Raw genomic sequence first — 230,686 nt, forward strand, 5'->3', positions numbered from 1 at the left:
ACCGACCTGTACGAGGGGATGGTGCGCAGCGGGGCCGTGGCCACCCGGTCGGAGGCCAAGCTGGGCATGCTCGGCGCGATGTACGGCGGCACCCGCGGCGAGAGCGGCCGCATGATCGCCCGCATGACCCGCGCCTACCCCGCGGCGGTCGGCTGCGTCGAGGACGCCGCCCGCGCCGGCGAGCGCGGCGAGGTGGTCCGCACGCTGCTGGGCCGCGGGTCGCCCGTGCCGGCCGGGTCGTGGACCCAGGACACGGAGGACCGGCCCCGCGACGTCGACGCCGAGACCCGTGACCGGCGCGCCTGGGGGCGCTTCACCCGCAACTTCGTCGTGCAGGGCACGGCGGCGGAGTGGGCGCTGGCCTGGCTGGCGCGGCTGCGCAACCGGTTGTGGCTGCTGGGAGAGGGGCCGCTCACCGACCGCCCGCACCTGGTGCTGTTCCTGCACGACGAGGTGGTCGTCCACTGCCCCGGGCACCTGGTGGCCGACGTCGAGGCCGCCGTGACCGACGCGGCGGCCGAGGCCGGGCGCCTGCTGTTCGGCGACTTCCCCGTCGACTTCCCGCTCGAGGTGTCGGTCGTCGGGTCCTGGGCGCAAGCCCGCTGACGCCCCCGGCGCCGGGCACCGGGCGCCAGGCGCCGGGTCGTCGCGTGAGATCCGGCGGACGACGGTGGGTGCCGGCGTGTCGCCGTCGTCCGGCGGTTCTCGCCTGATGCACGGGTCGGCGACGTCGGCCGGCAGGGTGCCGGGTCGGCGGGGCCGGTCCGTCCGCGGGGCCGGTCCGTCCGCGGGCCCGGCGGGCGGGTGCAGTTCGTGACAGGCTCCGTCCGGGGATGCCTTCACCCCGCCGGGACCGAGGGGGACGCCATGGCCGCGACGGACGACGAGAGCCGCGCCTTCGCGGCCGCCTTCACCTCGTTCCTGGAGTGGGTGCACCACGCCGCGGTCGACGACCCGGACGCCCGGGTCGTCGACCTCGTCCGCGGGCACCTGGGCGCGGTCTGGGCCCAGCGGTCGGTGGTGACGCGTGAGCTGCCGTCCCTCGAGCACGTCAACCTGCAGCTGGCCCTGGACGCCTGGTCGGCCCGGGGCTCGCGAACCGTCGAGGTCCACGGCATCGGTGTGCCGCCGAACTACGGCGGCATCACCCTGCAGCAGCTGCTCAGCGGGTACGGCCTGCCGCCGCTGCGACTCGGCGCCCCCGACCTGGTCGACCTGCCCAGCGGGCCCGGTCGCACCACCGCCTGCCTGCAGAGCGCCCTGCTGCTGGTGACCGACGACACCGGCCGGTACGCCCTGCTCGTCCGGGGACCGCAGCGCCACGAACCGCCGGAGCTGACCGTCGAGGTAGCCGGCCTGGAGGTGGCGGACGCGCAGGCCGTGCACGAGGAGCTCGGCCGGCTGCGCTCGGAGCTCAACGTCTACCGGGGTCAGGTGCTGGACCTGTCCGCCGGCCCCGCAGGTGGTGTGCAGGTGCAGTTCGCCCAGCTGCCGTCGACCGCGCGCGAGGACGTCGTCCTGCCGGAGGACGTGCTCCACCGCGTCGAACGGCACACCGTGGACGTCGCCGGGCACCGGGACGCGCTGCGCGCGGCCGGGCAGCACCTCAAGCGCGGGCTGCTGCTGTTCGGCCCGCCGGGGACGGGCAAGACGCACACCACCCGCTACGTGGTGGGCCGGATGACGGGCTGCACGGTGCTGCTGCTGTCCGGGCGCTCGTTGCACCTGATCGGGGCCCTGGCCGACATGGCCCGGGAGCTGCAGCCCACCGTCGTGGTGCTCGAGGACGTGGACCTGGTGGCCGAGGACCGTGAGTTCGGCCCGGGGTCCAGCCCGGTGCTGTTCGAGCTGCTCGACGTGATGGACGGCGCCGCGGGTGACGCGGACCTGCTCTTCCTGCTCACCACCAACCGCGCCGACCTGCTGGAGCCCGCCCTGGCCGCCCGCCCCGGCCGGGTCGACGTCGCCGTCGAGATCGCGAAGCCCGACGAGGACGGTCGCCGCCGGCTGCTGGCGCTGTACGGCCGCGACGTTCCGCTGCGCCTGGCCGAGGCCGACGTGGCCCAGGTCGTGGCCCGCACGGCCGGCACCACGGCGTCGTTCCTCAAGGAGCTGCTGCGCCGCGCCGTGCTGGAGTCCCTGGCCGAGTCGTCACCGCTGGAGGTCGTGACGGCGGTCCACGTCTCGCGGGCCCTGGACGACCTGCTCGACAGCGGCCAGCAGATCACCCGCGCGCTGCTGGGGGCCGGCGACGACCAGCACCGGGCCGGTCGGGGCGCCGGCGGCCACGGCGGCGCCACCGGCTGGGCCCTCGACGACGAGGGCTGAGCGGTCTTCAGCGGCGGCGGACCAGGGCCGACGGCTGCACCTGCACGGGGAACGGCCGCTCGAGCCGGGCGACATCGTCGCCGTGGACGTGGGCGGTCTCGACGTAAGGCCCGTCGACGAGGTCGAGCACCAGCAGGGACGGTTCCTCCGGGTCGACGACCCAGTACGACGCGACCCCGGAGTCCTCGTACAGACCGCGCTTGAGGAGCAGGTCCTTGCTGCGGGTGCTCCGCGACAGGATCTCGACCGCCAGCAGCAGGGGCCGCTGCACGTTCGCGGGGCCGACGTCCTCGACCCTGACCACCAGCAGGTCCGGCTGCAGGGAGCGGACCCGGCTCGGGCGGTAGTCCAGCGGGGCGACGAAGACCTCGGTCCCCGGCGTCTCGGCCGCCCGCAGCACCAGGTGCAGGTTGCCCAGCACCCGCTGGTGCGGCGGCAGCGGCGCCGGCGTCACCAGCAGGACGCCGTCGGCCAGCTCGTACTGCAGCCCGTCGTCGGGCAGCCGGTCGAGGTCGTCGACCGTCCAGTCGCCCTCACGGGGCATCACCGTCACAGCAGCCATGGTGCTCCTCCCCGGGGCTCACGTCACCACCATGACCTGCGGCGGTCAGCCCTCGCGGGCGTCGTCCACAGCCACCCGGGTGGTGCCGTGGTGTCCTTGGAGCACCTGGGTTACTCTTCAGTAACCTACGCAGGCGTAACCAAGGAGAACCCGTGAGCCGGACCACCAGCAGCACGCCGGAGCGCAGCCACGTCGCCACGCGGGATGTCGACGCCGACGTCCTGCTCCGCACGCTCGACGGCTCGCACCACACCCTGCGCCAGGAGATCCGCACCGTGCACGGGGCCGACTGGTTCACCCCGCGCGCGCACGCCGACGACGAGGCCCACCGCGCCTGGGTCGCCACCGCCATGGCCGAGGTCGCTCGCACGCCCCACCAGCTGCTGGGCTTCCCGACGGCCTACGGCGGGCACGACGACGTCGGCGCGTCGGTCGCCGCGTTCGAGATGCTCGGCATGGGCGACCTGTCGCTGACCGTCAAGGCCGGCGTGCAGTGGGGCCTGTTCGGCGGGGCGGTCCAGGCCCTCGGCACCAAGGCCCACCACGACCGCTACCTGCCCTCGGTGATGGACTTCTCGCTGGCCGGGTGCTTCGCCATGACCGAGACCGGGCACGGCTCCGACGTGCAGGGCCTGCGCACCACCGCGGTCTACGACCCGGCGGCGCAGGAGTTCGTCGTGCACACCCCCGACGAGGCCGCCCGCAAGGACTACATCGGCAACGCCGCCCGCGACGGCCGCCTCGCGGTCGTCTTCGCCCAGCTGGTGACCGACGGGCAGGACCACGGCGTGCACGCCCTGCTGGTCCCGCTGCGCGACGAGCAGCACCGCACCCTGCCCGGGGTCACCATCACCGGCTGCGGCCCGAAGGCGGGCCTGGGCGGCGTGGACAACGGCCGCATCGCCTTCGACCACGTCCGGGTGCCCCGCGAGGCGCTGCTGGACCGCTACGCCCAGGTCGCCCCCGACGGCACGTACTCCAGCTCGATCGCCTCGGCCAGCCGTCGGTTCTTCACCATGCTCGGCGCCCTGGTCCGCGGTCGGATCAGCATCAGCGGGGCGGCCATCAGCGCCACCAAGGTCGGCCTGGACGTCGCCGTCCGCTACGGCCAGGAGCGGCGGCAGTTCAGCGACCCGACCACGGGGCAGGAGGTGCGGCTGCTCGACCACCCGTCGCACCAGCGCAAGCTGCTGCCCGCCGTGGCCCGGGCCTACGCGTTCACGTTCGCCCAGGACGAGCTCAAGGACACCCTGCAGGCCTCGCACCGCGGCGACCTTGACGAGCACGCCACCCGGCGCCTGGAGACCGACGCGGCCGCCGTCAAGGCCGGCGCCACCTGGAACGCCGCCCGCACCCTGCAGACCGCCCGCGAGGCCTGCGGCGGCAGCGGGTACCTGGCCTCGTCCCGGCTGCCGGAGCTGCGCGCCGACACCGACGTGTTCACCACCTTCGAGGGCGACAACACCGTCCTGCTGCAGCTGGTCGCCAAGAACCTGCTGACCGGGTACGCCGCCGCCGCGCGGACGCCGCTGGGCCGGGCCCGGGCCGTGGTGGGCTCCTTGCGCACCCGCGCCCGGGACCGGGTGCACGCGCCGGGCCGGACGCGGCTGCTGGACCCGCGCACCCAGGTGCGGCTGCTCGTGGACCGCGAGGAGCACGTGCTGGACTCCCTCGCCCGCCGGCTGCGCTCCGCGGTGGCCGCCGGGGCCACCCCGACCGCCGCGGCGTCCCGGGCCCAGGACCACATGCAGTCCCTCGGCCGGGCCCACGTGGACCGGCTGCTGGTCGTGGCGTTCGACGCGCGGGTGCGCGGCTGCGAGGACCCCGGCACCGCCACGCTGCTGGGGCAGGTGCGGGACCTGTTCGTCCTGTCGCGCGTGGAGGAGGACCTGGGCTGGTTCCTGACCCACGGCCGACTCGGCCGGGCCGACGCCCGCGCGGTCACCACCGAGGTCGACCGGCTCTGCGCCGCGCTGCGCCCGCACGCCGTGACCCTGGTCGACGCCTTCGGGGTCGACCCCGCCTGGGCGCTGCGGACGCCGCTCGACGCGCGGGGCCACAAGCTCGCCGCCTGACGCCGGGCCGACGCCGGGGCGGACGCGCGACCGTCCGGCCCGCGCCGACGCGCGGGCCGCGACCGCCTCGGGCAGCCTGGCCGCCATGGAGTACACCCGGCTCGGCCGCACCGGTCTGCAGGTCTCGCGCATCGCCCTGGGCTGCATGACGTTCGGGGAGCCGCAGCGCGGCGGGCACCCGTGGACGCTGCCGGAGCAGCAGAGCCGCCCGATCATCCGGCACGCCCTCGAGCAGGGCGTCACGTTCCTGGACACCGCCAACGTGTACTCCGACGGCAGCAGCGAGGAGATCGTCGGGCGGGCGGTCAAGGACTTCGCCCGGCGCGAGGACGTGGTTATCGCGACCAAGGTCCACGGCCGGATGCGGCCCGGGCCCAACGGCGCCGGCCTGTCCCGGCGGGCGATCATGACGGAGATCGATGCGAGCCTGCGTCGGCTGCAGACCGACCACGTCGACCTCTACCAGATCCACCGCTTCGACCCCGAGACCCCGCTGGAGGAGACGCTCGAGGCGCTGCACGACGTGGTCAAGGCCGGCAAGGCCCGCTACCTGGGCGCCAGCAGCATGTGGGCGTGGCAGTTCGCCAGCGCACTGCACACCGCCGACCGCCACGGCTGGACCCGGTTCGTCAGCATGCAGGACCACTACAACCTGCTGTTCCGCGAGAAGGAGGCCGAGATGCTGCCGCTGTGCGAGGCGGAGGGCGTCGGCGTGCTGCCCTGGAGCCCGCTGGCCCGCGGCCGGCTGACCCGCGACTGGGACGCCGCCACCGACCGGTCGGCCAGCGACGAGTTCGGCCGCGACCTGTACGACCCCGAGGCCGGTGACCGGGACGTCGCGGCCGCCGTCGCCGACGTGGCCCGCGAGCGCGGCACCGCCCGCGCCCGCGTGGCCATGTCCTGGCTGCTGAGCCGCTCCTCGGTCACCGCGCCCATCGTCGGCGCCCGTACCGTCGAGCACCTGGACGACGCGATCGCCGCGCTCGAGCTGGTGCTGGACGACGACGAGGTGCGCCGGCTCGAGCAGCCCTACCGACCCCACGCCGCCCGCGCGTTCTGAGCCGCGCCGCCCCCACGCAGCCCCGCGCGTCCTGAGCCGCGGCCGCGCACGCCCCCGACCTGCACCGACGCGCAGCGGAGCAGGAGCACCACGCTGCGTGAGCGCACCCGATAGTCAAATCTGACGACGACCCGACCCACCTCCCGCGCCCACGATCGAGCGAGCCGGCCCACGCGGGGCCGGACCGCAGGTCAGCAGCACGGCTCCCCGCTCGGGGGGAGCGGGAATCGGAGTCCTCATGCGCAGCAACGTCCTCAAGGCCTCCCTGGCGGGGGTGGCCGCAGTGGCCCTCCTCGCGGGCGGCACCACCTACGCCTCCTGGTCGGACTTCCACGTCGACCAGGGCAACACCGTCGGCGCCGGCACCCTGACCCTGGTCGCCGGGGAGCAGGCCGGCAACGGCCCCACCAGCCAGTTCGACAACGTCCGCCTCGCCCCCGGCGAGGACAAGGACGAGTGGGTCAAGATCGTCTCCAACAACGGCGACTCCGTCCCCAACGGCATCCTGTCCGTCGACGTCGTCGACTACGTCGGGACCGAGGACGGCTGCGCCGGCAACAGCGAGGTGCTGCTCGACGCGGACTGCGCCGACCTGGCCAGCGGCGGCGAGTTCGACCGCTGGGCCCGCTTCCAGGTCACCGCGTTCCGCATCGCCGACCAGGGGCAGGCCTGCTCCGACGTGGTCATCGGCGACCCGTGGTTCAACAACCGCGCCCAGTACACCGCCATCGCCCGGCAGCGCATGGACCAGGCCGTCGCGCTGGACGCCATGGACTTCGTCGACGCCGACGGGGACCCGGTCGTGCTCGGCCCGGGCAACGCGCTGTGCGTCGGTGCGGCCGCGTTCATGCCGCAGAACGCCACCAACGCCGCCCAGGGCGACAGCGCCGACTTCTCGCTGCGCTTCGACCTGGTGCAGACCGACCTCCCGATCAACTGACGCCCCGGCGTCCGCCCCCTCCCCCACCAACCCCCCGCACCACCTCACTCTCGGAGACGACATGAACCGCAACGTCATCAAGGCCTCGCTCGCCGGGGTCGCCGCCGTGGCCCTGCTCGCCGGTGGCACCACCTACGCGTCCTGGTCGGACTTCCACATCGACTCCGGCAACACCGTCGGCGCCGGCACGCTCACGCTGTCGGCCGTCGAGGAGTCGGGCAACGGCCCCAAGAGCACCTTCGACAACCTGCGCCTGGCCCCGGGCGAGGGCAAGGACGAGTGGGTCAAGGTCGTGTCCAACGACGGCGACTCCGTGCCGGACGCCACCCTGGCCGTGGCGATCACGGACTACGTCGGCACCGAGGACGGCTGCAACGGCAACGGCGAGGTCCTGGCCGACGCGGACTGCGCCGACACGGACTCGGCCGGCGAGTTCGGCCGTGACGCCCAGATCCGCGTCACCGCCTACCGGGTCGCGGGCCTGGACGTCGACTGCGGCAACAACGTGGCCGGCGGCGGCGAGTACAGCGGCAACGGCACCGACCGCTACACCGCCATCGCCTCCACGCCGCTGGACTCCGCGGTGTCCACCGGCTCGCTGCGGTTCAAGGACAGCACCGGCGCCGACGCCATCCTCGAGCCCGGCGACGTGCTGTGCGTCGGCTCCTCGGTGACGCTGCCCGCCAGCAGCGACAACGCCACGCAGGGCGACTCGGGTGCGTTCAGCATCCGCTTCGACCTGGTCCAGGCCGGCTGACCCACCGCACCTGATCCACCCCGTGCCCGGTGACCCGCGAGGTCACCGGGCACGGGGCCACCACCCGCACGACCAGCGCCAGAAACTCGACCCGCACCGCACCAGCCGGAGGAGGCCCGACCGTGGCACGAGCAGCTCGCATCGCAGGCCGGGTCCTCGGCTGGCTCGTCCTGACCGCCGTGGCGCTGGCCGTGGTCGCCGTGGTCGTCGTCCCCCGGGCGGGTGGGGCGCAGGCCCTGACGGTGCTCACCGGCAGCATGACCCCGTCACTGCCCGTCGGGTCGGTGGCGGTCAGCCGGCCGGTGGACCCGTGGAGCGTGGGCCCCGGCGACGTCATCACCTTCCAGGTGGCCCCCGGCGACCCGACCCTGGTCACCCACCGCGTGGTGGAGGTCGTCACGGAGCGCGGCGAGCTGGAGTTCCGCACCAAGGGCGACGCCAACCGCGGTGACGACCCGGACCTGGTGCCGGCCGGCGCCGTCGTGGGCGAGCTCTGGTACCACGTGCCCTGGGTGGGCCACGCGACCGTCAAGGCGGGCGACCCCGCGTTCCTGCTCGCCTCGGCCGTCGTCGCTCTGCTGGCCTACGCCGCCTACCAGCTCCTCGTCGCGGTCCGGCCCCGGCGGCGCGGTCCCGAGCGCCACCTGGTCCTGGCCTCGGCCTCCGGCCCCCACGCCCGCGCGGTGCTGGACGTGGCCCGGGCCAACGGCGGTCGGCTGCTGGCCCCCACGACCGACCCCCGGCAGGTCCCGGACGAGGTCGTCGTGGAGTGCGTGGTCGACGGGGACTCCGTCCGGCTGCTGCGGCGCGCGCTGCGGGCGGCCGGGGCGGGCTCCGTGGCCAGCACCGTCACGCGGCTGCCCGCCGCCCGGGCGCCCCGCCCCCCGCGGAAGGACCCCGCGCCGCAGGTCGAGACGACCGCATGAGGTCGCTGTCCCTGCGCGGCCCCTCCGCGCCCGTCCGGGCCGGCGTGGCCCTCCTGGGGGTCGCGGCCCTCGGCCTCGTGCCCCTGCTGTCCGCCCCGTCGGCGTCCTCGGGGGTCGACGACGACGGCCGTCCGGTCGTCACGGTGCGCGCCGCCGCCCACACCACGCGGGTCCAGGTGGTCGACCTCGTGCCCGGGACCGCCCGGACGGTCGTGCTCGACCTGGACCGCACCGGCCCGGTGCGCAGCCTGCACGCCCGCGTCGACGACGTGGTCGACGACGACGGGGGCTGCGTGCGCCCCGAGCTGGCCGCGGGCGACACCACGTGCGGTCCCGGCGGCGGCGAGCTGTCCTCGCACCTGACGGTGCGCCTGGAGCCCGGGACCCTCGACGGGGACGTGTGCCGGGCGCAGCCGGTGCCCGCGGTCGGGGCGGTGCCGTTCCGGCAGCTGGTCGACACCGCGCTGGTGGCCCGGGCCCGCGGCACGGGCATGACGTGCGCCCTGCTCGGCGTGGCCCACGTCGACTCCCCCACCGACAACCTCACCCAGTCCGACACCGTGACGTTCTCGCTGCTGCTGGGCACCGGGCAGGCCCCCGTCGCCACCCGCGCCGGCGGGACGCTCGACGTCCTCACCAAGCGGCTGCCAGGCCGCACCCTGGCTCTGGGAGGTGGCCGCTGATGCGGCACGCACGCCGTCGCGGACCGGTGGCCCCGCACCTGGTCCACCGGGCCCGACCCCTGCTGGTCGGCCTCACGCTGGTCGGGGTCCTGGCCGTCGGCGCCGGCACCGGTGGCACCCTGGCCGCCTGGACCGACGACGTCGTGGTGACCGGCGGGACCGTCGGCGCGGCCGCCGTCGTCGCCACCACGACCACCCCGGTGGCCCCCGACATCGACGCCGTCGCCCAGGTCGGCTGGGCCGCCGGCGACGCGCCGCTGCGGCTGGACGTGCGCAACGACGGCACCGTCGCCTACGACCTGCACCTGGTGGTCGGGCCGCTGGCGGCCGACGGCACGCCCCCGACCACGCAGCGCCCGCGCAGCTGTCCCGGGTCGGTATGGCGCACGGCCACGGTCGCGGTGGACGACCGGGCCCTCGGCGCGCTCTGCCGCCTGACCGGCACGCTCGTCGCGACCCAGGTGCCGGCCGGCGCCGAGACGGTCCTGGTGCTGGACGGCGCCCGGGCCGGCACCGCCGAGCCGCTGCACGTCGTGGCCACCGACAGCGCGAGCGGGCGGTTCGTCGACACCGCGGTCGTCGTCGACGTCACCCCGCCCGGGTCGGCCGCCCGCGGGGCGTCGGACGACGCGGTGCCGGCTCCCGACGACGGAGCCGCCGAGGCACCGGCGGAGGCACCAGCCGACGGAGCATCCGAGGCACCTGCCGACGCACCAGCCGACGCACCTACGACCGACGCGCCTGCGACGGACACACCTGCGCCCGGGGCACCTGCGACCCCGGCACCACGGTCCGACGCACCTGCCGACGCACCGCAGGAGCCGGCGCCGGAGCCCGCCGTACCGCCGGGCCCGGCCGAGCAGTCCGACCGGACCGTGACCGTCCCGGCCCCACCGGCACCTTCCACCGCGCCGTCCACCACCGCAGCCCCGTCGGCACCGGCGGCGAGGGCCGACGGGACCGACGACGTCGGGTCACCCGTCCCCTGAGCGGCGCCCCCACCAGCCCGAGCGGTGCGCCAGGGCCGCGGCCTCCAGCTGCGAGCCGACGCCGAGCTTGGTCAGCACGGCCCGGACCTGGGCCCGGACGGTGGCGACGCTGACGACCCGCTGCCGGGCGATGTCGGCGGCGCGGTGACCCAGCACCACCGCCTCGAGCACGTCCGCCTCACCGGGGGTGAGGCGGTCGAACGGGGCGCGGGCGGCTGCGGCCTCCTCCCGGGCACGACGCGCGACCCGCACCAGGTGCTCCCGCCGCTCTGCGGCCATCACCGGGGCCCCGGCCTCCGCCCGCCCGACGGCGTCGACCAGCACGTCCAGCGGCACGGCCTTGTCCAGCACGGCCACCGCCCCTGCCAGCAGGCAGCCACCGAGGCGGGCCTCGTCCGTGGCGCCGGTCACGACGACCACGGTGTGCCCGGCGGCCCGCAGCGGGGCCACGAGGTCGTCCCCGCGCCGGTCGCCGCCCAGGTCCAGGTCCAGCAGCACCGTGCCCGGGGGCACCTGCGAGGCCAGGGCCACGACGTCACCCGTCCCGTCCAGCAGCGTCACGGGCCGCCCGGAGTGCCGCAGGACCAGGGCCAGGGACTGCGCGAGCAGGGTGTGGTCCTCGACGACGACCACCGGCACGACCACGAGCGACCTCAGCCGGCCCCGCGGGCCGCCGGGACGGGCACGGCCGGTGCGGTGACGGCCTGCCGCGGGCCGGCGGCGGGCAGGTCCAGGACGAACCGCGCGCCCCGGGCCCCGACCAGCCGGCAGTCACCGCCCGCCGCGCGGGCGAGGCGACGCACCACGGGCAGCCCCAGGCCCTGGCCGGCCCCGGCCCCGGCCCGGACGCCCGCGCCGAACACCCGCTCGCGCAGGGCCGCCGGCACCCCCGGACCGTCGTCCTCCACCGTGATCCGCACCTGCGAGCCGGACGGCGCCGCGCTCAGGCGCACCGTGGCCCGCGGGGCGTGCACCAGGGCGTTGCCGAGCAGGTTGGCCACCGCCCGGGCCAGGTCGTCCGCCGCCAGCGCGACGTGGGTGCCGCTCGGCTCCCACTCCAGGCGCTGGCCCCGCTCCCGGTGCATGACGACCAGCGGCCGGACGGCGTCGTCGACCGCGGTCACCGCCGCCGGGGCCTCGGTGGCGCTCGCCAGCAGGCGCTCCAGCCGGCACAGCTCGGCCCGCACGCCCGCCTCGAGGCCCGCGCGGTCGGCCGGCTCCAGCCGCTCGGCCAGGCGGTCAAGCGCCGCCGCCGCGCTGCGGATCCCGGCCACGCTGGACCGGGCGTCGTGCAGGTTCTCGGCGTGGTCGCGGAGCACCCGCTCGTCCGCGGCCAGGCGCAGGCTGAGCTCGCGCTCGCGGCGCGACACCGCCTCCAGCGCGCGGCCGGTGTCCAGCGCCGCCCGGCGGCCGACGAGCACGCTGCCCGTCAGGACCAGCAGGTGCAGCACCGTGGCGGCGACGGCGGCGGCGTCCGGCCCGGGCAGCAGGTGGGCGACCCCGCGACCGGCGGCTCCCAGCGCCGCCCCGAGCAGCAGCACGGTGAGCGCGACGGACCAGGAGCGACCCAGGGCCCCCGGACGCAGCAGGGTGCGCCCGGCCACCGCGAACCACACCACGGCCGACGCGGACCAGACGGCGCTGGCCAGGGCGGGCAGCTGCTCGACGGGGACCCGGCTCAGCGCGACCGCGGCGGCCCCGGCGGCGAGGCCGGCCGTCGCCAGGGCCGCCAGCACGGTCCAACCGACGACCCGGACCGGCCGCAGGCCGCTGTCGACCTCGACGCTGCAGGTGGCGGCCACCACGACCGCCGCGGTCAGCAGGGCCACGAGCAGAGGGCTGGCCACGCTGGGCACCTCGGCCGGCAGGACCAGGTCCTCCACCCGGCCCACCAGCGTGGACGCCCCGCCCAGCACCAGCAGCGCCGCCGCGACCAGGCCGTCGGGGGCCCGCCCGTCCAGGCGCCACCTGAGCAGTCCGGCCACCCCGGCGCCGAGCAGCACGACCTCCGACAGGTGGTGCAGCAGCACGGCCGCGGACGGGTGCTGCAGCAGCCGGCCCGGCAGCTGCAGCAGGGCGGCGGCCACGGGGTCGGGCAGCGCGACGAGGGCGAGCAGGACCACGAGCAGCAGCGCCGGCAGGACCGTGGCCGGGCGCGCCACCGGTCGGGCGGTCGAGGCGCGAGCGTCGCCCTCGCCGCGGACGCCGCTCCCACCGTGGCCGTCGCCCGGTCGCGCGGCGGGCACCGGGACCGGGCCCGCACCGCGGGCGGGCTCGTGGCGGCGGCGACGGTCGGGTCCCCGGTACACCGTTGGGACCGCGCCGACCATCGCCACGCCCTGGACGCTAGGGGCTGGCGGACCGGCTCCGGAGACGTCCGGTCCCGGACCGTCCGAACGGACTACCCACCACCCCTCGGACGGGCGATGAGTGAGGTCGACGCAGGTCAGGCCCGGTTTCGGGGCCTTCCGGACGTAGCGGCACGCACCGGGCGCCAGCGGCTGGCGGCCCGGATGGCGTCGACGCAGGCCTGCTCCTGGACCCGCCGGGAGGCCTCGTCCGGCTCCACGTCGGCCCCCCACGTCACGGGGTCGGCGGCCAGGGCGGCGAGCCGGTCGACGACGACCTGGGACATGACCCGCGGCCGTCGCGCCAGCCAGCCGACGAGGTCGTCGTCGGTCAGCACGGTCACGGGCCGGGGCACGTCGGCGGCCCGGACGGAGCGGGCCCCGACCAGCACGACGACGGCCCGCACCGGCACCTCCAGGCCGGCGGCGGCCCCGAGCCGGTCGGCCACCGCGGCGACCTGCCGCTCGACCTCGCGGACGTGGCCCAGCGGGCGGCCGTCGGCCCGGACCTGACGTCCGCGCACCAGCACCCGCTCGCCCGCGTGGTGCGCGGTGCGCACGACGACGACGCCGCCGGGGGCGACGACCAGGTGGTCCACGCCCAGACCGTCGGCGACGGGGACGGCGTGCAGGACGTGCGAGCCGTCGCCCAGCCCACCCAGCAGGGCCCCGACGCGGCGCTGCGCCACGGCGGCGCGGTACCAGCGGCGCACGGCGGCGACCAGGGGCGCGCGGACCACGACCCGGCCGTCGCGCACGCTGCAGGACTCGTGGTGGCGGGCGAGCTCGCGCGCGGCGAGCTCGCCGGGCAGGCGGGCCGCCAGCGGACCCAGCGGGTCCGGGCCGGGCGTCGCGGGCCACGCGTCCGGCGGGGTGCGGGGGGCGACGACCAGCCCGGTGACGACACGACGCCGCAGCAACCCCTGGGGGGTCCCGGGGTGCTGCGGGCGTGCCGTCGTCCCTGTCACCCCGTGGTCATCGGCACGTCCGGGCGCGAGCCTGAGGCCCGGGGGTGGTGACACCCCGCCCGCACGTCCCTAGGGTCCCGTCATGGAGACGTCCCCCGGTGGTGACACGCTCCGCCGCGCCGGGGCGGCGGCCTGGTCGTGGCTCGGGATCGTGGCCCTGGGGGCGGTGGTCGTGCTGGCCCTGTCCGCCGTCGCGGGCCTCGTCGTACCGTTCGTCGTCGCGGTGGTCGTGGCCGTGCTCCTGGTCCCCCTCGTGGACCGCCTGCAGGCCCGCGGGCTGCCCCGGGCGCTGGGGGCGCTGCTGGTGCTGGCCGGGTTCGTCGGGGTGCTGGCCGCGGTCACGTGGCTGGCCGTGGCGGCCGTGGCCTCGCAGTGGTCGGTGGTGACCGGGGACCTGCGGGCGGGGCTGGCGTGGGCCGCCGGGCAGCTGGACGACCTGGGCATCGACGTGCAGTCGCCGGCCGCGCTGCTGCAGCGCGGCCTGGAGCTGGCCGGCACCCTGGCCCTGGGTCCGGCCAGCGCGGTCGTGGGGGCGCTGGGGTCCGTGACGTCGTTCCTGATCGGGACCGGCATCGCCCTGTTCCTGCTGTTCCTGCTGCTGGCCGACTGGCACCGGCTGACGCAGTGGGTGGGCCGGCGGCTGTGGCTGCCGGCCCACGTGGGTGACGGCGTCGTCGCGGACGCGGTCGACTCGCTGCGCCGCTACTACCTGGCCCTGACCCTGTCCAGCGTCGTGGTGGCCCTCGTCATCACGCTGGCCGCGTGGCTGCTGGGTGTGCCGCTGGCCCTGGCCATCGGCGTGGTCACGCTGGTGACGTCGTACGTGCCGTACCTGGGGGCGATCTTCTCCGGGGCGTTCGCCGTGCTGGTGGCCCTGGGGGCAGCCGGCCCGGTGGAGGCCGTCGTGCTGCTGCTGGTGGTGCTGGTCGTGCAGAACTTGGTGCAGACCGTCATCCAGGCCAAGCTGACCGGGGACGCGCTGCAGCTGCACCCGATCGTCACGTTCTGCGCGACCATCGTGGGGGCGGCGCTGGCCGGCATCCTCGGCGCGTCGCTGGCCGTGCCCGCGGTGGCCGCGACCCGGCGGGTGGTCGCCCGGCTGCGCGACCACCGCGCCGACCTGCAGGGGCAGGCCGACCTGCTGGAGCCGGCCGACCTGCAGGTGCAGGCCGGTCAGGGCTCAGGGCCAGCGGTGCTCGGCTAGGACGCCTCGGCGTCGACGGCCGACGCAGCCAGGTCGGCCAGGTCGGCCGCGACGCCGTCCGGCGCCCGCCCGCTCAGCCGGTCGGAGGTGACGACGGGGGCCTGCGCGGTTCGCAGCAGCCGGGCCCCGGTCCGCTGCAGCGCCTCGACCAGCGCCACGTCCTCCCCCGTCGTGACCGGCGGGTACCCACCGGCCCGCAGGTAGGCGTCGCCACGCACCCCAAGGTTCGCGCCGTGCACGTGGCCGTGGCCCTCCACGTGCTGCTGCTGCCCGGTCCAGCGGGCTGCGAGCTGGTCCCGGGCGGACAGCACCACCGTGCCGACCCGGCCGTCGTAGCCCACCCGCGACGCGTCGACCTGGGCCAGCAGCCAGCCCTCGGGCACGGTCGAGTCCGCGTCGGTGCCTGCCAGCCAGCTGACGGCTGGGCCCGTCCCGCGCTCACGGGCCAGGTGCAGCAGGTGCGCGGCGCCGGTGGCGCGGGCCCGCCCCACCCCCAGGGGGGCCGTCTCCAGCAGGTGGGGCCGGGCGGAGGCGGCGGGCCAGGGGACCGCCGCAGCCGTCCCGGCGCTGCCGTCGCGGCAGCCGTCCAGCACGACCACCACGTCGACGGCGACCAGCGCGTCCCGGGCGTGCAGCGCCTGCACCGCGGCCGCGACCGCGGTCAGGCAGCGGCCCAGCAGCTGCTCCTCGTCGCGCACGGGGACGAGGACCCCCAGGTGCCGCACCGTCGGCCGAGGCCCTTCCGACGGCAGCTGCGCCCCGACCCCGGCGGCGCCGCTCACCCGAGCCATCCCTCGGCGCGCGCCACGGACGGCTCACCGGCCGTCCACACGTCCAGCAGCAGGTCGGGCTCCTCGTGGTGGGCCAGCACATCGAGCCCGGCCGCGCCGAGCCGGGTGTGGACGCCCTCGGCCGTACCGGGGTAGCCCGGGGCGGGGTGGCGCCAGTGGCAGGCCACCAGCACACCGTCCGGTCCCAGGCCCGCGGCGGCCCGCTCGGCCAGCCGGCCCAGGTCGTCTTCTCCCAGGTAGTAGCCGACCTCGGACACCACGACCAGGTCGAAGCGGCCTTCGGGCCACTGCTCGGGCAGCCGCCGCTGCTCGACGGTCACCGATCCACCGCGGCCGGGCGCCCCACCACCGGGCTCCCCACCACCGGGCTCCTCACTCCCGGACGACCCGGCCCGGGCCAGCCGGGCGCGGGTGAGGTCGACCGCGCGCGCGTCGACGTCGCAGGCCAGCAGCTGCTCGCAGCGACCGGCCAGCCGCTCGGTCAGGTGCCCCGCCGCGCAGCCCAGCTCCAGCCCCCGCGCGAACCGCTCGCGGGGCAGCACGGCCAGCAGCAGGTCGCGCTTGCGGCGCTCGTACCAGCGGTCGGCGATGCGCCACGGGTCGTCGTCGTCGGCCCAGGCCCGGGCGAAGTACTCCGGCGGCAGGGTCACGGCTGCCGGCCCGCCGTGACGAGCGCGACCTCGACCGGTCGGGCGAAGCGGACCAGCACCTGCTCGGGCAGCACGGCCCGGTCGGCCGGGGCGGGGCCGAGGGGTTGCACCTGGCTGACGAACCGGCGCACCGCCGCCGCCTTGGCCGCCCGGGTCGGCTCGTCCAGCCGCACCGTGCGCGCGTGGGTCCAGCGGGGGGCCAGGGTCTGCGGCGTGCCCCAGTGCCAGGCCCAGATCGGCACCTCGACGACGGGCAGCCCGTGGGCCGCCCCGACCCGTAGCGCGGCCCGGCCGCAGACCTCGTGGTCGGGGTGGCCGTCGGCGTGCCAGGGCGCGACCAGCAGGTCCGCCGGCCCGGCCCCGGGTCCGGCGACCACCTCGTCGAGGCCGCTCGTCACGGCGTTCTCGTGCTGCTGCAGGCCGGAGTCCGGTCGGCCGAGCCAGGTGGTGCGGCCGGACAGCCCGAGCTCCTGCCGGGCGAGGGTCGACTCCTGCCGACGACGGCGGGCCAGCTCGGCCGGCACCAGGACGGTGCTGCCGGGGTGCGACCCCTCGCCGTCGCTCGCCCAGACCACGTCGACCCGCCAGCCGGACCGCGCCAGCAGGTGCAGCAGCCCTCCGGCCCCCAGCACCTCGTCGTCGGGGTGGGCGGCCAGCACGACCGCTCGGCCGGGCGGTGCCCCGGCTCCCGGCACCAGCTCGGGCCAGCCGACCTGGTCCAGCCACGGCGTCCACGTCGACTCCGGCGTGCCCACGCCCTCGATGACGGTCACGACGGCGCCCCGGGGTCCGTGGCGGCCAGCGCCAGGCCCCCGAGCACGGCCAGGTCCCGGTCGCCGTGGCTCTGCCGGACGTACACCTGCAGGTCGGCCACGGCACGGGCGTGGTCGGGGTCCATGGCCAGCGGTCCGGGTCCGGTCGCGCGACCGGTCTCGTGCAGGGTGACCTCGACGGCGGTCTCGACGGCCGCCCGGCTGCGCGCGGCCGCGAGGTGCGCCTGCTCCTGCGTGGCCGGCGCGTCCCCGGCGACGGACCTGTCGGCCAGCCGGGCCACCTCGACGAGCGTGCACCACGCCGCGTGCTGCGCGGCGTCCACCCGGCCGAGCGAGGCGAGCACCAGGTCGCTGCCGTGCCGGCCGGCGGCCCGCTCGAGCGCGAGGGCGACCCGCAGGGCGCCGCCCAGCCACACCGCGGCGACCCCGGCGGCCCCCCACCAGAAGCCCGGCCGGTGCAGGTAGGCGTCCACCTCGCCGACGGGCCGGGCCGGCACGTCGGTCAGCTCCAGGTCGCAGGTGTCCGAGCCGGACATGCCCGCCCCGACCGCCCAGCGGCTGGGCCGCACGCTGACCCCGGGGTGGGTGGGGTCGACGGCGAACAACCGGTAGCCGTCCTCGGCGTGGGCGGTGACCAGGGCCCGGCCGCAGGTGCCGGCCCCGCTGCACCAGGGCTTGCTCCCGCTCAGCGACCAGGCCACGTGGGCCCCGGGCCGGTGCACGGCCCGCAGCGGCGCCGCCGGCGGGTCGGCCGCCCAGACACCCCACAGCCGGCGGTGGGTGCCGGGCGGCAGCACCTCGTCCGGCCCGGTGAGCAGCTCGGCCAGGACGGCCCGGGCGTCGACGTGCGCCTCGGCCAGCCGGGCCACGACCAGGTCCTCGGCCCCGAGGTCGCGCAGCGCGGCGAACCGGTCGAGGGTGCGACCGGACCCGGGCAGCGGCAGGTCGAGCCGGCCGGAGTCCAGCAGGGCCGAGACCCGCGGACCGGCGGCCGTCGCGTGCCCGGTCCGGCGGTCGCCGTCCGTTCCTGTCACGTCCGACCTCCTGGCCCGCCCGTCCGGTCCCCCCCGGTCGGGGGGCTGCCGTCAGGCGGGTACCCGGATCGGAGCGTGCCACGCCGCACGCCCCGCCACGAGCGGTGGGGTCAGAGGTAGCCCATGGGGTCGACGGGCGTGCCGCTCTCGCGGACCTCGAAGTGCAGGTGGCAACCGGTGGACACGCCGGTGGTGCCGACGTAGCCGATCACGTCGCCCTGGGACACCGGGCCGCTGGAGACCGCGGCGGACTGCAGGTGCGCGTAGGCGGTGCTGAGCGAGCCACCGTGCTGGACGACGACGATGTTGCCGTAGCTGCCGTTCCACTTGGCCGACTCCACGACGCCGTCCTGCGCGGCGACGACGGGGGTGCCGCAGCCGGTCGCGAAGTCGGTGCCCTTGTGCAGCTTGCTGGTGCCGTACACGGGGTGGATGCGGTAACCGAACGGGGAGCTGATGCTGCCGGAGGTCGGCACGGCCATCTGGCCGGAGCCCATGACGGTCTCGGGCATCGCGGCCTCGAGGTTGCCGCTGCGCGAGGCCTGCTCGAGCCGGCGGGTCTCCTCGGCCTCGAGGCGGGCCTGGTGCTCGGCCTCGACGACGGCGAGCGCGTCCTTGGCGCCCTCCAGCCGGGCCTCGATGTCGGAGCGACGCTCGGCCAGCTCGGCCTCGAGCTCCTCGACCTCGGCGAGCTCGCTGGCGGAGGTCTGCTCGGCGCGCTCGAGCAGGACCTGGGCCTCCTCGAGGTCGGTCAGCGACGCGGCCTGCTGCTCGGCGACCAGGGTGAGCGTCTCGGTGCCCTCGGAGTAGTCGGAGCGACCGGACAGGGCGGACAGCCGGGGGTCGACGCCCCCGCGCTTGAAGGTCTCCACGGCCAGCCCGGCCAGCTCGGCCTCCAGGCGGGCGATGACGGCGGCCTGGCTCACGACGCGGGCCTCGGCGGCCTCCACGCGGGCCTGCGACGACTCCAGCCGGGCCTCGACGGCCTCGTACTCCGCCGACGCGGCGTCGACCTCCTCGGCCAGCTCGGCCACCTCGTCCTTGGCCTTCTCGACCTCGGCCTCGGTGGCCTCGGAGGCCTGCGCCGCGATCGGCGCCATGAAAGTCGCCGTCAGGGCGGTGGCTGCGAACAAGGCGCAGCGGGGCAGGAGTGCACGCACAGGTAGGTCCTCCGGGCAGGGGTGAGCCGGTGTTCGGGTAACAGACTGGTAACGAGGATAGCCTGGGCCCTGGGGCCCACGGACCGTCCTGTGGATGACGCCCGTCCGGGTGCGGTCGGGCCTCCTCCGTCGTCCGCCTCGGTCAGAGGCGGACCGCGGTGTTGAAGGGCAGGTACTCCAGGGACTGGATCTTGACGACGTCCCCGGCCGACGGGGCGGCGACGAACCGGCCGCCGCCGATGTAGATGCCCACGTGGCTGATGGGCGAGAAGCTGAAGACCAGGTCGCCGGGGCGCATCTCCCCGCGCGAGACGCGGGTGCCGTAGCCGGCCTGGGCCTTGGAGCTGTGGGGCAGCGAGACGCCGACCTGGGCCCACGCCGCCGCGGTCAGACCGCTGCAGTCGTAGCTGTTGGGACCGGACGAGCCCCAGGCGTAGGGCTTGCCCATCTGGGCGCAGGCGAAGCCGAGCACGGTGGCGACCCGGTCGTCCGGCACCTCGACGGAGGTACCGCCGCAGTTGATCGTGCCCGCGGACGTGAACTCGGCCCCGGCCGACGCGCTCGCGCCCCCGGCCTCTGCCGAGTCGCTGCTGCCACCGGCGCTGCGGTTGTTGCTGCTGTCGCCCTCGGCGGAGCCGGACTCGGTGCCGCTGTCGGTGCTGTCGTCCTGGGCGGCGAGCGCGGCGGCCTCACGGGCGCGGGTGGCGCGCTCCTCGGCGGCACGGCGGGCGGCCTCGATCCGGGCGGCCTCGGCCTCGGCCTCGGCCAGGACGTCCTCGGCCCCGGCGAGACGCTCCTCGATCCGGGTCTTGCGGGCGGCCAGGTCGTCCTCCATGGCCTCGACCTCGGCCAGCTCGGCCGCGGCCGCGGCCTCGAGGTCGACGAGCTCCTCCTGGGCGGTCTTGAGCGTGCTCAGCGACGTCGAGCGACGCTCGGCCATCAGGGTCAGCGCGCTGGAGCTGGAGACGTAGTCCCCGGGGTCACCGAGCACGGCGGCCAGCTGCGGGTCGACGCCACCGCGCTTGAAGGTCTCGACCGCGAGCGCGCCGAGCTCGGCCTGCATCTCGGCGATGGCCTGGGACTGGCTGGAGACGCGGGTCTCGGCGGCGGCCACGCGGGACTTCTGCGTGTCGAGGCGGACCCGGACGTCGTTGTACTCCTCGGCCGCGATCTCGACCTCGCGGCCGAGCTCCTGCACCTGGGTACGGGCGTCGTCCACGTCGGTCGCCTGCGCGGCGGGAGCGGCGACCAGGCTCATGGCGAGCAGGGTCGCGGCGCCGAGGGCGCAGCGGGAGAACAGGGAAGGCACTGGTGTTTCCTCCGGGCAGGCTGGGGGAACTAGCCGGGTGAGCACGAGCAGGCAGACGTTTCAGATAACGAACCGGTCACGGACCCTACATCAGGGTCTGGGTCCTTGGACCCATGCAACCCCATCGACCGCTGGACGGGGACCCCCAAGTTGTGCCCCTGTGGACACGCTGGGTCACTGCCGGGCGTCGCCCGCACCGCCGGACCGCGGCATCCGCGTCGACGTCGCACCCGCCGGGGTGGGCGCCGCAGGCCGCCGACGAGCCCGGTCGCAGTGGTCGAGGTCGACCGCCGGACCTGCCGCCCGGCACCGATGGGCAGCACACGAACAGCTGACGTCGACTGACGTCGTGACTGACAACGGTGTCTGCCGTCGTCGCAGGTCGCACGCATGATCGCCGTCGTCACGACGGCGCACGTGCCGGCCGAGCCCCTGGCCTGCGACGGGACCCTGACTGCTGCAGTCACGGCCGGGCCGTAGGTGCTCGCCCGGGCGCTCGACCCACCGTCGAGGCGGCGTGCGATCCGCGCCTCCGACCCGTCCCCGCCCCACCCGGGAGCGACCGCAGCGGTGCGACGGCACGGACCCCGATCGGACCTTGAGCCGCGACCGGTGTGAGAAACACCGCACGCCGACGACGGCTCGTGCGCCCGTTCGAGGCCGTCCCGGAGCGACCGACAGCCGACCGACGAGCCGTCCCCGGGGGGCCTCAGGACAGGTAGTCCAGCAGCAGCGTGCTGAGCTCCTCGGGGGCCTCGACCGGCACCCAGTGCCCCGCCCCCTCGATCCGCTCGTAGCGCCACGGCCCGTCGACGAACCTCGACGAGCGACGCATCTGGGCCTCGGTCAGCGCGGGGTCCTGGCTCGACCAGACCCCCAGGACGGGGCAGGTGATGGCCCGGCGGGCCCGGTCGGTCCGGCCGGGGGCGGTGGCCGGAACGGGGGCAGACGCAGTCCGGCGGCGGCGCAGCGAGATGTTGGCGCGGTACCAGGACAGGGCCGCCGTCAGGGCGCCGGGCCGGGACAGGTCGGCCACCTGGCGGGCCAGGTCCGGGGTGTCGGCGGGGTCGGCGCCGCGCCAGGCCAGGCGCCGCAGCCAGAACCAGCCACCGGCCGGCAGCAGCCGCTCGGCCAGCCCCGGCACGAGGAACACGGGCACGTAGGCGCCCTTGAGCTGCTGCGCGAGGCCGGCGCCGCGGCGGGCAGCCGGGTGCCCGACGGACACCGCGACCAGCCGGTCGACGCGCTCGGGCCGGGCCGCGGCGAAGGCCCAGGCCAGCACGGCCCCCCAGTCGTGCCCGACGACGGCCGCCCGCTCGACCCCGGTGGCGTCCAGCAGCCCGGTCACGTCGGCCAGCAGGTGCCGCATCGCGTAGTCGCCGACCTGCTCGGGCCGGTCGCTGTCGCCGTAGCCGCGCAGGTCCGGGGCCAGCACCCGGTGCCCCGCGGTCGCCAGCGCGGCCACCTGGTGCCGCCACAGGTGCCGGCTGTCGGGGAAGCCGTGCAGCAGCAGGACGACCGGGCCGTCCTCGGGCCCCGCCTCGGTCACCGCGAGCGTGACCTCCCCGACGTCGACCCGGGACTCACGCGTCAGCATGCGGGCCAGCGTGGCACGGCCGGTCACTGCAGCGGCAGCGCCGGTTGCCACCAGGCGGGCCGGTCGTCCAGCTCGACGCGGTCGACCCACTTGACCCACCAGAAGCCCCGCCGACCGGGCACGACGAGCCGCAGCGGGGCCCCCAGGCTCGTCGGCAGGGCCCGTCCCGCCATGGCGTGCGCCAGCAGGACCCCGTCGAGCTCGTCCGGGCCCAGCCGCCGGGAGTAGCCGGTGGCCGACCGCACCACGACGCTGCCGCCGGCCGCGGGCGGGCCGAGCAGGTCCCGCAGCGGCCAGCCGGTCCACTCCTGGTCGGAGTACCAGCCGGAGGTGCAGTCGATGACGGCGCGCACGGTGGTCGTCGGTCGTTCCCGCAGCTCGGCCAGCGACAGCCGCTGCACACCGGCCACCCCGCTGACCGTCAGCCGCCAGGCGTCCGGGTCGACGTCGGGCACCCGGTCCGACAGCCAGATGGTGGGCCGGGGCAGGTCCGAGGCGTAGGACCCGGTGCCGCGGCGGCGGGCGCCGGGCAGGTCGGCCAGGCGGACCACGCCCTCCAGCGCCACCCAGGCGAGCCCGGCCAGCGCCACCAGGCCGCCGCCGCGCAGCAGCAGCCGCCGGTCCAGGTCGGTGCGGCGCACCCGCTGCCGGTGGCTGACGGCGTGCCAGGCCAGCAGCGGCAGCAGCACGAGCCCGGCGGCCACGTGCCACCACATCATCAGCTGGCCGGCCGCGGCGGTGGCCAGCCCCGTGCTGTGCAGCACCCCGGTGAGCAGGGCCAGCACCGTCAGCACGGCCAGGGCGGCGGAGGCCCAGCGGCTGCGCCGGGACCGGGACCAGCCGGAGCGGACGACCGGGGCCTTCCAGCGCACCAGCAGCACGACCAGCAGCCCGCCGACGCCGTGCCCGACGACCAGCCAGCGCTGGACGGGCTCGGTGACCAGCCAGGAGCCGACCCCGGTCAGCAGCACCGCGGCCAGGACCAGGAGCAGGCCGACGTTGGTCAGCCGACGGGGGACGCCACGCCGGCCTCGACGGCCTGCTGCGGGGGGTGCCACGGGACCAGTGTGCGCCCGGGCGGGTTGACCACCCCGGCCAGCGCGGCCATCGTCATGGGCCGGGCGAGCAGGAACCCCTGCACGGTGTCGCAGCCGGCCTCGCGCACCGCGTCGAGCTGCTCGGGCGTCTCGATGCCCTCGACGGTCACGCTCATGCCCAGGTCGTGGCACACCTGCACCACGGTCCGCACCATCTGCCGGGTGCGCGGGGAGGTGTGGACGTCGGCGACGAACGAGCGGTCGAGCTTGACGGTGTCCACGGGCAGGCGCATCAGGTGGCTGAGCGAGGAGTAGCCGGTGCCGAAGTCGTCCAGGGCGATCGCGTGGCCGGCCGCGCGCAGGTCGGCCAGCAGGCCGGCGACGCGGTCGGCGTCGTCGACCACGGCGGACTCGGTCAGCTCCAGCACCAGCCGGGCGGGGTCGGTGCCGCGCTCGGCGACGACGGCGGCCACGTGCTCGACGAAGCCGTCCTTGACCAGCTGGCGCGGGGAGACGTTGACGTTGACCCGCAGGTCGTGCCGGCCGGCCACGTCGAAGGTGGCCAGGTCGGCGCAGGCCTGCGCCAGCACCCAGCTGCCCAGCGGGACGACGAGGCCCGTCTCTTCCGCCAGGGGCACGAAGTCCCCCGGGGGCACGAGCACGTCACCGCGCTGCCAGCGCAGCAGGGCCTCGGTGCCGGTGACCTGCCCGGTGCGCAGGCTGACCAGGGGCTGGTGGTGCAGGCGCAGCTCGTCCGCCGCGACCGCCCCGCGCAGACCGTCCAGCAGCTCCCCGCGCACACGCAGCTGCTCCAGGCGGCGGTCGTCGTGGACGACCACGGCGCCGTCGCCCTCCTGCTTGGCCTCGTGCATGGCCGACTCGGCCAGACGCAGGGCGTCGTTGCCGCGCAGCCCGGCCGAGGACACCGCACCCGCCCCGGCGGTGAACCGGAGCCGACGGCCGGCCACGTCGACGCCGGCGTCCAGGACGGCGGCGACCCGGCGGGCGACGTCGGCGGGCGTGGCGACGAACGCGGGGGTGACCACGGCGAACACGTCGGCGCCGAAGTGGGCGACCAGGGCGCTGGGGTAGCTGCGCAGCTCGAGCGCGTCGGCGACCTCGCGCAGCACCGCGTCGGCGAAGTCCTGCCCCGCGTCCTTGATCAGCGTGCCGAAGTCGTCCAGGTCGAGGACCACGATGCTGGAGCGGTCGTCGGGGCCGCCGCCGTCCAGGTGGCGCTCGACCGCGAGCCGGTTGGCCAGGCCCGTGACCCGGTCGTGGAACGCGAGGTGCTCGAGCATGGTCGAGCGGGCGACCCGGTCGGTGATGTCGTGGGCGTTGACGACGACGCCGCCGACGGCGGGGTCGTCGCGCAGGTCGGTGAGGGAGACGGACAGCCAGGTCGGGCTGCCCTCCGGACTGAGCCGGTCGCACAGCCGCAGGTCGACCCGGACCGTCTCGCCGCCGGTCCCGGCCGCCTCGGCCAACGACTGCTCGGCCTGGGCCCGGTCGCCCTCGGCGACCAGGTCGAGGAACGGCCGGTCGGTGAGCTGGGCCGGGTCGTCCAGGCCGACGATGCGCGCGGCCGCCGGGCTGGCGAAGCTGATGACCGCCTCGCTCGACAGCACCAGGATCATGTCGTCGCCGTCGCGGACCAGGGCGGTCAGCCGCCGTTCGGTGCGGGCCGTGGCGCGCTCGGCCTCGCTGCGTTCCTCCTGCTCGCGGACCAGGCGCTGGACGGCGCCCTCGAAGTCGAGCCGGACGGCCCGGTGCAGCGACAGCGCCAGCAGCCCGGCCAGCACGACGGCCGCGGTGGCCGTCGCCAGCGCCAGGGCCTGCTCGTCGCGCCGGTCGGCCACCGTGCGGGCGCCCTGCTGGTAGTACTGGTTCTCGAACTGGGCGTACAGGCCGCGCAGCGACTCCTCGGCCGTGGCGGCGTCCGCACGGGCGGTGGGGACCGACACGTCGAGCACCCGCCCGGACATCGCGCCGCTGTCGGGCACGGCCCCGTCGTCCACCAGCTCGTCGAGCGTCGCGGCGACCCGGTCGGCAGCCTCCACCGCGGTGGCCACGTCGCGCTCGGCCTCGGCCGGCATCTCCCGGGCCTGCAGCAGGTCGAGCTGACGCTGCAGGAACGCGACCTGCAGCCGGACGTCCTCGACCACGACGACGTCCTCCTGCAGCAGCAGGCGCAGCCGCAGGGAGTCGCGCTGGGCGTCGGCCACGTTGCCCGTGACGTTCTGCGCCAGGTCGAAGGTGTCCGCGGTGGTGGACAGGGCCCAGACCGTGCGCAGGCCGAGCAGCTGCGAGCCCGCCACCACGGCGAGCAGCAGCGCGACGAGCACCACCTGGACCGGTCTCATCCGCCGGCGGACCAGGCCGGCCCCGGGGGACGTGCTCATGCCGGTTCGACGGTGGCGATGCTCCAGATCCACAGGGCCTCGTCGCCCGCCTCCGGGTGCTCGTCGGTGAACACGACCCGGGTGGGACCACCGTCGGCCACCGCGATCGGCTCGCCGTCCGCACGCGTGGCCAGCCACGCGCCGGGCGTCTCGGCGGTCTCGCGGGTGATGTCGACGGCGTACTCGTTGTAGGCGATCGTGTGCAGCGTCGTGACGTCGGGGTCCAGCTCGGCCAGGGCGAGCACGTCGGCCAGCGGCACCACCGTGAAGCTGACGTCCTGCTCGAGGAACGGCTCGTACACCTCGAGCTCGCGGGTGCCCAGCTGCTCCACCTGCTCCAGGCTCAGCGCCACGCCCTCGCCGGCCGCGCCGTTGTCGGCCCCGCCCAGCAGGGTCAGCACGACGTCCTCGGCCGGGCCCGCGGGTACGTCGGCGACGGTCAGGGACGGCCCGTCGTCGGCCGGGCCGGCGGGGGCGGCGGCCTCGGCCGCGCCGCACCCGGCGAGCAGGACGAGCGCGGCGGCGGTCGCGACAAGACGGACGTGCACGTGAGCCTCCCGAGCGGTCTCGGGCCCAGAGGACGAGGGCCACCTGTCCTATCGGCAGCCACCCGCCCGGGCTGAGCCCCCCGCCCGCACGTGACCCGGTCGGCCCTCGCCCCCGTGCGGCCTGCCCGGCGGACCCGACCAGCCCGCCGCACCCCGTACACTTCTGCCCGGTCGCGTGCAGGCACGCGCCGGCCGCCTTAGCTCAGTCGGTAGAGCGACGCACTCGTAATGCGTAGGTCATCAGTTCGATTCTGATAGGCGGCTCCGCGCTCCACCCCAGGTCAGAGGCCATCCACCTCGGCCTCCCTCACGACCGGCGCCGATGCCGGGTCGGGATTGCCCCCGTCGTGCCCCCGAGGACCCCACCGAGGGGGTCCGCGGTGTCCCACAGGCTGCGGTCCATCAGGTGCCCGTACAAGTCCACGGTCATGCTCGCGGTGGCGTGCCCAAGGACCCGCTGCACCACCTTGACGTCGGCGCCGGCCGCGATCCACACGCTCGCGGCGGTGTGCCGCAGGTCGCGGATCCGCAGCGGCGCGAACCCCAGGTCGCCCGTCACCCGCACCCAGCCCGAGTCCCGCCGTCATCACCCGGCCAAACGCTGGCTACCATTCACCGCCTTGAAGAGACCGACCCAAACGGGCAGCGATGGCCACGTGCGAAGAAGCACGACGACAAGACAGTCGTACTGATCGAGTCGTTTGATGACCCGCTTGATACCTAACTGCCCTGCAATCCACCCAACGACTGACCGTACCGAAACAGTGCGGCTCGTGTCGGCCGATGCTGGTCACCCCTCGGCGAGCTATGGACTCGCACATGGGGGATATATCGGCGGGTCTGGCCAAACCCAGGCACTGAGCACCGAGCGCTGACTACGCCAGGAAGAAACTGCGCACACGACTCGGGACCCAATGTCCCGGTTCTCTACACGGACGATGGTCCGTTCGCGGTGAAGTAGTAGTTCGACACCCTGGGAGTCTTCCGCCAGGACGTATCCGGTAACGACTTCGCCGGCACCGGTCGTGACGTCCTCTGCATTAAGCCACGGATTGTCCGAGGTAGCAATGACTCCCCAGGTAGCCACTGCAAAGAACGCCAGAACAAACAAAAAGGAATCGCGGCGAGGGATGTCCGACTTCCCGACGAGGCGCTTCACCCAAGCGGACCTGGTCGAGCCCCACCGACGCATAACGCGCAACAGAACATTAACGATAAGCATGAACACGAGAAGGACAAGGGTAGCCCAAAACCAGTCCGCGGGAGCAAAGATGAACCCAAATGCAACCGCTACTACGGTGGCTAACGCTGGACCCTTAGTCGAATCCTCTTCGCGGACTGCCTCACCAAGCACGACGGCGGCCAAAATCATGGGAACGAGACCCGCCGTCGGCAGTCCAGACATCAAGGCTCCCAGGACTGACGTCAGCACGGAGCCGGAGCTGAGAATCCCTGCCACCGACGGCGCACTTCCGTGAGCCACGGCCCAAATTTTGGCAACGATGGTGACTGCCGCAACGAGGGACAATGTCAACGCCAGGTGGTCACGCACTATCAACTTGAACACCGAAGCCCCCCCCTCTTACGGTTTGCATCGAGGCGTCAAGCGCGTAACGCCACCTGCAAAGTACAACAGGCACCCCGTTGCTCCGTCTACCTCTATGGGATCAAGGCGGCGGCGCGCTTCGCGCCCCGCCGCGGCCGGCTTGCGCATGCGGCGCAAGCGCCGTTCGCGCCGACCCCTGGCTCGCTTCCGTGCGCCAGCCTCCTCCGCGCCCTTCACTGCATGTTGTGCCGCGAGCAGCGAAATCACCTGTACCTATACGCGGGCGACTGAACCGCAACCCTCCAGGCGCTTTCTCCGGGTCGGCGTCTTGCTTGCACCTGACCGATCTTCCCTCCCGCGTTCCGAATGTTGCTTCCCAGGGTGGCCAGGTCCCCAGCAAGCATGCGCTGTCGGCGATTCAATGTAGGAGGGCTTGTCTTTGCAGTCACAGCCACCTGAGATGACTTGGCAGCAATCCGTTCAAGGTCACCCGGCTTTGGGATCGGGGACACACCGGCGCGGTACGGCGTCAGCAGACTCACTGGGAGGGGTGCAAGGAGCTGTGTCCACGCGGCTGGCAGGTCAGCGTTCTCGGAACCATGATGTGGCACCTTGATCAGAGACGCTGCGTTCTCGGGTTCCAAAAAGTCGATAATTCGCCTCCATCCGCAACCGGTCGGCCCCTTCAAAAGGTCCCCGCCGAGCAATACAGCGGCCGCAGGAGTCTCCACCCAGAGCGCAATAGACAAGGAATTGAGGTCCAAACCATCGGGCCGAATGTACTCGCCCAACTGCGCATGAGTCTGGGCCAACACCTCGAGAGCTCGCTGGGATGCGGCATCAGATGGGGATAGAGTCATCACGCTGGCATCGGCCAGTCGAACCGAGGCGTTTATGTCGTACAACCGCGTCATCTCAGAAGCTCTAGTGATGCGCCTGCGCTGATCACGAGCCACGTCAAAGACGCGACGAAACTCTTCACGCACCGAGGTACCTGTCCGCCGCTTCACGGCCTCGTCAGTCGCCAGCAGAGAGGTGAACTCGCGGTCCGTTGTCGCAGCCGGAGTTACGAACGCCGCGGACGCACAGAGACTAAAGAAGTCAGCGATCCCCGCCATGTGATCATCGTGTGCATGGGTCGCCACTACGTAATCGACTTGACTTGCGATGTCCACCTTTAGGGCGGCGAGGTAAGCCTGAACAGGCAGGGTCCCGTCCGAAGTGCGGCACGAGTCGACAGTCAGCCAGCGACCATCCTGCACATGAACAGCTACGGCCTCCCCCTTCCCTGGACCAAAAATGGAGACTTCCATCTCATCGGCCGCAGGAGGTTCAGGGTTCATTCGATTAGATCGAGCAAAGACCTAGCGTCGCGTTCGGCCTTATCGCTCACCAACCGCAACTCGTCCTCGCCCCAACGTCCGATGAGACGTCGTCGAATATGGCTCGTCGAATGGACGCCCCCGCGTTCCGAATGGACAGTCCTAGCCGTGAGGTAGATGAGGTCACCCTTTCGCACGGGGCCAGCCCCATCAGAGTCGACCAACTCTGTTGAGAAATCTGCAATAAAAGTGGTCTCAGTGTCGCCGAACGGCGTCAGCTCGACGGTCATGACTTCTCCGTCTTCCTCAACCTCGACGACGCGTCCAGTCCATTTGCGAACACCCGTCACGGTCTCAATCTGGCCGCGCAAGAGCTCGCCTCGCTCCTTGACGGATCGCTCTGCTGCGCCATAAGGCGCCGCGATCTGGTCAGTCCCGCTGTTTGAAGCGGTGGCAACAGATAGGGTCGCATTTCCGAGAGCAAAGGCGTGTTCCCGACCGAACTGCCGAGCATGTTGTGCGACGTGGTTGCGAACATGAAGAGACATTACAGCCCAACCCTGACGCGAATCTGAAGGGCTCTCTCTAGCCTCGATGGCGCCAGTGGGTACTACCGTCTGTCCAGCCACTACGCACGTCTCCTTACTGCAATAACCGCGTGGGCGATGCGATCCATGCTGTTGAACGAGGCCTCCCACACATCACGCAGAATCTCGCGAGCACGCTCATTCTTTTCAGGCGTGGCTGCTTGCAACTCTGCAGGATCGACCTTAAACACTTGGTCACGAGCGGAGATTTTTATTGCTTCCGCAACCAGAGCAAAGTGGCTGTTTACGTTGACATATACGCCAGGCGTTACTGCCCTTGAGGGTTCGACCTGGACGTTGATGCTGCCCCCCAATGCGTCATCCCGCTCACCGCGAACGGCCAGGCTCAGCATTCCGGGTACATTTAGAATGGAGTTCCAAATCTCCTTCGGGGCAAGGATGTCGCCGATTTCATGCCATCGCGCAGCGTCAGGCACAGAGAAATGAAAATCTCTGTTGATCCCCATCAATGAGACCGGCGTGTGGGTCAGTTGACTCAGAATGCCCAGCATTATGTCGCGAGAACGCTCACTGTCCTCGATCGCTGCCGTACCCACTTGCAGGGCGTCGCTGGTGCCCTTGATGGCTATGCTTCCGACTGAGAACTCAACAAACTCCGCGGTAATGACACCAAGTTCCGCATTCTCTAGTTCGGTGGCGCTAATAAGTCCATTCACTTGCAGCCAAAGCGGGGAGAATATTGCGGGATTGAAGCGGCCTCTGAGCACAATGTTGATGCCCTGGGCGGCTGCCACCTCTCGCACCTGTCCTCCTCTGCGTGTCGCACGTACCAGGCATCGTGTCATGGGCGTGTCTGCCTGTCACCGTGATCCAACAGATGAGAGTCCTGCGCCGGCCCAAGTTCAGTTGCGCCGCCACGCGGGGGGGACCTACCCAACAACTCGTTAGGGCCTCGGCTCCGGGATGCGCCAAGGGGCACCAGGGCGGCGACCCCGCCGCGACGGCCAGCCACAGGCCAGCCACCCCGGCGCCGGTCCGTCCAGGACCTACGGCCGCTACGCGGTGACTACGTCATCCCGGACAGACCACCACCGGGCCGGCTCACGGCCCAGCCGACGCGACGGGATCACCACCCACACCCCCAGGGTTGGGGTCGAACCCCATGCCCCCCATGTGCCCCGATCGATCTCGCGGCAGCCAACAGCACGCAGCAGCCGATCCCGACAAACGACCAGGTCAGCTGCTGGGCGTCATGCCGCCAGACCCGGGGAACTCTCTCGTAATGCGTAGGTCATCAGTTCGATTCTGATAGGCGGCTCCGCGCTCCACCCCAGGACCTGGACCACCCGGCCAGTCACCCGCCGGGCAGGACCTCCGGCCCGACGATGCTCACCAGCCACGTCCCGCCCATGCCGACCTCGACGCTGGCGCAGGCCAGCGTGTCGTCGATGGACACGTCCACGTCGGAGTTCCACGTCGGGTCCAGGATGCCGAGCACCTCCTGCTCGGCCTGGTCCGCCGTCAGGCAGCGGCCGGTGTCGAAGGCGTCGCGCAGGTCCTTCAGCTGGCTGCGCACCGACAGGGTGAGCTGCACGGACTCCGCCACCCACGCCGTCTCCGACTGCCCGAACTCCGTGCCGGAGTCGACCGCGTCGCGGTACTCCTGGGTGTAGATCGTCCGCAGCTCTGCTTCGGTCGTGCTCTCCTGCAGCGTCTCGCGGGAACCCTCCCCGAGCGACGGGTCCTGCCCGCGCACCCACACCTCGCGCTCCGGCCCGAAGTCCACGGGGATCATCGCCCAGGCGCAGGTGCCTACCCCGTCGGCCGGCTGCTCGCGGCCGTCGTTGTCCTCCGCCCGCACGGTCCAGCCGGCCAGGCCGAGCGCCGTCAGGTCGTCCTCGACCCGGGCCAGCGCCTCGGCCTCGCTGAAGCAGTCCGACTCCAGCCCGTCCACCCAGTCGCCCAGGGCGGCCTCGAGGCGCGCGGGGCGGGGGTCGAAGGCCACGTCCTGCGAGACCCGTTCGGCGTCCATCTGCGAGCCGTCCCAGCCCAGCGGCGCCACGAAGATCCCGTACCGGCTCATGAACACGGCCAGCTCCGGCACCGCACCGTCCGCGGGCCACTCCCGGCGGCAGGACGCGACGGCGTCGGCCACCGTCGCCCGCTTCTGGACCTGCTCGGCGTCGGCTTGCTCCCCGAGCACGCAGGCAAAGCTCAGGTCGTCCGGCTGCAGGAACTGCGTCACCGACACCGCGGCGCCGGCCCCCAGCCCGATCGCCCCCACGGTGAGGACGCCGACGGCCAAGGGCCGAGGCACGCGCCGTCGCCTCGGCGCGGCCGACGCTGCGTCGCGGGCGCCACGGGACTCCGGTGACGTGCGCTCGACGGTGTCGACGAGCAGCGCCCGCAGCCGCGCGGAACGGTCGGGGTCCATGCGGGAGGACAGGGTCGGGGTCATGGCGTCTCCTGGACGGCGGGGTCGGGGTGCAGGGCCGACGGTGCGGCGCCGGTCCGGGCGGGGTGGCCCGCCTCGTCCGCGGCGGCCCGCTGGAGCCGGGCGCGCGCCCGGGACAACCGGGACTTGACGGTGCCGACGGGCACCTGCAGGGCCACGGCGGCCGCCGCGTGGTCGAGCCCCTGCCACAGGCACAGCAGCAGGACCTCCTGGTCCAGCCGGCCCAACCGGGACAGGGCCGCCCTGACCTGCGCCAGGTGGCGCTCGTCGTCGACGCGGGCCGCGACGACGTCGGCGTGGTCGGCCTGCACCAGCCGGGCGGCGGGGCCGTCCGGGCTCGCCCGCGGCGGCCCCGCGGCGTCGTGGCGCAGCCGGGTCAGCAGCCGGCGGTGGCGCAGGGCCGTGCGCGTGCGCCGCTGCACTGTGCGGGCGGCGACGCCGTACAGCCAGGGCAGGGCGCTGTCGTGGACGAGCTCCACGTCGGCCCGGCGGCGCCACGCCTCCAGGAACACGACCGAGACCAGGTCGTCGGCGGCGTCCAGCGACCCCGAGCGGCGGGCGCAGAACGCCCGCACCGGCTCGAGGTGCCGGTCGTAGATCCGGGCGAACGCGTCCGCGTCCCCCGCGGCCGCCCGTCGCCACAGCTCACGGTCGCTCGTCTCGTCCGTCGTCCCCACACCCCCTCTGTGCCCGGCACCGCCGCCCCGGTTCCATCATGGGGCGACGGGCGGTGTCACGGGGTGGGCTCAGCCGACGGCGCTGTCCACCCGACCCGGCAGCACGCGGCGCACGACGTCGGTCAGGGTCACGATGCCGAACACCTGCTGGTCCTGGTCGACCACGGCCAGCTGCTCGCGCTGCTCGCGCATCTGGCCCAGCAGCTCGTAGACCGGGGTGGCCGCGTCGACGCGGAACACCGGACGGGCCAGCGGCAGCGCTCGGTCGGTCTGCGGCGAGGTCATGGTGTCGCGCACGTGGACCACGTGCGACAGGTCACCCGTGTCGTCGCGCATCAGGATACGCAGGTGGCCCGAGGCCTGCGCGGCGGCGCGGACCTCGGCGACGGCGGAGTCGGCCGCCACGGCGGTGGGCTCGGCGTTGGGGGTCGTGATGTCCGCGACGGTCAGGCCCTGCAGCTCGATGACCTCGGCCAGCTGGTTGCCCAGCTCGGGCTCCAGCACACCGGCCTGCTCGGAGTACTCGACCAGGCTGCGGATGGTGGCGGCGTCACGGCCGCCCACGGCCGCCCGGTCGACGGGCTCGACGCCCGTGCGGGCGACCAGCTTGTTGGCGATCACGTTGACCCACTTGAGGAACGGCCGGAACACGGCGACGAACGCCCGCGAGGGCAGGCCGATGATCCGGGCGGCCAGCTCGGGGTGGGAGATGGCCCACGACTTGGGCGCCATCTCGCCGACGACCAGGTGCAGGAACGTCACCGCGAACAGCGACAGGGCGAACGCCGCCCCGCCGGCCAGCCACATGGGCAGGCCGAGGGTGGCCAGCACCGGGCCGAGCCAGGCGTCGACCGCGGGCTTGGTCACGGCGCCGAGGGCGAACGTGCAGGCCGTGATGCCCAGCTGGGCCCCGGCCAGCATGACGGTCAGCTCGTCCATGCCGCGCAGCGCCGCCCGCGCCGCGGAGCTGTGGACGGCGTCCTGCTCGAGGCGGTGCTTGCGGGCGCCCAGCAGCGCGAACTCGATGACCACGAAGAACGCGCTCAGCACGATCAGCAGCGCGGTGACGCCCGCGATCCCGAAGCCGTTCACCGCTGGACCTCCGCGTCGTCGTCGCTGCGGTCGGCCGCAGCGTCGGCGTCGGCCCCGTCCGGCTCCTCGACCGGGGGCAGGTGGACCCGCAGCACCGTGGGCACGTGCCGCTCGACCTCGACCACCTCGATCCGCAGCCCGCGCGGCTGCAGGTCGTGGCCCACCAGGTCGGCGGCCTCGTGCGGCAGCTCGAGCTCGACGGTGGCCCCCAGGTCGGGCAGGTCGCCGGCGTGGGCGATGACCAGCCCGGCCACGGTCTCGAAGTCGCCGCGGGGCAGCGTGTGGCCGATGACGCGCTCGGCCTCGTCGATGGGCAGGTCCCCGTCCATCACCCAGGTGCCCTCGCCGTCGACGGCGGCCGCGGCGTCCTCGGCCACGTCGTGCTCGTCGCTGATCTCGCCGACCAGCTCCTCGGCCAGGTCCTCCATGGTCAGCACCCCGCTGAACCCGCCGTACTCGTCGATCACGCAGGCCAGCTCGTTCTTGCTGTCGGTCAGCCGCTCCAGCGCGTCGGGCAGCGGCATGAGCGTGGGCACCACCAGGGCCGGGCGCATCAGGGTGCTGACCGGACGGTCGTCGGCGGGGTCGGCGAGCAGCACGTCGGACAGGTGCACCACGCCCAGCGGCTCCTCCTGCTCCCCCAGCACGGGGTAGCGGGTGTGGCCGCTGGCCATCAGGCCCCACATCTCGGCCACCGTGGTCTCGGGCCGCGCGACGCCCACCCGGGCCCGCGGGATCATGGCGTGCTCGACGTCGCGGTCGGGAAAGTCGAGGATCCGGTCCAGCAGCACCGACAGCTCGTCGGGCAGGTCCCCGCTGCTGCGGGAGTCGCCGATGATGCGCTCCAGGTCCTCCGCGGTGGCGCTGGAGTCGACGTCGTGGACGGGCTCGACCCGCACGAGGCGCAGCACGGCGTTGGACGAGATGTCGAAGAACGCGATGAGCCAGCCGAACACGGCCAGGTACAGCTTGGTCGAGCGGGCCAGGGCCTTGGCCAGCGGCTCCGGGCTGGCGATCGCGAGGTTCTTGGGGAACAGCTCACCGAAGATCATCTGCACCACGGAGGCCAGGACCAGCGCACTCACGGTGCCCACGGCCACGCCGACCCCGGTCGGCACGCCGCCGGCCCCGAGCAGCACGCCCAACGACTCCCCGACGAACGGCTCGGCCACGAAGCCGACGAGCAGACCGGTCACGGTGATGCCCAGCTGGGCGCCGGACAGCATGAACGACGTCCGGTTGGTCACGTCCAGCGCCCGCCGGGCGCCGTCGTCGCCGGCGTCCGCCGCGGCCCGCAGCCGGGAGCGGTCGACCGACATGTACGCGAACTCCTGCGCGACGAAGTACCCGTTGGCCGCGATGATCACGGCCGTCAGCACGAGCCCGAGCAGCAGGAGGAGGATCGCGGCGGTCACCGCGAGCGCTCCGGGACGCCGATCGGGTGGGGCAGGACGGAGCAGGAGCAGGGGTGTGCCGGCACGGCGGGCGGGTCCTTCGACGAGGGGTGGGTGCGTCCCACAGCCTACGGCCGCCCGACCGACCCGCCATCCGACCGCCCGCCGGAGCGGGCGGTCCCGCAGGCCCGCGGGTCTGGACCCGCGACCCGCGCCGGGTCACCATGGGTCATGACCGTTCCCGCTGCCTCCGCCGGCTGGACCCGGCTGCTGGTCAAGTCGACGTTCGGCGTCGGCCGCGACTTCGCGGTGACCGACCCCCTCACCGGCGAGCGCCGCTACGTGGTCGACGGCAAGCTCGGCCCGCGTCCCCGGGCCGAGGTGCGCGACGCCGCCGACCAGGTCGTCTACCAGGTGAGGGGCGCCCTGCTCGGCATCCCCAAGCAGATGACCGTGCAGGACGCCGCGGGCACCGAGGTCGCGTCGCTTCGGGCCAAGATGTTCTCGCCGGTCCGGTCCCGGATGACCATGCAGACGACCGGGTCCGGCACGTGGGAGCTCGAGGGCTCGTTCCTGGAGAAGGAGTACTCGATCAGCGTCGACGGCCGCCCCGTGGCGGCCATCACCCAGAAGTGGGTGACCATCCGCGACACGTACACCCTGGACGTGGCCGACGGCACCGACCCGGGGCTGGCCCTGGCCGTGCTGTGGGCGGTGGACCGCTGGGTCGAGCGGGACTGACCCGCGACTGACCGCGCGCAGGTCGGCCCGCAAAACCGGCCGGGCGCCTCAGCCGGGCGCCACGACCCGCAGCACCGGGTCCTTGGGGGTGCGGCCGTCGCCGCTGGAGCGTCCCGTCAGCCGCCGCCCGACCCAGGGCAGCAGGTGCTCCCGCGCCCAGGCCGCGTCGGTCGCCGCCGCGGCCACCCGACCGACCGCGGTGGCCTCGGGCAGCGGGTCGCGCCACCAGCCGGCCGCTCCGCCGAGCAGGTCGGGCCCGGTCACGTCCAGCTGTTCCAGCACGGCGGCGGCGACCCGGGCGTGGCCCTGGGCGTTCAGGTGGAGCCGGTCCAGGTGCCAGACCCGCCGGTCGGTCAGCACGTCGACCGGCTCCAGGTCCACCAGCAGGGCGCCGTGGCGCTCGGCCACCGAGCGCACGTTGGCGTTGAACCGGGCGAAGCGCGCCGCCAGCCAGGCCGCGAGCCGGCCGCTGCCCCCGGCCCGGCCGATCGACGTGAACAGCAGCACGCGCTCGCTGCTGAGCGCGACCTGCGCCACCGCCTGCTCGTAGCGGGCGCACAGGTCGGCCAGGTCCGTGCCCCGGCGCAGCACGTCGTTGGGCCCGGCGTGGAACGTGGTCAGGGTGGGGGCCATGGCCGCCGCGGGGGCCAGCTGCTCGGCGACGACCTGGTCCAGCAGCTTGCCGCGCACGGCCAGGTTGGCGTAGCGGACGGGCGCGCCGTCCATGGTCGGGTCCGCCCCCGGGTCCGCCTGCCGGCGGGCGAGCGCCGTCGCCACCCGGTCCGCCCAGCCCAGGTACTCCCCGTCGGCCCGCAGGTCGTCGCTCATCCCCTCGGTGAAGGAGTCCCCCACGCAGACCAGGCGCACGCCCTCGACGGTACCCACCGGCCGCCGCCTACGCGTCGGCGTCCCGGCGGCGTCGGTGCCGCCGCACCCGCACCACGACGAACCACGCGACCAGCGCCACCGCGACGGCGATGACGACGTACTGCAGCACCGCCGCGTACTGCTCCACCACCGACCAGTTCTCGCCCAGGTAGAACCCCGCCACGATGAACAGGCTGTTCCAGAGGGCGCTGCCCGCGGTGGTGTAGAGCACGAACCGGGTCAGCGGCATGCGCTCCACCCCCGCCGGGACGGAGATGGCGCTGCGGATGATGGGCAGCATCCGACCGAAGAAGACCGCGGCGTAGCCGTGCCGGACGAACCAGCGCTCGGCGACCTCGATGTCCGTGGGGTCGACCAGCGGTAGCCGCCCCGCGAAGGCCACCACCCGGTCCCGGCCGACCGCCGCGCCGATCCAGTACAGCGCCAGGGCCCCGACCAGCGAGCCCGCCGTGGTCCACAGGATCGCCGACAGCAGCGAGAAGCTGCCCTGGCTGGCCGTGAAGCCCGCCAGCGGCAGGATCACCTCGCTAGGGATGGGCGGGAAGACGTTCTCGATCGCGACTACCAGCCCCGCGCCCGGCCCGCCGAGGGTCTCCATCAGCCCGACCGCCCAGCCGGCGATCCCGCCCTCGACCTGGTTGCTGCTCACCGGTGCACCCTGTCCGTCCGCTCGCCCGACCGCCTCATACGACGGCACCGCTGTCCAACGGGTCCCGGGGGGTGCTGCGTTCCCGGCGGGCCGGCGGCGGGCTCGGCCGGCGCCGCTCGAGCGCCACCGCGAGCGGCGAGGCGACGAACAACGACGAGTACGAGCCCACCACGATGCCGACCAGCAGCGCGAGGGCGAAGTCGGTCAGGGAGTCCCCGCCGAGCACCGCCAGCGACACCAGGATCACGCCCGCCCCGATCCCGGTGTTGACCGTGCGGGGCAGGGTCTGGACCACGGCCTGGTTGACCAGGGCCCGGAACCGCCCGGCCGGCGCCGCCCGCCACAGCTCGCGCACCCGGTCGAAGATCACCACCGAGTCGTTGACCGAGTAGCCGATGACGGTCAGCAGGGCGGCGAGGAACACCCCGTCCACCGGCCGCCCCAGCCAGGCGAACACCCCGACGACGATCACGACGTCGTGCACCATGGCCAGCACCGACGAGGCGGCGAAGGTCCAGCGGAACCGGACGGCCAGGTACGTCAGCTGCGCGAGCAGGGCCACGGCCAGCGCGATCAGGGCGTTGCGCTGCAGCTCCGAGCCCAGGCTGGGCCCGATCAGCTCGTCGCGGACCTTCTCCAGGTCGCCCGGGGTGGCCACGTCCACCGCGTCCTGCACGAGCACGGCCTCGTCGTTGTCGATGACCCCCGTCCGCACCGTGACGAGCCCGTCCCCGCCGCTCTGCACGACCGCCTGCGGGAAGCCCGCCTCGGCCACGGCCGCCCGCACGTCGCCCGCGACGTCCGTCCCGGCCGGCTCGACCGCCTCGGCCCGGTACTCCAGCAGCCGGCCGCCGGTGAACTCGACCCGGCCACCAGCACCGCCACCACCGCACCGACCAGTAGGCCCCGGCCGTGGCGCATCAGGTCCGGGTCGCGGCGGGTGAGCCACTCGCGCACCGGTCCCAGCCGGCTGACCCCGCTGGCCCCCGGCCGGCGCTGCAGCCAGCCGCTGCCGACGGCGCTCTCGGCCAGGACGCGGGTCAGCACCAGCGCGCTGAACATCGACGCCAGCACCCCGAGGCTCAGCGTGACCCCGAAGCCACGGACGGGACCCGAGGCCAGGACGAACAGCAGCCCGGCCGCCAGCAGGGTCGTGACGTTGGAGTCGATGATGGCGGTCCAGGCGCCCGAGAAGCCGCGCCTGGTCGCGTCGGCCAGGCCCTTGCCGCGGCGCTGGTACTCCTCGCGGGCCCGCTCGTAGACCAGCACGTTGGCGTCCACGGCCATGCCGATGGCCAGCACGAAGCCGGCCAGCCCGGGCAGGGTCAGCGTCGCCCCGACCGCGAGCAGCCCGGCGTAGGCGATCAGCCCGTAGCCGGCGAGCGCGACCACGGCCAGGCCCCCGAGCACCCGGTACACCGCCGCCATGAACAACCCGGTCAGCGTGACGCCGATGACGGCGGCCAGGGCGCTCGCGCTGATCGCGGCGGCCCCCAACGTCGCCCCGACGGTGCGCAGCTCCATGATCTCGACCGGCACCGGCAGGGCGCCGCCCTGGATGAGCGCGGCCAGGTCCTCGGCCTCCTCCTGCGTGAACGAGCCGGTGATCGACGTCGTGAACCCGGGGATGCCGGCCTCGCACGCCACGCTGGGGTCGACCTGCGGGCTGGACACGACCTCGTCGTCGAGCACGATCGCCACGCGACGCTGCGGGTCCCCCGGCGGGGCGCAGGCGGCCTGCGCGGTCAGGGCCTGCCAGGCCGCCCGTCCCTTCCCCTGGAAGTCGACCGACACGTTCCAGCCGACCCCCTGCTGGCCCAGCACCGCCGCCGCGGCGCCGACCCCTTCGCCGGTCAGGGCCGCCGGGGCCAGCCGGAGCGGGGTCCCGGACTCGTCGGGGAGCACGACCTCGCCCGTCGCGGGATCCTCGGCGTCCTGGTCCTCGGCCTCCTGCGCCCCGGCGACCCCGAGGACGGGGGTGGAACGAGAGCTGCGCCGTGCGCCCGATGGTCTCGGCCGCCTCACGCGGGTCCTGCACGCCGGGCAGCTCGACGACGATGCGGCGCTCGCCCGAGCGGACCAGGGTCGGCTCGCTGACCCCGAGCGCGTCGACCCGTCGGCGCAGCACCTCCATGGTGCGGTCGGTGGTGCCTGCGTCCGCGGTGACGGTGGGTGAGTCGAGGGTCTGCAGGGTGATCTGGGTGCCGCCCCGCAGGTCCAGCCCGAGCCGGGGCGTGCTGGTCAGGACGTAGTAGGCGGACACCGTCAGGACGGCGACGACGACGAGCAGGCGGAGCAGCTGGGGACGGGTGGGACGTGACACGGGGGACCTCCGGGGACGGCGGCCCCCACGGGGCCGCACCTACGAGCGGGACATCACGTGCTCGTCCCGGTCGGAGGGGCCCGGCCGGCCACGGCAAGGTCGACCCGCTGCGGCTGGGTGGCAGCGGGTCGCGTGGCGAGGGGGGTGGTGCTCGGGCGCGGCAGGGCCAGCAGCGCCGGCCACGCGGGCGCGTCGGCGGCGGAGGGGGCCGAGCCGTCGTCCGGGTCCGTGGGGTCGTCCGGGTCGCAGGCGTCGTCCGGGTCGAGGACGGCGGGCCGGACGGCGGGCGGCCCGGGCAGGGCGCGCCGGTCCTCGGCCGACTCACCGCCGGGCGGGCGGTCGGCGGCCGGAGCGGCCTCGGCCGGCTGCGCCACCGAGGACGGCTGCAGCATCGCGGGGCCCAGCAGGCTCGCCGACGCCGACAAGGCCGCCGGGGTGGCGAGCAGCGGCGCCAGGACGACCAGCAGGGCCTGGACGAGCGCGAGCACGACAGGACGGCGCACGAGCTCCCCTCCGTCGCCGGCTCGGACGGCCAGAAGCCTACCGGCGGGGCGGGGAGCGATGGCCCGCGTTGACACCCCTCGGTCCCGGGTGTTCGTCTGGCCACGTGCGCCTGCCTCCTGCCCACGTCCTGCGGGCGGGTGCCCTCCTCCTGGGTCTGCTGCTGCCCCTGGGCGCCGCGCCCGCCCTCGCGGCCGCCCCGCTCGTCGCCGTGCCCGCCGCTGTGCCCGTCGTGCCCGCCGAGCCGCTCGCCGCCGAGCCGCTCGCTGCCGTGCCCGCCGCCCCGCTCGCCGTCGAGCCGCAGTCGGACGCCTCAGCCGGTGCCCCGTCCCCGGCCCCCTCCCCCGCCGTGCCCGCGCCGCCACCCGGCAGCGAGGAGGCACCGGACCCCGACCCGCAGACCCCTGGCAGCCCGACCACGGCGCCGACCGCACCAGGGGCCACCGCCCCCGCCCCGACGACCCCGGGCACCCCGACCACGGCGCCGACCGCACCCGGGGCCACCGCCCCGGCCCCCGGCGTCCAGCCGACCGCCCCGGGGACGACCGCCACGCAGTCGCCCGGCCCGACCGGCAGCAGCGGGGCGAGCGCGCCGGCCACCACCCGCGAGCCCGTCCGGCTGGCCCCGGTGACGCCGGCGCTGCGCAGCAGCAGCATCCCGCTGGGCTCGGTGGTGCTGGCGGTGGTCGTGCTGCTGGTGGGAGCGGTGCTGCTGCGCGTGGCGCTGCGACGTGAGGCCGCCGACGGGGCGGACGGCGCAGCCGGGGCGGACGGTGCCGGTGGTGCGACCGGGGCCACGGGCCCCGACAGCGACGACAGCGACGACAGCGACGACAGCGACGACAGCGACGATGCCGGCGACGGCACCACGGCCGCCGTGACCGCTGTGGCCCCGACCGCCGCCGGCCGGGGCGGTGAGGGCGGGACCGATCCCGCCACGCTGGACTTCCTGCTGGCCCTGGGCGAGGCGCTGGTCGACGCGGGCGACCCCATCAACCACGTGCAGGAGACCCTGGAGCAGGTCGCCCTGGTCAACGGGGTCCACGACGTGGGCCTGGTCGTCATGCCGACGGCGCTGTTCATCTCGCTGCCGCACGGCGAGGGCGTGCAGACCGAGGTGTCCACCGCGGGGTCGACCGCGCTGCGCCTGGACCAGGTGGACGAGGTGTTCCGCATCGTCGACCAGGCCCGGCGCGGCGAGCTGAGCCCGTCCGACGGCCGCGTGGCGCTGGCCGCGGTGCGCGCGGCCGGACCACCGTTCAGCGCGGGCGCGCAGCTGGTGGGCTACGTGCTGTTCACCCTCGGCCTGGTGCTGATCCTGCGGGGCGGTTGGCTCGAGCTGCTGGTGGGCGGGGGCGTGGGCCTGCTCGTGGGGGCGCTGCACCTGGCCGCCGAGCGGTTCCGCAGCAGCTACCAGCCGTTCCTGCCCGTGGTGGCGGCCCTGGGCGCCTCGGCGGTGGTGCTGAGCGTGGCCCGGGTGCTGCCGGACCTAGCCGTGTTCCCCCCGCTGGTCGCGGCCCTGGTGGCGTTCCTGCCCGGCGCACTGCTGACCACGGCGGTGTTCGAGCTGTCGACGGGCCAGATCATGTCCGGCTCGGGGCGCCTGGCCGCCGGGTTCCTGCGCCTCGTGCTGCTGGCCCTCGGCATCCTGGCCGGGGCCCAGCTCGTCGGGGTGCCGGGGGCGGCCATCGACGACCCCACCGACTCCGCGTTCACGGTCGTCGCGACCTGGCTCGGGGTCGCCGTGTTCGGCGTCGGGGTGGTGCTGTTCAAGGGGGCCCGGCGCTCGTCCCTGCCCTGGATCCTGCTGGTGCTGTACGTCGCCTACGCCGGGCAGGTGGTCGGCGGGGTGTTCTTCGGCAGCACCCTGTCGGCGTTCTTCGGCGCCCTGGCCATGACCCCGGTCGCCATGATCGCCGCCCGGCGGGAGTCGGGACCACCGGCCCTGGTCAGCTTCCTGCCCGGCTTCTGGCTGCTCGTGCCCGGGGCCGTGGGTCTGGAGGGCGTGACGCGGTTCCTCGACGAGGACACCGCCGAGGGCGTGTCCTCGCTGGTGACGATGGGCACGTCGATGGTCGGCGTCGCGCTCGGGGTGCTGCTGGGCCTCGCCGTGGGCGGGCAGGTGGCGGACCGGCTGCGACGGCGGCAGGTCAGTCCGACGACGGGCTGATCCGGGTCGGCCCGTCCCAGCGGACGGGCGGTCGACCCTGCACCTGGTCCCGGTACTGCTCCAGGTACCAGGTGGTGAACCGGCGCAGCAGGGGCGAGCGCGGCAGCGTCATCAGCTGGCCCTGCTCGCACAGCCGGTCGCCGTCGGCCAGCAGCTCGCCCAGCCGCTCGGCGACCTCACCGGCCGCGACCGGGACCCGCTCGACCAGGTCGATGCGCTCCTGCCCGCGGGCCAGGGCCGCCTCGATCTCCTCGTCGCGCCGGGAGCGCGGCGGAGTGCCCTGCACGACCAGCGCCGCCACCAGCTCACTCAGCCGGGCCGACGGGTGGGCCTCGCCGGCGTCGTCCTCCAGCCACAGCAGGCGCAGCTCGCGCAGCAGGCCGTCGTGCTGCTCACGGGCCGCCAGCAGCAGCGCGGGCGGCAGACCCTCCAGCCGCACCTGCACCGGCTCGTCACCGGCCGGGTCGAGCGGGGGCAGGTACCGCCCGAGGGCCGACTCCGTGCCCCCACCCAGCGGGCTCACGCGGGCTCCAGGCCGTCCAGGTCGATGTCGGCCATGAAGTCGGCCCCGGACCACGTCTCGCGGGGGTGCAGCACGCGGAACCACACGGTCTTGCCGTCCGCCTCCGGCCGCCAGCCCCACTCGTCGGCCAGGTCGTCCAGCAGCCCCACGCCCCGCCCGGTCGTCGCGGTGCGCGAGAAGTGCTGCCGGTGCGGCGGCACCAGCGAGCCGTCGTGGACGTCGACCTGCACGCCCGGGCCCTTGCGCTCGACCATGACCCGGACCTGGGTGCCGGCGTGCAGCAGGGCGTTGGTGACGACCTCGACGGTCAGCAGCTCGACGGCGTCGCACAACGGCTCGAGCCCGTAGGCGGAGATCCGCTCGGTCACCCAGCGCCGGGCCTCACGGGCCGACAGGGCCTGCGGCGGCAGCTCGATCGCCGCGGGTGCGGTCACGGGGACCACCTCCCGCAGGCCGTCAAGCCGTCCGACATCCGCCTCGTCCTCCGGTCCACGTGGCGCCGGTCACGGCGCTCCGGCCCCCCAGGGTGCTGTGCCCACCAGGGATCCGTCCACCTGGACGGCGGGAATGGGTCGAACGGGGGAGGCGCCACGGGGCCGGGCTCAGTACTCGGCCGGGCACACCAGGCCGTCCTCCGGCACCGTGCCCTCGACCAGGTAGGCGTCCAGGGCGCTGTCCACGCAGCCGGCGCCGGTCTGCCCGTAGGCGGTGTGGCCGTCGCCGTCGAAGGTCACCAGGACCCCGGACTCCAGCTGCTCGGCCAGCCGCTCGGCCCACACCGCCGGGGTGGCCGGGTCCCGGGTCGTGCCGACCACGACGATGTCGCCGGCACCGGCGCCGTCGATCTCCGGCCAGGCCACGGGGTCGTGGGGCCAGCTGAGGCAGGGCAGGCCGCCGTAGGCCAGCTGCGGCCCGAACGTCGGGGCCTCCTCGGCCAGCACGTCGGCCAGCTCGTCGTAGTCCTCGACGCCCAGCTCCTGCAGGCCTCCGGGGTCGGCGCCACCGTCCACGCAGTTGACGGCGTAGATCGCCTCTCCGGCGTTGTTGCGGTAGCTGCCGTCGGGCTCCCGCTCGGCGAACAGGTCGTTGATGAGCAGCAGCACCTCGCCGTCCCCGGCGAGCGCCCCGGCCAGGCCCTGCCGCAGCGCCGGCCACAGGTCGTACTGGTAGAGCGGGCCGATCAGCGCGAACAGGCCGAGCCCCTGCCCCACCGGGCGGTCGGGGTCCGGGGTCGGCAGCGGGGCGGTCTCCAGGGCGGCCAGCAGCCCCTGCACCTGCGAGACGCCGTCCTCGACGGTCCCGGTCAGCGGGCAGTCCTCCTGCTGCAGGCAGTCGGCGACGAAGGACTCCATCGCCACCTCGAAGCCCCGGGCCTGCTCGATGGCCGTCTGCAGGTCGGAGGCCTCCCGGGGGGTCAGGTCGACCGCGCCGTCCAGCACCATGCGCCCGGTCCGGTCGGGGAACAGCTCGGCGTACATGGCCCCGAGCACGGTGCCGTAGGACTTGCCCAGGTAGGTCAGCTCGGAGTCGCCCAGCGCGGCCCGCAGCACGTCCATGTCCCGCGTGGCCGACACCGTGTCGACGTACGGGGCGACGGGGTCGTCGGCGCAGCCGTCGGCCAGCGCCCCCGACAGCCGCTCCAGCTCCACCAGCTCGGCCGTGTCGTCCGGGCTGGGGTCGGCCGCGGCGAACTCGTCGTAGGCGGCGTCGTCGAGGCAGTCCACCCCGCCGGAGCGGGCCACGCCGCGCGGGTCGAAGCCGACCACGTCGTAGGCCGCGCGCAGCTCGTCGCTGGTGACGAAGGCCGCCTGCAGCGCGTAGTCCACGCCCGACCCGCCGGGCCCGCCCGGGTTGACGACCAGGGAGCCCAACCGGTCGCCGGTGGCCGGCAGCCGGGTCAGCGCGATCTCGAGCCGCTCGCCGGCCGGGTCCTCGTAGTCCAGCGGCACCTCCAGCGTCGCGCACTCGTGGTCCTCGGCCGAGACCCCCTCGGGCGCGTCGACGTCCTCGCAGCCGCCCCACTGCACGGTCTGCTCGTAGAACGGGCCCAGGTCGGGCTCGGGGGCCGCCGTCACCGACGCGTCGGCCGGGGACGGGGCGGCGGTGCCCTCGCCGTCGACCAGGCTGCAGCCGCCGATGGCGACCGCGACGCCGACCCCCAGGGCGAGGCCCCGCAGCCGACGGGGCCGGACGGGCGTGGTGACGGTGGCGCGGCTCACGTGGACTCCCCGAGCTGGACGGTCATGCCTTCGAGCGCCAGCGGCAGCGCAGCGTTCTGCGTCAGCCGACGGCGCGTGGTCGTGATGGTGTCGCAGACCCGCAGCACGTCGGCCGGGCTGGACCGGCGGGCCAGGCCCTCGACGTCGGCGCGCATGTCCGCGTTGACCAGCGGCACCGACGAGCCCGCCTGCACCACGAGCACGTCGCGGTACAGCGACAGCAGGTCCAGCAGCGCCCGGTCCAGGCCGTCGGTCGCGCTGCGCCGGGCCTGCCGCTTGTGCGACTCCTGCAGCTCGCGCCACTGGGTCCGCACCTGGCGGGGCAGCTCCTCGGGGGTGGCCACGCCCATCATGCGCAGCCACTCGGCGTTCTGCTCCTCCTGGGCGGCCTCCACCGCGGCGGTCGACTCCTCCGTCGCGATGTCGCGCAGCTCCTGGGCGGCCTGGACCGCACCGGGCACGCCGACGGCCCGCGACGGGGTCTGCAGCACCTCCCGGCGGCGGCGGCGCGCGTCGGGGTCCAGGGCCAGGCGGCGGGCCACCCCGATGTGGCCCTGCGACGCCGCGGCGGCCCAGGCCGCCTCCCCCGGGCTGATGCCGTGCCGGGCGACGAGGACGTCGGCCACGGCCCCGGCGCGCGGCACGCCCAGGGTCACGACCCGGCAGCGGCTGCGGATCGTCGGCAGCAGGTCCTCGGGGAACGGCGCGCACAGCACCCACACGGTGTGCGGCGGCGGCTCCTCGACCTCCCGCAGCAGCATGTTGGCCGTCATGTCGTTCAGCCGGTCGGCGTCCTCCACGACCACGACCACCCAGCGACCCCGGGTCGGCGCCACGGCGGCCCGGCGGATCAGGTCGACCACGACGTCCTTGCGCAGCTGCATCTCGTCCGTGGCCAGCAGGGTGACGTCCGGGTGGGACCCCGCCAGCGCCTCACGGCAGTCGTGGCAGCGACCGCACCCGTCCTCGGGGCACTGCAGCGCGGCCGCGAACGCCCGGGCCGCGACTGAACGACCGGACCCGGGCGGTCCCGTCACCAGCCAGGCGTGGGCGAGGCCGGACCGCTCGTGCTGGCGCCGGACGGCGCGCTGCAGGACCGCGACCGCCCGCTCCTGCCCGACCACGGCGTCCCAGACGCTCACCCGCCCTGCCCCGGCGACCGGCGCCACCGGCCGGACGCCCCGGTGGCCGCGTCGTCGGGCAGCTCGATGCGCTGCGGCCTCGTCTCGTCGACGTCGCTCCCCTCGGCCGGGCGGCCGTACAGCTCGTCGGCGAGGTCCCCCCGATCGTCCTCGTAGCCCTGCGTCGGGTACTCGTCGGTGGCGTACTGGTCGGTCGCGTACTGGTCGGTGCCGTACTGGTCGGTGCCGTACTGGTCGGTCGCGTACTGGTCCGTGCCGTACTGGTCCGTCGCGTACTGGTCCGTGCCGTACTGGTCGGTCGCGTACTGGTCCGCGGCCTGCTCCTCGGCCGCGTAGGCGCCGGGTGCGTACTGGTCGCTCCCGTACTGGTCGGCCGGGTAGCGGTGGTCGGCCGGGCGCACGGCCGGGATCACGGCGGTGTCGCTGTCCTGCCGCGCCGCGCGGGCCTCCTCCGCGACCTGGCGACGGCGCTCGGCCTCCGCGGCGGCCTGCTCCGCCTTGAGCTTCTCGGCCATCCGCTCGGCCTGCGCCAGCTGCTCGCGGACCCGGGCCCGCTCGGCGTCCTCGGCCTCGGCCGCCTGGACCGCCTCCCGCTCGCGGGCGGTCCGGGCCTCGGCCTCCGCGGCGAGCCGGGCCGCCGCAGCGGCACGCCGGCGGGCCGACAGCGGGAGCACGCGCCGCAACCGGTCGGTGACCAGGTCGAGCACCTCCTCCGGCGGCAGACCGGCGTCGACGACCAGGTAGCGGCGGGCGTCGGTGCCGGCCAGCCGCAGGAACGTCGAGCGCACCGAGGCGTGGAACTCCGACCCTGCCGACTCGACCCGGTCGGCCACCCCGACCCCGTCGCGCCCGTCCATCCGGGCTCGGGCCTGCCCGGGGTCCAGGTCGAGCACGACCGTCAGGTCGGCCCGCAGGCCGTCCGTGGCCCAGCGCGACAGCCGGGCGACCTCGTCGGCGGCCAGGTCCCCGCGGGCGCCCTGGTAGGCGACCGAGGAGTCGACGTAGCGGTCGCTGACCACCACGGCCCCGCCGGCCAGGGCGGGCTCGACGACCGTGGCGACGTGCTGCGCCCGGTCGGCGGCGAACAGCAGGGCCTCCGCGCGGGGCACCGGTCCGGGTCCCTGGGTGGTGTCGTCCCAGTCGAGCACCAGCCGGCGCACCCCGTTGCCGACGGCCGTGCCGCCGGGCTCCCGGGTCAGCACGACCTCGTGGCCCAGCTCGTCGGTCAGCCAGACGCCCAGGGCGCTGGCGAGGGTGGACTTGCCGGCGCCGTCGCCGCCCTCCACGACCACGAAGAAGCCCTCGTGCGGTCGCGGCAGGTCCAGCGGGTCGCCGGTGCCGCGGCGCACCGCCTCGGTGACCTCCGCCCGCAGGCTCAGCCCGGGCCGGTCGTCGAGCAGCCGGAACGTCAGCACCCCGACGACGACCGCCAGCAGGCCGGCCGCCGACATCACGATGCCGGCGCCGCTCAGGGTCCAGGTCAGGCCGTCGGAGACCTGGATGCTGCGCTCGCCCACCAGCTGGGTGGCGAGCCACGGCCCGGCGGCCATGACCGCGATGAGCACCACCCGCACGGCGGTCTGGACGAACGCGAAGGTGCGGCCCCGCACCTCGTCGTCGACCTCCCCGCCGAGCAGGGTCATCCCCGTCACCCAGGCCATGCCCGCGAAGAAGCCGAGCACGAGCACCCCGACAGCGGACAGCACGATGTCGGGCGACAGCCCCACCACGACCAGCACGGCCCCGGCCGCGCCGATGGACGCCCCGAACAGCCGACGGCGGCTGACGTCGCGCAGCGTCCGCGGCCCCTGCCAGACGCCCAGGGCCATGCCCAGGAACACCGCCCCGAACAGCACGCCGTACCCGGGCGCCCCGGCGCCCAGGCCCGCAGCGTAGACGATGCCGAGCCCGATGACGAACCCGCCGGCGGCGAAGGCCCCGATCATGCCGCCGACCAGGCCCCGCACCACCGGGGTGCGGGCGATGAACGCCCACCCCTCGACGATCTGGCGCCACAGCGACGGCCGGGCCGCGGGCACACCGTCGCTGTCGGTCACCACGGCCCGCACGGCCGGACCCTTGGCGGCCTCCGGCAGCGGCAGCCGGGCGATGACGACGGCGGCGGTCAGGTACGTGGCCGCGTTGACGTACAGGGCCAGGTCGACCTCGCTGAGCACGGCCGAGGCGAACCCGCCGGACAGGTCGTCGAGCACCTGGCTCAGCATCGAGATCAGCACGAACGCCAGCGCGGCCAGCGGCGCCGTGCCGTAGGTGGCGATGACCCCGAGCTGGTTGGCGGCCTCGAGCCGGCGGCGCGGGACCAGGTTGGGCACCATCGCGTCCTTGGCCGGCATCCAGAACAGCGCCGCGACCTCGATCAGGACGGTGGCCACGTACAGCCACTCCAGGGTGCCGACCACGGGGATGGACAGGAACAGCAGGCCCCGGACCACGTCGCCCACGACCAGGTTGAGCCGCCGGTCGAGCCGGTCGGCCAGGACCCCCGCGATCGGGCCCAGCAACAACGCCGGGGCCAGGCGCAGGATGAACACGACCGAGACCGCGAGCCCGGCGGCGGCGATGTCGTCGGTGCCGCCCACCAGCTGGGTGGCGAAGAACGTGATGGCCAGCAGGCCCAGCCAGTCGCCGAAGCTCGACAGGCCCAGCACGAGCCACAGCTGGCGGAACGCGGTGTGCCGGAGGACGGCGCGGGGACTGTGGTCCGGCGCGCCGTCGAGGTCGTCGGAGACCTGGGGGGCCTCGGGTGCCGGCGGTGTCTGCGTCACCTCGTCAGGGTACGTGCGCCGACCCCGGACGCGGGGAAGCCGCTGCCGCCGGTGGGGGGACCTGCGGCAGCGGCGCTGGTGAGGGGGTGTCCCCCGTGGTGCCCGTCCTGTGGATCAGCGCAGGACGGGGAAGCGCTGGACGATCCCGAGGGACTTCCAGGTGCGGCCGAGGCCGAACGTGTCCGCCGCGCCCAGGACCAGCAGCAGGAACAGCGTGCCGGCGTAGATCAGGTGGTCGTCCATGAAGGGGTTGTTCTCCGGGGGCAGGACGGCGGCCCACATCAGGACCAGCATCAGGCTGCCGGCGACGGTGGCGATCCTCATGCCGATGCCGAGCATCAGGGCCACCCCGATGCCGAGCAGGCCGAGCATGAAGAACCAGTCGGCCCAGGCGGCGCCGGCGATGGCGTTGAAGGTCGAGGCGAACGGCCCGGTGGGGGCGTTGGCCAGGAAGCCCTCGGTGGGGGAGCCGCCGTCGATCCAGGCGCCCTCCGCGGGGGTGGCCCGGCCGAGGCCGAACAGCTTGTCGACGAACGCCCACAGGAACACCCAGCCCAGGGCCAGGCGCAGGCCCGCCATCAGGTACCGGGCGACGGGGGGCAGGCCGGCCGAGCGGCTGCGGGTCCCGTCCTCCTGGACGGCCAGGCGCTCGCCGGCACCGGTCACCGTGGTGACCTCGAGCCGGTCGCTCTGGGTGGGGACGGTGGGACGGCGGGTGGTGGCGTCCATGATGGCCTCCTGCGGTTCCGACCGGCCCTGTCGGGCCGGTGCACCACCTCCGGCGGTGCACCACAAGGGTCCCGTCGTGCGCTTCCCCTGGCTCGGGACCTAGGTCCTCCCTCGCCAGGGGACGCGCCTCAGGACGAGCTCGCCGCGGTCTTCTTCGCCGCCGTCGTCTTCGCGGTCGTCTTCTTCGCCGCGGTCTTCTTGGCCGTCGTCTTCTTGGCGGCCGTCTTCTTCGTCGCCGTCTTCTTCGCGGTCGTCTTCTTGGCGCCGCGCTTCTTGGCCGGGCCCGCCGCACGCCGGTCGGCGAGCAGCTCCACCGCCCGCTCGAAGGTGATCGACTCCGTGGAGTCCGCGCCGCGCAGCGTGGCGTTGGTCTCGCCGTCGGACACGTAGTCGCCGAAGCGGCCCGAGCGCACCGTGATCGGCTTCTCGCTGACCGGGTCGACGCCCAGCTCCTTGAGCGGCGCCGGGGCGGCCCGGCCACCCCGGCCACGCTTGGGCTGGGCGTAGATCGCCAGCGCCTCCTCCAGGGTCACCGTGAACATCTGCTCCTCGGTGTCCAGGGAGCGGCTGTCGGTGCCCTTCTTCAGGTACGGCCCGTAGCGGCCGTTCTGCGCGGTGATCTCCTCCTCGGTGGCGGGGTCGACCCCCACCACGCGGGGCAGCGACAGCAGGCGCAGCGCGTCGTCGAGGGTGACGGTGTCGATCGTCATCGTGGCCAGCAGGCTGGCCCGGCGGGGCTTGGCCTTGCTGTCCTCGGGGAGCACCTCGGCCACGAACGGGCCGAACCGGCCGGACTTGACGATGACGTCGTGCCCGGTGTCGGGGTCCTGGCCCAGGACGGTGTCGCCCTTGGCCGCGTCGGCGATCAGCTCGCGGGCGCGGGCGACCGTCAGCTCGTCGGGGGCGATGTCGTCGGGGACCCCGGCGCGCACCTCCTTGCCGTCCGCACCGACGCCGGCGTTCTCGTCCTGCAGGTAGGGCCCGTACCGGCCGACGCGCAGCACCAGGCCCTCACCGAGCTCGATGGTGCTGACGGCGCGGGCGTCGATGTCACCCAGCTCCTCGGCCAGGCCCTTGAGGCCCTCGGCCAGCCCGGTCAGGCCCTGGCCGGCCCCACCGGGCAGCGGGGGCAGCCCGCCCGTGGGGGCCCCGTCCGGGCCGTCGGGGCCGGCGGCGCCGAAGTAGAACCGCGCCAGCCAGTCCGCGCCTGCCACCTCGCCGGCGGCGACCCGGTCCAGGTCGGCCTCCATCTCGGCCGTGAAGTCGTAGTCGACCAGGCGGGGGAAGTGCTCCTCCAGCAGGCGCGTCACCGCGAACGCGAGCCACTCCGGCACCAGGGCGTTGCCCTTGTGACGGACGTAGCCGCGGTCGATGATCGTCCCGATGGTCGCGGCGTAGGTGGACGGGCGGCCGATGCCGCGCTCCTCCAGCGCCTTGACCAGGCTGGCCTCGGTGTAGCGGCTGGGCGGGCTGGTGCTGTGCTCGGCCGTCGCGATGTCCTCGGCGTCGACCCGGCCGCCCTCCTCCAGCTTGGGCAGGCGGCTCTCGGTCTCGCCGTCGGGGCGGGCGTCGTCGCGGTCGGCGTCGCGGCCCTCCTCGTAGGCGGCGAGGAACCCGCGGAAGGTGATGACCGTGCCGGACGCGGACAGCTCCACGGTGCGGTCGTCGGCGGTACGGGCCCCGATCCGGACCGAGGCGGTGGTCCCGCGCGCGTCGGCCATCTGCGAGGCGACGGTGCGCTGCCAGATCAGCTCGTACAGCCGGAACTCCTCCCCCCGCACCGACCCGGCCACCTGGGCCGGGGTGCGGAAGGAGTCGCCGGCGGGGCGGATGGCCTCGTGGGCCTCCTGGGCGTTCTTGGCCTTGCCGGCCCAGGTGCGCGGCGAGGTGGGCACCGAGTCGGCGCCGTACAGGTCCTTGGCCTGGCTGCGGGCGGCCTGCACGGCGGTCGCGGACAGCGCCGTGGAGTCGGTCCGCATGTAGGTGATGTAGCCGGCCTCGTACAGCGACTGGGCCACGCGCATGGCCTGCTTGCTGCTCATCCGCAGCTTGCGGGAGGCCTCCTGCTGCAGGGTGGAGGTGGTGAACGGGGCGGCGGGCTTGCGGGTGTAGGGCTTCTCCTCGACCCGCGTGACCGTGAAGTCCGCCTCGGCCATCGCGCCGGCCAGCGTGCGGGCCCCGGCGGCGTCGAGGACGGCGACGTCGGCGTTCTTGAGCCGGCCCAGGTCGTCGAAGTCGCGGCCGGTGGCCACCCGGGCGCCGTCCAGCGACGTCAGCCGGGCCGAGAACCGCTGCCGGTCGTCGGGGGCGGAGAACGTGGCGGACACGCTGGCGTAGTCGGCGGCGACGAAGGCCATCCGCTCGCGCTCGCGCTGGACCACCAGGCGGGTGGCGACCGACTGCACGCGCCCGGCCGACAGGCCCTGGCGGACCTTGCGCCACAGCACCGGGCTGACCTCGTAGCCGTAGAGCCGGTCGAGGATGCGGCGGGTCTCCTGCGCGTCGACGAGGGCCTCGTCGATGTCGCGGGTCGCCTCCAGCGCGCGGGTGATGGCCTCGCGGGTGATCTCGTGGAAGACCATCCGCTTGACGGGGACCTTGGGCTTGAGCTCCTCGAGCAGGTGCCACGCGATGGCCTCGCCCTCGCGGTCCTCGTCCGTGGCGAGGATGAGCTCGTCCACGTCCTTGAGCGCCCGCTTGAGCTCGTTGACCTTCTTCTTCTTGTCCGCGTCCACCACGTAGTACGGCTCGAACCCGTTGGCCACGTCGACGGCGAACTTGCCGTACGGGCCCTTCTTCATCTCCGGGGGCAGCTCCGACGGCTGCGGGAGGTCACGGATGTGCCCGACCGACGCCTCGACGACGTAGCCGTCGCCGAGGTAGCCACCGATGGTCTTCGCCTTGGCGGGCGACTCCACGATGACGAGGGCCCGGGATGTGGGCGATGAGCTGCGAGCCACGTGGTGCGTCCTCTCTGCGCGGGCCGGGCCCGTGCAGCATGCTTACGAGTCGGGCGAAGCTCGTCCGACGCGCGCCACGGTAGCCGTACCGGGGCCGAGGTCGCCTGGCGGCCGTGCGGCGCGGGACGCGACAGGGTCCCGGAGCCTGCTGACAAAGTCACGGATCGGGCGCATCCTGTGCTGGTGGGGCCCGCGACGAGGCAGTCCGTCCCGCCGCGCGTGCTCCTGCCGTGGTGGCGGCGACCGTTCGCGCGCCCGGTCGAGCCCACCGCCCCGCCGCTGCAGCGGATCGTGGCCGACCTGTCCCGGCTGGAGCGGGAGGCCGAGCGGCTGCTGGGCGACCCGACGGTGCTGGCCCGGGGCCAGCGGCTGATGGCCGTGCGGGCGGCCTTCGACCTGGTCGTGCTGGACGCCGCGCGGGCCCTGGAGGTCCCCCTGGCCGTGCAGGCCGTCCCGTTCACCCGGGAGCAGCGCTTCCTGGCCACGGTCGAGCTGACCCGGGCCGGCCTGCGCTGGTGACCGGTCGACGCCGGTCGCGCCGCTAGGGCGCCGCGGGCAGGACGAGGTCGGCCTCGAGCTCCGCCAGCTGCTGGCGCACGAACGGCTCGGAGTCGCTGAACGCCCAGCGCAGGTGCCCGAACACCTCGACCGACACGATGCCGAGCATGCGCTGGTAGCCCATGACGAACGGGTGCACCTCGCCCGGTCGCATGGGCAGGCCGAGCGAACGGGCGGCCGCCCGCAGGTCCTCGCGCAGCCGCGGCGGGAGCTCGTCGTCGGGCACCGTGCGCAGCCGGCCGGCCCGCAGCAGGTCCGCGAAGAGGCTGCCGAACAGCCCGCCGAAGCGGTAGGCGCTGTCCACCGTGGGGCCCTCGGGGGGCGCCTCGTACCCGACGACCGGGCTGCCGTAGACCAGGGCGAACTCGGGCGGGTGGGTCAGCGACCAGGTCCGGAAGGCCCAGGTGGCCGCGCGGAGCCGGGCGGCGGGGTCGTCGGGGGGGCAGTCACTCAGCGCCTGGGCGCACACCGCGGTCACCTCGTCCGAGCAGGCCGTGATCAGCAGGGTGAGCAGGTCGTCCCGGCCGTCCACGTGCCGGTACAGCGCCGGCGCCGTCACCCCGAGCCGACGGGCCACCTCGCGGACCACGACCGCGTCGGGGCCTCCCTCCACGAGCAGCGCGCGGCTGGTCCTGACCAGACGGTCCGTGCTGAGCGGTTCCCGGGCCACCGGTACACCTCCCCCTGGGTCGGGGGGTGTCCCCCCTTGTCGAGTTAACGGTGTTCACCCTACCGTGTGGTTAACACCGTTCACCTAGGAGGTCACCGTGGTCGTCGTCTACGCACTGCTCGCCCTGCTGGGGCTCGTCGGGACGTGGTGGTTCAACATCGCCTCGATGCGCGCCGGCGAGGACTACCTCGCGGGCTGGTTCGCCGGTCCCGCCTCGTCGTCGGCCGCGGTCGACGTCATCGTCGTCGCGGTGGTGGCCTGCGTGTTCCTCGTCGTCGAGGCCCGCCGCATCGGCCTCACCCGCTGGGCCTGGGTCCTGGTGCCGCTGACCTTCGCGGTCGCGGTGGCCTTCACGTTCCCCGCGTTCCTGGCCTGGCGCGAGCTCCACCTGCGCCGCGCGACGGCCCCGGCCGGCGTCCCCGCCCTCGCGGGAGCCGGCCGATGAGCCGGCTGGCGCGGGCCGCGTGGCGCGTCAGCCCCGGTCTGACCGTGCTGCTCGCCGTCAACCTGGTCCTCGTGCCGATGTCGGTCGTGCTCGGGCTGCTGGACGGCACCGTCGTCGCCGGGGCACCGGTGTGGGCCAAGCCGCTCAAGTTCGGCCTGTCGTTCCTCGCGTTCGCCCCGGCGATGCTGTGGATCTGGTCCCACGTCGAGCGCGGCCGGGTGACCCGGATCGCGCTGGAGGTCGTGGGCTGGTCCATGGTGGTCGAGGTCGCCGTCATCACCCTGCAGGCCTTCCGCGGGACGGCCTCGCACTTCAACGTCAGCACGGGACTGGACGCCGCGCTCTGGGGGGTCATGGCCGCCGGGGTCGGCACGTTCAGCGTGGTCGTCGCCGTCGCGGGCGTCGTCCTGGCCCGCCGGCGCCTGGCGGGCGCGCTGGGCCTGGCCATGACGCTCGCCGTACCGCTGATGCTGCTGGGAGCGGTCAGCGGGTACGTGATGACCGGCCCGCGTCCCGGTCAGATCGAGGCGGGCGCGACGGTCGTCGGCGGGCACACCGTCGGCGCGGCGGACGGCGGACCCGGGCTGCCGCTGCTCGGCTGGTCGACGGTCGCCGGTGACGCCCGGGTGGCGCACTTCGTCGGGCTGCACGCCCTGCAGGTGCTGCCCGCCGTCGCCCTGCTGCTGGGCTGGCTGGTCACCCGCGGGGTCCTGCACCTCGGCGAGCGCCGCCAGCGGCAGGTCGTCGCGCTGTCCGGGGCCGCCTACCTCGGGCTGGTGCTCACCCTGTTCGTCCAGGCGCAGCGCGGGCAGTCGGTCGTGGCCCCCGACCCCACGACCTGGCTGCTGGCCGCGCTGCTGGTCGCCGCCCCCGCCGCGGCCGCGGTCGTGCTGGCCACGACCGGCCGGGCGCCGGACCGCACCGACCGCTTCCGGGCCGAAGGCACGGCGGCCACGGCGGACCTGGCTACGTGAGGACCTGAGGGGACCGGCGGACCTGAGGGGTCCTCAGCCCTGGCCCGGCAGCACCAGCAGGCCCTCGGCCACGAGGTCCCGCACCGCCGGCAGCAGCCGGGCCCGCAGCGCGGCCTCGTCGTCCTCCAGCAGGGTGGCCAGCGCCGCCACCACCTGCCCGACGGACAGCTCGCCGTCGCAGGCCCCGACCAGCCCGGCCAGGGCCGTGGAGGCCTCCACGACCCGGCCGCGGCGGCGGGTGTCGACCAGGTGCACCGTGCGCGGGTCCGGCTGGCCCGGGTCCAGCTCCCGTCGCTCGACGACACCCGCGGCCAGGACGGGGCGGGTGTCGAGCAGGGCGTCCAGGTCGGTCAGCGCCCCCACCCGACCGAGCGAGTCGTGCCCGGTCAGGCCCGCGGCGAGGACGTCGCGCCAGGCCCCCGGGATGACGGCGCGCTCGTCGTCCAGCCGGCGCAGCGGCGGCGTGGCGGGGTCCGCGGGGCGCCGCCGCAGCGTGACGATGCCGAACCCCACGGCCTCGACCCCGCGGTCGGCGAAGTCGTCCAGCCAGGCGCGGTACCAGGACTCGGCCTCCTCCCGGCCCGGCCGGCCGCCGTCGGAGATCCACGCCTCCGCGTACAGCGCCGGGTCGGCGAGCTCGCGCTGCACCACCCACACGTCCAGCACGTCGGCACCGTCGGTCGCCTCGGCCAGCGCCGCGGCCGCCTCCTCGACCCAGCCGCCCACCCGGTCGGTCCAGGGCTCGTCGGCCCGGTCCTCCCAGTTGCCCAGGAACTGCGCCAGGCCGCCGCTGCGCAGGTGGGCGGGGGCCGACACCAGCATCCGGTGCACCACGTCGTCCCCGGCCAGCCCGGCGTCCCGGTAGGTGTAGGTCGGCACGTCGGCCCGTCGCGGCGTGACGACGAACGGCAGGTTGGCCACCACGCGGTCGAACCGCTCCCCCGGCACCGCGTCGAACAGGCTGCCGGTGCGCACGTCGAGGGCCACCCCGTTCAGGGCGGCCGTGACCCGCGCGAAGGCCGAGGCCCGGCCGGACACGTCGGTGGCCACGAGCCGGGGCCCCGTGCGCGACAGGTGCAGCGACTGCACCCCGGACCCGGCCCCCACGTCCAGGCAGCGCTGCCCGGCCACCGGCGGGACGACGGCCTCCACCAGGGTCGTGGACGCGGTCCCGACGCCCAGCACGTGCTCGGTGGGCAGGACGCCGCCGCCGTGGGCCAGCTCGCCCAGGTCCGAGCACACCCACCACGAGGACTCGCCCAGGTCGTCCACCACGGCGTGGGGCTGCAGGTCGACGCAGGCGCGGACCTGCCCGGACCCGCAGCGCTGCAGCAGGCCCAGGCCGACGGCGCGGTCCACCCCCAGCGTCGGCAGGGCGGCACCGGCGGCGACCGCGGGGACGGGGTCCCCGAGGGTGAACAGCCGGACCAGGACCCCCACGGGGTCGACGGCCTCGGCCAGCACCCGCCGGGCCGGCACCGCCTGGTCGCGCGACAGCGCCCGCGCCGCCACGTCCCCGAGCCGTGCGCTCACCCCGTCCACCGTGTACCCCGCGGCGGTGAGGTCGTCGCGGAGCAGGACCAGCTCCGGGGTGACGATGGGCGGCGGCGGGACGGTCGGGGCGCTCACGCCCGTCACGGTACGGCGCGGCGGGCGGGCGACCGGACACCCGGCGCACCCTCCGGACGCGCGGCCCGGTGCGCGCCGCGACCGCGTGCCGTGGCGCTACCCCCGCCGCAGGCACCAGGCTCGTGGCGTGACCCCCGACAGCAGCAAGGCCCCGCCGGATAACCCCTCCGAGCGGACCGACGACGACGCGACGACCGAGGAGAAGGACCAGGCCCTCGACCGGGTGATCGTCGAGGGGACGCCCCGGTTGCACCGGGCCTGGTACGACCTGCTCGCCACCGGCACGGTCGCCGGGATCGAGGTCGGCATCGGCGTGCTGGCGCTGTTCCTGGTCGAGGAGGCCACCGGCAGCCGGCTGCTGGGCGCGCTGGCGTTCTCGATCGCGTTCATCGCGCTGCGGCTGGGCCACAGCGAGCTGTTCACCGAGGGCTTCCACGTCCCGGTCATGGTGGTGGCGGCCAAGGAGGCGACGCTGCTGCAGCTGCTGCGGCTGTGGGGCGGCACGCTGGTGGGCAACCTGGCCGGCGGTTTCCTCGTCGCGTGGCTCATCGCCACCGCCCTGCCCGACCTCGGCGAGGTCGCCGGGACCAGCGCCCGGGAGTTCACCGAGGCACCGTTCGACCTGCGGACCTTCTGCCTGGCCGTGCTGGCCGGGGCCGCGATCACGCTGCTCACCCGGATGCAGAGCGGGACCGACAGCGACGTGGCGAAGATCGTGGCCGCGGTCGGCATCGCGTTCGTCATCGTCGGCGCCGGGCTGTTCCACTCGATCCTCGACTCGATCATCGTCTTCGTCGCGTTCCACCACGGCGAGCCGGGCACCGGGATGGGCGAGTGGCTGCCGTTCTTCGCCTGGGCGGTGCTCGGCAACCTGGTCGGCGGCCTGCTCCTGACCACGATGCTGCGGCTGGTCCGCAGCCAGGAGCGGCTCGCCCAGTGGCGGGACTCCCGCAGCTGATCGGCCCGGGCCCTGTTCAGCGGGCCCGTCGCTGGGCAGACTCCACCGGGTGAGCGACGACAGCACGCCGTCCTACGACTACGACCTGCTCGTCATCGGCTCCGGCCCCGGCGGGCAGAAGGCGGCCATCGCGGCGGCCAAGCTCGGCAAGCGGGTCTGCGTCGTCGAGCGCAAGCACATGGTGGGCGGGGTGTGCGTCAACACGGGCACCATCCCGTCCAAGACCTTGCGCGAGGCGGTCATGTACCTGACCGGCATGGCCCAGCGTGACGTGTACGGGGCCAGCTACCGGGTCAAGGCCGACATCACGGTGCAGGACCTGCTCGCCCGCACCCAGCACGTCATCGGCCGCGAGGTCGAGGTCGTCCGGGCCCAGCTGCTGCGCAACCACGTCGACCTGGTCAGCGGGACGGCCCGGTTCACCGACCCCCACACGGTGTCGGTGCACTCCGACACCGGCGGCGGCAGCTCGCTGATCAGCGCCGGGGCGTTCGTCATCGCCACGGGCACCCGGCCCGCGCGGCCCGACGCCGTCGAGTTCGGGCCCCGGGTGGTCGACTCCGACGGCGTCATCGACCTGGAGCGGGTGCCCAGCTCGATGGTCGTGGCCGGGGCGGGGGTGATCGGCATCGAGTACGCGTCGATGTTCGCCGCCCTCGGCACGCGCGTGACCGTGGTCGACAAGCGCCCCACCCTGCTGGAGTTCTGCGACCCCGAGGTGGTGGAGTCGCTCAAGTTCCACCTGCGCGACCTGTCGGTGCAGTTCCGCCTCGGCGAGGAGGTCGCCTCGGTCGAGTCCAACGGCACCAGCACCATCACCACGTTGAGCTCCGGCAAGCGGATCCCCGCCGAGACCGTCATGTACTCCGCCGGGCGGCAGGGCCAGACGGCCGAGCTCGACCTGCCCGCGGCCGGCCTGACGGCGGACTCCCGGGGCCGGATCGCGGTGGGCCACCACTACCGCACCGAGGTCCCGCACATCTACGCCGTCGGCGACGTCATCGGCTTCCCCGCGCTGGCCGCCACCAGCATGGACCAGGGCCGGATCGCCGCCTACGACGCCTTCGGCGAGCCGGTGCGGGACCTGACCTCGCTGCAGCCGATCGGCATCTACACCATCCCCGAGATCAGCTACTGCGGCCGGACCGAGGCCGAGCTGACCGCGGACTCGGTGCCGTACGAGACCGGGGTGGCCCGCTACCGGGAGCTGGCCCGCGGCGCCATCGTCGGCGACTCCTACGGGATGCTCAAGCTGCTGGTGCACACCGGCACCCGCGAGCTGCTGGGCGTGCACCTGTTCGGCACCGCCGCCACCGACCTGGTCCACATCGGCCAGGCGATCATGGGCTGCGGCGGGACGGTCGACTACCTGGTCGACACGGTCATCAACTACCCGACCCTGTCGGAGGCCTACAAGGTCGCCGCCCTGGACGTCAGCAACAAGCTGCGCGCCGTGGAGCGCTTCGCGGTCTGAGGCCGGGGCGGCGGGCGGCGGGCCTGCGGGCTCGCGGGCGTGCGGGCCGTACCGACCAGCGACACAGGACGCGGGCCCGGCGGTCGAACCGGCCGCAGGCGGGGTCGACTGTCGCTGCTCGGTACGCCCACCCGCCTGCGGCCCTTCGCCGGGGTATCCCAGCCCTCTAGCCACCACAACGGCACGCTCAGAACCGCTGCGGCACCCATCCGAGCCCCTCGGCCACCACAACGACACGGCGGGAGCCGTTGCGGCGCCAGGCCGCCCCCCCCCGGCACAAGGAACGGGCCCGGCGGCCGTCTTCCGACCGTCGGGCCCGTCCCGTGTGCTGCTGTGGTGGTGCCGTCCCCGGCTCAGGCGGCGCGGGCCACCGGGACGTCGTCGGTCATCGTGACCTTGCGGCGCTTGGCCACGACCACCGCGATGACGATGATCGCGAAGGAGACGCCCGCGATGGCGTAGCGCAGGGTGTCGTTCTGGGTGTCGCCGAAGCTGAGCGCGACCACGGCGGGCGCGATGAGCACGGCCACCAGGTTCATCACCTTGAGCAGCGGGTTGATGGCCGGGCCGGCGGTGTCCTTGAACGGGTCGCCGACGGTGTCGCCGATGATCGTGGCCTCGTGGGCCAGCGAGCCCTTGCCGCCGTGGGCGCCGTCCTCGACGAGCTTCTTGGCGTTGTCCCACGAGCCGCCGGAGTTGGCCAGGAACACGGCCATCAGGGCGCCGGTGCCGATGGCACCGGCCAGGTAGCCGGCCAGCGGGCCGACCCCGAGGCCGAAGCCCACGGCGATGGGCGCGAACGCCGCCAGCAGGCCCGGGGTCGCCAGCTCGCGCAGCGAGTCGCGGGTGACGATGTCGACGACCTTGCCGTACTCCGGGCGGGTGGTGCCCTCCATGATCCCGGGGATGTCCCGGAACTGGCGGCGGACCTCGAACACGACCGCCCCGGCCGCGCGGCCGACGGCGTTGATGGCCAGGCCCGAGAACAGGAACACGACGGCGCCGCCGAGCAGGACACCGACCAGGGTGGCCGGGCTGACGATGCCGTAGTCCACGGTGTCGACGGCCTCGCCCGCCTCGATCAGGGCCGAGCGGATGGCGTCGGTGTAGGAGCCGAACAGCGCGGTCGCGGCCAGCACGGCCGTGGCGATCGCGATGCCCTTGGTGATGGCCTTGGTGGTGTTGCCCACCGCGTCGAGGTCGGTGAGGATCCGGGCGCCGGCCTCGTCGACGTCGCCGGACATCTCCGCGATGCCCTGCGCGTTGTCGCTGACCGGGCCGAAGGTGTCCATGGCGACGATGACGCCGACCGTGGTCAGCAGGCCGCAGCCGGCCAGGGCGATGAGGAACAGCGACAGGATGACCGAGCCGCCGCCCAGCAGGAACAGCCCGAAGACGGCGGCCGCGAGGACGCCGACGGTGTAGACGGCGGACTCCAGGCCCAGGCCGATGCCGGACAGGATGACCGTGGCCGGACCGGTGAGGGACGTCTCGGCGACGTTGGCCGTCGGGGGCTTGTTGGTGTCGGTGAAGTAGCCGGTCAGCCACAGGATCGCGCCGGCCAGCAGGATGCCGACCAGGACGGCGACGGAGGCCACGAACCGGGGGTCGCCCGGCAGGGAGAGGATCTCCTCGTCGGAGACCTGCGTGAAGTCGGCGAAGGACGACGGCAGGTACAGGTAGGCGGCACCGGCGGACAGCACGGCGGAGATGAGCGCGGACAGGTAGAAGCCGCGGTTGATGGCCGTCAGGCCGGACTCGCCGCCGCGCGGCTTGATCAGGTAGACGCCGAGCACCGCGGTCAGCGCGCCCAGCGCCGGGACGATGAGCGGGAACACCAAACCGGCCTCGCCGAAGGCGGCCTTGCCCAGGATCAGGGCGGCGACGAGGACGACGGCGTAGGACTCGAACAGGTCGGCGGCCATGCCGGCGCAGTCGCCGACGTTGTCGCCCACGTTGTCGGCGATGGTCGCCGCGTTGCGGGGGTCGTCCTCGGGGATGTTCTGCTCGACCTTGCCGACCAGGTCGGCACCCACGTCGGCGCCCTTGGTGAAGATGCCGCCGCCGACCCGCATGAACATGGCCAGCAGGGCGGCGCCGAAGCCGAAGCCCTCCAGCACGGTCGGGGCGTCGGAGCGATAGAGCAGGACGACGACGGCCGCACCGAACAGGCCCAGGCCGACCGTGGCCATGCCGACGGTGCCGCCGGTGCGGATGGCGATCCGCATGCCGGCGTCGCGGCCACCGGGCTCCCGGGCGGCCGCCGCCACGCGCAGGTTGGCCCGGGTGGCCAGCCACATGCCCAGGTAGCCGATCCCGGCGGAGAAGCCGGCTCCGACGACGAAGGCGATGCTGCGGCCGATCCGCACGTCGGGCTCGCCGGGCAGCAGGAACAGCAGCGCGAAGACCAGGACGACGAAGATCCCCAGGGTGCGGAACTGCCGGCGCAGGTAGGCCGAGGCCCCCTCCTGGATCGCGGTGGCGATGACCTGCATGGCGCTGGTGCCCTCGCCCGCCGCCAGCACCTGCTGGCGGAACATCCAGGCGACCCCGAGGGCCCCGACGGCCACCGCGGCGACCAGGGCGACGATGAACGTCGACCCACCGCCGAACTCCACCGCCTCACCGGTCGTCGCCGCAGCGAGTACGTGGTGGTGCATCACAAGGTCCTCCTCGGGAACGAGCGTGGGCAGACCCGGGTGCGGCACGGTCGCACCGTGGCCGACCCCGTCCTCGCGGTCGTCGTCGATGCGGTCCGCACGCGGCGGGTGAGCGCTCGGAGTCTAGGGGGTGTGTCTGCACGTGACACCAGAGCGCGCCCACAACGTGTCCCGCGTCACGTCAGGGGGACGTCGCTCCACGTCAGGACGGTGGTGTCGCCCTCGACGATGACGTGGTCGGCCAGCCCGCGCAGCAGGGCCAGGGCGAGGCCGTCGGCGGCGCCGGGGTCGGGGTCGCCCTCCTCGGCCGGCGCCGACCCGCCCACGGGGGACAGACCGCCCCCGACCCGGACCACGAACTCGCCCGTGCCGTGCTCGCCGGGGCCCAGCACCAGCTCGACCACGTTGTCCGTGACGGTGTGCATGGCCCAGGTGACGGCCTCGCCCACGGCGATGCGGACCTCGTCCACGCGGTCCTCCGGCAGCCCCTCACGACGGGCGACCGCGGCCGCGACCAGCCGGGCGGTCCGCACGTTCTCGGGCGACCCGCCGACCCGCAGGACGACGTCGTCGGCGCCGGGGTCGGGGCTCACCACCGTCTCACCTCGTGACCGGGTCGCAGGCCGGGCCGCTCACGCCCGGCTGCTGCCGGCGAGGGCCTCGTCGATGCTGGCGTGGATGGTGAACACCTTGGTGAGGCCCGTGATGCGGAAGACCTTGAGGATCTTCTCGCTGGCGCAGACCAGCTCCAGGTCGCCGTCCATGGTGCGGACGCGCTTGAGCCCGCCGACCAGGACACCGAGGCCGGTGGAGTCCAGGAACTCGGTGCCGGACATGTCGACGACCAGATGACGGGCGCCGGCCGCGACGGCGTCGTTCAGCGCGCTGCGCAGCTGCGGGGCCGTGTACACGTCGATCTCGCCGCCGACCTCGACGACCGTGCGGTCGCCTTCCGGGCGCGTGGCCAGGGTCAGGTCCACGGTGCTCCTCCTCATCGTCGCCGGGGGGTCTCCGGCCTGTGCGATCGGCGACAGTCAAGCATCTGAGCGGCCCCGGCGTCCTGTCCGTGCGACCCGACACCCGATCTGTCGCCCCCTCGGGGCAGTCTGGTGCCTGTGGACACCACTGCCGCGACGACCCCGCTGCCCGCTGCGGCTGCGGCGCTCGCGTGCTCCCCGGCGGCGGTGACCCGGCTCCGCCACGTCCGGACCCGACCGGCCCGTCCCGCCGCCGCCGTGCCCGTGCCGGGGTGGGTCCACCCCGCGCTGGTGCAGGCGCTGCGGGCCCAGGGCGTCACGGCGCTCTGGTCGCACCAGCTGGAGGCGGCCGAGGCGGCCCGCGCCGGTCAGCACGTGGTCGTGTCGACGGGCACGGCGTCGGGCAAGACCCTCGCCTACCTGCTGCCGGCCGCCACCGCGGCCCTGGACGGCGGGGCCGGGCGGGGCGAGCGGACCGCGCCCACCACGCTGTACCTGTCCCCCACCAAGGCGCTGGCCGCGGACCAGGAGCGCCGGCTGGCCGAGCTGGCGGTGCCGGGGCTGCGCACCGGGACCGTGGACGGCGACGCGACCCCCGAGCAGCGGGTCTGGGTGCGCGACCACGCCCACCTGGTGCTGTCGAACCCGGACCTGCTGGCCCACAGCCTGCTGCCCGACCACGCCCGGTGGGGTCGGCTGCTGCGCCGGCTGCGGTACGTCGTCGTCGACGAGTGCCACGCCTACCGGGGGGTGTTCGGGGCGCACGTGGGCGCGGTGCTGCGTCGGCTGCGGCGGGTGGCCGCCTCGCACGGGGCCAGCCCGACCTTCGTGCTGTGCAGCGCGACGGTGGCCGAGCCCGCCCGCACCGCGTCCCGGCTGACCGGCCTGACGGTGCGCGCGGTCGACCACGACGGCTCCCCCGACCCAGGGGCCAGCCTGCTGCTGTGGGACCCCGTGGTCGACGACCCGGCGGCGGACGGCACGGGTCCCGCGGGTCCGCACGGCCCGGACCGGGCCCGGCGCCGGGGCGTGGTGGCCGAGTCGGCCGACCTGGTGGCCGAGCTCGTCTCGCGCCGGATCAGGACGCTGGCCTTCGTGCCGTCGCGGCGGGCCACCGAGACGCTGGCGGGGCGCACCCGCGACGCCCTGGTCGCCCGTCACGGCCCCGAGGCCGGCGGCCGGCTGGCGCAGGCGGTGGTGCCCTACCGGGGCGGGCACCTGCCGGAGGAGCGGCGGGCGACGGAGCGGGCGCTGCGCGACGGCGACCTGCTGGCGGTGGCGGCCACGTCCGCGCTGGAGCTGGGGGTGGACGTCGCGGGCCTGGACGCGGTCGTGATGGCCGGCTGGCCGGGGTCGGTGGCCTCGTTGCGGCAGCGGGCCGGGCGCGCCGGGCGGGGTGACCTGCCCGGGACGGCCGTGCTGGTGGCGCGCGACGACCCGCTGGACGCCTACGTCCTCGCCCACCCCGAGCAGGCCCTGGACGCCCCGGTGGAGGCCGTGGTCAGCGACACCGACAACCCGTACGTGCTGCTGCCGCACCTGGCCGCGGCGGCCGCCGAGCTGCCGCTGACCGAGGCCGACCTGCCGGCGTTCGGGCCGGGCGCCCGCGCCGTCGTGGACGTGCTCGTGGACCGCGGCGACCTGCGCCGCCGGCCCGGCGGCTGGTTCTGGGCCCGGCCGGACCGGCCGCGCACGGACCTGCGCGGCAGCGGCCGCGGCCAGGTCCAGCTGGTCGAGGACGAGACCGGCCGGGTGCTGGGCACGGTCGAGGCCTCGCGGGCCGAGCAGGTGGTCCACCCCGGTGCGGTCTACCAGCACCTGCTGCGCAGCTACGTGGTCCTCGAGCTGGACCTGGACGCCGGGGTGGCGCTGCTCCGGGCCGGTGACCCCGGCTGGCTCACCTACCCGCGGACCAGGACGCGGACCCGGCTGGTGTCCGCCGACCTCGAGCGCAGGCTGGGCCGGGGCCGGTTGCAGCACGGGATGCTGGACGTGGTGTCGCAGACCACGGGCTACGTCCGCGTCGACGCCGCCACCGGCGCCACGCTCGGCCACGAGGACCTCGAGCTGCCGGAGCGCTCGTTCCGGACCCGGGGGACGTGGTGGGCCCCCGACCCCGACCAGGCGGCCGAGCTGCTCGCCGAGCCGGTCCGCGCCCTGGGGTCCCTGCACGCGGCCGAGCACGCCGGGGTCGCCCTGGTCCCGCTCGTGGCCACCTGCGACGTGTTCGACGTCGCCGGGTCCCACGAGGTCCACCACCCCGACGCGGGCGGCCCGCTGCTGGTGGTGCACGACACCTGGCCCGGCGGCGCCGGGTATGCCGAGCGCGTCTACGAGGTCGCCGAGGTCTGGGCCCGGGCCACCCGGGACGCGGTCGCCGGCTGCCCGTGCCGGACGGGCTGCCCGGGCTGCGTCGTCCGCAGCGGCTGCGGCTCGGGCAACCAGCCCCTGGACAAGGCCGGCGCGGTCGAGGTCATGCGGCTCGCGGGCGGCTGACCCGCGCGCCACGACGACGAGCGGGGTCGAGGTCGCTAGCGTGCTCGCGTCAGGTCGGACAGGTGACAGCTCGCCGAGCACCCGGCCTGCGCTGCGGAGGAGCTCGACATGATCGTCATCGGAATCATCCTGGTCCTGGTCGGACTCGTCCTGGGCGCCTTCGTGGTCGCCGGCAGCCTGCCGGGCGGGACCGGCACCGACGTGTCGTTCAGCCTGTTCGGCCTGACCGTGGAGACGTCCGTCGTCGTCGTCTTCGCCCTCGGCGCCGTCACCCTGCTGCTGCTCGAGCTGGGCGTCATCGCCCTGCGCACGGGCGCCCGCAAGTCCTCCCGGCGTCGCGCCGAGCTGCAGCGGCTGCGTCGCGTCGAGGCCGAGGTCCAGGCGCGCCAGGCCAGCGAGTCCCAGCGCAACGCCAGCACGGCCAGCGCGGCGGCGCCGGCCGCCCCGGCCCCGTTCGCCCGCCGCGAGCCCGACCCGTCGACCCGCCCGACGCCCACCGCGACGGACACCGGCTCGCAGACCGGCGCCTCGAGCCCGTCCACCGGGACCAACCGGGACCCGCGGACGGACCGCCCCACGACCGAGACCAGCCCGGGCGACCACACGGGTGAGCACCGCACCGGTGACCAGCACGCCACCGGCCCGGCCACGCCCGCCCCCGCGTCGACGCGCCCCCCGAGCACGACCGACCAGCCGTCCGGCGACGCCCGACCCTGAGCGACCGCCCCTGACCGTCACGGCTCAGCCGGGTGGTGGCCCGGTGGCACCGGGCCGGCCCGCGCCGTCCCCGTGAGGACACCGGCCCACCCGAGGACGTGCACGGTCACGTCGACGTCCACCGTCACGGTGCGGTCGGCCACCCGGCAGGCCACGACCCGGTCCGGGCGCGCGGCGGCCGGGGCGGGACCGGCCACCGCTGCGGAGGCCGTCACGCCCGACGCCACCACCTGCGAGGCCGCCGCGCAGGCGACGTCCGCCGGGTCGCCCCGGGCCAGTCGTGCCGCCGCGGCCAGGGCCGCCAGGTCGGCGGCGGAGTCCGCCCGCGCCCGCGCCACGGCCACCTGGCCCACGCCGCCGACCACCGCGCAGCCGAGCACCATCGCGGCCAGCGACGTGGCCGTCAGGCCGAGACCACTCACGCGGTCGGCTCCAGCCAGGCGTGCGCGCGGCAGGTGACGGGCAGCCGCCACGACCCCCGGTCCACCCACCCGGGGACCACGGCCGGGACGACGTCCACGCCGACCACGACCTCGACCAGGCCACCCGCCGTGCCACCGACGCCACCGCCCGCCCCCGCGGCCACGCTCACCGAAGCCGGCCGGTCGAGCACGGCCCGCGCCTGCGCCACGGCCACCCCCGCCGGCTCCCCGGCACTGACCGCCCGGGCCGCCGCCCGGGCCCCGTCGACGCAGGCCACCCCGGCCCGGCCGACCGACCCCGCGAAGAGCACCACCGTGAGGGCCAGCAGGACCACGGGGAACGTGACCGCGACCTCTGCGGTCACGCTCCCCGCGTCCCGCCGGCGTACCGGCAGGTCAGACCGTCGAGAGCGCACGCCTGACCAGCTCGAGCAGCAGCTCCTGCACCTCGCCGCTGCGGAGCACCGCGAACAGCAGACCCGCGAACCCGACGGCGGCCAGCGTCGCGACGGCGTACTCGGCGGTGGCCATGCCCAGGTCACCCGGCCGCGCCCCGGCCACCTCCGACACCGATCCCCCGGCCACCGCCGACGTCCCCTCGACCCGGGCCGACCTGCCCTCGCCCCCGGCCGACGACCCGGAGGGCCCGACCGCCCCGACCGCCCCGACCGCCCCGACCGCCCCGACCTGCGGCTCCACCGGCGTCTCCCTGTCGTGCTCGTGCTCGTCCATGTGTCCCCTCTCGTCACCGCCACCGGCGGTGGACCCACCCGGGCCCGGGCTCCACCGTGTCCGCGTCGAGCACCCGGTCACGGGGCCCCGCCGCGCCGCGGTGGACGGCACGCCGGCCCGGGCCCCTGTGGACACAGCCCGCGTCACGTCAGGCCCGTCCCCAGCAGCTGGACCACGACCGGGGCCACCCCCAGCAGCAGGAACCCGGGCAGCGCGGCGAGCCCGAGCGGCAGGACCAGCGTCGCCGCCAGCCGCGCCGTGGCGGTCGCCGTGCGCTGCTCCTGGGCGCGCCGGACCTCCTCGGCGGCCAGCTGCAGCGGCCGGCCCGCCGGGGCCCCGGTCCGCAGCGAGAACTCGACGGCCTCCAGCAACGGCCGCAGGGCGGGGTCGACGACGACCAGGCGGAGGTCCCCGGCCTCCAGCCCCACGGCGCAGCGGAGCAGGTCCTCCCCCAGCCGCCGCGGGTCGGCCCCCGGCACCAGCGCGAGCGCCCGGGCCACCTCCCGCAGCGCCGGGGAGGTGGCGGCTCCGGCCTCCAGCGCCGCCGCCACCAGGTCGCACACCACGGCCTCGTCCACGCCGTCCGGGCTGGCGACGGCGGTGGCGCCGCGCACCAGCCGGGCGGACCACCACCACGACAGGGCCAGCAGCGACAGGCCGAGCACGGCGCACGCCCGGCCCCACGGGGTGCCGAGCAGCACGGCGGTGGCGTCGACCCCGAGCAGCCCCGCGACCAGCGGACCCGCCAGGGGCAACCCACCCACGATGCGGGCCGAGGTGGCCGGCCCGGCCACGGCGCTGGCCCGGCGACCGTCCGCGGCGACCGCCTCGCGGACCGACCCGGCGGCCCGGCGCAGGACGTCCGCGGCCGGCGCACCCAGCCGCTCCACCACGTGGAAGGCGACCAGGACCGCCTCGCGCCCGGCCCGCGCCCGCGGCGCCACCGGTCGTGAGCCGTGCAGCCCGGCCACCCCGGACTCGTGCACCGCGGCCGCCCACGACAACCCGGCGTGCAGGCACACGGCCATGCGCTCGGCCACGCGCACCAGCTCGTCGACCTCCAGCCGCCCTGCCCCGCCGGTCGAACCCCGGTCGCGCGGTCCGGCCGGGCCGAGCGCTTCACCCGGGCCGCGCGGGCCGGCGGGTGCGCGCGTCCCACCCGGTCGACGGGGGCCGTGCGACGCACCGCGGCCGGCCGTCATGCGGCGGTCGCGTGGGCGCCGTGACGTCCGGGTGCCACGGCGCGGCCGGCCGTGTCGACGACCGGCACGAGGCGCGGCACCCCGGTGCCGGCCGGCCCGGCGGGGCCGCCCTCGTCGTCCGCCCAGCCCCAGACCCCCTCGACCCGGCGTCGTCCGTCGGTGCCGCGCACCACGGGTACGACGACGTCGACCGCGGCCCGCAGCTGCAGCAGGGCCGTGGCCGGGTCGATCCCCGCGGCACCGGCCAGGGCGACCACCCGCACCGGCACGTCGTGCGGGCGCGCCGCGTGCAGCGTCGCCGCCCCCGCGTGGCCGGCCCCCATGGCCAGCAGCAGCTCCCGCACCTCCGCCCCCCGGCACTCACCCACCACCAGCCGGTCGGGGCGCATCCGCAGCGCCTGCCGGACCAGCACGTCCAGGCCCACGGCCCCGGCCCCCTCGACGTTGCCCGGTCGCGCCTCCAGCGACACCACGTGCGGGTGCACCGGGGCCAGCTCGGCGGCGTCCTCCACCACGACCACGCGCTCGGCGGCCGGGACGCACGACAGCAGCGCCCCCAGCAGCGTGGTCTTGCCCGCCCCGGTGGCGCCGGTGACCAGCAGGCTGCGCCGGGCCTGCACCAGGCGCTGGAGCGCGTCGGACAGCCCGGGCGACAGCGCCTCGCGGGCCACCAGGTCCGACAGGGCCAGGGCCGTGGCCGGTGGCACGCGCAGGCTGATGTGGGTGCCGGAGCGGCACAGCGCCGGCAGCACGGCGTGCAGCCGCGTGCCGTCGGGCAGGCGCGCGTCCACCCACGGCGACGCGTCGTCCAGGCGCCGTCCGCCGGCCCCCGCCAGGCGGACCGCGAGGGCCCGGACCTGCTCCTCGGTGTCGAGCCCGGTGACGGCCACGCGCTGCAGCCCGGCCTCGCCGTCCACCCAGACCCGGCCGGCGCCGTTGACCAGCACGTCGGTGACCCCGCCCCGGCCCAGCAGCGGCTCCAGCGGGCCGAGGGGACCCAGCGGCGCGTGCGTCCCGGCCGGCAGGGCGGCCTCAGGCCGCCGCACGGGCGTCCACCGGCAGGTGCGCCTCGACCCAGCCCGCCGCCCAGCGGCGCAGCGGGCTGCGGGCGGCGACCGCGAACGGCTCGCCCCGCTCCAGGGCCCCGGCCAGCCCCGGCTCGGCCCTCACCACGTCCACGCGCTCCACCCGGCGGGCCCGGGCGTCGGTCCCACCGCCCGCCGCCCCGACGGCGAGCAGCCCGGTCTCCACCGCGCGGGCCGCGTCGCGAGGACGCAGCCCACCCGGTGACGGCCCGCGCACCAGCAGGTGGGTGCGGTGCGGCCCTGGCCAGCCCGTCAGCACGGCCGGCACCGCCGCCGCCGCCCGGACCTCGGCCGGGCACACGCACAGCAGCACGTCGGCCGCCTCGACCGCCACCTGGGCGGCCGGGTCGCCGGCGCGGGGCAGGTCGAGCACGACCAGGTCGTGCTCGTCGGCCCCGGCACGCAGGACGGCCCGCGCCGACGCCGGTGCCACCCGCAGCGCGTCACGACCGTGGGACAGCACCGTGACGCCGTCGGCCACGGGCAGGGCCGCACCCAGGCCGCCGGGGGGCAGCGGGCCGGCCACGTCGGCGAGGTCCGCCCAGCGCAACCCCGGCAGCTGCTCGGCGCCGACGGCCAGGTCCAGACCACCGCCCAGCGGGTCCGCGTCGACCAGGAGCACCCGCAGCCCGGCGACCGCCCCCGCCGTGGCCAGCGCCACGGCGGTGGTCGTCGCCCCGGCCCCGCCGCGGGCCCCGACCACGGCGACGCACGAGCCCTTGGGCCGGGCCGCGCGGCGGGCGGCCTCGACCAGCCAGTCCCGGGCCAGCGGCAGGACGAGGACCTGCTGGGCCCCCGCCTGCACCGCGGCCCGCCAGACCTCGGCGCCGGGGTCGTCGTCACCGCCGCGGGGCTCGTGGTGGACCAGGACGACCCCGTCGCGGCGCGGCAGGTCCTGCACCAGGTGCGCCTCGGCCGAACCGACAAGCACCAGCGCGGCCCCCGCCCACGCCTGCGACGCCGGCCGGTGGGGAACGGCGTCCGCGACGGCACCGGCCTCGGCGCAGGCCGCCAGCAGGTCGGCCCGCAGGTCCGGGTCCGTGCCCACGCACAGCACCCGGCCGACCTCCTGCGACGCCCCTGGTCTCGCTGCCCGTCCCTGCCGCATCCCCTGGCTCCTGCTCCGCCCCGACCACCGGGGCACGCCGCCATCCAGCCAGGGCAGGCGGCGGCGGGGACGGGTCGCGGTCCCGGCTGGGGACAGCGACGCACCGGGAGGGCCTGTGGACGCACGACGACATGCGGGTCCGCGGACGACCGGCAGGAGAAAAGGGGGCGGCCCCTGCCGGGGGGACGCAGGGGCCGCCGGACTCGGCTCGTCGGGGGGGACGGTGCCGAGTCCACAGGGCTGGGGGAAGCCCTACGGAGAGTGTGGCGGTAATCCCTTGTTCAAGCAACTCGTTCGGGCCACGAGTTTCGCCCCCGGTTCCCGGGGGCGACGCCGCCACGGCCTCCGTAGGGTGGTGCCCATGCCCCCGGACACGTCCGACGAGCCCAGGGTCGCGGCGTTCTTCGACCTCGACAAGACGATCATGGCGGCCTCGAGCACCTTCGCCCTGGGGCGCGGCCTGCGCCGGCGGGGGATGCTGCCGCCCCACACGGCCGCCCGCAGCGTCTACGCGCACGCCTCCTACATGGTCCGCGGCGCCGACCACGTCCAGATGGAGCGGATGCGCGAGCTGCTCAGCGACCTGGTGACCGGCTGGGACGTCGAGGTGGTGGGCGAGGTCGTCGCCGAGGCCCTGGAGGAGGTGCTGGTCCCGCTGGTCTACCCCGAGGCCGCGGAGCTGATCCGGTGGCACCAGCAGTTCGGCCGGGCCGTCGTCATCGTGTCCTCGGCCGCGCTGGAGGTGGTGCGCCCCATCGGGGAGCGGCTCGGCGCCGACCACGTGGTCGGGACCTCGATGGAGGTCGTCGACGGCCGCTACACCGGCGTCATCGACTACTACGCCTACGGCGCCCACAAGGCCGAGTCGGTCCGGGCGCTGGCCGAGGAGCACGGCTTCGACCTCGACGCGTCCTACGCCTACAGCGACTCCGCCACCGACCTGCCGATGCTGTCCGCGGTCGGCCGGCCCCACGCCGTCAACCCGGACCGGCAGCTGGTGGCCCACGCCGAGCTGCTCGGCTGGCCCGTCCTGCACTTCGCCCCGCCGCCGGCCGCGCCGCGGAACCTCAACTCCGTCGCGGTGCCGTCCGCGACGACGGTCGGTGCCGTCGGCGCCGTGGGAGCGGTCGGCGCGGTGGGGGTCGGCTGGTACCTGGCCCGACGCCGCCGCCGCTGACCACGGGCCGGCTCGGCCCCCGGCTCAGGCGAGCCGGCCCGCCATGACCTCGTCGGCGACCCGACGCCCCTGCTCCGCCCCGGCCACCACCGTCTGCCCCCACCAGACGACCCAGGCCTCGACCCCGGCGGCGCCGCCGGACGCGTAGGCGGCCAGGGCCTCGTCCCGGCCCGCCCGGTCGGCCAGGGCGGCGCGCTCGGGCACCGTCACCCCGAGCGGGTCCAACCCCGTGCCCACCAGGACGGTGCGGGCCAGCGCGCGGGCGAGCACGCCCGAACCGGGAGTGAACGCGGCGGTGACGACGCACTCGGCGTCGGCTACCGCGGCCAGCACCAGGCCCGGGGCGTCCGTGCCGTCGGCCAGCAGCCGCACGAGCCCCTCGACCCGGGCGGCGGCCTCGGGTCGGGGCCGTCCCAGCGTCGCGGTGCCGGCCGGTCCCGCTGCGCGACCGACCAGGTCGGCGGCGGCCAGGGTGTGCAGCCGGGCGAGCACCTGGGCCGGGGCCCGCGACAGCCCCCGGGCGAGGCCGTGCGCCTCCAGGCTCGCCCGCAGCGCCCCCCGCACGACGGCGTCGACGGGGTCCACCGGCACGGCCGGACCAGAGGCGTCGGCCGGACCGGGGTCGGCAGCGGGATCCACGACGGCAGCGGCCGCCCCGACCCGGTCGTCACCCGGCGCCCCGGTTCCACCGCCCGGCACCACCATGGCCCGCACCTGCGCCAGCGGCAGCCGGACCCCGTCGAGCTCGGCCGACGCCGCCGCCGCCCGGACGCAGGCCTCGGTCCGGACCTCGGCCGTCCGCCGGCGCAGCGCCGGGTGCCAGCGCAGGTCGCTGCACGCCTGCCGGGCCGCGTCGACCGCCTGCTGGACGGCGGGACGGGCGGACAGGGTCGCCAGGGGGTCGTCGGGGCGCGGCACCGGAGGAGCCTAGGTGTCCGCGCCGATCCCGGACGCACCCGTCCGGGGGGCCGTCGCCTGCTCGGGCCGTCGCCACTGCCCCCGCGCCACCAGCACCTCGCGCAGCAGGTCCGGCCGGTCGGTGATCACGCCCCGCACCCCGATGTCGAGCAGCTCGTGCATCCGGGCGGGGTCGTCCACCGTCCACGCCATCACGTGCAGGCCCAGGTCCTCGGCCCGGGCCACGACGCCGGCCGTCAGCACCCCCGCCCCCAGCAGCCGGTCCGGCACGTGCGCCCAGCGGGCGTGGGGCGGGCGCCGGCCCACGCCGCGGGCGGGCGTGCCGAGCCGGGCCGCGGCGATCAGCGACACCAGGCTGCGCCAACCCAGCGCCGTGGTCAGCCCGGGCCCGGCCGCCGCCGCCCGCTCCAGCAGCGCGTCGGGCGCCCCGGCCAGGCAGACCCGGCCGGCCGAGCGGGTCCGGCGCACGTCGGCCAGCAGCCCGGGCACCACCGCCGGGTCCTTGAGGTCGACGGCGAAGCGGGCGTCGGGGAACGCGTCCAGCACGTCGACCGGGCGCACCAACCGGTCACCGGCGGGCGTGCGCAGCGAGCGCAGCCGGTCCCACGTCAGGTCGGCCACGGCCGCGTCCAGGCCGAACAGCCGCCGCAGCGTGCGGTCGTGGTGCAGCACCGCGACGCCGTCGGCCGAGACCCGCACGTCGGTCTCCAGCCAGCGCACGCCGAGGCCGTAGGCGTGGGCGAAGGCCGTCAGGGTGTTCTCGGGGTGCAGGGCCGCTCCCCCGCGGTGCGCGACCGCCAGGGGGCCCTCCTCGGTGTACCGCACCGGGCTCACGGCGCCCATGCTGCGGGGCGCGCGGGCCCGCCGGGGCCCACCCGGCCCGGTTTCGCCGAACCGTCACGACACGTTCATCCCCCGGCCACCCCGCCGCGGGCGGGGTGGCCGGGGGCGTGGGCTCAGAGCCGGTCGACGACCTTGGCCGCGGCCACCGCGTAGCGCTCCCGGACCTGGGGGGCGGCCTCCGCGGTGACGGTCTGCTCGCCCTGCAGCTGCCACGCCGGCGGCTCGTCCCCACCGGCCAGCACCCACGCGGCCTGCCGGGCCGCGCCGTCGGCCACGTACTCCGAGGGCGCCGGCACGACGACCGGGCAGCCCAGCACCGCCGGGGCGATGGCCTGGGTCGCCGGGGACGCCGCGGCGCCCCCGACCAGGACGACCCGCCGCACGTCGACGCCCTGCTCGACCAGCGCGTCGATGCCGGCCGCGAGACCGCAGAACAGCCCCTCGAACGCGGCCCGGGCCAGGTGGGCCGGCGTGGTGCTGGTCAGGGTCAGCCCGTGCAACGAGCCGGTGGCGTCGGGCAGGTTGGGCGTGCGCTCGCCCTCCAGGTACGGCACGAGCACGAGCCCGTCCGCCCCGGTCGGGGCCTGCAGCGCGAGCCGGGCCAGACCGTCGTGGTCGACCCCCAGCAGCCGCGCCGTGGCGTCGAGCACCCGCGCGGCGTTGAGGGTGCAGACCAGCGGCAGGAACCGGCCGGTGGCGTCGGCGAAGCCGGCCACCACGCCCGAGGGGTCGTTGGCCGCCACGTCGCTGATCCCGGACACGACGCCCGAGGTGCCGATCGACACCACGACGTCACCGGGACCGGCGCCGACCCCCAGCGCCGCGGCGGCGTTGTCGCCGCTGCCGGGGCCGAGCAGCGCCCCGCGGCGGGCCAGGTCCACCGCGACGGCGCCCCCGGACTCGGCGGGACCGAGCACCCGGGGCAGGGCCGCGTCGTGACCGAGGCCGGCCTCGAGCAGGTCGCGGCGGTACTGCCCCGTGGCGGCCGAGAAGTAGCCGGTGCCGGAGGCGTCGCCGCGGTCGGTGACCAGGGCGTCCAGGCCCGCCGACCCGCCGGGCCCACCACCGGCCAGGCGCCAGGTCAGCCAGTCGTGGGGCAGGCAGACCGCCGCGACCCTGGCCGCGACGTCGGGCTCGGCGTCGCGCAGCCAGCGCAGCTTGGACACCGTGAACGAGGCGACCGGGACCACGCCGACGTCGTCGGCCCAGGCCTGCGCGCCGCGCTCGGCCACCAGGTCGGCCGCGGCCGCCGCGGAGCGGGTGTCGTTCCACAGCAGGGCCGGGCGCAGCACCTGCCCGTCATCGCCCAGGGCGACCATGCCGTGCTGCTGGCCGCCGACCGACACCGCGTCGACGTCGTCCAGGCCGCCCGCGTCGGCGACGGCGCTCTGCAGCGCGTCCCACCAGCGGTCGGGGTGGACCTCGGTGCCGTCGGGGTGCGCGGCGCGACCGGTGCGCACGAGCGCACCGGTCGCGGCGTCACGGACGACGACCTTGCAGGACTGCGTCGAGGAGTCGACGCCCGCGACGAGAGCCACGTCAGCTCCGCGCGCCCGTCAGGTGCTCGATGGCGAGCTGGTCCAGACGGCCGTAGTGCTTGCCGCGCGCCGCCGCCGCCTCGACGTCGAAGTCCTCGAAGGACGCCCGGTCGGACAGCAGGTCCTGCCAGGTCTCGCCGTCGGCCAGGGCCGGCTTCGCGAGCTCGGACGCACCGACGGCCTCCAGGGCCGCCTGCACCTCGGGGTCGGCGCGGTAGGTCGCGGCCCGCTCCTTGAGCATCAGGTACGTGACCATGTTGGCCGTGGCGGAGTCCCACACGTCGTCCGCGCTCTCGGTGCGGAACGGCTTGTAGTCGAAGTGGCGCGGGCCGGTGTAGGCCGGGCCGCCGCCCGGGCCGCCGTTCTCCAGCAGGTCGACGAGGAAGAACGCGTTGATCAGGTCGCCGTGGCCGAACACCAGGTCCTGGTCGAACATCGGGCCGTGCTGGCCGTTGAGGTCGATGTGGAAGAGCTTGTCCTGCCACAGCGCCTGCGCGATGCCGTGGACGAAGTTGAGCCCGGCCATCTGCTCGTGGCCCGTCTCGGGGTTGAGGCCGACCATCTCGGGGCGCTCCAGCATCGAGATGAAGCCCAGGGCGTGCCCGATCGTGGGCAGCAGGATGTTGCCGCGGGGCTCGTTGGGCTTGGGCTCGATGGCGAGCTTGAGGCCGTAGCCCTTGTCGGTGACGTACTCGCAGAGCAGGTCGACGCCCTCCTTGTAGCGCTGCAGCGCCACGCGGACGTCCTTGGAGGAGTCGGACTCCGAGCCCTCGCGCCCGCCCCACATCACGTAGGTCTCGGCGCCGAGCTCGGCGGCCAGGTCCATGTTGCGCATGATCTTGCGCAGCGCGTACCGGCGGATGTCGCGGTCGGAGCTGGTGAACGCGCCGTCCTTGAACACCGGGTGGCCGAAGGTGTTGGTCGTGGCCATCGGCACGACCATGCCGGTCTCGGCCAGGGCGCCCTTGAAGGCGGCGATGATGCCGTCGCGGTCGGAGTCCGAGGTGCCGTGCGGGATCAGGTCGTCGTCGTGGAACGTGATGCCCCAGGCGCCCAGCCCGTGCAGCTTGTGCACGGCCTCGACCGGGTCCAGGACGGCGCGGCTGGCGTCACCGAACTGGTCACGGGCCTGCCAGCCGACGGTCCACAGGCCGAAGCTGAAGTGGTCGGCGGGGGTGGGAACGGGAACGCTCACGAGGGACTCCTTCGTCCGGGTGCTCTGGTCGGGCGCGACCGGGGCTGTCCGGCGCACCACATTACGCTACCCACCCAACGAACCAGTGTCGAGCCTGCGCCGACCTCACCGGCGTCCCGCGCCCCCGCTCCGTCCGTACGATCCCCCGGTGACCACCTCCGAGCCCGGGCACGTCCGCAGGGGCTCGCGCGTGACCATCTTCGACGTGGCCGTGGCGGCCGGGGTGTCGTACTCCACCGTCTCGCGGGTGGTGAACGGCCAGCGCCACATCGCCCCGGCGACGCGCCAGCGCGTCGAGCGGGCCATGGCCGACCTGGGCTACGTGGCCGACCTGCGCGCCCGGTCGCTGGCCGGTGGCAGCACCAAGATCCTCGGCCTGCTCCTGCTGGACATCAACTCCGACTACATGGCCGAGATCGTCCGCGCGGTCGACGACGAGGTGTCCCGCTCCGGCTACGACCTGATGCTCTGCACCACGCACTCGCGCACCGGTGACCCCGGGGACTACGTCCGGCGGCTCGCCCCGGGCCTCGTCGACGGGCTGATGATCCTCGTGCCGCAGGACCCGGACCGGTACCTGCAGGCGCTGCGGGTGCCGGGGTTCCCGCACGTCCTCATCGACCACCACGGCCCGCTGGCGGGCTCGAGCATCGTCCGGGCGACGAACGACGTCGGCGTGCGTGACGCCGTGCGCCACCTGGCCGGCCTCGGTCACACCCGGCTCACCCACCTGCGCGGCGACGAGGGCCAGGACACCACCCGGATCCGCGAGCAGGCGTTCACCGACGAGTGCCGCCGGCTCGGCCTGGCCGCGACGGTGGCCCCGGGCGGGTACGGCGAGGCCGACGGGTTCGCCTCGGCGACGGCCGTGCTCGACGTGCCCGCCGAGCGCCGGCCGACCGCGCTGCTGACCGCCAACGACGCCTCCGCCCTGGGGGTGCTGGCCGCGGCCCGGTCGCTGGGCGTCGACGTGCCCGGTGACGTGTCCGTGGTCGGCTTCGACGACGTGACGTCCGCCCGGCTGACCAGCCCGCAGCTGACCACGGTCCGGCAGCCGCTGGACCGGATGGGCCGCGCGGCCACCGAGCTGCTGCTGGACCAGCTGGGCCCCGAACCCGGGCCCGCCCGCCTGGTCGAGCTGCCCACCGAGCTGGTGGTCCGCGAGAGCAGCGGCCCGCCGCGTCCCGCCGCCGTGCCCGCCGCGGGCCGATGACCCCGACCTGGGACGACGGCCTGCTCGTCCTGCTGCTCGTGGTGACGGCGCTGCTCGTGCTCACCGTCGGCTACCTGCTGACCCGGGGGGCCGGGCTGGGCCGGCGGCTGACCAACGACGCCGACCGGGCCCGCTTCGACACCCTGCACCTGACCGCCCTGGCCGCCCCCAGCCTGCGCCAGGGCCTGTCCGCGGCGGGTGCGCGCCCGGCCGCGCGGCACCTGCGCCAGCTGCTGGGCACGCCCGCGCTGGCCCTGGTGTCCACCACCGAGCTGCTGGCCTGGGAGGGCGCCGACGACGGCGGCAGCCACGCCGCCCACGCCGTCGCCCACGCCGAGCGGGCCGTGCGCGAGAGCCGGACCCGGGTGCTGGGCGCGACGGAGGTGGCCTGCGACCGCCCGGGCTGCGTGCTGCGCGGCGCGGTCGTGGCCGTCGTCGGGGTGGAGGACCGCCTGCTGGGGGCGCTGGTCGCCTACTCCCCCGCCCGACCGACCGCGCAGCTGGTCCGGGCCACGGAGGAGGTCGCCCGCTGGGTGGCCAGCCAGGTCGAGCTGGCCGAGCTGGACGCCCAGCGCAGCCGGACCGCCGAGGCCGAGCTGCGCGCCCTGCGGGCCCAGATCAGCCCGCACTTCGTCTACAACTGCCTGGCCGCCATCGCCGTGTTCGTGCGCACCGACCCCGACCGGGCCCGCGAGCTGCTGCTCGACTTCGCCGACTTCACCCGGTACGCGTTCCGCCGCGAGGCCCAGTTCACGACCCTGGCCGACGAGCTGCGCAACGTCGAGCGGTACCTGGTGCTGGAGCAGGCGCGCTTCGGCGACCGGCTGGCCGTCGACCTGACCGTGGCCCAGGAGGTGCTGGGGGTGACGCTGCCGTTCCTGTCGGTGCAGCCGCTGGTCGAGAACGCCGTCCGCCACGGCCTGGAGTCCGGCCGCGGGTCGGTCCGGGTGGTGGTGACGGCCGAGGACGACGGGGACGGCGCGCTGATCAGCGTCGACGACGACGGCGCCGGCGCGGACCCGGAGACGGTCCTGGCCGCCGTCGAGGGCCGCGGCTCCGCCGACTCGATCGGCCTGGGCAACGTCGACCTGCGGCTGCGGCAGGTGTTCGGCGACTCCGCGGGGCTGGTGGTCGACACCGCCCCCGGTGCCGGGACGCGGGTGTCGTTCCGGGTGCCCAAGTTCGCCGTCGGGGTGCGCCCGGGCTGACCCGGTCCCGGCCACGCCCGCCGGATAAACCGGTACACCCCGGACGGTCCGGGCACCTAGCGTGGCCCGTCGTGCTCGACCTCCCCCTCGCCGACCCCGGACCGCCCGACCTGCGCTCGCCCTGGCGCTACCTGCTCGGGCTGGCCCGGGCCCAGTGGCGCACCCTGGTCTGGGGCTGCGTGCTCGGCGTGGTGTGGATGACGGCGCTGGCCCTGCTGCCCGTCGCGCTCGGCCGCGGCCTCGACGACGGGTTCGTCACCACGGGCCCGGCGGGCGGCACGACGACCACGGTCGCCTGGCCCCAGCTGCTCACCTGGGCGGGCGTGCTGACCGGGCTCGTGCTGGTGGCCGCCGGGGTGGGCACGCTGCGCCACCGCGCCGCGGTCAGCTGCTGGCTGCAGGCGATGTACCGGACCACGCAGCACGTCTCCCGGCACCTGCGCCGGGCCGGGCCCGCCGTGGCCCAGCAGGTGCCCACGGGCGAGGTGGTCTCCACCGTCGCCTCCGACGCCGACCGGATCGGGGGCGCGCTGGACGTGGTGCCGCGCTTCGCCGGGGCGGTCGCGGCCAGCGGCGTCATCGCCGTGGTGCTGCTGACCCGCTCGCCGACCCTGGGCCTGGTCGTGCTCGTGGGCGTGCCGCTGTGCGTGGCGTCCCTGGCCCTGGTGGTGCGCCCGCTGCACACCCGGCAGCGGGCCCAGCGCGAGGTCGCGGGGCGGCTCACGACCCTGGGCGCCGACACGGTCGCCGGGCTGCGCGTGCTGCGCGGCCTGGGAGGCGAGCAGGTCTTCGCCGACCGCTACCGGGAGCGCTCGCAGACCGTGCGCCGGGCCGGCGAGGACGTGGCCCGGGTGCAGGCCGTGCTCGAGGGGCTGCAGGTGCTGCTGCCCGGGCTGCTGACCGCGCTCGTGGTGTGGCTCGGGGCGCGCTTCGCCGTCGAGGGCCGCATCAGCGCCGGGGAGCTGGTCGCCTTCTACGGCCTGTCCGCGTTCCTGGTGATGCCGCTGCGGACCGGGGTCGAGGCGCTGGAGAAGTGGGCCCGGGCGCTGGTCGGCGCCCGCAAGGTGCTGGCCGTGCTCCGGGTCGAGCCGCCCGTGGTGGACCGGACGGGCGAGGCGCAGGCGACCGACCCCGCGCCGGGCTCCGGCGCGTTCGCGGGCGGCGACCGAGCACCGGTGGCCGCCACTGCGGCCGCCACGCTGGTCGACCCGGACTCGGGCGCGACGATCCGGCCCGGGGAGCTGACGGCGCTGGTGTCGGCCGACCCCGGCGAGGCCGCGCGGGTCGCCGCTCGGCTGGGCCGCGACGACGACACCAGCCGCGTGCTGCTGGACGGCGTGCCGCTGGTGGACCTGCCGCTGCGCGACGTCCGCCGCCGGGTCCTGCTCAGCGAGGCCGAGCCGGCCCTGTTCAGCGGACCGCTGCGCGACACCCTCGACCCGTGGCGGGCCCACACCGTCGCCCAGGTGATGCAGGCCGTGGACGACGCCTCCGCCCACGACGCCGTCGCGTCCGTGCCCGGCGGGCTGGCCGGCCGGCTGCCCGAGCGCGGCCGGTCGCTGTCCGGCGGGCAGCGGCAGCGCCTGGGCCTGGCCCGGGCCCTGCTGCGCGACCCCGACGTGCTGCTGCTGGTCGAGCCGACCAGCGCGGTCGACGCCCACACCGAGGCCCGGGTGGCCGCGCGGCTGCAGCGCAGCCGCGACGGGCGCACGACGGCCGTGGCCACGGCCAGCCCGCTGCTGCTGGAGCAGGCCGACCGGGTGCTGTTCCTGGTCGACGGCCGGGTGCGCGCCGAGGGCCGCCACCACGACCTGCTGGCCGACGTGCCCGCCTACCGCCGCACCGTGACCCGCGAGGAGGACGGATGAGCACCACCACCGTCGACGCCCCCGGCGTGGCCAGCCCCACGCTGCCCGTGGCCGACGCCGCCACCACCCGGCGGCAGGCCGGGGTGCTGCTGCGCACCCACCGGCGCGGCTTCAGCGCGGTCGTCGCGCTGTACGCCGTGGTCGCGGTGGCCGCGCTGGTCGCGCCGTTCCTGCTGGGCCGGCTCGTCGACGGCGTGACCAGGGGCACCCTGACCACGGCCGTCGTGGACCGCGTCGGGGTGGTCCTGCTGCTGGCCGTGCTGCTGCAGGGCGGCTTCGCCTACCTGTCCCGGCGCACCTCCGGCGTGCTGGGGGAACGGATATTCGCCCAGCTGCGCGAGGACTTCGTCGACCGGGCCGTCGAGCTGCCGCTGTCCACGGTGGAGACCGCCGGCACCGGGGACCTGGTCTCGCGCACGACCAACGACGTGGAGACCCTGTCCTGGACGGTGCGCCTGGCCGTGCCCACGGTGTTCGTGGCCGGTACGGCGAGCCTGCTCACGCTGGCCGCCACCGTCGCGGCCGGGCCGCTGGTGGCGCTGGCCCTGCTGGTCGGCGTGCCCCTGGTGCTGCCCGTGACGCGCTGGTACCTGCGCCGGTCCCGGCGCGGCTACCTGGCCGAGCGGGACGCCTACGCCCGGGTCAACGGCGCCGTCACCGAGACGGTCGAGTCGGCCACCACGGTCGAGCACCTGGGCCTGGGCCCGGTCCGGGTCGCCCGCACCGACGCCGACCTGCGCCGCTGCTGGGCGGTCGAGCGCTACACCCTGGCGCTGCGGACCCGGCTGTTCCCGCTCATCGACACCGGCTACCAGCTGCCCATCGCCGTGGCGCTGCTGTGGGGCGGGTTCCTGGTCAGCCAGGACCTGGCCACCCTCGGCCAGGTCACGGCGGTGACGCTGTACCTGCGCCTGCTCGTCGACCCGCTCGACGAGCTGCTGGCCTGGATCGACCAGCTGCAGGTCGGCGCGGCCTGCTACGCCCGGGTGATCGGGGTGGGGCTGGTGCCGGACGACCGGGTCGCCACCGAGGCGCGCCCGGACGGGACGCGGCTGCGGGTCGACGACGTCCGCTACGCCTACCGCCAGCAGGGCCCCGACGTGCTGCACGGGATCGACCTCGACCTGGTCCCGGGCGAGCGCCTCGCCGTGGTCGGGCCCTCCGGCGCGGGCAAGTCCACCCTGGGCCGGCTGCTGGCCGGGGTGCACCCGCCCCGGACCGGGACCGTCGCCGTGGGCGGGGTCCCGCTGGTGGACCTGCCCCTGGACGAGCTGCGCCGCCGCGTCGCCCTGGTCACCCAGGAGCACCACGTGTTCGTCGGCACCCTGGCGCAGAACCTGCTGCTGGCCCGGCCGGGCGCGACCCCGGGCGAGCTGGAGCAGGCGCTGCGGGCGGTGGACGCTCTCGGCTGGGCCAGGGCCCTGCCCGACGGCCTGGCGACCGAGGTCGGCTCCGGGGCCGTCGCGCTGGACCACGCCCAGGCGCAGCAGCTCGCGCTGGCCCGGCTGGTGCTGGTCGACCCGCACACCCTGGTGCTGGACGAGGCGACGTCGCTGCTGGACCCGCGCGCCGCCCGGCACCTGGAGCGCTCGCTGTCGGCCGTGCTCACCGGCCGGACGGTCGTGGCCATCGCTCACCGGCTGCACACGGCCCACGACGCCGACCGGGTGGCCGTGGTCGAGGACGGCCGCATCAGCGAGCTGGGCAGCCACGACGAGCTGATGGCGCGTGACGGGTCCTACGCCTCGTTGTGGCGGTTCTGGCAGGCCTGAGGGCTAGCGTGGCGGGCATGGCCGTACCGGGGCGAGGGCTGACCGTCCTCGTGGTGGACGACGAGGCCCCCGCCCGCGAGGAGCTCGCGTTCCTGCTCAGCCGCGACGACCTGGTGGGCGAGGTGGTCGTCGTGGCCCGGGCCGAGGACGCGCTGCGCCGGCTCGGCGGCGGGGACGTGGACGTCGTGCTGTCCGACGTGCACATGCCGGGCCTGGACGGCCTCGACCTGACCCGGGCCGTGGCCCGGCTCGCCGCGCCGCCCGCGGTGGTGTTCGTGACCGCGCACGACGAGCACGCCGTGGCGGCCTTCGACCTGCAGGTGGCCGACTACGTGCTCAAGCCGGTGCGGGCGGCCCGCCTGGCTGCGGCCCTGCGCCGGGCCACCGCGACCACGGGCGGGGACCCCGGCCGGGCGGCGGGCGAGGCCGACGAGACCCTGAGCGTCGAGCTGGGCGGCGTGACCCGGTTCGTGCAGCGCAGCTCGGTGCTGTGGGCCGAGGCCCAGGGCGACTACGTCCGGCTGCACACCGCCACCGACTCCCACCTGCTGCGCTCCACGCTGCAGCAGCTGGAGGAGCGCTGGCGCCCGGCCGGCTTCGTGCGGATCCACCGCAGCCTGCTGGTCGCGGTGGCCGCGGTGCGCGAGCTGCGCTCCGACGACGGCCGGCACAGCGTGGTCCTCGAGCAGGGCCCGACCCGCCGCGAGCTGCCCGTGGCCCGGCGGCACGCCCGCGAGGTCCGCGAGCGGCTGGTCGACGCGGCCGGCGCCGCCCCGGACCGGTCGTGACCGCGACCCACCGCGGGCCCCGGTCGTGACCGAGCCCGGCCGGCGCCGGCCCACCCGGGTGCGGGTGACGCGCACCGTCCCGCTGCGGGGGCGGGTGTCCTCCCCGGCCCGCAGCGACGACGTGGTCAGCGTCTACGACCGCTCGCTGCGCCGGGCCCAGCTGCGCTGGTCGCTGGCCTCGGTCCTGGTGGTCGTCGTCCCGCTGCTGCTGCTGCCGGCCCTCGGCGTGCTCGCGCCCGGCACGGCCGCCCTGCCCGTGCTCGGGGTCCCGCTGGCCTGGTGGACCCTGGCCGGGGCGGTGTACCCCGTGATCTGGCTCGCGGCGCGGCGCCACGTCGGCGGCGCCGAGCGCACGGAGGCCGACTACCGGGAGCTGCTGGACGAGCAGGACCGGCCGTGAGCCAGGCGCCGGCGCTGGCCGCGATCGCCGTCGTGGTCCTGCTGACGGTCCTGGTCGCCGCCTACGGCACCCGGGTGTCGCGCACCACGGGCGACTTCTACGTGGCCAGCCGCGCCGTGCGGCCGTGGTGGAACGCCAGCGCCATCGGCGGGGAGTACCTGTCGGCGGCCAGCTTCCTGGGGGTGGCGGGCCTCGTGCTGCTGGAGGGCGCCGACGCGCTTTGGTTCCCCATCGGCTACACGGTCGGCTACCTGCTGCTGCTCACCTTCGTCGCGGCCCCGCTGCGCCGCTCGGGCGCCTACACGCTGCCCGACTTCGCCGAGCTGCGGCTGGGCTCCGCCCGGGCCCGGACCGCCTCGGCGCTGGTGGTGGTGCTCGTGGGCTGGCTGTACCTGCTGCCGCAGTTCACCGCCGCGGGACTGGTGTGGGCGGCGGCCACCGGTCTGCCGCGGTGGCTGGGCACGATGCTGGTCGCCGTCGTGGTGTGCGGCGCGGTCGCCGGCGGCGGCATGCGCTCGATCACGATCGTGCAGGCCGTGCAGTACTGGCTCAAGCTCACCGCGATCGCGGTGCCGGCCTGCGTGCTGCTGGCCCTGTGGGGCATCGACGGGGCCCCGGCGTCGCAGGCGCCGGCCGACTGGGCCCTGCCCAGCAGCGACCCGACCGACCTGTACGGCACCTACTCGCTGCTGCTGGCGCTGCTGCTGGGGACCATGGGCCTGCCGCACGTGCTGACCCGCTTCTACACCAACCCCGACGGCACCGACGCGCGCCGGACCACCCGCACCGTCATCGGGCTGCTGGGGCTGTTCTACGTCTGGCCACCGGTCTACGCGGTGCTGGCCTGGCGCTACGCGCCCGAGCTGGCCGTCCCCGGCCGCGCGGACACCCTGGTGGTGGACCTGCCGGCGCTCGCGGCCCCCGGCACCCTGGGCGTCGTCCTCGGCGCGGTGACCCTGGGCGGGGCGTTCGCGGCGTTCCTGTCCACCGCCTCGGGCCTGACGGTGGCGGTGTCGGGCGTGCTGGCGCGCGACCTGGCCCCCGGTGGGACGGTCGGCAGGCCGGGCGGGCCGGCCCGCGACCGGCGGGACGTGCTGCGCTTCCGGCTGGCGACCGTCGTGGCCCTGGTCGTCCCGGTCGGCGTGGCGCTGGTGGGGGTCGACGTGCCGCTGGCGGCGACCGTCGGGCTGGCCTTCGCGCTGGCCGCCTCCACGTTCGCCCCGCTGCTGCTGCTGGGGATCTGGTGGGACGGGCTGCGTTCCGGGCCCGCCCTGGCCGGCATGGCCGTCGGCGGCACGGCCGCGGCGCTGGCGGCGGTGCTGACCCTGACCGGGGTCGCCGCCCGCGCCCCGGCGGGACTCACCGAGGCGCTCGAGCAGCCCGCCGCCTGGACGGTGCCGCTCGCGGTCCTCGTCATGGTCGTGGGCTCGCGGGCGCAGACCCGGCGCGAGCGGACCACCGGCACGGCCCCGCCGCCGGCCCCGGTGCAGCCGGCCCTGCTGCACCGGCCGGAGCCACGCTCGGAGCGCCCCGTTCCCACCGCCCCGCCCGGCTGACCGCTCACCGACCCCGGCCTACCGCTCGTCGCTGGAGTCACGTCGCCGCCCGCACCGCCCCGACGTCGCCCTCCATCGTGAGCGCCAGACGCCCGCACCGACGCGGCCGCACGTGACGAGGAGGTCCCGTGAGCACCACACACGACCCGCACCGAGACCAGGCCCCTGTGCCCGACGGTCAGACCACGTGGGAGGAGGTGCAGTCCAGCCCGGAGTTCCAGGCCATGCGCCGCTCGTTCCGCCGGTTCGTCTTCCCGATGACGGTCGCGTTCCTGGTCTGGTACTTCCTCTACGTCCTGCTCGCCGCCTACGCCACGGACTTCTTCGCCACCCCCGTCTTCGGCAACGTCAACGTCGGCATCCTGTTCGGGCTGGGCCAGTTCGTGTCCACCGCCGCCATCACCATCGCCTACGTCCGCTGGGCCAACCGCAGCCTCGACGAGAAGGCGGCCGAGATCGGCGCCAAGGTCCGTCTGACCGAGGAGGGCCACCGGTGAGCGCGCTGCCCCTGACCGCCGCCACGACCGAGGCCGTCGGCAACCCGCTGGTGAACATCGCCATCTTCGTCCTCTTCGTCGCGGTGACCCTGGTCGTGGTGTTCCGCGCGTCGAAGAACACCAAGACCGCCGCCGACTACTACGCGGCGGGCCGGTCCTTCACGGGACCGCAGAACGGCACCGCCATCGCCGGTGACTACCTGTCCGCGGCCAGCTTCCTCGGCATCGCCGGGGCCATCGCGGTCAACGGCTACGACGGCTTCCTGTACTCGATCGGCTTCCTGGTCGCGTGGCTGGTCGCGCTGCTGCTGGTCGCCGAGCTGCTGCGCAACACCGGCAAGTTCACGATGGCCGACGTCCTCAGCTTCCGGCTGCGGCAGCGGCCGGTCCGGGTCGCGGCCGCCACGGCCACGCTGTCGGTGTCGTTCTTCTACCTGCTGGCCCAGATGGCCGGCGCGGGCGGCCTGGTCGCCCTGCTGCTGAACGTGCAGTCCAAGGCCGGGCAGTCGCTGGTCATCGCCGTCGTAGGCGCGCTGATGATCGTCTACGTGCTGGTCGGCGGCATGAAGGGCACCACCTGGGTGCAGATCATCAAGGCCACCCTGCTGATCGCCGGGGCCGCCGTGATGACCGTGTGGGTGCTCGCGCTGGCCAACTTCAACCTGTCGACCCTGCTGGGGGACGCGGTCACCGCCGCCGGCAACCCCGACCTGCTCGGGCCGATGCAGCAGTACGGCGCCAGCAACCTGACCAAGCTGAACTTCATCTCGCTCGCGCTGGCGCTCGTGCTCGGCACCGCCGGCCTGCCCCACGTGCTGATGCGCTTCTACACGGTGCCCACGGCCAAGGAGGCCCGTCGCAGCGTGGTCTGGGCCATCACGCTGATCGGCCTGTTCTACCTGTTCACGCTGGTGCTCGGCTTCGGCGCCATGGCCTACGTCGGCCAGGAAGCGATCCTCGCCGCCCCCGGTGGCGTGAACTCCGCGGCCCCGCTGCTGGCCTTCGAGCTCGGTGGCGTCCTGCTGCTGGGCATCATCGCGGCGGTGGCGTTCGCGACCATCCTCGCGGTGGTCGCCGGCCTGACCATCACCGCGGCGGCCAGCTTCGCGCACGACATCTACGCCAGCGTCATCAAGAAGGGCGCCGGCGACCCCGACGCCGAGGTCAAGATCGCGCGGCGCACGGTGGTCGTCATCGGCGTGGTGTCCATCCTCGGCGGCATCGCGGCCAACGGGCAGAACATCGCCTTCCTGGTCGCGCTCGCCTTCGCGGTGGCGGCCAGCGCAAACCTGCCGACCATCCTGTACTCGCTGTTCTGGAAGCGCTTCAACACCCGCGGCGCGCTGTTCAGCATGTGGGGCGGCCTGATCAGCTGCATCGTGCTCATCGCCCTGTCCCCGACGGTGTCGGGGGCGGAGACCTCGATGATCCCCGGCGCGGACTTCGACGTGTTCCCGCTGGCCAACCCCGGCATCGTCAGCATCCCGCTGGCGTTCCTGCTCGGCTGGGTCGGCACCGTCACGAGCCGTCCGGACGCCAACCACGACGCCAAGCAGGCCGAGATGGAGGTCCGCTCCCTCACCGGGGCGGGCGCCGAGAAGGCCACCGTCCACTGAGCCGGTCCTGAGCCGACCCCGGCCAGGCCGCACCAGTACCCCGCCGGGGTCACCGTCGTTACGGTGACCCCGGCGGCACCACGTCACCGCCGCGGGCCCCGGCCCGCGAGCCGCACGCCCCGCCCCACCGCTGCGAAGGAGCACCGATGACCACGGACACGCCGACCACGGAGAGCTCGAACGACGAGAGCCGCCGCTACCCGCCGTCGGAGGAGTTCGCCCGCGACGCCGTCGCCGGCGCCGACCTGTACGCCGAGGCCGACGCGGACCGGCTGGCCTTCTGGGCCCGGCAGGCCCGCGAGCGCATCAGCTGGGACACCGACTTCACCGACACCCTGGACTGGACGAACCCGCCGTTCGCCAAGTGGTTCGTCGGCGGGAGGCTGAACGCCGCCTACAACTGCGTGGACCGCCACGTCGAGGCCGGCAACGGCGAGCGCGTCGCCATCCACTTCGAGGGCGAGCCGGGTGACACCCGCACCATCACCTACGCCGACCTGCAGCGCGAGGTGTCCAAGGCCGCCAACGCGTTCGCCGCCCTCGGCGTGAAGCAGGGCGACCGGGTCGCGGTGTACCTGCCGATGATCCCCGAGGCGATCGTCACGATGCTGGCCTGCGCCCGCCTGGGCGCCGCGCACAGCGTGGTGTTCGGCGGGTTCAGCGCCGACGCGCTGCGCAGCCGGATCGACGACGCGCAGGCGACGCTGGTCGTCACCGCCGACGGCGGCTACCGCCGCGGCGCCGCCAGCGCCCTCAAGCCCGCGGTCGACGGCGCCCTGGCCGACGGCGAGTCCGGCGTGGCCAACGTCGTCGTGGTCCGCCGCACCGGCCAGGACGTCGAGTGGACCGAGGGCCGCGACCTGTGGTGGCACGACGTCGTCGACGGCGCCTCCGAGGCCCACACCCCCGAGGCGTTCGACAGCGAGAACCCGCTGTTCGTGCTCTACACCTCCGGCACCACCGGCAAGCCCAAGGGCATCCTGCACACCACGGGCGGCTACCTGACGCAGACGTCGTACACGCACGCCACGGTGTTCGACCTGCGCCCGGAGACCGACGTGTTTCTGGTGCACCGCCGATGTCGGCTGGGTGACCGGGCACAGCTACATCGTCTACGGCCCGCTGGCCAACGGGGCCACCCAGGTCGTCTACGAGGGCACGCCCGACACCCCGGACAAGGGCCGCTGGTGGGACATCGTCGCGAAGTACGGCGTGACCATCTTCTACACCGCGCCCACGGCGATCCGGACCTGCATGAAGTGGGGCGACGACATCCCCGCCGGGCGCGAGCTGAGCAGCATCCGCCTGCTCGGCAGCGTCGGGGAGTCCATCAACCCCGCCGCGTGGACCTGGTACCGCCGCACCATCGGCCACGACGACGTGCCGATCGTCGACACCTGGTGGCAGACCGAGACCGGCGCCCTGATGATCAGCCCGCTCCCGGGCGTCACCAGCCTCAAGCCCGGCTCGGCGCAGCGGCCGCTGCCCGGGATCAGCGCCGCGGTCGTCGACGACGAGGGCCACCCCGTCGAGCACGGCGCGGCCGGCTACCTGGTGCTGACCGAGCCGTGGCCGTCGATGCTGCGCACGATCTACGGCGACGACCAGCGCTTCAAGGACACCTACTGGTCCCGCTTCCCCGGCAAGTACTTCGCCGGGGACGGCGCCAAGTACGACGACGACGGCGACGTCTGGCTGCTGGGCCGGGTCGACGACGTGATGAACGTGTCCGGGCACCGGCTGTCCACGACCGAGATCGAGTCCGCCCTGGTCAGCCACCCGGCGGTGGCCGAGGCGGCCGTGGTGGGCGCCACCGACGACACCACGGGCCAGTCGCCCGTCGCGTTCGTCATCCTGGTCGGGCACGCGAGCGACATCATCGGCGACACCGACCCGCAGGAGGCGCTGCGGGCCCACGTCGCCAAGCAGATCGGCGCCATCGCCAAGCCCAAGCGGGTGCTCGTGGTGCAGGAGCTGCCCAAGACCCGCTCCGGCAAGATCATGCGGCGGCTGCTGCGTGACGTGGCCGAGAACCGCGAGATGGGCGACGTGTCGACCCTGACCGACGCCGGCGTGATGGGCCTGATCCAGACCGGCCTGGCGGACAAGGCCAGCAGCTCCGACGACTGACCGGGGCCTGCCCCGCGAGCCACCGGGACCCGTCCGCCGCCACCGCGGCGGGCGGGTCCCGCACGTGGCAGGGGTGGGCCGGGCGATTCGGGGTACCCCTGCCCCTGTGACCCTCGCCGCCCGGCCGTCCCCCGGCCCCCGGACCGGCACGGCGCTCCCGGGGTTCGCGTGGCGCGGCGTCGGTGCGCTGGCGGTGGCCCTGGTCCTCGCCCTGCTCACGCTGTCGGGCCGCTACGGCTACCACCGTGACGAGCTGTACTTCCGGCTCCTGGCCGACCAGCCGGCCTGGGGCTACGTCGACCAGCCGCCGTTCACGCCCCTGCTGGCCCGCTGGAGCACCGACCTGCTGGGCGACGAGCTGTGGGCGCTCCGGGTCCCGGCGGCGCTGCTGCTGGGGGTGCTGGCGCTGCTGCTGGCGCTGCTCGCCCGCGAGGTGGGCGGCGGCCCGACCGCCCAGCTGCTGGCCGCGCTCGGCGCGGCGGGGGCCACGCCGCTGATCAGCGGGCACCTGCTGCTGACCGCCAGCCTGGACTGGCCGCTGTGGGTCGCCACGGGCTGGCTGGTGGTGCGGGCCCTGCAGCGCGGTGGCACCCGCTGGTGGCTCGCGGCCGGGACGGTCGCCGGGCTGGCCACCTACAACAAGCTGCTCGTCGGCCTGCTGCTGCTGGCCCTGGTGGTGGCGATGCTGCTGGTCGACCGGGGCACGCTGCGCGGTCGCGGGCCGTGGCTCGGTGCCGCGGCGACCGTGGTGGTCGGTGGGCCCAACCTCGTCTACCAGGTCGTCAACGGCCTGCCCCAGCTGCAGATGGCCGGGGCGCTGACCGGGGACGCGGCCCGGGTGCTGTTCCTGCCCGGCCAGCTGCTCAACCTGGGCCCGCCCGCGGTGCTGGTCTGGGGCGCCGGCCTGGTCGCCCTGCTCGTCAACCCCCGGTGGGCCCGGTTGCGCAGCCTCGGGGTGGCGTACCTGCTCGCCGCGGTGCTGCTGCTGGCGGTGGCCGGGCAGTTCTACTACACGACCGGGTTCCTGCTGCTGCTGCACGCCGTGGGCGCCGTGGTGGCCGAGCAGTGGCTGCGGCCCCGCCGCCCGGGGGACACCGACCCGGTGGGCGGCGAGGCCCTGGCCGCGGACCCGCCGGTCGGCACCGGCCGGGACGGGCGCGACGGGCGCGACGGGCGGGACCGGCCGGACCGGGTGCGCGCCCGCCGGCTCGGCCGCCTGGTGGTGGTCAACGTGCTGACCTCCGCGCTCGTGGCCCTGCCGCTGCTGCCCGCCACGACGCTGCGCTGGACGCCCGTGCCGCTGCTGAGCCCGACCGTCGGGGACCAGGTCGGCTGGCCGGGCTACGTCGAGCAGGCCGCGGCCGCCTTCCACGCCCTCGACCCCGCCGAGCAGCGGACCACGGTGCTGCTGGCCGACAACTACGGCCAGGCGGGGGCGCTCGACCGCTACGGGCCCGCCCTCGGGCTGCCCGCGGTGCACAGCGGCCACAACGGCCTGCACGAGCGCGGCGGGCCGGCGCCCGGCACCACCACGGCCGTGGTGCTGCTGCAGGAGCAGGACCGCGACCGACGGGCCACCGCGACCGGGCCGGCGCTGGCCGCGGCGTTCGCCGGCTGCGAACGCGTGGCGGCCCTCGACAACGGCCTGGCGGTGCCCAACGAGGAGCAGGGCACGACGGTGATGGTCTGCCGGGAGCCCACCGACGACTGGTCCGCGCTGTGGCCCGCGTTCCGGCACGTCGGGCTGTCGACCTTCTGCCACGCCTGCCGAGAGGTCCTCGGCTGAGCCCTTCCGACACCCCCGCGGAGGGGGTCGGCGGTCGGGCGCCGCGCCGACCGTCCCCCGGTCCCTGGGTAGGGTGGGAAGCCGCCGAGGACCCCGTGGTCCCCCGGCGCAACCCACCCCCGTAGACCACCGGAAGGAACCTCGCCCGTGGCCCTGGTGATCGCCCTGCTCGTCCTCGCGTCGACGGCAGTGGTGGCTCACCCCCTGTCCAACCGGTTGGGGCGTGACGCCGGGTACCCGCTGGGGGCGCTGTTCCTCGTGTCGCTCGGGCTGGTCGCGACGCAGGCCCCCGTCGTCCTCGACGGCGGCGCGGTGGAGGTCGAGCGGCAGTGGATCCCGGCCCTGGACGTCGCGTTCCGGCTCCACCTGGACGGGCTGAGCCTGCTGTTCGCCATCCTCGTGCTGGGCGTCGGGGCGCTGATCATGTCCTACTGCGCCCGCTACCTGAGCGCCGAGTACGACCACGGCCGGCTGTACCTGCTCCTCGGGGCGTTCGCCACGGCCATGCTCGGCCTGGTCCTGGCCGCGGACATGGTCCTGCTGTTCGTCTTCTTCGAGCTCACCACGCTGGCCTCCTTCTTCCTCATCGGCGGGCAGGGGCTGGGTTCGGCCAAGCCCGCGACCCGGGCGTTCGTCATCACCGCCACCGGCGGGCTGAGCCTGCTCGCGGCCGTCGCGCTGATGGTGTCCGTGGTCGGCACCACCAACCTGACCGAGGCCCTGGAGCGCTCCGACGAGATCGCCTCGTCGCCGCAGGGGCCGTGGATCGCCGGGCTGCTGATCCTGGCCGCGTTCACCAAGTCCGCCCAGCTGCCCTTCCACTTCTGGCTGCCGGACGCCATGGTGGCGCTCACCCCGGTCAGCGCATACCTGCACGCCGCGACCCTGGTCAAGGCGGGCATCTACGTGCTGCTGCGCTTCTCCCCGCCCTTCGCGGGGATGCCCGGCTGGACCATCGTGCTGGTCTCGGTGGGTCTGGCCACGTCGCTGGTCGGCGCCGTCTTCGCCCTGCAGCAGCACGACCTCAAGGCCCTGCTGGCGTACTCCACGGTCAGCCAGCTGGGCTGGATCGTCGCCCTGATCGGGGTCGGGACCACCGCCGCCCTGGCCGTGGCGGCGCTGCACACCTTCGCCCACGCCCTGTTCAAGGCCACCCTGTTCATGCTCGTCGGGATCATCGACCGGGAGGCCGGCAGCCGGGACATCCGCGAGCTGCAGGGGTTGTACAAGGTGATGCCGGTGACGGCGACCCTCACCGCGCTGGCCGCGCTGTCGATGGCCGGGATGCCGCCGTTCCTCGGCTTCGTCAGCAAGGAGGAGGCGTACTCGGCCTTCCTCGAGCTGCCCGGGTCGTGGGGCTGGGTCGTGGCCGGGGTCGCCGTGGTGTCCGCCGCGACGACCTTCGCGTACTCCTTCCGGATCCTCTACGGCGCCTTCGGCGGCCGGAACACGCAGGCCTCCCTGTACGAGCCGGGCTGGTCGTTCCTGCTGCCTGCGGCCGTCCCCGCGGTCGCGGGCCTGGTCCTCGGCCTCGCCGTCGGCACGCTCAACCCGCTGGTGTCCCGCACCGTGCAGGACACCCTCATGGTCGAGACCGACGCCGACCTGGCGCTCTGGCACGGCTTCGAGCCCGCGCTGTACCTGTCGGTGCTGACCATCGGGATCGGCGTCCTGCTGTTCCTGCTGCGCGCCCCGGTCGACCGGGTCCTGCACCGGCCGCTGCTGCCGTTCACGGGGGTGCAGGTCTACGAGTCGCTGTTCTCCGGCGTGCAGCGCCTGGGCGAGCTGGTCGGTCGCAGCACCCGCTCCGGCGCCCTGGCGGCGCACCTGGTGTGGCCCGTGCTGGCGGTCGGCGCGCTCGCCGCGGTGGGCGTAGCGGTCGTGGGCGACCTGCCCGTGCCCGCCGCCCCCCTCACCCGGGCCGGCGACTGGGTCGTGGTCGCGCTGGTGGTCGTGGCCGTGGTGGGCACCGTGGTCGTGCGCAACCGCCTGGGCGCGGTGTCGCTGCTCGGCGCGGTGGGGTTCCTGGTCGCCGTGTGGTTCCTGCTGGCCGGCGGGGTCGACCTGGCCCTGACGCAGACCCTGGTCGAGGTGCTGACGGTGGTCGTGGCGGTCCTCGTGCTGCGGCGGCTGCCCCGGACCTTCACCCCGACCCCCCGCCGCCGCGTGGTCCCCGCCGCCGCGCTCGCGGTGGGCGCGGGCCTGGCCGCCGGGCTCGCCACGCTGGCCCTGACCGGACGCCGCGACCCGTCACCGGCCTCGGAGACCCTGCTCACGCAGGGCGAGGAGCTGACGGGCGGCACCAACGTCGTCAACACGATCCTCGTCGACTTCCGTGGCCTGGACACCTTCGGGGAGATCACCGTCCTGGCCGTGGCCGCGGTCGGCCTGCTGGCGCTGCTACGTCGTGACGCCCCGGCCGAGGGGACCGGGGCCGGCGCCCCCGACGCCGTCGCGGACACGACGGCCGGGGACCGGACCATCTTCGCCGTCACCAGCCGGCTCCTCGTCCCGGTCGTCGTCGTGATCTCGCTGGTGCTGCTCTACCGCGGCCACAACGACCCCGGGGGCGGCTTCATCGCCGCCCTGGTCGGTGGGCTCGGCGTCGCCCTCGTGCAGGTCCCCCGCTCCTCCGGGCACCGAAGCCGGTTGCGGGCGGTCCCGCTGCTGTCGGCCGGCCTCGTCGTGGCCGTGGGTGCGGGGCTGCTGGGCCTGCTGCAGGACTCGTTCCTGCAGCCGCTGCGCAGCAGCATCGAGATCGGCTCGTTCTACCAGTCGCTGACGACCTCGCTGATCTTCGACGTCGGGGTCTACCTGGTCGTGGTCGGCCTCGTGGTCGCCGCCGTCGACCGGCTCGCCAACGGCCGGGTCGTCGAGGCGGCCGAGGCCACGCAGGTGCCGCCGGGCGACACCGACCCGGTCGCGAAGGACGAGCCGACGACCGAGCGGGCGGGGGTGCAGCCGTGAGCGCCGCGATCCTGGTTGCCGTCCTCGTCGCCGGCGGCGTCTACCTGCTGCTGCAGCGGGGCCTCGTGCGGGTGACCTTCGGGTTCATCCTGCTCGGCCACGCCGCCAACGTCCTGCTGCTCGCCTCGGGCGGGATGAGCCGGCGCGAGCCCCCGCTGCTGAGCACCACCGACCCCGCCGTGGCCGCCGACCCGCTGCCGCAGGCGTTCGCGCTGACGGCGATCGTCATCACGTTCGGCATCACCGTCTACCTGCTGGCCCTGGCAGGCAACGGGGGCGACGACGACGCCCCTGACGTCGTCGTCGAACCGCCGGGCGGTCCGACCGAGCTGGGAGACCACCGGTGAGCGACCTGGTCCCGTTCCTGCTGTGGCTGCCCCTGCTGGGCGCGGCGCTGACCCTGGCCGCCGGCCAGCGGGTCCGGCTGCAGCGTCTCGTCAGCTTCGCGGTCTCGGGCCTGGTCCTGGCCTACGGCATCACGATGCTCAGCCTCACCAGCGACGGCTCCGTCGTGGTGGAGCAGGTGGCCGGCTGGCCGGGCGGCATCGCCATCCCGTTCGCCGTGGACACCCTGAGCGCGCTCATGGTCACCGTGGCCGCCCTGCTGGTGCTGACCTCGACCGCGTTTGCGGTGTTCACCGGCGACGACGAGGACCGCTACTTCCTCCCCCTGGTGCTCGTGCTGTCCGGCGGCGTCTACGGCGCCTTCGTCACCGCGGACCTGTTCAACCTGTTCGTCATGATCGAGGTCGCCCTCATCCCGTCCTACGTCCTCATCACCCGCCGGGGCTCGGCGTCGGAGATGGGGGCCGGCCGGATCTACCTCACGGTCAACCTGCTGGTGTCGACCGTCCTGCTGGCCGGGGTCGGCCTGGTCTACGGCACCACCGGGACCGTCAACCTCGGCGAGCTCGCGGGGGCGGCGACGGAGTCGGTGGGCGCAGCACTGGCCGGCGGGGTGGTGCTCCTCGCGCTGGGCGCCAAGGCGGCCCTCGTGCCGGTGCACTCCTGGCTGCCACGCACCTACCCGTTCGCCTCGGTGGCCACCACGGCGCTGCTGTCCGGGCTGCTGACCAAGATCGGGGTCTACGGGATCTTCCGCGTCTACGCGGTGATGTTCTCCGGCGACGAGCGGCTGCAGACCCCGTGGCTGGTCATCCTCCTGCTGACGATGGTCGTCAGCGCCCTCGGGGCGCTGGGCGAGTCGGCGATGCGGCCGATCCTGGTGTTCGGCATGAGCAGCCAGGTCGGCTACGTCCTGCTGGGCATCGGGTTCTTCGGTGAGCTCGGCCTGCAGGCAGGGATCTTCTACCTCGTGCACAACATCGTGGCCAAGGCGGCGCTGCTGCTGACCTGCGGGGCGGTCGAGCACGAGGCGGGCACGGGCGAGCTGTCCCGGTTGGGCGGCGTGGCACGGCGTGAGCCGCTGCTGGCGCTGGCGTTCATCGCCGCGGCGCTGTCGCTGGTCGGCATCCCGCCGTTCTCGGGCTTCGTGGCCAAGTACTCCGTGGCCAGGGCGGCGGCGCTCGAGGGCGAGTGGGTGGCGGTGGCGCTGGTCGTCGCGGTGAGCCTGCTCACCCTGCTGGCCATGCTGAAGATCTGGAACGGCGTGTTCTGGGGCGCCGACCCCGACGAGGTCGACCACTCGTTCGCCCCCGGCGCCTCGGGCGCCGTCCCGGACCAGACCGACCCGATGAGCTCCACCCTGCTGCGTCGCGCCAAGGTGGCCATCACCGAGGGCCCCCCCGGCGGGATGCCGCGGGGCCTGATCCTGCCGGGGCTGGCGCTGGCCGTGCTGTCGCTGGTCATCGGCCTGGGGGCCGACGTGCTGCTCGGCCTGACCGGGACCGCGGCCCAGGGCCTGGTCGACCCCACCGCCTACGTGAGCGCGGTGACCGACCGGTGAGCGGCCGGTTGCGACGGCTGGGCCGGGTGCTGGCGTTCGCCGGCTACTTCGCCAAGCAGCTGGTGATGGCCAACTGGGAGGTGGTGGCCGACCTGCTCACCCCGGGCAGCCGGCTGCAGCCGGGCATCGTGGCCCTGCCGCTGCGGTGCCGCAGCGCCGGGGAGATCACCCTGCTCTCCGACCTGATCACCCTCACCCCGGGCACCCTGACCATCGACGTGTCCGAGGGACGCGACGTCATGTACGTGCACGGGATGTACGCCCCCGACGCCGACGAGTTCCGCGCCGAGCTGACCGACCTGGAGACCCGCATGCTGCACGCGGTCCGCCTGGACTCCCCCCAGGAGGCGCGCCCGTGATCGTCGTCGACATCGCCCTGGGGGTGCTGGCGCTCGCGCTGCTGCCGGCGCTCTGGCGCATCGCCGTCGGACCGACCGACGCGGACCGCGCCCTGTCCGCGGACCACGTGTTCTTCGTCTTCCTGGCGGTGGCGGGCCTGCTCGCCGTGCGGCTGCAGGACTCGGTGTTCCTCGACGTCGTGCTCGTGGGCACCCTCGTCGGGTTCCTGGCCACCGTCACCCTGGCCCGCCTGGTCGACCGGGGTCGCTCGTGAGCGCCGCGGAGCTGGTCCAGGCCGGCCTCGGGTACGCCCTCGTCGGCCTGGGCGTGGCGCTGCTGGCGGTCGCCGGGCTCGGTCTCCTCCGCTTCCCCGACGCCTACTCCCGGCTCAGCGCCGTGACCAAGGCCGCGACGCTCGGACTCTGCCTGACCCTGCTCGGGGTGCTCGTGCTCGACCCGTCGTGGACGAACGCGGTCAAGGTCCTGCTGGCGGTCGCCCTGCAGTTCGTGACCTCGCCGGTGGGCGGGTTCGCCCTGGGCCGCGCGGCGTACCGCTCGGGCAGCCCGCTGGCCCCCTCCTCCTCCTACGACGAGCTGGCCGACCACCTCGGCCGCCGCAGCGACGACGTGGGCAGCGACGACGTGAGTGGCGACGACGCGCCGCGCCGATAGCCTTCCCCCATGACAGCGCCCAGCAACGACCGTTCGATCGGCCAGCTCGTCACCGACGCCCTCGACGACGTGCGCTCGATCGTCCAGCACGAGAAGGCGCTGGTGAAGGCCGAGATCACCCGGGCCGTCAAGGTCGGCGGGGTGGGCGCCGGCCTGCTCGCCACGGCCGTCGGCCTGCTGAGCCTGGCCGTGATCTTCCTGCTGGTCGCCGCGGCCCAGGGGCTGGTCGCCGCCGGCCTCGCCCCGTGGGCGGCGTTCCTGATCGTGGGCGGGGCGCTGCTTCTGCTGGCCGTGCTGCTGGCGCTCGTCGGCGTGGTGTCGCTGAAGAAGATCAGCGGCCCCACCCGTGCCGTCGAGCAGGGCAAGGGCACCGTCGACGACGTCAAGCACGCCTTCGGCAGCGACGACACGCCCGAGGCCTCGTCGGGCGCCGCGAAGGCCGCCGCCACCGCCGCCGGGCCGGCCGACGGGACCCGGCGCTGAGCGAGCGCGGCCGCCCCTGAGCCCCCGCCGCCGGCCGCCCTTCCCGGCCCACCTGACCGACGCCTCCGTCGTCGGCGTCCCGGGTCCGTGGCAGCACCGGTTCGTCGGGGCGCACGGCAGCCGCTTCCACGTGGCCGCCTGCGAACCACCGGCCCCGGTCGGGCCGGCCGGGGCCCCGCTGGTGCTGCTGCTGCACGGCGCGCTGCAGAACTGGTACGCCTGGCGCGGGGTGCTGCCGGGCCTGGCGGCCGCCGGCTACCGGGCCGTCGCGGCCGACCTGCGGGGGCACGGTGCCTCCGACGCCACGCCGCGGGGCTACGACCTGCCGGGCCTGGCCGACGACGTGGATGCGCTGGTGCGCTCGCTCGGCGCGCAGCAGGCCGTCGTGGTCGGCCACGACCTGGGGGGCTGGGTCGGCTGGACGCTGGCGGCCCGGCACCCCGAGCGGCTGCGGGGCCTGGTCGCCGTCGGCGCCCCGCCGCCGCGGCCGGCGCTGCTGCGCACCGGGCTGCTCCGGGGCCTGCTGGCGGCCCAGCTGCCCAGCCTGCCCGAGCACGCCCTGCTGCACGGCGACGGCGTGCGGCGCCACCTCGACGCGGCCCGGGCCCGGCCCGCCCCGCGCGCGGACGTCGAGTACTACGTGGCCTCGGTGCGCGTGCCGTCCGTGGCCCACACCAGCCTGGAGCCGTGGCGGTGGCTGGCCCGGGCGTCGCTGCGCCCCGACGGCCTGCGCTGGTGGCGCTCCGTCCGCGGCCCAGTCGACGTGCCCGTGCTGCGCCTGGACGGGGCGCTGGACCCGTGGGTCCGCGACCGCCACCCCGTCCCGCCCGGCACGGTCCCGCCCGGCACCACCCGGGCCGTGGTCGCGGACGCCGGTCACCTGCTGCCGGAGGAGGCCCCGGCGGCCGTGCTCGAGCACCTGCTGGCCTGGCTGGCCGGGCTGCCGCCCACCGCCGACTGAGCGGGCCCTGCGTGAGGGCTCAGCGGGGGGTCTCGGCGCGGGGTCTCAGCGCGGGGCGCACTCCCCTGTGCCCACGGCCCCGGTGGCCTCGGCGGCCACGTCCAGCACCGGGGCGGCCTCGGCCAGGGTCACGGCGTAGCCGGTGCTGGCGTCGTCGAGGCTGCGCGCGAACACCACCCCGACCACCTGACCGGAGTCGTCGAGCACCGGGCCGCCGCTGTTGCCCGGTCGGATCTGCGCGTTGAGCGCGTACACCTCGCGCGTCACCTCCTGCTCGCCGTAGATGTCCTCGCCCACGGCGGTGATCACGTCGCGGACCCGCCCCGGCGACAGCACGTAGGGCCCGTTCAGCGGGAAGCCCGCCACGACGACGTCGTCACCCCGGGCCCGCGGGTCACCCGTGGGCAGCGGCCGCGCCTGAAGATCCGGCACGTCGACCACCGCCAGGTCGCGGGCGGGGTCGAAGGCGACCACCGCCCCCAGCAGCTGCTCACCGGTGCCGCCGACCTGCACCCGGACCTCGGTCATGCCGGCCACGACGTGGGCGTTGGTCAGCACGCGCTGCTCGGCGACCACGAACCCGGACCCCTCCTGCCCCCGCCCGCAGGCCTCGGCCCGGCCGCTCAGGCGCACGACTCCCGCCCCGGCGGCCGTCACGGCCGGCCCGGCCGCCACCCCGGGGTCGGGCGCCTCGACCGGCAGGACGGGCTCCACCCCGGCGAACACCGTGGGGAACAGCTCTCCGCTCACCGAGCCGTACCAGTCGTCCAGCGCCCCGGCCACGGCGTCCGGGACCACCTCGTCCACCGCGCCGACCACGCGCGAGTCGGCGACCACCCGGGACAGCGTCGGGAACGGGCTCACTCGGACCGCACCGGCGACGACCCAGACCACGAGCGCGGTGGCCACCACGGCCCCGACGAGCCCGGTGGCGGCGTCCACCGCCCGGGCGGGCTGCCACGTCACGCGGCGCCGCACCGCGGCCGCCACCGCGCCCAGCAGGGCCTGCCCGAGGACGCCGGCGACCACGGTCCCGCCCAGCAGCAGCAGCGACCGCGTCGGTCCGGCCGACATGTCCGCCACCGCCAGGGGCAGCAGCTGCGCGCCCAGCAGGGCGCCGAGCACGAACCCCAGCAGCGACAGCCCGCCCACCAGCAGCCCCTGCCGGAACCCGGTCCCCGCGTAGCCGAGCAGCAGCAGCACGAGCAGCAGGTCGAGCAGCAGCGACGGCGTCACGGCTGCGCCGCCCCCGACAGAGGGCTGCCCTCGTGGTCGACGACCGGCGTCTCGTCCCAGGGCCGCCCGAGCCCGGCCAGGTCCAGCAGCCAGGACAGCAGCCCGGCCGTGAACCCCCAGACGAAAAGGCCGCCGACCAGGAACCCGGGCCCGCTGCCGCGGCCCGCCGGGTAGCGGACCCCGACGCGGTTGGCCGGGTCGACCAGGTCGGCCACGGGCACCCGCACCACCTGGGCCACCTCGAGCGGGTCGACGACGCCCACGGGCCCGGGGCGGTGCCACCAGCCCAGGACCGGCACCACCTGGTGCGCCGACGGCGGCACCCACAGGGCCGGCAGCGTGCCGAGCACGTGCACCGAGGCGGGGTCGACCCCGACCTCCTCCCGGGCCTCGCGCAGGGCGGTCTCGACGTCGTCGCCGTCCTCGGGGTCGCGGCGCCCACCGGGGAACGCGACCTGGCCCGGGTGGCTGGCCAGGCTGTCGGAGCGGCGGGTCAGCAGGACGTCGTGGCCGGCCACGACGGAGGGCTCGTCGGAGGGGCCGTCGGCGGGGTCGTCGCGCCGGCCCAGCAGGACCAGCACGGCCGCCCGGCGCACCGCCGCGTCACCGGGAGGGTTGCCCCGCCAGCCCTCGGGCAGCTGCTGCCCGGCCGCCAGGGCGCGGCGCCACGGCGCGAGCCAGACCGGCTCGGGACCGCTCCGGTCGCCCGCCTCGGCAGGGGGAGCAGCAGGCGGCACGGGACCAGGGTACGAGGGCGTGCGCCCTCCGGGTGACGCCCCCGCGCCACCCTCCAGCCCGGTGGCGGGACCGCCGACACCTGCTGGGACGGGGACACCGCCCCGACCACGGAGCGACCGACCCGGCAGGAGACCACCCGATGCACATCCCGAGGCAGCCCGACGGCTCGCGCGAGCACCACGCGGACCGTCGCGACGGCCGGGCGGCCGCCGGCCGCCCGGGGTCCGGCCCCGCGGCCACCGGGACGGAGGGGCTCCGGACCCGCCGCCGGGACCTGGTCACGCAGCAGCGGGCGGTCGGCTACTGGCAGCGCCTGGTGCAGGCCCGCGTCGACCTCGTGGTCGCCGGCCTGCTGTACGGGGCCCCGGTGCCGGCGGCGTCGGCGCTGGCCGCGGGTCTCGGGGTGCCGCTGACGCGGGACCGGGCCCGGGACACCGACCCGGGCCCGTGCGCCGGTCCCGACCTGGCGGACCTGCACGCGCTGGCCGAACCGCCCGAGGGCCTGGACGTGAGCGCCCTGCTGGGCCGCCACCGTGCCGACGAGGGCCCCGGCGCGCAGCTGCAGCGGCTGCGCCAGGCCGCCCTGCTGCTGGCCGGGCGTCGGCACGCGCTGGACGAGGAGCTCGACGCCGTCACCCTGGCCCTGCACGACCGGCTGGCCCGGGACGGCGCGGAGCCGGAAGTCACAGGGGCGGACGACACCGGGGCGGCCGGCGCCGCCGTCGGCACCAGGGCCGGCGCCCCCGTCGGCGCCGGGGCCGACCGCCTGCCCACCAGGGCGGCCACGGCCAGCGCCGTCACCGGCCCCACGGCCTGACCGGCGCGTCCGCACCCCCGCACGCAGCACGACCGCGCTCGATCCGGCATGATCCAGGTGCCGGTTCGAGCGAGGGAGGTTGCGATGGCGGAGGAGATCCTGCGTAGGGCACCGCTGCTCGCCGCCCTGGACGACGAGTCGGCCCGGGCGCTGGTGACGCGCATGCGCCCGGTCGAGCTGGCCCGAGGCGAGCGCCTGTTCCATGAGGGCGACCCGGGTGACGCGCTCTACGTGATCGAGACCGGCAAGATCAAGCTGGGCCGCCGGGCTCCCGACGGCCGCGAGAACCTGCTGGCGATCCTGGGTCCGGGCGAGATGTTCGGCGAGCTGTCGCTGTTCGACCCGGGCCCGCGCGTGGCCACGGCGGTCGCGGTCTCGACCAGCCGCGTGCACTCGCTGACCCGGGACGACTTCGTGCCCCTGCTGGACCAGCCCCGGGTGGCGCTGTCCCTGCTGGCCGCGCTCGGCCGCCGGTTGCGCCGCACCAACGAGGCCCTGGCCGACCTGGTGTTCTCCGACGTGCCGGGGCGGGTGGCCAAGGCACTGCTGGACCTGGCCAAGCGGTTCGGCCGCCCTGTGGACGACGGCGTGCTGGTGGCGCACGAGCTGACGCAGGAGGAGCTCGCCCAGCTGGTCGGGGCCAGCCGCGAGACGGTCAACAAGGCGCTGGCCGACTTCGCCGGCCGCGGCTGGCTGCGGCTGGAGGCCCGTGCCGTCACGATCCTGGACGTGGAGCGGCTCCAGCGTCGAGCCCGCTGAGCGCCCACATCAGCGCGACCAGGCTGAGCCCCTCCTGCACCTGACCGGCCAGGACCAGCTCGCGCACGCGCGGCAGGGCCACCCACTCCACCCGGTCGCTCTCGACCGGGTCCGGCTCACCCACCTGCGCCACCGCCCGGGCGCTGCACACCTCGAAGCGGTGGTCGCCCATGCCCCCGATCGGGTGGAAGCCGGTCAGGTGGCGCACGTCGGTGACGGCCCAGCCGGTCTCCTCCCGGGTCTCCCGGGCCGCGGCCGCCTCGACGGTCTCCCCCGCCTCCAGCCGGCCGGCCGGCACCTCCCAGCCCCAGGCGTCCGGTACGAGGCGGTGCCGCCACAGCAGCAGCACCTCCTCGGAGCCCGGGTCGGGCGCACCGGGCCCCGCGGGCGAGGACCGGCGGACCAGGCAGGCGACCGCCGGCGACGGCTGGCGCAGGGCGTGGTGCTCGTAGCGGTGCCCGTCCGGGTGCACCACGTCGATCAGGTGCAGCCGGACCCACGGGCTGTCGTACAGGCTGCGCTCGCCCAGGGCCCGCCAGCGACTGCTGCCGGTCCCGTCGGGCGGGGGCACGGTCACCCGCCGGCCCGCGGGCGGGCCAGGTGCACCAGCGTGGCCCGCACGGTCCGCGCGGCGGCGCCCAGCAGCACCGGGTCGGTCAGGTCGGGGTAGACCGCCTCGACCACCCCGGCCACCAGCCGGTCGTCGGCGGGGTCCCCGGCCGTGCCCGTCGGGCCCGCCAGGCCCGCCAGGGCCGCCCGCACCTGCTCCACCCGGTCCCGACGGTGCGCCCGCAGGGCGACGACCGCGGCGTGCAGGTCGGCCACGACCGGGCCGTGCCCCGGCAACCCCCGCCACGGCATGGCCCCGGGGGCCGTCAGCCCGAGCAGCAGGTCCAGCGAGGCCAGGTACCGCGTCAGGTCGCCGTCGGGGTGGGCGACCACGGAGGTGCCCCGGCCCAGGACGGTGTCCCCCGTCAGCACCTCGCGCCGCTCGGGCAGCACGAGGGCCAGCGAGTCGTCCGTGTGCCCCGGCAGCCGCAGCACCTCGCCCGGCTCGTCGCAGGCGTCGGCCAGCAGCGCCGGGGCCGGGGCACGCCCCAGGTCGGGGTCCAGCGCCAGGACGGGCGCCCCGGCGGCGGCCAGGGCCGCGAGGAGCACCGGGTGGCCCAGCGCCTCGGCGTGGTCGGGGTGGCGGTGGGTGAGCAGCACGCCACCCAGGCGCCCGCCGTCCCGGCCCACCTCGCCCAGCACCGCGGCCAGGTGCGCCGGGTCCGCGGGGCCGGGGTCCACCACGAGGACCCGCCGGGCGCCCACCAGCCAGGTGTTGGTCCCCTCGAGCGTCATGGGACCGGGGTTCGGCGCCCGGACCAGCCGGGTCACGGCACCTCGCCCGCGTGGCGCGGCAGCAGCAGGTCCACCCCCGGCGGCCCGCCGGCGGGGCCGGGGTCGCGCCAGGTGGCCCTCGGCACCACCGGGACCAGCAGGGCCGCTGCGGCCAGGGTGTCGACGGCCGTGGCGGCGTCCACCCCCGCGGTGGCGTCGCGCAGCCGCGCCAGGACGGCCCGGGTCGGCGGCAGCGCCGAGCGCGCCCCCGAGGCCACCTCGGCCAGCAGCTGCGCGGGCCGGGCCCAGCCGTGCTCGTGCACCTCGTGGTCGGCGGGCATCGTCGCCGGGGCCGGCCCCACGGCGCCGTCGGGCAGACGGCCCACGAGGAACGTGGAGTCGTAGCGGCGGGGCTCGTGCTCCGGGGTCACCCAGCGCACCAGCGGGCGCAGCGACCGGTCGGGGACGCGGTGCCCGGTCTCCTCGGCCAGCTCCCGGACCGCAGCCCGGGCGAGCACCGTGAACCGGTCGGGGTAGCCCGGGTCGTCGTGACGGCGCAGCCGGTCGACGTCGTCGACCGCGCCCCCGGGGAACGCGAGCAGACCGGGCGCCACGGCCAGCCGGTGGCCCCGGGTGATCCACAGGACCTGCGGCCCGCCGTCACCGTCGCGCAGCAGGCAGACGCTGGCCGCCTGCCGGGGCGGGGCACCCTGGGGCGACCCAGCCTCCAGCCACGCCCGCGCCGTGGCGTCGGCCTCCCGGGGCAGGGGCAGGACCGTGGTCTCGGGCTCGTTCACACGACCATCTCCTGCCGGCCCGCGCCGGGCTCAGCGCACCTCGACGAGGATCTCCACCTCGACGGGGGCCCCGAGCGGCAGCGCGGCGACGCCCACCGCGGAGCGGGCGTGGCGTCCGGCGTCGCCGAACACCTGGCCCAGCAGCTCCGAGGCGCCGTTGACGACGACGGGCTGCTTGCCGAAGCCCGGGGCGCTGGCGACGAAGCCCGTCACCTTGACCACGCGCACGACGTCGTCGATGTCCACCAGCGACGCCACGGCCGCCACGGCGTTCAGGGCGCACTGCCGCGCCAGGGCGGCCGCCTCAGCCGGGGTCACGTCCACGGCCTCGTCGCCGACCACACCGGTGGTGGTCAGCTGGCCGTCGAAGAAAGGCAGCTGGCCGGAGGTGTGCACCAGGTCGCCCGTGCGCACGGCGGGCACGTAGTCGGCCACCGGGGCCGGGACCGCGGGCAGCGTGAGGCCGAGCTGCTGCAGGCGCTGCGACGGGGGGCCGCTCAGGACGACCGGCTCCGGCTCGGGGGCCTGGTCGGCCTCACCGGTCTGGTCGGTCTCATCGGTCTGGTCGGTCTCATCGGTCTGGTCGGTCTCATCGGTCTGGTCGGTCTCATCGGTCTGGTCGGCCTGGTCGGTCTCGGCCTGGTCGGTCAGGTCCGCCGGGTCGGTGCCGTCCTGCAGGACGGCCGGCTGCTCGCCGAACGCCGCCGGGTCCCCGCCCTGGTCGTCACCGAGGACCTGGTCCTGGTCGGTCGACGTCGCGGCGGGGTCGACGGGCTCGTCACCGGCCCCGAAGGCGGTCGTGCCGTCGCTGCCGTCGGTGCCCACGCTGCTGTCGCTGCCCACGCCGCCGTCGGTACCGCCGTGGCCGTGGTCGTCGTCGACCGCGTGGCCCGACTCGTGCTCGTGCTCCGTCACCGGGTGGTTCTCCTCGTGTTCGCTGCCGCGCTCGGCTGCTGCCGAGGCGTCGGGGTGCTCGACGCTCACTGCTTGGGTCGCTTGAGGTAGGCGACGAGCCCCTGTCCCCCTGGTCCCTCGATCACGTTGACCAGCTCCCAGCCGTCCTCGCCCCACTGGTCGAGGATCTGCTTGGTGGCATGGACGATTAGCGGCACCGTCGCGTACTCCCACTGCTGCATGTTGCGCAGCGTACGCGCGAACACCCTCCGTACGCGATCACGGCCTCACGGCCCCCGCACCGGCCCGGACGTGCTGGCCGGGTCCGGGGTGTCTACCGTGAGGCCGTGCCCGACCTCCTCGACCCCCGGGTCCGACTCCACGTGGTGACCGGCAAGGGCGGGACGGGCAAGACCACCGTCGCCGCCGCCCTCGCCCTCGCCCTCGCCCGGCGGGGACGGCGCGTGCTGCTGACCGAGGTCGAGGGCCGGCAGGGCCTGGCCCGGCTGTTCGACGTCGACCCGCTCGGCTTCACCGCCACCCCGCTGGTCCGCCTGCCCGACGGCGAGCTCCTGGGGCTGGCGATCGACGCCAAGTCCGCCCTGCTGGAGTACCTGGAGATCTTCTACCGGCTGGGGCGCGCCGGTCGCACCCTCGACCGGATCGGCGCGGTCGACTTCGCGACCACCATCGCGCCCGGCCTGCGCGACGTGCTGCTGACGGGCAAGGTCTACGACGCGGTCCGTACCCGGCAGGGCAGCCGGCGGGGCGACACGCCGTACGAGTACGACCACGTGGTGCTGGACGCACCCCCGACCGGCCGCATCGGCAACTTCCTCAACGTCAACGCGGTGGGGGCCGGGCTGGCCAAGGTCGGCCCGATCCACACCCAGGCCCAGTCGGTCATGAAGGTGCTGCGCTCCTCGGCGACCCGGGTGCACCTGGTCAGCCTGCTGGAGGACATGCCCGCGCAGGAGACCGGGGACGCCGTGGCCGAGCTGCGGGAGCTGGGCCTGCCGCTGGGCACGCTGTTCCTCAACCAGGTCCGACCGCCCCTGCTGGCCGAGGACCTGCTCGCCGTGGCCGCCGGGCAGCGGTGGGACGTGGCCGCCCTCGCCGAGGACCTGACGGCGCTGGGCGTGGGCGGGCGGCACCCGCGCTCGCGGGCCGAGGGGCTGCTGGCCGAGACCCGCGACCACGCCCTGCGCGTGGAACGCGAGGAGGAGCTGCGGCAGGGCCTGGCCGGGCTGGGCCTGCCCGTGGTCGAGTTGCCCCAGCTCGCGGCCGGGCGCGCCGGGCTCGACGACTCCGGCGTGCACGAGCTCGCGGACGAGCTGGCATGAGCCCGCGCCGCAGCACCGCCCCCGGCCCCCGGCTCGACGTCGACGCCCTGCTGGACGACCCGTCCGTGCGGGTCGTCGTCTGCTGCGGCTCCGGCGGGGTGGGCAAGACGACCGTCGCGGCCGCCCTGGCGCTTCGCGCGGCCGAGCGGGGCCGGCGGACGGTCGTGCTGACGATCGACCCCGCCCGCCGGCTGGCGCAGTCGCTGGGCCTGACCGAGCTCGACAACACCCCCCGCGCGGTCGAGGGCGTCGCCGCCACCGGGGAGGGGTTCCTCGACGCGATGATGCTGGACATGAAGCGCACCTTCGACGAGGTGGTCGAGGCGCACACCACCCCCGACAAGGCCGAGCAGATGCTGGCCAACCCCTTCTACCAGGCGCTGTCGAGTTCCTTCGCGGGCACGCAGGAGTACATGGCGATGGAGAAGCTGGGCCAGCTGCGGGTGGTGACCGACGACGACGGCCGCGACCGCTGGGACCTGATCGTCGTGGACACCCCGCCCAGCCGGTCCGCGCTGGACTTCCTCGACGCGCCCGAGCGGCTCGGCTCGTTCCTGGACGGCCGGCTGATCCGGCTGCTGCTGGCCCCGGCCAAGGCGGGCGGACGCGCCTACGTCCGGGTGCTGTCCAGCATCGCCGGCGGCGTGACCGGCGTGATGAACAAGATCCTGGGCGCGCAGGTGCTGACCGACGTCCAAACCTTCGTCGCGGCCTTCGACACCATGTTCGGCGGGTTCCGCGAGCGGGCGCAGCAGACCTACGCGCTGCTGGCTGGCGAGGGCACGGCGTTCGTGGTCGTGGCCGCTCCCGAGGGTGACGCCGTGCGGGAGGCCGGGTTCTTCGTCGACCGGCTCCAGGCCGAGGGCATGCCCCTGGCTGGGGTCGTCGTCAACCGGATGACGACATCGACCGAGGCGGCGCTGGACAGCGACCGCACCCTCGAGGTCGCCGCGGGCGCCCCGCCGGGGACGCAGGAGGTGCTGTGGGTGCACGCCCGCCGGGTGCGCCGGCTGGAGGCCGAGCGCGAGGTCGCGGCCCGGCTCACCCGGATCCACCCGCCCGTGCCGACGGTGGTGGCCCCGGCCCGTCCGCTGGACGTCACCGACCTCGACGCGCTGCGCGCCGTCGGGGACGACCTGGCGGCCGGGCCCGCGGTCAGCCCGCGGACCACGACCCCCTGAGGCCGGTCAGCCGGCGCGGGCGGTGCGGCCGACCGCGCCGTCGTGCGGGGCCCCGTCACGGACCAGGCCGGTGCGCTGCCGGGGCGCGGCGCCGACGCGGCCGCCCTCGTGGTCGTCCTTGGCCCGCTCGAGCAGGGTGCGCCACGACGTGACGCCCGGGTGGTCGCGCAGCCACTGGCGGCGCTCACGCTCGGTCATGCCGCCCCAGACCCCGAACTCCGTCCGGGTGTCCAGCGCGTGCGCCAGGCACTCGCTGCGCACCGGGCACGCCCGGCAGACCAGCTTGGCCTGCTGCTGCGCGGCGCCCTGCACGAACAGGGCGTCCGGGTCCTCGCCCCGGCAGGCCCCCTGGCTCGGCCACTCCTCGACCCACGGCATCTCGCGGCCCTCCTTCTCGCCCCACCCGGGGCGGTCCCGCCCCCCAGGGCGCTTGTCGTCGCGACCGTCCGAGAGGTGCTCGGCGGCCGCACTGGTGCTGAGTCGAAACTACGGATCGAGGGCCTTCCCCCGACAGGTCCCAACGTCCTGTCCTCGCTCGTCCCTCCGGGTGGTACGACGTCGACCGAACGGTGGATGGGGTGCCTGCCGGCAGGTTCCCGACGCACCCAGGTTCGGCACGTACCCTGGCCGACATGAGGGAGCAGCACCGGGCCGTGATACGCGGCCACGCCGGGGGACGGCCGAAGCGCACGCGCACGCAGGTCAGGGGCCGGTCAAGCCGGTCGTTGACGCTGCTGCGCCACGACGACAGCGGCAACGCGGCGACCGGGTTCCTGCGGGTGCTGACCCTGCTGGCCGCGTTCGTGGCCGTGGCGCTGGTCGCCGGGGTGCTGGCCGCCGGGCTCGCCCTGCCGACCGCCGCGGCCGCGGGGTACCTGACCCGCAGCGGCAGCGACTTCTACGAGGAGCTGCCCGAGGAGCTGGAGATCCCGCCGCTGTCGCAGACGTCGCGGATGGTCGCGGCCGACGACAGCCTGATCGCGACTTTCTACAGCGAGAACCGGTCGCAGACCTCGCTCAACCGGATGGGCGAGTGGGCCCCCAAGGCCATCGTCGCCATCGAGGACGAGCGGTTCTACAGCCACGGCGGGCTCGACACCCGCGGCACGCTGCGCGCCCTGGGCAACAACATCCTGGGCGGCTCGCAGCAGGGCGCGTCGACGTTGACCCAGCAGTACGTCAAGCAGGTGCAGCTGGAGTCGGCCGTGTACTCCGGCGACCCCGAGGAGCTGGCCCGGGTCCAGGCCGAGATCAACGCCAGCGGCCCCGTCGGCTACGGCCGCAAGCTCCGCGAGGCCAAGCTGGCGATCTCGCTGGAGGAGGACCTGAGCAAGGACGAGATCCTCGAGCGGTACCTGAACATCGCCAACTTCGGCAACGCCACCTACGGCATCCAGGCCGCGGCCCAGCGGTACTTCAGCCGCAACGCCGAGGACCTGCTGATCTCGCAGGCCGCACTGCTCGCCGGGGTCGTGCAGGCCCCGTCGCGCTGGGACCCGCTGGACAACCCCGAGGCGGCGCTCGAGCGCCGCAACACGGTCCTGTTCCGCATGCTCGACACCGGCGCCCTCACGCAGGAGCAGTACGACAAGGCCTCGACCGACCCGATCATGCTGGAGCCCCGGGAGACGCAGCGCGGCTGCATCACCGCCGGCGAGCTGGCCTACTTCTGCGACTACGTCGAGCAGCTGATCCTCACCGACCCCGCCTACGGCGAGACCCGGGCCGAGCGCGAGAACCTGCTGCTGCGCGGTGGCCTGCGCATCGAGACCACCATCGACCCCGACGTGCAGAGCGTGGCCTGGGACGCCGTGCGGTCGCAGGTCGACGAGGAGGACCGGGCCGGCGTCGCCATGAGCGTGGTCGAGCCCGGCACGGGCGACATCCTGGCGATGGCCCAGAACCGCATCTGGGGCTACGACCCGGAGGACGAGCGGCAGACCACCGTCAACTACAACGTCGACCAGCGCTACAACGGCGGCGGCGGCTTCCAGCCCGGTTCGAACATGAAGCCCATCGTGCTGGCCACCTGGCTGGAGTCCGGCCGCCCGCTGAACGACCGGGTGCCCGCTCCGGAGGAGCGCACGTTCCGGTACGGCGACTTCCAGGTCTGCGGCGAGCGGCTGCGGCCGTACGACGAGACCTACACGCCGGGCAACTCCGGGGGCACCGCCGCGTCGCTGTCCATCGCCGAGGCCACGTTCCGCTCGAGCAACACGGCGTACATCGGCATCTCGCAGCAGCTCGACCTGTGCGACATCCGGGACATGGCCGAGCGGCTGGGCTGGCACCCGGCCGTCGACCCCGACGGGCTCATCCAGCCGGTCCCGTCGATGGCCCTGGGCTCGGCCGAGGTGGCCCCGCTGTCGGTGGCCAACGCCTACGCGACGTTCGCCGCCGACGGGGTGCACTGCGACACGGTCGCCATCACCCGGATCACCGACCGCACGGGCGGGGACCTGCCCGTCCCGGCGGCCGAGTGCAACCAGGAGCTCGACCCCGAGGTCGCCCGTGGCGTCAACGAGGCCCTGCAGGAGACGCTGATCCAGGGCACGGCGGACAGCTCGACCTTCGACGGCGTGGCCGCCGGCAAGACGGGCACGACCAACGACTTCGTCGCGGTCTGGTTCACCGGCTACACGCAGAACCTCGCGGCGTCGGTGTTCGTCGGCGACCCGGGCACGGACGGCACGATCCAGGGCCTCAACGACTTCGACATCCAGGGCACGCGCTACCGGCAGGTGTTCGGCTCAACGCTGGCCGTGCCGACCTGGGACGCGTTCATGAACGACGTCGGCGACGTCTACGACCTGCAGGCCGACGGGTTCCCCGAGCCGGACGACGACATCGTGCTCGGTGAGCAGTTCGCCGTGCCGGACGTCGTGGGCGAGGACGCGGACGACGCCCGCGAGGAGCTCGAGGCCCTGGGCCTGCGCGTGGCCGTCAGCTCGGAGCGCCGCTTCTCCAACTCGGTCGCCGAGGGCGACGTCGCGGCCCAGAGCCCCTCCTCGGGCGCCCTGCAGCGTTCGGGCGGGTCCGTGACGCTCATCCTGTCCGACGGCGAGGAGCCGCCGCCCCCGCCCGAGCCCGAGCCGGAGCCCGAGCCCGAGCCGTCGGCCACCCCCGAGACGTCCCCGACCGACGGCGGCGGCGGGGACCAGGCCGACCCCGGTGGCGGGGACCAGGCCGGGGGCGGCAACGGCCCGGGCCGCGGCGGCAACGGCAACGGCCGCCCCGACCAGCCCGACGGCTGAGGCTCCTCGCCCCCGGTCGGCCCGGCGGCGAGGAGCACCCCCGCGCTCGGCTACACTCGGGCGCGCAACGGGCTGTGGCGCAGCTTGGTAGCGCGCCTCGTTCGGGACGAGGAGGTCGTGGGTTCGAATCCCGCCAGCCCGACCAGCACGCAAGGGGCCGATCCGCGAGGATCGGCCCCTTCGTCGTCGTCAGCCGGCAGGGGTGCGAGGCCGCCCCGGCTGCCGCTCGGGCACCGGCCCCCTCAGGCGACCGTGCGGGCGCCGGCGCGCTCGATCGTGGCCCGCGCGAGCGAGTCCACGGAGTCCACGACCACGTGCGGGCTCGCGGTCTCCAGCGCCTGCGCCAGGACCGACAGCTCGGTGCAGCCCAGCACGACGCAGTCGGCCCCGTCGGCCACGAGCCGGGCCACGACGGCGGCCAGGCCGGCCACGTCCGCGGGCCGGTTGGCCTTGACCTGGTCGTAGATGACGGACATGACCGTGGCCTGGTCGTCGGCCGAGGGGACCACGGCCCGCACCCCCGCCGCGGCGAGCTCGTCGTGGTAGGTCCGCGCCGCGAGCGTCCCGTCGGTGGCCAGCACCCCGACGGCCTGCAGGCCGGGCAGCCGCAGCCGGGCGGCGGCGACGGTGGCGCGGACGATGCCGAGCACGGGGACGCCCGCAGCGGCCTCGATGCCGGGCAGGAACGGCTCCGCGGTGTTGCAGGGCAGGACGACCGCTCGCGCCCCGATCCGCACCAGGTCCTGCGCGCAGGCGGCCATGACCGGGCCGGGGTCCTCGTCGCTGCGGCCCAGCAGGAACGCCGTCCGGTCGGGCACCGACGCACGCTGGTGCACCACCAGGTCGACGTGCTCCTGGTCGGTACGGGCGTCGGTCAGGCGGACGACCCGGTCGAGGAAGTAGGCCGTGGCCAGGGGGCCCACCCCGCCGACCACGCCGACGAGGGTCCGGCTCACCCGCTGGGCCGGTCGACGCTCAGCCGGGCGCGGGCGCGGGCCTGCTCCAACGGGTAGTACCGGGTGAACTTGCGCACCTGGTTGGCGTGGCTGGCCGCCAGGTAGGCCAGCCGCCGGGGGTCGCGCTCGGCGGAGTACCACAGCGGGTTGTGGACCCGGCCGGCGCGGTAGGCGGCGCGGACCCGCTCGCGCAGGGGCTCCTCCTGCAGGTAGCGCAGCAGCAGCGGCCGGGGCAGCACCGTGAACAGGTGACCGGGCACGGCCTGGGTCCGGCCCCCGGGGGCGAACGGCTGCTGGCCCAGGACGTGCTCGCGGACGTAGGGCCCGACCGGGTCCACCTGGCCGGCCGCGACGTAGAAGTTGCTCCGTCCCAGCCGGGGGTTGAGCTCGAAGAACACCGTCCGCCCGGTCCGGGGATCGTGCTTGAGGTCGAAGTTGGCCCAGCCCGTCCAGCCGACGTGCTCCAGCATGCGGCGGGCGTGCTCGACCGAGACGTCGTCGGTCTCGGTGAGGATCGCGGCCGGGTTGCCGATGGCGCTGGGCGCGTGCTCCTCCAGCAGGACCTGCCCGAACGAGGAGTAGAGCACCCGGGACGAGGCGTCGGCGTAGGAGGTCAGGATCCGCATCCCGGAGTCGTCCCCGGGGACGAGGTCCTGCACGAGGAACGTGTCGCGGTAGCCGGCGTCGTGGACCCGGCGCAGCAGGTCGCGCAGGTCCTGCTCGCTCGGCACGACGAAGCCCTTGCTCTTCCCCGGGAAGCTGACCGCGTGGTAGGCGACGGTGCTGGCCGCCTTGGCGAAGACGGGGAAGGTGAGACCCGCGACGTCCACGGCGGGCCCTTCGGCGAGGTCGACCACCAGCGTGGCGGGGTGCGGGACGTCCAGCTCGGCGCACAGCCGGCTGAACGCGGCCTTGTCGGTCATCCGGCGCAGCAGGTCCTGGCCCACGTACGGCACCGTGACGTGGCCGCCCAGCCGGTCCCGCACGCCGACCAGCAGCGACACCAGGCGGTCGGCGCTGGCGATGACCAGACCGGGCACGCCGTCGTCCGGCAGCAGCTCGCCCAGCAGCGCGACCAGGACGTCGGGGTCCTCCAGCCGCGGCTCCACGACGTGGCGCATGATGCGGGACCGGCCCATCAGGCCCGTCGAGGCGGTCGAGACCACCGCGGGACGGACCCCGTGGTTCTCGTGGAAGTGCCGGGCCAGGCTGTACGCGCCGATGTCCCCGCCCAGCACGACCGGGCGGAACCTCGCCGTGTGCTGCACCGGTCCTCCAGTCCTGGTCACCCCGGGCGTCGTCGGCCCCGTCCTCCCCCGGTCCCGCACGTGCACCGGGATCGGGAGCCGGACAACCGTACCGCCGACGACCTCCCGGGCCGGACGGGACCGCCCCGCGGACCCTCAGCTGGCGTCCTGCTCCGGCGGGGGCAGGGCCCCGGTCATGATCGCCACGGTGTCCTGCATCGAGTGGCTCTGCGGCGTGACGACGCAGGCCCGACGACCCAGCCGGTGGATGTGGATCCGGTCGGCCACCTCGAACACGTGGGGCATGTTGTGGCTGATGAGCACCACCGGCATGCCCCGGTCCCGGACGTCCGTGATCAGCTGCAGGACGCGGGTGGACTCCTTGACCCCCAGGGCCGCCGTCGGCTCGTCCATGATCACCACACGGCTGCCGAACGCGGCGGCCCGGGCCACCGCGACGGCCTGGCGCTGACCGCCGGACAGCGTCTCGACCGCCTGCGCCATGTTCTGCACCGTCAGCACGCCCAGGTCGTCCAGGTGCCGGGCCGCGTCGCGCCGCATCCCCCGGTGGTCCAGCTGCCGGAAGACGGTGCCCAGCACGCCCTTCTTGCGACGCTCCCGGCCGAGGAACAGGTTGGCCGCGATGTCGAGCGACGGGCTGACGGCCAGCGACTGGTGGACGGTCTCGATACCGGCGGCGCGCGCCTGGATGGGGCCCTCGAAGGACACCACCTGGCCGTCGAGCCGGATCTCGCCGGCGTCCGGGGTGACCGCGCCCGACAGGCACTTGATGAGCGATGACTTGCCCGCGCCGTTGTCGCCGATCACGGCCAGGATCTCTCCGGCCCGCAGCGAGAAGTCGGCGCCGTCGACCGCGGTGACCCGGCCGTAGCGCTTGAGGAGGCCGGTGGCGCCGAGCACCTCGGGGCGGTCGGCGGTGGGGTCGGAGACGTGGACGTGGGACGCCTGGTCGCGCTCGGCGGCGTCGGGGATCGCGTTGCGGCTCATGCGGGCTTCCTGATCCACTGGTCGATGGACACGGCGACGATGACGAGGATGCCGACGGCGAAGTTCTGCCACAGCGACTCGACCCCCACCAGGGTGAGCCCGTTGCGGAACACGCCGACGACCACGGCCCCCACCAGCGTGCCGAGGATGGCCCCGCGCCCGCCGAACAGGCTGGTGCCGCCCAGCACGACGGCCGTGATGGAGTCGAGGTTGGCGTCGATGCCGGCCTGCGGGCTGGCAGCCGCGATCCGGCCGATCAGCACCCAGGCCGCCAGGCCGTAGACCAGGCCTGCGACGGCGTACACCGACAGCAGCATCCGGTCGACGCGGATGCCGGACAGCCGGGCGGCCTCGCGGTCGTCGCCGATGGCGTAGACGTGCCGCCCCCAGCCGGTCTGGCGCAGCACGTAGGCCAGGACGCCGCAGGTCACCAGCAGCATCACCGAGCCGAGCGTGATGTTGGTGCCGCCGACGGAGAACGTCTCCCCCATCACCAGCAGCCACGACGACATGTCGCTGCCGCGGACGGTGGCGCTGTCGGACAGGAACAGGTTGAGGGCGAAGAACACGTTGAGCGTGCCGAGGGTGACGATGAAGGGCGGCAGCTTGAGCCTGGTCACCAGCACGCCGTTGACCAGACCGCAGGCCAGCCCGGTGGCGAACCCGGCGAGCAGCGCCACCGGCCCGGGCAGGCCGGCCTCGGCCGACAGCTTGGCCATGACGATCGAGCTGAGCACCATGATGGCGCCGACGGACAGGTCGATGCCGGCCGTGAGGATGATGAGGGTCTGCCCCAGGGCCAGCACCCCCACGACGGCCACCTGCTGGATGATCAGCGAGATGTTGGTCGGGTCCAGGAACCGGTCGCTGCCCAGGGAGAACAGCACGACCGACAGCAGCAGGACCGCGGCCGGGCCCAGCACCGGGTTGGCGTGCAGCAGCTCGCGCACGCGCAGCCGCAGCGGTCGGCGGGCGGTTCCGGGCTCGCCCGGCGGGGCGGGTGGCGCCTCCGAGACGGTGGTCACGGCGCTCAGCCCCAGCAGTTCTCGGTGCCCCAGGCGGAGTCCTCGGACTCGATGCCCTCCACCGGCTCGTCGGTGACCAGCGTGACGCCGGTGTCGAAGAAGTCGAGGCCGTCGGTGGGCTCGGGGACGGCGCCGTCCTCCGCGAACTGGGCGATGGCCTCCACCCCCAGGCCCGCCATGTCCAGCGGGAACTGCATGGACGTGGCGCCGATGACGCCGGCGGCCACGTTGTCCACGCCCGGGCAGCCGCCGTCGACGGACACGATCGTGACGTCGTCCTCGCGACCGGCCGCGCGCAGCGCCTCGTACGCCCCGGCGGCGGCGGGCTCGTTGATCGTGTAGACGAGGTTGATCTCCGGGTCGCGCTGGAGCAGGTTCTCCATCGCGGTGCGGCCGCCCTCCTCGGCCCCGTCCGTGACGTCGTTGCCGACGATGCGGGGGTCGTCCTCGTCGCCGATGGTGTTCTCGTCGGCCAGGTCGATGCCGAAGCCGGACAGGAACCCCTGGTTGCGGGCGACGTCGACGCTGATGCCGTTGGGGTTGAGGTCGAGCAGGGCGATCTTCGGCTCCTCGCCGGAGGCCTCGAACTGCGCCGCGGCCCACTGCCCGATCAGCTCGCCGGCCTTGAAGTTGTCGGTGGCGAACGTCGCGTCGGCCGCGTCGGCCGGCTCCAGCGGGGTGTCCAGGGCGATGACGAGGATGCCGGCGTCGCGGGCGGCCTCGATGCTGGGGACGATCGCCTCGGAGTCGTTGGGCGTGATGAGGATGCCGCTGGCCCCGGCCGCGATCAGGTTCTCGATCGCCTCGACCTGGCCCTCGTTGTCGCCGTCCTGGGCCCCGGCGAAGGACTGGACCTCGATGCCCAGCTCCTCGGCCTTGGCCTCGGCCCCCTCCTTCATCTTGACGAAGAACGGGTTGGTGTCGGTCTTGGTGACGAGGCCGACGAGCACCTCGCCGTCGCCGGCCCCGCCGGCGGCGGGGCTGGCGTCGCCGGCCGCGTCGTCATCGCCGCAGGCGGCGAGGGCGAACGAGGCCACGGCGATCAGCGCGAGCGGAAGGTGACGGGTGCGTCGGTTCACGGGAGTCCTCCCTTGGACTGCCAGTGTCGTCGCTTCGGCGCGACAACGTTGTCTTCAGTAGAGCGCCGCGTCCCCGAGATGTCAACGGCCGTGACCGTTTCGTGACGTCGATGGGGGTTTCTGTGGCGCCCAGCACCCCGGCATAGACGACAACGATGTCTTCGGGCACGATGTCGGCCATGTCGACGGAGACCCCAGACCCGCCGGGCGCCCGCGCGTCCGAGCGGCCCGACGGCCCCAGCCGACGGGCCCGCGGCCGAGCCACCATGAAGGACGTGGCCCGGTTGGCCGGGGTGGGCATCAAGACGGTCTCCCGGGTCGTCAACCGGGAACCGGGGGTGTCGACGGCCATGTCGGCCCGGGTCGACGCCGCCGTCCGCGAGCTCGGCTACCGGCCCGACGCCGGCGCCTCGGCCCTGCGCCGGGCCGACGGCCGGTCCTCGGCCATCGGGGTCGTGGTCGACGACGTGGCCAACCCGTTCTCCGGCGCCGTGCTGCGTGCGGTGGAGGAGGTGGCCATCGGCCACGGCACGGTCGTGCTGGCCGGCAGCGCCGACGAGGACGGCCCCCGGGAGCGCGAGGTCGCGCAGGCGTTCACCGACCGTCGCGTCGACGGGCTCATCGTCGCCCCCACGGGCCAGGCGGACGACCACCTGGCCGACGAGCTTCGCCGCGGCCTGCCCGTGGTCCTCGTCGACCGCGACGCCCCGGGCCTGCCCGTGGACCAGGTGCTGTCCACCAACGAGCTGGGGGCGGCCGCGGCGGTGACCCACCTGACCGACGCCGGGCACCGGAGGGTGGCCTACCTGGGCGACCTGAGCACCATCTCGACCGCCCGACGTCGGTTCGACGGCTACCGACAGGCGCTGATCGACGTGGGCCTGGGCGTGGACGACCGGCTCGTCGTGGCGGACCTGCACGGCGAGGCCAGCGCCGAGGGGGCGGCGGTCCACCTGCTGCAGCTGCCCCCCGAGCAGCGACCGACCGCGCTGTTCTGCGCCCAGAACCGGATCACGGTGGGTGCCGTCCGCGCCCTGCGCTCCCTGGGCCTGGCCCACGACGTGGCCATGGTGGGCTTCGACGACTTCCCGCTGGCCGACCTGCTGAGCCCGGGGGTGACGGTGGTGGCGCAGGACCCCGGGCTGATCGGCACCGAGGCAGCCAGGGCCCTGTTCGCCCGGATCGACGGCAGCCGCCGACCACCCCGCACGGTGTGGGTCCCCACGACCCTGGTGCGCCGGGGGTCCGGCGAGATCCGGCCCCCGCAGGGCCGCTGAGCCCGCGGCGGCGCCGCGGACGTCTCAGGCGGCCGGCACCAGGGTCAGCAGCGTGGCCTCGGGGCGGCAGGCCAGCCGCACCGGCGTGAACGGGCTGGTCCCCAGCCCGGCGCTGACGTTCACCCACGACGAGCGCGGGGCGGAGAACCCGTCGTCGGCCGCGCGGGACGACGGCCAGGCGAACAGGCCCTTGGCGAACTGCCGGGGCAGGTCGCAGTTGGTGACCAGCGCGCCCAGGCCCGGCACGCACACCTGGCCGCCGTGGGTGTGCCCGGCCAGGACCAGGTCGGCGCCGTCGTCGGCCATGGCGCCCAGCACCCGTCGGTAGGGCGCGTGGCTGACCCCCAGGCGCAGCCCGGGCTCGCGCCGGCCCCGCTCCGGGCCCGGCATGCGGTCCCGGCGCAGGTGGGGGTCGTCGACGCCCACCAGCCGCACGGGTCGCCCGGCCACCTGGACGGTGTCCCGGCGGTTGGTCAGGTCGACCCAGCCCGGGCCGGTCAGGGCCGCCACCAGGTCCTGCGTCGGCAGGGGCACGGGGTCCCGATCCACCGCGCTGGGCCCCCGGAAGTAGCGCAGCGGGTTGCGGGGCACCGGCGCGTGGTAGTCGTTGGAGCCGAGGACGAAGGCGCCCGGCCGCTGCAGCAGCCCGCCCAGGGCGACGACCACGGTGGGCACCGCGTCGACGTGGGCCAGCAGGTCGCCGGTGACCACGGTCAGGTCCGGCTCCAGCGCGGCCAGCCCCGCCACCCAGTCCCGCTCGCGGCGGCTGCGCGGGGTCAGGTGCAGGTCGGACAGGTGCAGCACCCGCAGCGGCAGGTCGCCGGCGGCCAGCACCGGCACCTGCACCCGCCGCAGCACGAAGGCGCGGGCCTCCGCCAACGACCAGGCGAGCACCCCCGCCCCCGTGAGGGCCGCGGCGCCGCCCAGTCGTGCGGCGCGCCGGGAGCCGGGGCGGCTCACGCCCCGACCCGCCGCCCCGTCAGCTCGGCGGCCACCAGCTCGGCGATCTCCGCGGTGTTCAGCGCCGCACCCTTGCGCAGGTTGTCGCCGCTGACGAACAGGTCGAGCGTGTTGGGGAAGTCCAGCGCCTGCCGGATCCGGCCCACGTAGGTCGGGTCCTGGCCCACGACGTCGGCCGGGGTGGGGAACCGGCCGGCGGCCGGGTCGTCGGCCACGACCACGGTCGGCGCCTGCTCGAGCTCGGCCCGCGCCTCGTCGGCGGTCAGCGCCTCGGCGAACGTCGCGTGCACCGCGAGGGAGTGGGTCGTGACCACGGGCACCCGGACGCAGGTGGCGGACACCTTGAGGTCGGCGATGCCCAGGATCTTGCGGGACTCGTTGCGGACCTTGAGCTCCTCGCTCGACCAGCCGTCGTCCTTGAGGCTGCCGGCCCACGGCACGACGTTCATCGCCAGCGGCGCCCCGAACGGGAACCGGCCGTCGACGCCGTCGTCGAGCGCGGCGGAGATGGCGCGGCGCACGTCGCCCGGGGTCGTGCCCAGGCTGTCGTCCGCGGCCACGACGCCCAGCTCGGCCCGCAGCCGGTCGACGCCCGGCTTGCCGGCCCCGGAGGCCGCCTGGTAGCTGGACACCACGAGCTCGGTGAGCCGCCAGCGGCGGTGCAGCGCACCGAGGGCGGCCATCATGGTCAGCGTCGTGCAGTTGGGGTTGGCGATGATGCCCTTGGGGCGGTGCGCGACGGCCTCGGGGTTGACCTCGGGCACGACCAGCGGCACGTCGGGGTCCATCCGGAACGCGCCGGAGTTGTCGACGACAACCGCGCCGCGCGCGGCGGCCACGGGCGCCCAGTCGGCGCTGATCTCGTCCGGGACGTCGAACATCGCGACGTCCACCCCGTCGAAGACCCCCGGCGACAGGGCCTTGACCTCGACGCCCTCGCCCCGGACCTGCAGCACCGTACCGGCCGAGCGGGCGGAGGCGATGAGCCGGATCTCGCCCCAGACGTCGGGACGGTTGCTGAGGATGTCGAGCATCACGGTGCCGACGGCGCCCGTGGCCCCGACGACGGCCAGGGTGGGCCGGCGGCTGCCGCCGAACGCGGTGGTGGTCGTGGTGGTGGTCATCGGGCTCACCGTCCTGTCCCGCCGTACACGACGGCCTCGATCTGGTCGGCGTCCAGCTGGAACGCCGTGTGCACCGCGCGGACCGCGTCGTCCACCTTGTCGGCGTGCGTGACGACCGAGATCCGGATCTCGGAGGTGGAGATCACGTCGATGTTGACGCCGGCCTCGGCCAGGGCGGCGAAGAACGTCGCCGACACCCCGGGGTGGCTGCGCATGCCCGCACCGACCAGCGACACCTTGCCGATCTGGTCGTCGTACTGCAGCCGCGCGAAGCCGATGGTCGCCTGCGACGCCTTGAGGGTGTTCATCGCCGTCGCGCCGTCGGTCTTGGGCAGCGTGAACGACACGTCGGTCAGGCCGGTCTGCGCCGCGGACACGTTCTGCACGATCATGTCGATGTTGACGCCGGCTCGGGCGACCTCCTGGAAGATCGCGGCCGCCTTGCCCGGCACGTCCGGGACGCCGACGACGGTGATCTTGGCCTCGCTGCGGTCGTGCGCGACGCCGGCGATGATGGCCTGCTCCATGGTGGGCTCCTCGGGGTCGAACATGCTGCCGGTGACGGTGGTGCCGGTGCGGTCGGAGAACGAGCTGCGCACGTGCACCGGGATGCCGTAGCGGCGGGCGTACTCCACGCAGCGCAGGTGCAGGATCTTCGCCCCGTTGGCGGCGAGCTCCAGCATCTCCTCGTAGGTGACGGTGTCCAGGCGCCGGGCGGTGGCCACGATGCGGGGGTCGGCGCTGAACACCCCGTCCACGTCGGTGTAGATCTCGCAGACGTCGGCGTCCAGCGCCGCGGCCAGGGCGACGGCCGTGGTGTCGGAGCCGCCGCGGCCCAGCGTGGTGATGTCCTTGGTGTCCTGGCTGACGCCCTGGAAGCCGGCGACGATGGCGATCGCGCCCTCGTCCAGCGCGGTGCGGATGCGCCCGGGCGTGACGTCGATGATGCGGGCCTTGCCGTGCACCGAGTCGGTGATGACGCCCGCCTGGGAGCCGGTGAAGCTGCGCGCCTCGTGGCCCAGGTTGCCGATGGCCATGGCCAGCACCGCCATGCTGATCCGCTCGCCCGCGGTCAGCAGCATGTCCAGCTCGCGGCCCGGTGGGGTGGGGGTGACCTGCTCGGCCAGGTCGAGCAGCTCGTCGGTCGTGTCGCCCATCGCCGACACGACCACGCAGACCTGGTTGCCGGCCTGCACGGTGCGGACGATCCGCTGGGCGACGCGCTTGACGGCCGCGGCGTCGCTGACGCTGGACCCGCCGTACTTCTGCACGACCACACCCATTGCTGGCACCACCTCGAAGAAGACGTCGGACCGGAGCGCCCGGGGCTCCCCCGCCGTGGGCGGGAGGCCGCCGGAGTCTATCGATCCGTGGACGCGGTGTCGGATCGCGCCCAGTCGTTGGCCGGCTCGAGCCCCGGCTCCCGCACCACACCGGCACATGGGACGCGCCCGGTGACCGACCCGGTGGTCCAGAACCCGCTCGATGTGTCGCCGTGGCGCCTGGCTCCCCCGCTCGGGTGGGGGCGGGTGGAGTCCCACCGAGGCCCGCCCACCACCGGCCCGCGGTGCTGCATGCTGGGCGCATGACCGGTTCGGACGACCGTCAAGCCGGCGGCGGAGTCGAGGTGGTCGGCGTGCGCCGGTCCTTCGGTCCCGTGCACGCCGTGGTGGACATGACCCTGCAGGCCCCGGCCGGGCAGGTCACGGCCCTGGTCGGGCCCAACGGCTCCGGCAAGACGACGCTGATGCTGATGGTCGCGGGCCTGCTGGCCCCCGATGCCGGGACGCTGCGTGTGGCCGGCGCGGACCCCACCACCGAGGGCGCCGCCGTCCGGTCCCGGCTGGGCTGGATGCCCGACGTGTTCGGCGCCTGGGACGCGCTGACGGTCGCCGAGCACCTGCAGGTGTTCGCGCGGGCCTACCGGGTGCCGAAGGCCCTGGTCGCCGACCGGGTGGAGGCGCTGCTGGCGCAGGTGCGGCTGACCGACCTGGCCGGGGCGCCGGCGCGCGTGCTGTCGCGCGGGCAGAAGCAGCGCCTGGGCCTGGCCCGCGCCCTGGTGCACGACCCGCAGGTGCTGGTCCTCGACGAGCCGGCCTCCGGCCTGGACCCGGGCTCGCGGGTGGAGCTGCGGCACGTGCTGCGCGGCCTGGCCGAGTCCGGGCGCTGCGTGCTCATCAGCTCCCACGTGCTGAGCGAGCTCGACGAGCTCGCGGACGGCGCCGTGTTCGTGCTGGGCGGGCGCACCGTCAGCCCCGACGACCTGGGCGCCGCGCACGCCCGGGCGGGCTGGCGGCTGCTGGGCCCGGACCGGGCGGGGCTGGCCGCGGCGCTGGCCGCCCGCGGTCTGGAGCCGGTCGACGGGCCGGCGGGCGCGCTGGACGTCGCCCTGGCGGACGAGCACGCGGCGGCCGACCTGCTCTCGGACCTGGTCTCGGCCGGGGTGCGGCTGAGCCACTTCGCCCCGACCGCGGGTCGGATCGAGCAGACCTACCTGGGCCTGACCGGGCCCGGCAGCGGGAGGGCGGAGCGGTGAGCGCGCCCACGGGCGGGGTCGTCCCCGCCGACGCGTCGACGGCCGACTGGCCCCGACCGACCGGGGCCACGCCCACCTGGCGGCTCAGCGGCCACGGCGTGGGCACCGTCGCGTGGCTGGAGCTGCGCCGGCTCATGCGGGCCCGGCGGTGGCTGGTCGCCTGGGCCGCCTGGACCACCCTGGTGACCGGGCTGTGCGGCCTGGTGGTGCTGGCGACGGTGACGCTGGGCGGCACCATCACTGCGGACACCGGCACGGTGCTGTTCGGCGTCACGGTGCTGGTGGTGCTGTCCTTCGGCCTGCTGGTCGCGCCCGGCCTGGCCGCGACCAGCATCAACGGCGACAGCCGGGACGGCACGCTGGCCACGCTGCAGACGACCCTGCTGAGCCCGGCCGAGATCGCCGTGGGCAAGCTGCTGGCCGCGTGGTGCGGCACCCTGGCCCTGGTGGCGGGCGCCCTGCCGTCGCTGGTCGTGGCGTTCGCCCTCGGCGGCACCAGCCTGACCCGGCTGCTGGTGATCGTCCTGCTGGTGGCCGTGGCCCTGGCCGTGGTCACCGCCGTCGGGCTCGGCCTGTCCGCGGTGGTCGTGCGTCCGGTCGCCAGCATCGTGCTGTCCTACGTGGTCGCGTTCTGCCTGGCCGTCGTGGCGCCGCTGCTGGTGCCGCTGTCCTCGGCGCTGCTGACGACCACCGAGACCGTCACCTACGTCGAGGCCGCCGGCTACGACCCCGACACGGGCCGTCCCACCGAGTGCGTGCAGCGCCGCTCGGAGGAGACCGTCGCCCGGACCGACCTGACCTGGTGGTTGCTGGTGGCCAGCCCGTACGTGGTGGTCGCCGACGCCGCGCCGCTGCAGCCGGGCTCGCCCGACGTGGACGCCGACGTGCTGCGCGGTCTGGGCGACGTGTCCCGCGAGGCGCGCCTGGGCCCGGACCTGGTGCAGGACTGGTGCACCGACCTGGACGAGCAGGCGCGTGCGCAGGAGCGGGCGTCGCTGCCGCCGGTGTGGCCGTTCGGCCTGGCGTTCTACGCCGTGCTGGTGGCCGGCGCCACGGCCCTGGCCGTCCGCCGCCTCCGCACCCCCGTCGGCCGCCTCCCGGTGGGCCAGCGCATCGCCTGACCGGCCGCGGACCCGTCAGGTGGCGTGGAGGGCCTCGAACTCGGCCTCGGCGGCGACGTCGGGGTCGACGTCGAGGCGGGCGTGCGCCATCAGCGACACCAGTGCCCGTTGGGCCGCGGCGCCGCGCTGGCCCCAGGTGGCCAGGTAGGCGAACTGCCACCACCACAGCGCCTCGGCGACCCGGCCGGCCTCCAGGTGGCGCAGGCCGTGGGCGACGTCGGCGGCCACGCAGGTGACGTCGTCGGCGATGCTGCCGATGGCGACGTCGGGCCCGCCCTGCGGGTCGACGGCCTCGGTGTAGGTGTCCTCCTCGCCCAGCGCCGCCGCCACGCCCAGGCGCAGCGGGTCCATGTCCAGCTCGGGCCCGGTGTCGGGCTCGAACCGGTCGGCCGGGACGACGTCGCGCGTGGCCCCCAGCCGGGCCCCGACGGCCAGGATCCGCGACAGCGCCAGGTGCAGCAGCGGGATGGCCGCGCCCTCGCCGTCGCCCGCCGCCACGTGCGTGGTGGTGTCCAGGAACGCCTGCACCTCGGCGGCCACCTCGACCGCCAGGGACACGTCACCGGTCACGGCGCGGCCCGCCGGGTCGTCCGCCGCGTTGTTGAAGATGTCAGACATCGATGAGCCTCCGTCCCTCGAACGCCCTCCCGAGCGTCACCTCGTCCGCGTACTCGAGGTCCCCACCCACCGGGAGGCCGCTGGCCAGCCTGGTCACCCGCAGGCCCATCGGCCTGACGAGCCGGGCCAGGTACGTCGCCGTGGCCTCGCCCTCGAGGTTCGGGTCGGTGGCGAGGATGAGCTCGGTGACCTGGTCCGAGGCCAGTCTGCCCATGAGCTGGCGGATGCGCAGTTCGTTGGGGCCGATGCCGTCGATGGGGCTGATCGCGCCGCCCAGCACGTGGTAGAGCCCGCGGAACTCCCGCGTGCGCTCGATGGCGACGACGTCGCGCGGCTCCTCCACGACGCAGATGACGCTGGGGTCGCGGCGGGTGTCGCGGCAGATCCGGCAGCGCTCCTCCTCGGACACGTTGCCGCAGACGTCGCAGAACCGGACCCGGGCCTTGACCTGGGTGAGCACCTCGGCCAGCCGGCTGACGTCGTCCGGGTCGGCCTGCAGCAGGTGGAAGGCGATGCGCTGCGCCGACTTGGGCCCGACCCCGGGCAGGCGGCCGAGCTCCTCGATCAGGTCGGCGACCACTCCTTCGTACACCCGCCGAGACTACGGCCGCGCGGGGCCCGCCGCGCCACCGCCGGGCCGCGAACCGGCGACGGGTCGGCCGGAGGGGTCAGCCGTCGGTGCGGTTGTCCTCGATGACCTGGGCCCCCAGCAACCGGGTGAGCACGTCGGTGCCGTGGCCGGTGCCCTCGACGTCCGCGCTGGGGTCGTCCCGCGACACCACGTCCTCGACCTGCGGCTCGGGCGCGATGGGCTCGACCCGGGGCCGGGTGCGGACGGGCTCGGACTCGGCCGCCGGCGCGGGCGCCGAGCCGGCCGACGGGCCCGCGGCGGGCGGGGGCGGGGTCCGGGCGCTGGGGCCCGTGACCACGGGCCAGCCGTCGGGGCCCAGGGCCGCAGGACCGGCCGGGGCACCCGGCGCGGGGCCGTCGTCGGGTCCGGGGTCGGGCTCGGGCGGACCGGGGTCGACCGGGGGCGCACCGCCCGCGCCGCGACCACCGACGACGCCCACGGCCTTGCGCTCGACGCCGAGGGTCTCGACCAGGGCCTCCTTGACGCAGTCGGAGTGGCCGCGCTGGTTGAACGCGTCGGCCAGGCCCTGGGTCGGGAAGCCGAGCGTGAGGGTCACACCGTCCAGGGCCAGGACCTGGGCGTTCTCGCTGACCAGGGTCCAGGTCAGGCGCCGGATGGTCCGCAGCCGGTCGACCACCTGGTCCCAGGTGCGCCGGACCACCTCGACCGTCACCCCGCCGGCGTCACCGGAGGAGGGCTGGTCGGGTGCGGACGGGGTCTGCTGCCGCGGGTCCTGCTGCTGCGGGTCCTGCCGCTGCGGGGCCTGCTGCTGCGGGGCCTGGTCCTCAGGGGAGCGGGTCGGCGGGGTTTGCGACGTGCGCGGACGCGAGGCCTGCGGCTCACCGGGCCGGTCCTGGCCCTCGGGCGCCACCGGTGCCCGGGGGTCCAGGGGACGCCCGGCCGTGGCCGGCCAGCCGTCGGCCGCCGGCTGGTCCGCCGTGCGGGCCGGGGCGGGCCGCGAGGCGGGTGGGGACGAGGACACCGGTCCGCCGGCGTGGCCGGGCGCGTCGCTCCGAGCCGGGTCCGACCGGGTAGCGGCCGGCTGGGTAGCGGCCGGCTGGGTAGCGGCCGGCTGGGTAGCGGCCGGCTGGCTGGCGGCGGGCTGGGGGGCGGCCGGCTGGCCGGCGGCGGGCCGGCCGGCCATCGGCGGGGCCTCCGGGCGCGTGGGCGCCCCGGCGGACTCCGCGGGCCGGTCGACCGGGCCCGACGGCTCCGCGGCGCGCGCCGCGGGACGGCGTGGCTCGTCACGGGCGGGGGCACCCGCACCGGTCCGGGGCAGGGCGCCACCCTCGCCGAGCGCCGCCAGCTGCCGCTCCAGCCGCTCCACCCGGGTCGGCACGGCGCCGTCGGTGTCGGCCCCCACGACCAGCAGCCGTGCGACCAGCAGCTCCAGCAGCAGCCGGGGGCTGGTGGCGCCCGCCATCTCGCCCAGCGCCGCGGCGACCACGTCGGCCGCGCGGGACAGCTCGGCGTGGCCGAACCGCGAGGCCTGGTGCCGCAGCCGCTCGAACGCGTCCTCGGGCACCTCGGGCAGCACCGCGGCGGCCCCCTCGCCCACGCGGGAGACGATGACCAGCGTGCGCAGCCGCTCGAGCAGCTCGTTGGTGTAGCGGCGGGGGTCGTGCCCCGACTCCACGGCGTGGTGCACCGAGGCGAACGCGGCGGCCCCGTCGACCGCCGCGAGGGCGTCGACCAGGTCGTCCAGCAGCGACTCCGGCACGTACCCCAGCAGGTTGGTGGCCAGGTGCACGTCGACGTCGCCGTCGGCCCCGGCGATCAGCTGGTCCAGCACCGACATGGAGTCGCGGACCGACCCGCCACCGGCCCGGATCACCAGCGACAGCGCGGCCGGCTCGACCGTGACGCCCTCGCGGCGGCAGACGTCCTCCAGGTGCTGCAGCAGCCGGGCCGGCGGCACGAGCCGGAACGGGAAGTGGTGGGTCCGCGAGCGGATCGTGCCCAGCACCTTCTCGGGCTCGGTGGTCGCGAAGACGAACACGACGTGCTCCGGCGGCTCCTCGACCACCTTGAGCAGCGCGCTGAACGCGTCGGTGGTGATCTGGTGCGCCTCGTCGATGATGACGACCTTGTACCGGTCGCGGACGGGGAAGTTCGCCACCCGCTCGCGCAGGTCGCGGGCGTCGTCGATGCCGCGGTGGCTGGCCGCGTCGATCTCGATCACGTCCAGGCTGCCCGTGCTGCCGTTGGCCAGGTCGAGGCAGGACGGGCACTGCCCGCACGGCGTCGGGGTCGGCCCCTGCACGCAGTTCAGCGACCGGGCGAGCACCCGGGCGCTGGTCGTCTTGCCGCAGCCGCGGGGCCCGGAGAACAGGTAGGCGTGGTTGATCCGGCCCTTGGCCAGCGCCGCCGTGATCGGGGTGATGGCGTGGTCCTGCCCGACGACCTGCTCGAACGTGTCGGGCCGGTAGCGGCGGTACAGCGCGAGGACCGGTCGCGCCTCGTCTGCCATGGGCGCCACCCTACGGCGAGCGCCGGACAGACCGCCCCCGTCGGTCCCCAGGCGAACCGCCCCGCTCAGTAGTCCTGGCTCTGCCGGGCCCGCAGCCGGTTGTAGACCGTGAACGCGACCGCCGCCAGCAGCAGCACGTACAGCGTGATGGTGATCGGGGTGCTGATGAGCACGAGCGGGTCGTTGCCGGAGTTGTTCATGGCGTCGCGCAGCGACGACTCGGCCAGCGGGCCGAGGATGACCGCGATCAGCACCGGTGCCAGCGGGACGTCGTGGCGCCGCATGACGAACCCCAGCACGCCCAGGGCGATCATCAGGAACACGTCGACCAGGGCCGCCGTGGCCGCGTAGACCCCGAAGCACGCGAACAGCGCGATGCCGGCGTACAGGTACTCCTTGGGGATGCGCAGCAGCTGCGCCCACAGCGGCGCGAACGGCAGGTTGAGGACCAGCAGCACCACCAGGCCGATGAACAGGCTGGCGATCAGCGCCCAGACCAGCTCGCCGTTGCGGCTGAACAGCAGCGGGCCCGGCTGCACGCCGTACTGCTGGAAGGCGGCCAGCAGCATGGCCGCGGTGGCCGAGGTGGGCAGGCCCAGGGCGAGCAGGGCGCCCATCGCGGTGCCGGACGTCGCGTTGCCGGCGGCCTCCGGGGCGGCCACGCCGCGGATGGCGCCCCGGCCGAACATGGGCACCTTGCGGCGGCGGTCCAGCCGGCGCTCCGTGCCGTAGGCCAGGAAGGTCGGCACCTCGGCCCCGCCGGCGGGGATGACGCCGAACGGCACGCCGAACGCCGTGCCGCGCAGCCAGGCCGGCAGGGCGTCCTTGACCTCGGCCCGGGTCAGGAACGGCCGACCCGAGGACGGCACCAGGGTGCGGTCGTCCGGGCGGCCGATCTTCGAGGCGACGTACACGACCTCGCCGACCGCCAGCATGGCCACGGTGATGACGACGATGCTCACGCCGTCGAACATCGCCGTGCTGCCGAAGGTGAACCGCTGCGCCCCGCTGACCTGGTCGGTGCCGACCATGGCCAGCGCGAGGCCGATCAGCAGCGCGGCGATGCCCTTGAGCGCGGAGTCCGACACCACAGCGGAGGTGGCCACGAAGGCGAACACGGCCAGGGCGAAGTACTCCCCCGGGCCGAAGCTGGTGGCCCACTCGGCCAGCGACGGGGCGAAGAACACCACGAGCACGGTGGCGATGGTGCCGCCCAGGAACGCCCCGATGGCCGAGGTGGCCAGCGCCTGGGGCGCCCGCCCGGCCTTGGCCATCCGGTGCCCCTCGAAGGACCCGGCGATGGCGGTGGAGTTGCCCGGGGTGTTCATCAGGATGCGGCGATGGAGTCGCCGAACAGCCCGCCGAAGTAGATCCCGGCGAACATGACCAGCGCGGCCAGCGGGTCCAGCGTGAACGTGATGGGCAGCAGCAGGGCCACCGCCATGGCCGAGCCCAGGCCGGGCAGCACCCCGACGGCGGTGCCGATCAGGGCCCCGACGACGACGTAGAACAGGTTCTGCAGCGTCAGGACGTCGGCGAAGCCCTGACCGAGGGAGGCGAGCGCGTCCACGTCAGAGCACCCCGAAGACGCCGGGCGGCAGGTTGAGGCCGAGCAGCCCGGCGAAGACCAGCTGCATGACCGAGGACAGCGCGAGGCCGACCATCAGGTTGAACACGTACCGGGTGCTGCCGAGGCCGACCGTGACCCCCCAGAACACCAGGGCGGCGGCGATGATCCAGCCGACCGGCTGCAGCAGCAGCCCGAACAGGACGAACGAGCCGACCGTGATGCCGGTGGCCCGCCAGTTGCTGACGGTGCCGCCCACGGGCTCGCCGTCGGCGTCCAGGTGCGGCTCGGGCACCTCGGGGTCGCGCACGATGCTGACGGCGAGCAGGACCGCCACCACGAAGCACGTGACGGCCACCATGGTGGGGAACACCGTGGGGCCGAACAGCTCGGAGTCGTCGGTGACCTCCATGTCGACGACGCCGTAGACCAGGAACACGCCGAGGCCGACCAGCAGCGCCGGCACGACCAGCGCGCTGCGGCCCGCCCACCGGTGCGCCGGGGCCGCCACGGGGCGGTGGCCGGTCATCGGGTCCGTGCCGGGCCGCGCCGCGCCGGCCGCCCCCTCGTGGACGTCGCTCATGCCAGCCCCAGGTCCTGCAGGATCACGTCGATGCGGGCCTGCTCGGTGACGAGGAACTCACCGAACTCCTCACCCTCGACGTAGGAGACCTCCCAGCGGTTGCGGTCCACGGCGTCACGCCACTCCTGCGTCTCGACCATCTCGGCCACGACGTCGATGAGCTCCTGCTGCTCGGCCTCGCTGATGCCGGGCGGGGCCACGTAGCCGCGCCAGTTGACCAGGTCGACCGCGGGGTAGCCCGCCTCGATCATGGTCGGGGCGTCCAGGCCCTCGAGCCGCTCGGGCGAGACCACCGCGAGCGCCCGCAGCCGGCCGTCGATCAGCAGGTCCCGGAAGTCGTTGTAACCGCTGATGCCGATCCCGGGCGTGCCCGGCGCGGTGGACAGCAGGCTGATCGTGAGCTCGCCGCCGCCGGCGTAGGCGGAGTACTGGATCTCGGCCGGGTCGATGCCGGCCTCCTGCGCCAGCAGGGCGGCGACCATGTGGTCGATGCCGCCGGCGGACCCGCCGCCCACCGGGGTCGCCCCGGGGTCCTCGGCCCAGTCCGCGACGAAGTCGTCGAGGGTCTGCCAGGGCGAGTCGGCCGGCACGGCCAGCACCTCGAAGTCCTCGGCCAGGCGGGCGATGGGCGTCATGTCCGACAAGTTGGTGGCCGAGTCGTTGCGCGTGATCCCGCCGAGCATCACGGTCCCGGTCACCATCATGGTCGTCGGCTCGGCCTCGAGCAGGCCCAGCTGGCCGAGGCCGATGATGCCGCCGGCGCCCGGGACGTTGACGACCTGGACGTTGTTGACGACGCCGTTGGCGCGCAGGGACTGCTGGGACTCCCGGGCGACCAGGTCCCAGCCACCGCCGGCGGCCGCCGGCGCGATCAGCGTCAGCTTCGACCGGGCGTCGGCGCCCGAGCCCGACCGGCTGGCGCTGACGCCCGCGGCGGTGACCAGTGCGGCGACGCACAGCACCCCGACGACCCGGCCCAGCGGCTTCGCGAGACCCATGTGCCCTCCTTCGGGTGGTCTGACCGGAGGAGACGCTAGCGTTCCCAACCACCCACCGACACGACCGGAGGCGCCCGATGACGATCGCCGTGGCCCACAGCGACACCGACGAGGGCCGTGCCGCGCTGGTGGCGGCCGCGGGCGAGGCCTCGGCCCGGGGCACGGACCTGCTGGTGCTGCACCTGGTCGACGAGCCGACCACCGACTCGGCCACCGATCTGGTGCCGGTCGACGTGGTCGAGGCGGCCACGGCCGCGGTCCGGACGGTGCTGGACGGCGCGGACGTGCCCGCCGTCGCGTGGCAGCTGCGCACGGCCAACGACGGTCACGACCCCGCCGGGGCGCTGGTCGACCTGCTGGTGGAGACCGGTGCCGAGCTGCTCGTGCTGGGCTCGAGGCGTCGTTCGGCGATCGGCAAGCTGATCATGGGCAGCACGGTGCAGCGGGTGGTGCTGGACTCCCCGGTCCCCGTCCTGGTGGTCAAGGCCGCCACGAAGGCCTAGCGCCGACCGACCCCGTCGAGGTAGTACCACCGGCCGTCCTCGCGGACGAAGCGGCTCACCTCGTGCTGGGAGCCGCGCGCCTCCGGGGAGCGGTGGAAGGCCTCGAACTCCACGGCGCCCTCGTCGTCGAACCTGCCCCCGGCCGTGGTGGCCAGGACGTCGAGGCGGTACCAGCGCACCGTCGGGTCCAGGCCGAGGCCGGGTGGTCGTGTGCTCGGGTGCCAGGTACGCAGCAGGTGCGCCTCGTCGCCCACGGCGAACGCGCTGAACCGGGAGCGCATCAGCTGCTCGGCGGTGGCGGCACGGGCGTGGTCGATGTGCACCGGCGCGCAGCAGTCGTCGAACGGCAGACCGCTCAGGCAGGGGCATCGGGGCACGGCGCCAGTATCGACGGCCCTGCCCTACCGTCACGACCGTGCCGTTCACGCTCGCACACCCGGCTGCGGTCCTGCCCCTGATGCGCGGCCCGCTGGTCCCCACCGCCCTGGTCGCCGGGGCCGTGAGCCCGGACCTGCCGTACTTCCTGCGGGCCACCGGGATCCCCGTGACCGCGCAGTCCTGGTACGAGCCGCTGACCAACGCGACGACGACCCACTCCCTGCCCGGGCTGCTGACCGTGGCGGTACCGCTGGCCCTGCTGCTGCACCTGGGCCTGCGGGCGGCCTTGGCCCCGCTGGCGACGCTGGGCCCTGCGCCCGCTCACGCCGCGGCCGCGGGCGCCCGGTCGCGTGGCGGTCGGCCCGGCCTCGGGCGGGGTGTCGCCGTGGTCGGCTGGGTCGCGCTGTCCCTCGTCCTCGGCGTGCTCACCCACGTGGTCTGGGACTCCTTCACCCACGGCGACGGCTGGGTGGTGCAGCAGGTCCCCGCCCTGAGCGACCCCGTCCTCGGCCGCCTGACCTGGGCACGGGCGCTGCAGCACGCCAGCACCGTGGTCGGCCTGTCGGTCCTGCTGGTGCACCTCTGGCGACGCCGCGGCCGGTTGCTCCCCCGTCCGGGCACCGCGGCCCGCGCGCGGCTGGCACGCGTCGCCGTCCTCGCGGTCGTCGTCGCCGCGGCGGGGGCGGTCGTGACCACGCGCGGCTGGTGGGGCGCGGACGCGACCACCGGCGTCCTGGTCGAGGGGCTGCTGTCGGACGGGGCCAAGGGCGCAGGAGCTGCGGTGGCCGGGGTGGCCGCCGTCGGCGTCGCGGCGTGGTGGGTGCTGCACCTGCCGGGCGTCGCTCGGGTCCGCCCGGCCCGCGGTGCGTCAGGTGGCGGTCCGGACGTCCGTAGTCTCGACCGGTGACGACCCCCCTGGACGACCTGACCCGCGCCCCCGACGTCCAGGCCCCCAACCTGGTGGCGGTGGACGCCACCGACCGGTTGCTGCTCGACACGGCCGCCGACGCCGTCGCGGCGCTCGACCCCGGCGAGGTCGTCGTGGTCGACGACCAGTACGGCGCGCTGACCGTCGGGCTGGCCGCCCTGCACGGGGCCACCGGGCTGCGGGTGCACACCGACCGGCTGACCGGCGAGCTGGCCCTGGCGACCAACGCCGCGCGCACCGGCGTGGCCGACGCGTACACGCTGCACGGCCTCGACGAAGGGCTGCTGACCGGGGCGCGCCTGGTGCTGCTGCAGCTGCCGCGGAGCCTGTCGGCCCTGGACGAGATCGCCGCCGCGGTGGCGCGCTGGGCGGCCCCCGACGTCACCCTGCTGGCCGGCGGGCGGGTCAAGCACATGACCCGCGCGATGAACGACGTGCTGGCCCGGTACTTCGACGAGGTGAGCGCGGGGCTGGGGCGGCAGAAGTCCCGGGTGCTGACCGCGCGGGCTGCGAAGACCCCGGCGGACACCTGGACCGCCTACCCCGAGACCGAGCGCCACGAGGAGTACGAGCTGACGGTCGCCGCGCACGGCGCCGCGTTCGCGGGCACGAAGGTCGACCTGGGCACCCGGTTCCTGCTGGAGCACCTGCCCCGGATGAGGCCGGACGCCGTGGACGTCGTCGACCTGGGCTGCGGCACCGGCCTGGTGGCCTGCGTCGTCAAGCGGGCCCGGCCGACGGCCCGCGTGCTGGCCACCGACGAGTCCACGGCCGCCGTGGCCTCGGCCCGGGCCACCGCCGCCGCCAACGGGCTGGAGGTCACCGTGGTCCGCGACCTGGGCCTGTCGCAGCAGCCCGACGCCAGCGCCGACCTGGTCCTGCTCAACCCGCCGTTCCACTCCGGCGCCACCGTGCACCCCGGGGTGGCCCGGCCGCTGTTCGCCGAGGCCGCCCGCGTGCTGCGCCCCGGCGGCGAGCTGTGGACGGTCTACAACTCCCACCTGGAGCACAAGGCGACGCTCGCCGGGATCGTCGGGCGCACCGAGCAGGTGGGCCGCAACAGGACCTTCACGGTGACGCGGTCCGTCACGGCGTGAGCCCGGACGTGCGAGAGGCCCGCACCCGATGACGCGGTGCGGGCCTCTCGGCGGCGGAGGATGGGGGATTTGAACCCCCGAGGGCGTTAACCCAACACGCTTTCCAAGCGTGCGCCATAGGCCGCTAGGCGAATCCTCCGCCGGTAAGGGTAGTGCAGGTCCGGGACCGCTCCGGACCGGTTCGGCGCCGGCCCGGGTGGTTGCTACCCTCGTCGACGACCCCCCGTGTGGCGGCACCCTGCTGAACTCCCCCAGGGCCGGAAGGCAGCAAGGGTACGTGGGCTCTGCTGGGTGCACGGGGGGTCCTCGCACGTCCAGGCAACGATCCGGTGTCGATCCGTGTCAGCCGAAGCGGCGACGGGGCAGCGCGACGTCGGCGTCGTATCCTCGGGCGGTGATCTTCAAGCGGGTGGGCCACGTGCGTCCGTACCCGGACCACGGCCGGTACTCGGCCAAGGACTGGGCCGACGTGCCGCCCCGCCCTGTCCGCCTGGTCGAGCTGGTGACCACGAAGCGCACGCTGGACCTGGAGCAGCTGCTCGACGAGGACTCGACGTTCTTCGGCGACCTGTTCCCGCACGTCGTGCAGTGGCGCGGCGAGCTGTTCCTGGAGGACGGCCTGCACCGGGCCGTCCGCGCGGCCCTGGGCCAGCGCGCGGTCGTCCACGCCCGCGTGCTGGTGCACGAGGGCTAGGGCCGGAGGAGCCGACATCTTCAACCGCAGACGCCCCCAACCGCCGCCGGAGCCGCGCTGGGACGACCCGATGTGGGTGCCCGAGCCGGTCGAGCGCTGGATCGAGCCCGAGGAGGTGGCCCGCCGCCACCGCCGTCGCCGCGGCCGCTGGCGCGCGTTGCGCCACGCCGTCGTGCTGCTGCTCGTCATCCTCGTGGTCGGCGGGGTCGGCGTGGTGGCCGGCGGGGCCGTGCTGGGCCGCTGGGACCTGCCGTGGGCGCCGGACCTGGCCGACCGGCGGGCCGCGGCGGAGCCGTCCACCGCCCCGCTCGACTGCGAGCGCGCGCTCGTCACCGCGGCCAGCGCCCAGGGCACCAACGTCGAGGTGCTGAACGCCACCACCCGCAGCGGCCTGGCCGGCACGGTGGGCGACGAGCTCACCGAGCGCGGGTTCAGCGTGGTGGAGGTCGGCAACTTCAGCGGCACCGTGACCGAGCCGGCCCGGGTGCTCTTCCCCGAGGGGGCGGAGCGGGCCGCGCTGGCCGTGGCCGTGCACCTCGAGGGCTCGGTGCTCACCCCCGACACGCAGGTCTCCGTGGTCACCGCCGTGCTCGGCGAGGGCTGGACCGGTCTGGCCGACCTGGAGGCCGTCGCTGAGGCGGCGCAGGAGCCCCGCCCGTCCGTCGTTTCCTGCGCCGAGCCGGAGCCCGGGACCGCCGCTACGGCCGACGCGGCGGCGACCCGGACAGCTGAGCGCCGCTAGCCGTCCAGGACGGGCAGCGTGGTCTTCTCACGGTGCTCGAGCACCAGCGAGGTGTGCTCGGCCACGACGTTGTCGAACGACGCGATGTCGTTGAGCAGCCGCTCCCCCAGGCTGGTCACGTCGGCCGCGGACAGGTGCACCAGCACGTCGTAGGTGCCGGTGGTCAGGCTGATGCCAACCGTCTCGTCCAGCTGCCAGACCGCGTCGATGAACGCCGCGACGACCTCGCTGCTCTTGGGCTGCAGCCGCACCGACACCACCGCGCGCACGGTCCGCCCGACCGCCCGGTGGTCGACCACGGCGTGGTAGCCGGTGATGACACCGGCCTCCTCGAGGCGGCGGACTCGGGCGAGCATGGTCGACGGCGCGACCCCGGCCAGGTCCGCCAGGGCCTTGTTGGACCGGCGGGCGTCGCGCTGCAGCTCGGCGAGGACGAGCCGGTCGAGGGCGTCGAGGGTCACGGCCATGACGCGACGCTAGCCGGGCCCGCGAGAGCGGTCCCGTCCGGTTCTGCGCTCAGCCGCCGTACCCGGCCATCGCCTCCTGGACCGCGACCCGGTACTCGGCCACCCGTCGCTCCTTGAGCGCCTCGTAGCCGCGCACCGAGTCCACCATCCCCGCGATCTCGACCGCCCGGGCGTGGCTGCCCGCGGACAGGCCGGCGACCAGGCGGGCCACGAGCGAGACGTACTCGCCGACCAGGGCCCGCTCGGTGCGGCGCATCCCGGTCGCCCCGAACGGGTCGAGCCGGGTGCCGCGCAACCGCTTGCCCCGGGCCAGGGCCGCGAACCCCGGCCGGGTGCGGTCGTCGAACCGGATCTTGCCCGTGCGCCCCAGCGCCTTGAGCACCGGCGGGTGCAGCAGGAACGACCGCGGCCCGGCCCCGGCCTCGGCCGCCGCGGCGTCCGCCTCCGGTAGCAGCATGAGCCGCGCGACCTCGTACTCGTCCTTGTAGGCCATCAGCTTGTGCAGCGAGCGGGCGACGGTCGTGGTCAGCTCGTCGTGGCCCTCGCCGACCAGCTCCCGCTCGGCCGCGGCGACGCGCTGCACGACGTCCAGGAAGCGCCCGGAGTAGCGGGCGTCCTGGTAGCCGACCAGGTCCGCGGCGAGCATGCGGACCACCTCGGCCAGGTCGTCGTGCAGGTCGAGCCCGTCGACCCGGCGGCGCAGCGCCCCCGGCAGCGGCGGGGTCGACAGCATCTCGCCCGCGGTGACCCGACGGCGGGCCACCTCGGCCTCGACCCGCTCGGGGTCGGCGGCCCACGCCCGGCCCCAGTCGAACGCGGCGAGGTTGGCGTCGACGGCGACCCCGTTGAGCTCCACGGCCCGGCGCAGGCTGGCCGGGTCCACCGGCACGGCACCGGTCTGCGCGGCCGCGCCCAGGACGAGGACGTTGGCGTAGGCGGCGTCGCCCAGCAGGACGCGCGACATCCGGCTGGCGTCGCCGGCCAGCAGCTCGGTCGACGCCGCCCGCAGCCGGGTCGTCACCTCACGGTCGCTGGGGTAGGCGATGGACGGCTGGGACACCATCCGGCCGGTGGGGGTCCGCGTGGTCGACAGCACGACACGGGTGCCCCGCGGGTCGCAGGCGGCCAGCACCGGGTCGCTGGCCCCGACGAGCCCGTCGAAGGCCAGCAGGGTGGAGGTCTGGCCGTCGCCGATCAGGTTGGTCGACGCGGCGCCCTCCCGGGTCAGGACCACGTCGCTGATGACCGGGCCGGCCTTCTGCGACAGCCCGGTCTGGTCGAGCCCGCTGACGTCCCAGCCGTCGAACATGGCGGCCGTGCCCAGCATCTGGGCCACGGTGACGACGCCCGTCCCGCCGATCCCGGCCAGCCGGATGCGCACGACGTCCCCGCCTGCGGCCCGGGCCGGCGCGGGCAGGTCCCACCCCGGCCCCTGACCCGCAGAACGGGCCGTTGCGTCGGCTAGGCCGCCAGAGAGTGCCGTTGCGTCGGAACCGTCGGCCTCGTCGACGCCTGAGACGTCGATCTCCATGAAGGCGGGGCAGTCGCCCTTGACGCACGAGAAGTCGAGGTTGCAGGAGTCCTGGTCGATCCGGGTGCGCCGACCCAGCGGGGTGTCGACGGGCTGCACGGACAGGCAGTTGGACACCGCGCCGCAGTCGCCGCAGCCCTCGCAGATGCGGGGGTTGATGGCGATCCGCTTCGGGGGCGTCTCGACCTTGCCCCGCTTGCGACCTCGCCGCAGCTCCGCCGCGCAGGGCTGGTGGTGGATCAGCACGGTGACGCCGTCGACGGCGGCGAGCTCGGTCTGCACGTCGACGATGTCGTCGCGGTCGCGGACGTCGACCTCGCGCGGCAGGCCGGCCCGGTCGTAGTCGCGTACGTCGGGCGCGGTCACGACGACCCGCTTCGCGCCCAGCGCCAGCAAGGTGGTGGCCAGGGCGGGGACGCCGACGCTGAACGTTGCGTCCTGCCCGCCGGTCATCGCGACGGTGTCGTTGTAGAGGATCTTGAAGGTGATCCGGGCGCCCGCGCCGATCGCGGCCTGCACGGCCAGCTGGCCGGAGTGGAAGTACGTGCCGTCGCCGAAGTTCTGGACCACGTGCTCGGTCTCGACGAACGGGCTCATCCCGATCCAGTGGGCACCCTCGTTGCCCATGGCGGTGATGCCGAACGTGTCGCCGACCAGCGCGGGGTCCATCAGCAGGCTCATGCCGTGGCAGCCGGTGCCGGCGCCGACCAGCGTGCCCTCGGGGACCTTGGTGCCCCAGTTGTGCGGGCAGCCGGAGCAGAAGAACGGGGTGCGCTGCGTCGACAGCGGCAGCAGCGAGCCGACCTCGATCCGCTCGCGCGGCGGCGGCGTCAGGCGCTCGGCCAGGCGCTGCGACAGGCGGGCGCGAAGGGCCTCGACGATGGCGTCGGCGTCCATCAGGCCGTAGGAGTGCAGCAGCTCGGCGCCGGTCTCGTCGCGCTTGCCGACCACCCGGGGGCGGTGGTCGGTGTCGTACAGGACCTCCTTGACGAGGCCTTCCAGCGTCGGGTTCTTCTCCTCCACGACGACGATCTCGTCGAGCCCGCGGGCGAACCGGCGCACCATCTCGCGGTCGAACGGCACAGGCATCCGCAGCTGCAGCAGCCGCACGCCGACCGCGGCCAGCTCCTCGTCGCTGGTCAGCCCCAGCCGGCGCAGGGCCTCACGGGTCTCGTAGTAGGTGTAGCCGGTGGCGACGATGCCGATCCAGGCGTCGTCCGGGTCGACGGGCACCCGGTTGAGGCCGTTGAGGACGCCGTAGCGGTAGGCCAGGTCCTGCCGGACGGTCCGGAACTCCTTCTCGACCGCGATCATGCGGGCCGAGCCGAGGAACACCGCGGACGGGTGGCGCTCGACGGCGTCCCAGCCCTCCGGCATCACCGGGTCGGCGGTGAGCGCCGGCAGGTCGACCGTGCCGACGGCGTCGGCGACCGGGGTGACGACCTTCATGGCCGCCCACAGCCCGCAGGCGCGGCTGATGGCCACGGCGTGCAGGCCCAGCTCGAGGCACTCGGCGGGGGTGCCGGGGTAGAGGATCGGCATGTGCAGGTCGACCAGGGCGGCGTCGCTGCTGGAGGGCATGGTGCTGGACTTCGCGGCCGGGTCGTCGCCGACCAGGGCCACGACCCCGCCGTGCTGGCTGGTGCCGGCGAACACGCCGTGCCGGATGGCGTCGGTGGCCCGGTCCAGGCCGGGGGCCTTGCCGTACCAGATGCCCAGCACGCCGTCGTAGCGCGCGTCGGGGCGCGAGGCCGCCAGCTGCGAGCCCATCACGGCCGAGGCGCCGAGCTCCTCGTTGACCGCGGGGCGGTGCACCAGGGGCAGGTCGTCGTGCAGCCGCTTCATGCGGGCGACCTCGAGGTCGTAGCCCCCCAGCGGGGAGCCGGGGTAGCCGGACAGCAGCGCGGCCGTGCTCAGCCCGGCGGCCCGGTCGCGGCGCAGCTGCTCGATCGGCAGCCGGGCCAGGGCCTGGATGCTGCTCATGATCACGCGGCCGGAGTCCTTGGTGTACCGGTCGTCCAGGCGGTAGCCGTCGGCCGTGGCCGCGGTCGGCGGCGGGTCCACGCGCGCGCCGGCCTGGTCGCGGGTGTCCGCGGTGTCCGTCATGGGTCGACCTCCTCGTCGGTTGCCGCGAGGGTCGCACTCGTGCGGAGCGCAGACAAGCACACCGAACGACACGTCGGCCACGACCCCTGTGGACCATCAGGAGCGCGCGCCGACCGCCGATCACCCGCACATCGTTCGACGGCTCAGCCGACGAGCCCGACACGGGCGGCGAGCAGCAGGCCGCCGACCCCGGTGAGCACCGTGACCGGGGCGGCGAGCAGGCCCAGCGCCATGACCTGGCCGATCGGGACGCGCGCCCCGGCGGCCCGGCACCGGTCCCACCACAGCAGGGTGGCCAGCGACGCCCAGGGCGTGACCAGCGGCCCGGCGTTGGTGCCCACCAGCAGGGCGGCCAGGCGCAGCGCCGACCCCTCCGCCGCCGGCTCCAGCGCCAGGTAGGCCGGCAGGTTGTTGACGGTGTTGGACGCGAGCGCCCCGGCCCCGGCCAGCCGCAGCAGGTCCAGGGCCCCCTCGCCCGTGCCGGCCAGCTCGGCCAGCAGCGCCGACAGCCCCCGGTCGGCCACGGTCTGCACCACCAGGAACAGCCCGGTGGTGAGCAGGACCAGCCGCCAGGGCAGCAGGGAGGTGCTGAGCAGGTGCCGCGCCCGGACCCCCGCACCGGCCCCGAGCACCAGCGCCCCGGCCACGGCGGCGACGGCGGGCTCCACCCCCAGGGCGACGACGGCACCGATGCCCACGCAGACCACGCCCGTCAGCCCCAGCAGGACCCGGTCGCCGGCCCGCACGTGCTCGCGCAGCACGAACCGGCCACGCAGCCGGCGGTGGTAGCAGGCCAGCAGCGTCAGCACCGTGGCCAGCACCACGGCGACGGCGGGCAGCACCATCACCGACACGTAGCTCTCGCCCAGCGCCCGCAGCCGTCCCACCGCCAGCAGGTTGGTCAGGTTCGACACCGGCAGCAGCAGGCTCGCGGTGTTCGCCAGCCAGACGACCAGGACCGCGAAGGGCAGCAACGGCAGCCCCAGCCGGCGGGTCAGCACCAGCACCAGGGGCGTGAGCAGCACCGCGGTGGTGTCGAGGCTGACGAGCACCGTGACCACGACGGCGACCACGGCGGTCAGCAGGTAGAGCAGGACCGTGCGGCCGCGGGCGGCCTCCGCGGCCCAGCGCGCGGCCACCTCGAACGCACCGATCCGGTCGGCCAGCTCCGCGACCACGGTGATCGCGGCCAGGAACAGCAGGACCGGCGCGACCCGAGCGAGCAGGGCCGCCGCCTCCGGCCACGGGAGCAGACCGGTGACCACGACGAGGACGCCCGCACCCGCCAGCCACCGCCACACGAGGGGTAATCACACACCCTCGCGGCCGGTCTCAGAGCACGACGACCGATCCCGCCGGGTGCTCCTGCCGGCCGTCGTCGCCCAGGACCCACGCGCTCGCCCGGCCGACGACGCGCCAGCTGCCCGGTCCGCCCACGAGCGCGGTGTCCTCGTCCACCCCGACCCGGCGCACGCCCTCGGGCAGCGCGTGGGCGGCCAGCCGTCCCAGCAGGTGGGCGCCGAACCGGTCGAAGTGGGGCACGACGGCGAGCCCCGGCACGACGCCGAGCCCGGCCACGGGCCCGGAGAACGGGTGGCGCACGTCGGGGACGCTGCCGCCCAGAGCCATGGCCCCCGCGCTGCACCCCGCCAGGGCCGCCCCGCCCCGCCACGCGGCCTCGATGGCCGCCCACACCGCGGTGGCGCGCAGCGTCTCCGCCAGGAACCGGGGGTTGCCGCCGGACAGGTAGACCAGCCCCGCCCCCTTCACCAGCGACGCCAGCCCGGGGTCGTCGGCCGACACCCGGTCGACCACCGGCACGACGACCTGCTCCACGCCGAGCCGCTCGGCCGCACGCCGGCCCAGCTCGTGCCAGCGCGCGAGGGACGACTGGCCCTCGGGTGCGGCCGCCGTGGCCAGCTGCACGTAGCGCGGGGCGCGGCCCAGCAGCAGGGACGCCTCGACGTCGTGCATGACGGGCAGGTACTCCCCGGAGCCGACGAGGGCGACCGGCCCGGGCTCGCCCGGTCCGCCCCAGCTCACCGTCGTCGCCGGGCGGTGCCGAACAGCCCGCGGGTGATCTCGCGGCCGAGGACCGTGCCGGCCGAGCGCAAAAAGCTCTTCACGGCCGGCGAGGCGAGGACCTCGCCGACGGCGCCGGTGGGCTGCGGCTCGGGCCGCCGCGAGGCACTCCGCCGCCGGGGCGCCGGCGTCGTGGGTCCGGGCGTCGTGCGCTCGGGGGGCAGGTCGTCCCAGGTCTGGCCCGGCCCGGGCAGCCCGTCGGCCGGCACCGGGGCGTCGGGCCCTCGATCGCCTGCGGGCTCCGGACCGTCGACGCGAGACCGGGGCCCGGAGCCCAGCCGGGCGCTGAGCATCTCGTAGGCGGACTCGCGGTCGACCTCGACGCCGTAGCGGGCCTGCAGCGCGGACGCGGCGACCGTGGCGGCCACGTGCTCCGGCGGTGCCGGGGACATCGACGCCTGCGGGGCGCGCAGCATGGTCCACGCCACGGGGGTGGGGGCCCCGCGCTCGGACAGCACCGTCACGACGGCCTCGCCGATCCCGAGCGAGATCAGCAGCGCACCCAGGTCGTAGCCCGAGGTCGGGAAGGTGCTGACGGTGGCCTTGAGCGCCTTGGCGTCGTCGGGCGTGTAGGCCCGCAGCGCGTGCTGGACCCGGTTGCCCAGCTGGGCCAGGACGTCGCCGGGGACGTCCTTGGGGGTCTGGGTGACGAACACGATCCCCACGCCCTTGGACCGGATCAGCCGCACGGTCTGCACGACCTTCTGCACGAACGCCTTGGGGGCGTCGGCGAACAGCAGGTGCGCCTCGTCGAAGAAGAACACCAGCTTGGGCCGGTCCAGGTCACCGACCTCGGGCAGGCCCTCGAACAGCTCGGCCAGCAGCCACAGCAGGAACGTCGAGAACAGCGCGGGCCGGTCCTGCACCTGGGCCAGCTCCAGGCAGGTGACGACCCCCCGGCCGTCGGCCGTGGTGCGCAGCAGGTCGGCGGGGTCCAGCTCGGGCTCGCCGAAGAACGCGTCGGCGCCGGACTCGGCGAACACGACCAGCTCCCGCAGGATGACGCCGGCGGTGGCCTTGCTCAGCCCGCCCAGGCCCGCGAGGTCGGCCTTGCCCTCGGGCGAGGTCAGGTGCTGCACCACCGCGCGCAGGTCGGCCAGGTCCAGCAACGGCAGCCCGGCCCGGTCGGCGTGGTGGAAGACCAGGGCCAGGCTCGAGGTCTGGGTGTCGTTCAGGTCGAGCACCTTGGCCAGCAGGTCGGGGCCGAACGACGAGATGCTGGCGCGGACCGGCACCCCGGCCTCGAGCCCACCCAGGGCCAGGAACTCGGTCGGGAACGCCGTCGGCACCCAGTCCTGGCCGATGCCGCCGGCCCGGGCGCGCAGCGCGTCGGAGGCGGTGCCGGGCACGGCGACGCCGGACAGGTCGCCCTTGATGTCGGCGAGGAACACGGGGACGCCCTGCGCGGACAGCTGCTCGGCCATCACCTGCAGGGTCTTGGTCTTGCCCGTCCCGGTCGCCCCGGCGACGAGGCCGTGGCGGTTGAGCATCGCCAGCGGTATCCGCACCTGGGCCTGCGGCCGGGGCGAGGGCGTGCCCCCGTCGTCCACCAGCAGGGCGCCGAGCTCCAGCGCCGGCCCGGCGAAGCCGTAGCCCGCCGCGACAGCCGCGACGTGCTCGGCGTGCTGGTCCTCGGCGTGCTGGTCCTCGGCCTGCTGCTCCGGGCGCTGCTCGTCCGGGCGCTGCTCGTCCGGGTCCTGCGGGGGCGTGCTCTGACCGGCCATGCGTCACCTCGTCGTCCGCTCCTGGTGGCCGGAGCCTACGACGGCGGCGGCCGGGACCGGCCGGGGGTGTCAGTCGCCGTCGACGACGGTCGCGGCCTCCGCCACCCCCCGCAGCTGGGTGGCCACCCGGTCGGCGGCCGCGGTGGCGCTGCCCATGGCCGCCGACACCTCCGCCGTGGCGGCGGTCTGCTGCGTCACGGCAGCCTCGATCGTCTGCTGGGCGTCGAGCACGTCGCCCATAACGGAGCGGATCCGGTCGACCAGCGCGGCCGTGCCCACCACCTCGACGCGCACGGACTCCACCACGCGACGGATCTCGTCCGTGGCGGCCGTGGTCTCCCGCGCCAGCTCCTTGACCTCCTCGGCGACGACCGCGAAGCCCCGGCCCGCCTCGCCGGCCCGGGCCGCCTCGATGGTGGCGTTGAGCGCGAGCAGGTTGGTCTGCGCGGCGACGCCGCTGATGCGGCCCGCGATGGCCTCGATCTCGGCCATGGTGCCCGTGAGCCGGGCGATGGTCTCCACCGACTCCTGCGAGTGCGAGTCGGCGTCGAGCGCGGTGGCCGAGGCCTGCCCCGCCGCCGACGCGATCGACCCGATCGCGCTGCGCAGCTCGTCCAGCACCGACGTCGCGGTGGCCACGTCCCGGCTGAGCGCCTGGCCCGCCGACTCGACCTCGAGCATGCGGTCGGCCACGTCGGCGGCGCGGGCGCGGTTGGCCTCCAGCCGGCGCGTGGACCGGGTGGCCGACGCCTCGCGCTCCTCGGCCAGGCGGGCCAGGCTCTCGGCGCGCTCACGCGCCGCCTGCTCGGACCCGGCGCGGCGCCCGGCCTCCGCCTGCTCGGCGAAGCGCCAGCCGAAGGCCAGCGCGGCGGCCTGGGCGAGCAGGAAGACCGCGTGCAGGGCGGCGTAGGCGACCGGGTTCTGCTGGGCGTGGTCGGAGGAGAAGACCGCGGTCGGGGCGACGAGCGCCATCAGCGAGTGGTGCACGGCGACGTACAGGACGGCCGCGACGAACGGCGCCCACGACTGGTAGAGGGCCACCACGGTGAGCAGGACGTAGAACGCGATGTGCAGGTCGGTGAGCCCACCGCCCGCGTGCACGAGGACGCTGGCCCCCAGCATGAGCGCCAGGCTGACCGCGCTGCTGCGCACGGCCTGGCCGGCGCCCGAGCGCCCGACGAGCAGCAGCGGCAGGACCGCGCCGAGCTCCACCCACACCAGGGGCTCGGCCGTGCCCCGCAGCAGGGCCAGGGCCAGCAGCAGGGGCACCTGCAGCGTGGCGATGAGCAGGATCACGCGGTGCCGCGCGGCGAACACGTCGTCGGTGAGCGGGACGCCCCGCGGCAGCCAGCCGGACGAGGGGGTCGCAGTGGTGCCGGGGGTGGAGGTCATGCCGGCGAGATCGGCACGGCGGAGGCCCATCTGAGCCCTGGGCGTCGGGGCCACCTGAATGAGCGTCGGGGCCACCTGAATGGGCGTCGGGGCCACCTGCACGGCCCCCACGGGCCTGGGTCAGGCCGGCTCGCGGGTGCGGGCGCCGGCCTGCACGGGGATCCGGCCCAGGTCCCGGGCGGCGACCTCGGCCTGGATCACCCGCAGCTGCGCCAGGGTCAGGTTCTCCGCCTCGAGCAGCTGCTCGGCCACGGCGGTGAGCAGGGCCCGGTTGCCAGTGAGCAGCGACGTCGCGTCCCGGTGGGCCTGGCGCAGGAGCTCCTCGGCGACCGCGCGCACCTCGTGCGCGACCTCGCCGCCCATCCGGACCGTGTCGTCGTCCACCAGCAGGTACCCGTGGCGGGACATCCCGTACTTGGTCACCATGGCCAGCGCCCGGGCCGACGCGGCGCTGAGGTCGCCGTGGGCGCCCTGGGTGAACTCGCCGTCCAGCAGCAGCTCCTCCGCCACGCGGCCGCCCATGCTGACCCGCAGGTCCGCGAGCGCCCGGCCCCGGGTCAGGAACATGTCGTCGTTGCCGCTCATCCAGGTGACGCCGCCGGCCGGGCCGCGCGGGACGATCGACACCTGGACCGGGTCGTCGGCGTGGTCGAGCAGCAGCGCGGCCACGGTGTGCCCGGCCTCGTGCCAGGCGGTGACCCGCCGGTCGAAGTCGGTCACCAGGGCCGCGGTGCGGGCCCGGCCGAGCGCGACGGTGGCCACGGCCGCGTCGAGGCAGTCGGAGTCGACCAGGTGCAGACCGCGGCGGGCGGCCTCCATGCAGGCCTCGTTGACGACCTGCGCGAGCTCGGCCCCGCTCATGCCGGGCGTGCGGCGAGCCACCGAGACCAGGTCGACGTCGTCGGCCATCGGCCGGGACCGGGCGTGCACGGTGAGGATCTCGGTACGGCCGCGGCGGTCGGGCGCGGGCACCTGCACCTGCCGGTCGAGCCGGCCCGGGCGGGTCAGGGCGGGGTCGAGCACGTCGGCCCGGTTGGTCGCGGCCAGCACGATGATGCGGTGGTCGGTGTCGAAGCCGTCCATCTCGTTGAGCATCGAGATCAGGGTGTTCTCGCGCTCGGTGTCGGCCCCGCTGTGGCCGGGCCCCTCGGAGCGGGCGCGGCCGATGGCGTCGATCTCGTCGATGAAGATGATGCCGCCGTCGGAGTTGCGGGCACGGTCGAACAGGTCCCGCACGCGCCGGGCGCCGACGCCGGCGTAGGTCTCGACGAAGTCGCTGCCGGCCAGGGGGAAGAACGGCACCCCGGCCTCGCCGGCCACCGCTCGGGCCAGAAGCGTCTTGCCGGTCCCGGGCGGGCCGACCAGCAGCGCCCCGCGCGGCGGTCGGGCCCCGACCCGGGTGAACCGCTCGCCGTCGCGCAGGAACTCGACGAGCTCGCGCATCTCGGTGACGGCCTCCTCGCAGCCGGCCACGTCGCTGAAGCGGGCCGAGGGCACGTCGTCGACCTGCTTGCCCCGGCGGCCCTTCATGGAGCGTGCCCCCGTCAGGGCACCGGTGCGCATGGCCCAGACCAGTCCGCCGACCAGGGCCACCATGACCAGCAGCGGCAGCAGGCTGGACAGCAGCCCCGGCGCCCGGAGCGGGTCGGTGTCGACCTCGGCCCCGGCGTCGACGAGCTGCTCGGTCAGCGTGCCGGCGTAGGCCTTGGGGAACGCCGCGGTGACGCTCGACCCGTCCTGCAGCGTCAGCAGGACGGTCGCGGCGGCCTCGTCCATGCTCGCGCTCTCGACGTCGCCGGCGGCCACAGCAGCGACGGCCTCCGACAGGGGCACCTGCTCGGGCCCCTCGGGCATGACCTGCTCGACCACGACGACGGCCGCCGCCACAGCGGCGAGCATCCCCGCCGCGACCAGAGCGGTGCGGCGGTGGCGCGCGGCGCGGGAACGCTGGTGGTGCGACTGCTGAGGGGCCATGACCTGCCATCGGCACGACGGCCCGCGACCTTCACCACCGCCGTGCCGCGCGTGACGTGCCGGGGGTCACCCCGTCACCGCCCCAGCGAAAGAGAAAGCACCTACCGAGGGGGTATGCCCGGTGTACCCCCACGGCACCTGTTGTCCTCGACGACCGCGAGGGACCCACGACCGGGCGCGCCGGCGCCGACGAGCGACCTGGTCCCGGACGGCCGTCCACCCGGGGCGGTGACCACCGCTGCGCGAGGATGCGGGGGTGACGGACGACGGGTGGCACAGGGCTGCGGCCGCGGCCGCCCGGCGTCTGCGTTCGGAGCGTGGCCTGGACGACCGCTGCGTCGTGACGGCGTCGTTCCGCGGCCCGGTCGTCTGCTTCGGTGACCTGCACCTGCCCGTCGGTCCGGGCACAGACGTGGCCGCCCCCGAGGACCTGCACGCCGTGCTGGACGAGGCCGTCGCCTGGGAGCGTGCCGCGGGACCGGGGCGGTGGCTGCCCCGGGACCAGGAGACCGTTGACCGGCTGTGGACCGAGGCCACGGCGAGCGTCCCCCTGTACCGCCTCGCCGGGCAGCTCCTGGCTGCCGACCTGGAACGGACGACGCGGCAGTCCTTGACGTGGACGGTGACCGTCACGGCCTCGAGCGAGCCCCAGTATCTTCCTGCCGCGGTGCCGCGTCCACCGCTGCCCACGATCGGGGTGGAGCTGGCGTTCGGGCCGGACGGCGGCGGAGGCTACAGCGTCCCCGTGCTGGAACCCCTGACCCTGACCGAGGCCGTCAGCGAGCTGCTGTACGTAGGTGAGGACGACATCATCGAGGAGCTGTGGGGCCGGTGGCCGCTGTGCGCGTCCCACGTCGCCGAGCTCGTCCTCGACGAGCAGGAGGGCACACCCGTCTGGGCGTGCCCAGTCGACCAGCGCATCTGGTCCCCCGTCGGCCGGCTGGGACCGGGTCACATCCAGCGGGACTGACCGCGCCGGCCGACAGGACTCAGCCGCGCCGCGGTCAGCGAGGTCGACGTCCACCGGCGACGTCCCCACCGGTAAGCAGATCGCCACTGTTCTGCACCCGAGGGTCAGCCCGACAGGTCTCGCAGGTGACCAGACACCCTCGGTGACCCGGCCCTCTCGACCCGACAGGTAGAGGCCCGAAACGGACGAACCCCGCCCGGACCTGAAGTCCGGGCGGGGTTTCGTCACTATGGGGACCGAACTACGTCAGTCCCTCGTGGCGAGGGAGTGACGAAACCTCGTCGTCGCTGGTCGGGGGCCACATCGTCGGCTGGCATCTGCGTCAGCCCCCACCATCTGCGTGAGCCATCCCCCACTTCCCGGACCGGCGCGCCCACGTCCGGCTGGTGGGCCGAGGGACGTCCTGGCAGTGGCGGGACGCCTCGGCTGAGGGGCTCACCTTGTCGGTATGCACTGCGGGGCCATGCCCCACGGCGCACCATGAGGCCCATGACGTCGCGTGCGCTCACCCCGTGGTCCAGTCGTGCCGGACGGACGTCCTTCACGACGCCCGTCCAGGACGACTGTCCCGGGTCTACGGGCGCCACGCGGATCCTCGACCACACCTCCGCGGAGGTGCAGTCGCTGCTGCGGGGCTGCCGCCGGCCGGGCGCCCAGGGCGATGTCACCGGCGTCCTGCTGCGGGCGCACGGGCTCATCGCCGAGCGGGTCCGGCCGGTGTACGCCGTGGAGGACACCCAGTCGGTCAGTCGGACCCTGCGGCGTGGGCGGGGCTCCTGCTCCCAGCGACTGGCCGTGCTGGAGGCCGTGGCCCGGGCCGTGGGTGTCCCGACCCGGTCCCGTGGCCTGCTCCTGGACGGCCGGTTCTGGTACCCGCGGTTCCCCGGTCTGCGGGCCGTCGTCCCCGACCAGGTCGTCCTGGCCTGGCCGGAGTTCCACGTCGACGGCACGTGGCTGGACAGCTCCGCCCTGCTCGCCGCCCCGGACCTCAGCGGAGCCGACCATGGCGTCCAGTTCACGAACGCCGGCGAGGAGACCCTGTTCGAGGCGGTCGGGCGCGGTGCTGTCCGCTGGGACGAGGCACCGGGCTCGACTGACGACGGTCATGAGCAAGCGCAGGTCGGCTGCGACACGTGCAGCCTGTCGGGGTGGGTCCTGGCCGAGCTGGGCCGTTACGACTCCCGCGACGAGCTGTTCGCCGCGCACGGGCAGACCCTCTGCTGGCCGGCCCGTACGGCAGCGGGTCCGGTTCTGTCCCGCTGGTCGGCAGGTGCGGCAGCCTCGTGACGGTCATCCACCGGCTGACCCTGGAGCCCCTCACCGTCCGGGCGTCGCGGTCTATTAGCTGCTGGTCGACGGGACTCCCCTGCGGGACCTCCCGACAGACACCGCCGACGGCGACTGGGATGTCCCCGGGCTGGGGGTTATGAGGAGCACCCGACATCGACCGAGCTGCCGCGGCCCCCGACTGCGAGGATCCTGACCAGAGTCTGCGCTGCGAACGGGTCTCACCAGTCGCTCCCCTGCCGAAGCGCGTGCAGCACCTCGCTCGCCCGTGCGGCCGCAGCCTCCTTCGTCGGATGCCGCTCGTCTCGGACAGCTTCCCGGTCTGAGTCCGCGCCGAAGGGCCTGACGACGACCCGGTAGTCCGTGCGTCGCTGCAGCCGGTAGGCCAGCCACAGCAGGCCGCGAAGCGGCAAGCTGTGGACGATCAGCTGCGTCCGCCTGTTGCTCCGCATCGGGTCGAGCGGGCTGGGCAGCTGCAGCAGGCGTTCCTGCCCCGGCCACCCGCGCCAGGCGTTGCCGCGCACGAGCCGGACCTCCCACTGGGAGCCGTCCGGCGCGGTGGCCTCCCGTGTGGGGTTGATCAGGAACGACACCATGCCCGCCATGGTGCCGGGGACCACCGTCGAGCGCAGTCGCCGGGCGCCGGCCTGCCTGGGTGCTGGTCGGACCGACCTCGTCCACACGCCTCCGTCCACCCGGCCTTCGTCGATGGCGCTGAGGGCCGCCCGGCCGGCGACCCTCCGCTCGTCCGGACCACCTCGGTCGGCGTGCCGCAGGGGTCGCGATGCCTGGGGAGTCCCCCGGTCAGAACGCCCACGAGCCGTGGCGTACGGCCGCTAGTGCGGGTCCCGTGATGGCGACGGCGGCGAACACGATGGCGTCCAGACGCCAAGACTCCCAGCGCGCTGTGTCGTCCCGTGAGTGGCGCGAGGGGCGGCCGACCTCGTGCAGCGGCCTCGTCCCGGCCCGGTACTCCCGCAGCTGCTCGTACGTCGACTCGAGGTAGTCCTGCTCCACGGCGGCGGGGGCTCCTCCGATGCTGCCGACCCCCGATGAGCGCAGCTCGTCGACGTACGGCGGGATGCGCACGGTGAAGACGAGGTTGACGTCTGCGCGGAGCTTCTCGACCTGGGACCACTCGAAGCGATGCGTCTGGAAGGTGTTGGCGAGGGCGACGCCGTGCTCGTCGATGAGGACCCGAGTGCGGGCTCGCCGCCACAGCAGCACCGTGCCGGCGGTCAGGAAGACCCAGACCGCGGTTCCGGCGCCGGACCCGTCCAGCGCAAGCGGCAGGCCACCGACGACCACCACGAGCACGGCGAAGAAGACCACGAAGTGCATCCGGTACGGGCCGCTCAGCTCGCGGGTGACCGGTCCCGTACGGGCGCCGACCCCGTCAGGCACTGGGTGGCCGGCCGGAGCTCCGCGCACCAGTCGTCTCGTCGGTCCACCGGCCCCACGTCGCTGCGGCGCCAATGGCACACCCGGCCGCGAGAACCAGCGGCAGCGCGATGTCGGCGAACAGCGCCATCGGCCCCAGGAGCATGACTCGCCCCGTCCCGCCGGGCGTTGCGGCCTCCGCTCGCTCGGCCCAATTCTCCGGGGCCCCGGCCGGGTCCTCCGGGGCAACGGTGACCACGTCACCCACGTCCACGCCCTCCGCGCCCACGAGCCCGGCCGACAGCTCCAAACCGGCGTCGTTGACCCAGCGCAGGACACAGCCGGACTCCCGGGAGCCCTCCAGGCATGACACGTCGGTCACGACAACCTCCCTCGCCTGCGACACCACCGCGGCATGGCGCCACCCGCCGCCGGCCGCCACGAGGGCAAGGACGACGCTGAAGGCCGCCAAGACGAGCGGCACCGCTAGGCGCCTGAGCATCCTCAACCTCCTCTCCCGTCTGCCGCACCCGCGACCGGCACCCCGAGCCGGACCAGACGGTCATCTTGCTGGACACGGTGCCATCCCTTCGGCGCCCGAAAGTCAGGTTCCGGCGGTCTCCGCGACAGGGCGCCACCGCGCCGCCCGAAGCAACCGGGAGCGCCGGCGATGGTCCCGTCAGTCACCGGCGCTGTGGGTCAGCAGCACGGTGGTGGTGCTGAGGAACGCGGGCGCCTGCTCGACCGAGTCGACCCAGGCCGGGTCACGGAAGCCAGTGAGCGAGACGGTCTGTCTCCCGACGTGGCCGGTGGCCCGGCAGGCGACCGGTTCCCCTACGTAGGAGGGGGCGACCTCGCAGTTCCAGGTCACATCATCCGAGACTGTGGCCAGTAGTTCCGTCAGGTCGGTCTGGAGAGCAGCTGGTAGCGCTTCCACACTCCAGCAGGAGTAGGCGTCGTCGCAGAGGTTCAGGTCGGCGGGTGCGGTGAAGGTCGCCGGCATCTGGAGGCCCTCCATGGCGTCCTGGAGCGAGGGGTCGAGGCCGCTGTCCCTCGGGTGGGCACCGATGGCCGGCCCGGCCAGCAGGACCGCGGCCGCCGTGCACCCAGCGACTGCGGACAGGACCCCGGTCAGGACGGGGAACCTGCGGGTCGCGGCGTTCAGTGTGTGCCGCATCTGCATGGTCGTCATGGTGCCCCTTCGGCCTCGTCGGGCAGTGCGGTTCCGTCGATGTCGCGACTTCGGCGCGCGCGGATACGCGGGTGGCAGATCGCCAGCCACGCGCAGGTCACGGCTACGGCAGCCCTGCCGGGCCTTTGGCGGGGCGGCACGCCGGCCAACAGGCAGCAACAGACGCCGGAGGCCCGCCATGGCGCAGACCCGCACGACAGGACGGTGACATGCCCCTGCGAAGGGCCCGCGCTCTCCGGTCGAGCTGCGGCCGCCGATGTGCCCCCAGCAGCTACGGCGTTCGCGGCCCGTTCACGACGACGCCCGAGGCGCGAAGCCCTTGCCGCCAGTCGAGCTCATCGGCCATGACCGCTTTGTTGCGGAGCACGCCGGGCGACTTGTCGGCGATGAAGCGCCACACCTGCTGGTAGCACGCTGTCACGGCTGCCAGAAGGTCCTTCCTGCTCGCACGGGCGCTGACGTCGCCTTGCTCGAGGCTGACTCGACCGTTGTGCGTGCCGAAGGTCAAGAAGAGTTCCACGCTGTCGTCGAAGTGGTCCCACTGCGCGCGATGTCGTTGCTCCGGCTCGGCTCGCGCGGCCAGATGCAGCAGGTAGGCGAGGTAGTTCGACTGGGACCCGTCGTTCTCCGGACGGAACAGAACGCCGCCGACGGCGATCTCGAGCTCACCGACGAAGGCCTCCTCGGTGAACCAGTCGTAGGACATCCGATGCCAGGGCATGGAGATCTGCCGGTCCATTGCGAACTCGCTCGCCGGCACCTCGAACGAGACCGTCACGTCACCGGACTGACCTGTCGCTTTCACACGCCCATCCTCTCGTGCCCTACCCACGGTCGGAACGGTGCCGTCGTCGCCTGGTTGTCCCGGATCGAGCCGGGGTGACGACACGACTTCGCAGGTGGAGAACTCACTGACAGCTCCGGTCGGGCACTCCAATCACCCGCCGTTCTGCGATGACGCGCCCGCCGTCGGTCCCCCCTTCAGCGAAGACCCGGACCGCCGGCGCCGACACCCTCGGCGAGCCGGCCACGCCGATCCGGGAGGCCGACACAGGCCCCGAAACGGACGAACCCCGCCCGGACCTGCATTCCGGGCGGGGTTTCGTCACTCTGCTGACGGGAGTTCTGCAACTCCCTCGTGGCGGTGACGGTGGGATTTGAACCCACGGAGGAGTCTCCCCCTCACACGCTTTCGAGGTCTGGGAGCGGCCATTTGGATGCGTTCACCGACCCTCCGACCAGCGGTTCCTCGGCTTGGCGAACGCGGCTGGACGTGCCCGCCCACCGACAAATGAGACCGCGTCGCGGACCGCTTGCTACCGACTGTCGTTTCAACACGCGCCGAGCTGGCCGGCTCGGACGTCTGCCACTCAGTCGGGAGTCGCGCGCCGTTCACCTGACGCTCATCCACAGATGTCATGTCGCTCCGTTACGGCGGGCAATTCATCCTCTACCGTCCGAAACGGCGCACCCGCGTCGAAACACCTCATAGCGCGTCCTGCTCTGACCGTCCTCCGCCCGGGGGATCCAGAGTCGCTATGGCTCGGGACCCGCGGGCTCCTCACCCGAAGGAGAACCCGCCCATGAACACGTCCCTCACCGCACTGCTCGCCGTCCCGACCGGCACGCCCGTCAACGTCGGCGGCATCCAGGACCTCCTCCTGCAGCTGCTCGGCGTCGGCCTGGTCGTCGTCGCGATCATCGTCCTGTTCGGCGTCAAGCGCTCCAGCATCGGCGACGCCCTCGGCACCTTCGCCATCGTCGTCATCGCGCTGCTCATCGCCGGCATCAGCGTCCCGCTCATCACCGGGACCAGCGACGACATCCTCAACTTCCTCCTCAACTGAGCGTCGTCATGCTGATCGGCAACGACGACGCCATCTGGCGCTACCAGCCCCGCCTCATCGACCTGCGTGGGTGGACCGTGCTCGGCCAACCCCGCTACACGGTCCTGGCCATCGGCTCGGCCGTCACCGCTCTCGTCGCCCTGCCGCTGGTCCTGGTGTTCGGGCTTTGGCCGGGGGGGCTCTACACGCTGGCCGTCGGGTTCGTCGCCGGCTACCTGCTGGCGCCCTACTTCACCAGCGAGCAGCCCCTCATGGCCTGGCTCGCCTACGCCCGGGGCGAGCTGCGCGCCACCCGCCACTGGGTCCGCTGCCGCCGCGCGACCGGCCGGGCCCGTCCGCTGCGCCACACGTTCTCGAGGGAGTCGACATGAGCACACGCGTCCGTCTGCGCCGACGCGCCGACCACAATCCCGACACCACCTCCGACGCTGCGGACCTGACGCATGTCGCCGACGGCCAGCACCGCGCCCGGACCAGCCGCTGGACTGCCTGGCGCTCGACTACGTCCAGCGCGGCCGACTTCCCCCCGTTGCCGCTGGCGCTGCGCGGCATCCAGGGCAACGTCACCATCACCCGCAAGGGCCTGCGCGCCTGGTACCGGTTGGGCCCGCAACAGTGGTCCTGGCAAGGCGACGAACGCCGCGAGAACCTGATCCGGCAGATCGGCGACACGTACTCCGCCCTGGCGGGCCGCACGATCCACCTGCGCAGCGTCCAGCGGCCCTACCCGATCCACACCTGGGCCAAGGCCCTCGCCGAGGACACCCCTGACCCGGTCAGTCGGCAGGCCTGGGGCGAGCACCTGGTCGCCGTCCAGCGTCACCTGCGCGGGTCCACGTTCTCCGACACCGAGACCTACCTCGGCGTCAGCCTGCAGGTCACCCACCACGGCGACCGGATCAGCAAGCGCACCACGGCGAAGCTCGCGGCCGACCTGACCCGCCTCGACGCGCTGCTCGGCACACCGGGCCTGGACGGGGTCCGCGCCACCCAGGGCGAGGTCGAGTGGCTGGTCCACCGCAGCCTTGGTCTCGGCCTGCCCCAGCCCCACACCACGGTCGACGGCATGACGGTCCCGGTGGAGGCGTCGGATCTGACGATGTTCACCGGCACCCTCGACATCGACCCCAGCCCCGGCCGGCCCCACGTGCGCCTGGTCGCCCGCCCGCAGCGCACCGGCGACGCCACCACGGTCGAGCGTTACCTGGCCGTGCTCAGCGTCGGCCGGATGGAGGGGCTGACGATCCCGCAGTCGCATCTGCCCTGGATGGCGTACGCGGACTCCCTGCCGTTCCCGGTCGAGTGGTCCGGCAGCATCCGGGTCCTGTCCGGGCGGGAGGCTGCGGCGTCGATGCAGACCCGCATCGACCAGGTCGTCGACCAGGAGCAGCAGTACACCGCCAGCGCCTCCGTCGAGGTCCCACCGTCGCTGCGCCGTACCGGGGAGCAGGCCCGCGCCACCGCTGACGAGATCGCGGACGGAGGTGTGCACGCCGTGGCGAGGATCGATGGCCGCTTCCAGCTCGCCGTCGTCGCGGCGTCCCCGGCCGAGCTTGAGGACCGGGTCAACGCCGTGCTGAACCACTACCGGGACTACCGGGTCGAGCTTCACCGCGACCCCGACCAGTACGGCCTGCACCGGGAGTTCATCCCCGGCGAACCCGCCGCCTCCAGTGCTCACCGTCGCCGCGGCAAGACGGAGTTCCTGGCCGCGGGTCTCCCGCACCTGTCGAGCACCGTGGGCACCCGCGACGGCTCCTACGTCGGTTACACCGTCGGGACGTCGCGGCGGGCAGTGGCGTGGAACCTGCACCACGCGATGGAGGTCCGCGAACGGTCCGGCTTCACTCCCGTCATCGGCGGCCTCGGCTCCGGCAAGTCCGTCGTCGTGGGCTCCCTCGCCTACGACGCGACGCTGCGCGGGATCTGCACCACGGTGTTCGACCCGTCCGGCCCGCTCGCCCGGTTGACGCTGATCCCGCAGATCGCGGCGGTGTCGCAGTACGTCGACCTGCTGCGATCCGAGGCCGGCACCCTGTCGCCCTATGCCGCGGTGCCGGAGCCGGAGCGGCACAACCTGGTCGACGACGAACGGCTCATGGGCCTGCACGGCCCGGATCTCGACGAGAAGCTCGACGAGGTCTTCGCCGACGCCCTCTACCTCGCGGGGCGTCGCCGGATGCAGCTGGCCACCGACACGCTGCGGCTGTTGCTGCCGCCGGAGATCCGTCGGGCGCGGGAGTCGAGCCACGTCATCCGCAACGCGGTCCGTCACGTCGGCGGCGGCCACGACGCGTCCCTCGGCCAGGTCCTCGACGCCATCCGCGCTGATGCTCGTGACGCCGACCACGAGATCTACGACGTCCTCCGCGACATGGCCGAGTTCCCGTCCGCCCGCCTGTTCTTCACCGCCGGCGACACCGGCCACCCGCCGGTCCGCTCGTCGGAGCCGACGCTGCTGGTGTTCACCCTCGGCGGGCTGACGTTGCCCGAGCCGGACGCGGAGGAGACGAACTGGACCGAGGACGAGCGGATCAGCGTGCCGCTGCTCAGCCTGGCCGCGAACTACGCCTCCCGCCGGGTCTACGGCCGCCGGATGGGCGAACGGAAGGTCGTCGTCATCGACGAGGCCCACGCCCTGCGCCGCACCCCGGCCGGCCGGGCGCTGGTCGAGCGGTTCGCTCGGGACTCCCGCAAGTGGAACACCCGCGTCCTCGCCGCGTCGCAGAAGCCCGGCGACCTGCTGTCCCTCGAGGCCGGTGGGTTGATCGACGAGTGCATCATCGGCGGGATCGAGGACCCCGACGAAGCCGCCGCGGCCCTGCGCCTGGCCCGGATCCCCACCGGTCTCGGCTACGAACGGGCCGTCGCCACCCTCGCCCTTGGCGGGCTCCGACCCCACGTCGGTCAGGGCCGCAGCGGCGCCCGGGACGTGATCCTCCGCGACGCCGACGGGTACACCGAACGCGTCCGCTGGGACCTCGGCCACCTCCCCCACGTCCTGCAGGCCCTGGACACCACCGCCGTCGGCAACCCCACCCGCCCCTATCAATCGCACCCCATCGACCTGCGCAGCACCGACCACGCCGCGACCCGCCGGGGACCCAGCACCCCGGACGTGACGCGACTCAACGGGTCCGAGACCGGCACCGACACGCACGCCGAGGACTGGAGCGTCGCATGAGCACCGCCCGTCGCGGCCTGCTCTGCCTCCTGCTCCTGACTGCGGTCCTGCTCGGGACGGCGACGCCGGCCACAGCCGCCGCGACGCCTGGAGTCTCCTCAGGCGTGACAGTGGCGACACCGCAGCTGCCGGTTCCCGGCCTGCCCGACTGCCAGACCCCACCGACCGCCGAGTCTCCCGACCGGGGCCTCGGAGGCTTCATCACCCCCCGCCCGGCCGACCCGCCACCACGGGACGCGAACCCGTTCACTGACGGCTCAGGCGTCAGCCTCTACGAGACGACCGGCCTCGCGGGCTACCGCTGGCACATGTACGTCGACTCCTGCGTGCCCGGCCCCGGCCAAGCCACCAACGGCGCGCTCACCTCCACCGCCAACTCGCTCATGTCGCTGCCGGTCCTCGCCGTCGGCGTGGTCGCCACCCTCGCCGACACCGTCTACAACCAGACCTGGCTCGACGTCCTGGACAAGCCCGTCGCCTACGTCTCCGACGCCCTCTACGAAGGCTTCACCCGACCGTTCTTCCCCGTCATCGCGGTCGCCGTCGGCGTCCTCATGATCATCAGCATCCGGCGGGCCCGTCTGTCCGCGGCCATCGGCACCGGCTGCCTTGTCCTGGTCGCCGCGACCCTGGCCGCGTTCGCCGCCAACTACCCCAGCAGCGTCGCGAACGTCACCGACCAGGTCACCGTCACCGCCATCGTGTCCGTCAACGGCGCCATCGCCGGCAGCGACGACGCCGACCCCGCCGCCGCGACCGTCGCCCCGCTGGTCGACGCGATCCTCTTCGACCGGTGGGTCGCGGGGACCCTCGGTGACTCCTCCTCCCCGACCGCCCGGCAGTACGGCCCCGAGCTCTACCAGGCCTCCACCCTCTCCTGGGCGGAGACCGAGCTCGTCCGCAACGACCCCGACGGCGCCGGCGCGGACCTCATCGACGCCAAGCGACAGCAGTGGAGGGAAGCCGCAGACGCCGTCCGGGCGAGCGACCCCGACGCCTACGAGTACCTCACCGGGGCCCGCAGCCTCGACCGGGTCGGCCACGCGCTGGTGGCGCTGGCGCTGGTCGGGATCCTGCCGTTCCTGCTCATGAGCCTGCTGCTCGTGGCCATGAGCTATCTGATCATCCGGCTCGTCGTGATGTTCCTGCCCCTGGTGGCGCTCGTCGCGCTCCTGCTCAAGGGAACCCTGCGCAGTCTCGCCAGCCTGGTCGCCGCGGCCCTCATCAACAGCGTCGTGTTCGCTGTCGGGGCCGCCGTCACCGCGTTCCTCTACGGGGTGTTCCTGTCCGCTGACTCCGGCATCCCCGCCCTGCTCGGCATCTTGCTCGCCTTCATCGTCGGCATCGCCATGTGGATAGTCCTCAGCCCCTACCGGCGCCTCACCACGATGGTCCGCGGCAACGACGCCGTGAAGACCAGCACCGCCGAGTACCGGAAGTACAAGAAGGGCGCCACCGACCTGGCCGGCAGCGCGGCCCGCTTCGCCGGCGGGACTGCGAAAGTCGCCGCCGGCGCCCTCCTCGCCACAAAGCTCAGCGAGAAGGACGACGACGCGAAGACTCAGACCGCGTCGGAGCCCTACCGGATCGGCCCGGACACCATCCGCCCCGAGCACTTCGCGACCGCCGCACCACCCACACCGGAGTACCGACCGCGGACCGGACCGCCCGCGGAGCTCGACGGCGCGCCCGCGCCTGCTGCGATCGGCGGGCCCCACATGCCAGCGCTGCCCGCCCCTCGCGGCCCCGCCGGCCGCACCGACACCAGCCCGGCGGACCTGGCCCCACAGATCCCCCCGTCGACTGGCGCCCATGCCGCCGCAACCATGCCCGCCCAGTCACCCCGCTACAGCACCAGCACCGCTCCGACAGTCACGGCTGACGAAGCTCAGACGGAGTCGCTGGGTCGGCCAGAGACCACGCCCATGCGTGACTTCGATGCCGTCGTCGTGGACGGCGAGACCGTCACCGTCATCCACACCCTCGACGGGCCCGTCGTCGACCACTACGACCCCACCGGCGCCGCACCTGGGACCCGCCCCTCCGAGGTAGTGCCCGGCGATGTCGTCACCTCCCGCAAGGAGGGCTTGCCATGACTCGCCCCGGCCGCTTCGTGGCCGCAGCAGTGCTCGTTCTGATCGTCGGGACCGTGGTCGTTGTCACGAGGCTCACGGGTACCGCCGCAACAGAGGAGAACGCGCGCCCTGAGCCGCCCCTGGTTCTATCGGCAACGGCTCGCGTCTTATCGCCCGACGCGGTGATCCCCAGTGACGCCCCAGTAGTCGGCGACACGTCGCAGCTGCTGCCACCGGAGGTGGTCGTGGTCTCCACTGCGAGCCCAGCCGGTGAGCCGACGGCGAACGTCATCACCGTGGCCGAACGCGCCGTGCTCGCCTGGCAGTCACCCGACGACCAGACTCGGACTGAGGAACTCCGCACCCTCGCCACCTTCGAGTACCAGGAGACCGCCGCCACAATCGACGCCACCCGCGTCCCCTCCGCCCTCCCCGAACGGGTAGTCCTTCGCAGTGAGGCCGACGGCCAAGCCCTCGTCGACGTCCAGCTCGAGGACGGCACCCGGCTAGCCGCCATCCTCGTGCTCGAGCAGGACCGATGGCTGCTCGCCGATCTGCAGCCCGTGCTCGAGGCCGATACCTCGGACGTGCCCTGATGTGGCACACGCTGGCCATTCACGCTGCGGCGTCCCTGCCCTGGGGAAAGATCATCGCCGTCGTCATCGGCGTACAACTCGCGATCGCGGGGTTGGCCACGCTGCTCGTCCTCAGCGTCACCGTCGAGACCGAGCAGACCGACACCCGCGGCGACTGCACCGTCATCGTCAACCCCACCGGCCTCGACGTCGAAGGCCTCGACGACACCCAGTTCGCCCACGCCGCCACCATCGTCCAGGTCGGCCGACAGCGTGCCCTGCCGGACCAGGCCATCCGGGTCGCCCTAGCCGTCGCGGCGCAGGAGTCGAAGTTCCGCAACTACGCCAACGACGGCACCGGCGACCTCCGCCCGGACCAGCGCGGCGTCTCCCGGTCCCTTGCCTACCCTCACGACGCCGTTGGCGTGACCACGGCTCCGTCAACGTGTTCCAGCAGCAGTACCCCTGGTGGGGAACCCTCGACGAGCTCATGGACCCCGTCTACGCCGCCGGAAAGTTCTACGACACCCTCCTCGAGATCCCCGGCTGGGAGCAGCTGCCGCTGACCGTTGCCGCGCAACGCGTCCAGCGCTCCGCGTTCCCCAACGCCTACGCCCAGTGGGAGTCCCTCGCCGACGAGCTCCTCACCGCTCTCTCTGCCGAGTCCACCCCGCCCGCCGGTGCCGCTGATGCATCAGGCGCCGGCGGCCTCGAGCAGACCTACGCCAGCGCCAACCAGCGCTGCGAAGACCGGGGCGTTCCCGCCGACTTCACTGCCCTGCCGGGCGCTGACAGTGGTGAGGTCGCCGTAAACGTCGCCGCGTCCTGGATCGGCACTCCGTACTCTTGGGGCGGCGGCAGCACCAGCGGCCCCAGCGAAGGCTTCGCCCAAGGCGCCGGCATCGTCGGGTTTGACTGCTCCGGACTGATCCTTCACGCCTGGTACCAGGCCGCCGGCATCGCGCTCCCGCACTCCTCCGCCGCCATCGAAGCTATGTCGACACCTATCCTGGCCTCGGAGGCCCGCGCCGGCGACATCCTGTCGTTCGCCACCGCCGGCGGGTCCCGGGTGAGCCACGACGGTCTCTTCGACGGCCGCGGCGGCATGATCCACGCGCCCCGGACCGGCAAGACCGTCGAGTACGTACCCGACGTCCTCAACGACCCCTACTGGTCCGACGTCCTCATCAGCATCACCCGACCACCACTGCCCACCGGCTCCAGCTCGACGCATGACGGCCCTCAAGCGGCCGGACTCGTTCCCTGGTCTCTGTCCGGGCCTCGTCGTACGGTCGCGGCATGGTGACCGAGCCGGTGTACCCGAAGGTGGCCTCCGACGGCTCGCTCGTCGTGCCCATACGGCCACCAGAGACCCGTCAGGCCATCGCCTAGCCGACTACCCAGGCCCGGTCCGAGGTGAGCGGGTGGTGGTCCTGCAGGCCACGGAGTGGGTCTTCGACGTTCGCGCCGTCAGTGAGAAGCGCCGGGACGACCGTGGCCGCCTGGTCGTCGACGTCGTCCATGAAGTCGCGTACTACGCGGGCCGCACCGCCGAGCCAACGACCCTCAACGCCGAGATCGTCTTCGTCGAGCGACCACGGGAGGCACTTGAGGGGTATGGGGTCTGACCCCAACTCTGGTGGTGTGGTGGTGATCCCGTCGCGCCGGCCAGCTGGGCCGTGAGCCAGCCCGGTGGTGGTCTGTCCAGGATGACGCAGTCACCGCGTAGCGGCCGCAGGTCCTGGACAGGCCGGCGCCGGGGTGGCTGGCCTGTGGCTGGTCGGCGCGACGGGGTCACCACCCTGGTGCCCATCCGTGCATCCCGGAGCCGAGGCCCGGGGGTTGGGGGCGGAGCCCCGGGAAGGAGGTCGCCACGTCAACGGCTCCTGAGTTGGGGCGTTCCCCCCGCGAAGGGGTGTCAGATGCTCACCCTGTGCGTAGAGCACGGCAATGTTGCCAACTGGCGCCTGCGGTTCGTCCGAGCCTCCAGCCCGCGCGTAGCATGCACGGCACAGGCTGGACCCCTACCAGCCGCGATCAGGGGGAGGCTGTGTGGCTACCAACGACCAGCTCAAGGCCCTCGTGATGAGTCATGCTGAGGGCGACGACAGTCAATTTTATTCCGTGGCGATGCAGGTGGCGGCCAAGGCGGCGCGGTCCGGGCAACAGAAGTTTGCCCAGGACCTGCGAGACATGGTGGACGGCCTGCGGAAGCGGACACCCGCAAACACTCACATCGCATCCGTCGTCCCTGTGTCGCGACCCCGCGGTGAGTTGGCGTCCCTGGTGTCGGTCTCCTACCCGGCCGCACGACTGTCTGATCTGGTTCTCTCTGACGATGTTGAGCACAAATTGCACCAAGTTGTGCTCGAGCAGCGCCAGCGAGACGTCTTGGCGCTATATGGCCTTCGTCCGGCCAAGAAGTTGCTGCTGGTCGGCCCGCCAGGCACGGGCAAAACCACGACGGCTTCCGTGATTGCGGGCGAACTGGGCCTGCCGCTACTCGCGATACGACTAGACGCAGTGATCACCAAGTTCATGGGTGAAACGGCGGCCAAGTTGCGCATCATTTTTGACGCGCTAAGCGATACCCGGGGCGTTTACCTATTTGACGAGGTCGATGCGCTTGCTAGCGACCGGGGCGCGTCGAACGACATCGGTGAGATTCGCCGGGTACTGAACTCGTTCCTTCAGTTCCTTGACGCGGATGAATCAGACAGCGTTGTCGTCGCGGCCACCAACCATCCGCAGCTACTGGACGGCGCGGTCTTTCGCCGCTTCGATAGCGTCGTCCATTTTCCGCTACCTGACGGGGCTCATGCGCGGGCGATTATTCAGAACCGCCTGTCGCTTCTTCGACACAGTTCCATTAGTTGGGAGCGGGTGATACAGGCGACCCAAGGGATGAGTCACGCAGAGATTGCGGTCGCCTCGGACAGTGCCGCAAAGCAGACGGTCCTTGCGGGCCGCACGCAAGTTCGAACTGCGGACCTTGTCTCTGCACTCGATGATCGGCGCGCCTTGTACGTCGGGCCTGGACAGCGACACTAGTCGTCATGGGGGACAGGGATCGGGGTCACTTATTTGTGCCCAATCCGGCGACACCGGAAACCTTCACCCTTAGTGGCGCTGGGGGTGGTTCTGATAACGCCAACGCGTTCTTTGGCGACCGGACTCGGCATGGGAGGAGGCTAGTTCAGGAACTTGACGTGGCCATGGCTGCGGCCGAGGACGTCGAGGACGAGGAAGAGGGAGCGTACATATCCTTCATCTCATTCCCAGGGCTCGAGCTAGCTCTTGAGAGTTTGGACCCTCAGGGTTCGACGGGAAGACCTGAACTCATAGCAGTCAAAATGACTCCTACGGAGACTGGGACCCGTCAGGTCGCGACAGTCTTTGTTCCTTTCGGTCAGAAGAAGTACTTTGTTAGTCGCCTTGAGAAGTATCTCGAATCTGCGAACAAGGAGAAGGCCAAGCACGCCGAACTAATCGAAGGCATTGCGTCCATACGTCGAGCCACAATCCGTGACTTGTGGACGGATTCGGATTCGCTTTTCCCCGACAACGATGACCTAGCCCACTGGTGGGAAGTCTGGCTGCGCCAGCGAGACGGGCGGGAAGTCGATCGATTCAAGGCCCACGTATCGGGCGCGGGGCTGAAAGTCAGTCGCCATTTCCTTGGCTTCGGTGACAGAACCGTCATCCTGGTGCGAGCAACCGTCGATGAACTCGCTGGGGCCTTCGACTGGCTTGACGACATCGCGGAACTCCGTCGCCCACATGACTTGGCCAGCTTTCTCCCAGACCTGACCCCGCTAGAGCAGGCCGACTGGGCCTACGAACTCCAGGCCCGCGTACTGGTCGCCAGTCCGCTCGCTCCGGCCGTCTGCTTGCTCGATACCGGTGTACAAGCAAACCATCCACTTCTCCAGGATTCATTGTCAGTGGATGACGCTCACGTTGCAGAAATCTCGTGGGCGAAGCCACCCGTCTGGGGGCACGGGACAGAGATGGCCGGCTTGGCGCTTTATGGCGATCTTGACGCCGCGATCTCGTCGACTCATCGAGTGCAGCTTCGGCATCGCCTAGAGTCGGTCAAGTTCTTGCCGGACAGGGGAGAGAACGAACGCGACTTATACGGTGCGCTCACTGCCCGCTCCATCGATCGACCTGAAATTCAGGCTCCGAGCCGCCAGCGTGTGTTCATGCTCGCGGTCACGTCGCCGCGGCCTATGGACGCGCCAGTCGCCCAAACGCAACCAGGCCGACCGACATCGTGGTCCGCTTCAATAGATGCCCTAGCGTTTGGTCGGTCCATTGATGACACTGACCCCGAATTCACCTACCTCGACAGGGACGAGCCTCGGACCCCGCGGCTCTTCGTCGTGTCCGCAGGAAACATTCGCGACGTTGACGCCGATGGCGACCACCTAGCTCGGTCTGATCTCGAGCCCGTAGAGGACCCCGCGCATGCCTGGAATGCAATCTGCGTCGGCGCTTACACCGAGAAGGACAGCATGGAAGGGGCGGCTGCTGGCTTTGCTACCTACTCTCCAATCGCTAGTCGCGGTGAGCTCAGTCCAACTAGTCGAACCTCCGTTCTCTTTGACCAGCAGAAATGGCCCTTCAAGCCCGATGTTGTGGCGGAAGGGGGGAATGCGGCTCGGTCTCCAGGGGGCAAGAGCGTCGACACGCCTGCTAGCCTGGCATTGCTGACCACTCGCCTGCAAAGACCCGGCGAAGGTTTGTTCGGTACGACGCGGGACACATCAGCAGCCACCGCTCAGGTCTCTGAATTGGCTGCAACTATCATCAGTGAGTATCCAAGTCTTCGACCCGAGACTGTCCGCGCGCTGATCGTCCATTCGGCTGAGTGGACGCCAGCGATGCTGCGGAGATTCGAGCGCACCAACAAGGGCGAGCGGGTCAACCTACTTCGGCGGTACGGGATGGGGGTGCCCGACAAGGCTCGAGCGCTCTACAGCGCCTCCGACGCGCTAACCCTCATCGCGGAGTCGGAAATCCACCCTTATGTCAGGGAAGGGGATCGGGCCACAGGTAAGGCACATGAGATGAACGTTCACGCCCTTCCCTGGCCGATTGATGAGCTTGAAGCGTTGGGTGACGCCGAGGTACGGATGAGGGTCACTCTTTCGTACTTTATCGAGCCCAACCCTTCGAGCCGCGGCTGGACGGGTCGCTACGTCTATCCGTCCCACGGGCTCCGGTTCGCCACACGACGACCAGAAGACAGCTTGGATGGCTTCCGCAAACGGATCAATACCCAGGCGAGGCTTCCTGGCGAAAAGCCCGTCTCATTGGACACCGAAGAGGGCTGGTGGTTCGGAAGCAGACAGCAGCAGTCATCTGGATCCCTGCACACCGACATATGGGAAGGGCCAGCGGCGCGACTTGCCAACAAGGGCGCCGTAGCCGTCTACCCCGTCGCCGGGTGGTGGAAAACCAACGGAAAGAAGGACCAGAGCGCGTTGGGAGTGCCCTATGCGCTAGTGGTCAGCATCGAATCGCCTGAGATTGAGGTCGACCTCTGGACTGCGGTCGCGAACAAGATCGAAATCGGGCTGCAGACCTGACGCGTTCAGGACACAGGGAGTTGCGATGGTGCCCGTACGTCTGAGCGCATCGGTCTAGCTCAGGGCGGTGCGAACGGCGCTTGCGCCGCAGGCGCAAGCCGCCATGACCGCGCGCAGCGCGGTCCTTGATCTCCAAGAGGCCAACAGAGCAATCTTGTGTCGATGCAGGTGGTTGTACTCGGATCGTGCCGAGGTCGGCATCACCGGTCACCGGACGCTGATGCCGTCCCGCGAACGGGGACCTTCCCCTCTGTTGCCGGACTCGGCGCGAGGGGGCAGAGCGTGCCCGGCGACAGGGAAGGCCTTGGCAGGGCTCATGCCCGGGTCATGCGTCCGGCTCTGGGGACAGCATGCGGGAGCGCTCCGCAGGCACCCCGGTGAGGAGGCCGCGGGGACGCAACGGGCGTCGACACCTGCTTGCCACGCGGGAGGTGCGGCGTGGTTGCCAGCTTGTCCGACGACCGGTGCGCGCTGTAACCCGTCCCCGGCAGCCGCCTACTGCCACACTCACGTTGTGCATCCCGCGAGATTCAAGTCCGTACGCCGCTGGTTCTTCGTCTCCATATCTGTCGTGGTCGCAGTGCTACTGCTGTCGCGGTTCTGGCTGCTGCCCGCTGGGAAAGACGCTCCGGCCTTGCAGATCACGGCCGCAGCAGTCGTCGATAGTCTTACCGCAGCCGCGATCACTTCTCTTGTGGTTGGAATTCTTTACCCTACCTGTCTCCTCCGGCGGAGGCCAAACCACTTGAGGTGGTCCCTAGCCGACACATAGAAGAGGTTCTCCTTGAGAACGCACGGACGTCCGATTCGTGGCAAGTGAGGACAAGAACCGGTAGCTACTTTTCCCGTGTGACCCTCCCGGCGTTGCGGGACAACGCACTGAGGCGCGGTACGACGATACGCATCACGATTGCCACTCTCGACCCGACTAACGATTGGGTGATGAAGGCGTACGCAGATTTTCGCAATAACAGGGCCAGCGCCGGCTGGACGCCCGAGCGGGCCCGGACGGAGATCTACTCGTCGATTCTCGCAGCAGCGGTGTACAAGAACGAGGCGCCAAGACTCGAGATCGAGTTCTCCCTTTCCCCATCACTGTGGCTCCTTAGCATCGACGTCAGCGACCGCGTAATCCTCGTGACTGGCCAGAACCGGGGCGACTCGTGCCTAGCGATCGGAAGAGAGTCTGAGTTGTACCAACAGTGGAGGGACGAGATGTACTCGACGTACTCGGGCGGCAGGACCATTAAGCCTATGCTCCCTGGCCTACGGGTGGCCGATCTGCCGGAACCCTCGGAGGAAACCCTCACTTCCATACTCGCGTTCTTCAGCGATCTGGGCCTACCGTTGGAACAAGACAAGGCGCGAGATGTAGCGACATACATGGCGCGGAGTCACAATTATGTCTGACGTCGACATTCTTGATTGGCTAGCGACGAAAACACTAGGCGACGTCCAGGCTCTGCAAGAGCAGCAGCAGCGGGTGTACGTACATCCCTATGGGTTTCTCGTCCGACGTCTCCGAATAGACGCGGTGCATCCTTGGACCGTTCGCCTTCACCATTGGCCGGAACCAGTCTCCTGCTATCGAACGCTGCGAGCGAACAACGTGGAGGGCCAGCTTGTCCACGCACACGGGTGGCCGCTCCTGTCACGTATCTTGTCGGGCCAGCTTGAGGAGCGCACGTACACGGCGACCCGCGACCAGCAGGGGCCCTATGCGCTGTACACCACGCCGGGCAACGTCCCTGGGGCCACGAGCGCTCTTGAGCTAGCCCATGAGCGAATTTCGCTATCGCATGCTGAGGTCGTCGTCCGGGACTCGACGACTGGGGTTTACAAGATCGACGAGAATGTTTTCCACGCTTCGCTCCCCGCGACTCGGAGCGTGTCACTAGTCGCGACACTCCAGTCCCCAGGACAAAGTTCTAGCGTTCTGATGCACGGCAAAGGCGGTCTTCGAGTTGAGAATCCGTCCCCGACGCCCGATCAGAGGACCATAGACAACATTGAACTAAATGAGCGACCAGAGTGGTCGTCGTGTTTTGTGTTCCCTAGGACGGACCGCGCATTCTTCCTCGTTCGGACTGAAGCCAGACCTGATCAATGGCAGCCGCTCGGCGGGCATCGCGAGAGTTCCGACGTGAGCCCGATCGCGACCCTGAGACGCGAGGCGAAGGAAGAGATGGGCCTCGAAATAGACCCCAGCTCGGTCAGGTACGTCGGCGCCCATGCGGCGGAAGAGGACCCGTCGGATGTCCATTTTTGGTGGACGTCAGTATCCGCTGAGATGGGTGGGATGCCGTTCTTGGAAGAGGTGCTTGAGGGTGCTTTCTGGTCCTGCAACGAGGCGCGCTCACTTCCTATGTATGAGGGGAGCCGCTGGGCAGTTGAGACACTGCACAGTGCCGGCAACTGCGACTGTCCGTCCTCGCGGCGCTCATGACTCAGAACATTGGGCCTTGGTGGTTATCCCCTCGCGTCGGCGGTCTCCGATGTGCTGGCCACGGGGCCTGAGCGCAGGGCTCGCGAAGCTAACGCGCAGCGGCTTGGCCTTGCGCTCGGGCCCCGTGGGTGGCAGCCCCCCGCGGTCGTCGACGCGAGGGCATCACCGCCCTCAGAACCCCACGCGTCCCCGAGGGGAGGCCGGGGGTGTGGGGGCGCAGCCACCACGTCGTCGCGGTGCCTGCCGCGGGGCGCGAGGCTTGGCGTTACCTTCGAGACGTGACACACGGTCGGCTTGATGAGGCCCGAGCCATTGCGGAGGCGTGCCTGGCGGGCATGGGGAGCCGTCTCGTGCATGTCCGTTCCGTCGGCGCTAAGGCCGAGCGGCTTGTAGACAAGTTGGGTCTGAGGATCTGCGTCGCGGAGGCTGCCTGGTTGCATGACATCGGCTACAGCGAGGGAGTTCTGGCGTCCGGGTTCCATCCGCTGGACGGGGCCCGGTGGCTGTCCCGGCGCGGGTGGGACCCGAGCGTCATCGGCCTAGTGGCTCACCACTCAGGCGCCGCGGTTGAGGCCGAGGAACGCGGTCTCGCGGCCGAGCTCGCGCTGATGCCCGCGGCGGACACTCAGGAACTCGACGTCCTGAACCTCTGCGACTTGACGACTAGCCCAGACGGTAGGGAGGTCACCGTCGAGGCGCGCATGACGGAGATCCTCCATCGCTACCCCGAGGAGGACGCGGTCCACAGGGCGGTTCTCCGCTCGCGGGCCGGGATGCAGGCGTCGGTGCTGCGGGTGCAGGCGCGGCTGCGCTCAGCCGATGTGCGGTCGGGCGTCGACGGCTAGAGCGTGCTGAATTCGTTCTCGCATCGAGGGATGCATAGGCAGTGCGTCGACGGTGGACGGGTCGACCCATTCGACGGCCTTGGACTCGTTGCTCGTTCGCAGGCCTCCGCCGGTGAGGCGCGCACGAAAGCAGATTGAGAACTGTTGTCGTACTTCTCCGTCGTCATAGGCCATGACATGTCGGGGGTTGGTGTAGGTCCCGCTGATGTCGGTGACCGCCACGTCGTAACCGGTCTCTTCTTTGACCTCGCGGACGACGGTGTCGGCGATGGACTCACCGATCTCATGTCCGCCGCCGGGCAGTGCCCAGAGATCGTTGTCGGTCTTGTGAATTAGGAGCAGCTGGCCGCGGTCATTGACGACTGCGGCAACGACAGAGGGCACGACGCTGTTGGCCGGCGGAGCGTCAGGGTCGTCGATGTAGTCCTTGCGGGCCATGGTCAGCAGGCTACGACGGACCGGTCCCAGACGCGCTCGTAGGACGTCATGTAGGTGGCGAAGAGCCGGCCACCCATGACGCGACGTAGGTGGAGCACGGGCGAATGGCTGGCTGCTGTGCCGTAGGTGTGCGTGTTGGCCAGCAGGGTGTCGTCGAACCGGAACGTCGAGGCGTACAGCGTCGTGTCGTGCTGTCGTGCCTCTACGCCTTGGGCACCGAGGAGCGGGCTGAGGTAGTTCCACGTCAGGCGGCACCGGGCGCTCAGCAGGTCGCCGATGCCCTCCTCCTCGCCTCGCCGCAGCGCCGCCTTACCTTGGGGGTCACCGAAGAGCAGGCGCACCCGCACTCCTCGACGGGCCGCGGCAAGGAGACGTTCGTCGAAGTCGGGGACAGCGTCGTGCAGGAAGCTGCCGGCGAAGGCGAGAAGGTCGATCGCTTCTGCGGCATGGTCGAGAAGGGAGCACCAGGTGTCGATGCTGACCGATCCGCGGTTGGGATAGATCTCGACGAGCTCAGCCTGGCTCGCCGACACGGCCCGGGCGTCTGTCGCCGTGTCGGGCCACAGAAAGGCGTCGTCCTCCCCGAGCAGTTGCGCGACCGCGACGCGATGAGCTCGGTGAGGCGTTCGCCCAGACGTGACCCAGCGCTCCACAGTCTTTCGGTCCACGCCGATGTGTTCGGCGACCTGCATCACGGACTGACCGCCGGCCGTTATGGCGGCGCGTAGGCGCTCATTGCTCATGTCGACCCCTCCGGGACGCGATGGGACGTTTTTACCACCCCCAGGACGTCCTCAGGCGTCCGTCCACAGGGTGTCGACGTCCCATTTGTCTGCGGTCCTCTGGATTCGGGCCAATCCCGGTCCGAATAGGAGAGGAGCGGGCGATGCCTGCATACGTGGTGGACAGCAGCAAGCAGCCGATGGTGGCCACGGGGGTGGTCGACGCGAAGTTCGACTGGGTCGAGACCGCTGGCGGTGGTCGCGCGCAGTCCGAGGTCCAGACGCGGGACGGCGACACCGGGATGCCGGTGTGGGGCGTGGAGGTGATGTACCAGCAGGTCCAGTACGGCCGGACCAGCAGCGTCATCGCCTCGATCACGGTCCCGGCCTACGACCGGCCCGACGTCACCGCGTTGGGCCCGATCACGTTCGAGGGTCTGAAGGTCGAAGTCCGGATCAATAAGAACACGGGCGGGCTGGTCGAGTACTGGTCCGCGGAGACCATCAGCGCCCCCGTGCCGGGATCCGGCCGCCGCCCGTCAGCCACGTCGAGCAGCACCAGCTCGTCCGAGGCGGCCTGACATGACCGCCGGCATCACTTCCACCCACGGCGCAGGCGTGCCCTCTGGCCGGGTGGACGTCGTGGTTTGGGCCCGTGCTCTCGGCGTCGGCAACGGCGACGAGGTGTGGGACCACGTCATCAAGACCTCCGCGGACATCGCACGGGTGCTGGACGAGCTCGCTGACCTCATCGCCCGGATCCGGGACTACCCCGACGACGAACTCCGAGCGGATCTGCTGCGGGCGTTCGGACTGGTCGAGAACGTCGGTCACGAGGTGCTGCGGGTCGCACGCTCGACCCACGGCGACTGATGTTCACCGCGCCCACCCCACTGGGGACCACGGAGGGCCCGAAGGTCCGCGCCGGTCAGGGCCACTCACGCCGCTTCTGGGGGTCCTCCGGACTACTGGTCGCGATGTGCCGGCGCGGCTGCTGGGTTCTACGGCTCGTTCTGGCCGACGCAACGCGGCGCCCCGTCCGGACTCTCGTCGGCGTGGTTCTGCTGAGTACCGGGGCGTACATATGGGGCCTGTCCGCGCCCTGGCAGATGCAGGCCAGGGTGGCTGCCGTGGCCGTTCTGTGCGGCCTGTTACTGGCGCTGTGGCGGTGGCGGGCGCGCCGGTCGTACGAGTGGGCCGTCGGACGCTGGTGGGGCTGCTGGTGGCGCCGGCGGTACCTCTACGCCCCGTCGTGGAGGACGTTGGCGTTGCGGCATCGCCTGTACGTCACCGACCGTCGGGACGACCCGGGCGTTGGCCACGCCCTGACCCTCACCTGGGCCGACACCCCTCGGGCGCTGCGGCAGGAAGGTCAGTCAGTCGAGGTCGCCCGACTCAAGCGGGTCCGCTTCACCGGCCCCACCGATCACCTCCTGATCGCGTTGCCCGCGGGCGTCTCGCCGGACACCGTCGCCGCGGTGTGCGACTCCCTCGCTCACGCGTGGCGGGCCCTGGCGGTCAGGGTGCGACCGGCGGGTCCGGGGTGGGTGTGGCTGGACATCACCCGCACCGACACCCTCGCCCGCCCCCTCGTCCTCGGCCGCGTCCCCCAGCTGACCGGCCCGGGGTCGGTGCTCGCGGGGCTGGGTGGACTGTCGGTGGGGGTGCTCGAGGACGGCGCCTCCTGGCGACTACGGCTGCGGGGGGCGCACGTCCTCATCGCCGGCACGACCGGGTCGGGGAAGTCGTCGCTGCTGTGGGCGATCGTCGCCGGCCTCTCCACGGCGATTCATGCGGGCCTGGTGCGGGTGACGTGGTTGGACCCCAAGGGCGGCATGGAAGCCACCCCCGCCCGACCCCTCGCCCACGTCGTCGACCGCATCGACGACATGGCCGACGCCCTGGAGTCCCTGGTCGTCGAGCTCGACCAGCGCGCCGCCTCTTTGGCGGGCACCACTCGTCAGCACGTCCCGTCGTTGTCGTCGCCGCATCGGGTGGTGGTGGTTGACGAGCTCGCGACCCTTACCGCTCTGGCCGACAGCAAGACGACGCGGCGGGTCGAGGCCGCCCTCGGTGCCCTGCTGTCCCGTGGCCGGGCAGTGGGGTTCACGGTCATCACCACGACGGTCGACCCGTCCAAGGAGGTCGTCCGATGGCGGGGCCTGCACGCCGTGCGGGTGGCGTTCCGGTTGGACGAGCCGATCCAGGTCGACATGGTGCTCGGCGACGGGGCCCTGCACCGCGGCGCCGTCTGCGACCGCATTCCCCTCGCCACCCCCGGCGTGTGCTTCGTCCGCCTCGACGGCATCCCCGACCCCCAGCGGGCCCGGGCGGTGTACGTCCCCGACGACACCATCGAGGAGCTCGGCCGCGCCTACCCCGCCCTTGCGGACGCAAGGCTGCCCGTCTTCGCGGGCCCTTCGACCGATGGGGGGATCGGTGGGGGTGAAGGGCTCTCCGGCAAGCCAGGCGAGGACGGGCAGCAGGGCCGAGTGGGGGAACTCGACCCGGGGCCTGACGCTACGCCTGGCTGGGCCAGCACCACCAGCCGTCCGGGCGTGGACACCGGTTCGGTGGCGCGCTCGTGAACAGCCACGCGCGGACCGTCACCCCGGAGACGCTGGCCGGGCTGGACCACCAGTGGATGACGCGCGCTGCGTGTGCCCGGCGACCGGATCTGCCCTGGACGGAGGACGCGCACCGAGTCCCGGACGGAGTTCGAGAGGCGATGGCGCAGCTCTGCAAGGCCTGCCCGGTGCGGGGTTGCTGCCGGCACTACGCCAAGGCGTCCTACGCATCGGCCGGGTTCTGGGCCGGCAGCTTCCGCGACGGCGTCGAAACCCCCGACCTCCTGAGCCTGCTCACGGAGCTGGGCGACGAACCGCTCGGGGCGGGCCGCGGCCAGGACGCCGACCGAGCCCGGCCGCCGCAGCGCAAGGCGGTGGCGACGTGACTGCCGTCCTCGACCGCGGCCTGGTCGACAAGGCCGGCACCCGGTGGACCACCGGAGAACAGCGCGTCGTCGACGACCCGACCCTGCGCGTGGAGGGGCAGATGGTCCGCACCTGGGCCGAGCACGCGGGCGTCTGCGTCCGGCCCCTCCTTCGGCTGGTCGTGGACCACGAGACCGGGGACACGACCAGGGTCCCGATCCCCTGCAAGTCCACCCGGGAACGGGTCTGCCCACCGTGCGCGGCCAAGGCGCGGAAGGTGCGGCAACAGCAGTGCCGCGAGGGCTGGCACCGCGAGGACGAACCGGAACCTGATCTCGAGGACTCACCGGTGGATCCGGCGCCGGTCGATGAGGAAGGGGTTGACGCCGAGCTCGGCGACTCTGACGGTGATCGTCGGGTGCGATCGACCCGCCGGCGTGACGATGTGTCGGCTCTGCCGCGGGTGCCGCAGGAGAACCGCACGGTGGGCCGCACCTTCACCGGCAACCGCGGCCAGGTCTACCGACCGAGCATGTTCGTCACCCTGACCCTGCCGTCGTACGGGCGGATCACGCCCGGCACCGGCACCCCCGTCAACCCGGCCGCCTACGACTACCGGCGGGCCGCGCTCGACGCGATCTTCCTGCCCCGGTTGTTCGCGCGGTGGGTTCAGAACCTCCGCCGCTGCGCCGGCTACAGGGCCCAGTACTTCGCCGCGATCGAGCCTCAGAAGCGGTTGGCGCCGCATGTGCACGTCGCCATCCGCGGTGCCATCCCCCGCCAGGTGCTCCGCGAGGTGACCAAGGCGACCTACGTGCAGGTGTGGTGGCCCGCCTTCGACCACGTCGTCTACGACGAGACCACCACCGAGACCCCGACCTGGTCCGACGGCGCCTACCGTGACCCCCAGACCGGCATGCCGCTCCCGACGTGGGAGGAGGCGATGGACGACCTCGACGCCCAGCTCGACGCCAACCCCGCTCAACCGGCCGCGCACACGATGCGGTTCGGGCAGCAGACCGACGTCAAGGGCATCCTCGGCACCTCCGAGGACGCCGACCGGACGATCCGGTACCTGACGAAGTACCTCACGAAGAGCCTCGCGGAGACGTTCACGTCGGAGGATCTGGACGACCCGGCCGCTGACCACGTCGGCCACCCCGACGATTGGGACGCCCGGTCCGCCCGCCAGCGGGCCCGCGCAGCCGCTCGGCGCGCCGCGTACGAGGCCCATGTGGACCGGTTGCACGAGGAGGTCCGGTGGCTGCCCTGCAGTCCGGAGTGCAGCAACTGGCTCCGGTACGGCGTGCAGCCGAAGGACTGCCTGCCCGGTCTTGAACCCGGGCGGTGTGAGAAGCGGGCCCACGAGCGGGACAACCTCGGCTACGGCGGCCGCCGTGTTCAGGTCTCTAAGCAGTGGTCCGGCAAGACCCTCGCCGAGCACCGCGCCGACCGCGCCACCGTCGTCCGGGAGACGCTCCTCGCCGCCGGAATCGAGACTCCCGACGTGGACCGGATGGGCGTCGACCACGTCCTCGACGACGGATCCCCCCGGTTCACGTGGGAGGACGTCCCGATGCCCGAGGCCGACTACGCCGGGGCGATCCTCGCCGCCGTGCAGGAACGGAACCGGTGGCGGGCGCAGTACGAGTCCGCGAAGCAGTTGACGGCCAGCACCGGACCCGGATCGACCGGGCCACCCGGCAGGGCTGTGGATAACCCGCAAGGCAATGGGGGTCGCCGCGATCGTGGTGGCCAGGCTTCTACTCACGGAGGGCTCACATGCTGACAACGACGGCTACGCCGGAGACGTCGCCCCCTCGCCTGCTGCTCACAATCGAAGAGGCGGCGGAACGGTTGGGCGTCGGTCGATCGACGATGTACGGGTTGGTGCTCGACGGGGAGGTAGAGAGTGTCCACATCGGGCGGCTCCGTCGGATCCCGCACGACGCGCTGATCGCGTATCTGGACCAGCTGCGTGGACGGCACCCGCTCGCTCCTTCTGACGGGTGACGTCATGGCACGGGTGAAGAACACCAGGACGGCCAACGGCGACGCCAGCGTCTACCTCGGCTCCGATGGGTCGTGGCACGGACGCGTGACCGTCGGGACTCGGCTGGACGGGCGGCCGGACCGGCGACACGTCCGCGGGAAGTCGCGTGCCGCGGTCGCCGCGAAGGTCAAGGCGCTCAAGGACCTGCGCGACGCCCACGGTCAGCTCCCCGCCCCGGGACAGCGGTGGACCGTGGGGTCGTGGCTGGACCACTGGCTGCACGTCATCACGCAGCCGCGGGTCCGGGCCAGCACCTACGCCGGCTACGACGTGGACGTGCGGGTGCACCTGGTGCCGGTCGTCGGACGTCACGTTCTGGCGAACCTGACTCCCGAACACATCGAGCAGCTGTACCGGCAGATGAGCCTGGCCGGCTCGGCTCCGGCGACGATCCACCACGTCCACCGCACGCTTCGAACCGCACTCGCTGAGGCTCAGCGTCGGGGTCACCTGCTGCGGAACCCGGCCGCGATCGCCCGGCCTCCTCGGCAGCCGCAGCACGAGATCGAGCCCTTCACCGTGGCCGAGATCCAGCGGCTGCTGAAGGCGGCGGGTGAGCGTCGCAACAGCGCACGGTGGGCCATCGCCCTGTCCCTCGGCCTCCGGCAGGGTGAGGCGCTGGGGCTGCGGTGGAGTGACGTCGACCTGGACACAGGCACCCTGGTCGTCCGGCGCAGCCGAACACGTCCGAGATGGACGCACGGATGCGACGGGACGTGCGGGAAGAAGAAGGGCGGCTACTGCCCGCAGCGCGTCCCCGTTCGCGGTGTCACGGATGAAACGAAGTCGGCGGCGGGCCGGCGTGCGATGGGTCTGCCCGAGCAGCTCGTCCTGTTGCTGCGTCAGCACCAGGCGGCGCAGCTCGTCGAGCGCGAGCGGGCCGGCTCGCTGTGGACTGACGGCGGATGGCTGTTCGCGTCGCTTCTGGGCGAGCCGCTGAACCCCCGGACGGACTACACGGAGTGGAAGCGGCTCCTCCTGGATGCCGGCGTCCGTGACGCTCGCCTGCACGACGCGCGGCACTCAGCGGCGACGGTGCTCCTGCTGCTGGGGGTCCCGGACCGAGCTGTTATGGGGATCATGGGCTGGTCCAAGGCCGACATGATGCTGCGCTACCAGCACCTGACGGGCACCATCCGCGGCGACATCGCCGAGCGGGTGGGGGCGCTGCTGTGGAGTCCCGAGAGTCCCGGCGCGAACGGCTCTGGCCGCCTCGAGATCGAGGGGACGGACCACAAATGAGACCGGAAATGAGACCAGTCGTGGTCTCCCCCACCGCGGCAGCCGGCCGACGGCGGGGGGTTCCCTGCTCAGTGGCGGTGACGGTGGGATTTGAACCCACGGAGGAGTCTCCCCCTCACACGCTTTCGAGGCGTGCTCCTTAGGCCGCTCGGACACGTCACCGCCGAGAAGGGTACAAGGCCCACGGGGGTGGCTCGACCTCTGCTGCGGGCGGCGGGGCCCGACGGACGCCTCAGGACGGCGGGGCGCCCAGGCCGAGCCGGGCGCGGACCTCGGGGCGGCGCAGCGGGGGCACCGTGGCCGGGGGCTGGCGGCGGGCGGGCAGCTGCTCCAGCAGGGCAGCAGTGGTCCGGGCGACCTCGTCGACGGCGGCCTCGAACGCAGCCAGCGCGGCCGGCGAGGGCTGGCGCACCCCGCTGACCTTGCGCACGTACTGCAGGGCGGCGGCGCGCACCTCGTCGGTCGTCGCGGGCGGCTCTAGGCCGCGGAGCTCGGTGATGTTGCGGCACATGGCGGCCATCCTGCTCCGCTCAGTCCGCCGGCGGCAGGGGGCCGTACCGACGAGCGACACGACAGGGGGTGTCGGCGGGGCAGGACCGCCGTGGCGGCCGGTCGTGTCGCTGGTCGGTACGGCCGCGGCCCGCCGACCCGGCCACAGCCCCCCGGCGGCAGGGAGCCGTACCGACGAGCGACACGACAGGGGGTGTCGGCGGGGTAGGACCGCGCTGACGGCCGGTCGTGTCGCCGGTCGGTCCGGCTGCGGCGCCGCCGCCCCGGCCGCAGCCCGCCGACCCGGTGCACGGCCGCGGCGCGTCGCCCCGGTGGAGCGCCCCGGCCCGCCTCAGCGGCGCTGGCGGAAGAACGTGCGGAGCAGGTCGGCGCAGCGGTCCTGCTCCAGCCCGCCGACCACCTCGAAGCGGTGCAGCGCGAGCGGGTCGCGGGCCAGGTCCCACACGGACCCGCACGCCCCGGCCTTGTCGTCCCAGGCCCCGAACACGCAGCGGGCCACCCGGGCCGCGGCCAGCGCCCCGGTGCACATCACGCACGGCTCGAGCGTGACGACCACCGTCGCGCCGGGCAGGCGCCAGCCCTGGCCGAGCGACCCGGCGGCCGACCGCAGCGCCTCGACCTCGGCGTGCGCCGTCGGGTCGCCGGTCTGCTCACGCCGGTTGCGCCCCGTCCCGATCACCTCGCCGTCGAGGCCGAGCACCACCGCCCCCACGGGCACGTCACCGTGCGGCAGGCACTGCCCGGCCAGGTCGAGGGCGCTCGCCATGGCCGCGACCTCCGCCGGCGTCCCGGGCCTCACGCGGCCGGCCTCACGTCGGGGGCCTCACGTCGCGAGCCTCACGTCGGGAACCTCGTTTCCCGGCCACCACGTCCTGGCCTCTCAACGCACCGGCCACCCACCGGACCGGCCACCCACCGGACGCAGCAGGTCAGCGCAGGGTCTCGAGCAGGTCGAGGAACCCGACCCGCTCGCCGAGCTCGCCGAGGGCCCGGGCCGGGTCGTCGGCGTCGGCCTCGACGATGGCCTTGAGGCTCTCCCCGCCCACGCCCAGGTCCTCCAGCAGCGACAGGTCGCCGGCCCAGGGGACCTCGGCCAGCTTGGGGCCGTCCTCGTCGGCCACCGATGCCGGCTCCTCGTAGTCGTCCCCGCCCCCGAAGGCCTCCTCGAAGCCGGGGCCGACCAGTCCGGCCGCGCGCAGCGAGCCGGCGTCGGCCCAGACGTCCGGGTCGGCGAACACCGGGCCGTAGGTGCTGGAGCGGGCCGCGGGCAGGTCGCTGACGAACACCCGGGCGTCGTCCTCGCCGTCCACCCGCACCAGCGCGAACCACTCGTCCTCGCGCTCGAGCAGGACCAGGCCCGTCGAGCCGTCCACGCGGTCCCGAACGGTGTCCACCAGGTCGTCCAGGCTCTCCATCCCCTCCAGGTCCGCCTCGCGGGACGTCCAGGAGCGACCGGCGGGGACCAGGAGGGCGGCGAAGTACGACACGTGAGCATCCTGGCACCAACCGGGCACCGTGCGTGAGTCCCCGGCGCGGCTGACCCCGACCGACCCGGGGGTGGGTAGCGTGCACGCATGCGCGTCCACGTGGCCGACCACCCGCTGATCTCGCACAAGCTGACGACGCTGCGGGACGTGAACACCGACTCCCCCACCTTCCGCAGGCTGGTCGAGGAGCTCGTCACGCTGCTGGCCTACGAGGCCACCCGCGACGTGGCCACCGAGACCGTCGAGGTCACGACCCCGGTCACGACCACCGAGGGTGTCCGGCTGGCCTCGCCCAAGCCGATCGTCGTGCCGATCCTGCGCGCCGGCCTCGGCATGCTCGACGGGATGAGCCGGCTGCTGCCGACCGCCGAGGTGGGGTTCCTCGGCATGCTGCGCGACGAGGAGACCCTGCAGCCGCGCACCTACGCCAACCGGCTGCCCGACGACCTGTCCGGACGGCAGTGCTACGTCCTGGACCCCATGCTCGCCACCGGCGGCACCCTGGCCATGGCGGTGGACTTCCTGCACGACAAGGGCGCGCGCAGCATCACGGCGATCTGCCTGCTCGCGGCCCCGGAGGGCCTGGCCGCCCTGGAGGAGCACGTCACCGACGACGTCGACCTGAACGTGGTCGTGGCCGGGCTGGACGAGCGGCTGGACTCCCGCGGCTACATCGTCCCCGGCCTCGGCGACGCCGGGGACCGCCTGTACGGCGTGGTCTGACCCCTCTCCCCCGGCGTGGCGGATGGACGACGCGGGTCCGGCATGACGATGCTGGGCGGTCGGGCTCCACACCCGGCCGTGGCGACCGGACGAACGACCCGACGACGGACGAGCGACCCACGACGAACCGACCGACCGATGACGACTGACGGCGAGGCGAGGTGCACATGCTGAAGAAGGTCCTGAAGTGGGCGCTGTGGATCTTCCTGGTGTTCCTCGTGTACGCCATCTTCCAGAGCCCCGAGCAGGCCGCGGGCATCGTCGTCGGCGGGTTCGAGGGCATCGGCGCCGGCTTCGACGCGGTGTTCACGTTCTTCGACGAGGTCCTGCAGCAGTCCAGCGACACCCCCTGACCGATGGCCCTGCGCCGTCGTCGGGCCGAGGAGCCCACCGTCGACCCGGTCTCGCGCCGCGGGCCGTCCCGGTCGAGCCGGGACCCGGTCGAACGGCACGGCTGGTCCCCGGAGCCGGCCGTCGTCGGTCCCGGCCGGCCGCGCACCCGGCCGCCGCTGCGCGACGCGCTGCCGCGCCCGACCCTGGAGTGGCCGCTGCCGGGCGAGAAGCTGCCCCTGGACGAGCCGGTGGCCCCGCCCAGCTCCCGCAGCACGGAGCGCGCCCAGGCCATCGTCCGGCGCAAGCTCGGCAACGGGCTGGTGCCCGGCGAGAAGGTGCTCGTCGCCCAGCACCGGCACCCGGTGCTGCTGGTCGAACCCGTGCTGACGTCGGTGGCCGCCCTGGTCGCGGTGGGCTGGGTGAGCGACTACCTCGGTGACCTGAACGTGCTGCGGGGCGCGCTCATGGTGGGCTGGCTCGCCCTGGTGGGACGGGCGTTCTGGCGGTACGTGGAGTGGAGCTACGACTGGTTCGTGGTGACGGACCGCCGGCTGCTGCGCCTGCACGGCGTCCTGGACAGCAAGCGGGACATGATGCCGCTGATGAAGGTCACGGACATGGCCTTCGAACGACCGTTCTGGGGCAAGCTGTTCGGCTACGGCCAGTTCGTGCTGGAGTCGGCCGGCCGCGACCAGGCGCTGCGCGAGATCCGGTTCGTCCGCGACTCCGAGCGCGCCTACGAGCTGATCTGCCTGCAGATCTTCGCCCGCCCGCCGTTCCAGGCCGGTGACCGGCCGACCGGTCCCGGAGGTAGCCGCCTGGACCCGCGGTGAGCGAGCTGCTGCTGCTCGGCACGGGGTCGGCGGACGGCTGGCCCAACCCGTTCTGCCGCTGCGCCGCCTGCCTGGGGGCCGCGGACGCCGGGGTGGTCCGCGGCCAGAGCGCGGCCCTGCTCGACGGCACCGTCCTGCTCGACTGCGGCCCGGAGGTGCCGCGCGCCGCGGTGCGCGCGGGGGTGGACCTGGCGGGGGTGCGCCTGGTCCTGCTCACCCACTCCCACCCCGACCACACGTCGCCGGCGGCGCTGCTGTGGCGCTCCTGGGCCGGCACCCGCGAGCCGCTGCTGGTCCTGGGGCCTGCTGACGCGGTCGAGGCGCACGCCGACTGGGTGGGCCCGGACGACCCCGTCACGCTGCGCCCGGTGCAGGCGGGCGAGGAGATCGAGCTGCTGGGGTACCGGCTGCGGGCCGTGGCCGGCTCCCACGAGGTGCCGACCCTGCTGTGGGACGTCACCTGCCCCGACGGCACCCGGCTGCTGTACGCCACCGACACCGGCCCGCTACCGGTGGCCTCGCTGCAGCAGGTGCGCGGACGCGCCTACGACCTGCTGGTGCTGGAGGAGACCTTCGGCGACCTGACCGACCACGGCACCCGGCACCTGGACCTGGTCACCTTCCCCGCCCAGCTGGCCGCCCTGCGCTCGGCCGGGGCCGTCACACCCGGCACGCGGGTGGTGGCCACGCACCTGTCGCACCACAACCCGCCGACCGCGGTGCTCGCCGACCGGCTGGCCGCGTGTGGGGCCGAGGTGCACCCCGACGGCAGCCTGCTCGCCGTCGGGGCGCCGGCCGGCCCACCGTCCCCGCGCCCCCGCCGCACCCTGGTCCTCGGCGGTGCCCGCTCCGGCAAGAGCACCCACGCCGAGCGGCTGCTGGCCGACCACGACGACGTCGTCTACGTCGCCACCGCGGGCCGCCGGGAGGCCGACCCGGACTGGGACGCCCGGGTGGCGCTGCACCGCTCCCGCCGCCCGCCGGGCTGGACCACGCTGGAGACCACCGACCTGGTGCCGCTGCTCGACCGGCCCGGGCCGGCGCTGCTCGTGGACTGCCTGGCGCTGTGGTGCACCGACGCGCTGGACGCCGCCGGTGCCTGGGAGCCCGAGGCGTGGCGCGACGGCGACGCGGAGCGGGCCTACCGGGACCGGGTGGCGGAGCTGCTGCGGGCCTGGGCCGCGACCGGCCGCCGCGTGGTGGCGGTCAGCAACGAGGTCGGCTCCGGCGTGGTCCCGGCGACCTGGTCCGGCCGGCTGTTCCGGGACGAGCTGGGCCGGCTGAACGCGGCGCTGGCCGCCGCGAGCGAGCAGGTCGACCTGGTCGTGGCCGGCACGGTGCAGCGGCTGCGCTGACCGGCCCGGGGTTCAGAGCCAGCCGCGCCGGCGGAACACGACGTACAGCACGACCGACAGCGTCGCCATCAGCCCCAGCACGGCCGGGTAGCCGTAGCGCCAGCCCAGCTCCGGCATGACCTGGAAGTTCATGCCGTAGACGCCCGTGACCAGCGTCGGCACCACGAGGATCGCCGCCCAGGCCGAGATCCGCTTGACCTGCTCGTTCTGCCGCACGCCGATCTCGGCGAGCTCCGCGGCCCGCTCGTTCTGCTCCTGGGCCACCAGGCTGGCCGACACCGTGAGGATGTCCGACAGCGCGGCCCGCAGCGCGTCGACCCGGTCGACCACGCGCCGGGCCCGCTCGGCCACGGCGTGCAGCCGCTGCCCCGCCGCCCGGCCGCCGTCATCGCGCCCGGTGCGCTCCGGCAGCGGGGACAGCACGTCCAGCAGCGGGTGGGTCGCCCGTTCCAGCGCGATGACCTGCCGGGACAGCTCGTAGATGCGCCGCGGGGCCTCCGTCCGGCCGCCGAAGACGGCCGACTCGACCTCGTGCATGTCGTCCTCGATGGCGTCCAGCACCTCGGCGTAGCCCTCGACGACCACCCAGGCCAGCCCGGCGAGCACGTCCACCGCCCCCGCCGGGTCCGGCACGTGGGGGCGGGCGGCCAGCACCCGGCGCACGTCGTCCGCGCCGGGGCCGTCGTCGTGGAGCAGCAGCACGGCCCCGGCGGACAGGACGAGCACCACGTGGCCCAGCGACACCGCCCTCCGCTCCTCGTCGTAGCGGGCCGGCCGCATGGCCACGAGCAGGTCGTCGCCCAGGACCTGCCGGGTGGGCCGGTCGTGCCGGGCGGCTGCGCTGTGCAGGGCCGGGGCGCCGAGGCCCAGGGCCGCCGCCTGCTCGACCTGCTCCGGTCCGAGCCCGCCCGCGACGTCCAGCCAGCGGGTGCTCACGCGCTCAGCGTGGCAGGTCCGGCGGCCTCAGCCGACCGGTGACCCGGTCGGCGACCCGCTGGGCTCCGACGGGTCGGCGCCCGGCTCATGGCAGCCCTCGCCCGGCTCGGCGTCCGTCGCGCCCGGGGACGGCTCGTCCGACGGGTCGGTGCACGGGGGCAGGCAGGGCTCGCCCGGCGGGGCGGTGGTGGGCGGGTCGGCCGGCTCCGGGTCGCACGTGGCGGGCGGCGAGCTGGGCGGGTCGCTCGGCTCACCCGTGGACGGCGGGGGCGAGCTCGGCGGGTCGCTCGGCTCACCCGTGGACGGCGGGGGCGAGCTCGGCGGGTCGCTCGGCTCACCCGTGGACGGCGGGGGCGAGCTGGGCGGCGGCGTCGTCGGCTCCCCGGTCGACGGGGGCGGCGTCGTCGGTCCGGTCGGCGGGGCGGTCGGGGTGCCGGTGGTCGGCGGGGTCGTCGGCGGCCGCGTCGTGGGGCTCGGCGTCGGGCGGACCGTCGGGACGGCGTCGGTGGGCCGCGGGGTCGGCCGGGTGGTGGGACCGGCGGTCGGCCCGGCGGTCGGCCCGGCGGTCGGCCCCGCGGTCGGCCGTGCCGGCGGTCGCGGGGGCGGGGTCCAGCCCGGGCCGCTGGGGTAGGTCACCGAGGTCGGGGGCAGCGCCTCGCCGGAGCCGGTGTCCGGGAACGCGGTCGGACCGCCGTCCCGGTAGCCGGCCGCCGTGGCCAGGACGAGCTGCACGTACTCGGTCGAGTTGTTGTAGCGGCGCACGGCGGCGGCGGCGGGACCGGGCTGGTCCAGGCCGCCGGGCCCGCTGCACAGGTAGCGCGCGGAGGCGAGCGCGGCGTCGTCGATGTCCTGCGGGTCGCTGCGGCCGTCACGGTCGCCGTCGCTGCCCCAGCGCTGCCAGGTGCCGGGCAGGAACTGCATCGGGCCCACGGCCCGGTCGTACTCGGTGTCGCCGTCCAGGGCGCCGCCGTCGGTGTCGCGGATGACCATGGTGCCGGCCAGCGAACCATCGAGGCGGACCCCCAGGATGGCCGGGACGGAGCGGCCGTCGGCGGTCACGGTGGCCCCGCCGAAGCGGCCGTGGTTCGACTCCACCCGGCCGATCCCCGCGAGCAGGGCCCAGTCGATGCCGCAGGCCGGCTGCTCGCGCGCCAGCACCTGCGCCGCGGCGCGGTAGGCCCGCAGCGTCGCGGCCGGGATGTCGCCGCCGGCCAGGCCCGACGGCACGCCGGAGGCCAGGAAGTCCTCGCCCACCCCGCCGAGCTCGTCGTAGGCGAACGGGTCGATGTACTCGTCCCCGGCCAGCAGCAGCTCGTCCTCGGGCAGGGAGGCCAGGCCGTCGTCGACCGCACCGTCGGCGGCACCGTCGACGGCGCCGTCCTCGGGGAAGGCGGGCAGCTCGGTGCGGGTCTCGAGCCGGCCCAGGCCGCCCTCGCCCGCGGCGAACACGTCCGACGGGGCCGGGGGCCGCAGCCCGGACGGGTCGGCGGCCGCGGCGGTCAGCGCCAGGCAGCCGACGCCGAGCACGGCGACGAGGGTGCGGGCGATGCGGGGGGCTCGCGAGACACGGTGGCGACGCTGCACGGCAGCCCCACCACCCCCGGTCCCCGTTGCCGAAGGCATCGCCCCTCCTGTCCTGCCGCATCCGCGGGCTCGCCGAGGATATGCCCTGACGGGCCTCAGGTGTACCTCTGGCCCAGAATCCGTCCGGACCCGGAGGTGCTGCGGTGGTGAACGAGGTCGGCGAGCTCGTGGGCGTGACGGTGTTCGCGCTGTCCGGGGGCCTGGTGGCGGCCCGGCGCGGCATGGACCTGTTCGGGGCGGTCGTGCTGGCGCTGGTGGCCGGCCTGGGCGGCGGGGTCATCCGCGACGTGCTGCTGGGCGCCACCCCGCCCGGCAACCTGAGCAACGTCTGGGCCCTGTCGTGCGCGACGACGGCCGGGGTCGTCGCGTTCTACTGGGACCTTGGCCTGGACCGGTTCCGCCGGGCCGTGCTGGTGCTGGACGCCGGCGGCCTGGGGCTGTTCACGGTCAACGGTGCCGTGACGGCCCTGACCCTGGGGGCGCCACCCCTGGCCGCGGTGTTCCTGGGCCTGATCACCGGCATCGGCGGCGGCGTGCTGCGCGACCTGCTGTCGGGCCAGGTCCCGGTGGTGCTGCAGGACGACATCTACGCCGTCCCGTCCCTGGCGGGCAGCGTGGCGGTGGTGCTGCTGTGGCAGGCCGGTCTGTGGGGCGTCACCGCCGGGGTGCTGGTGGCGGTGGCCGTGTTCGCCGTCCGGCTGCTGGGCCGGATGCGCCGCTGGCACCTGCGCCGCACGCCCACCGACCCGCCCGCCTGGCCGGAACGGCCGCCCCGCACCGGCTGAGCCCGGCCGGGGGGCCAGACAGCGGGCGGGGCGGCCGATACCGTTCCGGCACGCCCTGCAGGGAGGCTGACATGGCCGTGCCGTCCTGGTCCGCGCGCCGCCACCGCGGTCCCTCGCTGCTGCGTCGTCGGCCGGGCACCGAGGAGCGGCTCGCGGCCTCGCTGTCGCTGCTGGCGGCGACGCTGGAGTCCACCGCGGACGGCATCCTCGTCGTGGACCGCCAGGGCCTGGTCGTCGGCCGCAACGAGAAGTTCGCGCGCATGTGGCGCCTGCCGGAGCACCTGGTGGTCGTGGTGCCCGGCGCCGACGACCTGCCGGTGCTGGAGTTCGTCGTCAGCCAGGTCGCGGACCCGGTGGGCTTCCGGGCCAGGGTCGAGCAGCTGTACGCCAACCCCGACCTGGTCGCGACCGACGAGATCGAGCTGGCCGACGGCCGGGTGTTCTCTCGCTACACGCAGCCGCAGCGCATCGAGGGCGAGGTCGTCGGCCGGGTGTGGAGCTTCCGCGACCGCACCGCCGAGCGCCAGCTGGAGCAGGACCTGCGACGCATGGCCTACCAGGACGACCTGACGGGCCTGGGCAACCGGGCGCTGTTCATGGAGCGCGGCCAGGCGCTGGCCGAGGCCGCCGAGGCCGGCGGGCTGCCGCTCGGCGTGGCGGTGCTCGACCTGGACAACCTCAAGGTCGTCAACGACCAGCTGGGCCACCAGGCCGGGGACGAGATGCTCCGGGTCGCGGCGGCCCGGCTGGGCTCGGCCGCCCGGGCCGGCGACCTGGTGGCCCGGCTGGGCGGCGACGAGTTCGGCGTCCTGATGCCGGACGCCACCGCCGCCACCGCCCACGCGGTCCTCCAGCGCATGTCCGACGCCATGGCGGCGCCGCTGCTGCTGTGCGGCCGACGGGTCGGCTCCTCCCTGAGCGGCGGCAGCTCGGTGGCCCGCGGGCAGGTGTCCCTCGAGGCGCTGCTGCACGAGGCGGACCTGGCCATGTACCGGGCCAAGGCCGACGGCCGGGGCCGGGTCCGGGCCTTCGACGCGGACGTCTTCCGCGCCGACCCGCGCACCGCGGTCGCCGAGGTCGAGCACCTGCTGGCGGACCCCGACGGCCTGCGGACCGTCCTGCAGCCCATCTGCCGGCTGACCACGGGGATGCTGGTGGGGCACGAGTCGCTCACCCGGTTCCCCGGCCGCGAGCACCGCGAGGTCGGCGAGTGGTTCGGCCTGGCCCGGGACAGCGGCCGGGGCCCGGCGCTGGAGGCCCGCGCCATCGCGCGGGCGCGCGCCTCGCACGACCCGGACGCCGGCACCTACCTGACCCTGAACGCAAGCCCGGCGGTCCTGAGCAGCCCCGAGGTGCTCCAGGCGCTGGCGGGGGACCTGACCGGGCTGGTCGTGGAGGTCACGGAGGACTCGCGGCTCGACCTGTCCCAGCTGAGCCGGCAGCTCGACCTGTTCCGGGCCCGCGGCGCCCGGGTGGCGATGGACGACACCGGCGCCGGCTACGACGGCCTGCGGCGCCTGGTCCGGCTGCGCCCGGAGATCGTCAAGCTGGACCGCGAGCTGGTGCACCAGGTGCACGTGCACCCGGAGAAGCGTGCCCTGGTGGAGGCCCTGGTGTCCTTCTGCCGGCAGACCGGGGCGTCGCTGTGCGCCGAGGGCATCGAGACCGTCGAGGAGCTGCGCGCCCTGGCCGACCTCGGGGTGCACCTGGGCCAGGGCTGGTTCGTCGGCCGCCCCGGCGACCCAGCGCCCGACGTCTCGCGGGAGGCGGTGCAGGCCTGCGGGGCCCTGGCCGACGTCACCCCGGGGGACCTGGACCGGTTGCGTCGCCACCTGGACCTGGCCACGGACGTGCTGGACGTGGCCCAGGCGGCGCAGCGCTGCCTGTCGGCGCTGCGGGCCGACGACCTGACCCTGGCGCTGATCGACGGGGACGACCTGGTCGTGGTGGAGCGGCCGGGCTGGACCACCTCGGAGCAGCGCTTCGTCCTGTCGGACCACCCCGCGACGCGCCGCTGCCTGCGCGACGGCCTGCCCGTCTCCGTCCGCACCGACGACCCCGCGGCGGACGCGGCCGAGGTCCGGGCCCTGCGTGAGGTGGGCTACGGCTCGGTGCTGGTGCTGCCGCTGCTGGTGCACACGGACCCGCTGGGCGTGGTCAAGGTGTTCTCGCGGGCCCACCGCTCCTGGTCGGACCGCGAGCTGCGGGCCTGCCGGTACCTGTCGGAGGAGGTCGCCGGCGCCGTCGGCCGGATCCGGCGGCTCAACGGGGCGCGACGTCCCGCGGCTCCTCGAGCAGCCCCACCCGGTCGACCTTGCGGTGGTAGCGGGTGCCGGCCGCACCACCGAGCAGGGCACCGGCCAGCGCGACGAGCAGCACGGCACCGGCCACGAGCGCCCCGGTGCTGGTCAGCTCCGCCGTCCCGACCGGCAGGCCCAGGGTGTCCACCCGGGCCAGCACGTCGAACCGGTCCCCCGCGACGTAGCCGACCACGGCCAGCACGACCGAGACCACCAGGGCCCACAGCCACACGCCGAGCCCCTGCTTGAGCCCGTCGAAGCGGGCCATCCGCCCCGCGACGTACCCCCCGCCCAGGTAGGCGAGGAACAGCCCGACACCGACCAGCACCAGCGCCACCACCCCCGCGGTGGAGGCGTCCTGGGCCGACAGGACCTCCTCGTCGCCCTGGACGCCGCCCACGACCCCGACCACGACGCCGATGACGCTCAGCAGGCCCAGCAGCAGGGCCGACAGCCCCACCGCCACCAGCCAGCCGAAGAACGCCGACCCCACCTGCAGGCCGCCGTAGGCGTCCTTCTCGCGGGCGACCACGTCGTCCGGGTGGTTGGTGAAGAACGTCGTGCCGGGACCGTGCGGGTCGGTGACCGGCCGCTCGCTGGGCCGCGGGGGCGCAGGCACCGGGGGCACCGGGGTCGAGGGCACCGGGGTCGAGGGCACGGCCGACGGGGCCCCGGCCGACGGCGGCGCGACCGGCTCGGGGTCGGCGGCGCGATGGGCCGGCTCGGCCGGACCGGGCGCGACCGGGGGCATGGGGCGGGTGCTGTCGTCGCCGTCCGGCGGGGTGGTGCGACTGTCCTCGGTGCTCATACGGGGTCTCCTCGCCGGGCGGGGTCGCCCCCTGAGGTACCCGTGGCCCCAGGCGTGAAACGTCGCCCCGCCCCGGTCCGCGGGCCATCAGGCGCGGTCGGGACCCCGCAGCAGGGCACGCAGGTCGGTGCCCGCGGCCACGACGACGTCGGGGTCGACCGGGACCCGCCGGTCCACCAGGCGGCGCAGCGCCCGGGCGCTGCGGGGGTCGTCCACGGCCACCGCACCGGTCAGCACGCCGTCCGTCCAGCCGAGCACCGCGGCCGGCCCCTCCCCCAGGACGCCACGGACCAGCGTCCGGGCCGCGTTCGCGGGCCGACCGACGACCTCGACGTGCCGCTCGTAGCGGTCGGTCCAGAACCAGGGCGCCCCGCGCTCGGGGGCCGGCAGGCCCAGCAGGGTCGCCGCGGCCGTGTCCCCGTCGAGCCGGGCCGCGTCCCAGTGACCTCCGGGGGGCTCGACGGACCCGTCGGCGGCGCGTCGCCGGGTGCCGTCCCCGACGGCCAGCACCAGGGGGGCCGAGGTGCGCTGCGCGTCGTCGACGACCACCCCGCCGCCGGGCGCGACCTGCAGCCCCGACAGCCGGGCCAGGTCGTCGGCGGGCACCATGCCGGTGGCCACGAGCACGGCGTCGGCGGGCCGGGCCGAGCCGTCGGCCAGCTCCACCCGCAGGGCGGCGCCGTCGCCGGGGGTGACGGCGCGCACGGCCTGCTGGACCACGTCGACCCCGTGCCGGTCGTGGTCGGCGTGCAGCAACCGGGCGACGTCGGGACCGACCACGTCGGCCAGCGGCAGCGGGTCGGGGTCGACCAGGACGACGTGCACCCCCAGCGACCGGGCGGTGGCCGTCACCTCGGCCCCCACCAGCCCGGCACCGACCACGACCAGGTGCGCGCCGGGCCGCAGCCGCGGCCGCAGCCCGCGGGCGTCGTCCAGGGTCCGCAGCACCGCGGCCAGACCGACCCCGGGCAGCGGGGGCCGGTGGGCCGTCGCGCCCTGGGCCAGGACCACGGCGTCGGCGTCCAGCACGTCCCCGTCGGACAGGCCGACCGTCGCGGAGCCCGGGTCGAGCGCGACGGCGCGCACCCCCTGCCGCACCTCGACGTCGTGCTCGGTGAACCAGCCGGTCGGCAGCAGGCCCAGCTCGTCGTCGCCCAGCCGTCCCGACAGGTACCCCTTGCTCAACGGCGGACGGTCGTGCAGCGCCGCGCCGGCGTCCACGAGCAGCAGGCGACCGGTGTGACCCAGGCGCCGCAGCGCCGAGACCGTGCTGACGCCGGCCACGCCACCGCCGACGACCGTGACGGCCCCGTCGGCACCGACCGCCGTCACGGCGCTCAGCCCTGCGGCTCGGGCGCCTCGCCCGGGAACAGCCAGACCGCCCCGTCCCGGACCTGGACCCGGTGGCAGCGCGCGGCCTTGGTCGCGGGCAGGGACAGCGCCGCGCCGGTGCTGAGCGAGAACCGGGCCGCGTGCAGCGGGCACTCGACCGTGCCGTCCTCGACCCAGCCGTCGGCCAGCGACGCCAGGGCGTGGGTGCAGGTGTCGTCGAGGGCGTAGAACGAGCCCTCGTCGTTGAACACCGCGACGTCGTCCCCGGTCCCGGCCACGTCCCGCGGTACGAGCCTCACCCCGCCGTCGTCGATCTCGTCGACTGCGCAGACCCGCATCCCGTCGCTCACATGACCTCCAGCTGGTACGTCGGTGCGCGGGGACCCGCGCCCGCCAATCTCACCACGCAGCGCCGCGGTCGGCCCGTCCCGGGGGCCGGGGTGTGGTCGGGGGGACGGGCGGGTACCTCGGCCCGGACCGCCCACCCACTCCTCACCGGAGGTCCCATGACCGTCGTCCTCGCCGCCGTCTGCTCGGACGGGGTCGTGATCGGCTCCGACTCCCAGATCACCGAGAGCAGCCGCGGGATGAGCTTCCCCGCGCAGAAGCTCCACCCGCTCGGGGAGTGCGCCGCGTGGGGCGGCAGCGGCGCGCGGGGCGTGCTGGAGGACCTGCGCCCGATCCTCGACGGCGACGCCGCGGCCATCCTGGAGGCCCCCAACATCGGCGACGAGATCCAGGAGCGCGTCGTCCCCATCCTCAAGAAGCACTACGCCAACTACATCGACGAGGTCCCCGGCGAGGGGTCCGGCGGCGGGGTGTCGGCGTACGTGCTCGCGGCCGGGGTCAGCCAGGGCAAGCGGTGGATCGTCGAGGTCAACCCCAACGGCCTGATCGGCCGCTACGACGATGTGGGCTTCCACGCGATCGGCTCCGGCGCGGCCATGGCGCAGCAGGCCGGGGCGCTGATGTCGCACTTCCGGATGACCGAGCGCAGCGTCGACCACGGCGTCGTCGCCGTGGTGCGGGTGCTCGACGCGCTGGCGGAGACCTCGCCGAGCGTCGGCGGGCCCATCGACGTGGCCCGCATCGTCGAGGAGGGCGCCCACCACCTGACCGAGAAGGAGATCGAGAAGGCGCGCAAGGACGCGGCGCGGTGGATGACCCGCGAGCAGGAGGTCCTGGACACGCTGTTCGACTGAGGTCCCGGTCGCCCGACCCGCCTCCAGGGACCTTCGTCCCTGGCCCGGGCGGGCGGCGGAGCGCAGGCTCGGGGCATGGAGACGACGACGCTGCCCCCGGTCGAGCTGAGCGAGTCCGAGTGCTGGGTGCTGCTGCGCGAGGCGCTGGTCGGCCGGCTCGCCGTGTCGGTCGACGACGTCCCCGACGTCTTCCCCGTCAACCACGTCGTCGACCACGGCACCCTGGTGTTCCGGACCGCGGCCGGCACCAAGCTCGCGGCGACGGCGGGCCGGCCGGTCGCCTACGAGGTGGACGGCTACGACCCGTCGTCCGGGCAGGCCTGGAGCGTCGTGCTCAAGGGCCGCGCCCGCGAGGTCAGCCAGCTGCACGACGTGCTGGAGACCATGGACCTGCCGCTGCGGCCGTGGCACGCCTCGTCCAAGCCCCGGTTCGTCCGGGTGGAGCCCACGTCGGTCACCGGGCGCCGGTTCCACACCAGCGTGCCGTCGCAGGGCTGAGGGCGGTCGGCCGCCGTGGCTCAGCCGTCGTCGCGGACCCGCAGCACGTCGGCGAACCCGGGCACGTCCTCGCCCGCGACCCGGCTGACGAACGGGTGGTCGCCCGGGCCGGCCGGCGCCGGGAACGTGATGAACGTCCGCGCGGGCACGTCGACGTCGAACGACCCGTCCAGCGCGGTGATCGTCGCGGCGGCGTCGCTGCTGTTGTAGACGGTCACCGGCTGCGACGGCCTCACCGGCTCCGCGACGTGGAAGCGCTCGGCGTCGACCAGCACCGACACCGAGAGGTCGCCGTGGTCGTGCCCGCTCATGTCCTCCACCGGGGCCGGCGCCGGCGGCGCCGCGGCGTCGCTCTCCTGGGCGCCGTCGGCCGTTCCGTCGGCAGTGCCGTCCGGCCCCTCCGCCGGGCGGTCGGCCGCCTCGGCACCACCGGTCGCGGTCGAGCCGGTGGACGCGGGGACCTCACCGTCGACGGCCGAGGGCGAGGGCGACGCGGCCAGGGCGACCGACACGGCCAGGGTCGCGGCCATGACCGCCACCTCGACCACGCCCAGCCGCGCGAAGGCCCGGGGACGTCCGGCGGCCAGCGCGGGCAGCGTCCGACGCCGGTGCCAGGCGCCCATCGCGGTCAGCGCCACCAGCAGCACCGTCTTGGCCAGCAGCAGCCGGACCCAGCCCTCGCCCCACCAGGACCACGAGGGGGCACCGGCCACCAGCAGGGCCGCCACCACCCCGGAGACGACCAGCAGGCCGACGCAGACCAGCGCCAGCGCGCTGAACCGGCGGACCGCGGTGACCACGTCGGGTCGGCCCCGGCCGTGCAGCAGCAGGCCGACCAGGCCACCGACCCACAGGCTGGCGGTGACGACGTGGACCGAGAGCGCGACCACGGCCGGCACGTGGTCGTCGGCCGAGGCCGAGTGCCCGGCCAGCACGACCGGCACCACGACGGCGCCCAGCGACGCCAGCAGCAGGAGCACCCCCGCCGGGGCCGGCCGGGAGGCCGTCCGGGCCAGCAGGGCGGAGCCGAGCGCGACCGCGAGCAGCAGCAGCCCGGCCCACAGCGAGGCACGGCCGACGGGCAGCGTGGTCAGCAGGGCCAGGACCCCCTGCCCCGACAACCGGGTCACCGGGACCCCGTACAGCGAGCTCGCCGTGAGCAGCAGGGCGGCCACCTCGGCGCCGAACCAGCCGAGCGCGGCCCAGGCGCTGCCCCGCAGGGCCCGGCGCGCACCCGGGCCGGGGCCCTCGCGACCGGCCGCGGTCGGCGCGGTGGGGACCAGCAGCACGGCGAAGACGAGCTGGCCGACGGTCAGGACCGCGAGCACCCGCACCAGCAGGTCGACCACGGGCCGCCCCCAGGCCGTGACCAGGCCCGGGTCCGGCAGGCCCGCCGCGGGGGCGACGGGGCGCCCGCCTCCGACGACCAGCGCCAGGACCAGCAGGGCGGTCAGCGCCGCCGCCGCCGCGACGTGGCGGGCCGGTCGTCGGGGCCGCGACCCCGACGGGGCAGGCGCGGGCGGGGGGGTGACGGACGCGGGCGGGGCGGGGGCCGGGGGCCGGACCGCGGGCAGCAGCGCCACGGCTCAGACCTCGCGGGCGAAGACGATGATGTTGTCGTCGAACCGGCCGGTGCTCTCAACGATGGTACCGCCGCAGGTGATGAGCCGGAGCTCGGGCCCCTCGGTCGGGCCGTAGACCTGCACGGTCGGGAACCCGTCCTTGGGGAACTGCTGCAGGTCGTAGACCTCGAACGTCGCGACGCTGCCGTCCTCGCGGACGACCTCGACCTGGTCGCCCACCTCGAGCCGGGCCAGGTCGAAGAAGACCGACGGGCCCCGGGCGGCGCTGCTCACGTGGCCCTCGATGACGGCGGGGCCGACCTCGCCGGGTCGGGGCGAGCCGTCGTACCAGGCCGCGGTGTCGAAGTCGTCGCCCTCGGGCACCTCGAGCGTGCCGTCGTCGCGCAGGCCCAGGTGGAGCAGGTCGGAGGTGACGTCGATGGCCGGGATGCGCACCTCGACCGGGGCCGCGACGGGCGCGGCCGCCTCGACGGTCGGGGTGGCGGGGGCCGCGCTCGACGGACCGGCACCGGAGGTCGGCGCGGAGCTCGGCACCGCGGACGGCGCGGCGGACGCTGACGGAGCGGCGTCGGCCGTCGGTGCCGACGGGGCGGGGGTGGCGGCGAGGGTGGGGGGTGCGGGGGTGGCGTCCTGGCCGGACAGCCCCACGGCCGCCGCGGTGCCGCCACCGACGAGCAGCGCCACCGCGAGGACCGTGAGGACGGTCCGGCCAGGACGCCGGGCGGCGCGGGCCGTGCCCGGCCGCCCGGCGTCCTGGCTCATGTCAGCGGCCGATCAGGAGTCGGTCGCGGTGCGACGACGGGCGACGAGCAGGGCGCCACCGGCGACGAGCGCGGCCGCGCCACCACCGACGAGCGCGAGGTCGGCACCGCCGACGGCGGCCTGACCGGTGTCCACGCCACCGGCGGGGACGTCGGTCATCTGCGAGGCCTGGACGACGCCGCACAGGGCGGGGTCGGTGGCCTCGGTGGGCAGCGACGGGTCGAGGTCGGACTCGGTGTCGCCGTCGTAGGCGCCGGAGCCGTCGTGGTCCACGCCGTGCACGACGACGACGGACTCGCCGGACAGGATGTCCTCGGCGACCTCGGCGGTCACCTCGACGTCACCGCGGGAGTAGCTGACGTCGTCGCCCACGCCGAACCGGTCGACGGCCAGGCCGGAGTCCGGCGAGGTGTCGCCCTCGGTGGTCAGCGACACGACGATGTCGCCGTAGAACGGCGCACCCTCGCTCGTGTTGATGGTGCCGGAGCCGTCCTCGTCCGCGTCGGCGGTCGGGCACTGGTTCATCGTGTCCTCGCCGTAGTGGATGTGGGCCGCGTGGGGCGCCTCGGCGAGCAGGCCGTCGTAGGCGAGGGTGAAGCTGAGGGTGGTGCCCTCGACCTCGATCATCGCGTCGCCCGAGCCGGGGGCGTCGTTGAGCGGGACGGGGGTGAGCTCGCCCATCACGGAGCCGGCGTCGGAGCCGGAGGCCATGGCGGGGGCGCCGGTGAGCAGCAGTGCGGCGATGCCGACGGCCGGTGCGGCCAGGAAAGTACGGGAGATGTTCATCGGGGTGGATCCTTCCGATCGCGCCTGCGGCACGCACGGGGCGTGACGTCAGGTTCTCGACCCCACAGAAGTGGGCGGTCGGAAGGGGTTCGGACCTGCGCCGGGGCCGGATTGGTCCGGTCCGCGACCGGCTCGCTCAGCGGCCGGGCGTCGACCCCGTCGCCGTCCGCACCTGCCCCGCGCCGTCCCGCTTGGCGCGGTACATGGCGGCGTCGGCCTCGGCCAGCAGCCGGTCCGCGCTGAGCGCGTGCTGCGGGGTCAGGGCGACCCCGACGCTGCCCGACAGCCGGACCTCGACCGGCCCCGCGACCAGGGGCTCGCCCAGCGCGTCGACGAAGCCGCCCGCGACCCGGGCCGCGACCCGCTGCGCGCGGCCGGGCTCGAGGTCGGCCAGCACGGCGACGAACTCGTCGCCGCCGATCCGGGCCAGCAGGTCGCCGCGGCGCAGCACGGCCTCCAGCCGGTCACCGACCTGGGCCAGGACGGCGTCCCCCGCGGCGTGGCCGAAGGTGTCGTTGACGTCCTTGAAGCCGTCCAGGTCGAGGAACACGACGGCCACCGACCGGTCCGCGCCCTGGGCGCGGGCGACCGCCTGCTCCAGCCCGTGGAACAGCGCGCTGCGGTTGGCCAGGCCGGTCAGGGCGTCGCGGCCCACCTGGCGGGCCAGCTCCCGCTCGGCGTCCAACCGGGCCGTCACGTCGAGCTGGTAGCCCAGGTAGTGCCCGGCCGTGCCGTCCGGGCCGAGCACCGGGGACAGGTGCAGCTCGTTCCACCACAGGCTGCCGTCCTTGCGGTAGTTGCGCAGCACCGCGCGGTGCTCGCGGCCCTCCCGCACCGCCCGGGACAGCCCGGCGACGGCGTCGCGGTCGGTGGCCGGGCCCTGCAGCATGCGCATGTTGGCGCCGAGCAGCTCCTCGGCCGCGTAGCCCGTCAGCCGGGTGAGGGCGGGATTCACGTAGACGACCGGCATGGCGGGGTCGACGACGTCCACGACGGACACGCCGCCGACCGCGCCGTCCAGGGCGCGGGTCAGCAGGTCGGCGGGCAGCCCGGCCGAGGGTGGCAGCAGCGGGACCTCGGCCCCGCGGGCCCGGCGCAGCCCGCCCCCGGTGGTGGCCCGCGCGGTAGTGGTGACCGGCGAGGCCGTGGGGTCGGCGACCCGGGCGCAGCCGGGGCGCTCCGGCCGGCCGAAGAACCAGCCCTGCCCCAGGTCCACCCCCAGCTCGAGCGCGGCGGCGGCCTGCTCGGCCGTCTCGACGCACTCGGCGAGCACGAGCCCGCCGTAGGAGTGGACGATGCCGACGATGGCCTCGACGACCGAGGCGGCGACCCGCCCGGGCAGCTCCTGGACGATGTCCTTGTCGAGCTTGACCACGTCGGGCCGCAGCCGCACCACGGTGTTGAGCGAGGAGTAGCCCGCACCCAGGTCGTCGAGGGCGACCTTGCAGTCGCGCGAGCGGTAGTAGGCGAAGACGTGCTCGAGGTGGTCGAGGTCGTGCACGCGGTGGCCCTCGGTCACCTCGAACACGATCCGGTCCAGCCGCACCCCGGCGGCGCGCGCCGCCTGCTCGGTGGTGCGCAGGCAGACCTCGGGCCGGTAGATCGACGTGGGGACGAAGTTGATGAACAGCAGGTCGTCACCGAGCCACGGCCCGGCGTCGCGCAGCGCGGTGGTGCGCCCCACGCGGTCCAGCAGGTTCGTCCAGCCGGCGGCCTCCGCGGCCGGGAACAGCTGGTCGGGGAAGACCGGGCTGCCGTCGGGCGTCACGGCCCGCAGCAACGACTCGTGGCCGATGGTGCGGCGGTCGGCCAGGTCGACGATGGGCTGGTAGACGGCGTGGAAGCAGGCCTGCTCGTCGGCGAACAGCGGCAGCAGCGAGGCGTGGTCGACGCGGGCGCCGGCCGCGGCGAGCGTCGGCGCGCCGAGGGCCGCGCCCAGCAGGTCGGCCGCGGCCGGCTCCTGGGTCCCCTCGGGCAGGACGAGGCAGCGCACCTCGTCGGCCTCCACCGACGACAGCTCGTCCCGGGCCGAGGCGACGAACGCGGCGACGTCGACCCCGGTCAGCTCCAGCAGCCCCGGCGCGAGCACCTGGGCGGGCGTCCCGGCCCGCAGGGCGAGCGATCGCAGGGCGGTGGCGGTGTGGTCCACGTGGGTCGCAAGCAGCACCCGGCCGGCGCCGGGGGTGCTGGGGGCGGTCGAGCAGGTGCAGGAGGCGCAGTCCTTCGTCACCTGTCCTCGTTCGGTCGATCACCCCCGCGACTTGACGCATGGCTGCGGCCGGCCGAGGTACGACACCCGCATGACGCAGCCCAAGCAGCAGCAGACGTTCCCCGGCTCGCAGGCGGCCATGGACCCCGTGCCCGACTGCGGTGAGACCTCCTACGTCGGCCACGACCGGCTGGCGGGCAAGCGGGCCCTGATCACCGGGGCCGACAGCGGCATCGGCCGCGCCGTCGCGATCGCCTTCGCCCGCGAGGGCGCCGACGTCGTCATCTCCTACCTGGACGAGGACGAGGACGCGCGCGAGACCGCGCGCCTGGTCGAGGAGGCCGGCCGCAAGGCCGTGCTGGCCCCCGGCGACATCTCTCGGCCGCAGCACTGCCGCGACCTCGTGGACACAGCCGTCGACGAGCTGGGCGGCCTCGACGTCCTGGTCAACAACGCGGCGTTCCAGATGAGCCACGAGACCATCGAGGAGATCTCCGACGAGGAGTGGGACCACACCTGGGCCACCAACATGTCGGCGATCTTCCACATCACCAAGGCTGCGCTGCCCCACCTGCGCCCGGGCGCCTCGATCATCAACAGCTCGTCGATCAACTCCGACATGCCGCGGCCGAACCTGGCGCCCTACGCCGCCACCAAGGCCGCCATCGCCAACTTCACGGCCAGCCTGTCGCAGCTGCTCGGCGAGCGCGGGATCCGGGTCAACAGCGTCGCCCCCGGCCCGGTGTGGACCCCGCTCATCCCCTCGACGATGCCCGAGGACGCGGTGGCGAGCTTCGGCGACGACACCCCCCTGGGCCGGCCCGGCCAGCCCGCCGAGCTCGCCCCGGTCTACGTGCTGCTCGCCTCCGACGAGGCCAGCTACGTCTCCGGCGCCCGCGTCGCCGTCACCGGTGGCAAGCCCGTCCTCTGACCCGCCCCGCGTCCCGACGCAACGGCACCCTGCGTCGGGTAGACCGAAGCAGGGTGCCGCCGTGTCGCCCGGGAACCGACACCGTGTGCCGTTGTGTCGGTTCCCGGGCGGGACGGTGCGGGTCAGCTGCGGGCGCGCCCCGTGGGCGTGGAGACCTGGAACTCCGGGTTGCCGATGGTGGTCACCCACTCCCGGACCTGCGTCACGTCACCCGGCGCGAACGCCAGGCTGAGCATCAGCAGCAGCCGCGCCTTCTGCGGCAGCAGGTCGTCGCCCGGGATGATCGCGCCGCTGCCGCCGGACACCGACCCGGAGCCCACGCGCGACGTGCTGACGAACATGACGCCCTGCGCGACGGCCGCGTTGCGGGCCTGGCCCTTGGCCGAGGCGATGCCGCCGGCCCCGGTCCCCGCGGTGACGATGCCCTTGACGCCGGCGTCGGCGAACGCCCTGATGTCCTCGCCGCCGGCCTGCTGGTAGTTGTAGACGATCTCGGTGCGGGGCAGGGCCGAGGCGGGCACGCGGGTCAGGTCGAACGGCGTGGGCCAGTTGCGGACGTCGTCGCACTTCTGCACCCGGGCGGGGGCGCGGCCGACCTTGATGTTGTTGCCGTCGATCCAGCCCAGCACGCCGAGCTCGCGGGTCTGGAACGTGTCCATGCGCGTGGTGCTGGTCTTGGTGACGTCGCGGGCGGCGTGGAACTCGTCGTTGAGCATGAGCACCGTGCCGAAGCAGTACGTCGTCTGGCTCGCGGCCAGCCGGATCGCGTTGTACAGGTTGGCCGGGCCGTCGGCGCCGAAGATCAGCTCGCCGGTCGAGGCGACCTTGGTCGGGCGCATCGCCCCGGTCATGACGACGGGCTTGCGGCTCTGCACCGTCAGGTCGAGCCAGTAGGCGAACTCCTCCATGGTGTCGGTGCCGCTGGTGACGACGACGGCGTCGGAGTTCCGCATCGCGGTCTCGACCGCCAGCGTCAGGGCGTGGAACTGGGCGATGGTGTAGCCGCCGGAGCCGGCGTTGCCGAACTGCACGGTGTTGACCTCGGCCCACGCCCCGATCTCGGGCTGGATGTCGGCGACCAGCTCGGCGATCGGGATCCGGCCGGAGCTGTACTGCGTGAAGCTGTCGCGGGCGGGGGCGGTGCCGGCGAGCGTGCCCCCGGTGCCGATCACCGTGGCCCTCGGCTTGGCGCCGGTCGAGGCGGCCCGCACGGCCGAGGTGTAGGCGGCGGACTCGATGCCCTCGAGCGCGACCACCTCGGTGGTCGCGGTCGCGGTGTCGGCGGGCACGGGCGGGGTGATCAGGTACGCGGTCACGGCGGCGGACAGCAGGCCGACGATGGCGACGGGTGCGAGCCGGGACACGGCGCGGACCACGGTGGAGCGGGCAGGGGCCTTCACGGGAACCTCCGGGGCAGGGGGATGGTCGCCCCACCCTTTACGGAGCCGGTTGCAGCCGTGTGTCGCCGACGTCACCGTCTGGTGTCGACTGCTGCCTGAGCGTCGCGGCCGTCACCCGGACGGCCGCAGGCCCTCGCCCTCCGTCGTCCTCAGTCGTGCGGGCGTCCGGTCAGCCGGTCCCGCAGCCGGTCGACGAGTCCGACGCCGGGACCGGCCAGGGCGTGGAACAGGGCCGAGTTCGGGGCGCCGGGGTGGGCCCGGGTCGGGGCGACCTGCTTGACGGCCTCGACCCGCTCGGCCATGAGCACCAGCTCCTCGTGCGGGACGGCCGCGCGCAGCTGCGGGAACTGGTCGGTCTCCTCGTCGCGGACGTGGTCGGCCAGCACCCCCTCCAGCCGGGCCACCAGGACGTCGAACCGCTCGTCCTCGGGACCGACGCCCTCCAGCCGCTTGAGCAGCACCTCGAGCTCCTGGTGCTCGGCGACGTCGTCGTCGACGGCCCGGTCCCCGTCGGGCAGGTGCCGGCGCATGGCCGGGTAGACCCACAGCTCCTCGGCGACCGAGTGCCGGACCAGCTCGGCGATGAGCAGGTCGGCGAGCTCGCGCTTGTCGGCCTCCGACGTCGCGGCCCGGATGCCGGCGGCCGTCTCCAGCATCAGGTGGTGGTCGGCGGTCAGGACGTCGACGACGTCACGCGGGCTCAGGTCTGCGGGCACGGCGGCGCTCCTGGATCGGGTGGTGGGGCGGGCCGGGCGCCCCGGACGGGCGCGGCCTCGGTCCCCCGGTACCCGGGGACCGGGGCGTCATGCCGTGCCGTCGGCCCCGGCCTCGCTGTCGCGCACGTGCAGGCCGGAGCTGCCCACCGGCCGCGGCCCGTGCCAGTCGACCACCAGCAGGGTGGCGTCGTCCTCCAGGTCGGGCCCGCAGACCTCGAGCACCTGGGCGGCCATCTGCCGGGTCGCCTCGCGCGGGTGCAGGTGCGCGGTCACGTCGACGGCCTCGGCCAGGTCGAGCGCGGCGGCCTTGCGCTCCAGCATCCCGTCGGTCACCAGCACCAGCCGGTCCCCGGGCTGCAGCGTCACCTGGCTCACCCGGTAGGAGCTGTCGGCGAACATGCCCAGCGGCAGGTCCACGGGCAGCTCGACCGCCCTCATCCGGCCGTGCCGGCGCAGGTACGGCAGGGCGTGCCCGGCGTTGACGACGGTCAGCACGCCGGTGTGCAGGTCGACGCGGCCGAACAGGCCCGTGACGAAGCCCTCGTCCGCCGTGGTGACCGTCTGCTTGACGAGGGACTCGTTGGCCCGGCCGACCTGCTCCAGCAGCGTGGCGCCCGAGCGGCGGGAGTTGCGCAGGCTGCCGACGCACAGGGTGGCGGTCAGCGCGCTGGCCACCCCGTGGCCCATCGCGTCGGTCATGGACAGGTGCAGCACGTCGCGCTCGACGCTGTAGTCGAAGGTGTCCCCGCCCACCTCGGCGGTGGGCTCCAGCCAGGCCGACAGCGTGAACGTCCCCGCCTCGCAGGTCAGTGACTCCGGCAGCAGGCGGCGCTGGATCTCGGCGGGCAGCGTGAACGCCTCGCTGCGCTGGGTCCACTCGAAGCGGTCGGTGTGCCGGCGGTTGGCGATGACGACGTAGGCCAGCACGTGGGCGGTGCGGCGCACCGCGCCCAGCCACGCCCGGTCCGGCTCGACGTCCGTGCTCACCGCGAGCAGGCCGAGCGCGTCCCCGCGCTCGGTCACCGGGGCCAGCACCAGCCAGCCGTCGGGCAGCCCCGCCGTCCGCGGCACCCCCGGGGGCACGACCTGCAGCGACTGCTCCCGCAGGGCCGTCTCGACCGGGCTGTCCTGGCCCGGCACGAGCAGCCAGGGCTCGTCGCCGTCGGGCACCCCGGGCTCGCGGGCCAGGCGGACCAGGCCGTGCCCGGACAGGTCGACCATCAGGAACGACACGTCGCTGGCCCCGAGGTCCTCGGCCAGCTCCCGGGTCACGGCCTCGACCGAGTGCCCGGGCGCCGCGTCCTCGGCGACGGCCAGGGCGCGGCCCAGACGCTCGGCGTGCTGGTCCTCGGCCACCTGGTGAGGGTAGGTGGTCCCCGGCGCCGGCACCCGACGACGGACGGACCGGACAACCCGGACGGACCGGGTCGAGCCGCGCGCGCAACGCCGCCGACCGCCTGCGACCTGCCGCTCGTCGCCCACCCCGCGACACGCCGACGAACCTGACCAGAGGTTCGGGAAATACGTGCAGATCCGTTGACACGTCACTCGGATGGTCCCTTTGATGATCAGCAACGCCGTCGACACCCCCGTCTGCGTCCCGTCGTCCCGCCTCACAGAGGAGGCCTCGCCCGTGCGACTCCGACCTGCCAGACCGTCCACCACGACCATCGCCCGAACCGCCACCGCCACCGCCCTGACCGCCGCCCTGTCCTTCACGCTGCTGGCCACGCCCGGCACCGCCCAGGACCTCGAGGCCCGCAACCCCGCCACCGACGAGTACCCGATCGAGCTCGACCTGGCCGACCTCGAGCCCGAGGTCGTCGTGGTCGAGGCCGAGAACGAGCTGGCCGTCTCGCGGCTGGTCAGCACCGGCTACGAGGTCGTCGAGGAGCCCGAGGCCGGCCCCGGCGGCGTGATGGGCGTCCAGGTCGTCGCGACCCGGTCCCAGCAGAGGCAGCTGGAGGCCATGGGGTACGACGTGCTCGAGCGGGTCGTGTCCGCCGCCGACTTCGCCGCGGTGTCGGCCGAGCGGGAGCAGATGGCCGCCGAGGTCGCCGCCGCGGAGGCGGTCGAGACCGACGAGCTGTCCGTGCTGCGCGCGGAGTGGCTCGACAACATGGGCAAGCTGTACCTGAACCTCGAGGTGCGCTCCTCCGCCGGCGCGTCGGCCGACACGATCGTGACCGCCGGCTACGGCGACACGACGATCACGCTGAGCCGCTTCGTCGACGCCGGCGAGTACCAGTACCACCGGGTCAACAGCCCCGTGCCGGTCAGCGAGGTCCCCGACTCGGTGACGTTCACCAGCTCCGCCGGTGACGTCGAGACCAGCGGGCTCGACGAGTGGCTGGGCGAGGAGCTGCCGCCTTACCGCCGCAGCTACGCCACGGGCTTCGTCGACCGGTACATGGACGCCACCGAGATCACGGCCCAGGCCGAGGAGCTCGCCGCCGAGTTCCCCGAGCTGGCCGAGATCATCGAGCTGCCCAACGAGACCAACGGCTACCGCCGCAAGGCCATGGCCACGGTCGGCACCCTGACCACCAACGCCGTCGTCTACACCACCACCGCGTGGGGCCACGAGGGCGGCAACGACGTCACGGTGCAGCACGTGGACCCGGGGTCGGCCGACGCCCCGCTGTCGGTGTCCGTCGCCGGCGACGCCGTCACGGTCTCGCTCGGCACCGACGCCGCCGGCGCGGTCACGAGCACGGCCGCCCAGGTCGCCGCCGCGGTCAACGCCTCGGCCGCCTCGTCGCTCCTCAGCGCCAACACGTACCGCGGCAACGCCGGTGCCGCCCCCGCGCTGCCCGGTGCCGTCGTCCAGATGGACGACTTCCTCAACGCCCCGGACTCCGTCTCGCGCGAGCCGTTCACCGTCAAGGCTATCCGGATCGGCGAGAAGCGTGACGGCACCAAGACCGGGGTCCTGGCCTACAGCCAGGAGCACGCCCGCGAGTGGGTGACCCCCCTGGTGTCGCTGGAGGCCGCCGAGCGCCTGCTGCGCAACTACGACAACGACCCGCAGACCCGGTCGCTGCTGCGCGACCTGGACATCTTCATCATCCCGACCGTCAACCCCGACGGCACGCACTACTCCATCCACGACAACGCCCTCCAGCGGCGCAACATGACCAGCTACTGCGGCCCCGGCCAGCCCAACGACTCCGGGGCGCGCAACGCCTGGGGCGTCGACCTGAACCGCAACTTCACGGTCGGCTCGCGGCTGGACGGCTACGACGGCGCGTCGGGCTCGTGCACCAGCGACGTCTACTCCGGTCCCTCGGAGCTGTCGGAGCCGGAGGCCAAGAACGAGGTCTGGCTGACCGAGAACAACCCCAACATCAAGTTCGCCATGAACATCCACTCCCACGGCGGGTACTTCATGTGGGCGCCGGGCGCGTACGTCCGCGACGGCCGCCAGACCCTCCCCCGGCCCACCCAGGCCGAGGAGGACTACTTCTGGGCGTCGTCCTCGACGATCCTGTCCCGGATCCAGGACGAGCGCGGCACGGCCATCTGGCCCGGCCGCACCGGCCCGGTCGCCGACGTCCTGTACTCGGCGGCGGGCAACTCCGCCGACGAGCACTGGTACAACAACGACATCTTCGCCTGGAACTTCGAGGTCGGCTCGCCGCTGTGGAGCGAGGAGCGGCAGCGCTGGGAGGCCGTCGGGTTCCAGCCCCCGTTCGCCGAGGGCTACGAGGAGTCGCAGGAGTTCGCGGCCGGCATCATCGGCATGCTGGAGGTCGCCCAGGCCTACGGCACCGACCGGATCCCGCCGCGGTCGCTGCTCAAGGAGACCGAGGACGGCTGGACCTTCGAGTCCACCGAGCCGGCCACCATCCACTACACGACCGACGGCTCCCGGCCGACCTACGACTCCCCGCGCATCCAGCCGGCCGAGGTCCGTGGTGACGCCGAGACGCTCGACCTGGGCCCGGGCCGCACCACGGTCCGCTGGTTCTCCGTCGACATCGCCGGCAACGTCGAGAAGCGGTACGACCCGCTGCGCAGCATCCGCGGGTTCAACCAGAAGACGGTGACGGTCCCCTGACCGTGGCCTGAGCCCCACCGCACGCACGACGAGGGGCGCCACCCGCGCACGGGTGGCGCCCCTCGCGCGTACCCGCCCGGCCGGCTCAGCGTCCCCGTCCGAACCAGCGACGGCGGGCCCGCTCGGGCGGGGCGGGGTCGGGCTCCGGCACGGCGGGTGCCTCGGCGGCGCGGGCCTGCCGGTCCTCCCGCCAGCGCTGCACCACGTCCTCGACCGCCATCAGGCCCACCGTCAGCGGCGGACCGGTGACCGGGCGTCGGACGGCCTCGCGCACGGCGTCGTTGAACACCTCGACCGCCGCGCGCACCTGCTCCTCGCGGTCCAGGTCCGCCACGCCGGCGAGCAGCCGCTCGCGCTCCCGGCGCAGGCGCAGCGACGGGGGCAGCGTGAGGCTCAGGTCCACGCCCTCACGGCGGGCCAGGTCCGCGGCCCAGCGCTCGGCCGACCACGGCCGGTCGAGGTCGGGGATGGGCTTGCCGGCCCCGGGCAGGTCGTCGAACGCACCCCGGTCCTGCGCCTCGCGGATCTGCCGCTCGTTCCAGTCGACGAAGGACATGTCGGTCGGCTTGCGTCGGGTCATGCGACCACCCCTGCCACCAGGGTGCCAGGCGGCCCGCGGGCACCGGGCGCCACCCCGCCGCCGGTTCACCCGGTCCGGGTGAGGCCGTGGCGCAGAGCGCTCCACAGAATCTGGGCACCCGACCCGGGAGGGGGCCGACCGGCCATGGACCGAGCGGCACCGTCCTGGCGCGCGCGCGGCACCGACGCGCTGCTGCCCCCGTCGCAGCGGCGCAGCCTCGACGACCTCTCGGCCGACCTGGACCTGTCCAGCGGCGACCACCGGGCCAAGCGGTCGGCCTTCTGGACCATGCTCACCCTGTCGGCGGTCATCGCGGCCGCCGGGGTGCTGGCCGACTCCACCGCCACCGTCATCGGGGCGATGATCATCGCGCCGCTGTCCACGCCGATCATGGGCGTGGCGCTCGGCGTCGCCCGGCGCCGCAGCCGGGTCACGGCCGGGTCGCTGCTGACCACCGGGCTGGGCGCCGCCCTGGTCGTGCTCATCGGCGTCGGGTTCGCCCTGGTCGTGCCCGACACCTACGACCTGACGGGCAACAGCCAGGTCACCGGCCGGGTGACCCCGGGCCTGCTCGACCTGGTGGCTGCGGTGGCGACCGGGTTCGCCGGCGCGGTGGGCCTGGCCCGCAAGGACGTCGCCGCCGTCCTGCCCGGCGTGGCCATCGCCATCTCGCTGGTGCCGCCGCTGGCGGTGGTCGGGGTGTGCGCGGGGCAGGGGCGGGCCGACCTGGCCCTGGGGGCGCTGCTGCTGTTCGTGTCGAACCTGCTGGCGCTGGTCCTGGCCGGCACGCTGGTGTTCACGGCCCTGGAGCTCGACCGCCAGGCCCGGCTGCCCGGCCGGTCCCCCCGTCGCGCCTACGCCACCATCGGCGGCCTGCTCGTGATCGTGGCCGGCGTCCTGGCCGCGAACACGGCTGGCACGATCCTCGTCGAGCTCTGGACGGCCCGGGTGTCGCTGGCCGCCGAGCAGTGGGTCGCCGACGCGCCCGACGTCGAGGTGACCGGCGTCGAGCTCACCTCCACCACCGCGGTCGTCCGGGTCAGGACCACCGGCGAGGTGCCGGCGTCGCAGGACCTGCTGGCCCTGCTGGAGCAGGGCGAGTGGCTGCCCGACCTGTCGGTGTCCGTCGAGACCACCGAGGGGCGTCGGATCCCCGCCGGCACCATCGGCGGTGGCTGAGCGGTTCCCCGTGGCCGGACGGGACCGGGGAAAGGCTCAGAAGTCGACGGGCAGGCACGCCAGCCGGGCGCCGGCACCGCCGTCGGGTGCGGTGGGCATGGCGTGCACCACGACCGACTGCGCCGAACCGGCCGGGATCTGGAACGGCACCACGGCCACGGCCGTGGCCCGGCCGCCTGCACCGGGCGTGACGTCCAGCCAGACCTCCGTGTCCGGCGAGGGTGCGACGTCGGGAGACGTGCGCCAGTGCGGGCCCGCGGCCGCGCCGTCATCGGCGACGCACGGCCCCTCGTGGACGTGGGCCCCCAGCGTCAGGCCGGACGCGTTGGGCCGCAGACCTGCGACGCGCAGCACGACCACGGAGCCGCCACGCCCGACCTGGCGGGCCAGTACGGTGGCCGTGGCGCCGTCCGTGGGGTCGGCCGCGGCCGACAGGTCTTCCAGCGGGCCCTGCGCGGTGACGCGCCCGTCCCGGTCGGGGGCGGCCGAGGCCGCCGGTGCCAGCGACAGGGACAGCCCGACCGCGGCGGCGGCGGCGAGCGCGAGCGGACGGCGTGCGCGGGATGCGTGCATGGTGACCTCCAGCAGTCGGTACGGCCCGGGAGCGGGGTCTCCGTCCCTGCGTGACCTGGTCACAGATCGTCTCAGCGTCGAGTCATCGTCGCCAGGTGAGGCGGATGGATGCGCGGACCGCGCCCGGCCCACGGACGCACCGGTGCCCCGGCCCGCCGAATCACGGCGGACCGGGGCACCGTCGACGGACTACCTGACGTCGAAGCGGTCGAGCATCATGACCTTGTCCCACGCGGCGACGAAGTCGCGGACGAAGGCCTCCTGGGCGTCGTCGGAGGAGTAGACCTCGACGATGCCCCGCAGGATCGCGTTGGAGTTGAACACCAGGTCCGCCGCGGTGGCGGTGCGCACGACGGCCCCGTCGGAGTCCAGGCCCTCGTACACGCCCTCGGTGTCGACCGAGGTCCGCCAGGTGGTGCCCAGGTCGAGCAGGGTGCGGAAGAAGTCCTGCGACAGGACCCCGACCCGGTCGGTGAACACGCCGTGCGTGCTGCCGCCGGTGTTGGCGCCCAGGACGCGCAGGCCGCCGACGAGGACGGTCATCTCCTTGGCGGTCAGCTCGAGCATGTAGGCCCGGTCGACGAGCAGGGTCTCCGGCTCGAGCTTGGCGCCGGGGGTGATCCAGTTGCGGAACCCGTCGGCGCGAGGCTTGAGCCACTTCATGCCGTCGACGTCGGTCTGCTCCTGGCTGGCGTCGGTGCGGCCCGGCGTGAACGGCACGGTGACCTGGACGCCCGCGTCCGCGGCCGCCTTCTCGACCGCGGCGCACCCGGCGAGCACGATGGTGTCGGCCAGCGATACCGGTGTGCCGAAGGCCTGCCGGACCTCGTCCAGCTTCGCGATGACTTCCTGGGTGCCGGCGTTGACCTCCCAGGACCGCTGCGGCTCCAGCCGCAGCCGGGCGCCGTTGGCCCCGCCGCGCTTGTCGGTGCCCCGGTAGGACGCTGCGGCGGACCAGGCGGTGTGGACCAGCTGGGACACCGTCAGCCCGGACGCGAGGACCTGCCGCTTCAGCTCGGCCGCGTCGGCCTCGCCGATCAGCTCGTGGTCGACCGCGGGGACCGGGTCCTGCCAGAGCAGCTCCTCGGCGGGGACGTCCGGGCCCAGGTAGCGGCTCTTCGGGCCCATGTCGCGGTGCAGCAGCTTGAACCAGGCGCGGGCGTAGGTGTCCGCGAACAGCTCCGGGTCGTTGTAGAACCGCTCGGAGATCTCCCGCAGCTCCGGGTCGGCCATCAGGGCGAGGTCGGTGGTGGCCATCATCGGGGCGTTCATCTTGCCCTCGATGTGGGCGTCAGGGACCAGGGCCTGCGCCTCGGGGTTCTTGGGCTTCCACTGCTTGGCGCCCGCGGGGCTCTCGGTCAGCTCCCACTCGTAGGAGAACAGCATCTCGAAGTAGGTGTTGTCCCACTGCGTCGGCGTGGGCGTCCAGGCGCCCTCGAGGCCGCTGGTGATGGTGTCCGCGCCCTTGCCGGTGCCGTGCTGGCTGATCCAGCCCAGGCCGTTGCCGTGCACGGGGCAGCCCTCGGGCTCGGGGCCGACCAGCTCCGGGTTGCCCGCACCGTGGGTCTTGCCGAAGGTGTGGCCGCCGGCGACCAGGGCGACGGTCTCCTCGGAGTTCATGCCCATCCGGGCGAAGGTGACCTTGATGTCGTGGGCGGAGGCCAGCGGGTCGGGCTTGCCCTGCGGGCCCTCGGGGTTGACGTAGATCAGGCCCATCGTCACCGCGGCCAACGGCGTCTCGTCCAGGTCGAGCGGGGAGTCGTCGGCGTAGCGCTCGTCACCGAGCCAGGTGTCCTCCGAGCCCCAGAAGATCTCCTGCGGCTGCCAGGTGTCCTCGCGGCCGAAGCCGAAGCCGAACGTCTTCAGCCCCATGTCGTCGTGGGCGACGTTGCCGGCCAGCACGAGCAGGTCGGCCCAGGAGATCTGGCGGCCGTACTTCTGCTTGACCGGCAGCAGCAGGCGCCGGGCCTTGTCCAGGTTGGCGTTGTCGGGCCAGCTGTTGAGCGGGGCGAAGCGCTGGGCGCCCTCGCCGCCACCGCCGCGGCCGTCGGCGCTGCGGTAGGTGCCGGCGGCGTGCCAGCTCATCCGGATGAACAGCGGGCCGTAGTGGCCCCAGTCGGCCGGCCACCAGTCCTGCGAGGTGCGCATGACCTCGCGCAGGTCGGCCTTGAGGGCGTCGACGTCGAGGGTGGCCAGCGCGGCCTTGTAGTCGAAGTCGGACCCCAGCGGGTCGGAGTCGCGCGACGGCTTGTTGAGCACGGACAGGTCGACCTGGTTGGGCCACCAGTCGGAGTTGGAGCGGGGCCGGTTCGTGACCTGCACCGTCGGCGACTTGATCGCCGGGTTCTCGCTCTCGGTGGTGCTGTCGGTGGTCGGCGCGGCCTGCGCGTCGGCCGAGGTGTCGTACGGCTTCGGGCTGTCGACGGGGCTGTCGGAAGGAGGCGTGGTCACGTCGGTCCTCTCTGGGGGTGGGTGCGGGCGGGCTGGTCAGGTGGCGGTGCAGGCGGGGCAGCGGCCCCAGTAGACGACCTCGGCCTCGTCGACGACGAAGCCGTTGCTGCCGGAGGCGGTCAGGCACGGCGCGTGGCCGACGGCGCAGTCGACGTCGACGATGGCGCCGCAGCCGCGGCAGACCGCGTGGTGGTGGTTGTCGCCCGTGCGCGCCTCGTACCGCGCCACGGACCCGGCGGGCTCGATCCGCCGGAGCAGACCGGCGTCGGTCAGGACGCGGAGGACGTCGTAGACCGCCTGGTGCGACACCGCGCCCAGCATCAGCCGGGCCGCCCGCAGGACGGTCTCGGTGTCGGCGTGCGGGTGCTCGTGGACGGCCTCCAGGACGGCGAGCCGCGGCCGGGTGACCCGCAGGTCCGACCCGCGCAGGGCACGGGTCAGGTCGTCGACGGTGGGCACCCCCTCACCCTCCCGCACGGACTTGAACGAGTCAAGACAACCGGGCGGGCCGGGTGCTCCGCTCGCTGCCGTACACGTGCCAGCACGCGCGCCCGTCGGCCTTGGCCCGGTACAGGGCCGCGTCCGCGCAGCGGACCAGCAGGGCGCCGTCCGCCTCGAGCGGGGGGCCGACGGCGATGCCGATGCTGGCGCTGACCTGCAGACGCCGGTCACCCACCTCCACCACCGGGCGGCAGGCCTCGGCGATGCGCGCGGCGACCAGCTGCGCGTCCGCCACGTCGGTGTCGTCGCAGACCACGACGAACTCGTCACCCCCGAAGCGGGCCACCGTGTCGGCCGGCCGGGTCACGGCGGTGAACCGCCGCGCCACCTCCCGCAGGAGCGCGTCGCCAACCAGGTGGCCGTGCTCGTCGTTGACGGTCTTGAAGTCGTCCAGGTCGACGAACAGGACCCCCACGGGGTGCCCGGTGCGGGCGGCCGCCGCCAGGGTCTGCGCGAGCCGGTCCTCCAGCAGGGCGCGGTTGGGCAGGCCGGTCAACGCGTCGTGGGTCGCCTGGTGGTGCAGCTCGGCCTGCAGCCGCAGCCGCTCGGAGACGTCACGGGCGATGACGGAGGCGGCGACCACGGCGCCGCGCTCGTCCAGGACGGGCGAGGCGGTCAGCGTCAGGTCGACGCGGTGGCCGTCGCGCCGGCGGCCCTGCATCTCGTGCTCGCGGATGACCTCGCCGGAGGCGACGATCCCGATGCCGACCTCGAGCTCGCCGGGGGCCTGGTCGCCCGCGAACAGGCCCCGCAGGTGGGTCCCGACGGCCTCCTCCGCGTCCCAGCCGAACAGCCGCTCCGCTCCGGCGTTCCACGTCAGCACCACACCGGCCAGGTCGTGGGTCAGCACGGCGTCGGCCATCGACTCCACGATCGCCGACAGCGTCCGGGCGCGCTGCTCCGCCTGCTTGCGGGCCGTGATGTCGCTGGACACCCCGACCAGAGCCACCAGACCGTCCTGCTCGTCGTACACCGGGGCCACCGACACCAGCGCCTGGAACTCGCTGCCGTCGCGCCGACGCATCACCTCGTCCCCGCCCCACGCCTGCCCCGAGCGGACGGCGCGGTCGATGTCGGAGACCTGGGCGTCGACGTCCGCGCGCGGGGTCACCTCCAGCACGGGACGGCCGACGGCCTCCTCGGCCGACCAGCCGTACAGCCGTTCCGCGGCGGCGTTCCAGAACACGACCCGGGCCTGCGGGTCGGTGACGACCACGGCCTGGCTGATGCCGCCCAGCAGGGCCGCCTGGAACCGGGCGCCCTTCTCGGCCTCGGCCAGGCCCAGGGCGGAGGCGGCGGACACGGTCGCCAGCCGCTCCTGCAGCCGCCGGTGCTCCGCGGCGGCCCGGACCTGCCGCCGGGTCGCCCCGACCGCGCGGGCCAGGTGCCGGGTGGCCAGCTCGTCGCGCAGCACGACGTCGTCGGCGAGCAGTCCCGGGACCGGGTCGTCGGGGTCGGCCGCCCCGTCCGGCGGCAGCAGCACGAGCCCGGTCGTCGCGGGGCGCCGGCGCAGCGCGTCCAGCAGGGCGGTCGAGCGGGCGCCCGGGGCGGCCAGGTCGAGGACGACGACCAGCGGGCCCGGACCGGCGAGCCGGTGACCGAGCTGCGCCACGGCGACCACCCGGACCGGCGGGGGCGCCCCGGTCCAGCCGGCCACGTCGTCCACCACCCGCGCCGCCCGGCCGGAGCGGGTCAGCTCCTCCCCCAGGACGAGGAGGACCTCGCCCGCAGCGTCCCGGTCGGCCACGGCCCACCCCCAAGGCTCGCTCCTGGTCGGAGGGTCCTCTCGTCGGAGAACACTGGAGTATGACCGGGTCCTCCGACCCGTGACCAGCGTTTCCGCAGGCTCAGGGGGCCACGGTCCGGTCCCGACCTGGTGCTCCAGCACGACCGTGGCGACCCGGGCCGATGACTCCGAGCCCACCGCGGGGTCCACCCCGGCGTGGGGCGCCCGGCCCCGACGGACGGAGGCGACATGTCGTTCCAGGCGTACCTCGACGCGGCCGAGGCGAAGACCGGCAGGACCCCGCAGGAGCTGGTCGACCTCGCGCACACCCGCGGGTTCGGCCCCGGCACCCCGGCGAAGGAGGTCCTGGCCTGGCTGGCGGAGGACTTCGGGCTGGGCCGGGGCCACGGCATGGCGCTGGTCCACGTGGTCCGCAACGGGCCGACCATCCCCGGCACCCACGTGGGGACGACGGGCCCGCACCGGGACGCCTCCACCGAGCTGCGCCTGGACGGCGTGGCCGCCCGGCGAGGGTCCTGAGCCGTGTCGTGGCACGACCCGCTACCGCGCCCCTACCCGCCGGCGACCTACGAGGGGGCGACCGGCGAGGCGTCGGCCTGGTTGAGGCGCTCCGACGCGGCCCCCGACGTGGTGCAACGCTCCGGCGGCACCTGCGAGTACCTGGCCACGGGCGACCGGACGCAGGGCCGGTTCGGGCTGTACCGCTGGACCTTCGGCGACGCGGAGTCGGGACCCGACCCGCACTTCCACCGCACCATCTCCGAGCAGTTCTACGTGCTGGCCGGGCAGGTGAGGCTGTTCGACGGCCGGGAGTGGCTGGAGGCCGGACCGGGCGACTTCCTGTACGTGCCGGAGGGCGGGGTGCACGGCTTCCGCGGGTCGGCCGGGGCGTCGATGCTGCTCATGTTCGCCCCCGGCGGCCCGCGGGAGGACTACTTCGAGACGCTGGCCCGCGGCGCGACGATGCCCGCCGACGAGCGGGACCGGTTCATGGCGACGCACGACACGTACTGGGTGTGACGTCGACGGGCCCGGCGTAGGGTCGGACGCACCGACGAGGCCGTGGGACGGGGGGCGTGTGGACGGGGCTGCAGGTGCACTGGTGCTCGCCGTGCTCGCCGTCCTCGCCCTGCTCGTGGTGGTCTGTGCGGTCGCAGGCGTGGTCTCGACCACCCGACACTCGCCGGGGCCGATGGACCGTCGGACGACCAAGCAGGCCACGAGGTCCCTGCGCCGCGGTCGCCTCGCGGCCGGCGAACCGCAGCGCGCTGCCAGCGTCCGACTCGCCCGGAGCTGGGCGCACGGCTACTGGGCCGCCCTGATGCTGCTCGGTCTCGCGGCGAGCCAGGTGCTGATCGCGACGACGAGCGCCGGATGGCTGCGGTGGTTCTCCGTCGTGGCCGCCCCGTTCCACTACCTACCGTTCCTGAAGAGGCGCTCGGGTCGGCAGTCTGCGTCAGCGGTAGTGCTGCCTGGCGGCTGACCTATCCTCCAGCGCCGGCACTACGGGGCGATGACGTGACCAAGGCCGGCTCGGCCGGGTGGGGCCCGACCTGCTGACGGGGCAGGCTGCCGTCCGGAAACAGCGACGGCTGGGGCGTTGGCCCGGTATCCACCGCCTGGTGGAGGGCGTCCACGGGGACCCCTGGGGACCACAGGAATCCCTGAGCGCACCGGCAGCCAAGGGCCCGGAGTGCCGCAGCCTGCTCGGGGGTCTCGACCCCTTCTGCGACGACCTCGAGGTCGAGGGCGTCGCCCATGGCGAGCACGCCGCGCACCACTGCCTCCGCCCTGGCGTCCGTCAGCAGGTCCGAGACGAAGCTCCGGTCGATCTTGAGGGCGCCGACCGGTAGCCGGACGAGCTGCGTGAGCGTGCTGTAGCCGGTGCCGAAGTCGTCCACGGCGATGCTCACATCCAGGGCCGCCAGCCGACCGAGATCCTTGAGCAGGCTGTGCTGGACGTCCAGCAGATGGGTCTCGGTCAGTTCCAGGACGAGCCACTCGGGCCGCAAAGAGCTGGCCGCGACGGCGCCCTCGAGCTGCTCGACGAACCCGGCCTGGTTGAGCTGCTTGCCGCTGACGTTCACGTGCACCCGCAGGGGACCATGCTCCGCCGCGTAGCGAGCCATGTTGCGGCAGGCGCGGTCGAGGACCCACCCGCCGAGCCTCGGCATCAGCCCGCCCTCCTCCGCGACGTCGAGCCACTCGCCCGGGTACAGCAGGCCTCGGACCGGGTGCTGCCAACGAACCAGGGCCTCGCACCCAGTCATCCGCCCCGTGGCGAGGTCGACCAAAGGTTGGTAGTGCAGGACGAGCTGGTCGTCGCTCAGCGCCTGCTCGAGCTCGTCGCGCACCCGCAGGTGACGGTCCGCCTGGGCGACCAGGTCGGGGACGAAGCCGGAGACCCGCCCGCGTCCGGACCGCTTGGCCTGGTACATCGCGGAGTCGCTCTGCCGCAGCAAGCTGGAGGCGTCGTCCCCCGGCACGGATACGGCCAGGCCGACGCTGACCCCCACGGGCACCCGCCGACCCTGCACCACCACGACCTGCGACACGGCGGCTGCTACCCGCTGGGCGAGCTGCTCGGCGCTCGGCGCGTCGGCCACCCCGGCCAGGCAGACGACGAACTCGTCGCCGCCGATGCGGGCGACGGTGTCGCTCGGGCGCACAGCGTTCTGCAGGCGGTCCGCGACGGCCGTGAGCACCGCGTCCCCGGCCTCGTGGCCCAGGCTGTCGTTCACGTCCTTGAAGTGGTCGAGGTCCAGGAACAGCAGGGCAACACGTTGTCCGCTGCGTCGGCAGGCGGCCAGGGCATGGTCGACGCGGTCGCGGAGCAGCACGCGGTTCGGCAGGCCCGTGAGGTCGTCGTGCAGGGCCATGTGGGACAGCTGGGTCTCGGCGGCCCGCCTGGCGGTGATGTCCAGGAACTGGGCCACCAGTGGCACCGACGACGGGCCGTCGCTCTGCTGGTTCGGCTCGTTGTCCTCGGTGGCGACGAGGGGCATGGCGAGCAGGGAGAGGTGCACCTGGGCCCAGATCTCGGTCCCGTCGGACAGAACGTGCCGTAGCTCACCCGTCCAGCGATCCAGTGCGCCTGTGGTGAACCTGTGCAGCACGTCGGTCACCACCACGCGCTCGTCGGGGGCCAGCAGGGACGCCCAGCAGTCAGGCGCCGCCATGCCCTGCGGAGGCAGACGCAGCAGTCGGGTGAGGGCGGGGTTGGGCGTCGCGAGGCGTCCGCAGGGGTTGCCGGGCCGGACGTCGACGATGGTGTTGCCGATGAGCGCGGAGCTGATGGCCTCTGAGAGGAGCTCCTTGGTCCTCGCCAGGCTGGCCGCCTCCCGCTCGCGTTGCTCGTGGAGGGCGGCCAGGGCCGTGACGACCAGGACCGTGGTGGCGACGAACGCCTGTATAACCAGGGCGCGTGAGGTGGCGCTCGCGACGCCGCCGAAGGCGCCGCTGCCGGTGACGGACAGGGCCACAGCCAAGGCCCCGAGGCAGAAGCTCAGCACGGTCGCTCGGGTAAGGCCGACGCGGGCGCCGAACCAGACGGCGATCGGCAGGGCGAGGAAGGCCAGCGGTGAGTCGTCGACCCAGCCGAACACCAGCAGGTAGGTCGCCGCGCCGACGAGGACGGCAGCGGTCCACTCCAGGTCGGTGAACCGGCCCAGACGTCGGAGGGCCCCGGGACGCGCCATCGCCCACACGAGACTGACGATGAGGAAAGTGCTGACACCGTTGCGCACCGCGACGAGCTGGAAGCTGGGCCAGAAGTCCGCCCCGGTCAACCAGGTGGAGGCGGCGGCGGACAGCAGCCCGCTGCTGAGACCAGCCGCGGCGGCGGCCCCCAGCAGCAGGAAGGGATGGTGAGCCTCGACCCGCCCGCGAAGACGGAAGCCGCCGGCGGTCAGAATGAGTGCCCCGACGAGGCCGTTGGCGAGGTTGATAGGACCGAAGACCGTCGCCACGAGCGTCGGCGCCCCGGTGGCGATGTTGACTCCGGCCACCACCATGGCCAGGGCCACGCAGTCGAGGAGTCGGAACCGGCGCGCCCTCAGGACAAGCATCCACCAGACAGCCACACCCGAGGCCGGCCAGACCAGGGAGAGCGCGGTGTCGGGGAGCCGTGCGATCCGGCCCAGGTACATGGCCAGGGCCATGAGGGCTACGAAGCCGACGGTCAGGGCGGGGCGAGCCCACCTGCGTCGCCATGTCTCGCGCCGCCGATGAGGTGGCGTGGTCTCCGGGTGCTGGGTCACGCGGGTCGCATCGGCATGCCCACCCAGGTACCTGAGACCTGTCATACCCTCAGCCCACTCTCTTCGACTGCAGGCATCACCCGCGCCGCGGCTCCTGCGCGCGGTCCGGCCCCACACCTCACTGGCGGATCAACCATCCTGAGACCTGTTCTCGACGGGGGAGCCCGACCGTCCGGACCCGGTTCGCGAGGCGGCGGGCTCGTCGGAAGCGCCGGGTCGGGATGAGCAAGGCTCACCCGTTCAGGTGCTCGCCCTCGGGGCTTCGCCTGTCGACATCACACGGGTGGACACGGGGACGGTGACGGGACCGGACGGGGGCGTTGCGGCCCTGCTGGGTCGCCTGCGTGCCCGGCACCCGCTGCTGACCACGGTCTTCTTCCTGCTGCTGTATGCCGGTGCGGTGGCTCTGGGTCGTGCCACGCGGGTCGAGGACACCCAGCTCGCGCTGGTGTGGCCGGCCGCGGCCGTGGGGGTGCTGTGGATCGCCGCATGCTGGGGTAGCGCCCGTCGGGTACTGCTCGCCGGCATCCTGCTGGCCGTGGTGGCCGGCGCTATCAACTACCTGACCGGGGTGAGCCCGGCGATGGCGGCCGTGTTCGCGGTGGCCAACGTCGTGCAGTCGCTCGCGGTGTGCGCGGTCCTCGTCCGACTCCAGCGCGCGTGGGGTCACGAGCCGTTCCGGCTCCGGCACACCCAGGACCTCGCTGCCCTCGTCCTCGCCTCCACGGCGGGCTCGCTCGTGGCGGCGTTCATCGGCCCGGTGGGGCTGTGGCTGCTGCAGGACGCGTACCTGCTGCCGACGGCGGGGGCGTGGATGCTGCGCAACGCCGCCAGCGTGTTCGTGTTCGCCGCGCCTGCTTTGAGGCTCGCCGACCCGCGGGAGCGTTACCCCCGGCAGGGGTGGCAGGTCTGGGTCGAGCTGGGTGTCGCCTGCGTCGCAATCGCGATCGGCTACCTCGCTGTCTTCGCGCTGCAGTCGAACCTGCCGTTGGCGTTCCTGCCGGTCCCGCTGAGCATGTGGATCGCCTTGCGCTTCCACACCACCTTCGCTGCGGTCCACGTTCTCCTGGCCGGCGTGCTGATGGTGGTGACCACCCTGCAGGGCCTCGGACCGTTCGGTGACGCCACGCCCGTCAACCGGGTGCTGCTGGCCCAGGCGTGCGTGTCGGTCGTCGGCCTGGTCACCCTCGTCCTGGCCCTCCAGCGCGACGACCGCCGACGGCTGGTGACGCGCCTGAAGGAGACCTCTCGGCAGGCTCACGAGCTCGCCGAGGAGCGCGACCGGGCCTCGCGGGCCAAGACCGCCTTCCTCGCCACCATGAGCCACGAGATCCGCACCCCCCTGAACGGGGTCCTCGGCCTGACGGACCTGCTGTCCGGGTCCGGCCTGCCCGAGGAGCAGGCCGGGTGGGCCCGCCAGGCCAGCCGGTCCGGCCGGGCACTGCTGACCATCGTCAACGACGTCCTCGACCTGTCCAAGGTCGAGGCCGGCGCCATCGAGCTCGAAGCGGTGCCCTTCCGGGTCGGCGACGTCGTCGAGGACGCGCTCCTACCGGTCAGGCTGGCCGCCGAGGAGGCCGGCGTCACCCTGGTCGTCGTGCCCCACCCAGCGATGCCGCAGGACCGCATCGGTGACCCCTCACGCCTGCGGCAGGTGCTCACGAACCTGGCCTCCAACGCCGTCAAGTTCACCGAGCAGGGCTCCGTCGTCGTGACCGTCGGTGGAGACGACGAGCAGCTGTGGCTGCAGGTGGCCGACACCGGGGTGGGCATGACCGAGGAGCAGCAGGCCAGGCTGTTCCAGCCCTTCACCCAGGCCGACGCCTCCGTCACCCGTCGCTTCGGCGGCACCGGCCTCGGCCTGGCCATCGCCGGCGGACTCGTCGAGCGCATGGGCGGCACGATCACCGTGACCAGCGCGCTCGGGCGCGGGTCGACGTTCCGCGTAGACGTCCCAATGCCGTCCGGTCCGCCGACCACGCGTAGCAGCCCCGACGCGTCCGGAGCGGGGACGCCGGCACGTGTGCCCGGACCCCGCCCGGCCCGCCCGAGCGGCAAGGAGCCGTCCCGTCGTGCAGGCGACGCGGTGGGGCGGGCGGACCTCGGCCTGCGGGTCCTTGTCGCGGAGGACAACGAGGTCAACCAACTCGTCGCGAAGATGACCCTCAAACGAGTCGGCGTCGACGTCGACGTCGTCAGCGACGGACAGCAAGCACTCCAAGCCCTGCGCGACGGTGGCTACGACGGCATGCTGCTGGACCTGCAGATGCCCGTCCTCGACGGCATCCGCACCGTGGAGGCCTTGCGGGCGGCGGAGGCCGAGAACGAGTCGCCACGACTACCCGTGTTCGCCATGACGGCCAGCGTTCTGGCCACCGACCGCGACGCATGCCTGCGAGCCGGGATGGACGGCGTCCTGCCCAAGCCCTGGAACGCCGACCAGCTCAAGTCCGTACTCGACCACATCACGCGCAACCGGTTGTCAATCAAGCTTCCGACCCACGCCGAGCCCGGAGCATCGGTACGCGAGACCTGACCTGTTGCGTCCGATAGCCAGGCTGCCGGTGCTTCGGCCGCCCTCAGCGACGCCCGCGCCGCTCCGTCCCGCAGGGGATCGTCAGCCGGCTTCACTGCCGTGCGACAACTCTTCCGCCCACTGCAGCCACGCCGCCGGATTGGCCTTCCGCCGCTTCCTGCGTGCGACGAGGAAGCCGACCCACGCCGAGCCCTGCCAGCACAACCTCTCGACGATAGGCACGCCGACGGCGGCGGTGAACGCGCAGCGACGCTCGTTCATCGTCTCGTAAGGATCTCGCACCCCGAGCGCGGAAGTGGGCGTGGACGTAAGGGCGCCGTAATGGTTTTCGCGCAGAGCGCGGGCGACAGTCAGTGAGCACGTCCACGCCTCACGACCCCAAGGAGCATCAATGTCTCGTCGAGCCCACCTGCTCACCGCCCGGCTCGGGACCGCCCTGGTCACCGGCGCGGTCCTGATCGCCTCCACCGTCACGGGCGCGGCCAGCGCCCAGGCCACCACGTCCGTGGCCGACAACCAGGCCACCGTGCTGCGGATCGGTGGGACCCCCGTGTCTGGGGCGACCGGCATCCCGGCGGGCCGGACCCTGACACCGGTCCAGCTGATGACGTCCGACCCCGTGACGTCCGCGACCCCATCGCCGGCCGTCAGCGACGGGACCACCCTTCAGGGCCCCGTGCCCGGGGTGCGCACGAAGAGGTTCACGGTCCCGGCCGTCCCGGCGGAACAGGTGACGTTCCGCATCGACGGCGCGACGGTGGCCACGAGCGTCCCCGTCCTGCAGTCCGCGTTCCTGGAGACCGACGCGGGACGGGTGTCGGGGGTGCTGTTCACCGCCGGCGGCACGTCCTACCTGATCCCTCGGGGTCCGCTCGCCGCTGCGACCCGCACGGTGGCCCCGTCCACGGCGAACACGCAGGCCCTCGGCAGCCTCATCACCTACGAGTACGCCCTGCTGCCGGTCGGGGCGCTGCCGCGCACCGGCGCCACCCTCGAGGTGCAGACGGGCGTCGCCGGCGCCCTCCCGCAGATCGGTACCCGCACCGTCTATGACGCCGACGCCGTCCGCGGCAACGCCGACGCGCTGGCCGAGGAGCTGGTGCTGCCCCGCGTCTCCGTCCCCGAGACCGAGGTGATCGCCACGGTGAACCTGCGCAGCGGAGCCACGGTGGCCGTTCGAGGAATCCGCTACCAGACGAACTCGAGCTATGGGTTGGGCGTGACGACGTGGGCCCTCGACCGCGCCGCCCTGGCGGCGGCCGGAGCGACGGTCGCCGACGTCACCGGCGTCGTCTCTTTCGGCACCACCGACCACTCCCTCACCTGGCAGGACCTCGGGTTCGACCTCATCTGACCTGGGCGGGCAGTACCGACGGGGCGACCTGGAACCGGGTAGCCCCGTCGGTGCCACCCGATATGGTTGCTGTCACCAGCGCCTCGCCCACCGGCACGCCGCTCACGGTTGCGCGCCGCCAGGTCTGGGCAGCGCGGGGCGCTGCAGCTGAAGGGACCGTATGCCGGCGAAGGACCGCGGTCTACTGCTTCCGCCCATCCGGCTGCACGACCTGCGGCATGTCCACGCGACGATGCTGCTGCAGGCCGCGGTACCGGTCCACGTGGTGGCCGCTCGGCTCGGTCACGCCGACCCGTCGGTGACGCTACGGGTCTACGCGCACGTGCTCGACAGCCAGGCCAGCGAGGTGGCAGCCGTGTTCGCGCGGGCCATGGAAGCCCCTGCTGCGCCGGCTTCTGACCGGGCCTCCGAGGGCCGTGAGGACCCCGCGTGTTAGCAAAGGCGTTAGCAGTCCGGCCGGTCCGGCGGCGCGGGCAAGACGAAGGCCCAGGTCTGCGCATCCGCTGACCTGGGCCTTCCTGTCTCAACCGTACGTGCGCCCGGAGGGACTCGAACCCCCAACCTTCTGATCCGTAGTCAGATGCTCTATCCGTTGAGCTACGGGCGCCCAGACGTCACCGGGGCGACGTGCGGACCGGACGAGGATACCGGACCGCCGGCCGTGGTCCGAACGCCCGCCGCCCGCGGGCACGCCGAGGAGGTGCCACGCCGCCCGGCAGCAGCGCGACACCTCCGTCCTGGGATCCGGGACCAGGACACGGCCGGTCGTGCACGGGCGACGACGTTGCAGCGACGTCACCCTCTCCCCCGACGACGCCGTTGTCGGTCGCCAGATGTTCGCGCGAACATGTCAGACCGGGACCCGTATCGTCAAGGGGTGCGCTCCCCCCGACCGGCCACCCGTGCGGACGTCGCCGCGCAGGCGGGCGTCTCGCTGCAGACCGTGACCCGGGTCGTGCACGACAGCCCCCACGTGTCGGAGGCGACCCGCGACCGGGTTCACGCCGCCATGGCGGCGGTCGGCTACAGCGCCAACACCGCGGCGCGGGCGCTGGCCACGGGCCGGTTCGGGTCGGTGGGCATCGTGGCCAGCGGCCTGGACTGCTTCGGCAACATCCGCACGGTCGACGCCATCACGCGGGTCGCCCGCTCCTACGGCTACGCGACGACGTTCGCCACCGTGACGACCCCGAACGAGCACGGCCTGCGCCGCGCCGTGCAGTCCCTGGCCGATCAGTCGGTCGACGGCGTCGTCGTCATCGAGGCCACGGCTCTGGACGCACCGGAGGTGCACCTGCCCACCGGGGTGCCCGTGGTGATGGCGGACCGGGGGCCGCACCAGACCCACCACGTGGTCGACATCGACCAGGCCGCCGGGGCCCGGCTGGCCGTGGAGCACCTGCTGGGGCTGGGGCACCGCACCGTGCACCACGTCACCGGACCCGCCGGCTCGCACGCCGCGGCCCGCCGCAGCCAGGCCTGGCGGGAGGCGCTGCTGGCCGCGGGACGCCCCGTCCCCGCGCCGGTGGCGGCGGACTGGACGTCGCGCTCCGGGTACCGGGCCGGCCTCGCCCTGGCGGGCGACCCCGCCGTCAACGCCGTGTTCGCCGCCAACGACCAGGTGGCCCTCGGCGTGGTCCGGGCGCTGCACGAGGCCGGCCGGGACGTGCCGGGCGACGTCAGCGTCGTCGGCTTCGACGACATCGACGAGGCGGGTGACTTCTGGCCGCCGCTGACCACGGTCCGCCAGGACCTGGACCGGGTGGGCACCCGGTGCGTGGAGCTGCTCGTGGCGCTCATGGGCGGGGCCGAGACCCCCACGCCGCACAGCGAGTTCGTCACCCCGGAGCTGGTGGTGCGCCGCAGCACCGCCCCGCCCCGCCAGGGGTGACCGGTTGCTCCCAGCGGGTTCCCAGCCGACCGCGACGAATTGCCCAGGTTCGTCCGCGCGTGTTCAGGTGTGCGCACCCGCCGAGCCGTGCGGGTGCCCCCGGGAGCCTGCCGACCCCCGCCCGTCCCGGGTGCGGAACCGACCCCGTGGGCGGCGCCTCCGGGCGGGCAGCAGCGAGGTAAACGCATGTCCGCACGTACCGCTCGTCACCGGGCCGAACCGCAGCGTCGTCGCACCTCCGCCCCTGGTGGGCGCACCGTCCGCCGGGTCGCCCCCGCCCTGCTCGCCAGCGCCGTCCTGGGCGGCTCGCTGGGCCTGAGCGCCCCCGCCTCCGCCGCCCCCGGCGAGACCTGGGACCGCCTCGCCGAGTGCGAGTCCAGCGGCAACTGGGCCATCAACACCGGCAACGGCTACTACGGCGGGCTGCAGTTCTACCAGCCCACCTGGGAGTCCTTCGGCGGCACCGAGTACGCCTCCCGGGCCGACCTCGCCTCCCGCTCGCAGCAGATCGCGGTCGCCGAGCGGGTGCTCGACCGGCAGGGCTGGGGCGCCTGGCCGGCGTGCTCGGCCAAGCTCGGCCTGACCGAGGCGGACAAGGCCGGCGGCTCCGCCGCGCCGGCCCCGGCCCCGGAGCCGGCCCCCGAGCCCGAGCCCGAGCCCGCACCGGAGCCCGCACCGGCGGCGCCCGCCGGCAGCGGCTCGTACACCGTGGTCGCCGGGGACACCCTGGCGTCCGTCGCACGGGCCAACGGCACCACCTGGCGGGCGCTGTACGCCGCCAACCAGGACGTGCTGAGCGACCCGGCGCGGATCTACGTCGGCCAGCGGCTGAGCCTGTCCGGCAGCAGCGCCGGCAGCTCCGACAGCTCCGACAGCGCCAGCGGCGGCTCGGGCAGCTACACCGTCCAGGCCGGCGACACGCTGAGCAGCATCGCCCGCGCCAACGGCACCACGTGGCAGGAGCTGTACGCCGACAACCGCGACGCGGTCGGCGGCAACCCGCACGCGATCGGGATCGGGCTGAAGCTCTCCGTCTGACCCGTTCGCCCCCGGACCCCGTCCCCGCCGTGCGCGGGGGCGGGGTCCGTCGTCGCGGGGGCGCGTCAGGTCGGTCGCAGGTCGGCCTCCAGCGCCGCGGCGGCCCGTCGCAGCGGGGGCAACAGCTCCGCGGTGATCTCGGCCACCGACCCTCGCTCGAGCGGGGCCGAGATGTTCATGGCCGCCACCACCTCGCCGCCGCGCCCGTGCAGCGGCACCGCCATCGACCGCAGGCCCAGCTCGAGCTCCTGGTCGACCAGGGCGAAGCCGTCGGCGCGCACGCCGGCCAGCACCGTCCGCAGCCGGTCGGCGTCGGTCACCGTCAGCGGCGTGAGCGGCTCCGGGCGCACCCGGCGCAGGTAGTCCTCCAGCCACCCCGGCTGCGCCCCGGCCAGCAGCACGCGCCCCATCGACGTGGGGTAGGCGGGGAAGCGGGTGCCCACGTTGATGGCGGCCTTCATGATCTTGCGGGCGTGGACCCGCCCGACGTAGACCACCTCGTCGCCGTCCAGCACCGACACCGAGCAGGACTCGTGCAGGTCGTTGGACAGCCGCTCCATGTGCGGCTGGGCGACCTCCAGCAGCGTCAGCCCCGACAGGTACGCGAACCCCAGCTCGAGCACCCGCGGCCGCAGCGAGAACGTGGCCTCGTGCTGGTGGACGTAGCCCAGCTCGACCAGGGTCAGCAGGAACCGCCGGGCGGCGGCCCGGGTCAGGCCGGTGCGGCGGGCGACGTCGGACAGGCTCAGCTGCTGGTGCCGGGCGTCGAAGGCCCGGATGACGGCCAGGCCCCGCTCCAGTGACCGGACGAAGGTGTCGCTGCTGACCGACCGCCCGTCGACGGGCTCCTCCTGCACTGCCACCGGACGATCCTGCACCGGTCAGCCGGCCCGCGGTGCACGCCCGCGGGTCACGACGGGGCCGCCGTGGCCTCCAGCGACCGCAGCACCTCCAGCTCGCGCGAGGTCGGCGGCTCGGTCACCGTCACGTCGTCGGCCACGCGCAGGGACCAGCCGGTGGCCCGCCGCGCCTGCTCGACCTCGACCCCGGGGTGCACCGCGGTGAGCACGAGCTCGCAGGTCTGCGGGTCGGGTCGCAGCACGCCCAGGTCGGTGATGACCTGGGTGGGCCCGCGACCCCGCAGGCCGTACCGCTCCCGGTCGCCCGGGCCGCGGCCGAACCCGACCGAGGTGACGAAGTCGACCTGCTCGACGAAGGTGCGCCGGGACTGGCTGACGACGACCACGACCTCGCCGCAGGACGCCGCGATCTCCGGCGCCCCGCCGGCCCCGGGCAGGCGCACCTCGGGGTCGTCGTACGGCCCGATGACCGTGGTGTTGATGTTGGCGAACCGGTCCAGCTGCGCCGCGCCCAGGAAGCCGACGTCGATGCGGCCGGGCTGCAGCCAGTAGTTGAAGATCTCCGGCACGCTCACCACCGAGGTGGCGGTGTCGGCCAGCACGCCGTCACCGATCGACAACGGCAGCCGGTCCGGGGCCGCGCCGATGGTGCCCGACTCGTAGACCAGCACCAGGTCGGGCGCGTGGGTGGCGCGGGCCAGGTTGGCCGCCGTGGACGGCTTGCCGATCCCGACGAAGCAGGTCGCCCGGTCCGACAGCGCGCGCGAGGCGGCGACCGTCATCATCTCCGAGGTGGTCCATCCGGTCACGGGGCCACCCCCGCCGTCCCCAGGACCTCGCGGTGCAGCCACTCGGTGAACGTGTCGCGGTCCCGGCTCACGGCGTCCCAAGCCCGGTAGTGGTCGTTGTCGCGCTCGGAGTAGCCGTGGGCGTAGGACGGGTGGGCCCCGCCGGGTACCTCGGCCACGGCGTCGACCACCCAGGACGGCAGGACGACCGCACCGGGGCGGGGCTCGAGGGCGTCGACGACCTCCTCGACCGTGAACAGCACCCGTGCCGAGGCCAGCGCGACCTCCTTCTGCACGCCCGTGATGCCCCACAGCTGGACGTTGCCCGCGCGGTCGGCCTGCTGGGCGTGGAGCACGGCGACATCGGGGGTCAGGGCCGGCACGGCGGTGAGCTCCTCGCCGGTGAACGGGCAGACCACTGGGCGGATCGTGTCGGTGTGCGTCGGCAGGTCGGTGCCGCGGTAGCCGCGCATGACCGCGAACGGCAACCCGGAGGCGCCCGCGACGTACCGGTTGGCCAGGCCGGCGTGGGAGTGCTCCTCGATCTGCAGCGGCCGCGGCCAGGCGTTCTGCACCGCGTCCCGGAAGCGGTGCAGCGACCCGACCCCGGGGTTGCCGCCCCAGCTGAAGACGAGCTTCGACGCGCAGCCGGCGCCGATCATCTGGTCGTAGACGATGTCGGGCGTCATCCGCACCAGGGTCAGGTCGCGTCGGCGCTGCCGGATGACCTCCTGCCCGGCGGCCACCGGGATCAGGTGCGTGAAGCCCTCGACCGCGACGGTGTCGCCGTCGTGGACCAGCGCCGCCACGGCGTCGGGCAGGCTCATGAGGTCGGCCACGTCAGTCCTCGCCGACGGTGCGGTCGAGGACCTGGGCGAGCACGTCGCGCAGCACCGGGTACGGGTCGGCGACGAGGTGCAGCGAGCGCCAGGCGACGTGGTGGTCGGGGCGGACCAGGACGCAGCCGTCCTCGTCGGTCTCGCGCAGCCGGGCCCAGTCGTCGTACAGGTCGGTGTACTCCCGGCCCGGTCCGACGACCGCCGCGTGCACCTCCACCCCCAGCTCGGCCGACAGCCGCTGCGCCGCCACCGCCCAGCCGTCCCCGCCGATGCCGGTGAACAGGGTGAACCGGCCGTGCCCGGCCACGTCGAGGGTGCTGACCTTGGCGTACCCGTCGCCGTCGCGGTGCCCGAGCCAGGCGTGCGGCAGCCGCGCGCCGGGCCAGGTGGTCGGGTGGTAGAAGAGCTCGGGGTCGCGGTCGTAGGCGGGCTCCGGGGTGCCGTCGGGGACCACGGCGCCGCTGGTGTAGCGCTGGTTGAGCTCGACGCCGTGGGCGTTGAACTCGTAGTCCTTGAGCTCGAGCGCCTTCATGAGCGCCTCGCGCTTGGTGCGGGCCTCCGGGGTGTCGTCGGCGCGGTCGTCGATCCGGGCGCGCATGACCTCGGGGTCGGACGTGTCGGTCAGCCCGAGCGCGGCGAAGATCGGACCGAACTCCTCGATGGACTTGTTGGCCCGCAGCACGATCTGCTCCGCGATGGGTGCGCGCTCCGGCTGGTAGGAGTCCAGCAGCCCCGGCCCGGCCGTGCCCTGCAGCACGAGGGCGAGCTTCCAGGCGAGGTTGTAGGCGTCCTGGATGCTCGTGTTGGACCCCAGTCCGTTGCTCGGCGGGTGCCGGTGGGTGGCGTCGCCCATGGCGAACACCCGGCCGCGGCGGTTCTCGGTGGCGTACCACTTGTTGTTGCCCCACAGCGAGGTCGAGACCAGCTCGACGTCGATGCTGTCGTCGCCCACCAGGTCGTGGACGACCTTGGTCGCGAACGCCTCGTCGACCACGGGCGGGGTGGACGCGATGTCGTAGCCCCAGACGATGAGCCACTCGTCCCAGGGCCGGACGCAGCGGACCAGGCCGAGGCCGATGCCGCCGACGTCGCTGCCGGGCTGCAGCACCCAGTACAGGATCGACGGGCGCTGCTCGACGAACCGGGACAGGTCGGCCTTGAACACGATGTTCATCGACCCGGCGACGTCCATCTGCCCCTCGAACGGCAGGTCGAGGTCTGTGACCACCTGGGAGCGGCCGCCGTCGGCGCCGATGACGTACCTGGCGCGGATCGGGTACTCGACGCCCGTCAGCCGGTCGCGCACCGTCACGGTGACGCCGTCGTCGTCCTGGACCATCGACACGTACTCGGTGTCGAAGCGGACGTGGGCGCCGCGCTCGGCGGCGTTGCGGACCAGGATCGGCTCCATCAGGTTCTGCGGGATGTCGCAGATGCTCGACGGGCTGGCCAGGGTGTAGTCGGCCTGCCGGCGGGGGTGGGTGCCCCAGGTGCGGACACGGCCCAGCTCGTCGCCGGCCAGGCTGGTGCAGAACACCGTGTCGCCCATCAGGTGCTGCGGCACCGCCAGCGGGGTGACCTGGTCCTCGACGCCCAGGTCTCGCAGCACCTCCATCGTCCGCTGGTTGGTGATGTGGGCCCGCGGGGTGTTGGCGGTCCAGCGGTACTTGGTGATGACGACGTGCTCGACGCCGTAGGTCGCCAGGGCCAGCGAGCTGGCGGCGCCGGCGGGGCCGGTGCCGATGACCAGGACGTCGGTCTCGAGGGCGCTCATGCGGTGGGTCCTCCCGTGCTGGTGGTGGTCGTGTCGCTGGTCTCGGGCGCCAGGACGACGTCGAAGCGGGTGCGGTACCAGGGCCCGTCGACCGTCCGTCCCTCCGGCGCCGGTCCCGGAGGCTGCTCGGGGAAGTCCAGGACGAGGGAGTCCTTGACGCCGAACACGGCGTCGGAGCCCAGGTGGTCGTCGCCCGCGACGAAGACGTGCGTCACCAGGGTCCGCAGGCCCTCGGCGGTGACCATGAAGTGGATGTGGGCGGGGCGGTAGCTGCTGCGCCCGGCCGCGGCGAGCAGGTCGCCGACCGGGCCGTCGTCGGGGATCGGGTAGCTGGCGGGCAGCACGGACCAGAACCGGTAGGACCCGTCGGCGTCGCTGAACAGGTGCCCGCGCCCGGTCATGGCCTTGTCGGCGCCTTCGAGCTGGACGTCGTAGAAGCCGTCCTCGTCGGCCTCCCACACCTCGATCCGGGCGCCCGCGACCGGCCGGCCGGCCGTGTCGGTGACGGTGCCCTCGACCCAGCACGGCGCGCCCTTGGCGCCCTGGCTGACGTCACCGCCCAGGGGGGTCTGCGGGCTGCCCTCGACGAAGAACGGCCCGAACACCGTGGCCTCGGTCGCCGCGCCCGGCCCGGAGCCCGTGGCGGGGTTGTTGACGCCGATGGTCAGCATCGACAGGCCCAGCACGTCGGACAGCAGGATGAACTCCTGCCGGGTGTCGGTCGTGATGTCGCCGCAGCCGCGCAGGAACGCGATGGCCTGCGCCCACTCGGCCTCGGTCAGGCGCACGTCGCGGACGAAGCCGTGCAGGTGCTCGACCAGGCTGGTCATCACCTCGCGGTAGCGGTCGTCGGCCGACGGGCCGAAGCTGGCCACGACGGCGTCGGTGACGGCGCGCTCGCGGGCGGCCTGCTCGTCGGTGGGCTCACTCATGCGCCTGCTCCTGCGTTCTCGTCAGCGGTCGTGGCGGGGCGGCCGGCCCACGCGGCCCGCACCAGGGCGTCCACGTCGGCGTGGCCGATCGGTCGGGGGTTCGGGATCGCGCCGTCGGCGACCTTCTCGGCCACCAGGCGGACGGCCTCGTCCAGGTCGGCCTCGGCCAGGCCGACGTCGCGCAACCCGGCGGGGATGCCGATCGCGTCGTCGAGGCGCACCAGCGCCCCGACCGGGTCGGCCTCGTCGCCCAGTGCGCGCCCCAGCCGGGCCGCCCGCTCCCCCAGCGCCGGCACCTGGAAGGCCAGCACGTGGGGCAGGACGACAGCGTGCATCGCCGCGTGCGGCAGGTCGAACGCGCCGCCGAGCACGTGGCAGGTCTTGTGGTGCAGCCCGGACCCGGCCGCGGCGAACGCCGTCCCCGACAGCCACGCGCCGTAGAGCACGTCGGAGCGGGCGTCGACGTCGTGGCCGTCGGCCAGCACCCCGGGCAGGCCGCGACGCAGCGCCGCGACTCCCTCCAGCGCCATCAGGTCGGTGACCGGGTTGGCCCCCGGCCCCCAGACGGCCTCGACGCAGTGGGCCATGGCGTTCATGCCGCTGGCGGCGCTGAGGTCGGCGGGCAGACCGACGGTCAGCTCGGGGTCGTAGACCACGGTGCGCGGGGCGACGACGTCGGCCACCCCTGTGGTCTTGCGGCCGGCCTCGGTCAGGCCCCAGACGTTCGTCATCTCCGAGCCCGCGTAGGTGGTCGGCACGGCCAGCACCGGGAGGGAGTCGGTGAGCGCGACGGCCTTGGCGGTGCCGGTGGTGGACCCGCCACCGACCGACAGCACCAGGTCGGCGCGGGTCTCGCGGGCCATCGCGCGGGCGGCCTCGGCGCAGGCCACGGGCACGTGCTGGCGGACGTCGTCGAACCAGCCGACCACGCGCTCGCCCAGGGGCGCCGCGAGCTCGCGGGCCAGCGGCATCTCGGCCTCGCCGGCGACCACCAGGACGCGGGTTGCCTCCAGCCGGTCGACCTCGTCCACGAGCCGGGTCCGGGCGGCGCCGGGGCCGAACACGACCCGGGTCCGCAGGGAGGAGTAGGTAAAGGTCATGCCTGAGCCTTCCGCGAGGTGACGGCGGCGGCGAGCCGGTGGCCCACCGGGAACAGCCCGTGCCGGCGGTGCGGGTCGAGCAGGCCCCACACCCCGCGCGGCGCGAGCAGGACGACGAGGATCGCGACCACCCCCAGGACGACGAGGTACACCGAGCCCAGGTCGGACAGCGTCTCCTGCAGGGCGAAGAAGACCAGCGCCCCGACCAGCGGGCCCTCCAGGGTGCCGACGCCGCCGATGACGACCATGAACACCATGAACGCCGTCCACTGCACGCTGAACACGCTGTCGGGCTGCACCCGCAGGCTCGACAGGGCCAGCAGCGCCCCCGCGGCGCCGGCCCCGGCGGCCGAGGCGACGAACACGATGCGCTTGACCCGGGTGACGTCGACGCCGTTGCTGGCCGCGGCGGTCGCGTCGTCGCGGACGGCGGTCAGCGCGATGCCGAGCCGGGACGACACGAGCCAGACCGTGCCCGCGACGACGGCGACCACGACGATCAGCCCGCACCAGTAGGTGAACGCGATCCGCAGCCCGGCGTCGGTGCCCGCCAGCGAGCGCAGCGACGTGCCCGAACCCGCGCCGACCTCACGGAACTGCACGACGACCAGCCGGAACACCTCGGCCACGACCCAGGTGCCGATGGCGAAGTAGCCGCCGACCAGCCGGAAGGCCAGGAACGACACCGGGATCGACACCAGCCCGGCCACCACCGCGGCCAGCGGCACGGCCAGGAACGGGTCGATCCCCACGATGTCGCTCGCCACGACCAGGCCGTAGGCGCCGAGGCCGATGTAGGCCTGCTGGCCGACCGACACCATGCCGCCGTAGCCGGCGAGCAGGTTCCAGGACACGGCGATGACCACGTAGACGAACAACGTCACCAGCGAGGTGAGGGTGGCCGAGGTGACCAGGTAGGGCAGCACCGCGAGCGCGACGACGACGGCCAGCAGCGCGCCGGTGCCGACGGTCGCGGTCCGGCCGCCGCGGACCACCCGGGCGGGGGGTGCGGTCGGCACGTCGGGGCCGGGGCCGTCGGGGGTGGTGCCGGCGGGGGTGGTCGGGGCGCTCACGCCGCGGCCACCTTCGGCAGGAGGCCCTGCGGTCGCAGGGCCAGGACGAGCAGGAACACCAGGTGCCCGGCCAGGATCTGCTGCGCCGGGTCGATCCAGGCCCCGACGGTCTGCGCGACGCCGAGCACGACGCCGCCGAGCAGGGTGCCCCAGACGTTGCCGAGCCCGCCGATGATCACCGCCTCGAACGCGATGATCAGCAGCAGCGGCCCGCTGAGCGGGGTGAAGTTGGTCTGGATGCCGTTGACCACGCCGGCGAGCGCGACCGTGGCGAACGCGATCGCCGCCGCGATCCCGTAGACGTGCTTCGCGTCCACGCCCATCAGCCGGACCGCCTGCGGGTCGTCGCTGGTGGCGCGGATGATCCGGCCCAGGCGGGTGCGGGCCAGGAACAGCGACAGCCCGGCCAGCAGGGCGACGGCGGTGGTGAACACCGCCAGCGGCAGGTACCCGATCGACAGGTCGCCGGCCCGGAAGCTCGCGGTGGTCAGGGCCCCGACGTCGAGGCGGCGCTGGTCGGCGGTGAAGGTGGCCAGCAGCAGGTTCTGCACCACGATCGACAGCCCGAACGTGACCAGCAGGGACGGCAGCGGGCTGGGCCCGACCGTGCGGTCCAGCACCACGCGCTGGGTCAGGTAGCCGAGCGCGGCGGAGGCCGGGACGACGACCAGCAGCGACAGCAGGGGGTTCACGCCGAGCGCGGTCCCGAGCACGAGCGAGCCGAACGCGCCGAGCACGGCGACCTCGCCGTGGGCCAGGTTGACCAGGCGCATCACCCCGAACATCAGGGACAGCCCGGTCGCGAACAGCGCGTACAGCCCGCCGAGCAGCAGGCCCTGCACGACCGCGTTGAGCAGCGTCATGCCCTCACCCCGAAGTAGGCGGCGGAGACCTGCTCCATCGACACGTCGTCGCTGCGGCCCTCGAGGCTGGTGCGCCCCTCGAGCAGGCAGTGCACGTGGTCGGCGACGGCGAAGGCCTGCCGGACGTCCTGCTCGACGAGCAGCACGGTGGTGCCCTTGCCGGTGATCTGCGGCAGCGCCGCGTACAGCTGCTTGACCACGACGGGGGCCAGGCCGAGCGACACCTCGTCCAGCAGCAGCAGGCGCGGGTTGCTCATCAGCGCCCGCCCGATGGCGGTGGCCTGCTGCTCGCCGCCGGACATCGCCCCGGCCCGGCGGGCGCGACGCTCGGCCACCAGCGGGAACAGGTCGTAGACGGCCTTCAGGTCCCAGGGGCCCGGCCGCTTCGCGCTGGCCCCGACCTGCAGGTTCTCCTCCACCGTCAGGCTGCCGAACAGCCTGCGGCCCTCCGGCACCATCGAGATCCCCAGCCGGACCCGTCGGTGCGGGCGCACCTGGGTGACGTCGTCGCCGGCGAACCGGACGTGGCCGGCGCTGGGGCGCAGCAGCCCCGTGACGGCGCTGAGCAGGGTGGACTTGCCGGCCCCGTTGGCGCCGATCACGGCGAGCACGTCGCCCTCGGTGACGGACAGGGACACGCCCTGGACGGCGCGCAGGTCGCCGTGGCGGACCTCGAGGTCGGTGACCTCCAGCAGCGCGCTCACCCGTCGGTCCCCGTCACCGGGCCGGCCGTCACGGGGTCGTCCGGGGCCGTGCCCAGGTAGGTCCGTCGCACCTGGGGTGAGTCCATCACCTCGCGCGGGTCGCCCTCGGCCAGCACCTGGCCGTAGGTCAGGCACATCAGCCGGTCCGCCACCGCGAGCAGGGCGTGGACGACGTGCTCGATCCACACGATGGCCACCCCGGTGCGCTTGAGGCCCTCGATGGTGGCGACCAGCTCGGGCAACTCCTGCTCGGTCAGCCCGCCCGCGATCTCGTCCAGCAGCACCAGACGGGGCCGGCTGGCCATCGCCCGCGCCAGCTCGAGGCGCTTGCGGTCCAGCAGCGGCAGCGACCCGGCGGGCGTGTCGGCGCGGTGCAGCAGGTCGAGCTGGTCCAGCACCTGCACGGCCGCCTCGCGGGCGGCCCGACGGCGCAGGCCGGCGCCGAAGGTGGCCGAGACGAGGACGTTCTCCAGGACGGTCATCTGCCCGAAGGGCCGGGGCACCTGGTAGCTGCGGCCGATGCCGTCGCGGCAGCGCACGTGGGCCGGGTCGCGGGTCACGTCGCGCCCGTCCAGGCGCACCGTGCCCGCGTCCGGGCGCAGCACCCCGGTGACCACGTTGAGCAGGGTGGACTTGCCGGCCCCGTTGGGACCGACGACGCCCAGGGTCTCGCCGGCGGCCACGTGCAGGTCGACGCCGTCGAGCACCTGCAGGCGACCGAAGGCGACGCTCAGCCCGGTCGCCTGCAGCAGCGGTCCGCTCACGCCAGCTCCTCGACCTCGCCGGCGGTCGGGATGTCGGTGGCCTGGGCGTTGGACACGATGACCAGCTCGGGGTCGGCCTCCCCGGTGCGCCACTGCCCGCCGACCAGCTGGGTCTTGGCCACGTTGGGGACGGGGCCGGACGTCCAGTCCACGGTGCCGACCACGGTGTCCACGGTGAGCCCGGCGAACGCGTCGACCAGGCCCTGCTTGTCGTCAGGGCCCGACGTCTGGGCGAAGGCGGCCACGGCGACCTCGAACAGCGCGTGGACGAACCCGATCGGCTGGGTCCACGGCGCACCGGTGGCCTCGGTCCAGGCCTCGGCCAGCTCGGCGGACGTCTGCCCGGTCAGGCTGGAGGTGAACGGGTGCGACGGGCTCCACCAGACCTCGCTGGACAGGTTGTCGCCGCGGTCGCCGACGGCGGTGATGCTGCTGGGGAACAGCAGCGCCTTGCCCACCGTGGCGATCGCCGGGGCGAAGTCCTGCTGGCCGGCCTGGTTCCAGAACGTGGTGAAGTCCGGCGGGATCGGGACGCCGACCAGGATCTCGACCCCGGCCTCCTTGAACTGCGAGATCTGGGCGGTGAAGTCCTGCGTGCCGTTGGCGTAGAAGCCCGGGTCGACCAGCGTGTAGCCGCGCTCGGTGATGGGCGGCAGGAACCCCAGCTCGGGGTCGCCCCAGGCGTTGCCGTCCGGGTCGTTGGGCCACAGCGCCCCGACGACCTTGTTGGTCTCGACCGAGTCCCACATGTCCAGGAACACGGCGATGACGTCCTCGAGCCCCCAGAAGAAGTGGTACGTCCAGGCGAACGGCGCCTCGGGGTCGCCCCCGCGGCCGAAGAAGAACGGCTGCCACGGCGCCAGGCTGCTCAGGCACGGCACGCCGTTGGCCTCGCACTGGTCGGCGACGGGGTTGACGGTGTCCGGGGTGGAGCCGGCCAGGACCAGGTCGACCTGGTCGGTGAGGATCAGGTCGGCCGCCGCGTCGCCGGCGACGGTGGAGTCGGACTGGGTGTCCTTGACGATGATCTCGACCTGGCTGACGCCCGCGCCGGTGGT

Annotated in this window: 209 protein-coding genes, 5 tRNA genes, 1 other RNA gene and 4 pseudogenes (2 of these 219 cut by a window edge); 97 read left to right on the forward strand and 122 right to left on the reverse strand. The window is 74.3% G+C overall.

Annotated elements, in window-relative coordinates; genetic code table 11:
- Positions 1-606, forward strand: the 3' end of a protein-coding gene (locus tag SJY06_RS20385) for a bifunctional 3'-5' exonuclease/DNA polymerase (protein WP_380169371.1). It extends 1,053 nt beyond the left edge of the window; 606 of the gene's 1,659 nt are visible here — the last part of the coding sequence; its start codon lies off the left edge, out of view; its stop codon occupies positions 604-606.
- Positions 607-867: 261 nt separating this feature from the next.
- Positions 868-2,328: an AAA family ATPase gene (locus SJY06_RS20390; protein ID WP_380169372.1), complete on the forward strand. Its 1,461-nt coding sequence runs from the start codon at positions 868-870 to the stop codon at positions 2,326-2,328.
- A gap of 7 nt (positions 2,329-2,335) precedes the next feature.
- On the opposite strand, the gene SJY06_RS20395 is transcribed toward SJY06_RS20390, so the two are convergent.
- A complete protein-coding gene (locus tag SJY06_RS20395) occupies positions 2,336-2,890 on the reverse strand; it encodes a Uma2 family endonuclease (RefSeq protein WP_380169373.1) in 555 nt (184 codons plus the stop codon).
- A 152-nt stretch (positions 2,891-3,042) separates the two neighbouring features.
- Between SJY06_RS20395 and SJY06_RS20400 the strand changes: the two genes are divergently transcribed.
- From SJY06_RS20400 to SJY06_RS20430, 7 genes are all read left to right on the forward strand, one after another.
- Positions 3,043-4,965 (forward strand): acyl-CoA dehydrogenase, encoded by a 1,923-nt coding sequence (locus tag SJY06_RS20400; RefSeq protein ID WP_380169374.1) that lies wholly within the window; start codon positions 3,043-3,045, stop codon positions 4,963-4,965.
- A gap of 85 nt (positions 4,966-5,050) precedes the next feature.
- Positions 5,051-6,025: an aldo/keto reductase gene (locus tag SJY06_RS20405; RefSeq protein WP_380169375.1), complete on the forward strand. Its 975-nt coding sequence runs from the start codon at positions 5,051-5,053 to the stop codon at positions 6,023-6,025.
- A gap of 238 nt (positions 6,026-6,263) precedes the next feature.
- Positions 6,264-6,965 (forward strand): SipW-dependent-type signal peptide-containing protein, encoded by a 702-nt coding sequence (locus tag SJY06_RS20410; RefSeq protein WP_380169376.1) that lies wholly within the window; start codon positions 6,264-6,266, stop codon positions 6,963-6,965.
- Between the two features lie 61 nt (positions 6,966-7,026).
- Positions 7,027-7,722: a SipW-dependent-type signal peptide-containing protein gene (locus tag SJY06_RS20415; protein WP_380169377.1), complete on the forward strand. Its 696-nt coding sequence runs from the start codon at positions 7,027-7,029 to the stop codon at positions 7,720-7,722.
- A 122-nt stretch (positions 7,723-7,844) separates the two neighbouring features.
- Entirely contained in the window at positions 7,845-8,648 is an 804-nt protein-coding gene (locus tag SJY06_RS20420) for a signal peptidase I (protein WP_380169378.1), read from the forward strand.
- A complete protein-coding gene (locus SJY06_RS20425; RefSeq protein WP_380169379.1) occupies positions 8,645-9,331 on the forward strand; it encodes a hypothetical protein in 687 nt (228 codons plus the stop codon). Before SJY06_RS20420 ends, SJY06_RS20425 begins: the two co-directional genes overlap by 4 nt.
- Positions 9,331-10,320: a SipW-dependent-type signal peptide-containing protein gene (locus SJY06_RS20430; protein WP_380169380.1), complete on the forward strand. Its 990-nt coding sequence runs from the start codon at positions 9,331-9,333 to the stop codon at positions 10,318-10,320. Before SJY06_RS20425 ends, SJY06_RS20430 begins: the two co-directional genes overlap by 1 nt.
- Here the strand turns inward: SJY06_RS20430 and SJY06_RS20435 are convergent.
- From SJY06_RS20435 to SJY06_RS20445, 3 genes are all read right to left on the reverse strand, one after another.
- The gene (locus tag SJY06_RS20435; protein ID WP_380169381.1) at positions 10,306-10,965 is read right to left on the reverse strand and encodes a response regulator; all 660 of its coding nucleotides are present in this window, start codon (positions 10,963-10,965) and stop codon (positions 10,306-10,308) included. The genes SJY06_RS20430 and SJY06_RS20435 overlap by 15 nt on opposite strands.
- A gap of 8 nt (positions 10,966-10,973) precedes the next feature.
- Positions 10,974-12,650: a sensor histidine kinase gene (locus SJY06_RS20440; protein WP_380169737.1), complete on the reverse strand. Its 1,677-nt coding sequence runs from the start codon at positions 12,648-12,650 to the stop codon at positions 10,974-10,976.
- Between the two features lie 116 nt (positions 12,651-12,766).
- Positions 12,767-13,636 (reverse strand): NERD domain-containing protein, encoded by an 870-nt coding sequence (locus tag SJY06_RS20445; protein WP_380169382.1) that lies wholly within the window; start codon positions 13,634-13,636, stop codon positions 12,767-12,769.
- Positions 13,637-13,718: 82 nt separating this feature from the next.
- On the opposite strand from SJY06_RS20445, the gene SJY06_RS20450 reads away from it, so the two are divergent.
- Positions 13,719-14,840 (forward strand): AI-2E family transporter, encoded by a 1,122-nt coding sequence (locus SJY06_RS20450; protein WP_380169383.1) that lies wholly within the window; start codon positions 13,719-13,721, stop codon positions 14,838-14,840.
- Here the strand turns inward: SJY06_RS20450 and SJY06_RS20455 are convergent.
- The 10 genes from SJY06_RS20455 to SJY06_RS20500 form a co-directional block, all read right to left on the reverse strand.
- Positions 14,837-15,622: a glycosyltransferase gene (locus SJY06_RS20455; protein ID WP_380169384.1), complete on the reverse strand. Its 786-nt coding sequence runs from the start codon at positions 15,620-15,622 to the stop codon at positions 14,837-14,839. The genes SJY06_RS20450 and SJY06_RS20455 overlap by 4 nt on opposite strands.
- Positions 15,619-16,281, reverse strand: a complete 663-nt coding sequence (locus SJY06_RS20460; RefSeq protein WP_380169385.1) for a class I SAM-dependent DNA methyltransferase — start codon at positions 16,279-16,281, stop codon at positions 15,619-15,621. Before SJY06_RS20460 ends, SJY06_RS20455 begins: the two co-directional genes overlap by 4 nt.
- A complete protein-coding gene (locus SJY06_RS20465; protein WP_380169386.1) occupies positions 16,278-17,054 on the reverse strand; it encodes a PIG-L deacetylase family protein in 777 nt (258 codons plus the stop codon). Before SJY06_RS20465 ends, SJY06_RS20460 begins: the two co-directional genes overlap by 4 nt.
- A complete protein-coding gene (locus SJY06_RS20470) occupies positions 17,051-18,088 on the reverse strand; it encodes an acyl-CoA dehydrogenase family protein (protein WP_380169387.1) in 1,038 nt (345 codons plus the stop codon). The genes SJY06_RS20465 and SJY06_RS20470 overlap by 4 nt, the downstream gene beginning before the upstream one ends.
- A gap of 110 nt (positions 18,089-18,198) precedes the next feature.
- The gene (locus SJY06_RS20475; RefSeq protein WP_380169388.1) at positions 18,199-19,248 is read right to left on the reverse strand and encodes a peptidoglycan DD-metalloendopeptidase family protein; all 1,050 of its coding nucleotides are present in this window, start codon (positions 19,246-19,248) and stop codon (positions 18,199-18,201) included.
- 142 nt (positions 19,249-19,390) lie between these two features.
- Positions 19,391-20,557, reverse strand: coding sequence for an NlpC/P60 family protein (locus SJY06_RS20480; RefSeq protein ID WP_380169389.1), 1,167 nt, complete (start codon positions 20,555-20,557; stop codon positions 19,391-19,393).
- A 709-nt stretch (positions 20,558-21,266) separates the two neighbouring features.
- On the reverse strand, positions 21,267-22,154 hold the full coding sequence (locus tag SJY06_RS20485; protein ID WP_380169390.1) for an alpha/beta fold hydrolase: 888 nt from the start codon (positions 22,152-22,154) through the stop codon (positions 21,267-21,269).
- 23 nt (positions 22,155-22,177) lie between these two features.
- Entirely contained in the window at positions 22,178-23,212 is a 1,035-nt protein-coding gene (locus SJY06_RS20490) for a molybdopterin-dependent oxidoreductase (RefSeq protein WP_380169391.1), read from the reverse strand.
- Positions 23,158-25,593: a putative bifunctional diguanylate cyclase/phosphodiesterase gene (locus SJY06_RS20495; RefSeq protein WP_380169392.1), complete on the reverse strand. Its 2,436-nt coding sequence runs from the start codon at positions 25,591-25,593 to the stop codon at positions 23,158-23,160. The genes SJY06_RS20490 and SJY06_RS20495 overlap by 55 nt, the downstream gene beginning before the upstream one ends.
- On the reverse strand, positions 25,590-26,141 hold the full coding sequence (locus tag SJY06_RS20500; RefSeq protein WP_380169393.1) for a molybdopterin-dependent oxidoreductase: 552 nt from the start codon (positions 26,139-26,141) through the stop codon (positions 25,590-25,592). Before SJY06_RS20500 ends, SJY06_RS20495 begins: the two co-directional genes overlap by 4 nt.
- A gap of 191 nt (positions 26,142-26,332) precedes the next feature.
- Here SJY06_RS20500 and SJY06_RS20505 point away from each other — a divergent pair.
- Positions 26,333-26,405: transfer RNA gene (locus SJY06_RS20505), tRNA-Thr, on the forward strand.
- A gap of 43 nt (positions 26,406-26,448) precedes the next feature.
- Here the strand turns inward: SJY06_RS20505 and SJY06_RS20510 are convergent.
- The 8 genes from SJY06_RS20510 to SJY06_RS20545 form a co-directional block, all read right to left on the reverse strand.
- Positions 26,449-26,700: a tyrosine-type recombinase/integrase gene (locus SJY06_RS20510; RefSeq protein ID WP_380169394.1), complete on the reverse strand. Its 252-nt coding sequence runs from the start codon at positions 26,698-26,700 to the stop codon at positions 26,449-26,451.
- 1,250 nt (positions 26,701-27,950) lie between these two features.
- A complete protein-coding gene (locus SJY06_RS20515; RefSeq protein WP_380169395.1) occupies positions 27,951-29,030 on the reverse strand; it encodes an MBL fold metallo-hydrolase in 1,080 nt (359 codons plus the stop codon).
- A complete protein-coding gene (locus SJY06_RS20520) occupies positions 29,027-29,359 on the reverse strand; it encodes a hypothetical protein (RefSeq protein WP_380169396.1) in 333 nt (110 codons plus the stop codon). The genes SJY06_RS20515 and SJY06_RS20520 overlap by 4 nt, the downstream gene beginning before the upstream one ends.
- A 278-nt stretch (positions 29,360-29,637) precedes the next feature.
- Positions 29,638-30,351, reverse strand: a complete 714-nt coding sequence (locus SJY06_RS20525; RefSeq protein ID WP_380169397.1) for a hypothetical protein — start codon at positions 30,349-30,351, stop codon at positions 29,638-29,640.
- A gap of 560 nt (positions 30,352-30,911) precedes the next feature.
- Positions 30,912-32,015, reverse strand: a complete 1,104-nt coding sequence (locus SJY06_RS20530) for a hypothetical protein (protein ID WP_380169398.1) — start codon at positions 32,013-32,015, stop codon at positions 30,912-30,914.
- The gene (locus SJY06_RS20535) at positions 32,012-32,689 is read right to left on the reverse strand and encodes an RNA polymerase sigma factor (RefSeq protein ID WP_380169399.1); all 678 of its coding nucleotides are present in this window, start codon (positions 32,687-32,689) and stop codon (positions 32,012-32,014) included. Before SJY06_RS20535 ends, SJY06_RS20530 begins: the two co-directional genes overlap by 4 nt.
- 69 nt (positions 32,690-32,758) lie before the next feature.
- Positions 32,759-33,781 (reverse strand): hemolysin family protein, encoded by a 1,023-nt coding sequence (locus tag SJY06_RS20540; RefSeq protein ID WP_380169400.1) that lies wholly within the window; start codon positions 33,779-33,781, stop codon positions 32,759-32,761.
- Entirely contained in the window at positions 33,778-35,196 is a 1,419-nt protein-coding gene (locus SJY06_RS20545; protein ID WP_380169401.1) for a hemolysin family protein, read from the reverse strand. Before SJY06_RS20545 ends, SJY06_RS20540 begins: the two co-directional genes overlap by 4 nt.
- A gap of 210 nt (positions 35,197-35,406) precedes the next feature.
- Here SJY06_RS20545 and SJY06_RS20550 point away from each other — a divergent pair, with 210 nt between their 5' ends.
- On the forward strand, positions 35,407-35,916 hold the full coding sequence (locus tag SJY06_RS20550; RefSeq protein WP_380169402.1) for an LURP-one-related/scramblase family protein: 510 nt from the start codon (positions 35,407-35,409) through the stop codon (positions 35,914-35,916).
- Between the two features lie 48 nt (positions 35,917-35,964).
- Here the strand turns inward: SJY06_RS20550 and SJY06_RS20555 are convergent, their stop codons facing one another.
- The 6 genes and pseudogenes from SJY06_RS20555 to SJY06_RS20580 all read right to left on the reverse strand — a co-directional run bounded on the left by SJY06_RS20555 (position 35,965) and on the right by SJY06_RS20580 (position 40,279).
- Positions 35,965-36,801, reverse strand: a complete 837-nt coding sequence (locus SJY06_RS20555) for an SGNH/GDSL hydrolase family protein (protein ID WP_380169403.1) — start codon at positions 36,799-36,801, stop codon at positions 35,965-35,967.
- A gap of 10 nt (positions 36,802-36,811) precedes the next feature.
- A complete protein-coding gene (locus SJY06_RS20560) occupies positions 36,812-37,453 on the reverse strand; it encodes a DedA family protein (protein WP_380169404.1) in 642 nt (213 codons plus the stop codon).
- A 34-nt stretch (positions 37,454-37,487) separates the two neighbouring features.
- Positions 37,488-38,402, reverse strand: a complete 915-nt coding sequence (secF, locus tag SJY06_RS20565; protein ID WP_380169738.1) for a protein translocase subunit SecF — start codon at positions 38,400-38,402, stop codon at positions 37,488-37,490.
- A gap of 89 nt (positions 38,403-38,491) precedes the next feature.
- Positions 38,492-39,478: pseudogene (gene secD / locus SJY06_RS20570) on the reverse strand (protein translocase subunit SecD); the annotation flags it as partial.
- Positions 39,479-39,491: 13 nt separating this feature from the next.
- Positions 39,492-39,815 (reverse strand): annotated as a pseudogene (locus SJY06_RS20575) (hypothetical protein); the annotation flags it as partial.
- Positions 39,816-39,829: 14 nt separating this feature from the next.
- Positions 39,830-40,279: a hypothetical protein gene (locus SJY06_RS20580; RefSeq protein WP_380169405.1), complete on the reverse strand. Its 450-nt coding sequence runs from the start codon at positions 40,277-40,279 to the stop codon at positions 39,830-39,832.
- 104 nt (positions 40,280-40,383) lie between these two features.
- Between SJY06_RS20580 and SJY06_RS20585 the strand changes: the two genes are divergently transcribed.
- Positions 40,384-42,447, forward strand: coding sequence for a threonine/serine exporter family protein (locus SJY06_RS20585; protein ID WP_380169406.1), 2,064 nt, complete (start codon positions 40,384-40,386; stop codon positions 42,445-42,447).
- Here the strand turns inward: SJY06_RS20585 and SJY06_RS20590 are convergent.
- From SJY06_RS20590 to topA, 7 genes are all read right to left on the reverse strand, one after another.
- The gene (locus SJY06_RS20590) at positions 42,428-42,970 is read right to left on the reverse strand and encodes a hypothetical protein (RefSeq protein ID WP_380169407.1); all 543 of its coding nucleotides are present in this window, start codon (positions 42,968-42,970) and stop codon (positions 42,428-42,430) included. The genes SJY06_RS20585 and SJY06_RS20590 overlap by 20 nt on opposite strands.
- On the reverse strand, positions 42,967-43,404 hold the full coding sequence (locus SJY06_RS20595) for an ATP-binding protein (protein ID WP_380169408.1): 438 nt from the start codon (positions 43,402-43,404) through the stop codon (positions 42,967-42,969). The genes SJY06_RS20590 and SJY06_RS20595 overlap by 4 nt, the downstream gene beginning before the upstream one ends.
- A 168-nt stretch (positions 43,405-43,572) precedes the next feature.
- On the reverse strand, positions 43,573-45,189 hold the full coding sequence (locus SJY06_RS20600; RefSeq protein ID WP_380169409.1) for an alpha/beta hydrolase: 1,617 nt from the start codon (positions 45,187-45,189) through the stop codon (positions 43,573-43,575).
- Complete coding sequence (locus SJY06_RS20605) at positions 45,186-46,331, reverse strand: DNA polymerase III subunit delta' (RefSeq protein ID WP_380169410.1); 1,146 nt, start codon at positions 46,329-46,331, stop codon at positions 45,186-45,188. The genes SJY06_RS20600 and SJY06_RS20605 overlap by 4 nt, the downstream gene beginning before the upstream one ends.
- The gene (gene tmk / locus SJY06_RS20610) at positions 46,328-49,117 is read right to left on the reverse strand and encodes a dTMP kinase (protein WP_380169411.1); all 2,790 of its coding nucleotides are present in this window, start codon (positions 49,115-49,117) and stop codon (positions 46,328-46,330) included. Before tmk ends, SJY06_RS20605 begins: the two co-directional genes overlap by 4 nt.
- Before the next feature lie 114 nt (positions 49,118-49,231).
- Positions 49,232-49,846 carry a hypothetical protein gene (locus SJY06_RS20615; protein WP_380169412.1) on the reverse strand — a complete coding sequence of 205 codons (615 nt, stop codon included), beginning with the start codon at positions 49,844-49,846 and terminating at the stop codon, positions 49,232-49,234.
- Between the two features lie 128 nt (positions 49,847-49,974).
- Positions 49,975-52,806 carry a type I DNA topoisomerase gene (topA, locus tag SJY06_RS20620; protein WP_380169413.1) on the reverse strand — a complete coding sequence of 944 codons (2,832 nt, stop codon included), beginning with the start codon at positions 52,804-52,806 and terminating at the stop codon, positions 49,975-49,977.
- Between the two features lie 183 nt (positions 52,807-52,989).
- Here topA and SJY06_RS20625 point away from each other — a divergent pair, with 183 nt between their 5' ends.
- Positions 52,990-53,325, forward strand: a complete 336-nt coding sequence (locus SJY06_RS20625) for a hypothetical protein (protein ID WP_380169414.1) — start codon at positions 52,990-52,992, stop codon at positions 53,323-53,325.
- 22 nt (positions 53,326-53,347) lie between these two features.
- On the opposite strand, the gene SJY06_RS20630 is transcribed toward SJY06_RS20625, so the two are convergent.
- On the reverse strand, positions 53,348-54,034 hold the full coding sequence (locus tag SJY06_RS20630) for a TetR/AcrR family transcriptional regulator (RefSeq protein ID WP_380169415.1): 687 nt from the start codon (positions 54,032-54,034) through the stop codon (positions 53,348-53,350).
- Positions 54,035-54,131: 97 nt separating this feature from the next.
- On the opposite strand from SJY06_RS20630, the gene SJY06_RS20635 reads away from it, so the two are divergent.
- Both SJY06_RS20635 and SJY06_RS20640 read left to right on the forward strand, forming a co-directional pair.
- Positions 54,132-54,479, forward strand: coding sequence for a DUF2834 domain-containing protein (locus SJY06_RS20635; RefSeq protein ID WP_380169416.1), 348 nt, complete (start codon positions 54,132-54,134; stop codon positions 54,477-54,479).
- Positions 54,476-55,453 carry a hypothetical protein gene (locus SJY06_RS20640; RefSeq protein WP_380169417.1) on the forward strand — a complete coding sequence of 326 codons (978 nt, stop codon included), beginning with the start codon at positions 54,476-54,478 and terminating at the stop codon, positions 55,451-55,453. The genes SJY06_RS20635 and SJY06_RS20640 overlap by 4 nt, the downstream gene beginning before the upstream one ends.
- A gap of 33 nt (positions 55,454-55,486) precedes the next feature.
- On the opposite strand, the gene SJY06_RS20645 is transcribed toward SJY06_RS20640, so the two are convergent.
- Positions 55,487-56,917 carry a methyltransferase gene (locus tag SJY06_RS20645; protein ID WP_380169739.1) on the reverse strand — a complete coding sequence of 477 codons (1,431 nt, stop codon included), beginning with the start codon at positions 56,915-56,917 and terminating at the stop codon, positions 55,487-55,489.
- Positions 56,918-57,209: 292 nt separating this feature from the next.
- Between SJY06_RS20645 and SJY06_RS20650 the strand changes: the two genes are divergently transcribed.
- Entirely contained in the window at positions 57,210-58,040 is an 831-nt protein-coding gene (locus tag SJY06_RS20650; RefSeq protein WP_380169418.1) for a formate/nitrite transporter family protein, read from the forward strand.
- A 49-nt stretch (positions 58,041-58,089) separates the two neighbouring features.
- Positions 58,090-59,514, forward strand: coding sequence for a Si-specific NAD(P)(+) transhydrogenase (gene sthA / locus SJY06_RS20655; protein ID WP_380169419.1), 1,425 nt, complete (start codon positions 58,090-58,092; stop codon positions 59,512-59,514).
- Between the two features lie 353 nt (positions 59,515-59,867).
- On the opposite strand, the gene SJY06_RS20660 is transcribed toward sthA, so the two are convergent.
- From SJY06_RS20660 to SJY06_RS20670, 3 genes are all read right to left on the reverse strand, one after another.
- The gene (locus SJY06_RS20660; RefSeq protein ID WP_380169420.1) at positions 59,868-62,222 is read right to left on the reverse strand and encodes a sodium-translocating pyrophosphatase; all 2,355 of its coding nucleotides are present in this window, start codon (positions 62,220-62,222) and stop codon (positions 59,868-59,870) included.
- Positions 62,223-62,350: 128 nt separating this feature from the next.
- The gene (locus SJY06_RS20665) at positions 62,351-62,767 is read right to left on the reverse strand and encodes an ATP-binding protein (protein ID WP_380169421.1); all 417 of its coding nucleotides are present in this window, start codon (positions 62,765-62,767) and stop codon (positions 62,351-62,353) included.
- Between the two features lie 39 nt (positions 62,768-62,806).
- Positions 62,807-63,154 carry an STAS domain-containing protein gene (locus SJY06_RS20670; protein ID WP_380169422.1) on the reverse strand — a complete coding sequence of 116 codons (348 nt, stop codon included), beginning with the start codon at positions 63,152-63,154 and terminating at the stop codon, positions 62,807-62,809.
- 135 nt (positions 63,155-63,289) lie between these two features.
- Here SJY06_RS20670 and SJY06_RS20675 point away from each other — a divergent pair, with 135 nt between their 5' ends.
- Together SJY06_RS20675 and SJY06_RS20680 are read left to right on the forward strand one after the other, a co-directional pair.
- Positions 63,290-65,647, forward strand: a complete 2,358-nt coding sequence (locus SJY06_RS20675) for a DEAD/DEAH box helicase (protein ID WP_380169423.1) — start codon at positions 63,290-63,292, stop codon at positions 65,645-65,647.
- Positions 65,648-65,755: 108 nt separating this feature from the next.
- A complete protein-coding gene (locus SJY06_RS20680) occupies positions 65,756-66,364 on the forward strand; it encodes a hypothetical protein (RefSeq protein WP_380169424.1) in 609 nt (202 codons plus the stop codon).
- A 17-nt stretch (positions 66,365-66,381) separates the two neighbouring features.
- Here SJY06_RS20680 and SJY06_RS20685 read toward each other — a convergent pair whose 3' ends face one another.
- The 6 genes from SJY06_RS20685 to ssd all read right to left on the reverse strand — a co-directional run bounded on the left by SJY06_RS20685 (position 66,382) and on the right by ssd (position 70,913).
- Positions 66,382-66,786 carry a pilus assembly protein TadG-related protein gene (locus SJY06_RS20685; RefSeq protein ID WP_380169425.1) on the reverse strand — a complete coding sequence of 135 codons (405 nt, stop codon included), beginning with the start codon at positions 66,784-66,786 and terminating at the stop codon, positions 66,382-66,384.
- Positions 66,783-67,151 (reverse strand): hypothetical protein, encoded by a 369-nt coding sequence (locus tag SJY06_RS20690; protein ID WP_380169426.1) that lies wholly within the window; start codon positions 67,149-67,151, stop codon positions 66,783-66,785. Before SJY06_RS20690 ends, SJY06_RS20685 begins: the two co-directional genes overlap by 4 nt.
- Positions 67,152-67,182: 31 nt before the next feature.
- Positions 67,183-67,518 carry a DUF4244 domain-containing protein gene (locus tag SJY06_RS20695; protein WP_380169427.1) on the reverse strand — a complete coding sequence of 112 codons (336 nt, stop codon included), beginning with the start codon at positions 67,516-67,518 and terminating at the stop codon, positions 67,183-67,185.
- Positions 67,519-67,661: 143 nt separating this feature from the next.
- Positions 67,662-68,558 carry a type II secretion system F family protein gene (locus tag SJY06_RS20700; protein ID WP_380169428.1) on the reverse strand — a complete coding sequence of 299 codons (897 nt, stop codon included), beginning with the start codon at positions 68,556-68,558 and terminating at the stop codon, positions 67,662-67,664.
- Positions 68,559-68,716: 158 nt separating this feature from the next.
- Entirely contained in the window at positions 68,717-69,766 is a 1,050-nt protein-coding gene (locus tag SJY06_RS20705) for a TadA family conjugal transfer-associated ATPase (protein ID WP_380169429.1), read from the reverse strand.
- The gene (gene ssd / locus SJY06_RS20710) at positions 69,753-70,913 is read right to left on the reverse strand and encodes a septum site-determining protein Ssd (RefSeq protein ID WP_380169430.1); all 1,161 of its coding nucleotides are present in this window, start codon (positions 70,911-70,913) and stop codon (positions 69,753-69,755) included. The genes SJY06_RS20705 and ssd overlap by 14 nt, the downstream gene beginning before the upstream one ends.
- Before the next feature lie 361 nt (positions 70,914-71,274).
- Here ssd and SJY06_RS20715 point away from each other — a divergent pair, with 361 nt between their 5' ends.
- Positions 71,275-72,090 carry an HAD family hydrolase gene (locus tag SJY06_RS20715; RefSeq protein WP_380169431.1) on the forward strand — a complete coding sequence of 272 codons (816 nt, stop codon included), beginning with the start codon at positions 71,275-71,277 and terminating at the stop codon, positions 72,088-72,090.
- 24 nt (positions 72,091-72,114) lie between these two features.
- On the opposite strand, the gene SJY06_RS20720 is transcribed toward SJY06_RS20715, so the two are convergent.
- From SJY06_RS20720 to xylA, 4 genes are all read right to left on the reverse strand, one after another.
- Positions 72,115-73,008: a hypothetical protein gene (locus tag SJY06_RS20720; protein ID WP_380169432.1), complete on the reverse strand. Its 894-nt coding sequence runs from the start codon at positions 73,006-73,008 to the stop codon at positions 72,115-72,117.
- A 9-nt stretch (positions 73,009-73,017) separates the two neighbouring features.
- Positions 73,018-73,842: a glycerophosphodiester phosphodiesterase family protein gene (locus SJY06_RS20725; RefSeq protein WP_380169433.1), complete on the reverse strand. Its 825-nt coding sequence runs from the start codon at positions 73,840-73,842 to the stop codon at positions 73,018-73,020.
- 122 nt (positions 73,843-73,964) lie between these two features.
- Positions 73,965-75,389 carry a xylulokinase gene (xylB, locus tag SJY06_RS20730; protein WP_380169434.1) on the reverse strand — a complete coding sequence of 475 codons (1,425 nt, stop codon included), beginning with the start codon at positions 75,387-75,389 and terminating at the stop codon, positions 73,965-73,967.
- 1 nt (position 75,390) lies between these two features.
- The gene (xylA, locus tag SJY06_RS20735) at positions 75,391-76,584 is read right to left on the reverse strand and encodes a xylose isomerase (RefSeq protein ID WP_380169435.1); all 1,194 of its coding nucleotides are present in this window, start codon (positions 76,582-76,584) and stop codon (positions 75,391-75,393) included.
- Positions 76,585-76,732: 148 nt separating this feature from the next.
- Between xylA and SJY06_RS20740 the strand changes: the two genes are divergently transcribed.
- From SJY06_RS20740 to SJY06_RS20835, 20 genes and pseudogenes are all read left to right on the forward strand, one after another.
- Positions 76,733-77,797 (forward strand): LacI family DNA-binding transcriptional regulator, encoded by a 1,065-nt coding sequence (locus SJY06_RS20740; RefSeq protein ID WP_380169436.1) that lies wholly within the window; start codon positions 76,733-76,735, stop codon positions 77,795-77,797.
- The gene (locus SJY06_RS20745; RefSeq protein ID WP_380169437.1) at positions 77,794-79,005 is read left to right on the forward strand and encodes a sensor histidine kinase; all 1,212 of its coding nucleotides are present in this window, start codon (positions 77,794-77,796) and stop codon (positions 79,003-79,005) included. The genes SJY06_RS20740 and SJY06_RS20745 overlap by 4 nt, the downstream gene beginning before the upstream one ends.
- A 71-nt stretch (positions 79,006-79,076) precedes the next feature.
- Positions 79,077-80,873 (forward strand): ABC transporter ATP-binding protein, encoded by a 1,797-nt coding sequence (locus SJY06_RS20750; RefSeq protein WP_380169438.1) that lies wholly within the window; start codon positions 79,077-79,079, stop codon positions 80,871-80,873.
- Positions 80,870-82,645: an ABC transporter ATP-binding protein gene (locus SJY06_RS20755; protein WP_380169439.1), complete on the forward strand. Its 1,776-nt coding sequence runs from the start codon at positions 80,870-80,872 to the stop codon at positions 82,643-82,645. The genes SJY06_RS20750 and SJY06_RS20755 overlap by 4 nt, the downstream gene beginning before the upstream one ends.
- A 17-nt stretch (positions 82,646-82,662) precedes the next feature.
- Positions 82,663-83,433: a LytR/AlgR family response regulator transcription factor gene (locus SJY06_RS20760; RefSeq protein ID WP_380169440.1), complete on the forward strand. Its 771-nt coding sequence runs from the start codon at positions 82,663-82,665 to the stop codon at positions 83,431-83,433.
- A 25-nt stretch (positions 83,434-83,458) separates the two neighbouring features.
- Entirely contained in the window at positions 83,459-83,833 is a 375-nt protein-coding gene (locus tag SJY06_RS20765) for a hypothetical protein (protein WP_380169441.1), read from the forward strand.
- Positions 83,830-85,389: a cation acetate symporter gene (locus SJY06_RS20770; RefSeq protein WP_380169442.1), complete on the forward strand. Its 1,560-nt coding sequence runs from the start codon at positions 83,830-83,832 to the stop codon at positions 85,387-85,389. Before SJY06_RS20765 ends, SJY06_RS20770 begins: the two co-directional genes overlap by 4 nt.
- 128 nt (positions 85,390-85,517) lie before the next feature.
- Positions 85,518-85,886, forward strand: a complete 369-nt coding sequence (locus SJY06_RS20775) for a DUF485 domain-containing protein (protein ID WP_380169443.1) — start codon at positions 85,518-85,520, stop codon at positions 85,884-85,886.
- The gene (locus SJY06_RS20780; protein ID WP_380169444.1) at positions 85,883-87,502 is read left to right on the forward strand and encodes a cation acetate symporter; all 1,620 of its coding nucleotides are present in this window, start codon (positions 85,883-85,885) and stop codon (positions 87,500-87,502) included. Before SJY06_RS20775 ends, SJY06_RS20780 begins: the two co-directional genes overlap by 4 nt.
- Positions 87,503-87,648: 146 nt before the next feature.
- Positions 87,649-88,500, forward strand: a pseudogene (locus SJY06_RS20785) (AMP-binding protein); the annotation flags it as partial.
- Between the two features lie 91 nt (positions 88,501-88,591).
- Entirely contained in the window at positions 88,592-89,632 is a 1,041-nt protein-coding gene (locus SJY06_RS20790) for an AMP-binding protein (protein WP_380169445.1), read from the forward strand.
- A 106-nt stretch (positions 89,633-89,738) separates the two neighbouring features.
- Positions 89,739-91,418, forward strand: coding sequence for a glycosyltransferase family 39 protein (locus SJY06_RS20795; protein ID WP_380169446.1), 1,680 nt, complete (start codon positions 89,739-89,741; stop codon positions 91,416-91,418).
- Positions 91,419-91,565: 147 nt separating this feature from the next.
- Positions 91,566-94,385: a hydrogen gas-evolving membrane-bound hydrogenase subunit E gene (gene mbhE, locus SJY06_RS20800; RefSeq protein ID WP_380169447.1), complete on the forward strand. Its 2,820-nt coding sequence runs from the start codon at positions 91,566-91,568 to the stop codon at positions 94,383-94,385.
- Entirely contained in the window at positions 94,382-94,732 is a 351-nt protein-coding gene (locus SJY06_RS20805; RefSeq protein WP_380169448.1) for a sodium:proton antiporter, read from the forward strand. Before mbhE ends, SJY06_RS20805 begins: the two co-directional genes overlap by 4 nt.
- A complete protein-coding gene (locus tag SJY06_RS20810) occupies positions 94,729-96,291 on the forward strand; it encodes a monovalent cation/H+ antiporter subunit D family protein (protein WP_380169449.1) in 1,563 nt (520 codons plus the stop codon). The genes SJY06_RS20805 and SJY06_RS20810 overlap by 4 nt, the downstream gene beginning before the upstream one ends.
- A complete protein-coding gene (locus SJY06_RS20815; RefSeq protein WP_380169450.1) occupies positions 96,288-96,650 on the forward strand; it encodes a Na+/H+ antiporter subunit E in 363 nt (120 codons plus the stop codon). The genes SJY06_RS20810 and SJY06_RS20815 overlap by 4 nt, the downstream gene beginning before the upstream one ends.
- Positions 96,647-96,904 carry a monovalent cation/H+ antiporter complex subunit F gene (locus tag SJY06_RS20820; RefSeq protein ID WP_380169451.1) on the forward strand — a complete coding sequence of 86 codons (258 nt, stop codon included), beginning with the start codon at positions 96,647-96,649 and terminating at the stop codon, positions 96,902-96,904. The genes SJY06_RS20815 and SJY06_RS20820 overlap by 4 nt, the downstream gene beginning before the upstream one ends.
- The gene (gene mnhG, locus SJY06_RS20825) at positions 96,901-97,302 is read left to right on the forward strand and encodes a monovalent cation/H(+) antiporter subunit G (RefSeq protein WP_380169452.1); all 402 of its coding nucleotides are present in this window, start codon (positions 96,901-96,903) and stop codon (positions 97,300-97,302) included. Before SJY06_RS20820 ends, mnhG begins: the two co-directional genes overlap by 4 nt.
- Before the next feature lie 9 nt (positions 97,303-97,311).
- The gene (locus tag SJY06_RS20830; protein ID WP_380169453.1) at positions 97,312-97,785 is read left to right on the forward strand and encodes a phage holin family protein; all 474 of its coding nucleotides are present in this window, start codon (positions 97,312-97,314) and stop codon (positions 97,783-97,785) included.
- A gap of 130 nt (positions 97,786-97,915) precedes the next feature.
- On the forward strand, positions 97,916-98,746 hold the full coding sequence (locus SJY06_RS20835; protein ID WP_380169454.1) for an alpha/beta fold hydrolase: 831 nt from the start codon (positions 97,916-97,918) through the stop codon (positions 98,744-98,746).
- A 45-nt stretch (positions 98,747-98,791) separates the two neighbouring features.
- Here SJY06_RS20835 and SJY06_RS20840 read toward each other — a convergent pair whose 3' ends face one another.
- Together SJY06_RS20840 and SJY06_RS20845 are read right to left on the reverse strand one after the other, a co-directional pair.
- The gene (locus SJY06_RS20840) at positions 98,792-99,982 is read right to left on the reverse strand and encodes a MarP family serine protease (RefSeq protein WP_380169455.1); all 1,191 of its coding nucleotides are present in this window, start codon (positions 99,980-99,982) and stop codon (positions 98,792-98,794) included.
- Positions 99,979-100,719, reverse strand: a complete 741-nt coding sequence (locus SJY06_RS20845) for an NUDIX hydrolase (RefSeq protein WP_380169456.1) — start codon at positions 100,717-100,719, stop codon at positions 99,979-99,981. Before SJY06_RS20845 ends, SJY06_RS20840 begins: the two co-directional genes overlap by 4 nt.
- 140 nt (positions 100,720-100,859) lie before the next feature.
- On the opposite strand from SJY06_RS20845, the gene SJY06_RS20850 reads away from it, so the two are divergent.
- Both SJY06_RS20850 and SJY06_RS20855 read left to right on the forward strand, forming a co-directional pair.
- Complete coding sequence (locus SJY06_RS20850; RefSeq protein WP_380169457.1) at positions 100,860-101,537, forward strand: hypothetical protein; 678 nt, start codon at positions 100,860-100,862, stop codon at positions 101,535-101,537.
- 84 nt (positions 101,538-101,621) lie between these two features.
- Complete coding sequence (locus SJY06_RS20855) at positions 101,622-102,296, forward strand: Crp/Fnr family transcriptional regulator (RefSeq protein ID WP_380169458.1); 675 nt, start codon at positions 101,622-101,624, stop codon at positions 102,294-102,296.
- On the opposite strand, the gene SJY06_RS20860 is transcribed toward SJY06_RS20855, so the two are convergent.
- From SJY06_RS20860 to SJY06_RS20880, 5 genes are read right to left on the reverse strand one after another with little or no spacing between them, the layout of a single operon-like run.
- Positions 102,253-102,873 (reverse strand): NUDIX hydrolase, encoded by a 621-nt coding sequence (locus SJY06_RS20860; RefSeq protein ID WP_380169459.1) that lies wholly within the window; start codon positions 102,871-102,873, stop codon positions 102,253-102,255. The genes SJY06_RS20855 and SJY06_RS20860 overlap by 44 nt on opposite strands.
- Positions 102,870-103,640 (reverse strand): MBL fold metallo-hydrolase, encoded by a 771-nt coding sequence (locus tag SJY06_RS20865; RefSeq protein ID WP_380169460.1) that lies wholly within the window; start codon positions 103,638-103,640, stop codon positions 102,870-102,872. Before SJY06_RS20865 ends, SJY06_RS20860 begins: the two co-directional genes overlap by 4 nt.
- A 32-nt stretch (positions 103,641-103,672) precedes the next feature.
- Complete coding sequence (locus SJY06_RS20870; protein ID WP_380169461.1) at positions 103,673-104,416, reverse strand: NUDIX domain-containing protein; 744 nt, start codon at positions 104,414-104,416, stop codon at positions 103,673-103,675.
- 30 nt (positions 104,417-104,446) lie between these two features.
- Positions 104,447-105,400, reverse strand: coding sequence for an Atu1372/SO_1960 family protein (locus SJY06_RS20875; RefSeq protein ID WP_380169462.1), 954 nt, complete (start codon positions 105,398-105,400; stop codon positions 104,447-104,449).
- Positions 105,397-105,576 carry a hypothetical protein gene (locus tag SJY06_RS20880; RefSeq protein WP_380169752.1) on the reverse strand — a complete coding sequence of 60 codons (180 nt, stop codon included), beginning with the start codon at positions 105,574-105,576 and terminating at the stop codon, positions 105,397-105,399. Before SJY06_RS20880 ends, SJY06_RS20875 begins: the two co-directional genes overlap by 4 nt.
- Before the next feature lie 81 nt (positions 105,577-105,657).
- Here SJY06_RS20880 and SJY06_RS20885 point away from each other — a divergent pair, with 81 nt between their 5' ends.
- A complete protein-coding gene (locus SJY06_RS20885) occupies positions 105,658-106,653 on the forward strand; it encodes an ArsA-related P-loop ATPase (protein WP_380169463.1) in 996 nt (331 codons plus the stop codon).
- Complete coding sequence (locus SJY06_RS20890) at positions 106,650-107,834, forward strand: ArsA family ATPase (RefSeq protein WP_380169464.1); 1,185 nt, start codon at positions 106,650-106,652, stop codon at positions 107,832-107,834. The genes SJY06_RS20885 and SJY06_RS20890 overlap by 4 nt, the downstream gene beginning before the upstream one ends.
- Positions 107,835-107,840: 6 nt before the next feature.
- On the opposite strand, the gene SJY06_RS20895 is transcribed toward SJY06_RS20890, so the two are convergent.
- Complete coding sequence (locus SJY06_RS20895; RefSeq protein WP_380169465.1) at positions 107,841-108,212, reverse strand: WhiB family transcriptional regulator; 372 nt, start codon at positions 108,210-108,212, stop codon at positions 107,841-107,843.
- A 254-nt stretch (positions 108,213-108,466) separates the two neighbouring features.
- Here SJY06_RS20895 and SJY06_RS20900 point away from each other — a divergent pair, with 254 nt between their 5' ends.
- Together SJY06_RS20900 and SJY06_RS20905 are read left to right on the forward strand one after the other, a co-directional pair.
- Positions 108,467-111,088: a penicillin-binding protein gene (locus SJY06_RS20900; RefSeq protein WP_380169466.1), complete on the forward strand. Its 2,622-nt coding sequence runs from the start codon at positions 108,467-108,469 to the stop codon at positions 111,086-111,088.
- A 68-nt stretch (positions 111,089-111,156) separates the two neighbouring features.
- Positions 111,157-111,233, forward strand: a tRNA-Pro gene (locus SJY06_RS20905).
- 97 nt (positions 111,234-111,330) lie between these two features.
- Here SJY06_RS20905 and SJY06_RS20910 read toward each other — a convergent pair.
- From SJY06_RS20910 to SJY06_RS20930, 5 genes are all read right to left on the reverse strand, one after another.
- A complete protein-coding gene (locus SJY06_RS20910) occupies positions 111,331-112,044 on the reverse strand; it encodes an aspartate/glutamate racemase family protein (RefSeq protein WP_380169467.1) in 714 nt (237 codons plus the stop codon).
- Positions 112,041-113,312 carry a hypothetical protein gene (locus SJY06_RS20915; protein ID WP_380169468.1) on the reverse strand — a complete coding sequence of 424 codons (1,272 nt, stop codon included), beginning with the start codon at positions 113,310-113,312 and terminating at the stop codon, positions 112,041-112,043. The genes SJY06_RS20910 and SJY06_RS20915 overlap by 4 nt, the downstream gene beginning before the upstream one ends.
- Positions 113,313-113,447: 135 nt before the next feature.
- Positions 113,448-114,299 carry an ATP-binding cassette domain-containing protein gene (locus SJY06_RS20920; protein ID WP_380169469.1) on the reverse strand — a complete coding sequence of 284 codons (852 nt, stop codon included), beginning with the start codon at positions 114,297-114,299 and terminating at the stop codon, positions 113,448-113,450.
- Positions 114,296-115,324, reverse strand: a complete 1,029-nt coding sequence (locus tag SJY06_RS20925; RefSeq protein ID WP_380169470.1) for an ABC transporter permease — start codon at positions 115,322-115,324, stop codon at positions 114,296-114,298. The genes SJY06_RS20920 and SJY06_RS20925 overlap by 4 nt, the downstream gene beginning before the upstream one ends.
- A gap of 5 nt (positions 115,325-115,329) precedes the next feature.
- Positions 115,330-116,361, reverse strand: a complete 1,032-nt coding sequence (locus SJY06_RS20930; RefSeq protein ID WP_380169740.1) for a sugar ABC transporter substrate-binding protein — start codon at positions 116,359-116,361, stop codon at positions 115,330-115,332.
- A 221-nt stretch (positions 116,362-116,582) separates the two neighbouring features.
- Here SJY06_RS20930 and SJY06_RS20935 point away from each other — a divergent pair, with 221 nt between their 5' ends.
- On the forward strand, positions 116,583-117,680 hold the full coding sequence (locus SJY06_RS20935) for a LacI family DNA-binding transcriptional regulator (RefSeq protein WP_380169471.1): 1,098 nt from the start codon (positions 116,583-116,585) through the stop codon (positions 117,678-117,680).
- Between the two features lie 24 nt (positions 117,681-117,704).
- On the opposite strand, the gene SJY06_RS20940 is transcribed toward SJY06_RS20935, so the two are convergent.
- From SJY06_RS20940 to SJY06_RS20950, 3 genes are read right to left on the reverse strand one after another with little or no spacing between them, the layout of a single operon-like run.
- Positions 117,705-118,640 carry a metallophosphoesterase gene (locus tag SJY06_RS20940; protein ID WP_380169472.1) on the reverse strand — a complete coding sequence of 312 codons (936 nt, stop codon included), beginning with the start codon at positions 118,638-118,640 and terminating at the stop codon, positions 117,705-117,707.
- Positions 118,637-119,764, reverse strand: a complete 1,128-nt coding sequence (locus tag SJY06_RS20945; protein ID WP_380169473.1) for an aspartate-semialdehyde dehydrogenase — start codon at positions 119,762-119,764, stop codon at positions 118,637-118,639. The genes SJY06_RS20940 and SJY06_RS20945 overlap by 4 nt, the downstream gene beginning before the upstream one ends.
- A gap of 5 nt (positions 119,765-119,769) precedes the next feature.
- A complete protein-coding gene (locus tag SJY06_RS20950; protein WP_380169474.1) occupies positions 119,770-121,047 on the reverse strand; it encodes an aspartate kinase in 1,278 nt (425 codons plus the stop codon).
- Positions 121,048-121,349: 302 nt separating this feature from the next.
- Between SJY06_RS20950 and SJY06_RS20955 the strand changes: the two genes are divergently transcribed.
- The gene (locus SJY06_RS20955; protein WP_380169475.1) at positions 121,350-122,300 is read left to right on the forward strand and encodes an ABC transporter ATP-binding protein; all 951 of its coding nucleotides are present in this window, start codon (positions 121,350-121,352) and stop codon (positions 122,298-122,300) included.
- Complete coding sequence (locus SJY06_RS20960; RefSeq protein WP_380169476.1) at positions 122,297-123,421, forward strand: ABC transporter permease; 1,125 nt, start codon at positions 122,297-122,299, stop codon at positions 123,419-123,421. The genes SJY06_RS20955 and SJY06_RS20960 overlap by 4 nt, the downstream gene beginning before the upstream one ends.
- A 15-nt stretch (positions 123,422-123,436) precedes the next feature.
- On the opposite strand, the gene SJY06_RS20965 is transcribed toward SJY06_RS20960, so the two are convergent.
- From SJY06_RS20965 to SJY06_RS20990, 6 genes and pseudogenes are all read right to left on the reverse strand, one after another.
- The gene (locus tag SJY06_RS20965) at positions 123,437-124,039 is read right to left on the reverse strand and encodes a DUF5063 domain-containing protein (protein ID WP_380169477.1); all 603 of its coding nucleotides are present in this window, start codon (positions 124,037-124,039) and stop codon (positions 123,437-123,439) included.
- Complete coding sequence (gene recR, locus SJY06_RS20970) at positions 124,032-124,631, reverse strand: recombination mediator RecR (RefSeq protein WP_380169478.1); 600 nt, start codon at positions 124,629-124,631, stop codon at positions 124,032-124,034. Before recR ends, SJY06_RS20965 begins: the two co-directional genes overlap by 8 nt.
- A 76-nt stretch (positions 124,632-124,707) precedes the next feature.
- Positions 124,708-127,140: a DNA polymerase III subunit gamma and tau gene (locus SJY06_RS20975; RefSeq protein ID WP_380169479.1), complete on the reverse strand. Its 2,433-nt coding sequence runs from the start codon at positions 127,138-127,140 to the stop codon at positions 124,708-124,710.
- A 65-nt stretch (positions 127,141-127,205) separates the two neighbouring features.
- Positions 127,206-128,710 (reverse strand): annotated as a pseudogene (locus SJY06_RS20980) (tripartite tricarboxylate transporter permease).
- A 1-nt stretch (position 128,711) separates the two neighbouring features.
- A complete protein-coding gene (locus SJY06_RS20985) occupies positions 128,712-129,290 on the reverse strand; it encodes a tripartite tricarboxylate transporter TctB family protein (RefSeq protein WP_380169480.1) in 579 nt (192 codons plus the stop codon).
- Positions 129,287-130,288, reverse strand: a complete 1,002-nt coding sequence (locus tag SJY06_RS20990) for a Bug family tripartite tricarboxylate transporter substrate binding protein (protein ID WP_380169481.1) — start codon at positions 130,286-130,288, stop codon at positions 129,287-129,289. The genes SJY06_RS20985 and SJY06_RS20990 overlap by 4 nt, the downstream gene beginning before the upstream one ends.
- Before the next feature lie 77 nt (positions 130,289-130,365).
- On the opposite strand from SJY06_RS20990, the gene SJY06_RS20995 reads away from it, so the two are divergent.
- Complete coding sequence (locus tag SJY06_RS20995) at positions 130,366-130,791, forward strand: universal stress protein (RefSeq protein WP_380169482.1); 426 nt, start codon at positions 130,366-130,368, stop codon at positions 130,789-130,791.
- On the opposite strand, the gene SJY06_RS21000 is transcribed toward SJY06_RS20995, so the two are convergent.
- Positions 130,788-131,168: a YchJ family protein gene (locus SJY06_RS21000; RefSeq protein ID WP_380169483.1), complete on the reverse strand. Its 381-nt coding sequence runs from the start codon at positions 131,166-131,168 to the stop codon at positions 130,788-130,790. The two genes, SJY06_RS20995 and SJY06_RS21000, sit on opposite strands and share 4 nt — an antisense overlap.
- A gap of 38 nt (positions 131,169-131,206) precedes the next feature.
- On the opposite strand from SJY06_RS21000, the gene SJY06_RS21005 reads away from it, so the two are divergent.
- Together SJY06_RS21005 and SJY06_RS21010 are read left to right on the forward strand one after the other, a co-directional pair.
- Positions 131,207-132,076 carry a DUF4184 family protein gene (locus SJY06_RS21005; RefSeq protein WP_380169484.1) on the forward strand — a complete coding sequence of 290 codons (870 nt, stop codon included), beginning with the start codon at positions 131,207-131,209 and terminating at the stop codon, positions 132,074-132,076.
- Positions 132,073-133,194 carry a class I SAM-dependent methyltransferase gene (locus tag SJY06_RS21010; RefSeq protein WP_380169485.1) on the forward strand — a complete coding sequence of 374 codons (1,122 nt, stop codon included), beginning with the start codon at positions 132,073-132,075 and terminating at the stop codon, positions 133,192-133,194. The genes SJY06_RS21005 and SJY06_RS21010 overlap by 4 nt, the downstream gene beginning before the upstream one ends.
- A 54-nt stretch (positions 133,195-133,248) precedes the next feature.
- On the opposite strand, the gene SJY06_RS21015 is transcribed toward SJY06_RS21010, so the two are convergent.
- Positions 133,249-133,333, reverse strand: a tRNA-Ser gene (locus tag SJY06_RS21015).
- Positions 133,334-133,408: 75 nt separating this feature from the next.
- On the opposite strand from SJY06_RS21015, the gene ffs reads away from it, so the two are divergent.
- From ffs to SJY06_RS21030, 3 genes are all read left to right on the forward strand, one after another.
- Positions 133,409-133,505: signal recognition particle sRNA small type (gene ffs, locus SJY06_RS21020), an RNA gene on the forward strand.
- A gap of 83 nt (positions 133,506-133,588) precedes the next feature.
- Complete coding sequence (locus SJY06_RS21025) at positions 133,589-133,888, forward strand: type II toxin-antitoxin system VapB family antitoxin (RefSeq protein WP_380169486.1); 300 nt, start codon at positions 133,589-133,591, stop codon at positions 133,886-133,888.
- Between the two features lie 76 nt (positions 133,889-133,964).
- Positions 133,965-134,630 (forward strand): LytR C-terminal domain-containing protein, encoded by a 666-nt coding sequence (locus tag SJY06_RS21030; RefSeq protein WP_380169487.1) that lies wholly within the window; start codon positions 133,965-133,967, stop codon positions 134,628-134,630.
- Here SJY06_RS21030 and SJY06_RS21035 read toward each other — a convergent pair.
- From SJY06_RS21035 to SJY06_RS21065, 7 genes are all read right to left on the reverse strand, one after another.
- The gene (locus SJY06_RS21035; RefSeq protein WP_380169488.1) at positions 134,627-135,097 is read right to left on the reverse strand and encodes an Lrp/AsnC family transcriptional regulator; all 471 of its coding nucleotides are present in this window, start codon (positions 135,095-135,097) and stop codon (positions 134,627-134,629) included. The two genes, SJY06_RS21030 and SJY06_RS21035, sit on opposite strands and share 4 nt — an antisense overlap.
- Positions 135,098-135,146: 49 nt before the next feature.
- Positions 135,147-138,734: an indolepyruvate ferredoxin oxidoreductase family protein gene (locus SJY06_RS21040; RefSeq protein ID WP_380169489.1), complete on the reverse strand. Its 3,588-nt coding sequence runs from the start codon at positions 138,732-138,734 to the stop codon at positions 135,147-135,149.
- A 143-nt stretch (positions 138,735-138,877) separates the two neighbouring features.
- Positions 138,878-140,035 (reverse strand): SLC13 family permease, encoded by a 1,158-nt coding sequence (locus tag SJY06_RS21045; protein WP_380169490.1) that lies wholly within the window; start codon positions 140,033-140,035, stop codon positions 138,878-138,880.
- Positions 140,036-140,066: 31 nt separating this feature from the next.
- Positions 140,067-140,777, reverse strand: coding sequence for a Type 1 glutamine amidotransferase-like domain-containing protein (locus SJY06_RS21050; protein WP_380169491.1), 711 nt, complete (start codon positions 140,775-140,777; stop codon positions 140,067-140,069).
- The gene (locus tag SJY06_RS21055; RefSeq protein WP_380169492.1) at positions 140,774-142,540 is read right to left on the reverse strand and encodes a helicase HerA-like domain-containing protein; all 1,767 of its coding nucleotides are present in this window, start codon (positions 142,538-142,540) and stop codon (positions 140,774-140,776) included. Before SJY06_RS21055 ends, SJY06_RS21050 begins: the two co-directional genes overlap by 4 nt.
- A gap of 69 nt (positions 142,541-142,609) precedes the next feature.
- Positions 142,610-143,932: a methyl-accepting chemotaxis protein gene (locus SJY06_RS21060; protein WP_380169493.1), complete on the reverse strand. Its 1,323-nt coding sequence runs from the start codon at positions 143,930-143,932 to the stop codon at positions 142,610-142,612.
- 120 nt (positions 143,933-144,052) lie between these two features.
- A complete protein-coding gene (locus SJY06_RS21065; RefSeq protein ID WP_380169494.1) occupies positions 144,053-145,906 on the reverse strand; it encodes an ATP-dependent metallopeptidase FtsH/Yme1/Tma family protein in 1,854 nt (617 codons plus the stop codon).
- A gap of 256 nt (positions 145,907-146,162) precedes the next feature.
- Here SJY06_RS21065 and SJY06_RS21070 point away from each other — a divergent pair, with 256 nt between their 5' ends.
- Positions 146,163-146,876: a hypothetical protein gene (locus SJY06_RS21070; protein WP_380169495.1), complete on the forward strand. Its 714-nt coding sequence runs from the start codon at positions 146,163-146,165 to the stop codon at positions 146,874-146,876.
- A 489-nt stretch (positions 146,877-147,365) separates the two neighbouring features.
- Positions 147,366-148,163, forward strand: coding sequence for a transglutaminase domain-containing protein (locus SJY06_RS21075; RefSeq protein WP_380169496.1), 798 nt, complete (start codon positions 147,366-147,368; stop codon positions 148,161-148,163).
- A gap of 221 nt (positions 148,164-148,384) precedes the next feature.
- On the opposite strand, the gene SJY06_RS21080 is transcribed toward SJY06_RS21075, so the two are convergent.
- From SJY06_RS21080 to SJY06_RS21100, 5 genes are all read right to left on the reverse strand, one after another.
- A complete protein-coding gene (locus tag SJY06_RS21080) occupies positions 148,385-148,759 on the reverse strand; it encodes a hypothetical protein (protein WP_380169497.1) in 375 nt (124 codons plus the stop codon).
- A gap of 208 nt (positions 148,760-148,967) precedes the next feature.
- Positions 148,968-149,567 carry a PH domain-containing protein gene (locus tag SJY06_RS21085; RefSeq protein WP_380169498.1) on the reverse strand — a complete coding sequence of 200 codons (600 nt, stop codon included), beginning with the start codon at positions 149,565-149,567 and terminating at the stop codon, positions 148,968-148,970.
- Complete coding sequence (locus SJY06_RS21090) at positions 149,560-149,925, reverse strand: hypothetical protein (protein ID WP_380169499.1); 366 nt, start codon at positions 149,923-149,925, stop codon at positions 149,560-149,562. The genes SJY06_RS21085 and SJY06_RS21090 overlap by 8 nt, the downstream gene beginning before the upstream one ends.
- A gap of 297 nt (positions 149,926-150,222) precedes the next feature.
- Entirely contained in the window at positions 150,223-150,726 is a 504-nt protein-coding gene (locus SJY06_RS21095) for a hypothetical protein (RefSeq protein WP_380169500.1), read from the reverse strand.
- Between the two features lie 280 nt (positions 150,727-151,006).
- A complete protein-coding gene (locus SJY06_RS21100; RefSeq protein ID WP_380169501.1) occupies positions 151,007-151,540 on the reverse strand; it encodes a hypothetical protein in 534 nt (177 codons plus the stop codon).
- Between the two features lie 778 nt (positions 151,541-152,318).
- On the opposite strand from SJY06_RS21100, the gene SJY06_RS21105 reads away from it, so the two are divergent.
- The 13 genes from SJY06_RS21105 (at position 152,319) to SJY06_RS21165 (ending at position 167,301) form a co-directional block, all read left to right on the forward strand.
- Positions 152,319-152,582 (forward strand): hypothetical protein, encoded by a 264-nt coding sequence (locus SJY06_RS21105; RefSeq protein ID WP_380163756.1) that lies wholly within the window; start codon positions 152,319-152,321, stop codon positions 152,580-152,582.
- Between the two features lie 8 nt (positions 152,583-152,590).
- Complete coding sequence (locus SJY06_RS21110) at positions 152,591-152,953, forward strand: hypothetical protein (protein WP_380163758.1); 363 nt, start codon at positions 152,591-152,593, stop codon at positions 152,951-152,953.
- A complete protein-coding gene (locus tag SJY06_RS21115) occupies positions 152,950-155,766 on the forward strand; it encodes an ATP-binding protein (protein WP_380169502.1) in 2,817 nt (938 codons plus the stop codon). The genes SJY06_RS21110 and SJY06_RS21115 overlap by 4 nt, the downstream gene beginning before the upstream one ends.
- A gap of 104 nt (positions 155,767-155,870) precedes the next feature.
- The gene (locus SJY06_RS21120; protein WP_380169503.1) at positions 155,871-157,862 is read left to right on the forward strand and encodes a hypothetical protein; all 1,992 of its coding nucleotides are present in this window, start codon (positions 155,871-155,873) and stop codon (positions 157,860-157,862) included.
- On the forward strand, positions 157,859-158,437 hold the full coding sequence (locus tag SJY06_RS21125) for a hypothetical protein (protein ID WP_380169504.1): 579 nt from the start codon (positions 157,859-157,861) through the stop codon (positions 158,435-158,437). The genes SJY06_RS21120 and SJY06_RS21125 overlap by 4 nt, the downstream gene beginning before the upstream one ends.
- Complete coding sequence (locus SJY06_RS21130) at positions 158,437-158,982, forward strand: hypothetical protein (RefSeq protein WP_380169505.1); 546 nt, start codon at positions 158,437-158,439, stop codon at positions 158,980-158,982. The genes SJY06_RS21125 and SJY06_RS21130 overlap by 1 nt, the downstream gene beginning before the upstream one ends.
- A complete protein-coding gene (locus tag SJY06_RS21135; protein ID WP_380169506.1) occupies positions 158,907-159,722 on the forward strand; it encodes a C40 family peptidase in 816 nt (271 codons plus the stop codon). Before SJY06_RS21130 ends, SJY06_RS21135 begins: the two co-directional genes overlap by 76 nt.
- Before the next feature lie 118 nt (positions 159,723-159,840).
- Positions 159,841-160,044 (forward strand): hypothetical protein, encoded by a 204-nt coding sequence (locus SJY06_RS21140; protein ID WP_380169507.1) that lies wholly within the window; start codon positions 159,841-159,843, stop codon positions 160,042-160,044.
- Between the two features lie 424 nt (positions 160,045-160,468).
- Positions 160,469-161,467 carry an AAA family ATPase gene (locus tag SJY06_RS21145; RefSeq protein WP_380169508.1) on the forward strand — a complete coding sequence of 333 codons (999 nt, stop codon included), beginning with the start codon at positions 160,469-160,471 and terminating at the stop codon, positions 161,465-161,467.
- 164 nt (positions 161,468-161,631) lie between these two features.
- Positions 161,632-164,010 (forward strand): S8 family peptidase, encoded by a 2,379-nt coding sequence (locus SJY06_RS21150; protein WP_380169741.1) that lies wholly within the window; start codon positions 161,632-161,634, stop codon positions 164,008-164,010.
- An 849-nt stretch (positions 164,011-164,859) separates the two neighbouring features.
- On the forward strand, positions 164,860-165,420 hold the full coding sequence (locus SJY06_RS21155; protein ID WP_380169509.1) for a hypothetical protein: 561 nt from the start codon (positions 164,860-164,862) through the stop codon (positions 165,418-165,420).
- Between the two features lie 529 nt (positions 165,421-165,949).
- Positions 165,950-166,456 (forward strand): NUDIX domain-containing protein, encoded by a 507-nt coding sequence (locus SJY06_RS21160; protein WP_380169510.1) that lies wholly within the window; start codon positions 165,950-165,952, stop codon positions 166,454-166,456.
- Positions 166,457-166,734: 278 nt separating this feature from the next.
- Entirely contained in the window at positions 166,735-167,301 is a 567-nt protein-coding gene (locus tag SJY06_RS21165) for an HD domain-containing protein (RefSeq protein WP_380169511.1), read from the forward strand.
- Here the strand turns inward: SJY06_RS21165 and SJY06_RS21170 are convergent.
- Positions 167,269-167,739, reverse strand: a complete 471-nt coding sequence (locus SJY06_RS21170; protein ID WP_380169512.1) for an NUDIX hydrolase — start codon at positions 167,737-167,739, stop codon at positions 167,269-167,271. The genes SJY06_RS21165 and SJY06_RS21170 overlap by 33 nt on opposite strands.
- A gap of 2 nt (positions 167,740-167,741) precedes the next feature.
- On the reverse strand, positions 167,742-168,482 hold the full coding sequence (locus tag SJY06_RS21175; RefSeq protein ID WP_380169513.1) for an XRE family transcriptional regulator: 741 nt from the start codon (positions 168,480-168,482) through the stop codon (positions 167,742-167,744).
- 143 nt (positions 168,483-168,625) lie between these two features.
- Here SJY06_RS21175 and SJY06_RS21180 point away from each other — a divergent pair, with 143 nt between their 5' ends.
- The 7 genes from SJY06_RS21180 (at position 168,626) to SJY06_RS21210 (ending at position 174,689) form a co-directional block, all read left to right on the forward strand.
- The gene (locus SJY06_RS21180) at positions 168,626-169,042 is read left to right on the forward strand and encodes a hypothetical protein (RefSeq protein WP_380169514.1); all 417 of its coding nucleotides are present in this window, start codon (positions 168,626-168,628) and stop codon (positions 169,040-169,042) included.
- A gap of 61 nt (positions 169,043-169,103) precedes the next feature.
- Positions 169,104-169,334: a hypothetical protein gene (locus tag SJY06_RS21185; protein ID WP_380169515.1), complete on the forward strand. Its 231-nt coding sequence runs from the start codon at positions 169,104-169,106 to the stop codon at positions 169,332-169,334.
- 182 nt (positions 169,335-169,516) lie between these two features.
- Entirely contained in the window at positions 169,517-171,049 is a 1,533-nt protein-coding gene (locus SJY06_RS21190) for an FtsK/SpoIIIE domain-containing protein (protein WP_380169516.1), read from the forward strand.
- Positions 171,046-171,414: a WhiB family transcriptional regulator gene (locus SJY06_RS21195; RefSeq protein WP_380169517.1), complete on the forward strand. Its 369-nt coding sequence runs from the start codon at positions 171,046-171,048 to the stop codon at positions 171,412-171,414. Before SJY06_RS21190 ends, SJY06_RS21195 begins: the two co-directional genes overlap by 4 nt.
- Positions 171,411-173,183, forward strand: coding sequence for a replication initiator (locus SJY06_RS21200; protein ID WP_380169518.1), 1,773 nt, complete (start codon positions 171,411-171,413; stop codon positions 173,181-173,183). Before SJY06_RS21195 ends, SJY06_RS21200 begins: the two co-directional genes overlap by 4 nt.
- A complete protein-coding gene (locus SJY06_RS21205; protein ID WP_380169519.1) occupies positions 173,177-173,407 on the forward strand; it encodes a helix-turn-helix domain-containing protein in 231 nt (76 codons plus the stop codon). The genes SJY06_RS21200 and SJY06_RS21205 overlap by 7 nt, the downstream gene beginning before the upstream one ends.
- A gap of 4 nt (positions 173,408-173,411) precedes the next feature.
- Complete coding sequence (locus SJY06_RS21210) at positions 173,412-174,689, forward strand: tyrosine-type recombinase/integrase (RefSeq protein ID WP_380169520.1); 1,278 nt, start codon at positions 173,412-173,414, stop codon at positions 174,687-174,689.
- 72 nt (positions 174,690-174,761) lie between these two features.
- Here the strand turns inward: SJY06_RS21210 and SJY06_RS21215 are convergent.
- The 4 genes from SJY06_RS21215 to SJY06_RS21230 form a co-directional block, all read right to left on the reverse strand.
- Positions 174,762-174,851 (reverse strand) — tRNA-Ser (locus SJY06_RS21215).
- A gap of 70 nt (positions 174,852-174,921) precedes the next feature.
- Positions 174,922-175,200, reverse strand: coding sequence for a DUF2277 domain-containing protein (locus tag SJY06_RS21220; RefSeq protein WP_380169521.1), 279 nt, complete (start codon positions 175,198-175,200; stop codon positions 174,922-174,924).
- Positions 175,201-175,530: 330 nt separating this feature from the next.
- Entirely contained in the window at positions 175,531-175,998 is a 468-nt protein-coding gene (locus SJY06_RS21225; RefSeq protein ID WP_380169522.1) for a nucleoside deaminase, read from the reverse strand.
- A 130-nt stretch (positions 175,999-176,128) separates the two neighbouring features.
- Positions 176,129-176,686 carry a tRNA adenosine deaminase-associated protein gene (locus SJY06_RS21230; protein WP_380169523.1) on the reverse strand — a complete coding sequence of 186 codons (558 nt, stop codon included), beginning with the start codon at positions 176,684-176,686 and terminating at the stop codon, positions 176,129-176,131.
- A gap of 87 nt (positions 176,687-176,773) precedes the next feature.
- Here SJY06_RS21230 and upp point away from each other — a divergent pair, with 87 nt between their 5' ends.
- The 4 genes from upp to SJY06_RS21250 all read left to right on the forward strand — a co-directional run bounded on the left by upp (position 176,774) and on the right by SJY06_RS21250 (position 179,930).
- Positions 176,774-177,409 carry a uracil phosphoribosyltransferase gene (gene upp, locus SJY06_RS21235; RefSeq protein ID WP_380169524.1) on the forward strand — a complete coding sequence of 212 codons (636 nt, stop codon included), beginning with the start codon at positions 176,774-176,776 and terminating at the stop codon, positions 177,407-177,409.
- 167 nt (positions 177,410-177,576) lie between these two features.
- Complete coding sequence (locus SJY06_RS21240) at positions 177,577-177,762, forward strand: hypothetical protein (protein ID WP_380169525.1); 186 nt, start codon at positions 177,577-177,579, stop codon at positions 177,760-177,762.
- Between the two features lie 3 nt (positions 177,763-177,765).
- The gene (locus SJY06_RS21245; protein WP_380169526.1) at positions 177,766-178,575 is read left to right on the forward strand and encodes a PH domain-containing protein; all 810 of its coding nucleotides are present in this window, start codon (positions 177,766-177,768) and stop codon (positions 178,573-178,575) included.
- Positions 178,572-179,930, forward strand: coding sequence for a bifunctional adenosylcobinamide kinase/adenosylcobinamide-phosphate guanylyltransferase (locus tag SJY06_RS21250; protein WP_380169527.1), 1,359 nt, complete (start codon positions 178,572-178,574; stop codon positions 179,928-179,930). The genes SJY06_RS21245 and SJY06_RS21250 overlap by 4 nt, the downstream gene beginning before the upstream one ends.
- A 12-nt stretch (positions 179,931-179,942) precedes the next feature.
- Here SJY06_RS21250 and SJY06_RS21255 read toward each other — a convergent pair whose 3' ends face one another.
- The gene (locus SJY06_RS21255) at positions 179,943-180,866 is read right to left on the reverse strand and encodes a CorA family divalent cation transporter (RefSeq protein WP_380169528.1); all 924 of its coding nucleotides are present in this window, start codon (positions 180,864-180,866) and stop codon (positions 179,943-179,945) included.
- A 27-nt stretch (positions 180,867-180,893) separates the two neighbouring features.
- Positions 180,894-182,489: a lytic transglycosylase domain-containing protein gene (locus SJY06_RS21260; protein WP_380169529.1), complete on the reverse strand. Its 1,596-nt coding sequence runs from the start codon at positions 182,487-182,489 to the stop codon at positions 180,894-180,896.
- 104 nt (positions 182,490-182,593) lie between these two features.
- On the opposite strand from SJY06_RS21260, the gene SJY06_RS21265 reads away from it, so the two are divergent.
- Together SJY06_RS21265 and SJY06_RS21270 are read left to right on the forward strand one after the other, a co-directional pair.
- Positions 182,594-183,235, forward strand: coding sequence for a trimeric intracellular cation channel family protein (locus tag SJY06_RS21265; protein ID WP_380169530.1), 642 nt, complete (start codon positions 182,594-182,596; stop codon positions 183,233-183,235).
- A gap of 71 nt (positions 183,236-183,306) precedes the next feature.
- On the forward strand, positions 183,307-185,784 hold the full coding sequence (locus SJY06_RS21270) for an EAL domain-containing protein (protein WP_380169531.1): 2,478 nt from the start codon (positions 183,307-183,309) through the stop codon (positions 185,782-185,784).
- Positions 185,785-186,430: 646 nt separating this feature from the next.
- On the opposite strand, the gene SJY06_RS21275 is transcribed toward SJY06_RS21270, so the two are convergent.
- A complete protein-coding gene (locus SJY06_RS21275) occupies positions 186,431-187,675 on the reverse strand; it encodes an NAD(P)/FAD-dependent oxidoreductase (protein WP_380169532.1) in 1,245 nt (414 codons plus the stop codon).
- A gap of 5 nt (positions 187,676-187,680) precedes the next feature.
- Positions 187,681-188,025, reverse strand: a complete 345-nt coding sequence (locus SJY06_RS21280) for a non-heme iron oxygenase ferredoxin subunit (RefSeq protein ID WP_380169533.1) — start codon at positions 188,023-188,025, stop codon at positions 187,681-187,683.
- A 156-nt stretch (positions 188,026-188,181) separates the two neighbouring features.
- Between SJY06_RS21280 and SJY06_RS21285 the strand changes: the two genes are divergently transcribed.
- Together SJY06_RS21285 and SJY06_RS21290 are read left to right on the forward strand one after the other, a co-directional pair.
- Positions 188,182-188,877, forward strand: coding sequence for a hypothetical protein (locus SJY06_RS21285; RefSeq protein ID WP_380169534.1), 696 nt, complete (start codon positions 188,182-188,184; stop codon positions 188,875-188,877).
- 75 nt (positions 188,878-188,952) lie between these two features.
- Positions 188,953-189,375, forward strand: a complete 423-nt coding sequence (locus SJY06_RS21290; protein ID WP_380169535.1) for a pyridoxamine 5'-phosphate oxidase family protein — start codon at positions 188,953-188,955, stop codon at positions 189,373-189,375.
- A gap of 20 nt (positions 189,376-189,395) precedes the next feature.
- Here SJY06_RS21290 and SJY06_RS21295 read toward each other — a convergent pair whose 3' ends face one another.
- The 4 genes from SJY06_RS21295 to SJY06_RS21310 form a co-directional block, all read right to left on the reverse strand.
- A complete protein-coding gene (locus SJY06_RS21295) occupies positions 189,396-190,958 on the reverse strand; it encodes a copper resistance D family protein (protein WP_380169536.1) in 1,563 nt (520 codons plus the stop codon).
- Between the two features lie 3 nt (positions 190,959-190,961).
- Positions 190,962-191,720 carry a class F sortase gene (locus SJY06_RS21300; RefSeq protein ID WP_380169537.1) on the reverse strand — a complete coding sequence of 253 codons (759 nt, stop codon included), beginning with the start codon at positions 191,718-191,720 and terminating at the stop codon, positions 190,962-190,964.
- 12 nt (positions 191,721-191,732) lie between these two features.
- Positions 191,733-192,506, reverse strand: a complete 774-nt coding sequence (locus SJY06_RS21305) for a CHRD domain-containing protein (RefSeq protein WP_380169538.1) — start codon at positions 192,504-192,506, stop codon at positions 191,733-191,735.
- A 136-nt stretch (positions 192,507-192,642) separates the two neighbouring features.
- The gene (locus SJY06_RS21310) at positions 192,643-194,736 is read right to left on the reverse strand and encodes an EAL domain-containing protein (protein ID WP_380169539.1); all 2,094 of its coding nucleotides are present in this window, start codon (positions 194,734-194,736) and stop codon (positions 192,643-192,645) included.
- Between the two features lie 70 nt (positions 194,737-194,806).
- Here SJY06_RS21310 and SJY06_RS21315 point away from each other — a divergent pair, with 70 nt between their 5' ends.
- Positions 194,807-195,646 carry an SDR family oxidoreductase gene (locus tag SJY06_RS21315; protein ID WP_380169540.1) on the forward strand — a complete coding sequence of 280 codons (840 nt, stop codon included), beginning with the start codon at positions 194,807-194,809 and terminating at the stop codon, positions 195,644-195,646.
- Between the two features lie 122 nt (positions 195,647-195,768).
- Here the strand turns inward: SJY06_RS21315 and SJY06_RS21320 are convergent, their stop codons facing one another.
- The 3 genes from SJY06_RS21320 to SJY06_RS21330 all read right to left on the reverse strand — a co-directional run bounded on the left by SJY06_RS21320 (position 195,769) and on the right by SJY06_RS21330 (position 199,118).
- Positions 195,769-197,046 (reverse strand): asparaginase, encoded by a 1,278-nt coding sequence (locus SJY06_RS21320; RefSeq protein WP_380169541.1) that lies wholly within the window; start codon positions 197,044-197,046, stop codon positions 195,769-195,771.
- 149 nt (positions 197,047-197,195) lie between these two features.
- Positions 197,196-197,762 carry a hemerythrin domain-containing protein gene (locus SJY06_RS21325; protein WP_380169542.1) on the reverse strand — a complete coding sequence of 189 codons (567 nt, stop codon included), beginning with the start codon at positions 197,760-197,762 and terminating at the stop codon, positions 197,196-197,198.
- Between the two features lie 87 nt (positions 197,763-197,849).
- On the reverse strand, positions 197,850-199,118 hold the full coding sequence (locus SJY06_RS21330; protein WP_380169543.1) for a PP2C family protein-serine/threonine phosphatase: 1,269 nt from the start codon (positions 199,116-199,118) through the stop codon (positions 197,850-197,852).
- 208 nt (positions 199,119-199,326) lie between these two features.
- On the opposite strand from SJY06_RS21330, the gene SJY06_RS21335 reads away from it, so the two are divergent.
- Positions 199,327-201,822 (forward strand): M14 family metallopeptidase, encoded by a 2,496-nt coding sequence (locus SJY06_RS21335; protein ID WP_380169544.1) that lies wholly within the window; start codon positions 199,327-199,329, stop codon positions 201,820-201,822.
- An 85-nt stretch (positions 201,823-201,907) separates the two neighbouring features.
- Here the strand turns inward: SJY06_RS21335 and SJY06_RS21340 are convergent, their stop codons facing one another.
- On the reverse strand, positions 201,908-202,402 hold the full coding sequence (locus tag SJY06_RS21340) for a DUF1992 domain-containing protein (protein WP_380169545.1): 495 nt from the start codon (positions 202,400-202,402) through the stop codon (positions 201,908-201,910).
- A gap of 144 nt (positions 202,403-202,546) precedes the next feature.
- Between SJY06_RS21340 and SJY06_RS21345 the strand changes: the two genes are divergently transcribed.
- Positions 202,547-203,581, forward strand: coding sequence for a DUF389 domain-containing protein (locus SJY06_RS21345; protein ID WP_380169546.1), 1,035 nt, complete (start codon positions 202,547-202,549; stop codon positions 203,579-203,581).
- A 36-nt stretch (positions 203,582-203,617) separates the two neighbouring features.
- Here SJY06_RS21345 and SJY06_RS21350 read toward each other — a convergent pair whose 3' ends face one another.
- The 4 genes from SJY06_RS21350 to SJY06_RS21365 form a co-directional block, all read right to left on the reverse strand.
- On the reverse strand, positions 203,618-204,154 hold the full coding sequence (locus SJY06_RS21350; RefSeq protein ID WP_380169547.1) for a hypothetical protein: 537 nt from the start codon (positions 204,152-204,154) through the stop codon (positions 203,618-203,620).
- A gap of 189 nt (positions 204,155-204,343) precedes the next feature.
- Positions 204,344-206,491, reverse strand: coding sequence for a catalase/peroxidase HPI (gene katG, locus SJY06_RS21355; RefSeq protein WP_380169742.1), 2,148 nt, complete (start codon positions 206,489-206,491; stop codon positions 204,344-204,346).
- Between the two features lie 150 nt (positions 206,492-206,641).
- A complete protein-coding gene (locus SJY06_RS21360; RefSeq protein ID WP_380169548.1) occupies positions 206,642-207,064 on the reverse strand; it encodes a Fur family transcriptional regulator in 423 nt (140 codons plus the stop codon).
- 31 nt (positions 207,065-207,095) lie between these two features.
- On the reverse strand, positions 207,096-208,853 hold the full coding sequence (locus SJY06_RS21365) for a diguanylate cyclase domain-containing protein (RefSeq protein WP_380169549.1): 1,758 nt from the start codon (positions 208,851-208,853) through the stop codon (positions 207,096-207,098).
- Between the two features lie 228 nt (positions 208,854-209,081).
- Between SJY06_RS21365 and SJY06_RS21370 the strand changes: the two genes are divergently transcribed.
- Genes SJY06_RS21370 through SJY06_RS21380 form a run of 3 tightly spaced genes read left to right on the forward strand, consistent with a single transcriptional unit; the run spans position 209,082 to position 210,336 of the window.
- Complete coding sequence (locus SJY06_RS21370) at positions 209,082-209,372, forward strand: DUF4287 domain-containing protein (RefSeq protein WP_380169550.1); 291 nt, start codon at positions 209,082-209,084, stop codon at positions 209,370-209,372.
- Positions 209,373-209,375: 3 nt separating this feature from the next.
- On the forward strand, positions 209,376-209,873 hold the full coding sequence (locus SJY06_RS21375) for a cupin domain-containing protein (protein WP_380169551.1): 498 nt from the start codon (positions 209,376-209,378) through the stop codon (positions 209,871-209,873).
- Between the two features lie 58 nt (positions 209,874-209,931).
- Complete coding sequence (locus SJY06_RS21380; RefSeq protein WP_380169552.1) at positions 209,932-210,336, forward strand: hypothetical protein; 405 nt, start codon at positions 209,932-209,934, stop codon at positions 210,334-210,336.
- Position 210,337: 1 nt separating this feature from the next.
- On the opposite strand, the gene SJY06_RS21385 is transcribed toward SJY06_RS21380, so the two are convergent.
- Positions 210,338-213,013, reverse strand: a complete 2,676-nt coding sequence (locus SJY06_RS21385; RefSeq protein ID WP_380169553.1) for an EAL domain-containing protein — start codon at positions 213,011-213,013, stop codon at positions 210,338-210,340.
- Between the two features lie 397 nt (positions 213,014-213,410).
- Here SJY06_RS21385 and SJY06_RS21390 point away from each other — a divergent pair, with 397 nt between their 5' ends.
- Complete coding sequence (locus SJY06_RS21390) at positions 213,411-215,648, forward strand: ATP-binding protein (RefSeq protein WP_380169554.1); 2,238 nt, start codon at positions 213,411-213,413, stop codon at positions 215,646-215,648.
- Positions 215,649-215,729: 81 nt separating this feature from the next.
- Here SJY06_RS21390 and SJY06_RS21395 read toward each other — a convergent pair whose 3' ends face one another.
- Positions 215,730-215,909 carry a hypothetical protein gene (locus tag SJY06_RS21395; RefSeq protein ID WP_380169555.1) on the reverse strand — a complete coding sequence of 60 codons (180 nt, stop codon included), beginning with the start codon at positions 215,907-215,909 and terminating at the stop codon, positions 215,730-215,732.
- Between the two features lie 130 nt (positions 215,910-216,039).
- Here SJY06_RS21395 and SJY06_RS21400 point away from each other — a divergent pair, with 130 nt between their 5' ends.
- Together SJY06_RS21400 and SJY06_RS21405 are read left to right on the forward strand one after the other, a co-directional pair.
- Positions 216,040-217,002 (forward strand): hypothetical protein, encoded by a 963-nt coding sequence (locus tag SJY06_RS21400; RefSeq protein WP_380169556.1) that lies wholly within the window; start codon positions 216,040-216,042, stop codon positions 217,000-217,002.
- Between the two features lie 160 nt (positions 217,003-217,162).
- Entirely contained in the window at positions 217,163-217,438 is a 276-nt protein-coding gene (locus tag SJY06_RS21405) for a tyrosine-type recombinase/integrase (protein ID WP_380169557.1), read from the forward strand.
- A gap of 98 nt (positions 217,439-217,536) precedes the next feature.
- On the opposite strand, the gene SJY06_RS21410 is transcribed toward SJY06_RS21405, so the two are convergent.
- Positions 217,537-217,609 (reverse strand) — tRNA-Arg (locus tag SJY06_RS21410).
- 270 nt (positions 217,610-217,879) lie between these two features.
- On the opposite strand from SJY06_RS21410, the gene SJY06_RS21415 reads away from it, so the two are divergent.
- Together SJY06_RS21415 and SJY06_RS21420 are read left to right on the forward strand one after the other, a co-directional pair.
- A complete protein-coding gene (locus tag SJY06_RS21415; RefSeq protein ID WP_380169558.1) occupies positions 217,880-218,893 on the forward strand; it encodes a LacI family DNA-binding transcriptional regulator in 1,014 nt (337 codons plus the stop codon).
- Between the two features lie 186 nt (positions 218,894-219,079).
- Positions 219,080-219,931, forward strand: coding sequence for a transglycosylase family protein (locus SJY06_RS21420; RefSeq protein ID WP_380169559.1), 852 nt, complete (start codon positions 219,080-219,082; stop codon positions 219,929-219,931).
- Positions 219,932-219,996: 65 nt separating this feature from the next.
- Here SJY06_RS21420 and SJY06_RS21425 read toward each other — a convergent pair whose 3' ends face one another.
- The 11 genes in view from SJY06_RS21425 to SJY06_RS21475 are tightly spaced (at most 47 nt apart) and all read right to left on the reverse strand, a layout consistent with a single transcriptional unit that may run on beyond the window.
- The gene (locus tag SJY06_RS21425) at positions 219,997-220,794 is read right to left on the reverse strand and encodes an IclR family transcriptional regulator C-terminal domain-containing protein (RefSeq protein WP_380169560.1); all 798 of its coding nucleotides are present in this window, start codon (positions 220,792-220,794) and stop codon (positions 219,997-219,999) included.
- Positions 220,795-220,841: 47 nt separating this feature from the next.
- Entirely contained in the window at positions 220,842-221,576 is a 735-nt protein-coding gene (locus SJY06_RS21430; protein ID WP_380169743.1) for a CoA-transferase subunit beta, read from the reverse strand.
- Positions 221,577-221,596: 20 nt separating this feature from the next.
- Positions 221,597-222,406 (reverse strand): CoA transferase subunit A, encoded by an 810-nt coding sequence (locus tag SJY06_RS21435; RefSeq protein WP_380169561.1) that lies wholly within the window; start codon positions 222,404-222,406, stop codon positions 221,597-221,599.
- A 13-nt stretch (positions 222,407-222,419) separates the two neighbouring features.
- The gene (locus SJY06_RS21440; RefSeq protein WP_380169562.1) at positions 222,420-224,192 is read right to left on the reverse strand and encodes an FAD-dependent oxidoreductase; all 1,773 of its coding nucleotides are present in this window, start codon (positions 224,190-224,192) and stop codon (positions 222,420-222,422) included.
- A complete protein-coding gene (locus SJY06_RS21445) occupies positions 224,189-225,124 on the reverse strand; it encodes a dioxygenase (protein ID WP_380169563.1) in 936 nt (311 codons plus the stop codon). Before SJY06_RS21445 ends, SJY06_RS21440 begins: the two co-directional genes overlap by 4 nt.
- Positions 225,121-226,224 (reverse strand): maleylacetate reductase, encoded by a 1,104-nt coding sequence (locus SJY06_RS21450; RefSeq protein WP_380169564.1) that lies wholly within the window; start codon positions 226,222-226,224, stop codon positions 225,121-225,123. Before SJY06_RS21450 ends, SJY06_RS21445 begins: the two co-directional genes overlap by 4 nt.
- A complete protein-coding gene (locus SJY06_RS21455; protein WP_380169565.1) occupies positions 226,221-227,297 on the reverse strand; it encodes a branched-chain amino acid ABC transporter permease in 1,077 nt (358 codons plus the stop codon). Before SJY06_RS21455 ends, SJY06_RS21450 begins: the two co-directional genes overlap by 4 nt.
- Complete coding sequence (locus tag SJY06_RS21460; RefSeq protein WP_380169566.1) at positions 227,294-228,160, reverse strand: branched-chain amino acid ABC transporter permease; 867 nt, start codon at positions 228,158-228,160, stop codon at positions 227,294-227,296. The genes SJY06_RS21455 and SJY06_RS21460 overlap by 4 nt, the downstream gene beginning before the upstream one ends.
- The gene (locus SJY06_RS21465; protein WP_380169567.1) at positions 228,157-228,864 is read right to left on the reverse strand and encodes an ABC transporter ATP-binding protein; all 708 of its coding nucleotides are present in this window, start codon (positions 228,862-228,864) and stop codon (positions 228,157-228,159) included. Before SJY06_RS21465 ends, SJY06_RS21460 begins: the two co-directional genes overlap by 4 nt.
- On the reverse strand, positions 228,861-229,628 hold the full coding sequence (locus tag SJY06_RS21470) for an ABC transporter ATP-binding protein (protein WP_380169568.1): 768 nt from the start codon (positions 229,626-229,628) through the stop codon (positions 228,861-228,863). Before SJY06_RS21470 ends, SJY06_RS21465 begins: the two co-directional genes overlap by 4 nt.
- A protein-coding gene (locus SJY06_RS21475; protein WP_380169569.1) for an ABC transporter substrate-binding protein crosses the window boundary here: on the reverse strand, positions 229,625-230,686 show its 3' portion. The gene runs 315 nt beyond the window's last position; the window shows 1,062 of its 1,377 coding nt (coding positions 316-1,377); the start codon falls outside the window, past its right edge; it ends in the stop codon at positions 229,625-229,627. Before SJY06_RS21475 ends, SJY06_RS21470 begins: the two co-directional genes overlap by 4 nt.

The sequence above is a fragment of the Jannaschia sp. R86511 genome, assembly GCF_042466345.1.
Classification (GTDB): domain Bacteria; phylum Actinomycetota; class Actinomycetes; order Actinomycetales; family JBBAYJ01; genus Aquipuribacter.

Bases quoted from the DNA above. Each gene is read 5' to 3' on its own strand.
- SJY06_RS20390 (WP_380169372.1), top strand. From the start codon at position 868: ATGGCCGCGACGGACGACGAGAGCCGCGCCTTCGCGGCCGCCTTCACC.
- SJY06_RS20395 (WP_380169373.1), bottom strand. From the start codon at position 2,890: ATGGCTGCTGTGACGGTGATGCCCCGTGAGGGCGACTGGACGGTCGAC.
- SJY06_RS20405 (WP_380169375.1), top strand. From the start codon at position 5,051: ATGGAGTACACCCGGCTCGGCCGCACCGGTCTGCAGGTCTCGCGCATC.
- SJY06_RS20410 (WP_380169376.1), top strand. From the start codon at position 6,264: ATGCGCAGCAACGTCCTCAAGGCCTCCCTGGCGGGGGTGGCCGCAGTG.
- SJY06_RS20415 (WP_380169377.1), top strand. From the start codon at position 7,027: ATGAACCGCAACGTCATCAAGGCCTCGCTCGCCGGGGTCGCCGCCGTG.
- SJY06_RS20425 (WP_380169379.1), top strand. From the start codon at position 8,645: ATGAGGTCGCTGTCCCTGCGCGGCCCCTCCGCGCCCGTCCGGGCCGGC.
- SJY06_RS20430 (WP_380169380.1), top strand. From the start codon at position 9,331: ATGCGGCACGCACGCCGTCGCGGACCGGTGGCCCCGCACCTGGTCCAC.
- SJY06_RS20440 (WP_380169737.1), bottom strand. From the start codon at position 12,650: ATGGTCGGCGCGGTCCCAACGGTGTACCGGGGACCCGACCGTCGCCGC.
- SJY06_RS20450 (WP_380169383.1), top strand. From the start codon at position 13,719: ATGGAGACGTCCCCCGGTGGTGACACGCTCCGCCGCGCCGGGGCGGCG.
- SJY06_RS20485 (WP_380169390.1), bottom strand. From the start codon at position 22,154: ATGCTGACGCGTGAGTCCCGGGTCGACGTCGGGGAGGTCACGCTCGCG.
- SJY06_RS20495 (WP_380169392.1), bottom strand. From the start codon at position 25,593: ATGAGCACGTCCCCCGGGGCCGGCCTGGTCCGCCGGCGGATGAGACCG.
- SJY06_RS20515 (WP_380169395.1), bottom strand. From the start codon at position 29,030: ATGAACCCTGAACCTCCTGCGGCCGATGAGATGGAAGTCTCCATTTTT.
- SJY06_RS20530 (WP_380169398.1), bottom strand. From the start codon at position 32,015: ATGACCCCGACCCTGTCCTCCCGCATGGACCCCGACCGTTCCGCGCGG.
- SJY06_RS20550 (WP_380169402.1), top strand. From the start codon at position 35,407: ATGACCGTTCCCGCTGCCTCCGCCGGCTGGACCCGGCTGCTGGTCAAG.
- SJY06_RS20615 (WP_380169412.1), bottom strand. From the start codon at position 49,846: ATGGACGCCACCACCCGCCGTCCCACCGTCCCCACCCAGAGCGACCGG.
- SJY06_RS20640 (WP_380169417.1), top strand. From the start codon at position 54,476: ATGAGCCGGCTGGCGCGGGCCGCGTGGCGCGTCAGCCCCGGTCTGACC.
- SJY06_RS20680 (WP_380169424.1), top strand. From the start codon at position 65,756: ATGATCGTCATCGGAATCATCCTGGTCCTGGTCGGACTCGTCCTGGGC.
- SJY06_RS20695 (WP_380169427.1), bottom strand. From the start codon at position 67,518: ATGGACGAGCACGAGCACGACAGGGAGACGCCGGTGGAGCCGCAGGTC.
- ssd (WP_380169430.1), bottom strand. From the start codon at position 70,913: ATGCGGCAGGGACGGGCAGCGAGACCAGGGGCGTCGCAGGAGGTCGGC.
- SJY06_RS20715 (WP_380169431.1), top strand. From the start codon at position 71,275: ATGCCCCCGGACACGTCCGACGAGCCCAGGGTCGCGGCGTTCTTCGAC.
- SJY06_RS20745 (WP_380169437.1), top strand. From the start codon at position 77,794: ATGACCCCGACCTGGGACGACGGCCTGCTCGTCCTGCTGCTCGTGGTG.
- SJY06_RS20755 (WP_380169439.1), top strand. From the start codon at position 80,870: ATGAGCACCACCACCGTCGACGCCCCCGGCGTGGCCAGCCCCACGCTG.
- SJY06_RS20760 (WP_380169440.1), top strand. From the start codon at position 82,663: ATGGCCGTACCGGGGCGAGGGCTGACCGTCCTCGTGGTGGACGACGAG.
- SJY06_RS20830 (WP_380169453.1), top strand. From the start codon at position 97,312: ATGACAGCGCCCAGCAACGACCGTTCGATCGGCCAGCTCGTCACCGAC.
- SJY06_RS20850 (WP_380169457.1), top strand. From the start codon at position 100,860: ATGCACATCCCGAGGCAGCCCGACGGCTCGCGCGAGCACCACGCGGAC.
- SJY06_RS20855 (WP_380169458.1), top strand. From the start codon at position 101,622: ATGGCGGAGGAGATCCTGCGTAGGGCACCGCTGCTCGCCGCCCTGGAC.
- SJY06_RS20865 (WP_380169460.1), bottom strand. From the start codon at position 103,640: ATGACGCTCGAGGGGACCAACACCTGGCTGGTGGGCGCCCGGCGGGTC.
- SJY06_RS20890 (WP_380169464.1), top strand. From the start codon at position 106,650: ATGAGCCCGCGCCGCAGCACCGCCCCCGGCCCCCGGCTCGACGTCGAC.
- SJY06_RS20895 (WP_380169465.1), bottom strand. From the start codon at position 108,212: ATGCCGTGGGTCGAGGAGTGGCCGAGCCAGGGGGCCTGCCGGGGCGAG.
- SJY06_RS20900 (WP_380169466.1), top strand. From the start codon at position 108,467: ATGAGGGAGCAGCACCGGGCCGTGATACGCGGCCACGCCGGGGGACGG.
- SJY06_RS20920 (WP_380169469.1), bottom strand. From the start codon at position 114,299: ATGAGCCGCAACGCGATCCCCGACGCCGCCGAGCGCGACCAGGCGTCC.
- SJY06_RS20935 (WP_380169471.1), top strand. From the start codon at position 116,583: ATGTCGACGGAGACCCCAGACCCGCCGGGCGCCCGCGCGTCCGAGCGG.
- SJY06_RS20945 (WP_380169473.1), bottom strand. From the start codon at position 119,764: ATGACCACCACCACGACCACCACCGCGTTCGGCGGCAGCCGCCGGCCC.
- SJY06_RS20950 (WP_380169474.1), bottom strand. From the start codon at position 121,047: ATGGGTGTGGTCGTGCAGAAGTACGGCGGGTCCAGCGTCAGCGACGCC.
- SJY06_RS20955 (WP_380169475.1), top strand. From the start codon at position 121,350: ATGACCGGTTCGGACGACCGTCAAGCCGGCGGCGGAGTCGAGGTGGTC.
- SJY06_RS20965 (WP_380169477.1), bottom strand. From the start codon at position 124,039: ATGTCTGACATCTTCAACAACGCGGCGGACGACCCGGCGGGCCGCGCC.
- SJY06_RS20975 (WP_380169479.1), bottom strand. From the start codon at position 127,140: ATGGCAGACGAGGCGCGACCGGTCCTCGCGCTGTACCGCCGCTACCGG.
- SJY06_RS20985 (WP_380169480.1), bottom strand. From the start codon at position 129,290: ATGAGCGACGTCCACGAGGGGGCGGCCGGCGCGGCGCGGCCCGGCACG.
- SJY06_RS20990 (WP_380169481.1), bottom strand. From the start codon at position 130,288: ATGGGTCTCGCGAAGCCGCTGGGCCGGGTCGTCGGGGTGCTGTGCGTC.
- SJY06_RS20995 (WP_380169482.1), top strand. From the start codon at position 130,366: ATGACGATCGCCGTGGCCCACAGCGACACCGACGAGGGCCGTGCCGCG.
- SJY06_RS21035 (WP_380169488.1), bottom strand. From the start codon at position 135,097: ATGGCCGTGACCCTCGACGCCCTCGACCGGCTCGTCCTCGCCGAGCTG.
- SJY06_RS21040 (WP_380169489.1), bottom strand. From the start codon at position 138,734: ATGACGGACACCGCGGACACCCGCGACCAGGCCGGCGCGCGCGTGGAC.
- SJY06_RS21055 (WP_380169492.1), bottom strand. From the start codon at position 142,540: ATGGCCGGTCAGAGCACGCCCCCGCAGGACCCGGACGAGCAGCGCCCG.
- SJY06_RS21060 (WP_380169493.1), bottom strand. From the start codon at position 143,932: ATGACCTCCACCCCCGGCACCACTGCGACCCCCTCGTCCGGCTGGCTG.
- SJY06_RS21065 (WP_380169494.1), bottom strand. From the start codon at position 145,906: ATGGCCCCTCAGCAGTCGCACCACCAGCGTTCCCGCGCCGCGCGCCAC.
- SJY06_RS21075 (WP_380169496.1), top strand. From the start codon at position 147,366: ATGACGTCGCGTGCGCTCACCCCGTGGTCCAGTCGTGCCGGACGGACG.
- SJY06_RS21080 (WP_380169497.1), bottom strand. From the start codon at position 148,759: ATGGTGTCGTTCCTGATCAACCCCACACGGGAGGCCACCGCGCCGGAC.
- SJY06_RS21095 (WP_380169500.1), bottom strand. From the start codon at position 150,726: ATGCAGATGCGGCACACACTGAACGCCGCGACCCGCAGGTTCCCCGTC.
- SJY06_RS21105 (WP_380163756.1), top strand. From the start codon at position 152,319: ATGAACACGTCCCTCACCGCACTGCTCGCCGTCCCGACCGGCACGCCC.
- SJY06_RS21110 (WP_380163758.1), top strand. From the start codon at position 152,591: ATGCTGATCGGCAACGACGACGCCATCTGGCGCTACCAGCCCCGCCTC.
- SJY06_RS21115 (WP_380169502.1), top strand. From the start codon at position 152,950: ATGAGCACACGCGTCCGTCTGCGCCGACGCGCCGACCACAATCCCGAC.
- SJY06_RS21125 (WP_380169504.1), top strand. From the start codon at position 157,859: ATGACTCGCCCCGGCCGCTTCGTGGCCGCAGCAGTGCTCGTTCTGATC.
- SJY06_RS21130 (WP_380169505.1), top strand. From the start codon at position 158,437: ATGTGGCACACGCTGGCCATTCACGCTGCGGCGTCCCTGCCCTGGGGA.
- SJY06_RS21135 (WP_380169506.1), top strand. From the start codon at position 158,907: ATGGACCCCGTCTACGCCGCCGGAAAGTTCTACGACACCCTCCTCGAG.
- SJY06_RS21150 (WP_380169741.1), top strand. From the start codon at position 161,632: ATGGCTGCGGCCGAGGACGTCGAGGACGAGGAAGAGGGAGCGTACATA.
- SJY06_RS21160 (WP_380169510.1), top strand. From the start codon at position 165,950: ATGCACGGCAAAGGCGGTCTTCGAGTTGAGAATCCGTCCCCGACGCCC.
- SJY06_RS21170 (WP_380169512.1), bottom strand. From the start codon at position 167,739: ATGGCCCGCAAGGACTACATCGACGACCCTGACGCTCCGCCGGCCAAC.
- SJY06_RS21175 (WP_380169513.1), bottom strand. From the start codon at position 168,482: ATGAGCAATGAGCGCCTACGCGCCGCCATAACGGCCGGCGGTCAGTCC.
- SJY06_RS21180 (WP_380169514.1), top strand. From the start codon at position 168,626: ATGCCTGCATACGTGGTGGACAGCAGCAAGCAGCCGATGGTGGCCACG.
- SJY06_RS21205 (WP_380169519.1), top strand. From the start codon at position 173,177: ATGCTGACAACGACGGCTACGCCGGAGACGTCGCCCCCTCGCCTGCTG.
- SJY06_RS21210 (WP_380169520.1), top strand. From the start codon at position 173,412: ATGGCACGGGTGAAGAACACCAGGACGGCCAACGGCGACGCCAGCGTC.
- SJY06_RS21220 (WP_380169521.1), bottom strand. From the start codon at position 175,200: ATGTGCCGCAACATCACCGAGCTCCGCGGCCTAGAGCCGCCCGCGACG.
- upp (WP_380169524.1), top strand. From the start codon at position 176,774: ATGCGCGTCCACGTGGCCGACCACCCGCTGATCTCGCACAAGCTGACG.
- SJY06_RS21240 (WP_380169525.1), top strand. From the start codon at position 177,577: ATGCTGAAGAAGGTCCTGAAGTGGGCGCTGTGGATCTTCCTGGTGTTC.
- SJY06_RS21245 (WP_380169526.1), top strand. From the start codon at position 177,766: ATGGCCCTGCGCCGTCGTCGGGCCGAGGAGCCCACCGTCGACCCGGTC.
- SJY06_RS21260 (WP_380169529.1), bottom strand. From the start codon at position 182,489: ATGCCTTCGGCAACGGGGACCGGGGGTGGTGGGGCTGCCGTGCAGCGT.
- SJY06_RS21270 (WP_380169531.1), top strand. From the start codon at position 183,307: ATGGCCGTGCCGTCCTGGTCCGCGCGCCGCCACCGCGGTCCCTCGCTG.
- SJY06_RS21285 (WP_380169534.1), top strand. From the start codon at position 188,182: ATGACCGTCGTCCTCGCCGCCGTCTGCTCGGACGGGGTCGTGATCGGC.
- SJY06_RS21290 (WP_380169535.1), top strand. From the start codon at position 188,953: ATGGAGACGACGACGCTGCCCCCGGTCGAGCTGAGCGAGTCCGAGTGC.
- SJY06_RS21300 (WP_380169537.1), bottom strand. From the start codon at position 191,720: ATGAGCCAGGACGCCGGGCGGCCGGGCACGGCCCGCGCCGCCCGGCGT.
- SJY06_RS21305 (WP_380169538.1), bottom strand. From the start codon at position 192,506: ATGAACATCTCCCGTACTTTCCTGGCCGCACCGGCCGTCGGCATCGCC.
- SJY06_RS21315 (WP_380169540.1), top strand. From the start codon at position 194,807: ATGACGCAGCCCAAGCAGCAGCAGACGTTCCCCGGCTCGCAGGCGGCC.
- SJY06_RS21335 (WP_380169544.1), top strand. From the start codon at position 199,327: ATGATCAGCAACGCCGTCGACACCCCCGTCTGCGTCCCGTCGTCCCGC.
- SJY06_RS21340 (WP_380169545.1), bottom strand. From the start codon at position 202,402: ATGACCCGACGCAAGCCGACCGACATGTCCTTCGTCGACTGGAACGAG.
- SJY06_RS21345 (WP_380169546.1), top strand. From the start codon at position 202,547: ATGGACCGAGCGGCACCGTCCTGGCGCGCGCGCGGCACCGACGCGCTG.
- SJY06_RS21350 (WP_380169547.1), bottom strand. From the start codon at position 204,154: ATGCACGCATCCCGCGCACGCCGTCCGCTCGCGCTCGCCGCCGCCGCC.
- SJY06_RS21370 (WP_380169550.1), top strand. From the start codon at position 209,082: ATGTCGTTCCAGGCGTACCTCGACGCGGCCGAGGCGAAGACCGGCAGG.
- SJY06_RS21385 (WP_380169553.1), bottom strand. From the start codon at position 213,013: ATGGCCCTGGCCATGTACCTGGGCCGGATCGCACGGCTCCCCGACACC.
- SJY06_RS21395 (WP_380169555.1), bottom strand. From the start codon at position 215,909: ATGAACGAGCGTCGCTGCGCGTTCACCGCCGCCGTCGGCGTGCCTATC.
- SJY06_RS21400 (WP_380169556.1), top strand. From the start codon at position 216,040: ATGTCTCGTCGAGCCCACCTGCTCACCGCCCGGCTCGGGACCGCCCTG.
- SJY06_RS21405 (WP_380169557.1), top strand. From the start codon at position 217,163: ATGCCGGCGAAGGACCGCGGTCTACTGCTTCCGCCCATCCGGCTGCAC.
- SJY06_RS21420 (WP_380169559.1), top strand. From the start codon at position 219,080: ATGTCCGCACGTACCGCTCGTCACCGGGCCGAACCGCAGCGTCGTCGC.
- SJY06_RS21430 (WP_380169743.1), bottom strand. From the start codon at position 221,576: ATGATGACGGTCGCCGCCTCGCGCGCGCTGTCGGACCGGGCGACCTGC.
- SJY06_RS21435 (WP_380169561.1), bottom strand. From the start codon at position 222,406: ATGAGCCTGCCCGACGCCGTGGCGGCGCTGGTCCACGACGGCGACACC.
- SJY06_RS21440 (WP_380169562.1), bottom strand. From the start codon at position 224,192: ATGAGCGCCCTCGAGACCGACGTCCTGGTCATCGGCACCGGCCCCGCC.
- SJY06_RS21445 (WP_380169563.1), bottom strand. From the start codon at position 225,124: ATGAGTGAGCCCACCGACGAGCAGGCCGCCCGCGAGCGCGCCGTCACC.
- SJY06_RS21450 (WP_380169564.1), bottom strand. From the start codon at position 226,224: ATGACCTTTACCTACTCCTCCCTGCGGACCCGGGTCGTGTTCGGCCCC.
- SJY06_RS21460 (WP_380169566.1), bottom strand. From the start codon at position 228,160: ATGACGCTGCTCAACGCGGTCGTGCAGGGCCTGCTGCTCGGCGGGCTG.